This window comes from Variovorax sp. GW821-FHT09B05 (assembly GCF_059418265.1).
On record NZ_JBWKPN010000005.1, the window covers coordinates 54,743 to 280,154 of the forward strand.

The window sequence follows — 225,412 nt, forward strand, 5'->3', positions numbered from 1 at the left end:
ACCATCACCGGCGGCGACACCCGCGACGTGACCGGCGGCTTCAACGAGACCATCAGCGGCGGCGTGAACCAGCGCATCACCGGCGGCAAGAACCGCAACCTCGCGGGCGGCCTCAACGACACCATCACGGGCGGCGTGAACCTCGCGATCACCGGCGGCTTCCACGGCACCATCGACGGCCAGGAGATCCGCTTCGTGAGCGGCGGGCGCAACGACACCATCAACACCGTCAACAACACGACGGTCAACGGCCCCTCGACCACCATCGTGACCGGCCCGACGGTGCACACCTCGCCCGACGTGACCTTCAACACCACGAACCACATCCACAACACGACGCAGCACGTCATCAACACCAACGTCTACAACACGACCTCGACCACCTACAACAACACGACCAACAACTACACCAACAACTCCACCGTCTACAACAACAACTACGCCTCGAGCGGCGACTGGCGGCTCGCGCGCGTGGGCGGCGTGGGCTTCCGGCTGAGCCTGGTGGGGATGTCGCTGGACGTGTGGGGCGCGCGGCTGCAGTACTACGCGGCACTCAATGCGCAGCTCGCGACGGTCAAGATCGACGTGGCCATCTTCTCGCTGAAGAACGCGCCGCTGAAGATCAGCACCACGGGCCTGAAGATCGCCCAGAAGGGCATGCTGATCGCGACCGGCGGCCTGGCGGCGAAGTTCAAGGTGCTGACCCTGGTGGTCTGACGCACCCGGCAACGATGGAAATCCTCCTGTGGATCGTCTTCGCGGTGCTGATGGGCTCGATGCTGCTGGTGGCGGTGTCGGTCGTGATCGTGGCCACGCGCGAGAACCGCGCCTATTCGGCCGAAGCCAAGACCTGGGAACGGCTGGCGCAGACCGGCATTCCCGCGCAGGCCGTGGTCGAGTCGCTCAAGCGTTCAGAGAATGAACTCTCGCGCGGCGGCTCGCAGGGCCAGACCGTGTATGCCGTGGAGCTCGCGCTGCGCGTGATCGGCACCGACGCCATCGTGGACGAGCGCCCCGCCATCGTGCGCACGCTGATCGACGAGGGACTGCTGCCGCAGTTCGCGGTGCCGGGCAAGCCGGTGCACCTGCTGCGCGATCCGAACGACGCCTCCATCTTCGCCATCGACCGCGCGCGCACGCCGCTCGAGATTCCGCGCGCTTCGCACTGAGCGCGCGTCCCTCCGTGAAAACAGTCAAACCCCTGCGGCTGAGCGTCATCACGCGCCCCTTCCTGCGCCAGGGCCATCAGCGCCTGGCGCTCACGGTGATGGGCATGGTGTCGATGGACGAGCAGCCGGTGCTGCTGCCCGAGACCGAATTCTGGAAGACGGTCTCCGAAGAGCTCGGCCCCACCGGCGCCATCGACCTCGGCATGCCCAAGGCCTGTGCCGAGTTCCTGGCCACCGGCCATGCCTACACCCACCACCAGGCCGAGAAGACGGCCTGCGCGGTCGAGCTGCGCGTGGGCGCGCTGGCGCGGCAGCTGGTGGTGTTCGGCGACCGCTACTGGGTCGACGGCCGCGCGAGCGCGCCGCAGCCCTTCGAATCGATGCGCCTGGACTGGAGCCGCGCCTACGGCGGCCCGGCCTTCGCCGACAACCCGCTGGGCATCGGCCAGCAGCCCGAACTCGTCAACGGGCTGTGGGTGCAGCGGCTGCCCAACGTCGAGCATCCGCAGCGCCGCATCGACCATCCGGGCCGGGCGATGGAGCCGGCCTGCCTCGGCGCGATCGACGTGAGCTGGCCCGCGCGCATGCGGCTGATCGGCAGCGACTACGGCGCGCACTGGCGCGAGCACCTGTTCCCCGGCTTCGCGCAGGACATGGACTGGCGGCTCTTCAATGCCGCCGCGCCCGAGCAGCGCTGGCCCCAGGCCGACCGCATCGCGGGCGGCACGCCCTACGAGATCTGGAACATGCACCCCGCGCAGCCCGTGCAGCGCGGCCGGTTGCCCGACTGGCGCGCGCGCGGCTTCGTGGCGCGCAAGACGCAGGCCGGCGGCGACGAGCCCGGGCACTTCGACGAGCTCGAGCTGCGGCTCACCACCGCCTGGTTCTTCCCGCACCGCGAACAGATCGCGCTGATCTTCCATGGCGAGACCGCGATCGCCGAAGACGACGCCGCCGACATCACGCACGTCATGCCCGCCATCGAGCGCGCCGCCGATGCACCGCGCCCGCTGGCCCACTACCTCGAGATCCTGCAGCGCCGCAGCGACCCCGAGACCGGCGCGCTCCACACCTTCCGCGACGAGGAGCTGCTGCCCGCCGAGACCATCGGCCCCTGGATCGACCAGCTCGAGGAAAAGGAATCGCCGCTGGTGCGCAACATGCGCGAACGCGCGCGCGTGCTGCGCGAAGACCTCGCCGACAAGGGCGTGGCCGCCGGCCACAAGCCGCGCCACTTCAAGGAACGCGCGGTGCCCGAGCCCTTCACCAAGCGGCCGAGCCTCAGCGAGCTGCCCGCGTTCATGGAGCGCGCCAAGGCCTACGAGCGCGAACAGTTGCAGAAGCTCGAGGACGGCCGCCGCGACCTCGCGCGGCATGCGAAGGCCAACGCGCCCGAGTCGCGCAAGGTCGGCTTCGACACCGGCGAGATGGTCGACAGCGCGCAGCGCACCGAGGTCAAGGGCCCGCCGGCCTTCGATGCGAGGACCGTGATGCAGGGCCTGCTGGGCATCGCGCCCGCCACGCGCAGCCCGCAGATGCCGCCCGAACAGCAGCGCGCGCTCGAGCAGGCGGCCGAGAACGGCCGCCGCGGCCTGATCGACATGTACCGGCTCGGCGCCCAGCACCAGAGCGCGGCCGATGCGATGGACGCTGTGCGCGCGGCCGAGGCGCGCGAACGCGTGCTGCAGCTCATGGCGACCACGCGCGACCTCTCGGGCCTGGACCTGACCGGCGCCGACCTCTCGGGCATCGACCTGCGCGGCGCGAGGCTGCACCGCACCCTGCTCGAGAGCGCCTCGCTCGCGGATGCGCAGCTCGACGGCGCCGATGCCACCGAGGCGGTGCTGGTGCGCGCGAACCTCGCGCATGCCTCGCTGGCCCACTGCGTGCTCGACCGCGCCAACCTGAGCCTCGCGCGCTGCGAGCGCACCTCGTTCGCGCATGCCCGACTGCACGAGACCACGAGCGAGAAGAGCCGCTTCGACCATTGCGACTTCGGCGGCGCGCAGCTCGCGCAGCTGAACCTGTTCGGCATGCATTTCGAGGGCTGCCGCTTCGACGATGCGCACTTCGACTACGTGACCGTGCTCGAAGGCAGCCGGCTCCTGGACTGCAGCTTTCGCGGCGCCACGCTGCACAAGTTCGGCCTCATTGCCTGCGAGGTCGAGGGCCTGGACTTCGCGGGCGCTTCGCTCGAAGCCTGCGCCTGGGCCCACACCGTGGCCGACCGGCGCGTGAGTTTTCGCGGCGCCACGCTGCGCACCACCTGCTTCGTCGGCACCAGCAGCCTGCGGACGGTCGATTTCGAAGGCGCCACGCTGGTCCATTGCAGCCTGCGCGAGATGCAGCTCGAGGGCGCGCGCTTCGTGCGCGCCACGCTCGACACCTGCGATCTTTCGGGCTGCGTGCTGACCGGCACCGACCTGAGCGCCATCGACGCCCCCGACAGCCTGTTCATCCGCGCCGACTTCACGCAGGCCTCGCTGCGCGGCGCCAACCTCATGAATGCCCATCTGCAGAAATCCCGCCTGCTTTCCTGCGACCTGCGCGAAGCGAACCTGTTCCGTGCCGATGTCTCGCAGACCGTGATCGACACGGTGACCGACACCCACGGCGCCTACCTCGAACAGGCCAAGACGCTGCCACGCCGCGCGGCGGACCCGGTGCAATGACGCCGGAAACCCTGGCCCTGAAACTGCGCGGCGGCGAATTCATCGAGCGGCAGGACTTCCAGGGGATGCGATTCGATGGCCTGGACCTCAGCGGCGGCGCCCTGCGCGACTGCGATTTCTCCAACGCCAGCCTGCGCGGCGCGAAGCTCGCCGAATCGGCCTTCGATGCCTGCCGCTTCGACGGCGCCGTGCTCGACGCGGCCGACCTGCAGCGCGCGGGCTTCCATCGCTGCAGCCTGGCGCGCGCGAGCCTGCGCGGCGCCACGATGAGCCGCGCGGCCTTCAGCGACTGCGAGCTGCACGAGATGGATGCCGCCGAGGCCCGGGCCGATCTCGCGGCCTTCCACCAGAGCCGGCTCGATGGCGCGAGCTTCGCGGGCGCCGAACTCACGAAGGCCGTGTTCGGCGAGTCGAGCCTGGCCGGCACCCGCTTCGACGCGGTGGCGCTGAACACCACCGTCTACTACCGGGCCGCGCTGCGCGGCGCGCGCTTCACGGGCGCCAGCTTCCACAACGTGATCTTCAGCGAGGCCGATCTCGCGGGCCAGGACTTCTCGGGCCAGCAGTTCCGGCTCTGCCAGTTCATCGATGCCGACCTCGGCGGCTGCAACTTCGACCGCGCGACGCTGGTCCAGTGCAACTTCAAGGGCGCGAAGCTCGTGCGCGCGGTGCTCACCGCGGTGCATGCGCCGCAGTGCCTGTTTCCCGAGGCCGACCTGCGCCACGCCGATGCGCGCGGCGGGCATTTCGACCAGAGCCTGTGGGTCGATGCGCGGCTCGACGACGCCGACCTGTCGGATGCGCGGCTCGAGCAGTGCGTGTTCCACCGCGCGCAGTGCCGGCGCACCTCGTTCGCGCGCAGCCGGCTCGTGTATGCCGACTTCGCCTATGCCGACCTCAGCGAGGCCGACCTGCGCGGCGCCTTCTTCGAGCGCACGCAGATGCACCGCGCGCTGCAGTCCGGCACCCGATGGGGCGACCGCGGCGGCGTGCTCGACAGCGACCCGGCCCTGTTCGAGGCCGAACGCTTCTCGGCCGCGCGCCAGGACCGCCCGCAACGCGCGGGCCGCGATGGTTTCGGCCGGCCGCTGCCTTCCACTTCCGACGACCTCGAGGACCTCGCACCATGAGCCCCGCCGCCCTGCGCGAACGCGCCTCTTCTCCCGCATCTTTTCCCGCCGTGCACGACGCGCCCGACATGCAGACCTTGCTGCGCCGCCCGATGCCCGCGCCCGCCGCCTGGACCGGCAATGCGCTCGGCACCGTGGTGCAGGCCTTGCCCGACGGTGTCTTCCTCGTCGAGGCCCAGGCCGGCGGCGAACGCTGGCACTGCCCGCGCGCCGCGAGCTGCCTGCTGCAGCCCTCGGTCGGCGACACGGTGCTGGTGGCAGGGCCGCGGCGCGACCAGGCCTACCTGATCGCCGTCATCAAGCAGGCCGATCCCGCACAGGCGCGGCTCGCGGTCGACGGCGTGCTCACGCTGCAGGCCGGCACCCGGCTCGAACTGGCCGCGCCCGAACTCGATCTGCAGGCGCGCAAGGCGCGGCTCGAGGTCGGCGAGATGGACTACCGCGGCGGCGAAGTGCGCATCACCACGCTGCTCGCGCGCTTCGTCGGCCGCACCTGCGAGACCGTGCTCGACCGGCTCAGCGTGCTCACGCGCTCGAGCTTCAGGCTCACCGAGGAGGTCGAGCAGGTGCGCGCGGGGCAGATCGACTACCAGGCGGAAGAGACCCTGCGGCTGCATGCGAAGAACACGCTGGTGAGCAGCAAGGGACTGGTCAAGGTGGATGCCGAGCAGATCCACATGGGCTGACGCGCGCCATCGACCACCGACCATCGACGACAGCCAGAAAGGAACAGCCACCATGTTCGCCAACGCACAGATGATGGGCGTCGACCTCGCCTTCCCCGACGTCTGCAAGACGCCGCCGGCATTGCCCATCCCCTACCCCAACTTCGCGCTGGGCCCAACAGCGATTCCCAACGCCTGGAACATCCTCTACGGCGGCACGCCGGCCCACAACATGGCGACCGTCACGCCGATCACCAACGGCGACAACGCGGGCGTGCTGATGGGCGTGGTCTCGCAGACGGTGATGGGGCCCTCGCGCCACATCACGGGCGCCTTCACCGTGCTGCTCAAGGGCACGCCGTGCACGCGCATGACCAGCCTGTCGGTACAGAACCGCTGCAACATCGTCGGCATGCGGATCGTGCCGAGCCAGTTCAAGGTGCTGGTGCTGGCGGCCTAAGCCACCGACAAGGTGTGATGCCTCAAGCCGCTCGGGCGGACGGCGCAGCGAACCAGTCCTCGGCCCAAGATTGGCGCTTCACCGGCTGGAACTCGCTGAAGGCGAAGCGCGCGAGCTGTTCGCGGCTGAACGGGTCGTCGAGAAAGAAGGCCTGCAACTGTTCGAGCGACTCCGCGCGCGCCAGCATGAAGCCGCCGGTGGCCGGCACCTTCGGGCCCGAGCACAACAGCAGGCCGGCGTCGTAGCCCAACTGCAGGTAGGCGCGATGCGCGGGCACGAATTCCTGGATGCGTGCCAGGGGCACGAGGTAGTCGATCTCGACGATGAAGTGCTTCATGAACGGCGGGCAAGCACCCGCCGTGCCAGCGATGGCTACTCCGCCTTCACGCCCGCGGTGCGGATCACCGCGCCCCACTTCGCGGTCTCCGACGCGATGAAGGCATCGAACTCCTCGGGCGTGCCGCCCGCCGGAAAGGTGCCCATCGCATCGAGCTTCGCGCGCGTCTCGTCGCTCTTGATGATGCGCGCCACCTCGTCCGACATGCGCTTGACGATCTCGCGCGGCGTGCCCGCCGGCGCGAGCATGCCGGCCCAGGTGCTGCCGGTGAAGCCCGCGAAGCCCTGCTCGATGAAGGTCGGCACGTCCGGCACCGCGGGCAGCCGCTTGTCGCCCGCCACGCCGATCAGCCGGATCTTGCCGGCCTTGGCCTGGTTGATGAGCCCGGTGGGCGCATCGAAGAAGAGCTGGATCTGCCCGCCCATCAGGTCGGTCAGCGCCGGCACCGCGCCGCGGTACGGGATGTGGATCATGTAGGTCTTCGTGAGCGACTTCCACAGCTCGGTCGTGAGGTGCGCGGCCGAGCCGTTGCCCGACGAGCCGAAGCTCACCTTGCCGGGGTTGGCGCGCGCGTAGTCGATCAGTTCGCGCGCGGTCTTGAACGGCGCATCGAGGTTGACCGCCGCGAGCAGCGGCGACACGCCCATCAGCGACACGCCCGCGAGGTCCTTGCGCGGGTCGTAGGGCAGCTTCGGATAGAGCGAGGTGTTGGCCGCGTAGGCCGCGATCACCACGCCGAAGGTGCTGCCGTCGGGCGCGGCCTTGGCGACCGCATCGACGCCGATCAGGCTGTTGGCACCGGGCTTGTTGTCGATCAGCACCGGCTGGCCCAGCCGCGTCTGCAGCCCGATCTGCACCAGCCGCGCCATCTGGTCGGTGAAGCCGCCGGGCGTGTAGGGCACGACGATGCGGATCGGCTTGTTGGGCCAGGCGCTCTGCGCGAGCACCGGCAGGCCGAGCGTGGCTGCGGCACCGGCGGTGGAGGTGGCAATGGCGAAGCGGCGGCGCGACATCAGGGCGTGGGGCATCGGGAATGGTCTCCTGCTTGTTATGCGCCGTCCGGGGCGGACGGCATGCGGGCCATTCTCGAAGCGCGGGCCGCGTGCCCGTTCAGGGTTTGCCCGGCGCCGCTCAGAGCGGCAGGATCTCGGCCGCGCTGCCGCGCGCCAGCCATTCCTGCAGTTCGTCCGACAGCCGCTCGGCCTCGCGCGTGGCCCGGGTCCAGGCCGCGATGCGCGCCTGCGCGTCGTTCTGGAAATGGATGAAGTCCTTGCGATCGGGCAGCTTGCCGTTGGGCAGTGTCTTCACCCAGTCGGGATCGGGCGCGAGCACCACCATGCGGTCGAGGAAGCCCGTGGACTTGTGGCGCCAGCGCAGCCCCTTGTCGAGCCAGCCCGGCACCACCGCGCGCTGGAAGTGCGGATACAGCACCAGGCCGTCGTCGACCGGCTGATAGTCGAGGTGCAGGTGGTAGTCGGTGATGCCGCCATCCCAGTAGGCGCCGCGCGGCGCGCCCGGGATGTCGTGCACCGCGGCCAGCAGGAACGGGATCGAGCACGAGGCCTGCAGCACCAGGTTGAAGTTGTCCTCGCGCAGCGCATGCTGGCGGGTGCGGAAGTCGCGCGTGCCGAAGGGCAGCTCGGCGCCGGGCGTGGAGAACACGCAGCGCTCGAGCCAGGCGCCGAGCGTCTTGCGGTGCACGCTGTTCGAGGCGAAGGCGCCGAGGTAGCCGACCGGCGTGCGCGCCCTGCCCTCGCGCCCGAGGATGTGGCGCCCGCGCGAGGTGACCACGTGCAGCCGGTAGCGCGGATGCGCGAGCACCTCGCCGATGCGCCCGCCATAGAAGGCCTGCAGGCTCTCGGCGAAGCGTTCGCTCAGCTGGTGCGGGCTCAGCCGCTTCTGCCCCGGCGGCACCTCGAACTGCTGGCGCACATAGTCGTGCTCGAAGCGCCCGAAGGCCGCGACCGGATCGCCGAGGCAGGCCGTGGCCAGTCGCCAGGCGCCGATCGATGCGCCCACCAAGTGGACCGGCTGGCTGGACTGCGTGAGCCATTGGCCGAAGACGAATCGATCGATCGGCCCGAGGATCAGCCCCTTGGGACCACCGGCCGCGCCGGGGATGGTGCGCACATCCTGCGGCCGCAGGCCCTGGACCTCGATGTGCCGGCGCGCGGCGGGGCCGGCGTAGATGCGCAGGGCCTTCATGGCTTGCCGTGCTCGAAGGGATTGAGCAGCGCGACGCCGAAGTTCGCGAAGTCGGCGACGTTGCGGGTCACCACGGTCAATGAATGCTGCCTGGCGGTGGCCGCGATCATGGCGTCTTCGTACAGCGTGTTGGAGCTGCGATGCATGAGCTTGGCCCAAAGCCTGAAGGTGTCCGCATCCATCGGCAGGACGTTGTAGGAACCCGCGACCAGCGCGGCCCACTGCTCGATCTCGTCGGCCTTGGCCGCGTCCTGCTCGCGCGTGAGTTCGATCCCGGCCTGGATCTCTCCGAGCGTCACCGCCGACAGATGCAATTCGCTGTCCGCGATGGCAGTGAGCCACGCGATGACCGCGCCGTGCGGGCGCGGCTTGCGGAGTTCCGAAATGACGTTGGTGTCGAGCAGGTACATACGGCCCTCGTCCTCAGCGCAGCGGCGTGACCTTGCGCCTGCGGGCGGCGCCGCGCTCCGGCACCAGGAATTCGGTGCGTGCCTCGGGGGCCAGCAGCAGCTCCTTGAGCGAAGGACGAGCCGTCGCGTGCAAGCGCCGCCACTCGGCGGCCGGCACCAGCACGGCCGCCTCGGCACCGCGCTTCGTCACCATCTGGGGCCCCTCGGCCAGACAGGCTTCGAGGAACTCGCTGAAACGCGCCTTGGCGTCCTGTACCGGCCAGCTTTTCATGGGAAACCACCAATCAGACTAGTTAGATGACTAGTTTAACAGATGGCTTCACCATCGGCTTCGCCTACTTGCGCAACCCCTGCAACTTCGCAAACGCATTCGCCATCTGCCCCGAAGGCTGCGGCGTGTTGTCGCGGCGCGGCTGCTGGCCGCGGCCGGCGCCTTCGAAGCGGTTGTCGCGCGGGCCGTCGCGGCGCGCGGGGGCGGCGTCGAGCTTCATCGACAGGCCGATGCGCTTGCGCGCGACGTCGACCTCCATCACCTTCACCTTGACGATGTCGCCGGTCTTCACGACTTCGCGCGCGTCGTTGACGAACTTGTGGCTCAGCTGGCTCACGTGGACCAGGCCGTCCTGGTGCACGCCGAGGTCGATGAAGGCACCGAACTGGGCGACGTTGCTCACGGTGCCCTCGAGGATCATGCCCTCCTGCAGGTCGGCGATGTCCTCCACGCCGTCGTTGAAGCGCGCCACCTTGAAGTCGGGGCGCGGGTCGCGGCCGGGCTTCTCGAGTTCGCCGAGGATGTCCTTGACGGTGATGACGCCGAACTTCTCGTTGGCGAACAGCTCGGGCTTGAGCGTCTTGAGCATGTCGGCACGGCCCATCAGCTCGGCGATCGGCTTGCCTGTCTTGACGATGATCTGCTCGACCAGCGGATAGGTCTCGGGATGCACGCCGGTGACGTCGAGCGGATCGGTGCCGCCGCGGATGCGCAGGAAGCCCGCGCTCTGCTCGAAGGCCTTGGGGCCGAAGCCCGTGACCTCGAGCAGCTGCTTGCGGGTGCCGAAGGCGCCGTTGGCATCGCGCCAGCGCACCACGGCCTTGGCCACGGCCGAGGACAGGCCCGAGACGCGGCTCAAGAGCGGCACGCTCGCGGTGTTGAGGTCCACGCCCACCGAGTTCACGCAGTCCTCGACCACGGCCTGCAGGGTGCGCGCGAGCTCGCTCTGGTTCACGTCGTGCTGGTACTGGCCCACGCCGATGCTCTTGGGGTCGATCTTCACGAGCTCGGCCAGCGGGTCCTGCAGCCGGCGCGCGATGGAGGCGGCACCGCGCAGGCTGACGTCGACGTCGGGCATCTCCAGGGCCGCGAATTCGCTGGCCGAGTAGACCGAGGCACCGGCCTCGCTGACCACCACCTTGTCGACCTTCATCTCGGGCGCGCCAGCCTGGGCGGCCATCTTCGCGAGCAGCTTGATCAGGTCGGCCGCGAGCTTGTCGGTCTCGCGGCTGGCGGTGCCGTTGCCGATCGCGATCAGGTTCACGCCGTGCTTGGCGCAGAGCTTGCCGAGGGTGTGCAGCGAGCCTTCCCAGTCCTTGCGCGGCTCGTGCGGGAACACGGTCGCGGTCTCGACCAGCTTGCCGGTGGCATCGACCACCGCCACCTTCACGCCGGTGCGGATGCCAGGGTCCAGGCCCATCACCACGCGCGGGCCGGCCGGCGCGGCCAGCAGCAGGTCGCGCAGGTTGTCGGCGAAGACCTTGATCGCGACCTTCTCGGCGTCCTCGCGCAGGCGCGTGAACAGGTCGCGTTCGGTCGACAGCGCGAGCTTCACGCGCCAGGTCCAGGCCACGCACTTGCGCAGCAGGTCGTCGGCCGGGCGGCCGGCATGGCTCCAGCCCAGGTGCAGCGCGATGCGGCCTTCGGCGACGCTGGGCTTGCCCGGCTCGGGCTCCACCGGCAGCACCAGCTTGGCGTCGAGGATGTCGAGCGCGCGGCCGCGGAACACGGCCAGCGCGCGGTGCGAGGGCACGCGGCCGATCGGCTCGTCGTAGTCGAAATAGTCGCGGAACTTGGCGACGTCGGCGTTGTTCTCGTCCTTGCCGCTCATCAGGCTGGACTTGAGCAGGCCCTCGTTCCAGAGCCATTCGCGCAGGCGCTGCACCAGCACGGCGTCCTCGGCCCAGCGTTCCGAGAGGATGTCGCGCACGCCGTCGAGCACGGCGGGCACGGTCGAGAAATCGGGGCCGGGCTTGCCGTCGTCGAGCGTGGTGGCGGGCTGCAGGAAGGCCTTGGCCTCCACGGCGGGATCGAGCGTGGGGTCGGCCAGCAGCTTGTCGGCCAGCGGCTCGATGCCGAACTCGCGCGCGATCTGACCCTTGGTGCGGCGCTTCTGCTTGAACGGCAGGTACAGGTCTTCGAGCTCCTGCTTGGTCGGCGCGAGTTCGATCGCGGCGCGCAGTTCGGGCGTGAGCTTGCCCTGCTCGTCGATGGCCTTGACCACCGCGGCGCGGCGGTCATCGAGTTCGCGCAGGTAGCTCAGGCGCGCCTCGAGCTCGCGCAGCTGGGTGTCGTCGAGGCCGTCGGTGGCTTCCTTGCGGTAGCGCGCGATGAATGGAACCGTGGCGCCCCCGTCGAGCAGTTCGACGGCGGCCTTCACCTGATGCTCGCCCACCTTGATTTCGGCGGCGAGCTGGCGAATGATTTTCTGCATTGCTGAGTGGCGTCCCTGTCGCTGCGACCGGCCGGCCGGTCGCGTTGGTCGAATGAAGCGCGCGAGTTTGCCATAGTGAAAATGGCGTCCGGCCATCCGGCGCGGACACTTGTCCGACCGCTCCACGCCCCCACCTCCCCACCGTGCAACCACCCTCCTCCCCTGGCCCGCGCCGGCCGCCGTCCCGCTTCGGGAAGTTGTTACGGACGGTGTTCGCCGTGCTGCTGGTGCCCTTGCTGCTGTTCGAGGAATGGGGCTGGGAACCGCTGGCCGCGCTCGCGGCGCGGCTGGCCCGGCTGCCGCTGTGGGCGCGCGCCGAAGCCTGGCTGCGCGGCCTGCCGCCCTGGGGCGCGCTGCTGGCCTTCCTGCTGCCGGTGCTGCTGCTGTTGCCGGTCAAGGTGCTGGCGCTGTTCCTGTTCAGCCATGGCCACGCGGGCAGCGGCGTGGCGGTGCTGGTCGCGGCCAAGCTGGCCGGCACCGCGGTGGTGGCGCGGATCTTCCAGCTCGTCGAGGGCACGCTGATGCGCATCCCGCTGTTCGCGCGCTGGTATCCGCGCTGGAAAGCCTGGAAGGACCGGGTGCTGGATTTCGTGCGACAGAGCCGGCCCTGGCGGCTGGTGCATGCCTTCAACCGGCGCGCGCTGCGGGCCTGGCGGCGCTTGCGCAGGGTTTGACGCGCGCGCCTATTTTTACCCGGGTAGATTGATTCAATCAATTTAACCCGGGTAAAATTGGCGCCATGACACTTTCCCAGGAATCACGGCGCGCCCTCACCCGGCAGTACAAGGACAGCACGCTCCCCGCCGGCGTGTTCGCGATCCGCAACCTGAAGACGGGGCGGGTGTTCGCCGCGGCCGCGCTCGACATCGTGGGCGCGATGAACCGCCAGCGCTTCGAACTGAACCTGCGCAGCCACCGCAACAAGGCGCTGCAGCAGGACTGGATCGCGCTGGGCGCCGAGGCCTTCGCCTTCGAGGAGCTGGCGCGCGTGAAGGAGCGCGACGATCCGGCCTTCGACCGCGCGGCCGAGCTCGAGGCGCTGTTCGAGCTCTGGGCCGAGGAGTCCGGCTGCCACGGCGCGCAGGGCTACAACGGCCCGGCGCGCCCGAGCGCCTAGGCCCTCGCCGGTGCCCGCCGCCCCTCTCGCCTTCCTCCTTCGCCGGGCGCAAGAAAAGTCAGGCTTTCTTCATTGCCCCCGGGTAAATTACCGCTCCGCCTCCATGACCCTCGAGACCTCTTCCCTCCCGGCCTGCGCCGATCCCGCGTCCACCCTGACCGCCTTCGCCGGCTTCCACCGCATTGCACGCGGCTCGCGCGCCGAGCTGGTCGCCGCGCTGCGCGCGCGCACCGACGACACGCCGTACCTGGTGTTCGATGACCGCAGCGGCGCGCAGATCGACCTCGACCTGCGCGAACCACCGGCGCCGGCCGGCGAGCCGCCGCGCGGCGTCGGCCGCCCCAAGCTCGGCGTGGTGGCGCGCGAAGTCACGCTGCTGCCGCGCCAGTGGGAGTGGCTGGGCCGCCAGCCCGGCGGCGCCTCGGTCGCGCTGCGCCGGCTGATCGACGAGGCACGCCGCGTCAACGCAGGACGCGATGCCGCACGCGCGGCGCGGGAAGCCACCTACGGCGTGATGACCGTGCTGGCCGGCAACCTGCCCGGTTTCGAGGAAGCCATGCGCGCCCTGTTCGCGCTCGAGCGCGATCGCTTCGAGCAACACATTTCGACCTGGCCCGAGGACCTGCGGGCCCACCTCCAAGAACTCTCCAGCGCGAGCTGGACCCACGAATGAACGCCAAGACAGACACAGCCCCCAACCCGAGCGGCCTCCAGGGCACGCCCGTGGCACCCGTGGGCGCGCCGCGCGCCCTGTGGAAGACCTTCCTGTTCTTCCTCGCCCCCATGCTCTTGAGCAACATCCTGCAGTCGCTGTCGGGCACGCTCAACAACATCTACATCGGCCAGATGATCGGCGTGACCGCGCTGGCCGCGGTCTCGAGCTTCTTCCCGGTGTTCTTCTTCTTCATCGCCTTCGTGATCGGCCTGGGCGCCGGCGCCTCGGTGCTGATCGGCCAGGCCTGGGGCGCGCGCGACGTCGCCCGCGCCAAGGCGGTGGCCGGCACCACGCTGAGCGTGGGCATCCTGATGGGCCTGGTGATCGCGGTGTTCGGCGGCGCCTTCACCACGCCGCTGCTGGCGGCGCTGGGCACGCCGCCCGACGTGCTGGCCGAGGCCACGCGCTATGCGCGGATCATGCTGATCGCGATGCCCGGCGTGTTCGTGTTCCTGATCTCGACCGCGATGCTGCGCGGCGTGGGCGACACCGTCACGCCGCTGCTCACGCTGCTGATCTCCACCACCATCGGCATGCTCGTCACGCCGGCCCTGATCCGCGGCTGGGGCGGCCTGCCGCAGCTGGGCGTGACCAGCGGCGCCTGGGGTTCGGTGCTCTCGTTCCTGGTGGCGACCCTGTGGCTGGGCTGGCGGCTGCGCCAGCGCAACAGCCCGCTCGCGCCCGACGCGGCCTTCCTGCGCAGCATGCGCATCGATCCGCAACTGCTCAAGACCGTGCTCAAGGTCGGCGTGCCCACGGGCGTGCAGATGATCGTGGTGGCGCTGGCCGAGGTGGTGCTGCTGTCGCTGGTCAACGGCTACGGCTCGAGCGCCACGGCCGCCTACGGCGCGGTCAACCAGGTGGTGGCCTACGTGCAGTTCCCGGCCATCTCGATCGCGATCACGGCCTCGATCCTCGGCGCGCAGGCCATCGGTGCCGGCCGCGCCGACCGCCTCGGCGCCATCGCGCGCACGGCACTGATGATGAACCTGCTGCTCACCGGCGGCCTGGTGCTGCTGGGCTACCTGTTCTCGCGGCCGCTGATGGGCTTCTTCATCACCAGCGCGCCGGTGATCGAGATCGCCCAGGAGCTGCTGCACATCATGCTGTGGAGCCTGGTGATCTTCGGCATGGCCTCGGCGCTGTCGGGGATCATGCGCGCCAGCGGCTCGGTGCTGGTGCCCACGCTGATCTCGATCGCCTGCCTGCTCGGGCTCGAGGTGCCGGTGGCCTGGTTCATGAGCCACCGCATCGGCCTCGACGGCATCTGGTATGCCTACCCGGTGACCTTCGGCGCGATGCTGCTGCTGCAGACCGCGTACTACCAGCTGGTGTGGCGCAAGAAGGCGATCAAGCGGCTGGTGTAGCGATCAAGCGCCGTCGAAGGCCTTCTTCACGGTGGCGATGTCGAGCTTGACCATCTTCATCATCGCCTCCATCGCGCGCTTGGCCTTGGCCGGATCCTTGTCCTGGAACATCCGGATGATCTCGTCGGGCGCGACCTGCCACGAGACGCCGAAGCGGTCGGTGAGCCAGCCGCACTGCACCGGCTGGCCGCCGCCCTCGAGCAGCCTGTCCCAGTAGCGGTCGACCTCGGCCTGGGTCTCGCACCGCACGTACATCGAGATGGCCGGGGTGAACTTGTACTCGGGGCCGCCGTTGAGCACCATGAACGCCTGGCCATCGAGCTCGAAGGTGGCGGTGAGCAGCGAGCCCTTCTTGGCCGGGTTGACGTCGCCCCACAGCAGGGTGTCGGTCACGCGCGAGTTCGGGAAGATCGCGCTGTAGAACTTCAATGCCTCCTCGCCATTGCCGTCGAACCAGAGGCAGGGAACGATCCTTTGCATGGGTATCTCCTTGGAGCTTGATTGATGAACCTGCAAGTTCAGTATCGAAGCTGCGCGCGGCCCCTGTCAACCCGGGCGATGCCCTTCAGCCGTAAGTGTTCGTGCGGCCCGCAAGCGGCAGCCGGACGCTGAAACCCACGCCGCGCCCCGGCGCCAGGCCGTCGACGATGGCGACCTCGCCGCCCATGCGGTGCACCGCCTGTTTCACGATCGCGAGGCCCAGGCCCGAGCCCGGCGTCTCGTGCGCGCCCTCGCCGCGGTGGAAGCGCTCGAACACCCGCTCGCGCTCGGCCGCGGGAATGCCGGGCCCGTCGTCGGCCACCAGCAGCGCGAGGCAGCCCTCCTCCACCCCCAGCGTCATCGCCACCTGCGCGCCGTCGGGCACATGGCGGATCGCGTTGTGCAGCAGGTTCTCGAGCACCGACTGCAGCGCCGGCACATCGACCTCGGCCTGCAGGCTGTCGGGCGCCTCGAGCGCCAGCTCGATGCCGCGCGCCATGGCCTGCGGCGCCGCCTGCGCGAGCAGCCCGCGCGCGAACTGCGCCACGTCGACGTGCTTCGGCGCCGAGGGCTGCGCATCGTCGAGCAGCGCCAGGTCGAGCAGCTGCTGCGTGAGATGCGAGGCGCGCGCGATCGCCTGCTCCAGATGCAGTTGCGCGCGCTCGCGCTCGGCGGCATCGGCCGCGCCCGCCAGCGCATGGGCCTGCGCGGCGATCACCGCCATCGGCGTGCGCAGCTCGTGCGCCGCGTCGTGCACGAAGGCGCGCTCCTGCGTGAGCTTGTCGCGCAGCTGGCGCAGCATGCGTTCGAGCGCCGAGGTCAGCGGCTTGAGCTCGGCCTGGGGCGGGTCGTAGCCGATCGGCGACAGGTCGCTGCTGCCGCGCCGCGCGATCAGGTCGGCCAGCCGCTGCAGCGGCCGCAGCCCGAGCCGCACCGCCAGCCACACCGGCAGCAGCACGATCGGGAAGGCCAGCAGCAGGTAGGGCAGCAGGCGCGTGGCGTTGCGCTCGAGCACCCACCAGCCCGTGATGCGCGGCTCGGCGAGCTGCAGCCGCCAGCGGCCGGCCTCGGTGCCGTGGACCCAGTACGAGACGCCATCGAAATCGCGCTCGATCACCTGCGGCGCCGGCGCGTCGAGCACGCGGTCGCCGAGCGAGGCCGTGCGGTAGAGCACCATGCCATCGTCGCGCCGGCGCAGTTCCATCCACACGCTGCCGCCCGGATTGCCGCTGATGCGCAGGGTCCTGAACTGGGTCGCGGTGGAACGCATCACGCCCACCGCCTGCGCGTCGCTGTCGACCTCGCGCAGCGAGGCGCTCATCGCGCGGCCCAGCTTCTTCAGCCCCTGGTCGACCGCGAGCGCCTGGCGGAACTCGACGTAGAAGTAGGCCAGCAGCATCAGCCAGACGCCGACGAAGGCGATCAGCATCGCGGCCAGCACGCGCCGCCCGATGCTCGGGCCGGGCCATCCGAATGACAGGCGGCTCATGGCGTCAACATGTAGCCCACGCCGCGCACCGTGTGCACGCGCGTGGCGCCGATCTTGCGCCGCAGGTTCGACACGTGGACCTCGACCGCCGCGAAGTCCAGCGGCTCGCCCAGCGGTTCCAGCCGCTGCGCGAGCACGCCCTTGGCGACCACCGCGCCGGGCTCGCGCGCCAGCTCGAGCAGCAGCCTGAACTCGCGCGGCGACAGCTCGAGCGCGCTGCCCGCCAGCGTGGCCTGGTGGCGCCGCGGCGCGATCGAAAGCGGCCCCAGCGTCCAGACCTCGCTGGCCTGGCGCGCCGAGCGCCGCAGCACCGCGCGGATGCGCGAGATCAGCTCGGCGGTGGCGAAGGGCTTGATGACGAAGTCGTCGGCGCCGCCGTCGAGGCCGGCCAGCCGGTCCTCGACCGCCGAGCGGGCGGTGATCACGATCACCGGCACCGTGCCGCCCTCGCCGCGCCATCGTGCCAGCAGCTCGAAGCCGTTGCCGTCGGGCAGCGAGAGGTCGAGCAGCACGCAGTCGAACACGGCCGCGTCGGGCACGCGCGGCGCGTCGCGGGCGCGGCGCAGCCACTCGCTCGTGAGGCCGTCCACCTTGAGCGCGGCCTGCAGCGCGCGGCCCAGGTCGAGGTCGTCTTCGATCAGCAGGATGTGCACGCGGCGATTGTGCGCGCGCGTACCTTGGGCCCAGCCAAAGACGGGGCGCGCCATCTTTGGCTTCGCCCAAGGTCGGGCTTCGCACAATCGATGGCCACCGTCTCCAGGAACCGGAACCATGCGCCGCGACTTTCGCCCCACCGCCCTGCTCGCCCTGGCCTGCGCCGCCGGCGCCTTGCTGCTGTCAGGCTGCGCTACCGCGCCCACCCATCCGGCGCTGGCCCAGGCCAGCCAGGACCGCACGCTGCCGCCGCTGGTGCCGATGCGCCGCTTCGTCGCCAACATCGACACGATCGGCGGCCACGTGCTGTCGCCCGATGGCCGCAAGCTGCTGTGGGTGCAGACCGTCGGCACCGACGTGGGCCTGGCCGTGTGCGACAGCGCCGACGCGGCCACGGTGCAGTCGGCCAGCACGCGCAGCTTCGCCACCGGCACGCTGGCGAACGCGTCCGCCTACGCCTGGCTGCCCGACAGCCGCCACATCGCCTACCTCAAGGACGCGAGCGGCGACGAGAACACGCAGATCTTCGTGCTCGACAGCCAGTCGCCCGAGGCCCGGCCCTGGGCCGTCACGCCCTGGCCCGGCGTGCGCTCGGCCGGCGTCATCGGCGGCGCGCCCGGCAGCCCGAACTTCTTCTTCACGAGCAACCGCAACGACCGCACCAGCCTCGACCTGTTCGAGGCCGACCCGCGCACCCGCAGCGTGCGCGAGGTGGCGCGCGGCGAGCCCGGCAGCCGCGTGGTCGCCTGGTATGTCGACACCCGGCGCGAGCTGGCCGCGCGCATGCGCCAGCTCGGCAGCGTCGACGGCTCCGACCTGCTGATGGAACTGCGCCAGGCCGACGGCAGCTGGCGCCCCTTCAAGACCATCGAGGCCTTCGACGCCTATGCGCCGCTGCGCATCGACCGCGCCGGCGGCCGGCTCTGGGCGCTCGGCAACATCGGGCGCGACAAGCTGGCGCTGGTCGAGGCCGACCTGGCCACCGGCGCCGAGAAGGTGCTGGCCGAGGATGCGCAGGTCGACCTCGGGGCCGTCTACTTCCCGCCGAACGAGGGCGCGCCGCAGGCCTGGACCTCCGAGCCCGGCCGCCCGCGCATCCGCTACCTCGACGCCACGCTCGACGCGGAGGTGACCGCCGCCATGAAGCTTGCGCGCGAGCGCGGCTGGCTCGCCACCGACCCCGTCATCGCGCGCCCGCAGAGCAGCACGCTCGACCAGCGGCGCATGGTGCTGCGCGCCGTCACCGAGACCGGCGCGGTCGAACTGCTGCTCGACCGCGACAGCCAGGCGCTGGCACGCCTCACCCCGCCGCCGCGCGAGAACGGCGACGACTTCTTCTCGTCGACCGAGCCCTTCGCGTTCAAGGCCTCCGACGGCCTGCAGGTCCACGGCTACCTCGCGCGCCCGCGCGGCGTGCAGGGCCCGGCGCCGCTGGTGATCAGCATCCATGGCGGCCCGTGGACGCGCGACAGCTGGCTGCCCGCGGGCTTCAACACCGTGCAGATGCTCACCAACCGCGGCTATGCGGTGCTGCAGGTCAACTACCGCGGCTCGAGCGGCTACGGCCGCGCCTTCATGATGGCCGGCGCGGGCCAGACCAGCGGCCGGCTGCAGCAGGACATCGCCGAGGCCGCGCAATGGGCCATCGACCAGGGCGTGGCCGATCCGCGGCGCATGGCGGTGCTGGGCGCCAGCTTCGGCGGCTTCTCGGTGCTCTCGCAGCTGATCCGCAAGCCGCACGACTACCGCTGCGGCATCGACATCGTCGGCGTGGCCAACTGGCCGCGCGTGATCGAGAACTGGCCGCCGTTCTGGCGCAACCGCCACTACTTCGCGCGCTTCTTCGGCGACGTGAACCAGCCCGAGGAGCGCGCGCGCATGCTGCGCGATTCGCCGGTGTCGCAGCTCGACCGGATCGAGGCGCCGCTCCTGGTGATCCACGGCGCCAACGACGTGCGCGTGCTGCGCCAGGATTCGGACGACGTGGTGGCCGAACTGCGCCGGCTCGGCCGGCCGGTGGACTTCCTGAGCTTTCCCGACGAGGGCCACAGCGTGCGCAAGTGGCGCAACCGGCTCGCGCTGTGGCGCAAGGTCGAGGACACGCTGGCCGGCTGCCTCGGCGGGCGCAGCAACGGCTTCGACTTCTACGAGCTGATGCCGCGCTCCTGAGGCCTACCAGCGGTAGGTGGCCGTGGCCGTCGCGGTGCGCGGATAGCCGTAGTAGCAGTTGCCGTAGCCGCAGTTGGCGATGTAGGTCTTGTTGGTGAGGTTGCGCAGGTTCAGCGCCAGGGTCCAGCGATCGATGTCGTAGCCGAGCATGGCGTCGAGCACCGTGGACGCGGGCACCTTGCTCGGCCGCGCGGCCTCGCCGTCGCCGTAGTTCGTCCCGGTGTAGCGGGCACCGAGCCCGAGCTTCAAGCCATTGGCGAAGCGGTAGTCGGCCCACACGGAGAACCGGTGGCGCGGCACGGCCGTGGCCTGCTTGCCGATCTCGCTCGGGTTGCTGCTGGCCGTGACGATGGCCCGCGGCGTGTAGCTGTAGGAGGCCGTGAGGTTCATGCGCGGCGCGATCTCGGCCGTGGCCTCGAGCTCCAGGCCGCGCACCGAGATCTCGCCGGTCTGCCTGGGCATGGCATCGCCGTCGAAGCTGATGTAGTTCTTGCGCCGCAGGTCGAAGACGGCCGCGCTGTACATCGCCTTGCCGCCCGTGGGCTGGTAGCGCACGCCGGCCTCGAACTGCTTGCCGCTCTCGGGCTTGAACGGGTCGCCCGAGACCGGGTCGATGGTGGCGGTCGGCGCGAACGACTCCGAGTAGCTCAGGTACGGCGCCCAGCCGCTCGGATGCAGGTAGACCAGGCCGGCGCGGCTGGTGAACTTGTGGTCGCGGATGCGCTGGGTCGAGCCGTCGAGGCGGCTGAAGACCGTGCTTTCGGCATCGTCGTAGCGCCCGCCCAGGGTCAGCGACCAGCGCTCGCCCCACTTGATCTGGTCCTGCAGGTAGAGGCCGGTCTGCGTCAGCCGGGTGATGCCGTCGAAATACGGCGCGGGCAATTCGATCGGCCCGCCGTACACCGGCGCGTAGATGTTCAGCGGCGACGCGCTGCCGCCGCTGAAGGTGACCTGGTCGATCCGGGTGCGCTGGTAATCGAGCCCGACCAGCACCTTGTGCTGCGCCTCGCCCAGGCGGAAGTCGGCCTGCGCCTGGTTGTCGAGCGCCACGGCGGCGATGTTCTCGCGGCTGCCGAACACGCTGCGCGCCATCTGCTGGAAGTTGACCGGATCGTTCGGCACATCGGGGTTCAGCGCGGTGAAGCCCCGCAGCTGCGTGCCCGTGTAATCGAGCTTCTGGTGCGCATAGCGCGCGTTCTGCCGCACCGTCCAGGTGTCGTCGATGCGGTGCTCGAACTGGTAGCCGACCATTTCCTGGTCCTGGTCGAAGCGGTCGAAGCCGGGCTCGCCGACGAACAATTTCGATGGGATGTAGCTGCCGATCGCGGTCGCATCGAGCGAGCCGACCTGCGGCCGCGCGCGCGTGTAGACACCGCTGCGCGTGCGGGTGAACTGGGACAGCAGCGTGAGCGTGGTGTCGCTCGACGGCTTCCAGGTCAGCGACGGTGCGATGTAGCTGCGGTCGTCGGCCTCCTTGGCGGCCGGCAGTTGCGCATCGCGCAGCAGTCCGGTGATGCGATAGAGCAGCCTGCCCTCGGCATCCAGCGCACCCGAGAAATCGCCCGCCACCTGCTTGCGGGCGTGGTCGCCCAGCTGCAATTGCAGCTCGTGCACCGGCTCCGCCGTCGGGCGCTTGCTGACCACGTTCACCACCCCGCCCGGCCCGCTCATGCCATAGAGCACCGACGAGGGCCCGCGCAGCAGCTCGATGCGCTCGGCGCCGTAGTTCTCGGTGCGCCACACGCCCCAGGTGCTGTTGTTGCGCAGCGGCAGGCCGTCGAGATAGAAGCCCGGCGAATAGGCATCGAAGCCGCGCAGCGAGATCCAGTCGTAGCGCGAGTCGGCGCCATAGGTGGTGGTCGACACGCCGGGCGTGTAGCCCAGCGCGTCCTTGAGGTTGGTGGCGCCCATGGCCTCGATGCGGTCGGCCGTGATCACCGAGATCGACTGCGGCGTCTCGATGATCGGCGTGTCGGTCTTGGTGCCGGTGGCGCTGCGCCGGGCCACGTAGCCCTGCACCCGGCTGGTGGCGCTCTGCTCGCCCTCGGCCTGCACGGTGACCGCCGGCAGCGACGCGTTGGAAGCACCCGGCACCAGCGTGCGGATGACCACGGCGTTGCCCTCCACGCTGGCCGACAGGCCGCTGCCGGCCAGCAGCTGGTCGAGCGCCTGGCGCGGCGCGAGCCGGCCCGCGACCGCCGGCGCGGTCTTGCCCGCCACCAGGCTCTGCTGCACCACGAGCTGCACGCCGGTCTGGCGCGCCCAGTCGTTGAGCGCCTGGGCCAGCGGCTGGGCCGCGATGCGGATCGGCACCGGGTCGGCCGGCAGTGCCTGGGCCGATGCGGTCAGGTGGGCCAGCGCGAGCGCCAGGGCCAGGGCCAGCGGTGCCGGCTTCGATGTCAAGCGGTTCATCTACGTTTCCAGACTTTGAATACAAATGGTTCTCATCTGGGTTGACGCACGAACCGTGGGAAATACCGTAGTCCCACTGAAAATTTTTCGGCGCCGGGTCGCGGCGCCTCTTTCTCAGTGCGCGGCGACCAGCTCGGTGACCGCGCCGGCCTGCTTCAGCCGCACCGGCAAGGCGCTCGGCAGCGCGCGGCGCAGGGTGCGCGCATCGCGCGGATCGAAGGTGCCGGTCAGCCGCAGCGCCGCCACGGCCGGATCGTTCACCACCAGGCCGGTGCTGCCGTAGCGCTCGAGCTCGGCCAGCGCGCGCGCCAGCGGCGTGTCGACGAAGCTCAGCCGGTGCTCGCGCCAGGGCGCGATGCCCTCGCCCGGCACCGCCGCCACCGGGCCCGGCAGGCCCTGGGCATCGCTCTCGAGCTGCTGGCCGGCGACCAGGAAGACCGCCTCGCGCAGGCTCGCGGCCGAGGGCTCGGCCCAGGCACCGTCCTGCGCGCGGTCGCGCCGCGCCACCCGCACCCGGCCCTCGTCCACCGACACCCGCGTGCCGTCCGCGCCGTCGATCCCCGGCGTGTGGCGCACGGCGAAACGGGTGCCGACCACGCGCACCTCGAGCGGCCCGGCCAGCACCGAGAACGGCCGTTCGGCATCGGACTGCACCGCGAACACCGCCTGCCCCTCGAGCAGCCGCACCTCGCGCCGGTCGCGGAACAGCTGCACCTCGATGCGGGTCGCGGTGTCGAGCCGCAGGCGCGTGCCGTCGGGCAGCGGCAGGTCGAGCTGCTGGCCACGCCGGGTGGCGAAGGCCTGCACGAACACCGGCTGCGCCTGCAGCTCGCGCCAGCCCAGGTAGCCGGCGCCGACGGCCATGCCGGTGGCGGCCAGCGCCAGCGCCGGTTTCATGAAGCCGCGCCGCGTGGGCGCGGCAGCGCGGCCCGCGAAGCCTTCGCGCCAGCCGGCCACGGTAGCGGCCGGGATCGCGTCCACGGCCCGCCAGCGCGATTCCCAGGCACGCCAGGCCTCGGCGCGATGCGGATGGGCCACCAGCCAGCCCTGGAACTCGCGCTCCTCGCTGGCGCTCCAGCCCTCGCGCTGGCGGCGCACGAACCAGTCGAGCACCTCCTCTCGCAGGCGCGATGCGTCTTCCGGTGATGGCGTCGAATTCATGTGGCGAGGGCGTCCCTGGAGATGGAGACGCACGAACGGGCGCCAACCCTGTAGGACGCGGTCTCTCTTCGGTTCATCGTGGATCCCTTCATTTCCCGCCACGCTCCAGGCAGTCCCAGCAGGCCGCCATCGCGATGCGCAGCTGCATCTCGACCGTGCGCACCGAGATGCCCATGCGCTCGGCGACCTCGGCATACGAGAGCCCGTCGAACTTGTAGAGCACGAAGGCCTCGCGGCAGCGCGGCGGCAAGCCGTCGATGGCGGCGATCATCGCGGCCAGGCCCTGGCTCGAGGCCAGCGCCGCGTCGGGCTCGAAGCTCGCGGGGCCCATGCAGTCGTCGGGCTCGCCCAGGCCGTCCTCGGTCTCGGCGTCCGCCAGCCCGGCGCGCACGCTGCTGCGCCGGTGATGGTCGGTGACGAGGTTGCGCGCGACCCGGTAGAGCAGCGCGCGCGGATCGCGCACCACGCTGCCCGCGCGCTGCGCCTCGTAGACGCGCGCATAGCTCTCCTGCGCGAGGTCGGCCGCGGTGGCGCGGTCCGGCACCTTGCGGGACAGGAAGTTCAGCAGTTCGCGGTAATAGCGTTCGAACACGGGCGCGCCGGCACCGGCAAGGGTGGGTCGAAGTCCAGGAGGCAGGTTGGCTTCGACGCGGCGTGGCTGACCTGAGGCGGTTCAAGAAGACGGGAGCGCCGATTATGGCGGGCTTCGGATCCGCCCTCCCCGGGCCCGCGTCAGGCCTTGAACCCGTACAGCGCGGCCGGGTTGTCGACCAGGATGCGCCGGCGCGTGTCCTCGCTCGCGGCCCAAGAGAACAACAGGTCGTACAGCGGCGCGCTCTCGGGGCGCGGATCGCGTCCCGGGTGCGGCCAGTTGCTGGCCCACAGGCAGCGCTCGGGAAAGGTCTCGGCCAGCGTGCGCGCGAGCAGGCTCACGTCGTCGTAGCCGGGCGCGCCGCTCCTCGAGGTCTCGTAGGGCGCCGAGAGCTTGATCCAGACGCGGCCCGCATCGATCACGCGCAGCAGCGACTGGAACGAGGGATGGCTGGGCGCCACCGGCTCAAGGAACTTGCCGTTGTGGTCGAGCACCAGCCGGCACGGCAGCTTCCGGAGCACCTCCTCGTGCTCGGGCATGGTCCGGCCGTCGAGCTGCAGGTTGATCATCCAGTCGGCATCGGCCATGCGCGCGGCCATGCCCGGCAGCGACTCCCAGCCCAGCACGCCGCCGATCATCATGTAGCGCACGCCGCGCATGCCGCCCGCATGCAGGCGCGCGATCTCGGCGTCGGGCGCGTCGGGCGCCAAGAGGGCGATGCCGCGCGCCGCCTCGCCGAACTGCGCCAGCGCATCGAGGGTGCAGCGGTTGTCGAAGCCGTAGCCCGTGGGCTGCACCACCACCGCGCGCTCGATGCCCAGCGGCTGCTGCACCTGCTCGCGGTAGGCCGACACCGGCGAGTGCGGCGGCACCCAGGCGACGTTCGGGATCAGCGGGAAGCGGTCTTCGTAGATGTGGACATGGCAGTCGCAGGCGCCGGCATAGCGCGCGTTCCGGGTCGGTTCCATGGAGGCTCTCGGTGGATGGGGAATGGGATCAGGCCGGCACGCCGAAGGCCTGGCGCCAGCGATGGGCCTCGGTGGCATTCACCGCGCCCTTCGGCACCCGGCCCTGGAAGATCTCGGCCAGCTGCGACACGGCTTCCATCGCCTGGTGCTCGACCGCGGGCGGCGTGAGGCCGCCGATGTGGGGCGTGGCGATCGCGCGCGGATGGCGCGCCACCGCGGGCGACGGCATCTGGTCGGGCGCGCGGCCCACGTCGAGCGCGCAGCCCGCGATCGTGCCGGCATCGAGCGCGGCGACCAGCGCGTCCTCGTCGACCAGGTTGCCGCGCGCGGCATTGATGAAGAAGGCACCCGGCTGCATGGCCGCGAAGGCGGCGGCGTTCATGAGGTTCTCGGTGTCTTCGGTCGCCGCCGCGAGGCAGACCACGAAGTCGGACTGCGCGAGCAGCTCGCCGAAGCCGGCCTGCGCGATGCCGGGCTGCGCCACCACCGCGAAGGGATCGTGCACCACCACGCGCATGCCGAGCGCCTGCGCCACGGTGCAGAGGTAGCGTGAGATTTGCCCATAGCCGATCACGCCGAGCGTGGCGCCGCGCAGCTCGCGGCCCATGGCGGGCGGCACCGGCAGGCCCGCGTGGTAGAGCGCGGTCGAGGCGCTGATGCCGCGCGCGAGGTCGATCATCGCGCCCACGATCCATTCGGACACCGAGGCGATGAAGCCCGCGCTGGCCTGCGTCACCAGTACGCCGTGGCGGCTCGCGGCCGCCAGGTCGATGTTGCGGATGTCGATGGCGCAGCGCACGAAGGCCTGCAGCTTGGGCAGCGCGGCGAACAGCGCCTCGTCGCCCACGGTCTGGCGGTAGGAGACGATGGCGTCGCAGTCGCGCGCCAGTTCGGCGATCTCGTGCGACGAGAGATCGCGGTCCTCGGGGTTGAAGCGCACCTGCGCGAAAGCGCGCAGCGCGGTGCTCGCGCGTTCGCCGAAGTAGTGGGCGAGCTTGCTCTGGGGATGGCTGACGAAAACCGTGGTCATGGACAAGGCTGGAAGAAAGGAAAAGGCGGCCTCAGGCGCGCGGCGGCGCCACCGAGTCGCGCGCCACCAGCGTGGGCGCGAACAGGAACTCGTCCGCGGGCAGCGCGCCGTCGGCCAGGCGGCTCATCACGCGCTCGACCATCACCTGCGCCATCTCGGGCACCGGCACGCGCACCGAGGTCATCGCGGGGTACATCAGGGTCGAGAGGAACACGTTGTCGATGCCGACCACCGAGACGTCGTCGGGCACCGCGAGCCCGGCATCGCGAAAGCCCGCCATCAGGCCGTAGGCCAGCAGGTCGTTGACGCCGACCACGCCGGTGGGCCGCTCGGGCAGCTGCGCGAGCTGGCTGGCCTGGGTGCGGCCCAGCTCGCTCATCATCGAGTCGCCGTACTCGTCGACCGGCAGGCCCTCGACCACGCGCGCGCTGCCCTCGAGGCCGGCTGCGCGCGCGGCCGCGAGAAAGCCCTGGATCTTCTCGTTGCGGCTCATGGTGCGGCCCGAGGGCGTGACGAAGGCCAGCCGCCGGTGGCCCCGTTCGATCAGGTGCGCGGTGGCGATGCGCGAGGACTCGAAGCTGTCGACCGTGACGTGGTCGATCACCGAGGCCTCGCCGGGCGTGGCGCGCCGGTCGTAGCTCACCACCACCAGGCCGCGCTCGGCCGCGGCCTCGACGTGCTGCTCGTCGATCAGCGACGAGATGATGATCACGCCGCGCACGCCGTGCGCCATCAGGTCCTCGAAGAAGCGCGCCTCGCGTTCCTTCTCGCGGTAGGTGTTGCCGATCATGATGCGGAAGCCGTAGCGCTCCTGCGCCAGCGTCTCGACCTCGCGCGCGATGAAGCCGTACATCGGATTGGCCATCGACGGCACCAGCAGGCCGATCAGCGGCGTGTGGCCGGTCTTGAGCTGCCGCGCCGAGGTGTTGGGCCGGTACTTGAGATCGCGGATCGCGTCCTGCACCCGCTCCAGCGTGGCGGCCGCCATGCGGTCCACGCGGCCGTTCAACACGTTCGACACGGTGCTGGTCGAAACGCCCGCCCGCTGGGCGACATCGCTGATTCTGCTCACGGTTTTCGGGGTCCTTTCGGGTTCATCGCGGTCCTGCATTCGTGCGTCGTCACAGCCCCATGCGCGTGGGCAGCCAGACCGAGAAGGCCGGCACCAGCACCAGCAGCACCAGGGTGACGAACAGCACCGCGAGGTATTTCATCATCGGCCGCGCCACGTCCTTCACCTGGGTGCCGGTGATGGCGCAGGTGGCGAACAGCCCCAGCCCCACCGGCGGCGCGAACAGGCCGAAGCCCATGGCGATGACCATCACGGTGCCGAAGTGCAGCGGATTGACGCCCAGCTGCGCCGCGATCGGTGTCAGCAACGGCCCGAAGATGATGAGCGCGGGCGCGCCCTCGAGGATGGCGCCGAACACGATCATGATCAGCACCGAGAGCATCACGAACATGGTGCTGCCCCATGCGTGCGCGAACTCGATCATGAACGACGACAGGTACTGCGGGATCTGCTGGATTGTCAGCGCAAACGAGAGGCTGGACGCGGCCGCCACGATGAACAGGATGCTGCCCGCCATCGAGGCCGAGCGCACGAACAGGCGCGCCACCGACGACCAGGTGAGCTCGCGGAAGGCCAGCCAGCCCACCACCAGCGCATAGACCACGGCGAAGGACGAGACCTCGGTCGAGGTCGCGACGCCCGAGGTCACGCCCTTGCCGATCATCGCCACCATCACCAGCGCGACCAGCGCGCCGCCGAGCAGGCGGAACATGGGCGTGCGCACGTCGAAGGCCTGGTCGGGGTCGATGCGCGCGCCGACGTAGATGGTGACCGCGGCCAGCGAGAGCGCGAGCACCACGGCGGGCACGAGGCCGGCCATGAACAGCCCGGCGATCGAGATGTTGGCGACGAAGCCCATGATGATCATGTTGATGCACGGTGGGATGGTCTCGGCCATCACCGCGGTGCAGGCCAGCAGGCCGGCGGTTTCGTTCGGGTCCTGCTTCGTCTTGCGCACGGCCGGCATGATGATGCCGCCGACCGCGGCGATGTCGGCCAGCTTGGAGCCCGAGACACCCGAGAAGAAGGCGGTGGCCGTGATGGTGATGAGGCCCAGGCCGCCGCGCAGGCGGCCGAACATGCGCAGCAGCAGCTCGATCAGCCGCGAGGACATGCCGTTGGATTCCATCAGCAGGCCGGCCAGCACGAAGAAGGGAATGGCGAGCAGCACGTAGTGGTCGGTGCCGGCCATGACCTGCTGCGAATAGACCAGCATCGGCAGCGAGGGATCGGCCATGAAGAACACCAGCGACGAGAGCGCGAGCACGAAGGCGATCGGCACGCCGAGCATCAGGCCGCCGAGGAAGCCGGCGGTCAGCAGCATCCAGGGCGCGATGGCGTGGCCGGGCACGAAGGTGTTCCAGCCCACGGCGGCGGCGGTGAGCACGATGCCGACGGCCAGGGAGCTCCACACGCGCCGTGCCGGTCCGTTGACGGCGTTGGCGAGGCCGAACAAGGTCATGAACAGGCTGCCGATGACCACCGGGTAGACGTAGATCCACTGCGGCAGGCCGATCGGGGTGGTCATGTTGTAGGCGTCGAGCAGCAGCTCCCACGACGAGGCGAGCAGGCTGGCCGAGACGCCGACCACGATCCAGTTGCCGAACTGGATCAGCGCGGGCTGCCAGCGCGCGGGCAGCAGGCCGCGGAACAGGTCGACGCCCACGTGCTGGCTGCGCGCGAGCACGGTGGCGGCGCCGAAGAAGACCTGGATCACCATCAGCGCGCGCGCGACCTCCTCGGCCCAGTCGAAGGGATCGTGCAGGAAGTAGCGGAACACGACCGAGACGAAGACGACGAGAACATCGATCGCGAGCACGACACCGGCCACGTTCTCCATGGCGCGCGTGAGCCAGGCGAGGCCGCGGCCCGCGGGGTGGGCGGTGCTGAAGCCCAGGGCGCGCGGATCGTGGCCGTGGCCCGTGCCCGGCAGCGATGCCAGGGGCGGCAGGACGGCGGGCGTGACCGGGGCCATCGGGGGCAGGACGCTGGACATGCGGTCAGGCGCGGGCGGCGTTGATAGCGGCGAACAGCGGCCCGGTCTCGGGATACTGCTTGGCGAAGGCCGACCAGAGCTTGGCCTCCATCTCCTTGCGCACCTGGTCGCGTTCGTTCCTGGCCATGGGCGTGAAGCTCAGGCCCAGCTTCTTCAGTTCCTCGATGGCACTCTGCCCTTTCTCGGCGCCGATCTGGCGCTGCTGCGCGGTCGATTCGGCCGCGGCCTTGAGGAAGGCCGGGCGCAGGTCGGCCGGAATGCGGTCCATGGCGCGGCGCCCGGCGATGCAGACCATGGGACTGAACAGGTGCTCGGTCATCCAGCAGTGCTTGACGACCTCGTTGAGCTTGCTCGCGAGCACGGTGGCGGCATCGTGCTCGAAGCCGTCGACGACGCCGGTCTGCGCGGCCATGTAGAGCTCGCCGAAGGAGATGGGCGTGGGGATGGCGCCCATGATCTTGAAGGTCTCGATGAAGGCGGGCGTGGGCAGCACGCGCAGCTTGACGTTCTTCACCTCGGCCAGCGACTTGACGGGCTGCTTGGTGTAGACGTTGCGCGCGCCGTAGTGCTGGCCCCAGGTGATGACCTGGCAGCCGGTGCTCTTGACGAGCATGTCGTTGAGCTTGGCGCCGACGCCGCCGTCGAGCGCCTTGGCGACGTGCTCGTAGCTGTCGAACAGGTAGCCGAGGTCGAGCATGCCGAACTGCGGCGTGACGGTGGCCCAGATCGAGGAGCCGGTGAGCATCATGTCGATGGAGCCGACCTTGACCTGCTGCACGACGTCGCTTTCCTTGCCGAGCTGGTTGTTGGGAAAGTAGTCGATGCGGATGCGTTCTCCGACGGCCTTCTTGAGGTTGACCTGCATGAGCTGGTTCCACGCGAAGTGCGAGGAGTTGAGGTCGGCCACGTGCGAGGACGACAGGCGCAGCGCGACGGTCTTGTCCTGCGCGGCGACGAAGGGCGTGAATCCCGTGCCGGCGGCCGCCATCGCGAGCGGCAGGGCCGACGATGACTGGACGAAGCGGCGGCGTGAAATCGAGGTCATGGCTTGTCTCCTGTGGGTCGGAACGCCCGTTTGGTGCCGTTTGGTGGAACGATTTACTGTATCGATACACCAATGGGGTTGCAATGTCGTTTCGGTAGGTGTTTTCCTTCGTAAACAGCGGTTTTTGGGGGCGCCGGGGCGCGTGCACAGGACAGCGGGTACTTCCCTCCGCGAATGTCCCCCGGCCTTCGGGCTCCTCCTTTATTTCGCTGCGGGAAGCACCCGCTGCCCTGTGCACGAGGGCGCTGCGGTGGTGCCAGCGGTTCAACGACCGCCGCGTCCAGGCTCACGTCGATGGGGTACTCCCCGCAGCGAAATCAAGGAGGAGCCGAAGGCGGGGGACATTCGCGGAGGGGAGTACCCCATCGGCGTGAGCCCGCCCCTGTCGCATCTCCACGTCCCGCACGACAACGCGCCCTCCACGCCATTGCCACAGAACACACGACCCGCTAGGGTTGTCCGCATGACCCCAGAGACCTCCCCAGACGCCGCACGAAGCTACGCCATCGAAATGCACGGCGACCAGAAATACGGCGTGCACCCCTACGTCCATCACCTCGACGCAGTGGTCGCGCTGCTGCGGCCCTATGGGGAACAGGCGCAGGTCGTGGGCTACCTGCACGACGTGGTCGAGGACACAGAGGCCACCGTGGCCGACGTCGCCGAACGCTTCGGCACCCTGGTGGCGGGTTGCGTGGCACTGCTGAGCGACGCGCCTGGTGCCAACCGCAAGGAGCGCAAGGCGCGGACTTATGCGGCCATGTCGCATGTGAAGGGCGAACAGGAACTCGCGCTGACTGTGAAGGCGGCCGACCGGCTGGCCAACGTGCGCGCCTGCGTGGCCGATAGCCATCGCGACCTGTGGGAGACCTACCGCGGCGAGCACGCCACCTTCAAGGCCGCCGCCTACCGGGCCGGCCAGTGCGATCCGCTCTGGGCCGAACTCGACACCCTGCTCAGCGACGCCGCAGCGCCTGCGCGTAGGCCGACGGCGTGAGGCCCAGCTCGCGCCGGAACGCGCGCGAGAAACCCGAGGCGCTCGCGAACTGCAGGCGCCACGCGATCGCCTCGATGCTCTCCTGGCCCGCCGCCAGCAACGACTTCGCGAGCTCGAGCCGCAGGCTGCCCAGGTATTGATGCGGCGTGCGGCCCGTCGAGGCCTTGAACGCGCGCACGAAATGGAAACGGCTCAGGCAGGCTTCGCGCGCCATGTCCTCGAGCGACAGCGCGCGTTCCACATGGGCCTGCAGATAGGCCTGAACGCGCGCCAGCCGCGCGGGTGACAGGCCTCGGCCCGCCGTGGCGGGACGGGCCGCCGGCGCGCCCGTGTGCCGCTGCCCGATGCGCGCCAGCAGCGCATGGCCCAGCGTGTCGAGCAGCAGTTCGCCGCCGCTGCTCTCCTGCCGCAGCTCCTGCGCCATCGCCAGCCCGATCTGCGCCACCAGCGGATCGGCCAGCCCGCCCGCATAGGGCCAGTCGGCCAGCGCCGTGCGTGCCGCGAAGTCCGGATCGAGTCCGCCGTCCACGTAGAAGTGCAGCAGCTCCACGCCCTCCCCCTGCAGCCGCAGATGGTCGACCGGCACCCCGCCCGGGCAGATGCAGAAGCGGCCCGGCTGCGCCTCGAAGCGCTGCTCGGCCTCGCCGTCCGCGCGCCGCGACACCCGGCCATGGCCCGCGATGCCGATCGCCACCTCGGTCACCGGCTGCACGAAGCCGGGCGCGTCGACCGCCGCGTGCCGACGGATCTCGGCGCCGAAGCCGCGCCAGGGCCGCGCGAACGAATCGGCGAGCGCGAGGCTGCCGGCCGCCGCGTACTTGGCGCCGTAGCTGGACGATGCGGTAGGAAGAGCGGTCGCGTGGTTCACTGAGCAATCCCGGACAAGAACAGAGCAAGCGCGGAATCCTACGAACGGCGGGCCGCCGGTACAACCTCGCAGACCCCGACGCGGCGTCGCGGCCCTACCCCATCGATCACCTCGGAGACATCCCCATGCCCTTCCTGTCCCTGCCCTTCCACCGCCTGCGCTACGAAGACACCGGCGGCCACAAGCCCGCGCTGGTGTTCTGCCACAGCTTCGGCATGCGCGCCGAGATGTTCGCGCCGCAGCTGCGCCACTTCGCCGCCACCCACCGCTGCATCGTCTGGGACCAGCGAGCCCATGGCGAGAGCGCGGCCGAGCATCCCTTCGGCTTCTGGGACTCGGCGCGCGACCTGATCGCGCTGCTCGACCACCTGGGCATCGACCGCGCCGCTGTTGCCGGCACCAGCCAGGGCGGCTTCGTCGCGCTGCGTGCCGCGCTGCTCGCGCCTTCGCGCATCGCCAGCGTGGCGGTGTTCGGCTCCTCGGTCGATGCCGAATCCGAGGCCACGCGCGAGGCCTATCGCGCCCTGGTCGCCGAGGTGCAGGCCTCGTCCTTCGAGGCGCCGCCGCTGCAGGCGATCGGGGCCATGGCCCATGTCTGCTTCGGCCCGGACTTCGACGCCGGTGCCTGGAAGCGCTCCTGGCAGTCGTGGAACCCGGTGCAATGGCAACTGGCCTTCGACGCGCTGGCGGGCCGCGATGCCATCGCGCCACTGGTGGGCGCGCTGCGCATGCCGGTGCTGGTGATGCACGGCACGCGCGACAACGCCTACCCGATCGAGGTCGGCCGCCGCATCGCCGCGGCCATCGCGCAGGCACGCTGCGTCGAGGTCGAGGGCGGGCAGCACTTCCTGAGCATCACCGATCCCGAAGTCGTGAACCGCACGCTGGCCGCCTTCCTCTCCGAACACGCGCAGCGCGTGCCCGAGCGGCTTCAGTCGGCCTGAACGGCGCCCTTGCCGCCGATCATGCGCCACGCGCTGGCCGCGCTGAGCAGCGCCAGCCCGGCGCTCAGCAGCATCACCCAGCGGAAGCCCGCCACGAAGGCTTCGGCCACCGCGCGCCGCAGGGCCTCGGCGGTGGCCGCATCCACGCCCGGCGGCATGGCGGCGCCGGCGAGCTTGGCGCGTTCGCCTTCGAAGAAGGCCGTCACCTGCGCCGAGGCGCCCGCGGCCTGCAGGTGCTCGGCCAGCGCGGCGTCGAAGGCCCAGGCCATGATCGCGCCGAAGACCGCGATGGCCAGCACCGCGGCCGCGCGCGAGACCGCGTTGTTCACGCCCGAGGCCACGCCCGCGAGCTCGGGGCCGACCGCGTTCATCACGGTGGTGGTGAGCGGCGCCACGGTCACCGTCATGCCCAGGCCCAGCACCACCACGGCCGGCAGGAAGCCGCTCCAGTAGCTCGCGCCCACGCCGGGCAGCGCGAACAGCGCGAAGCCCACGGCCGCGATCGCGGGCCCGATCACCAGCGGCAGCCGCGGCCCGAAGCGGTCGACCAGCTGGCCGGCCCAGCCCGAGAGCGCGAACATGATGAGGATGAAGGGCAGCAGCGCCGCGCCGGCCGCCGTGGCCGACCAGCCCTGCACCTGGATCAGGTTGAGCGGGAAGAAATAGAGCCCGCCGCCGAGCGCCGCATAGAGCAGCAGGGTCAGCAGGTTGGCGCCGCTGAAGTTGCCGATGCGCAGCAGCGAGAGCGGCAGCATCGGCGCGCGCACGCGCCGCTCGATGGCGACGAAGCCCGCGCTGCCCGCGATGCCGATCGCCAGCGCCGCGACCACGGCCGCCGAGGTCCAACCCTGCGTGGGCGCCTCGATGAACGCATAGACGATGCCGCCGAGCCCGGCCGTGGCCAGCAGCGCGCCCCAGGGATCGAGGCCGCCGCCGGCCGAGGCGCCGCGGCTCTCGGGCACGTGGCGCCAGCAGATCCACAGCACCAGCAGCGCCATCGGCACGTTGACCAGGAAGGCCCAGGTCCACGAGAAATGATCGACCAGGAAGCCGCCGAGCACCGGCCCCACCGCCGCCGTGATGCCACTGAAGCCCGACCAGGTGCCGATGGCCTTGCCGCGCTCCTTCTCGGGAAAGGCCGCGCTGATCAGCGCCAGGCTGCCCGGCACCAGCAGCGCGCCGCCGATGCCCTGCACCGCGCGCGCGGCGATCAGCTGCTGCACGCTGGCCGCGAGCGCGCAGGCCACCGACGAGAGCGCGAAGATCGCGACGCCGATCGCGAACACGCGGCGCCGTCCGAAGTGGTCGCCGAGCGCGCCGCCCACCAGCAGCAGCGCGGCCAGCAGCAAGGCATAGGACTCGACCACCCACTGCGCCTGGAAGGCGGTGGCGCGCAGGTCGGCCTGGATCGCGGGCAGCGCGACGTTGACGACGGTGCCGTCGATGAAGGCCATGCTCGAGCCGACGATGGCCGCGGCCAGCACCCAGGGCCTGGAGGCCTCGGGGCAGCCGGTGTCGTCGACGGGGCCGGTGCCGTGCCGGATCAGCGTGTCGTCGCAGGGCGTCTTGCCGATCTGTGTCATCGCTGGTCTCCGCTTCTTCTTGGTCTCACCCAGTCCAGAGCTTCATCCCGCCGCACCGCCCTGCCCCGCAGCGATTGCGGGGCCGCCGCCCTCAGAGGGCGCAGGCGGTCGCCGACGGATTCGCGCGCGCTGCGGCCAGGCTGCGCGCCATCGCCGCGGCCACGGCCGCGGTCACGCGCTGGGCGCCCTGCGCCACCGCGTCCATGCCGGTGCCCACCGGTTCGCCGGCCTCGAAGCTGCATACCAGCGTGCGCGGCTCGTCGGCGCGGCGCAGGGTCCAGCTGAAGGCCGCTTCGACACGGCCGCCGTCGACCGCGTCGAACTGCTTGAGCTGCGCCGCGATGCGCCACACCGGCTGCACGTTGGGGCGGCCGCCCTTGCTGACGTCGAGCGCACCCAGGCGCGTGGCGATGCCGCTGGCCAGCGCGTCGCGCAGCTCGTTCTCGAACGACGAGGCCCAGCGGTGCTGCTCGAGCACCTCGACCTGCACGCTGCCGCCGGGCTTGCGCACTACCATCTGCGGCCGCGCCAGCCGCTCGGGCACGGCCACGGGCGCGAGCTCGATGGCCAGCGGCACGGTGCCGCTGGCGGCGGGCGCGGCGATCTGGTCCGCGGGCACGCTGCTCGCGAGGGTGTAGTAGCTGTCGGGCTTGCTCGCGCAGCCCGCGGCGAGCGCGGCCAGCACGGCGATGCCGGCGAGAAGGGTTCGGCTGTGCATCTTCGTCATTTCTTGTCGTCCGGTTTGCCGCGCAGCAGCGATTCGGGATGGCGTTCGAGGTAGTCGGTCAGCACGCGCACCGAACCGGCGGCGCGCGTGAGCTCCTGCAGCATCTGGCGCGTGTCCTGCTGCAGCGGCGAGTCGTCGGCCAGCGTGCGTTCGGCCGAGTTCACGGTCTTGCGCACGTCCTTCATGGCCGCGGCCAGTTCGGGCGTCACGTCGTTGTTGATGCGGCTCACCGTCTGCTCGGTGGCGGTCAGCGTCTTGTTGAGCGTGGCCAGCGTGGTGCGCAGGTCCTGCGCGATCTGCTCGTAGGGCACCTTGTTGAGCTTGCTCGCGATCTCCTGCACCTGCGACTGGATCTCGTCGAGGCTGTTGGCCATGGTCGGCAGCTCGATCGGGCTCTTGGTCAGGTCGATCTTCGCGGGCGGTGCCTTCGGGAAGAAGTCGAGCGCGACATAGACCGAGCCCGTGATCAGGTTGCCGTTGCGCAGCTGCGCGCGCAGGCCCTTCTCGGTGAGGAAGCGCAGGCGCTCCTGCTGCGAGAAGCGCGGCTCCTTCTCGTTCGTGCGATCGACGCTGCGGCGGCGCAGCCGGTCGGGATAGATCTGCACCAGCACCGGCATGCGGAACTCGCGCTCGGCGCGGTCGAACTCGACGCCGATCGACTTGACCTCGCCGATCACCACGCCGCGGAAGTCGACCGGCGCGCCCGGCACCAGGCCGCGCAGCGACTGGTTGAAGTACATCAGCAGGGTCTGCGAGGGGCCGTCGGGCTCCTTCATCGCGGTGACCTCGTCGGGCGCGAGCATGAAGGCGGTGTTCTCCTTCGCGAGCGGGCCCATGGCGTCTTCGGGCGCCTGGAACGCGATGCCGCCGAGCAGGATGGTCGCGAGCGACTGGGTGCGCAGCGTGAAGCCGCTGGCGCTCAGTTGCGCGTCGATGCCGCTGGCCTGCCAGAAGCGCGTGTTGACGCCCACGAACTTGTCGTAGGGCGCGTTGACGAACACGCGCAGCGTCACGCCGCGGCCATCGCCGTCGAGCTCGTAGGCCGCCACCTGCCCCACCTTGATGCGGCGGAAGTACACGGGCGAACCGACGTCGAGCGAGCCGATGTCGGCGGCGCGCAGCAGGAACTGCTGGCCCGAGTCGTCGCGCGTGACGATGGGCGGCGCCTCCAGGCCCTTGAACTCGCCCGAGGTCTCCTTCGACACGCCGGCGTCGGCGCCGATGTAGGCGCCCGACAGCAGCGTGTTCAGGCCCGAGATGCCCGAGGTGTCGAGCCGCGGCCGCACGACCCAGAAGCGCGAGTCCTCGGAGGTGAAGCCCTCGGCCTCCTTGTTGAGCTGCACCAGCACGCGCACGTGCGAGCGGTCGCGCGCCAGCCGCAGGCTCTGCACCAGGCCGATCTGCACGTCCTTGTATTTGACGGCGGTCTTGCCGGCCTCGAGGCCCTCGGCGGTCTTGAAGGTCAGCACGATCTCGGGGCCGCGCTCCATCAGGATGCGCGCCACCAGCATCACGCCGACCAGCGCGGCCACGATCGGGATCAGCCAGATCAGCGAGGGCAGCCACTCGCGGCGGCGCTTGACCTGCGGCCTCGGCAATGGCGGCGCGGATGGCGCCGGTCGGTCTTGCGGTTGTTCTTCTTCACTCATGCTGCTTGTTCTTCCCTGTTCTCGAAATTCTCTTGCACGGCCTGTGCCTGCCGGCTGTCCCAGGTGAGCTTCGGGTCGAAGCTCAGCGAGGCCAGCATGGTCAGCACCACCACCGAGCCGAAGGCCGCGATGCCCACGCCCGCGGTGATCACCGCGAAGCCCTGGATCTGCACCAGCCCGGTCAACAGCGACACCACGAACACGTCGAGCATCGACCAGCGGCCGATGATCTCGATGATGTGATAGAGCTTGGCCCGCTCGTGCTGCCGCCAGGTGCTGCCGCGCTGGGCCATCACCACGAGCAGGAATAGCACCGCCAGCTTGAACAGCGGCACCAGGAAGCTCGCGATGAAGACGATGGCCGCGAGCCCGTAGGCGCCCGAGACCCAGAAATAGATCACCCCGCTGAGGATGGTGTCGTACTGCGCGCCGAACAGCGTGCGCGTGATCATCACCGGCAGCAGGTTGGCCGGGATGTACATGATGCAGGCCGCGATCAGGAAGGCCCAGGTGCGCGTGAGGCTCTGCGGCTTGCGCGTGTGCAGGTGCGTGCCGCAGCGCCCGCAGGCGTCGCCCTCCTGCGCGTCCTGCCAGACGGCCGCGCAGTGCGGGCAGGCCAGCAGGCCCAGCGAGGCGGCGGTGACGACCGGCGCGTCGGCGTGCGGCTCGTGCCCGGCCGGCTCCGGCTCGGGCGGGCGCGCGCGGCGCAGCGAAGGGAACTTCATGCGGAAGCCCTCTCCTCGTCCTCGTCGCCGGCGGCGCGGAAGGTCATTTCCCAGAACGCGCCCGGGTTGAACGACAGCACCGCCGTCAGCGTGACCGTGAGCGCCACGAAGGCCCACAGCGCGGGCCCGGGCACCACCGTCGCCATGCTCGAGAGCTTGACCACGGCCACCAGCACGCCGAGCAGGAACACCTCGATCATTCCCCAAGGCCGCAGCGACTGCATCAGCCGCACCAGGATCGCGAAGCCCAGCGGCCGGTGCTCGCGCCGCAGCGGGATCAGCAGGTAGACCAGGATGCACAGCTGCAGCAGCGGGAACAGGATGGTGGTGGCCAGCACCAGCAGCGCCACCACCGACATGCCCTCGGCGCCGAGCACCACCACCGCGCCGGCCAGCGTGGTCTGGCTGCGCAGGCCCTGCAGCTCGATCTCGACGATCGGGAACAGGTTGGCGATCGCGAACATGATGAGGCTGGTCACGGTCAGCGGCAGGATGCGGCTTTCCTGCGCGCCCGGATGGCGGCCGATCTCGGTGCCGCAGCGCGCGCAATGGGCGACCTCGCGCGGCTGCAGTTCGGCGCGGGCATAGACCGCGTCGCAGCCGGGGCATACCACCGTATCAGGTACTTCCTTCATGGGGCCGTACCCTAACCTATTCAGCCCGCGTGTCCCGTCGTCCTGAGCCGCAAGCTGCTGAAGATTGCGGCGATACCGGCACAACAGCCGGCCAGCACCAGCGCCACCACCGGCCCGTGGCCGCCATGCGGGCTCCAGATGCTGAAGACGCCGGCCAGCACCACCGCGCCCAGGGTCTGGCCCGTGAGCCGCGCCGTGCCGAGCATGCCGCTGGCTGCACCGCTTCGGTGCGCGGGCGGCGAGGTCACGATGGTGTGGTTGTTCGGCGACTGGAACAGCCCGAAGCCCAGCCCGCACAGCGCCATGCGCCAGGCGATGTCGGCATTGACCGGGTGCGCCGGCAGCAGCGCCAGCGAGAACAGGCCGGCGGCCATCAGCCCCAGGCCGATGCCGCCGAGCAGCCCGTCGGGATAGCGGCCGATCAGGCGGCCGGCCAGCGGCGCCATCGCCACGATCGCCAGCGGCCAGGCCGTGATCAGCAGGCCGGCCTCGAAATGGCTGCGGCCGTAGACGTCGAGCAGCAGGAACGGCAGCGCGATGTAGGCCAGCATCTGGGCGCAGAAGGCCGCCACCGAGGTGCCCATGGAGAGCGCGAACACCGGGATGCGCAGCAGGTCGATCGGGAACAGCGGCACCGCGAGCGAGCGCTGCCGGCGCAGGTAGACGAAGCCCACCGCCACGCCGGCCAGCAGCGTGAGCCAGGCGCTCAGCGGCGGGCCGCCCGCCTCCACCCCGCCCTCGCGCACGCCCAGGCGGTCGACGCCGAGGAACACCAGCGAGAACATCAGCACGTTGAGCGTCACGTCGATCGGCGAGAAGCGCAGGCCCGCGGCCGGCGCCACGCGGTTGAAGGGCAGCGCCTTCATGCCGAGCGCGAAGGTGACGATGCCCAGCGGCACGTTGATGGCGAACAGCCACGGCCACGAGGCCACCGACAGGATCGCCGCCGCCACCGAGGGCCCGGCCACCGAGGAGGTGGCGACCACCAGCGAGTTGATCGCCATGCCCTTGCCGAGCTGCGAGGACGGATAGGTCAGCCGCACCAGCGCCGCGTTCACGCTCATGATGCCGGCCGCGCCCAGGCCCTGGAAGGCGCGCGCGGCGATCAGCGTGGTCAGCGAGTTGGCGAAGGTGGCGGCCGCCGAGGACAGCGTGAACACCGCCATGCCCACCAGGTAGACGCGGCGGTAGCCCACCAGGTCGCCCAGCGAGGCCAGCGGCAGCAGCATCACGAGGATGGCGATCTGGTAGGCGTTGACGACCCAGATCGACTGCGAGGCGCTGGCGTTGAGTTCGCGCGCGATGCCCGGCAGCGCGAGGTTGACGATGGTGCCGTCGAGCACCGAGACGATCAGCCCGAGGATGATCACCAGCATCGACCAGCGCCGCGCGGGCTGGTCGAGGCCGTCGATGACGCGCGCGCCGCCCTCGGTGCCCACGCTGGCCGCCACGCTGCTCATCAGGCCTCCTGCACCCGGCGCGCCGGTTGCGTGCCGCGGTCGCCGCCCAGCGTGAGCCAGGTCAGCACGCCGGCGATCAGCGCGCCCGCGGCCATGCCGGTCACCATCGGCAGCGGGCCGCCGTCGGTGAAGGCACCCACCACCGCCATCGCCACCGCGCCGGTCAGCATCTGCAGCGTGCCCAGCAGCGCCGAGGCGGTGCCGGCGATGGCGCCGTGCATCTCGAGCGCCAGCACGCCGGTGGTCGGGATCACGAAGCCCATGAAGCCCGAGGCGATGAAGTACAGCACGATCATCACCCACAGGCTGTCGCCGCCCATGGCGTAGTAGGCGAACATGGCGACCATCGCCACGCCGCAGCCGGCCACGCCGAACTTCACCAGCCGCGCCAGGCCGAAGCGCTCGCCGAGCGCGCCGTTGAACTGCGAGGCGCCGAAGAAGGCGGCCGCGTTCACGCCGAAGGCCACGCTGTAGAGCGCGGGCGACAGGCCGTAGTGGTCGATCATCACGAACGAGGAGTTCGCGAGGTAGGTGAAGAAGCCCGCCATCGCGAAGCTGCCGATGAACACCAGGCCCAGGTAGTGGCGGTCGCGCAGCAGCAGCCAGTAGGCCGAAAGCGCGCTGCCGATGCTGCTCTCGACGCGCTCCGAGGCCGGCCGGGTCTCGGCCAGCAAGGTGGCCATCATCGCGAGGCCGGCGACGGCCGCGATGGTCACGGCCCAGAACACGCCGCGCCAGCCCGTGACCGCGATCACGCCGCTGCCCACCAGCGGCGCGAGGATCGGCGAGATGCTGAACACCAGCATCAGCAGCGACATCAGCCGCGCGGCATCGGTGCCGGTGTGCAGGTCGCGCACCACCGCGCGCGGGATCGCCATGCCGGCCGCGGCGCCCAGGCCCTGGATGAAGCGCAGCGCGATCAGGGTCTGGATGTCGGTCGCCAGCGCGCAGCCCACGCTGGCGATCGCGAACACCGCGAGGCCCGCGTACAGCGGCGGCTTGCGGCCCACCATGTCGGAGACCGGCCCGTACAGCAGCTGGCCCGCGCCCAGCGAGATGAAGAAGGCCGTGAGGCTCATCTGCACCGCGCCGATGTCGGCGCGCAGGCTCTGGCCGATGGCCGGCAGGGCCGGGAGGTACATGTCGATGGCGAAGGGACCGATGGCGGAGAGCAGGCCCAGCAGCAGGGCCATGCGGAAGAAGGGAGAGGAACGCATTGGAGCGATTGTCGCCAATGCGCCGCCCGCGCGCCGGCGGCGCGCCCAGTGTCCCCTCGCCCCGGCCCCGCTAATCTTGCGAAAAGAAACGGTTGACCGGCCGCGGCAGGCCCAGGTTCTCGCGCAGGGTACGACCTTCGTATTCCTGCCTGAAGATGCCACGGCGCTGCAGTTCGGGCACCACGCGGTCGACGAAGGCATCGAGCCCGCCGGGCAGCCAGGGGAACATCACGTTGAAGCCGTCGGAGCCCTCGCTCTCGAGCCATTCCTGCATCTCGTCGGCGATGGTCTGGGCCGTGCCGACGAAGGCCAGGCCGCCATAACCGCCCAGGCGCTGCGCGAGCTGCCGCACCGTGAGGTTCTCGCGCCGGGCCAGCTCGATCACGCGCTCGCGCCCGCTCTGGCTCGCGTTGGTGGGCGGCACCTCGGGCAGCAGGCCGTCGGGGTCGAAGCTGGAGGCGTCGTGGCCCAGCGCGATCGACAGCGAGGCGATCGCGCTGTCGTAGTGCACCAGGCTGTCGAGCTTGGCGCGGATCGCCTTCGCCTCGTCGACCGTGTCGGCCACGATGGTGAAGGCGCCCGGCAGGATCTTGAGGTGCTCGGGGTCGCGCCCGAGCTTGCGCATGCGCGACTTGACGTCGGCATAGAAGGCGCGCGCGTTCGCCAGCGTGCCCGGCGCCGCGAAGATCAGCTCGGCCGTCTCGGCCGCGAGCTGGCGCCCGGCCTCCGAGGCGCCGGCCTGCACGATCACCGGCCAGCCCTGCACCGGCCGCGCGATGTGCAGCGGCCCGCGCACCGACAGGTGCTCGCCCTTGTGGCCCAGCACGTGCAGCTTGGCCGGATCGAAGAAGCGGCCGCTGTCGACGTCGCGCACGAAGGCGTCGTCGGCCCAGCTGTCCCACAGGCCGGTCACCACGTCGTAGAACTCGCGCGCGCGGTCGTAGCGCGCGTCGTGCTCCATGTGGTCCTCGCGGCCGAAGTTCAGCGCCGCGTCGGGGTTCGAGGTGGTCACGATGTTCCAGCCCGCGCGGCCCCCGCTCAGGTGGTCGAGCGAGGCGAAGCGGCGCGCGATGTGGAACGGCTCGTCGAAGGTGGTCGAGGCGGTGGCGATCAGCCCCAGGTGCCGTGTGTGCTGCGCCAGCGCCGACAGCAGGGTGAAGGGCTCGAACGAGGTGGCCGTGTGGCTGCGCTGCAAGGCCTCGATCGGCATGTTGAGCAGCGCGAGGTGGTCGGCCATGAAGAAGGCGTCGAAGCGCCCGCGCTCCAGCGTCTGCGCGAGCTGCTTGAGCCGCTCGAAGTTGAAGTTGGCGTCGGGCCAGGCGCCCGGGTAGCGCCAGGCGCCGGTGTGGATGCTGACCGGGCGCATGAAGGCGCCCAGGCGCAGCTGCTTGCGCGCGCTCACGGCTTGTCCCAGAACACCAGCGCGCGCAGCTCGATGCTGCGGCGTGGCGGCGCCTCGGGCGAGCCGGTCGGGTCCTCGAAGGCCGTGTGGGCCGTGAGCCGCGCCGTGCCGTCCTCGCGCGAGTCGAAGATCTTCAACAGCAGCGCCTCGTCGGGCCGCAGCCGCGGGAACCAGTACCAGCGGTGCTTGGGGTTCCAGGTGAAGGAATAGGTCTCGCCCACCTTGTCGGGGTAGATCAGGTCGCTGGGCACCAGGTCCGCCGGATCGATGGAGCGCGCATCGCACAGCGCGAGCGGCAGCCGCTCCACCGTGGCCAGCGGCCGCCACAGGTTGACGATCGCGAAGCGCTTCGCGAGCCGCTCGGCCGCTTCGTCGGGCGGCAGGTGGTCGGTGACGCGGCGCCGCGCCGAGGCCGGCGTCTGGTCGTCGTGCACGCGGCGCACCGGCTCGCGCAGTTCCGAGGTGCGGCGCGAGCCCTGGGCGCTGTCGCGCAACGTATGGTCGAACACCACGATCTTCTCGGCCCCGGTCACGTCGCGCAGCAGCGCCTCGGACTCGCGGTAGTAGATGTCGCGGATGGTCGCGTCCTGCGAGAAGTCGGCCAGCACGCTGCGGTGCGCGATCTGGGTGAAGCCGCTGCGGTCGAGCGAGAGCTCGCGCAGCGCCACCAGCGGGCGGCCGTCGCGGATGGCCACGCGCCGCGCCTCGAGCTCGCCCGTGACCCAGGGCGTGCCCGGCGGCGGCTCGAAGGTGTAGCTCGCGGGCCGGCCCTGGCCCGGCTTCAGGTAGTTGAGCTCGGCCTCGACCGACGGCAGGGTGGCGATGAGCGGATGCTCGTGCGGACTGAATGGCGATGCGGAACTCATGCGCTCCTCGTTCTGAATCAGAAGGGTTCCTTGAACGGCCGCAGGTCGAGTTCCTGCGTCCAGGCGCTGCGATGCTGGGCATGCAGCTGCCAGTAGCTCTCGGCGATGGCATCGAGCTGCAGCAGCCCGTCCTCGCCGGCCTGCGCCGCGCGTTGGGGCGCCCCGCTGCGCAGCCGCTCGCCGTCGATGCCGCCGTCGATCACGACATGGGCGACGTGGATGCCCTGCGGCCCGAACTCGCGCGCCAGGCTCTGGCTCAGCGAACGCAGCCCGGCCTTGGCGGCCGCGAAGGCCGCGAACGGCGGCTTGCCGCGCAGCGCGGCGGTGGCGCCGGTGAACAGCAGGCTGCCGCGCCCCGCGGGCGTGGCGCCGTCGAAGGGATTGGCCAGCAGGCCGCGCAGCGCCTCGCGCGCGAACACGAAGCCGCCGAGCGTGCTGGTGCGCCAGGCCTGGGTGAACTGCTCGACCGAGATCTCGAGCGTGGGCGCGCGCGCCGCGCTGGAGGCGTTGAACACCGCCACCGACAGCGGCCCGAGCGCGCGCACGCGCTGGCCGACGCCGTGCACCTCGGCCTCGCTCGCCACGTCGGCCGCGAAGGCATGGGCCGTGCCGCCCGCGGCCGCGATCTCGGCGGCCACGGCCTCGAGCTGCTGCGGCGTGCGGCCGGTCAGCGCGACGACCAAGCCCTCCTGCGCGAAGCGCCGCGCGAGCGCGGCACCAAGGCCCGCGCTCGCGCCGACGCCCGCGATCCAAGCGACGGAGGGACCCCGGGAGGCCGTGGGTTCGGCGGGGGAGGAAGACGGGGAGGAAGCGGCGTTCGTGGACATCGGGGCGGGTCGCAAAGCGTGGATCGTCACGAAGGCTATACCCGCGCCCCGGGGGCCGGAACGATGGAAAAGCGATAACCATATGCGCGAACCGGTCGAGTCCCGGGCCCGATGCAGGCCGGCCGCGGAAGGTGCACAAGCGCCCTGCCCCGTGCTTTCCCGCCTCGGTCATTTCCGTGTCAGGAATACCGGCCCGGCCGGCCTAACATGGTCCGGCGGCCGGCGACGGCCGCGGCTTTCCTCAACGCCTCCCATATCACACACACAACAGGAGACAACACGTGAATCCGATCGAGCAGAGAACCATCTCGAAGATGAGCTGGCGGCTGTTGCCGCTGCTCATGGTCAGCTACTTCATCGCCTACCTCGACCGCGTGAACCTCGGCTTCGCGGGCGCCGCCATGTCGAAGGACCTGGGCTTCAGCGCGGCCGTGTTCGGCAGCGCGGCCGGCATCTTCTTCATCGCCTACTTCCTGTTCGAGGTGCCGAGCAACATGGCGCTCGAGCGCTTCGGCGCGCGCCGCTGGATCGCGCGGATCATGTTCAGCTGGGGCATCCTGTCGGCGGCCCAGGCCTGGGTCGGCGGCTCGACCAGCTTCAACGTCGTGCGCTTCCTGCTCGGCATCGCCGAGGCCGGCTTCTTCCCCGGCGTCATCTTCTACATCACGCTGTGGTTCCCCTCGGCCTACCGCGCGCGCATCGTCGGCTGGTTCATGTTCGCGATCCCGATCTCCACCGTGATCGGCTCGCCGATCTCGGGCTTCATCCTCAACATGGACGGGATGGGCGGCATGCACGGCTGGCAGTGGCTGTTCATCCTCGAGGCGATCCCCTCGCTGATCCTGACCTTCTTCGTGCTGTTCTACCTGCCCGACGGTCCGAAGGACGCGAAGTGGCTCACGAACGAGGAGCGTACGTGGCTGCAGGGCACGCTCGACGCCGAGCGGCGCAACCGCGAGTCGATCAACCAGATCTCGTGGAAGCAGTCGCTGCTGAACCCGCGCGTGATCGGCCTGGGCTTCGTCTACATGGGCATCACGGTGCCGCTGTACGGCCTCAGCTTCTTCCTGCCGCAGATCATCAAGGGCTTCGGCGGGCTGGGCAACGTGGAGATCGGCTTCATCAACGCCTTCCCCTACCTGGTGGGTGCGATCGCGATGCTGTTCTGGACCCGCGCCTCCGACGCGCGCAAGGAACGCAAGTGGTTCCTGCTGATCCCGCTGGCCTGCATCTTCGTCGGCCTGGTGCTGGCGGCCGAGACCAGCGCGCCGGTGCCCAAGATGGCGGCCGTGACGCTCGCGGCCTTCGGCATCTTCAGCGCCCTGCCCACCTTCTGGACCCTGCCCACCGCGATGCTCAGCGGCACCGCCGCGGCCGCGGGCATCGCCTGGATCAACTCGATCGGCAACCTCGGCGGCTACATCGGCCCGACCATCTTCGGCACGCTCAAGGACCGCATGGGCAACGACATCTACGCGGTGATCTTCCTCGCGCTGCTGGCGGCCGTGGCCTTCGTGCTGGTGCTGATCATCGGCCACGACGCGCGCACCGAGCAGGCCACGGCGCCCGGACGGGCCTGAGACCGTTCAGGCGCCGGCGCGCAGTTCCGCGCCGGCCAGCCGCGTCGCTTCCGCGGCCTTGGCGGTCTCGAGCTGATGCCAGGCCTCCCAGCACTCCTTCGAGCAGCAGGGCCACCAGCCCAACGGCCCGACCACCGCCACCTCGCCGCAGCCGTTGCCGCACCAGCGCAGCACGAAGGACTTGGAGCGGCGGCGCGGCGCGGCGGGTGGCTGCAGGGATTCGAACGGGGAATGACCGGGGTGCATGGGCGGGGCTTTCTTCTGTCTTCGAGGGGCCGGAACGGGTCCGACCTCCTGAAGACGAACGAAGGCCCCCAAACCCTCAGTCTTCGAAGAAATATTTTTCGGGCCGCCCCGCCGCGCGCTGTTCTTCAGTACAGCGTGGCCTTCTGCCGCGCCGGCAGCTCGCGGTCGTAGCTCGCGCCGTCGAAGGCGGCATCGGTCAGCGCCGACAGGATCGCGCCGGGCGTGGGCACGTCGGGCCGCGCCTCGTCGGGCCGCGGCGCCCACAGCCGCGAACGCTGGATCGCGCGCGCGCACTGGAAGAACACGGTCTCGACCGCGATCTCGATCACGCACTGCGGCGCCTTGCCCTCCACCGCGAAGCGCGCGAGCAGCGCGGGATCGACCGTGAGCCGCGCGCGGCCGTTGACGCGCAGGGTCTCGCCCACGCCCGGGATCAGGAACAGCAGCGCCACGCGCGGATCGGCCACGATGTTGCGCAGGCTGTCGATGCGGTTGTTGCCGCGGCGCTCGGGCATCCACAGCGTCTTCGGGTCCTTCACCGCCACGAAGCCCGGCGGATCGCCGCGCGGCGAGGCATCGAGGCCGTCCGGCCCGAGGGTGGCGAGCACCGCGAACGGCGAGGCCGCGATCAGCGCCCGGTAGGACGGATGCAGCCAGTCGATCTCCTTCTTGAGCGAGGCTTCGCCGGGCTGGCCGAACAGGGCCTGGAGCTGGGCCAGGGTCTGGATCGCGTGCGGGTCGTGGGTCATGACGGTCGATGGTGAAGGGAATCCGGGGATAGCTCGAGTTTCGCGGCACTGCGCCCGCAGGCGATGGCCATGCCGGCCAGCAGCGCCGCCGCCACACCGTAGATCCAGGCCGACGACGCAATGGGCAACAGCAGCCCGGCCAGCACCGGCCCCGCCCCCGCGCCGATGTCGCGCCAGGTCGAGCGCGCGGCCAGCGCCTGCACGCGCTCGGGTCCGGGCGTGCGGTGCGCGACGATGGGCGCGATCAGCGGCAGTTGCAAGGCGCGCAGCACCACGATCAGCGCCGCGCAACTCCAGAGCCAGCCCAGGCCGAAGCCCACCAGCGCCAGCGCCGTGAGCAGCGACAGGCTCACCAGCAGGCGCTCGGCGCCGAAGCGCTCGGCCATGCGGCCGCCCACGGGACTGAGCGCGATCTCGGAGAAGTAGCGCAGCGCCATCAGCACGCCGGCCACCACCACCGCCGCGCCCGGCAGCAGGTCCTTGCCGAGGTACGACAGGCCGACGATGAACAGGCCGTCGAGCGCCAGCCCTTCCATGAAGGACCAGCCGTCGAGGCTGTTCGGCCGCTGGAAGCGCTTGGCCGCCACCGCGACCGGATGCGGCGCCGTCGGCAGCCGGCGCGCGGCCAGCAGCCCGAGCAGCGCCACCGCGGCCAGCAGCCAGAAGATGGTGCGCGGTCCGCTCCAGTGCGCGAGCACCGCGCCCAGCGGCAGCGCCACCACCGGCCCGAGCGCGATGAAGGCGCGCGAGCGGCCGCTGCGGCGCGCGGCGCCCACGGGGTCGGCCGTGGCCAGCGCCTGCGTCGAGAGGTTGAAGGCCGCGAAGCACAGGCCCCAGAGCAGCCGCAGCGGCAGCAGCGCCCACAGCCCCGAGAGCGTGGCATAGCCGAGGCAGCACAGCACCGCGCCCGCGACGGCCAGCGTGCAGGTGCGGCGGTCGCCGTGGCGCGCATAGAAGTCGGCCACCCAGCCATAACCGGCGATGCGCACGAGGCGGTTGGCCGCCAGCAGCAGCCCCGCCTCGGCGAGCGTGACGCCGAACTGCGCGGCATACATCGGCAGCAGCAGGTAGAGCACCACGTCGCCCGGCAGCGCGAGCCCGAGCGAGAGCGCGGCGTGGCGGGAGTTGCGGTCGGTGGTGGAGACGGAGGCCGCGAGGGTGGCGGGGACGGAAGCGGAGCGGCGGGAAGAAGAAGACATCGAGCCCGCATCGTGCGCCCGCGGAGGCCGCGCCGACAAACGACATTAACGCGCCGCATGCGTGACAAAATCGCACGCATGCCGTCCCGCGAGCCTCCCCTGAACGCCGTGCGCGCCTTCGCGGCCGCGGCGCGCCACCTGAGCTTCACGCGCGCGGCGCACGAGCTGCACGTCACCCACAGCGCGATCAGCCGCCAGATCAAGGGCCTCGAGGCCTTCCTCGGCGTGGCGCTGTTCGAACGCCGCATCCGCCAGGTCGCCTTGACCGCCGAGGGCCAGCAGTTCTTCGCCGAGGTCGAGCCGGCGCTGGCGCAGATCGGCGCCGCCGCGCGTGCCTTGCAGGCGCAGGGCGCGGCGCGCACGGTACGCATCAACGTGCGGCCCTCGTTCGCGGTGCGCTGGCTGATCCCGCGCCTGCCCTCCTTCGTCGAGCGCCATCCGGACATCGAGCCGCAGGTGGTCACGAGCACCGTGATGCCCGAGCAGGTGGCCGACAGCTTCGACATCGCGGTGCGCCGCGGGCTCGAGGGCTGGCCGGGTGCGATCGCGGTGCAGCCCTTCCTCGAGGACGAGGTGCTGGTGGTCGGCGCGCCCGCGCTGTTCAAGGCCCATCCGCTGCGCGACCTGCGCGCGCTGGCCGCGCACGTGCAGTTGTCGGCGCGCACGCGCAAGGAGGACTGGGAGGCCTGGAAGAAGCAGGTCGGCGCGCCGCGCGTGCGGCCGGCCGGGCGGCTGCAGTTCGACCACCTGCACTTCGTGCTGCAGGCCGCGGTCGACGGCCTGGGCATCGCGCTCGCGCCGACTTCGCTGGTGTCGCACGACCTGGCCGCGGGCCGGCTGCAGTCGCCGCTGCCCGCGCTGCGCATGCGGCTCGAGCGCTACTACTACGGGCTCGCGCCGGGCGCGGCGCCCGAGGCGCGGCAGGTGGCGGACTGGTTCGAGGACATGCTGCTGGCGCAGCAGGCCGAAGCCGCGGGCTGAGGCCCGTCTTCACGGGTCCGTTTTCGGCCAGCCCGATGCGGGGCGGTCCGTGACCATCGGGTCATGTCCTCCACCCTGCCCCGCCCCTTTCTCCACCTGGCTCACGCGAACCTCGCGGCGCAGTCCGCCGAGCAGCTCGGCCTGGCCGCGGTGCCGCTGGTCGCGGTGATGGCCTATGGCGCGGGCGCCGCCGAGACCGGGCTGCTCGCGGCCGTGCAGACCCTGCCCTTCCTGCTGCTCGCGATGCCGCTGGGCCTGCTCGCCGATCGCATGCCGCGCCGGCACCTGATGCTGCGCGCCGAAGTGCTGCGCGCGCTGTCGCTCTTGCTGATGCTCGCCGTGCTGGCGGCGCCGTGGTCCGCGCGCATGGGTATCGCGGGCATGGCGCTGCTGGGCTTCATCGGCGCAATCGGCACCGTGGCCTTCAGCGTCGCGGCCCCGGCGCTGGTGCCCGAACTCGTGCCGCGCGAGGCGCTGGCGCGCGCCAATGGCCGCATCGAGCTGGCGCGCAGCGCGGCCTTCGCGGCCGGCCCCGCCGTGGCGGGCGCGCTCGTGGCCTGGACCGGCGCGGGCGCGGCCTTCGTGCTGGCGGCGGCGCTGTCGGCCGCGGCCGTGGCCCTGCTGTGGAAGCTCCCCGAGCCGGCGCGCCGCATGCCCGCCGCACGCCATCCGTGGACCGAGCTGCGCGAAGGCGCGCTTCGTGCTGCGCCATGCCTGGCTGCGGCCGATGCTGCTGACCGGCGCCATCTTCAACATCGCCTGGTTCGTGCTGCAGGCCGGCTATGTGCCGCATGCGGTGCGCGCGCTCGGCCTCGGCGCGCAGGGCGTGGGGCTCACGCTCGCGATGTATGGCGCGGGCATGGTGGCGGGCGCGCTGCTCACGCCGCGCATCGCCGCGCGCATGAGCCCGGGCCGCGCGATCCGCGTCGGCCCGTTCAGCGCGGTGCTGGCCGCTGTGTTGATGGCGTCGACACTGCGGTGGCCCAGCGCCGGGCTCGCGGCCTTGTCGCTGTTCGTGTTCGGCGCCGGGCCGATGGTGTGGACCATCAGCTCGACCACCCTGCGCCAGGGCGTGACACCCGCGGGCATGCTGGGCCGCGTCTCGGCCGTGTTCCTCACGGTGAATGCCGGCGCGCGGCCCGTGGGCGCGGCGCTCGGCGCGGGGGCCGGCGCGCTCTGGGGCGAAGCCGGCTGCCTGCTGCTCGCGCTCGCGGGCTTCGTGCTGCAGGCCGCCGTGATCGCGCTCGCGAAGCTCGATGCCGCCCCCTCGGACGCGGCGTTGCGCAGCCCTACTTGAGCGTCGACCAGACCATCGCGCGGCAGCCGGGCTGGTTGGCGGGCGGCAGCAGGTCGCAGTTGCGCAGCGCCTGGCGCTGGTTGTCGTTCATGCGGTCGTAGCGATCGCGGTCCCGGTCGCGTTCGCGCTCCCAGCCGCCACCGCCGCCATAGCGGCGCGGGTCTTCCGAGCGGCGGCGCGATTCGATGTCCTGCAGGTTGTCGCGGTCCTGGCGCGAGAGGTTCTCGTTCTGCAGGCAGCGCGCGTAAGCCGGGCTTTCGGGGCGGAAGCCATAGGCCATGCAGTTCTGCTCGTCACGCATGCGCTGCTCGCGCGCATGCTCGCCCGGCGTCACGCAGCCCGCGAGCAGCGCGCCCGCGGCAACGGCCGCGAGCGCGAGGCGCGGCGCGGAAGAACGGAAGGCGCGAAGAAGAGAAAGCGGTCGGGGTTCGATACGGTTCACAGTCATTGCCGAACTCTAGGCCGCAGAGTTAGGAATGATCTGAATCAATTCTTAAGAAGCACGTCCTCGAAGAAGGCACCGATCGGCCGTTCGAGATCGCGCACCTGGACCTCGAGCACCCAGATGCCGTCGCCCGGAACGAAGTCGGCCTCGGCCAGGCGGTGCTTGCCGTAGAGCGCATGCGGAAAGTCCGAGACCCGGTGGCCGGCCGTCTCGCGCACCAGCGCGCAGCCATGCGTGCGCGCAAGCTCGCTCGCGAAGTCGTAGAGCGCGGCGCCGCTCAGACCCTGCCGCCAGGCGTTCTGCGCGCGTTCGAAGATGTCGCGCGCCGCGCGCGTGACGCGCTCGTGGTCGGCATCGGCGCCGCGAACGAAGGTATCGCCGTAGTCGCCCTCGTAGCCGTCCCAGACCGGACCCAGGTCGACGGTGTAGACGTCGTCCTCGCGCAGGCGCCGCTGGCGATCGACCGGCTCGCGCGAGGTGCGTTGCGTGTCGGGCCCGAAGCGCACATAGGTCGGATGCCAGTTGTAGGCGGCGCCGAGTCGGCGCAGATGCCGGTCGGCGACCGCGATCGCCTCGCCCGTGGTCATGCCGGGCTCGATCAGCGCGGCGATCTGCGGCAGCGCCTCCATCGAGCGGCGGCGCGCCTCGAGGATGCCGTCGCGCGTGAACGTGGCGCCCACCTTCTCCCAGGGATGGCGCGCGGCCTGCTTCGTGCTCGGCAGAAACACCTCCGAGACGAAGCGCGCCTTCGGCAGCCCCTCGGCCTGCAGCAGCGCGCGCGCATCGCGCACCATGGCCGGATTGCCGCAGGCATAGACGATGGTCCGCGCCCAATCGTGCGCGGCCTTCGATGCCGCGTGCTGCACGTGCTGCCTGCCTTCCGCGCGCGAAGACGGCACCGCGGTCCAGCGAAAGCCCGCGTGCACGCGCGCCATCTCGTCGAGCCATGCGGCCGCATAGCAGTCGTCGGCCTCGGCCACGCCCCAGTAGAGCGACACCGTGCGGAACGCCCCGCTCGCGAGCGCCGCCTGCAGGATCGGCCGAACGCCCGCGAAGCCGGTGCCGGTGGCCAGCAGCACGAGGTGGTCGACCTCGTCGGTGGGCGCCTGCCAGACGAAGGCGCCATGGGGCCCTTCGAGCTCGAGCAGGTCCGCGGGCCGCAGCGCCGCGAGACGCTGCTCGGTGAACAGGCCGCCCGGCATGCGGCGGATGTGGAACTCGAGCCGGTTCGCTTCGCCCTCTTCCGTCGGCCGGTTGGCGATCGAGAAGCTACGGCGCTCGCCCTCCTCGAGCACGAACTGCGCATGCTGCCCGGGCGCGCAACGGAACGGCTCGGCGCTCTGCAGCTCGACCACGAGCCGCGTGACCTTGGCCGTGAGCGGCTCGCAGATCAAGACCTTCGCGGAGTGCCGCGATGGCGCGAGCGCCGGCGCGCTCCAGTGCGCGAAGCGCAGCCGCAGGTCGCTGGTGGCACGGCACTGGCACATCAGCAGTTCCCCCGCGTCGACCTGGTAGGCCGCCTCCGAGGGCGGCGCGATGCGCTCGACGTCGCCCTCGAGCAACTGCGCGCGGCACGAGCCGCATTCGCCGCGCTTGCAGGAGAACGGCACGGCCACGCCCTGCGCCAGGGCCGCGTCGAGCAGGCTGCCCGCGCCATCGAGGGGGAATCGCGGGCCGTCGGGCGCGAGGGTGCAGAAGAAGTGCGTGGGGTTCGTCGTCATGGGAAGCTTCGTGGGTGGAATGCCTTGGACGCGAATCTAAATAGAATGTGGCCTTGCTTGTAGATCCATTTCGGAGAAAGCGATAAGGCCACTTTCCAGCCCCCCGCAGGCCCGGCGCACGCCATCGAGCCTCGATCTCGCGACGGAACCGCCGCGTGAGGGCGAGGCCAAGCAGGCCTGGATCTACCGCTAGATCCGCGCCCGCATCCTCGACGGCGCGCTGGCCAAGGGCGCGCGCCTGCCCTCGACCCGGCAGCTCGCGCAGCGCTGGCAGGTGTCGCGCGTGACCGTCGACGCGGCCTACGACCAGTTGCGCAGCGAGGGCTACCTGGTCAGCCGGGCCGGATCGGGCACCTACGTGGCGGCGCAGGTGCCCGACCGCTTCTTCGAGGCCGGCGACGCGAAGCGGCGCCCGGCCACGCCCCGTACGCGGCCGGCCTGGAAGACCGACATGGCGCCGCTCGCCGCCACCGAGGCCCACCAGGCCTTCATGGCACGCGTGGCCGATCCGGCGCTGTTCCCGCTCGATCTCTGGCGCCGCACCTTGCAGGCCAGCGCGCGGCGCGTGACCGCGGCACAACTGGCCGACGACGATCCCTTCGGGCTGCCGGCATTGCGCGAGCAGATCGCCGGCTACCTCGGGGTGGCGCGCGGCATCGCCTGCGAGGCCGAGCGGATCGTGATCGTCTCGGGCATCCGCGAAGGGCTCGACCTCTGCGCGCGGCTGCTGCTGGCGCCCGGCGACAAGGTGCTGCTCGAGGACCCCGGCTACCTGCATGCCGCGCCGATCTTCGGCCACCACGGCCAGCAGCTGATCCATGTCCCGATCGATGCCGAAGGCTTCTCGGTCGCGCAGGCGCGCCAGCATGCGGGCGCGCGGCTCGCGCATGTCACGCCCGCGCACCAGTCGCCCAGCGGCCTCACGATGCCGGTGTCGCGCCGGCTCGAACTGCTGTCGTGGGCCGAAGCCGCGAAGGCCTGGGTGGTCGAGGACGACTACGACAGCGAGTTCAGCTACGACAGCGCGCCGCTGCCGGCACTCAAGAGCCTCGATGCCGCCGACCGCGTGATCCACTGCGGCAGCTTCAACAAGACCCTGTTCGGCGCGCTGCGCATCGGCTACATGGTGCTGCCGCGCGCGCTGGTCGCCGACTTCCGCCGCGCCTGCCACATCGCCGGGCGCTCCACCGGCGTGATCGAGCAGATGGCGCTGGCCCGCTTCCTCGAGAGCGGCGACTTCGCGCGCCACGTGCGGCGCGCGCGCATGGTCTACGCGCAGCGGCGCGACCTCGTACTCGGCGGCCTGCGCGCGGCGCTCGATCCCGCGCGGCTGCATGTCACCGGGGAACACGCGGGCTTCCACCTCGTGTGGTGGCTGCCGCCGGACATGGCACTGGTGCCGTTCCTGCGCGCGGCCTCGCAGCGCGGGCTGCGCTTCCAGGCGATCTCGGATTTCTGCCAGCGCAAGGACCTGCCGCCGGGGCTGGTGATCGGCTACACGGCGATGGACGACGAGGCGCTGCGCCAGCACGTCGACGAACTGCGGCGGCTGATCCAGAACGCCTGACGCGGCCGTGCCTTTGCATCGTCCTGTCATCAAGGCCCTCTAAAAGGCGAGCGAGACGGTCCGCGAATCCGCAATCGCCGCCGCCCCCGCGGCCAGTTGGAGGAGAACATGAACGAGCCCGCCCACATCGGTGTCGCCGCGCGCCAGCGCATCCAGCAGCAGGCCGAGCAGATCCAGCGCTCGCTCGACGCGATCGGCGCCGGCCGGCCCGGCGATGCCGAGCCCGAGATGCTGCGCCGCAGCGCCGTGCTGCAGCGACGGATCGGCCTGCCGGTGCAGGAGGCCGCGCGCGAGGCGCCGCATTCGGGCGCGGAAAAGGTCTGGGGCAAGACGATCGACTTCGTCGATGTCGCGTTCCTGCAGCGCGGCGCCTATGCGGCGCGCGCCGTGGCGCGGATCGTGACGCGCGACGGCCAGGGCCTCGGCACCGGCTTCATGATCTCGCCCGTGCTGTTCCTCACCAACAACCACGTGATCGGCTCCAAGGCCGATGCGGCGGACCTGCTGGTGGAGTTCGACTACGAGCGCGACCTCGCGGGACGCCCGCGCGTGCCCACGCGCTTCGCCTTCGCGCCCGAGGCCTGCTTCCTCACCAACGACCAGGACGACCTCGACTACACCGTGCTGGCGGTCGGCGGCCGCCTGAGCGGCTCCGGCACGCTCGCGGGCTACAGCTTCCTGCCGATCTCGGCGGCCCGCGACAAGCACCAGCTGGGCGACCACGCCAACATCGTCCAGCACCCCGACGGCCGCATGAAGGAAGCCGTGCTGCGCGAGAACCAGCTGGTCTCGCGCGCGAGCACCACGCTGCACTACGTGGCCGACACCGAGCCGGGTTCCTCGGGCTCGCCGGTCTTCAACGTGCTGTGGCAGGTGATCGCCCTGCACCACTGGGGATCGCCGCACCGCGACCTGCTCGACCAGAACGGAAAGCAGATCGCCAAGACGGTCAACGAGGGCATCCGGATCAGCGCCATCGTGACCGACATGAACACGCGCAAGAGCGGCCTGCCGGCGCGCGAGCGCGAGAAGATCACCGAGGCCATCGCCGCGGGCCTGGACCCGCAGGTGGTCTCGTCCGTCGAGTCCGCACCGACCATGGCGCATGACGCTTCGCTCGGTGCATCGGTCGACGTGGCCAGCGATGGCACGGCGACCTGGACCATCCCGCTGCGCGTGAGCGTGCAGCTGGGCGGCTACCCGGCCCGCAACGGATCGCCGACGCCCGCGCAGGACGCCGCGCCGCAACCGCATGCCGACGCGGCGCCGTCGAGCACCGGCGAAGAGGCACGGGTCCAGGTCGATCCGGACTACGGCAACCGCGACGGCTACCAGCCCGACTTCCTGCCCGGCGTTGCCGTTCCCCTGCCCAAGCCGCGCGGTGCGGCGGCCCTGCGGGCGGTCTCCGTCAACACGCGTCCCAAGGCAGGCCGGCCCAAGTACGAGCTGCCGTACGAGCACTTCAGCGTGGTGATGCACAAGAAACGGCGGCTGGCCTGCTTCACCGCCACCAACATCGACGGGCGCCTCGCCAAGAGCTACGACCGCAGCACCGGCGTCATCGCTGCCTTCCATCCGGGCGAGGAGGAAACGGACGAGGCCCCGGAGGCCAGCGAGCTCTGGTTCATCGACCCGCGCATCCCCGAGGAAGAGCAGACCCCGCCCGCGCTGTACGCGGGACAGACGGCCTACGACGCGCAGGGCGCGGCCATCGTCGACAAGCGCAAGGCGGACCACGCGAACCGGATCTTCCAGCAAGGCCACCTGACGCGCCGGCAGGATCCGCTCTGGGGGCCGGACGACATCGTCGTGCGCGCCAATGCCGACACCTTCCACGTGACCAACCGGTCGCCGCAGGTGGGCTTCTTCAACATGGGCAAGAGGAAGCCGGGCGCCGAAGCTGCCGCGCACGCGGGCGGCACGCTGTACTGGCGCGCGCTCGAGGACTTCGCGCTCAACAACGCGGTGGCGGACCAGGCGCGCGTCAGCGTGTTCACCGGACCGATCTTCGACGACGAGAACGACATTCCCTGGGATCGAGGCATGCCCGAGATGGCCGGGTTCAAGGCACCGCGCGAGTACTGGAAGATCGTGCTGCGGGTGGAGGACGGCCAGCTGCGGGCGACCGCCCTGTGCATCGACCAGACGCCGCTCATCGACTACGTGCCCGAGGCCACTCTGTCCGAAGCGGCCTTGGCGCACGTGAGCTTCGAGAAGGTGAAGCGCTACCACGTGAGCATCGCGGAACTGGAGCGCAGGACCGCGCTGGATTTCGGCGCGAAGGTGCGTGGCGCCGACACCCATCAGGGCGGGGAGCGGCGCGAGGTCGCTTCCTTGAGCCAGCTGCTGAGCGTTCCGCGCGCGCCGGGCCGCCGGCGCCGCTGAACCTCGCGCCTAGAACAACGATGCCATCCCGTTGGGCCGCGCGCCCTCGATGTCGAGCATCCTGAGCTTGGTCAGCGCCCCGCCCCCGGCCGAGAAGCCGCCGGGCTTGTTGCCGGCCGCGAGCACGCGGTGGCATGGCACCACGGGCGCGAAGGGATTGAGGCCCATGGCCTGGCCCACCGCGCGCGCCAGCGTCTTGTCGCCCAGTTCCTCGGCGATCTCGCCGTAGGTGCGGGTCTGGCCCGGCGGAATGCGCCGTGCGAGCTCGTAGACGCGCCGATGGAAATCGGACAGGCCACGCATGTCGAGCGCGATGTCGCGCAGGTCGTCCTGCGCGCCTTCGAGCAAGGCTTGCACCGCCGCGATCGCGCGTCGCGCCTCGGCATTCGGCTCGGCCTCGGACAGTTCCGGGAAGCGTTGCTTCATGCGACGAAGCGCGGGCTGCAGCGTGGGGTCGTCCTGCGGCAGCTGCACGCCGACCAGTCCTTGCGGACCCCAGGCGATGCCGCAGACGCCAAGCGCGGTATCGAACACGGCGAAGCCGGGCGTGATGGCCTCGTCGGCGAGCGGAAGCGCTTCGTTCATGCGGGTTCCAGCGCATGCTGGCGCGAGGCCAGCACGGCACCGAGCCACAGCGCGATCGCCGACCCCACGAGGCCGCGCGCCAGCCCGCCCGGTCCGTCGGAGATCCAGCCGGTGATGGTCGGGCCCACGATCTGACCGAAGGCGAACACGATGGTGAAGACGCTGATGCCCTGGGCCCAGCGCGAGGACGGCAGGTTGTGGCGCACCAGCGCGGTGGTCGAGGCCACCACCGAGAGGAACACGCCGCCGAACAGCAGCCCCGAGACCAGCGCGACAGGCGCCGAGGCGCTGAGCACCGGCAGCAGCGTCGCCACGCCCAGCAGCCCGTTGAGCAGCGCCTGCGGCTGGCCGCCACGGTAGCGGTCGAGCAGCCCGGCCCACAGCCGCGACGAGGCGATGCAGGCAATGCCCAGCAACGCATAGAACAGCGTGACGAAGCCCGCGCTCGCGCCCTGCTCGCGCAGCAGCGCGATCACGAAGGTCATGTAGCCGATGTAGCCGATGCCGAAGAAGGCATAGCCCGCGAGCGCCCAGCCGAAGCGCCGCAGCGCGACCGGCGCGCCGGGTACGGCACCGGAAGCCGGAGCAACAGCCACGGGCGCGGGTCGATCGGGCAGCGCGCGGCCGGCCCAGGCCAGCAGCACGGTCGCCACGCCGCTGGCCACCGCCAGCGCCCACCAGGCCCAGGCCCAGCCATGCGGTTCGCCCGCGGCGGCCTGCAGCACCTGCGGCACGAGCAGCGCCGAGGCCAGGATGCCGAAACCGGTGCCGCCGTAGTAGATGCCCAGCAGCAGGCCGCCGCGCGAGGCGTCGGCCTCGCCGAGCCGCGCGGCCATCAGCCCGCCGGCCACGAACACCCAGGCGCTCGCGATGCCCGCGAGCAGCCGCTGGAGCAGCAGCGCGGGCGCCGCGGTGACGAAGCCGCTGCCGGCCATGAACAGGCTCGCGAGCACCGCGCCCACCACCAGCAGCCGGCTCACGCCGAAGCGCCGCATCAGCGCCGGCGTGACCAGCGCGCCGACCAGGTAGCCGACCGCGTTGGCGGTGTTCATGCCGCCCGCCAGCGCATAGCTCCAGCCGAGGTCGTCGCGCATCGGCGGCAGCAGCAGCGCATAGGCGAAGCGCGTGATGCCGAGCGAGACGGCCGCGCCCATCGACAGGGCGAAGGCCAGCCGCAAGGTGGGCGGCACGGGGGCGGAGGAAGTCAGGGTGGTCGACATCGGGCGGTGCGCGGGGGATGCACCATTCTGCGGCAGGCCGCGCCGCCGCGCTGTCGCGCGTGAATCCGCCGCTCAGTGCACGCCGGCGTCCACGTGCACCAGCAGCCGCTCGAGCAGCACCGCCACGTGCACCGCCTCGCGCTGCGCGCCATCGGCGATCTGGTGCCGGCAGCTCGTGCCGTCGGCCACCACGATGGCGCCGGGCTTGGCGCGGATCGCGGGCAACAGGCTGGCTTCGGCCATGCGCATCGAGACCTCGTAGTGGCTGGCCTCGTAGCCGAAGCTGCCGGCCATGCCGCAGCACGAGCTCTCGATCAGTTCGGGCGCGGCGCCCGGGATCAGCTTCAGCACCTCGAGCACCGGGCTCACCGCGCCGAAGGCCTTCTGGTGGCAGTGGCCGTGCAGCAGGATCGGCGCCTCGGCCGGCTTGAGCGCGAGCTCGAAGCGCCCGGCGCGGACCTCGCGCGCGACGAACTCCTCGAACAGCAGTGCCTGCTTCGCCACGGTCTCGGCCTTCTCGCCGAAGCCCATCACCAGGGTCTCGTCGCGCAGCGTGAGCAGGCACGAGGGTTCCAGGCCCACCACCGGCACGCCCGCGCGCGCCAGCGGCAGCAAGGCATCGATCAGGGCCTCGGCCTTGCGCTTGGCTTCGTCGACCATGCCGCTGGCCAGGTAGGTGCGGCCGCAGCAATGGTGCGCGCCGCGCTTCTCGACCGTGTGCAGCACATAGCCCGCGGCCTGCAGCACGCGCGCGGCCGCGAGCGCGTTCTCGCTCTCGAAGGTGCCGTTGAAGGTGTCGACGAACAGCACCGCGGCCTTGCCGCCGCGCCGCGCGATCGCCAGCACCGTGTCGCGGTCGGCGAACAGGCCGGGCTCGCCGTCCTTGGCGCGCCAGAAGGTGTCGCTGCGCCAGGCCGGCAGCGAGCGCCTGGCCGAGAAGCCCAGCAGCTTCTCGCCGAGCCAGGCGGCGCCCGGCACGCTGTTGCGCAGGTTCAGCAGCCACGGCAGCCGGCTCGCGCGGTGCGCGTAGTCGGGCAGTTGCGCCACCAGCCGGTCCTTGAGCGTGTGGCCGTGGCGCCGCTTGTAGTGGGCCAGGAACTCGATCTTCATCTTCGCCATGTCCACGCCGGTCGGGCAGTCGCGCTTGCAGCCCTTGCAGCCCACGCACAGGTCCATGGTCTCGTGCAGGGCCTCGCCGGTGAAGGCATCGGGGCCGAGCTGGCCCGACAGCGCCAGCCGCAGCGTGTTGGCGCGGCCGCGCGTGAGGTGCTGCTCGTCGCGCGTGACGCGGTAGCTCGGGCACATGGTGCCGGCGTCGAACTTGCGGCAGTGGCCGTTGTTGTTGCACATCTCGACCGCCTTGGCCAGGCCGCCGGTGCTGTCGCCGCCGGTGCCGGGCGCGGAGGTCTCCTCGGTCACCGGGTCGGCATTCACGTTCCAGGCCGACCAGTCGAGCACCGGCTTGAGCTCGATGCGGCGATAGGGCTTGGGCGCGGTCGGCGGCGCGAAGCGGAACAGCGCGCCGTCGTCCATGCGCGGCGGGTCGATGATCTTGCCGGGATTGAACAGGCCGACGGGATCGAGCTTGTGCTTGATCGCGCGGAAGGCCTCGTTGATCGCGGGCCCGAACTGCCACTCGATCCATTCGCCGCGGCACAGGCCGTCGCCGTGCTCGCCGCTGAAGGCGCCCTTGTACTTGCGCACCAGCGCCGAGGCTTCCTCGGCAATCGAACGCATCTTGGCGCCGCCATCGGCGCGCATGTCGAGGATCGGCCGCACGTGCAAGGTGCCGACCGAGGCATGCGCATACCAGGTGCCGCGCGAACCATGGCGCGCGAACACCTCGGTCAGCGCGTCGGTGTACTCGGCCAGGTGCTCGAGCGGCACGGCGCAGTCCTCGATGAAGCTCACCGGCTTGCCGTCGCCCTTGAGGCTCATCATGATGTTGAGACCGGCCTTGCGCACCTCCCAGAGGTTCTTCTGGCGCGCCTCGTCGGGCATCTCGACCACGCTGCCCGGCAGGCCCAGGTCGCCCATCAGTTCCACCAGTCGAGCCAGCGCCTGCAGCAGCGGCGCCTTCTCGGCGCCCGAGAACTCCACCAGCAGGATCGCGGCCGGCTTGCCGATCAGCGCGGTCAGCACCGTGGGCTTGAAGGCCGGGTTCGCGAGGCTCAGCTCGATCATCGTGCGGTCGACCAGCTCGACCGCGGTGGGTCCGAGCTTGACGATGTGCTGCGCGGCATCCATGGCCGCATGGAAGGTCGGGAAGTTGACGATGCCCAGCACCTTGGCGCGCGGCAGCGGCGCCAGCTTGAGCGTGAGGCTGCGCGTGTAGGCCAGCGTGCCCTCGGCGCCGATCAGCAGGTGCGCGAGGTTCACGCTGCCGTCGGCCGTGTAGGGCTTCTCGCTCTGGTTGTCGAAGATGTCGAGGTTGTAGCCGGCCACGCGGCGCATCACCTTGGGCCAGTTCGCCGCGATCGCCTCGCGGTGCTGGCGCGCGAGGCCGCGCACGAACTGCGCGATGCCCGCGGCGCGCACGCCCAGCGTGCCCACGGGCCCGAAGTCCACCAGCTCGCCGCTCGACAGCCAGGCGCTCGCGCCGAGCACGTTGTGCACCATGTTGCCGTAGGCGATGGAGCGCGAGCCGCAGGAATTGTTGCCGGCCATGCCGCCCAAGGTGGCCTGGGCGCTGGTCGACACGTCGACCGGATACCAGAGCCCGTGCGGCTTGAGCTGCGCATTGAGGTGGTCGAGCACCAGCCCGGGCTCGACGGTGGCGGTGCCGGCCTCGAGGTCCAGGTCGAGCACGCGCCGGAAATGCTTGCTGTTGTCGATCACCAGCGCCGCGCCCGTGGTCTGGCCGCACTGGCTGGTGCCGCCGCCGCGCGCGAGCACCGGCACCTTGAGCTCGCGCGCCACGTCGATGGCGGTGGCGATGTCGCGCTCGGTCTTCGGCACGAAGGCGCCGACCGGCGTGATCTGGTAGATCGAGGCGTCGGTGGCGTAGCGGCCGCGCGAACCCGCGTCGAACAGCACCTCGCCCTGCGTCTCGGCGCGCAGGCGGCGCGCGAGCGCCTCGCAGGTGTCGTTGGGCGGCAGGACGGTTCCGGCGGGCTGGATGCGGCTGGCGGGTTCGATGAGCATCGTGGGTTTTCTTTTTTGGAGGAAAGCGCGCTCAGGGCGCCTTGGAACGGGTCTTCTTCGCGGGCGGATAGATCTCGCCCTCGCGCAGCAGCTCGAGCACGGTGTCGCGCTTGCGCAGCACGTGCGCGACCAGCACCTTGCGCATGGCGGCGGCATCGCGCGCGGCCAGCGCCTCGATCATCTGTTCGTGCTCGGCCACGGCGCTCTTCCACTTGGCCTCGTTCTGGTTGGTGCGAAAGCGCAGCGACTGCACGCGCGCATTGATCGAGCGGTAGGTGTTCGACAGCACCGGGTTGCCCGCGGCCTCGTTGATCGCCGAATGGATGCGCGCATTGAGCCGGTAGTAGCCCGAGAGGTCGTGGCGCGCATAGCAGGCCAGCATCTCGTAGTGCAGCGCGCGCACCTCGGACAGCTGCTCCTCGGTGATGCGGCGCGCGGCCAGTTCGCCCGACATGCCCTCGAGCATGGACAGCACCTCGAAGGTGTCGATCACGTCGGCTTCGGTGAGCTTGACGGCCACCGCGCCGCGGTTGGGCAGCAGGTCGACCAGGCCCTCGGCCGCGAGCAGCTTGATCGCCTCGCGCAGCGGCGTGCGCGAGACGCGCAACTGCAGGCAGAGCTCGCGCTCGTTGAGCTTGGCACCCGGCGCGATCAGGCCTTCGACCAGCATGGTGCGCAGTCGCGCCGCGACCTGGTCGTGCAGCGCGAGACGGGAGATTTCGATGATTTCGGCGGTCATGGGATGCGTTCTTTCGGCCTCGTGATTGCATTTTGAATGCAAAAAAGAACACCCACAACCCTTGAATTTCAGGGTAAACCATCAGAACAAAATGAATTTTGAATGCAAAACTGGCGCCGAAAGGACCCGCCATGCTGCAACTCGACCTCCATCCCACCGGCCGTCACTTCCTCCAGATCCCCGGCCCCAGCCCGGTGCCCGACCGCATCCTGCGGGCCATGAGCCTGCCCACCATCGACCACCGCGGGCCCGAGTTCGGCACGCTGGGCCTGAAGGTGCTCGGCGGCATCCAGCAGATCTTCAAGACGAAGCACCCGGTCGCGATCTACCCGGCCTCGGGCACCGGCGCCTGGGAAGCCGCGCTCGCCAACACGCTGAGCCCGGGCGACCACGTGCTGATGTACGAGACCGGCCACTTCGCCTCGCTGTGGCAGAAGATGGCCACGCGCCTGGGCGTGTCGACCGAGTTCCTCGCCTATGCGGGCAGCGACGACCAGTTGCCGAACGCGCCGAGCTGGCGCCGCGGCGTGCAGGCCGAGCTGATCGAGGCGCGGCTGCGCAAGGACACCGAGAAGAGGATCAAGGCCGTGTGCGTGGTGCACAACGAGACCTCGACCGGCGTCACCTCCGACATCGCCGCGGTGCGCCAGGCCATCGACGCGGCCGGCCATCCGGCCCTGTTGATGGTCGACAGCATCTCGGGCCTCGCGAGCGCCGACTTCCGCCATGACGAATGGGGCGTGGACGTCACCGTCAGCGGCTCGCAGAAGGGCCTGATGCTGCCGCCGGGCATCAGCTTCAACGCGCTCTCGCCGCGCGCGCTCGAGGCATCGAAGAGCGCGAAGCTGCCCAAGGCCTTCTGGGCCTGGGACGAGATCGTCGAGATGAACAAGGACGGCTACTGGCCCTACACGCCCAACACCAACCTGCTCTACGGCCTCTCCGAATCGCTCGACATGCTGCTGGGCGAAGGGCTGGACAACGTGTTCGCGCGCCACCGCCGCTGGGCCGCGGGCGTGCGCGCCGCGGTCCAGGCCTGGGGCCTGCCGATCCAGTGCGCCGACCCGGCCGTCTATTCGCCGGTGCTCACGGGCGTGATCACGCCCGAGGGCGTCGATGCCGACGCGCTGCGCCGGCTGATCCACCAGCGCTTCGACCTCTCGCTGGGCACGGGCCTGGGCAAGCTCAAGGGCCGCATGTTCCGCATGGGCCATCTCGGCGACAGCAACGACCTCACGCTGGTGGCCATGGTCGCGGGTGTCGAGATGGGCATGAAGCTCACCGGCATCAAGCTCGCGGGCAGCGGCGTGCAGGCGGCGATGGACCATTTCGCGAACCATGCGGCCGCGCCGGTGGCGCTGAAGAAGGCCGCCTAGCGACACAGGGAGCCTCGATCGATTCCAGGCCGCAGCGCGCCGCTCGAACGGCGCGGCGGCCTTGGCGCGAGGGCGGCACGGACATGCGCCCTTCCCGCCCCGCATCCGACACCCCCATCCATCCACGGAGACAAGCACGATGCAACGACGTTCCCTGATCCAGGCCGCGACCGCCGCGGCCGCCACGCTGGGCGTGCCCCGGCTGTTCGCGCAGGACTGGCCCAACGCGCCGGTGCGCATCGTGGTGGGCTTCCCGCCGGGCGGCGGCACCGATGCGCTGGCGCGCGTGGTGGCGCAGAAGCTCACCCTGATGTGGAACCAGCAGGTGATCGTCGAGAACAAGGCCGGCGTGGCCGGCGTGCTCGCGGCCGACTACGTGGCGCAGCAGCCGAGCGACGGCAGCACGCTGCTGATGGCCCACATCAACAGCCATGCGCTCGCGCCCAGCCTGCAGCCCAAGCTGCGCTACAGCGTGGAGCGCGACTTCGTGCCGATCGTGCTGGTGGGCGTCACGCCCAACCTGCTGATCGCGAGCCCGGCGCAGAAGGCGCTCACGGTGAAGGACATCGTGGCCGCCTGCAAGGCCGCGCCCGGCACGCTGAGCTTCGGCTCGGCCGGCGCGGGTTCGGCGCAGCACCTGGCGCTCGAGATGTTCAAGCTGCAGGCGGGCGTCGATGCGCTGCACGTGCCCTACAAGGGCAGCGGGCCGCTGCTGGCCGACCTGATGGGCGGGCAGATCCAGTACAGCTTCGAGACCATGACCGCCGCCACGCCGCACGTGAAGAGCGGCCGCGTGCTCGCGGTGGCGCAGACGCGCACCCAGCGCGCCAAGGGCCACCCGAACGTGCCGACCATGCAGGAACAGGGCTTCCAGGGCTTCGAGGCCACCACCTGGTACGGCCTCGCGGGTCCGGGCAAGCTGCCGGCGCCGATCGCGCAGAAGGTCAACCGCGACGTCAATGCCGTGCTCGCGATGCCCGACGTGCAGGAGAAGCTCGACACCTACGGCGCCGAGGACGGCGGCGGCTCGCAGGACAAGTTCAGGCAGTTCATCCACACCGAGATCGCCAAGTGGGCCAAGGTGGTGAAGGACGGCAACGTGCGCGTCGAATCTTGAGAAGATCGGCGGCATGAACGCACACACGACCACCCTGCCCCCTTCTCTTTCCGCGCTGGCCGACGCCCTCGTCGCCGCGCGCCGCGCCGACCGCACGCTCGATGCCGTGCCCTGGCTCGACACGCTGCAGGAGCCCTCCGAGGCCTATGCGGTGCAGGACGCGGTGGCCGCGGCACTCGGCTGGTTCGACGCGGGCACCCTGCCCGGCTGCTGGAAGTCCGGCGGCGGCTCGCGCAATGCGACGCTCACGCATGCGCCGCTGCCGCCCGCCGGCGTGCGCCAGAGCCCGGCCGATTGCTCCGACCTCGTGTTCCACCAGCCCGGCATCGAGGCCGAGATCGCGCTGCGCCTGGGCCGCGAGGTCACGCCGGCGCTGGCCGCGTCGCTCGCGCACGAAGACGCGGCCGCGCTGGTCGATGCCATGACCGTCTCCATCGAGGTCTGCGATGCGCGCTGGCAGGACCGCGAGGCCGCCACGCCGTTGCTGCGCCTGGCCGACTCGCAGGTGCACGGCGCGCTGGTGCTCGGCGAATGGCGGCCCTTCGCCGCCATCGACTGGGCCTCGCAGCGCTGCGAAACGAAGATCGGCAACGCCGACACGGTGGTGCGCGAAGGCAGCCATCCGCTCGGCGATCCGGCCTGGCTGCTGCCGATCTGGCTGCGCCATCTCACGCGCCATGGCCAGGCCGTGCCGGCCGGCACGGTGGTCACCACGGGCTCGTGGATCGGTCTGCTGCCCTGCGCGCGCGGCGATCAGGTGACGGCCGATTTCCCCGGCATCGGCGCCGTGCGGCTGCGCGTGTAGCGCCCGCCGCCCACGCCCGAGCAGGCCACGAGGAAGTCGAGCACCGCGCGCACCCGCGCCGGCAAGGTGCCGGCCTTGCCGATGTAGACCGCGTGGATCGGCTCCACCTCGTTCGGGTTGAACTCCTCGAGCAGCGGCACGAGCCGGCCCGCGTCGATGTCGTGCTGCGTGTGATAGAGCGACAGCCGCGTGATGCCCGCGCCCGCGATCGCGAGGTGGCGCAGGGTCTCGCCATCGCCCGCGCGCACCGGGCCGGCCACCGGCAGCAGGATCGTCCGGCCGTCGATGCGGAACGGCCAGTCGGGCGCGCTGCGCCGGTAGGTCCAGCCCAGGCGGCTGTGCGCCTCGAGTTCCTGCGGCGTGCGCGGCGTGCCGTATTTCGCGAGGTAGGACGGCGCGGCCAGGATGGTCTGGCTGGTGTCGCCGATGCGCCGCGCCACCAGGTCGGAGGCCGGCAGCTGGCCCCAACGAATCGCGATGTCGGCGCGCTCGTCCATCAGGTCGACGATGCGGTCGGTGAGCGCGATGTCGAGCGTGATCTGCGGATGCTGCTCGATCAGCCTGGGCACCAGCGGCACCAGCATGTGGTGGCCGAAGGACACGCTGGCATTGATGCTGACCCGCCCGCGCGGCGCCGCGCCGGCGGCCGCGCAGCGCTCGGCTTCGTCCATGTCGGCCAGCACGCGGTGGCTGCGCTCGTAGAAATGCAGGCCCTCGGGCGTGAGCTGCAGCTTGCGCGTGGAGCGGTGCACGAGCTGGATGCCCAGCCGCGCCTCGAGCCGCGCCACCAGCTTGCTGACGGCCGAGGGCGTCATGCCCAGCAGCCGCGCGGCGGCCGAGAAGCCGCCCGCGTCGACCACCTGCACGAAGGCCTCCATCTCGCCTGAACGGTTGACCTCGATGCGCGGCATGGCGTGTTCTCCGGTGGATTCGGTTTGTGAGTTGAATTCACAAGTGCGTTGACCGGCGGCATTCTAGTCAACGAGGGACTTCGTCCGCACAGTACAGGGCATCATGCCCATCGCTCTCCTCGCCCTCACCGCCGGTGCCTTCGGAATAGGCACCACCGAATTCGTCATCATGGGCCTGCTGATGCAGGTCTCGACCGATCTCCAGGTCTCGATCACGGCCGCCGGCCTGCTGATCTCGGGCTATGCGCTCGGGGTCGCGGTCGGCGCGCCGTTGCTCACCATCGCCACTCGCCGGCTGCCGCGCAAGACCGTGCTGCTGGCGCTGATGGCGATCTTCACGCTCGGCAACATCGCCTGCGCGCTGGCCCCCAACTACGAGCTGCTGATGGGCGCGCGCGTGATCACCTCGCTCGCGCACGGCACCTTCTTCGGCGTCGGCTCGGTGGTGGCCACCGGCCTGGTGGCGCCCGAGCGCCGCGCCTCGGCCATCGCCATCATGTTCACCGGCCTGACCGCCGCCACCCTGCTGGGCGTGCCCTTCGGCGCCTGGCTCGGACTGCACTTCGGCTGGCGCGCGGCCTTCTGGGCCGTGGCGCTGATCGGCGTGGCGGCCCTCGCGGTGCTGGCCGTGTTCGTGCCGCGCGTCGAGGGCGAGGCCAGGCCCGCGCCGCTGCGCGAGGAGATCGCCGTGCTGGCCCGGCCCCAGGTGCTGCTGGGCCTGGCGATGACCGTGCTCGGCTTCGCCGGCGTGTTCGCCGTCTTCACCTACATCCAGCCGCTGCTGACGCAGGTCACGGGCCTGTCGGAATCCGCCGTGTCGCCGATCCTGCTGGTGTTCGGCGGCGGCCTGGCCGTGGGCAACATCCTCGGCGGCCGGCTGGCCGACCGCGCCGTGATGCCCGCGGTGCTCGGCACGCTGGCCGTGCTCGCGGTAGTGCTCGGCAGCATGCAGTTCGCCATCGGCACGCCGATCGCCGCGGTGGTCTTCGTCGGCTTGCTCGGCGTGGCCTCGTTCGCCACGGTGGCGCCGATGCAGTTGCGCGTGCTCGAGAAGGCCTCGGGCGCCGGCCAGAACCTGGCCTCGAGCCTCAACATCGCGGCCTTCAACCTCGGCAATGCGCTCGGCGCCTGGGCCGGCGGCGTGGTGATCGACCATGGCCCGGGCCTGCGCGCGCTGGGCTGGGCCGCCGCGCTGCTGACCGTGGCGGGCCTCGCGATCGCGCTGTGGAGCCGCGCGCTCGACCGCCGCGGCGACCGCACCCTGCCGGGCGACTGCGCCTCGGTGCGCGCCTGATCCATCCCCCCATTCAAACAACGGAGAAGTTCTCATGGAACAACGCTTTCTCGGCCGCTCGGGCTTCAAGGTGCCCGCCCTCGGTTTCGGCGCCGGCACCTTCGGCGGGCAGGGCCCGCTGTTCAGCGCCTGGGGCAACACCGGCACCGACGGCGCGCGCCGCATCGTCGACATCGCGCTCGACGCCGGCGTGAACCTGTTCGACACCGCCGACGTCTATTCGAACGGCGCCTCCGAGACCATCCTCGGCGCCGCGCTCAAGGGCCGGCGCGACAAGGCCATCGTCTCGACCAAGCTCTCGCTGCGCGCGGGCGACGGGCCGAACCAGGTCGGCGCCTCGCGCCACCACCTGGTGGGCGCGACCGAGGCCGCGCTGAAGCGGCTGGGCACCGACTACATCGACATCCTGCAGTTGCACGCCTTCGACGCGATGACGCCGGTCGAGCAGGTGCTGGGCACGCTCGACGCGCTCGTGAAGTCGGGCAAGGTGCGCTACATCGGCATGTCGAACTTCTCGGGCTGGCAGCTGATGAAGTCGCTCGCGGCCTCCGACCGGCTGGGCCTCGAGCGCTACGTGGCGAACCAGACCTACTACTCGCTGGTCGGGCGCGACTACGAGTTCGAGCTGATGCCGCTGGGCCTGGACCAGGGCGTGGGCGCGATCGTCTGGAGCCCGCTGGGCTGGGGCCGCCTCACGGGCAAGATCCGGCGCGGCCAGCCGCTGCCCGCGGGCAGCCGGCTGCACGAGACCGCCGGCTTCGCGCCGCCGGTGGACGACGAGCGCCTCTACCGCGTCGTCGACGCCATGGACATCGTGGCCGAGGAGACCGGCAAGACCCACGCGCAGATCGCGCTCAACTGGCTGCTGCAGCGGCCCACGGTGGCCAGCGTGCTGATCGGCGCGCGCGACGAGGAGCAGCTCACGCAGAACCTCGGCGCGCTCGGCTGGCAGCTGAGCGACGCGCAGATGGCACGGCTCGATGCGGCCAGCGCGATCGCGCCGCCCTATCCCTACTACCCGTACTGGAACGGGCAGTTCGCGGAGCGCAGCCCGGTGGCGGTGCCGGTCAACGCGCCGGCCTGAGCTCGCCGGCCGACACGAAGCGCCGCGCGCGCATCCACTTGGTCACGACCCACTTCTCGCCGCGCGTCACGGACGCGCTCGCATGCAGCGAGCGCGCGTCGACGCGGCCCTCGTCGTCGCCGTACTCGAAGTAGCAGGCATTGCCGCGGATCGGCGACATCGCCAGGCCCAGTTGCGGAAAGACGGTCTGGCCGCCCTCGGGCACGTCGTTGAGGTAGGTCACGAGCGTGCTCACGCGCTGGCCGCTGCGCGCGATCGATTCGCGGTTGGCCAGGTTGCTCGGCGCCAGGTAGTCGTGGTGGGGCTCGCTGCCCGCGCCCTCGGGATAGTGCAGCAGCTGCAGGCCCTCGCCATTCTCCAGCGGCAGGTTCATCAGTGCCGACAGCCGCCGGTCGAGGCGGGCCACCAGCTCGTTCTCGGCCAGGCGGAAGAACATGCCCCAGCTCGCGCGCCGGTCGCTGACCACGTCGCGCCCGCTCATCGGATCGACCAAGGTGGAAGGCGCGAGGCGCGGCCGTGCCATCTCGATCAGGGCCCGGCACTCCTCGGCATCCATCACGTTGCCCAGCGAGGCATGAACCGGGTCCTCGCCGCGCGCATGCACGACGATCTCGCGGTCGATGGCCTGGATCCGCGTGCCCGGCGCGAGCCGCATCGCGGGCTTGGCGGCGGCCACGTCCGGCAGCTCGACGGCATCGGCCGGCATCGGCGCGCCGCGCTGCCGCGCATCGACATGGGCCGCGACGATGGCCTGCGCGGCGCGTTCGTTCATGCCCTTGCCGCGCATCGTGGCGACCAGCGCCTGCGGCATCTGGCCGGCATCGAGCATGCCCTGGAGCCAGCGCCCCAGCTCGGGGGAGAAGCGCACGACGGTGCTCATGGCCAGCCGCGGCTCAGACGGGACCCAGGTGCGGCACCCAGCCCTTGTCGCCGCGCGTGAAGCCCTGGCGCAGCTGCAGCGGGCCGTTGGCGCCATTCATGATGCGCGCGACCATCGGGAACACGCGCTGCGCGTCGGGGTCCTGCATCCACGGCGCCGGCTCGATGCGGTAGGTGTAGCTCACCACGGCCATCGGATGGCTGGCGTCGGCGCCGGCCAGCTTCACGTCGACGATCTTCTCGCGCTGCAGGTGCGCCACGCAGAAGTCGTTGGCATGTTCGGCATCGCGGGTCGCGTGCGAATGCGGCTTGTAGAACTTGCGGCCCTCGTCGGTCAGCTCGAAGCGCTTGACCGCGCCATCGGGGTTCTCGGCGCTCTTGGGCGCCGCGACGATGGTGCTGCGCACCAGGCCCAGCTTCTCCATCACCGGGAACTGCACCGCATGGCGCGCGCCCGAACCGGCCTCGGCCTCGGTCAGGTCGATCGGCCAGTCGAACATCGCGAGGCAGATGTCGCCGCGCTCCGCCAGGTAGGCGTCGAGCGGGGCCGCGAGGTTCTCGGCGGTGGGTGCGTTGGCGTCGGGGCCGGCGCTGCAGGCGGCAAGCGCGCAGAGCGCACCCATCGCGGTGAGGGTCGTCAGGGTCTGGAACGAGGAACGGAGAGTCATGGGTTTCTGGTGGATGTATCGGGTAGCCATGGCGCGGGTGGTTGCGGACTCAATGCAGGTCGAGTTCGTCGGCGACCCAGCCGCGCCGCGTGAGGTGGACGCCGAGGCGCATCTGCATCGTTCCCTCGCGCTGGATCGCGCGCGCGAGCAGCGGAAAGGCCTGCTGCACCTCGGGCGCGGTGGCCCAGGGATCGAGGGCGATGCGGTAGGTGAAGAGCAGCGAAGTCGTGGTGCGGTCGTCGCGGGTCTGCGGCGGATCCCAGCCGACCAGGCGATCGAGGCTCAAGGTGGCCGCGCAGAGATCGGCCGGGTGCACGACGGTCTGCGTGGTGGTGCGCACCACCACGGGCAGCTGCAGGTAGTGCTGGCGCCCCGCGTCGGTCAGCGCGTATTCGCGCGCGGCCGCGACGTCCTTGCCGGTCACGAAGCCCAGCTTCTCGAGCAGCGGCATCTGCTGCGCGTCGGGCGCCTGCGAGCCGACCGGCACCGTGATCGGCCAGTCGTACTTGGCCAGGCACACATGGCCGCGCTGCGCGAGGTAGTCGTTGGCGGCCGCGGTGAAGTTGTCGCGGTTCGGAAAGCGCGCCTCTTCGTTGCCGCAAGCGGTCAGCACGACCATCGGCAACGCCAGGCACGCGACGATGCCGAAGCGCCGCCAGAGGCTGGAGCGCGGGCCCGTCATTTCGTGCACCTGTCGGAAGCCGACGACGTGGCGGACGGCTGGTAGCCGTCGCTCAGCGTGCCGAGGAAACAGGTCAGGTCGGCGATCTGCTCGGCCGTCATGGCCGGCGCCGAGCCCGGCGCGCGCGGCCTGGTGCCGCTGGCGGCCGTCTTGTCGCCGCCCTCGCCCGTGCCCAGCGGCATTTCCTCGTCGACGTTGCCATGCTGCGCGCGCGGCAGGTCGTTGTACTTGCGCACCGTCGCGCCCGGCACGGCCGTGGGCTGCAGCGCCCAGGCCGGATTCGCCTGCGCCGCGCCGCTGCCGTCCTTGTCGGCCGGATACCAGTATTCGGGATGGGTGTCGCGCGTGTTGTAGAAGTTGAGCACCTGCTCCATCGAATGGAACACGCCGTTGTGGAAGAAGCTGCCGCGCGTCGCCACGTTGCGCAGCACCGGCACCTTGAACATGCCGCAGTACGGGTTCGCTGTGTCCGGCGTGGCGGGCATGTGGTCGGTGCGGAAGGGACCGCACAGCCCCATGTCGAAGTACTTCGGGTCGTCGTTGGCCGGGATCGGATCGGGATTGTTCGGGATCGAGCGGTCGTTGCGCGGCGCGGCCAGCGCCTGGTAGGTGAAGTCGGTCATGAGGCCGGTGTTGCCGTTGAAGTTGGCGCCCGTGTAGTGGCAGCCCGAGCAGTTGGCGACGCCGCTGCTGTGGAACAGCACCTCGCCGCGCCGCTCGGCGGGTGTCAGCACGCCGCCGATCTTGTTGAAGACATAGAGGTCGTACTTGCTGCTGTACGGGTGGAAGCTCAGGTCCTCGGTCTCGAGCGCCTGGATCGCCTTGCCGAGGTCGTCGAAGGCGGCATCGGTGTCGTCGAAGACCTGGGCACCGAAGGCCTGCTTGAACAGCGCCGCATAGCTGCCCTCGCGCACCGCCTTCACCACCGCCTGCTTCGAGGCGGCATTCATCTCGACCGGGTTGAGCAGCGGCAGCGCGGCCTGCGCCGCCATCGTGGCCGCGCGGCCGTCCCACATGAAGCCGCCGCCCGGCGACTCGGAGGTCACGCCGTCAGGGTTCGGTGCGTTGTCGTCGTAGGCCGGCGTCGATTCGCGGTAGCGCAGCGAAGGCACGGCGCGCGCGCCGGCCTGCGCGATGTCGGAACCGAGCTGCACCGAGATGCTGTTGGGCGGGCCGTAGGCGTACTGCGGGTCGTGGCAGCTCGCGCACGACATGTTGCCGCCGCCCGAGAGCCGCTTGTCGAAGAAGGCCAACTGGCCGACCTGGGCCGGCAGGCTCAGCACCGGCGTGCGCGCGACAGCAGCACCTTTGGCCGTCGCCGGGTCGGTACTGTTGCAGGCCACCAGGGCCCACAGTGCGGCCGCGAGCACCATGCCGAGCGCGACCGTCTTTTCCATTGCCAAGTTCATCATTCAACGTTGCATCCCGCGAAGGCGGCCGCGCCGCCTTGCGGGATTTCGGAAACCTGAAACGCCAGATTCCAGGCGGTCCGCAACGGATCCCGTCTGGAATGGCATGAGGGAGCGGATCCGCAGGGTGAAGCGGTCTGCCCCGCCCCACGGATCTTCCTTCGGCTTAGTGAGTCGCCCAGACGTTGGCCTGCGTCGCGTCAGGTCCCACCTGCGGCGTGATCTGGCCTTCGAGCTTTCCGGTGTCCGGGTCCTGCACACCGACGATGTCGGCCGCGTAGAGCTTCTGCTTGTAGTTGGCCGGGATCACGTAGGCATGGTTGATCGGCCGCACCGAGTCGAAGTGCGTGTCCGCGCTGTTGGTGTATTCCGGCAGCGCCAGGATGTTGGCCGTGATGAAGGCTTCCGTGTACTTGGCTCGGTTCAGATACGTCGCATCGATGGCCGGGTCGGCGATCTGGAACATGTCCTGCAGCGTGCGCAAGAACGAGAAGTGGCTGTAGGCGTCGGTGTCCGCCACCTGCTTCTTCGCCTTGCCCACGTCCTGCTGGTTGGTCATGATGCCGAAGATCGAGTTGCCGTGGCCGAAGTTGCCGCCGGCATAGTTGGGCGGCGGGGCGGTGGGCAGCGCCTTGCCGCTGGCATCCACGGTCACCGGCGCGGCGCCCGAGGTAGTGCCAGCTGCGTTCCAGCCGCAGCACGAACCGTTGCTGCCGCCTTCGCCTTCGTCATACATCACGACGATTGCAACACGCTTCTGCGGGTTCTTCCACAGCGCGGAGTTCCTGATCTTGTTGACCACCATGCCCAGGTAGATGTCGGCGCGCATGGTGCCGGACTCCTGGCCGTCGTTGCCCTTGTTCACGCAGCTCGCGTCGCCGCCCACGCCGTGCATGTCGTCGCACTGGTCCGGCACGACGAAGTTGATGTTGCCCACGTCGCCCGTCTCCAGGTCCTTGCTGAACTGGTCGTAGATCCAGCCGCTGGGTAGGCCGTAGACGGACGACTTGAGCCAGTCCGCTTCCTGGTACTGGGTGCCGAAGATGGTGCGGTTGGTGGCCACGAACTCGGGCAGGTTGCGCGCGCCCTGGAAGGCGATCGAAGGGCCGTGCTTGACCTTGTAGAGACCGTCCACCACGGCGTAGTCCTTTGAGCCCGTGAGGCTGGGCGTGGAGCCGTCGAGGTTGGTAGCGCCCAGCTTGCTCGCGTCGTAGGTTGCCGTGACCTTCGTGTCGGCGATGCTATCGGCGCGCACGTCCTGGCCCGGGTTCATCGATTCGCTATAGGTGCGGATCGTGCGGCCGGTCTTCGACATCAGCGTGAACAGGTTGTCGCCGGGGATGTTGTGCACAGTGCCGGCAACGGTCGTGTTCTCATCGCAGCTCGGGTTCTTGGAATCTTCGGAGCCCGCTCGAGTCAGTTTGCCAGCCGGCGGCAGCTTGGCCTGCGCCGGCAGAGGCTGGCCGTCGGAGGCGGTGCCACCCGTGAACGCAACGTCGCTGACCTCATAGGGCGAACCTACGACGGCGCCGCAACCGAACCAGTTGTCGTCGTGGATGCCGAAGTCGTCACCACCGCCCAGCGCGGTGTAATTCGGCTCGGACGGGTTGCCGGTCGAGTAGTAGGTGCTGAGCTGGTTGTACTTCTTGAGGATGTAGTTGATGTTGACGGCACGCGGGTTGTCCACGATCACGTCGGTCGACTTGTTCTCCTCGATGATCACGAAGATGTTGTCGTAGGCCGGCACGCCTTCGACGTTGAAGGCCGCTTGTTGCGCCTGCGCGAAGGTGATGGGCGCCTGCTTCTGCGTCGGCTGCGAGCGCGTGACGGTGGTGCCGTCCTTGTTGCTGATGGTCACGCCCGACAGGCCAACAAGGCGCGGGTCGCCGCCCGCCACCGCCAGGTGGTCGGGGAACATGTCCTTGCGATCGAGCTTGGCCGTGGCGTAGGTGTAGCGGTTGGTCAGCTCGTTGTCCTGGTACAGGGCCGCGTACTGGTCGGTGCCCTTCAGGCCGTTGACGTCGACCAGGGGGTCGGTGAGCGCGGCCGTGCCGAGGTTGAAGGTGGGCACGTTCAGGCGCGCGAGCAGGTTGGCCTTCTCGGCCTTGTAGCTGCTGCCGTTGGCTTCCACCAGGCGCTGCGCTTCGCTCGACAGCGGGCTGATGACGATCTTGGTCGCGCCCTGGTCGGCGATCTGGTCGGCCGAGGCGCGCAGGATCAGGTGGCTCGCGACCTTGGCGCCGGTGGCCGTGTTGGTCGCGGAGGTGCCGATGTCGGCCACCAGCTGGCCGCCCTGGGTGGCGGTCAGCGTGAACTTGCCGCTGGCATCGGTGGTGGTCGAGGCTTCGCCGCTGTCGAGCACGCCATTGCCGTTGGCATCGACGAAGACCGTGGCCTTCGCGTAGTAGCCGGCCTTGAGCGTCGGGTTGCCCGTGTTGCTGCCGGGCACGTAGCCGCTGGCGGCCACGACGCCGCTGAGGGTGGTGCCCGTGGGCGGCAGGAAGGACACGCCGCCGTCACCGCCGCCGCCGCAGGCGCTGAGCACGGAGGCTGCGAGCACCGTGAGCGCGGGGCACAGCAGGCCGGTCTTGATCTTGTGGATGGGTTTCAAAGTCGACTCTCGATCGTTGGGGAATGCGAACGGACGCACGGATTCGCCGAATCCGGCGGCCCTTGATTCAAGGACCGGTCGATGGTGGTTTTGCCAAATGTCAGTCCGAAGGCAGCAGACTTAGGCGCGCGTTAGCGCTTTCTTCCGCCCTCGAGAATGCCGCGCGCACGAGCGCACGCGGCGTGCGCGGCACGCCGCAAAAGCAACGGACTTGCAATTTCGCGCCTGCGATCGGGGCGCGGTCAGGGTGCGGTCAGCGAGCCCGAGGCTGCCGACCTGGCCGCTACTTCGGCGCTACTTCGGCGCGGCCTCGCGCCGCGCCAGCGCATGCATCTGCGTGGCTTCGCGCGGCAGCCACAACGAGAGCGCGAACACCGCGAGGCCCACCACCAGCATCATCACGAAAGTGAGATGCAGCGAGCCGCCGAGCGCGAGCCGCAGCGCCGCGTCGCCGGCCGCGGGCGAGGCCGGGCCCTGCAGCAGCAGGCGCAGCTGCTCGTCGGTGAAGGCGAGGCGGCCGTCGGCGCGCGTGAGGCCGAAGTTGAAGACCGCGCCGAAGAAGGCCGCGCCGAGCGCGCTGCCGAGGTTGCGCGAGAACACGTTGGAGGCGGTGGCGCTGCCGCGCTGCGCGACGTCGACCGACTCCTGGATCAGGATCAGCGAACTCAGGCTCAGCAGGCCCATGCCCAGGCCGATGACGAACGAGCCCACGCCCGCGAGCACCGGCGTGCTGCCCGCGGCGAGCAGCACGAAGCTCGCGCAGCCCACGGGGATCAAGGCCGCGCCGGCCACGAGGATGCGCCACAGGCCCACGCGCTGGAAGATGCGCGAGGTCAGCGTGGCGCCGATCGGCCAGCCCAGCATCACCATGGTCAAAGTGAGGCCCGCCGTGACCGACGAGCGCTCGAGCACCACCTGCACGTACATCGGCAGGAAGGTGGTGATGCCGATCAGCACCATGCCCGCGAGCAGGGCCGCGCCGTTGACGGTGGCGATGACGCGCGCGCCCCAGAGCTTGAACGACACCATCGGGTCGGCCGCGCGGCGCTCCTGCCACACGAACAGCACCACGGTGAGCGCGAAGGCCGCGGTCCAGCCCCAGGCGGAGGCATCGTTGCCGATGCCGAACTCGGTGAGCGCGATCATCAGCGCCGCGATGCCGGCGGCGAACAGCACCGCGCCCACGATGTCGATCGAGGCGCGGCGCGTGGCCGGGGTCTCGTGCAGGAAGGCCCAGAAGCCCAGCGCGGCCGCGATGCCGATCGGCACGTTGATCCAGAAGATCCAGGCCCACGAGAGCTTCTGCACGATCAGCGCGCCAAGCATCGGCCCGAGCACGGCCGACACGGCCCAGACGCTCGCGAGGTAGCCCTGCACCTTGCCGCGCTCGCGCACCGGATAGAGGTCGCCCACGATGGTCAGCGCCACCGGCTGGATGGCGCCGGCGCCGATGCCCTGGATCAGCCGGAAGCAGATCATGGCGGGCATCGACCACGAGAAGCCCGCGAGCAGCGAGCCGACGAGGAAGATGGCGATGCCCACGAACATCACGGGCTTGCGCCCGTAGAGGTCGGAGAGCTTGCCGAACACCACGGTCATCGCGGTCTGCGCGAGCAGGAACGAGGCGAAGACCCAGCTGTAGAGATGCAGCCCGCCGAGCTCGGAGGCGATCTGCGGCATGACGGTGGAGACGATGGTCGCCTCGATCGCGACCATGGCCATCGACGCCATGATCGACGCGATGACCAGCGGGCGGTGGGTGGTCTTGGTGGGTGGGGCTTCGGGTGTCACGCGGGACTTCCAGGGGAGCGCGGTGCGTCGGGGCACATCGGGGCGCGGGAAGCGCACGGGGCACGGGCACGGATTGCGAAGGGCTGCATGCTATAGCCATCACGAGCCCCTGTCCGCCGCTCGGACTCTTCGCAGGATCAGGCAAGTCGGCGGGCGCCCTGCCCCAAGGTTCAGCCTTCGCCTTCGGGCGGCTCGAGGAAAGACGGCGGCGACTGCGGGAAGGCCGCCTTGCCCTGGCTGCCCTCGCCCGGCACGAAGAAGGCATAGCGGTTGCGGCCCGCGGCCTTGGCGGCGTAGAGCGCGGCATCGGCGCGCGCCAGCAGCTCGGCCGCCGTGACGGCCGACTCGGCCGGGCCGTGGAAGGCGATGCCGATGCTGGTCGCGACCTCGATGCGCTGGCCGTCGACGCGGAAGGCCGGATGGTTGATCTGCGCCACGATCTTCGAGGCCACGGCCGCGACCGCCTCGCGCTGCTTGAGGTTCTCGATCACCAGCACGAACTCGTCGCCGGCCAGCCGCGCCGCCATGTCGCTGGCGCGCACGCAGGCCTTGAGCCGGCGCGCGTACTCGGCCAGCACCGCGTCGCCCACCGCATGGCCCAGCGTGTCGTTGATGGCCTTGAAGCGGTCGATGTCGAGGAACATCACAGCCAGCGAATGGCCGGTGATGCGCCCTCGCAGCACCGCGTCGGGCAGGAACTCGTTGAAGGCCAGCCGGTTCGGCAGGCCGGTCAGGGTATCGATGCGCGCGAGCTCGATCAGCTGGCGCTCCACCAGCTTGAGCGCCGTGATGTCGAGCGCCAGCGAGAAGATGCCGTGCGTACTGCCGTCGCTGCGGGTGTCGGGCACGTAGATCACCTGCGTCACGCGGTCGTAGCCCGCGCGCTGCGTGCGCGCCTCGAACTCCACCTTCTCGCCGGCCAGCGCGCGCGCCAGCATCGGGCGGCGCGACAGGTAGACCTCGCGGCCCGCCACCTCCTCGAGATGGCGCCCTTCCACCTGCGCGGGCCCGAGGCCCAGCCATTCGTGGCTGGTGGCGTTGGCGAAGGTGATGCGCTCCTCGCGGTCGATGTAGGTGATCAGCGCCGGCATGCTGTTGGTGATGGCGCGCAGCCGCAGCTCGCTCTCGGCGGCGCGCAGCTCGGCCTCCTTCAGCGCCGTGATGTTGAAGGCCATCAGGTAGAAGCCCAGCACCTCGCCCTCGAGGTTGATGTCGGAGATCAGGTGGGTCTGGAAATGGCCGTCGCTGCCCTGGATCGGCGCGTCGACCGGGAAGTGCGCGTTCTTGCCGGCCAGCACCGAGGGCAGGTGCGGCCGGATCTGCGCGTACACCGCATCGCCGAGTGAGGAGCGCAGGCTCACGCCCGCGAGCGGGCCATCGAACAGGTCGGCCAGGCGCCGCGCGCGGCTGTTGGCGAACAGGCAGTTCTCCTCGCGGTCGAAGTAGCCGACCAGCGCCGGGATGCTGTTGGTCACGTCGCGCAGCCGGCGCTCCTGCTCGGTCAGCGCCTTGCGCACGTTGACCTCGTCGGTGATGTCGAAGGTCATCGCGAACACGCCGCGCACCACGCCCTCGGTGTCGCGGTCGGGGATGTAGTGGGCCTTGTAGGTGCGGTCGCCGACGCCGCGCGCCGGGTTGCCGGCCTTCTCGATGATCACGGTCTCGCCGCGCAGCGCGCGCTCGTAGTACGGCGCGACGACCGCGAAGTCCTCGGCGCCGCGCGCCTCGGGCATCGGGCGGCCGACGAGCTCGCCGTCGTCGTGCATCGCCTTCACGTGCGCATTGACGAAGGTGTAGCGCAGCGCCGCATCGACGTGCGAGACCAGCGCCGGGATGTTGTCGGCGATGGTGCGCACCTGGGCCTCGGAGCGCGCCAGCAGCTGCTCGCTCGCGCGCTGCTGCGCCATCAGCTGGTCGAAGCTGCGCGCGAGCTCGCCGATCTCGTCCTGCGCGTAGCTGGCCGGCGGCTCGGGCACGCCGGCGGCCGGATCCTGCGCCGACTGCATGCGGCCGTGCAGCGCGGCCAGCGGCGTCAGGCGCCGCCGCACGAAGCCCAGCGCGAGCGCGCCCGCGAGCAGCGCCGCCACCAGCCCGCCGCCCAGCGCCACGCGCTCGATCGCATCGATGCGCGCGAAGGCCTCGTCGCTCGGGTACATGGCGCCGACGATCCAGTTGGTCTGGTCGGTGCGCTGGAACGCGAACAGGCCGCGCACGCCCGATTCGTCGATGCCCTCGCTGGTGCCCTCGAAGCCCGCGATCGCGCGCCGGATCTCGGGGTTGGCGCCGTTCTCGGTCGGCAGCCGGTTCAGGATGCGCGCCGCGTCGGGATGATCGACCACCACGCCGTCGGCCGTGAGGATGAACAGGTAGCCGGTCTTGCCGAAGCGCACGTCGGCCAGGTCGCCGAGGATGTTGCGGTCCTTGAGGTTGATGGCACCCGAGATCACGAAGCGCACCTTGCCCTGCGCGTCGAGCACCGGCTCGGTGATGGCGATCTGCGCCAGCCCGTTCAACCGGTTGCGGTAGGGCCGCGAGATCAGGCCCAGCCCCGACTGCACCGTCTGCTGGAAGTAGGCGCGATCGCGGATGTTGATGGTGCCGACCTGGCTGGCGTTGCTGAGGTTGGCCACCAGGTTGCCGTCGAGGTCGAGGAAGGCCACGTTGTCGAAGGCCAGGCGCAGCGACTTGTGGCGCTCGAGGAAGGCCTGCAGCGGCCGGCCGTCCTGGAAGTTCTGCGCCTCCACGCTGTCGACGAAGGTCTGCAGCAGGATGCGGCGGCTGCCGAATTTCTGGTCGACGCCGGTGGCGATCGAGGAAACACGCGCGAACTGCTCGCCGGTGATCGAGGCCCGCAGGCTGCCGCGCACCAGTTGCAGCGCGACCATCGCGATCGCGACGGTCGCGGCCAGCACCACGGCGGCGACGCCGAGGCTGACGCGGGTATGGAGTCCGAAGCGGCGATGGAACGGTCGCGAAGGGGTCATGAATGAGATGGGAAGGCCAGTGGCGCGCCGGGGTTCCGTGCCGGCTCATGCGACCTGGGGCGAGTATCGGTGCGTTCGTCGGTCAGCGGAAGGTGAGAAACGTCATACACCTCCGCTTCCCCATACGCGGCGGCGGCCCGAACGGATGCAGCCGCCGCGCCCTCCCGTCAAACGGCAACGAGCGGCTGCCCGGCCGCCGGCGCCGTCACCGCGCCGGCCAGCGCATCCACCAGCGCGTCGACCTCGGCCTCGGCCCGGGCCAGCGAGTCGGCCAGCAGCGCGCCGCCGAACTCGTCGCCCTCGGCCGCGGCCTCGTGCACCTCGGTCAGGCCGATGTACGAGAAGGCCGTGCGCACCATCGTCTCGGCATGGTTCATGTGCGCGATGCGGCCGCCCGGGCCATAGCCGTGGTCGCCGCGCGCGCCCAGCAGCACCAGCCGCTTGCCGGGCGGCAGCATCGGCCAGTACGGCACGGCGCCGCGCGCGCGGTCGAAGCCGAAGGTGCGGCCCACGCGCACGACGTTGTCGATCCAGGCCTTGAACTGCGCCGGCACGCCGAAGTTGTACATGGGCAGGCCGACCACCACGAGGTCGGCCGCCAGCAGCTGGTCGACCAGGCGGTCGCTCTCGGCCAGGCGCTCGGTCATCCATGGCTCGCGCTGCTCGGGTGCGGTGAAGGCGGCATGGATCCAGCGCCCATCGACGAAGCCCGGCGGCTGCTGGCCGACGTCGAGGTGCTCGACCGCGTCGCCGGGCCGCAGCGCATGCCAGCGCTCGACGAAGCGGGCCGACAGCCGGCGCGAGTGGGAGCCATGGGGATCGGTGCCGGAACGGCCCGCTCGGGCGCTGGTGTCGATGTGGAGCAGTCGGAGGGACATGGTCTGGGGTCCTTGAGATGAGTGAATGGATGTCTTTCGTCTCGCGATGCCAGAATGGCGATCGGCCGAGGCGTATGGAGAATCTATGGGCCTCGACGCCACTTCACAAACGATCGTTTTTCCTTCAATGAACGAGCCAGATTCATCTGTCAGGGCGCCCAGGCGATTGCCGCCGCTGCTCGCGCTGCGCGCCTTCGAGGCCGCGGCGGCGCATGGCAGCTTCCTGCGCGCGGCGCGCGAGCTGTCGGTCACGCCCTCGGCCATCAGCCACCAGGTGCGCGCGCTCGAGGACACGCTGGGCCAGCCGCTGTTTCGCCGGCTCACGCGGCAACTGGCGCTCACGCCCGCGGGCGAGCGGCTGTTCGAGGACCTGCGCCAGGGCTTCGACGCGCTCGAGGCCGGCGTCGAGCGGCTGCGCCGGCCGGCCGCCACCCAGGCCGTGACGCTGAGCACCAACACCGCCTTCGCCGCGCGCTGGGTGATCCCGCGCATGGCGGCCTTCCGCGCGGCCTGCCCGGGCATCGAGCTCAGGCTGCATGCGAGCGACACGGTGGTCGACCTGGCGCGCGGCGAAGCGGACATCGCGGTGCGCCTGGGCAGCGGCCGCTGGCCGGGCCTGGCGGCGCGCGCGCTGATGCCCGAGCGCTACGCGCCGCTGTGCAGCCCGATGCTGGGCCTGGCGCGCGTGGAGGACCTGCCGCGGCACCGGCTGATCCATTGCGACTGGCAGCCGCAGGCCCATGCGCCGGCGTTGTGGCCGCGCTGGTTCGAGGAAGCGGGCATGGCGCCGCCGCGCGGGCGCTCCGCGAAGCAGGCGGCCAAGGAGGCGCCGGAGGCCGAGCTCTCGTTCTCCGACGAGACCCATGCGATCCTGGCCGCGCTCGGCGGCCATGGCGTGGCGCTGCTGAGCCTCACGCTCGCGGCCGAGGAGCTGCGCAGCGGCGCGCTGGTCCAGCCCTTCGGGCCGGCGCTCGATACCGGGCGCTACTTCCTGGCTACCGCGAACGGGCGCGAGGACGAGCCGGCGGTGCGCGCGGTCTGGGACTGGATCGCGTCGCAAGCACAGCCGGCTGGCTGATCAGTCCTCGAAGGGCTCGGCGATCTCGCGCAGCGCCATGCGCTTGTAGGCCGCGACCAGCGCCGCGCCCTCCTCGCTCGCCACGCCGATCGCGAGGCGGATCGTGGCCTCGCCCAGCTCCCAGATCAGGAAGGCCGACTGCTCGATCTGCGCGCCGCGCTGCGGATCGGCATCGCCGAGCACCTTGCGCATGGCCTCGGCCAGCATGCCGCCGGCGATGCGGCTCTCGGCGATCTGCAGCCCGAGCAGTTGCCGGTCGGCCTGCATGCCGCTCCAGATGTCGCGCATCACGGGGCGCGCGCTGACGATCTCGAAATAGCGGTCGACCAGCGCCGAGAAGGCCAGCCGCAGGCTCGCGAGGTCGTGCACCTCGCGCAGGCCCTCCTCGATGCAGCCGCGGCTGTGCAGGTTGATGCGCTCGGCCAGCACGCGGATCAGCGCGCTCTTGTCGGGGAAGTACTGGTAGAGCGAGCCGATCGAGATGCCGGCGCGCGCGGCCACCTCGCTCATCTTCAGCGAGTCGCTGCCGCCGCGCTCGATCAGCGCCGAGGCGCATTCGAGGATCAGCTCGACCCGCGCCTTGCTGCGCTCCTGCGTGGGGTTCTTGCGGGCGGCCGAGGCGGTGGCGATGGAGTTCATGGCGGATCGGACTCGAAAAAACGGTTGACGCTCGAAATGTGAGGGAATATCATTTTTTACGTGAGCAGTCCTCACATTAACCCAAGGAGTCCGAGATGGCAATCGATCAGACCAAAGTCCAGACGCGGGACGATGCACGTCCCATCCTCGTCCTGGGCGCCCACGGCAAGACCGGCGCGCGCGTCATGGCCCTGCTGCAGGCCGCCGGCCATGCGGTGCGCGCCGGCTCGCGCAACGCCCGCCCCGCCTTCGACTGGAACGACCGCGCCACCTGGGGCCCGGCGCTCGAGGGCGTGAGCGCCGTCTACATCGCCTACCAGCCCGACCTCTGCGTGCCCGGCGCGGTCGAGACCGTGAGCGACTTCTACCAGGCGGTCGCCAAGGCCGGCGTGCGCAAGACCGTGCTGCTGTCGGGCCGCGGCGAACCCGAGGCCGAGGACGCCGAGAACGCGCTGCGCGCCACCGCGCTCGACTGGACCATCGTGCGCGCGAGCTGGTTCTTCCAGAACTTCAGCGAGAACTACTTTCTCGAGGAGATCGTCGCCGGCGAGATCACGCTGCCCGAGGGCCTCGCGCCCGAGCCCTTCGTCGATGCCGACGACATCGCCGAGATCGCGGTCGCCGCGCTGCTCGATCCCGAGGGCGGGCGCCATGGCGGCCAGCTCTACGAACTGACCGGGCCCGAGGCGCTGGACTTCCCCGAGGCGATCCGCCGCATCGGCCAGGCCGCGCAGCGCGGCATCGGCTGCCGCATCGTGACCATGGACGACTACGCCGCCGCGCTGGGCCAGGCCGGCCTGCCGCCCGATCTCGCGTGGCTCGTGATCTACCTGTTCAAGACCGTGCTCGACGGCCGCAACACGCCGGTGGCCGACGGCGTGCAGCGCGCGCTGGGCCGGCCGCCGCGCAACTTCGCCGACTACCTCGCGCGCACCGCGCCCACCGGCGTCTGGGGAGCCGCATCGTGAGCGGCAAGCTGCTGACCGTGCTGGTGCTGGCCGGCGCGCTGTCGAGCGCGCTCGTCGCCGGCATGTTCTACGCGTTCTCGTCCTTCATCATGGCCGCGCTGGCGCGCGTGCCGGGGGCCGAGGGCATGCGCGCGATGAACGCGATCAACGTGACGGTGATCACGCCGAGCTTCATGGCGCTGTTCATGGGCACGGCCGTGCTCGGCATCGGGCTTGCCATCTGGTCGCTGTTCTCGATCGCGCAGACCGACTCGCAGCTGGTGCTGCTGGGCGCCCTGCTCTACGTGCTCGGCTGCTTCGGCGTGACCATGGTCTTCAACGTGCCGCTCAACGACCAGCTGGCCGCCGCGCCCACCGAGACGCTGTGGAACAGCTACCTGCGGACCTGGACTCTGTGGAACAGCGTGCGCACCGCCGCGGCCACGCTGTCGTCGGCCGTGCTGGTGGCGGTGGCGCTGCGGCAGGCCGCGGCCTGAGCTTCAGGGCGCGCGCAGCTGCTCGCGCAGCTTGGCGCCGATCTCGGGCCGCTCGAGGAAGGGATCCGCGGGATTGGTGATCGAGACGATGTTCTCCATGCGGCTGCGCACGTTGCCCAGCGCCTTCGGATGGCTGAAGACGTAGAACTGGTTGTCGCTGATCGCCTCGAAGACCTTGGCCGCGACCTCGGCCGCGGTGATCTTGCCGCTGCTCACCGCCTTGTTGCTCATGGCCTGGCCGATCAGCTGGCTCTTGGTGAGCTCGCTCTGCTTGGGCGCATCGGGCCGGTTGCGTTCGCTGCTGGTGATGCCGGTGGGCACGAAGTACGGGCACAGCAGGCTGGCGCCGATCTGGTCGGTGACCAGGTTCAGGTCCTGGTACATGGTTTCGGTGAGGCTCACGACCGCGGCCTTGGCGGCGTTGTAGATGCCCATGTTCGGCGGCGTCAGCAGGCCGGCCATGCTCGCGGTGTTGGTCACGTGGCCGCGGTACGAGGGGTCCTTGGCGGCGGCCTCGAGCATCATCGGCACGAACAGGCGCACGCCGTGGATCACGCCCCAGAGGTCGACGCCGAGCACCCAGTCCCAGTCGGCCACGGTGTTCTCCCACACCAGGCCGCCCGCGCCCACGCCGGCGTTGTTGAAGACGAAGTGCGGCGCGCCGAAGCGCTCCTTGACCGCGGCGGCCAGCGCTTCCATCTGCGCCGCGTCCGACACGTCGACCTTGCGCGCCAGCACCTGCGCGCCGGCCGCTTCCATCTCGGCCTTCGCCTTGTCGAGTGCGTCCTGCTGCACGTCGACCAGCACGAGGTTCATACCGCGCGCCGCGCCGATGCGCGCGCATTCGAGTCCGAAGCCCGAGCCCGCGCCGGTGAGCACGGCGGTCTTGCCCTTGAAGTCCTGAATCATTGGATACGTTCCTTTGGAATGGCTCTGCGCCGAGCATTAGAGCGCGTCGGCGCGCACGCGGCTGTCGTTCGTGCGACGCAGCGCGAAGCCTTTGGTTTACGCATGGGCCGACAGGGCCGAAGGATGTCTCCGAAGCTACATACAAGCTGCCTATAACCCGCCGCAGCCCGCTCGCCGGACCTTCATCGATCCAGGAAATTTCCCATGATCCATGCAGCGCCGAGGCCGACCTGGCAACTCAGAACTTTGGTACTCGCGGCGGTCGTCGCGTTGACGGCATGCGGTGGCGGAGGTGGCGGCGGTGCCGTCTTCCCCTTCGTTCCCCCGCCGCCCACCGACACCGCGCCACCGCCCGTGCAACCGCCGCCGCCGGCACCGACCTGCGCCGCCGCGATTCCGGCCGATGCGCCGCTCGCGGCCATTCCCGCCGTGCAGGGCACGGGCCACCTGAGCCCGATGGCCGAGCAGGCCGTGACCGTGCGCGGCGTGGTGGTCGGCGACTTCCAGGCCACCGGCACCGGCGATCCCCGGCTCAACGGCTTCTTCGTGCAGTCGCTGGTGCCCGATGCCGATCCGCTGACCTCCGAGGGCCTCTTCGTCTACGCACCGGCCAACGCCACGCGCGTGGCGGTCGGCGACTACGTGCAGGTCTCGGGCACGGTCACCGAGTTCGGCCAGACCGCGGGCGCCGGTGCCAAGCCCGACAGCATCACGCAGATCGCGGGCAGCAGCGACAAGCCCGTGGCCGTCTCCATCTGCGGCTCGGGCCTCGCGATCGCGCCGACGCCGATCACGCTGCCCGTGGCCGACGAGTCCACACTCGAGCGCTACGAAGGCATGCTGGTCGAGATCGCGCAGCCGCTGGCCGTGTCGGAGCTGTTCGAGCTGGGCCGCTACGGCCAGCTGGTGCTGGCGCTCAACGGGCGCCAGTTCAATCCCACCAACGGCAACGCGACCACCACGCACGAACAGAACCTGCTCGCGCGCATCGTGCTCGACGACGGCGGCTCGCGCCAGAACCCGAACCCCATCCCCTACCTGAGCGCGGCCGGCACCGACGGCACGCGCCGCATGGGCGACACGACGCAGAAGGTCACGGGCATCCTGAGCCACAACTTCGCGGCCTACCGGATCCAGCCGACCGAGGCGACCAGCTTCGCGCAGGCCAATCCGCGCCCGGCCACCGCGCCCGCGGTCGGCGGTGCGCTGAAGGTCGCGAGCCTCAACGTGCTGAACTACTTCACCACCTTCCAGAACGGCGAGAACGCCGCGGGCCAGACCGGCCAGGGCTGCACGCTCGGCAGCGAGGCCCCGAGCGCGGGCAACTGCCGCGGCGCCAACAACCGCTCCGAGTTCGACCGCCAGCAGGCCAAGATCGTGGCCGCCATCGCGGGCCTCGATGCCGACGTGATCGGGCTGATGGAGATCCAGAACACCGACGTGGCGACCGACAACCTCGTGGCCGCGCTCAACGCGAAGCTCGGTGCGGGCACCTACGCCTCGGTGCGCAGCGGCAGCTTCGGCACCGACGCGATCAAGGTCGACATCCTCTACAAGCCCGCGAAGGTGCAGCGCGTCGGCGGCCTGGTGTTCCCCACCGGCACCGACCTCACGGACTACGTCGCGCCCAGCGGCCGGCCGCCACTGGCGCAGCGCTTCAGCGCGGTGGGCAACCACGGCGGCTTCTGGTTCGTGGTCAACCACCTGAAGAGCAAGGGCAGCTGCCCGGGCACCGGCGACATCGACCTGGGCCAGGGCTGCTTCAACCTCGCGCGCACCAGGCAGGCGACGGCGCTCAACAGCTTCGTCGCCAAGCTCAAGGCGCAGGGCGAAGCCGACGTGCTGATGATGGGCGACTTCAACAGCTACCTGCTCGAGGACCCGACCAAGGTGCTCGAGTCGGCCGGCAACGAGAGCCTGCTCAAGCGCATGCCCGCCAACGACCGCTACACCTACGTGTTCGGCGGCGAGACCGGCGCGCTCGACCATGCCTATGCCTCGGGCTCGCTGGCCACGCAGGTCGCGGGCGTGGGCGTGTGGCACATCAATGCCGACGAGCCGACCGCGCTCGACTACAACACCGACTTCACGACCGACGACCGTTACGCGCCCACGCCGTTCCGCGCCTCGGACCATGACCCGGTGCTGGTGGGGCTGAACCTCGCGGCCGATGCGGCCGTGACGCTGCCGATCCTCGGCGGCACGATCCCCGCGACCGCCAAGGCCGGCGAAAGCTACGGCGTGACGATCACGGAAGCCCTGCCCGGCGGCACCGCCACCTTGACCTCGCTCTCGGTCGACTGGGGCGACGGCAGCGCCGCGACGACCGCGCCGGGCGCGGGCACGGTGACGCACACCTACGCGGCCGCGGGCAGCTTCGAGGTCGTGATCACGCTGACCAACTCGGCGGGCCAGACCGCCACGCGCTCCGGCAGCGTCGCCGTCAGCAAGATCGTGGTGGTTCCGCCCGGCCCGCCCGACCTGTTCTTCAGCGAGTACATCGAGGGCAGCTCGAACAACAAGGCGATCGAGCTCTACAACCCGACCGCGGCGGCGCTGGACCTGAGCCTCTACACCGTCAAGCTGTACTCGAACGGCGCGAGCACGGCGACCAACACGCAGGTGCTCAGCGGCACGCTGGCCGCGGGCGCGACGCTGGTGCTCTCGAACAGCGGCGCCACGGCCCCCTTCAAGCCCGCGGGCTCGATCGTCAGCAGCGTGGTCAACTACAACGGCGACGATGCGCTGACGATCGAGAAGTCGGGCACGGTCATCGACCGCATCGGCCAGGTCGGCGTGGACCCCGGCAACGAGTGGAAGAGCGGCGCCATCAGCACGCTGAACCAGACGCTGCGCCGCAAGCCCGAGGTCAAGGCCGGCGACCGGAATCCGCTGCTGCCCTTCGATCCCGCGGAGCAATGGGGCCCCGCCGTCCCCCTGCCCATCGACACCTCGGACGGGCTGGGCTCGCACACGGTGAACTGAGCGGGATCGCCGGGTCGGCGATCACCGGCCCGGCGTTTTCTTCAGGCCTCGGCCTTCTTCAGCACATAGCCGATGCGCGGAAAGTGCACATGCACCCGCCCCGTGCGCTCGCCGTTGCGCTCCAGCGTGTAGTGGGTGCGCGTGGCCGCCACCAGGGTGCCCGGCGTTTCCTCGAGCCCGAAGCTCTCCGCGCGCAGGGTGACGGCGCTGCCCAGCGGAATGCCGTGGTCGTCCTGGAAGGTGCTGTCGGTCAGCAGCGAATGCGGGGTCGCGGCCTTGGCCACGGCGATGGCTTCGTCGGCGCCGAACTTGTCGGGCGTGCCATGGCCGATGGCCGCCATGCGGTTCATCCAGTCGACCACCGCGGGCGTGAGGTCGAGGATGCCCTTCACCGCCTCGATGCGGCGCGTATACCAGAGCGGGTGGTAGGCCGCGAAGTCGGCGATGCTGGGCACCTCGCCGAGCAGGAAGGGCTTGTCGTCGAGCATGTCGGACAGCCGGCGCAGATAGGACTTGTAGGCGCTGGTGGCATCGCCCGGGCGCAGCCGCGTCATGTTGCCGGCGCTCATCTTCGCGCGGTCCTCGCCGAAGGCCTTGGCGGCCTCGGGCGGCGCCTTGGCGAACACCTCGGCCGCGCCCTTGGGCTGCAGGTTCCAGGCCATCGCGGCCCAGAACAGGGTGGTGTCGGCCCACTGCGCGAGGATGCGCGACATGCCCTTCTCGGGCTCGGGGTACAGCGTGGGCGCGGGCTGCAGGTGCTCGAGCACGTCGGCGATCAGCGCGCTGTCGCAGTAGATGTCGGCGCCGATCTGCAGGAACGGCGTCTTGCGGTAGCCGCCCGTGAGCACCTCCACGTCGGGCTTGGGCATGATCGGCGGGATGAAGACCGACTTCCACGGCAGCTGCTTGGCGCCGAGGATCAAGCGCACCTTCTCCGAGAAGGGCGAGGTCGCGTAGTGGTGCAGGATCAGATCGGCCATCGTGGTTTTTCCTTGTGAGAGGGAGACAGTGTTCTTCTAGACCGGCTGCGCGCGCCGCACGATCGCATCGAAATCGGTGCCCGCGCCCAGCGTGCCGAAGGCATGGCCCCAGTCGCCGCCGAGGCGCGAGGCGCAGAACGCGCCCACCACGGCCGGCGGCGCGGTTTGCGCGAGCAGCGAAGCCTGCACGGCCAGCGCCACGTCCTGTGCCAGACGACGCGCCTCGACCTCGGAGGCCATCGCCTCGATGCGCGCGGGCAGCGCGTCGGCCAGGCGGTCGAGCGCCGCATGCTGGCCGCGCGCGGGCGCCAGTTCGTGCGCCAGCGCCGCCACCGCGTCGCCCTTGCGCAGGCCGCGCAGCAGGTCGAGCGCCATGATGTTGCCCGCGCCCTCCCAGATCGAGTTGAGCGGCATCTCGCGGTAGACGCGCGCCATCACGCCCTCGCCGCCCTCCTCCACGTAGCCGTTGCCGCCCAGGCATTCCATCGCCTCCTGGCCCAGCAGGCTGCCGCGCTTGCAGATCCAGAACTTGGCGACCGGCGTCAAGAGCCGCGCCATCAGCCGCTCGTGCTCGTCGGCGGGCCGGTCGAAGGCGCGCGCGAGGCGGATCGCGAGCGCGGTGGCGGCCTCGCTCTCGAGCGCCATGTCGGCCAGCACGTTCTGCATCAGCGGCTGCGCGATCAGCGGCTTGCCGAAGGCGCTGCGCTGCGCCGTGTGGTTCAAAGCCAGCGCGAGGGCCTGGCGCATCAGCCCGCTGGTGCCGAGCGCGCAGTCCAGCCGCGTCATCGTGCCCATCTCGAGGATCTGCGGAATGCCGCGGCCCTCCTCGCCCACCAGCCAGGCGCTGGCGCCGTGGAACTCGACCTCGGAACTGGCGTTGGCCTTGTTGCCGAGCTTGTCCTTCAGGCGCTGGATGCGGATCGCGTTGCGCGTGCCGTCGGGCAACACGCGCGGCAGGAAGAAGCAGCTGAGTCCGGCCGGCGCCTGCGCCAGCACCAGGAAGGCATCGCACATCGGCGCCGAGAAGAACCACTTGTGGCCCGTGATCTCGTAGCGCTCGCCCCAGCCATCGCTGTCCGCGCGCACCGCCTTCGTGGTGTTGGCCCGCACGTCGGAGCCGCCCTGCTTCTCGGTCATGCCCATGCCCATGGTCACGCCGGCCTTGTCGGCCACCGGCTTGAGCGCGGGGTCGTAGACGAGGCTGCCGAGCTTCGCGCCCCAGTCGGCATGCACGGCCGCGTTGTCGCGCAGCGCGGGCGTGGCCGCGTAGGTCATCGAGATCGGGCACAGCATCGAGGGCTCGAGCTCGGTGAAGAGCATGAAGCCCGCGGCGCGCAGCACATGGGGCGACGCGGCCGCGCCGGGCTCGGCGCGCCACGGCGTGCCGTGCAGGCCCGCGCCCACGGCCGCCTTCATCAGCAGGTGGTAGCTCGGATGGAACTCGACCTCGTCGATGCGCCGACCGAAACGGTCGTGCGTGTGCAGCTCGGGCGTGTGCACGTTGGCCAGCCGCGCCTGCGTCTGCATGTCGGCCGAGCCCAGCGTTTCGCCCAGTTGCCGCAGCGACTCCGTCGGCAGCTGCGGCGCATTGAAATTCAACGCATCGCGCAGGGGCCGGTTGGTGTCGAAGAGGTTGTAGCCGGCCAGTGGCGCCGGCTGGTTGAATACCTCGTGGGTCGCGTCCATGGCCGGCTCCTTCGCGTTCTCTTCTCTCAGATCAGCTTGACCAGCTGCTTGCCGAAGTTGCGGCCCTTGAGCAGGCCCAGGAAGGCCTCGGGCGCGGCCTCGATGCCCTGCGCGATCGACTCGCGCGGCTTGAGCTTGCCGCTGCCCACCAGCGCGCCGAGCTCGGCCAGCGCCTCGGGCCACACCTCCATGTGCTCGCTGACGATGAAGCCCTCGACCTTGAGCCGGTTGATCAGGATCAGCGCGGGGTTCGCGAGCGGCAGCGGCTGGCCGTCGTAGCCCGCGATCATGCCGCACAGCGCCACGCGCGCGAAGGCGTTGGTGCGCAGCAGCACGGCGTCGAAGATGTAGCCGCCGACGTTCTCGAAATAGCCGTCGATGCCGTTCGGGCAGGCTTCCTTGAGCGCCGCGCTCATGGTCTTGACGTCGGGATGCTGGCGGTAGTCGATGCAGGCGTCGAAGCCGAGTTCGTCGGTCACGTACTTGCACTTGTCGGGCCCGCCCGCGATGCCCACCACGCGGCAGCCGCGCGCCTTGGCCAGCGCGCCGAAGGCGCTGCCCACGGCACCGCTGGCGGCCGTGATGACCACGGTCTCGCCGGCCTTGGGCGCGATGATCTTGACCAGCCCGTACCAGGCGGTCACGCCCGGCATGCCGACCGCGCCCAGGTAGTGCGACAGCGGCACGTGGGTGGTGTCTACCTTCTTGAGCGCACCGGGCTGCGAGGCATCGACCACGCTGTACTCCTGCCAGCCGCCGAAGCCCACCACCTTGTCGCCCACGGCGTACTTCGGATGCTTGCTCTCGACCACCTCGCCCACGGTGCCGCCCTGCATCACCTGGCCCAGCGGCTGCGGCTGGGCATAGCTCTTGGCGTCGTTCATGCGCCCGCGCATGTAGGGGTCGAGGCTCATGTAGTGGTGGCGCACCAGCACCTGGTTGTCCTGGAGTGCCGGGGTTTGCGCGGTCACGAGCTTGAAGTTGCTCGCGACGGCTTCGCCCTCGGGGCGGTTGTCGAGGATCTGCTGCTTGTTGGTCGGCATGGTCGTGTCTCCTGGAAACTGGATGGCGGCGCGCGAGGCGCCTTGGGACTGTGGCGGCGGAACGAGGTCCGCCGCCCTTGGACTGTTCGCGGTCAGTCGGTCGACGGCGGGCGCATCGCGTTGGCGCTCGCCGGGCCGGTCGGCAGCCGGCGCTTTACGTACTTGAAGGTGCCGGTGGCATGGGCGCACACGCGCTCCTGCTCGTCGTAGATCTTGGCCTCGGTGAAGGCCAGCGTGGCGGTGCGGTGGATCAGCGTGCCGCGTGCGTGCAGCGGGCCGACCGAGGGCTGCATGAAGCTGGTCTTCATCTCGATCGTGACCACGCCGGTCTCGGGCGTCACGCTGCGCGCGGCCGCGGCCATGGTGATGTCGAGCAAGGTCATGCAGGCGCCACCGTGCGTCACGTCGAAGGTGTTGAGATGCTCGGGCTTGGCCGTGTAGCGGATCTCGGATTCGCCGTTCTCGAACTTCACGAGCTCGAAGCCCAGGTGGCGCGCGAACGGGATCTGGCTCGTGTACGAGCGGATGTTGATGTCGTCGGAGTCTTGGGTCATTGCTTCAGAACGTGTTCACGCAGCGCCGAGAACCACGCTCACGCCGCCGTCGACGGCCAGCCACTGGCCGGTGATGTGCTTGCCGGCATCGCTCGCGTACAGCAGCGTCAGGCCCTTGAGGTCTTCGTCGTCGCCCAGGCGGCCCAGCGGCGCCTGCGCGGCCATCTTCTCCTCGCCCAGCGACTTGATCAGGCCGGCCGCCATCTTCGTCATGAAGAAGCCCGGGCAGATCGCGTTGACGGTGATGTTGTACTTGCCCCATTCGGCCGCCAGCGTGCGCGTGAAGCCGATGACCGCGGTCTTGGAGGTGTTGTAGGCCAGGGTCTGCATCTCGGGCGGGTTGCCGTTGAGGCCCGCGATCGAGGCGATGTTGATGATGCGGCCGCTCTTCTTCGGGATCATGTACTGGTTGGCAACGTGCTGCGACAGGATGAAATAGCCGCGCACGTTGAGGTTCATCACCTTGTCCCAGGCCTCGACCGGATGGCTCTCGGCCGGCGAACCCCAGCTCGCGCCGGCGTTGTTCACGAGGATGTCGATCGCGCCCAGGCGCTGCAGCGTTTCCTCGGCCAGGCGGCGGGTGTCTTCTTCCTTCGCGCAGTCGGCGGCGATCCAGCGCGCGTCGATGCCGGCGGCCTGCAGCTCGGCCGCGGCCTGCTCGAGGTCGTCGGCCTTGCGCGAGCTCAGCATGATCTTCGCGCCGGCCTCGCCGAGCGCGTGGGCCATCTGCAGGCCCAGGCCGCGCGAGCCGCCGGTGATGAGCGCGGTCTTGCCGCGGAGGTCGAACAGTTGCTGGGTGGTGCGTGCGGTCATGAAGATGTCTCCGGGTGTCGGTGGTGTTCGGGGGGCGTCAGAGCTCGTAGTCCATGCACTGGCGCGCTTCGCGCACGGCGCCGATGAAGGGCTTGAGCGCGACGTGCTGCGGATGCTCGGCATAGGCCGCGAGCGCGGCGGCGTCGGTGAATTCCGAATTGAGGATCAGGTCGTAGGTGGCTTCCAGGCCCGGCTGGGCCAGCGCGACCTCGAAGCGCACGGTGCCCGGCGACAGCGTCGCGCAGGCCTCGAGCAGCGCCTTGGCCTTGGCGAGGTTGGCGGCCTTGTCGGCGCCCTCGGCGTGCGCCTTGAACTTCCACATCACGATGTGCCTGAGCATGGCCTTGGTCCTTACTTGTCGTTCATGCGCGAGCGCACGTAGATCAGCACGAAGCCCACGGCGGTCGCGATGCCGCCGGGCACGGCCATGGCCCAGCCGGTGGCCGGCTCGGTGCGGCCGGTGGCGATGCCGAGGATGACGAGGAACAGGCCGCCGTAGATCAGGATCCAGATCCACTTCTCGAGCGTGGCATGCGGTTTCGGTGGCTTGGCGGGAGTGGGAGGGGTCATGGCAATGGCGGGCATCAGAATGCCTCTTCGGGCAAGGCGGTACAGGTCGGATCGCGGCTCTCGACCACGTTGAGCCAGGCGCCGTTCTTGGGCAGCTCGTAGTGGAAGAAATAGCGCGCGGCCGCCATCTTGCCAGCAGTCGCGGGCGCGGCCTGCGCCGGGTCGAGTTCGAGCGCGCGCTGCGCCACGTCGAGCCACAGCCAGGCCAGCACCGTGTGGCCGAAGGCCTGCATGTACGGCACCGCGTTCACCAGCGCCTCGGCCGGGTCGCCGGTGGACCAGGCGGCCTCGGTGGCGCTGCCCACGCGCTGCAGCGCCTCGCCCAGCGCCTTGGCATGGGCGGCCAGCGCGGGCGCCTTGGCGGCGCGGCCGATGGTCTCGGTGATGCGGCCCGCCAGCAGCTGCAGGCCGCGGCCCTTCTCCATCAGCACCTTGCGGCCCAGCAGGTCGGCCGCCTGGATGCCGTGCGTGCCCTCGTGGATCATGTTGAGGCGGTTGTCGCGCCAGTACTGCTCGACCGGGAAGTCGCGCGTGTAGCCGTAGCCGCCATGGACCTGGATCGCGAGCGAGTTGGCCTCGAGGCACCATTCGCTGGGCCAGCTCTTGGCGATCGGGGTCAGCACTTCGAGCAGCAGCCGCGCCTCGTCGGCGGCCTGCTCGTCGCCGGTCTTCTGCTCGTCGACCAGCCGCGCGCAGTAGAGCTCGAGCGCCAGCGCGCCCTCGCAATAGGCCTTCTGCGCCAGCAGCATGCGGCGCACGTCGGCGTGCTCGATGATGCGCACCTGCGGGCCGGCCGAGTCCTTGACCACCTTGGCCTCGCCGCCCTCGGGCTTCTTCACGAGGCGGCCCTGCGGCCGGCTCTTCGCGTAGTCGAGCGAGGCGTGATAGCCGGCCATGCCGAGCATGGTGGCGGCGGTGCCGACGCCGATGCGCGCCTCGTTCATCATGTGGAACATGCAGTGCAGGCCCTTGCCGGGCGCGCCGACCAGGTAGCCCACCGCGCCGGCCTTGCCGCCGACCGGGTACTTGCCCTCGCCGAAGTTCAGCAGCGTGTTGGTGGTGCCGCGCCAGCCCAGCTTGTGGTTGAGGCCCGCGAGCGCCACGTCGTTGCGCTCGCCCGTGAGTTCGCCCTGCGTGTTCACCATGCGCTTGGGCACGATGAACAGCGAGATGCCGCGCGTGCCCGGCACCAGCTTGCCGTTCTCGTCGGGAATCTTGGCGAGCACGATGTGCACGATGTTCTCGGTCAGCTCGTGGTCGCCCGAGGAGATCCACATCTTGTTGCCCGTGAGCCGGTAGCGCGGGCCCAGCGGATCGTCCTGGAAGCCCTCGCCATCGGGCACCGCGCGCGTGGCCACGTCGCTCAGCGAGGAGCCGGCCTGCGGCTCCGACAGGCACATGGTGCCGGCCCAGCGGCCGGAGAACTCGTTCTTGGCGAACACCTCCTTCTGCATCTCGGTGCCATGCACCATCAGCAGGTTGGCGTTGCCGCTGGTCAGCATGTTCGAGCCGATGCTCACCGAGGCCATCGCGAAGAAGCTGTTGGCCGCGGCCTGCACCGTGTAGGGCAGCTGCATGCCACCGATGTCGTAGTCCTGCGCCGCGCTCATCATTCCCGATTCGACGAAGGCCTTGTGCGCGTCGTGCGTGGCCTGCGGCAGGATCACCTTCTCGCCGTCGAAGTGCGGCTCCTGCGTGTCGACGGTGCGGTTGAACGGCGCGTACTTCTCGCGCGCGATGCGCTCGCAGGTGTCGAGCACCGCGTCGAAGGTCTCGCGCGAGTGGTCGGCGAAGCGTTCGCGCGAGGCCAGCGTTTCGGCATGCAGCCAGTCGTAGAGCAGGAAATCGAGGGTGGGACGCAGGCTCATGGTGTGTTCCAGGAAAGCGGGATCGGGGTCGGACAGCGAGCGCGAAAGGCGCGGAAGGCCAAGAAAAAGTCGCAGAGAAAAACCAATGAAAATTCTGGTTTCTCTTCTGCGACTTCTGCGTAACCTTCGCGACTTCTGCGTTCGGAAGTCCGAATTCAGCGGTTCAGGACGAGGCTCAGATCACCTCGAACACGCCCGCGGCACCCATGCCACCGCCGATGCACATCGTGACCACGACCTTCTTCGCGCCGCGGCGCTTGCCTTCGATCAGCGCGTGGCCCGTGAGGCGCTGGCCGCTCACGCCGTAGGGGTGGCCCACGGCGATGGCGCCGCCGTCCACGTTGAGGCGATCGGCCGGGATGCCGAGCTTGTCGCGGCAGTAGATCACCTGCACCGCGAAGGCTTCGTTGAGCTCCCACAGGTCGATGTCGTTGACCGTCAGGCCCAGGCGCTTGAGCACCTTGGGGATCGCGAAGACGGGGCCGATGCCCATCTCGTCGGGCTCGCAGCCCGCCACCGCGAAGCCCAGGAAGCGGCCCAGCGGCTTCAGGCCCTTGCGCTCGGCGTACTTCTCGTCGACCACCACGCAGGCGCCGCCGCCGTCCGAGAACTGGCTGGCGTTGCCGGCCGAGATCAGGCCGCCGGGAATGGCCGAGCGGATGCCGCTGATGCCTTCCTTGGTGGTGCCGGGGCGGATGCCTTCGTCGTTCTCGATCGTGACTTCCTTGGTGCGCAGGCCCATCACGGGGTCGGCCACGCCGGCCAGCACGGTGATCGGCGCGATCTCGTCCTTGAAGCGGCCGGCTTCCAGCGCGGCCGTGGCCTTCTGCTGGCTCGCGGCGCCGTACTCGTCCATGGCATCACGGCCGATGTTGTAGCGCTTGGCGACCTGCTCGGCCGTCTGCAGCATGTTCCAGTAGATCTCGGGCTTGTGCTTCACGAGCCAGGGGTCGGCCAGCATGTGCTTGTTGGCTTCGTTCTGCACGCACGAGATGCTCTCGACGCCGCCGGCCACGTAGACGTCGCCCTCGCCCGCGATGATGCGCTGGGCGGCGGTGGCGATGGTCTGCAGGCCCGAGGAGCAGAAGCGGTTGATGGTCATGCCCGAGGTGGTGATCGGGCAGCCGGCGCGCAGCGCGATCTGGCGCGCGATGTTCGAGCCGGTCGCGCCTTCGGGCGTGGCGCAACCCATGATCACGTCGTCGACCTCGGCGGCCTCGATGCCGGCGCGGGCAATCGCATGCTGCACCGCATGGCCGCCGAGCGTGGCGCCGTGCGTCATGTTGAAAGCACCCTTCCAGCTCTTGGCGAGCGGCGTGCGGGCGGTGGAAACGATGACGGCGCTGGTCATGGTGAGGTCCTTTTCGAAGATGGAAGGGGAAGCCGGTTTACTGGGGCTGCGCAGCCGAGGTGTTGCGCAGGAGCTGGTGATAGAAGCCGATCATCTCGCCGTAGTTCGAGATCGCGAGGCGTTCGTTGGTGCCGTGGAAGCGCGCGAGGTCCTCGTTCTTCATGCGGAACGGCGAGAAGCGGAACACCGCGTCGCTCACGATCGAGAAGTGGCGCGAATCGGTGGCCGCCGTCATGAGGCCGGGCGCGACGATGGCGTCGGGGAAGGACTGGCGCACCGCCTGCTCGATCGCGCGGTAGCCGGTGCTGTCGGTCGGCGAGACCGGCGAGGCCTCGGAGTTGCCGGGGTAGCGCTTGATCTTGATCTCGTCGTTGCCGAGCTGCTTGCGCAGGTGGGCCTCGACGCTGTCGATGGTGTCGCCGGGCAGCACGCGGAAATTGACGGCGGCCTCGGCGCGGCCGGGCAGCACGTTGTCCTTGTTGCCGGCGCGCACGATGGTCAGCGCGGTGGTGGTGCGCAGCATCGCGTTGCTGCTCGGGCTCTTCTGCAGCTGGCCTTCGACCAGCGGCGCCGTGAGCCAGAGGTTCGACAGCATCACGCGGTTGATGCCGCTCATCTCGGGCGCGAGCGTGCCGAACATCTGGCCCGCCACGCCCTGGATGCCGCCGGGCATCGGGTTGGCCTCGAGCCGCGCGAGCGCCGCGCTCATGCTGCCGATCGCGCTGTGCGCGGGCGGCATCGAGGAATGGCCGGGCGCGGTGTCGAGCGAGAGGAAGAAGGTGGCGTAGCCCTTCTCGGCCAGGCCGATCAGCGCCGCCGGCTTGCTCAGGCCCGGCAGCACGCCGTCGAGCACCAGCAGGCCCTCGTCGAGCACCCAGTCGAGCTTCACGCCACGCGACTTGAGCAGCTCGGCGATCGGCTGCGCGCCGCGCAGGCCGCTGACCTCCTCGTCGTCGCCCATCACGAGGTAGATGGTCTGCCGGGGCTTGAAGCCGCCGGCGACCAGCAGCTCGATGGCCTCCATCTGCGCGAACAGGTTGCCCTTGTTGTCGAGCGTGCCGCGGCCCCAGACGAAGCCGTCCTTGATCTCGCCGCCGAAGGGATCGACGCTCCAGGCCTTCTCGGTGCCCGGCGCGATCGGCACCATGTCCTGGTGCGCCATCAGCGCGATCGGTTTGGCCGCGGCATCGCTGCCGGTCCAGGTGTAGAGCAGCGCCTTCTGGCCCACCACTTCCTTCTTGAGGGTGGCGTGGACCTTGGGGAAGTTCTGTTCGAGGTAGGCATGCAGCCGGTCGAACTCGGCCAGGTTGGCGGCCGGGTCGTCGAGGCTGGACACGGTACGGATCGGGATCGCGCCCGCGAGCCGCTTGGCGGCGGCCTGCAGGTCGATGTCGAGCTTGGGCGCGGGCGCCACCGCGAGCTGGCGCGAAGGCGTGGTCCAGGTCTTGACCGCCACGACCGCCGCCAGCGCGACGAGCGCCAGCAGCAGTCCCAGGAGGATGCGTTTCAACATGGGCGGTCGCGGTCCCGGACGATCAGCCGAAGGACTTGCCTTCGGCCACCAGCTTCTGGATCAGCGCCGCGGGCTGCCAGAACTCGGCGTCGTCGCGCGGGTTCTTCGCGAAGCGCTTCATGGTCTCGGCCACGTTGTACAGGCCGACCTGCGAGGCGTAGTGCATCGGGCCGCCGCGCCAGATCGGGAAACCGTAGCCCGTGAGGTAGACCATGTCGATGTCGCCCGACTTCGAGGCGATGCCGTCCTCGAGGATGTGCGCGCCTTCGTTGACCAGCGCGTAGACCAGGCGCTGCACGATTTCCTCGTCGGAGATCTTGCGCGGCGTGATGCCCAGTTCCTTGCGGTGGTCCTCGATCATCTTGTTGACGAGTTCCGAGGGGATCGCATCGCGCTTGCCGGCCTGGTAGTCGTACCACCCTGCCCCGGTCTTCTGGCCGAAGCGGCCCAGTTCGCAGAGCTTGTCGGCCGTGCGGCTGTACTTCATGTCGGCACGCTCGACGGCGCGGCGCTTGCGGATCGCCCAGCCGATGTCGTTGCCGGCCAGGTCGCCCATGCGGAACGGGCCCATCGCGAAGCCGAACTTCTCGATCGCCTTGTCGACCTGCTGCGGCGTCGCGCCCTCGTCGAGCAGGAAGCCGGCCTGGCGGCTGTACTGCTCGATCATGCGGTTGCCGATGAAGCCGTCGCACACGCCCGAGACCACCGAGGTCTTCTTGATCTTCTTGCCGATGGCCATGACCGTGGCGAGCACGTCCTTGGCGGTCTGCTTGCCGCGCACCACCTCGAGCAGCTTCATCACGTTGGCCGGGCTGAAGAAGTGCATGCCGACCACGTCCTGCGGACGCTCGGTGAACGATGCGATCTTGTCGACGTCGAGCGTCGAGGTGTTCGAGGCCAGGATCGCGCCCTTCTTGGCGACGCGGTCGAGTTCCTTGAAGACCTTCTCCTTGACGCCGATCTCCTCGAACACGGCCTCGATGATCAGGTCGGCGTCCTTCAGGTCGTCGTAGCTCAGCGTGGTGCTCAAGAGCGCCATGCGCTGCTCGTACTTGTCCTGCTTGAGCTTGCCCTTCTTGACCTGGGCCTCGTAGTTCTTCTTGATGGTGGCGATGCCGCGATCGAGCGCTTCCTGCTTCATCTCGAGGATCTTCACGGGGATGCCCGCGTTGAGGAAGTTCATCGAGATGCCGCCGCCCATGGTGCCGGCGCCGATCACGCCGACCGACTTGATCTCGCGCTTGGGCGTGTCCTCGGGCACGTCGGGAATCTTCGAGGCGGCGCGCTCGGCCATGAACAGGTGGCGCAGCGACAGCGACTCGGGCGTGAACATCAGCGCGGTGAACAGGCGGCGTTCCTCGGCCATGCCCTCGTCGAACTTGAGCTTGGTCGCGGCCTGCACGGCATCGATGCACTTGAGCGGCGCCGGGTAGTTCTTCGACATGCCGCCGACCATGTTCTTGGTGAACTGGAAGTAGGCATCGCCCTGCGGATGGCGGCACGGCAGGCTGCGCACCAGCGGCAGGTCGCCGCCCTTGGCCGCGACCGACTTCGCGAACTCGACGGCTTCGTCGAACACGGTCTCGGGCGAGGCGGCGAGCTTGTCGAACAGCTTCTGGCCCGGCAGGCTGGCGAGCACTTCGGACTTCACGGCCTCGCCGCTCACGATCATGTTGAGGGCGGTTTCCACGCCCAGCACGCGCGGCAGGCGCTGCGTGCCGCCGGCGCCGGGCAGCAGGCCCAGCTTGACTTCGGGCAGCGCGACGTTGGTGCCCGGGGCCGCGACGCGGTAGTGGCAGCCGAGCGCGAGCTCGAGGCCGCCGCCCATGCACACCGAGTGGATGGCCGCGACGATGGGCTTGGTGGCGGCTTCGAGCGCGAGGATCACGCTCAGCAGGTTGGGCTCCTGCAGCGCCTTGGGCGTGCCGAATTCCTTGATGTCGGCGCCACCCGAGAACGCCTTGCCGGCGCCGGTGATGACGATGGCCTTGACGGCATCGTCGGCATGGGCCTTCGACAGGCCGTCGGTGATGCCGATGCGGGTCGAGAAACCGAGACCGTTGACCGGGGGATTGGTCAGGGTGATCACGGCGACATCGCCGAGCACTTTGTATTCAGCCGTCATGCTGCGTTCCTTGGTGTGTGAAGAGAAAAAAGAAAAAGCACGAGTGTTCTTTTTCCGGGGATTTTAGGCCTTTGGCGCGGCGCAACAATGGCACGCAGTCGCTGGAGGGACAAGGAGCAAAGGCGGACGCCGGACGCCAAGGACTTCGCGCCCTTCGCTCCGGCCATCCGCCTTCACAGCCTACCTCAGACCTCGAGCCATTCCTTGCGCGTCGCGCCGTCCGCGCGCAGGCTGGCGGGCGTGCCGTCGAACACGATGCTGCCGTGGCCCATGACGAGCGCGCGGTCGGAGATCGCCATCGCGATGGTGAGCTTCTGCTCGATCAGCAGCACCGAGATGCCCTTGTCCTTGAGCGTGCGCAGGTACTGCCCCACCAGCTCGACGATCTTCGGCGCCAGGCCCTCGGTGGGCTCGTCGATGATGATCAGGTCGGGGTCGCCCATCAGCGTGCGGCACAGCGTGAGCATCTGCTGCTCGCCGCCCGAGAGCACGCCGGCCTCGGTGTGCTGGCGCTCCTTGAGGCGCGGGAACATGCCGTACATGTCGTCGAACTGCCAGCGGCTGCCCTTGCCCGAGCCCTTCTGCCCCAAGAGCAGGTTCTGGTGCACCGTGAGCTTGGGGAAGATGTCGCGGTTCTCGGGCACGTAGCCGATGCCCAGGTGGGCGATCTCGTAGGCCTTCTTGCGCAGGATGTCCTGCTCCTTCCAGCGCAGCGTGCCCTCGGCATGCACCAGGCCCATGATGGCCTTGGCGGTGGTCGAGCGGCCCGAGCCGTTGCGGCCCAGCAGCGCGACGATCTCGCCGGGCTGCACGTCGAAGGAAACGCCATGCAGCACATGGCTCTTGCCGTAGTAGGCGTGGATGTCGTGAAGCTTCAGCATCTCAGTGTCCCGCTCCCTGTGCATCGGCCACCGACGAACCGAGATAGGCCTCCTGCACGCGCGCATTGGCGCGCACCTCCGCGGGCGTGTCGAAGGCGATCACCTCGCCGTACACCACCACCGCGATCTTGTCGGCCAGGCCGAACACCACGCCCATGTCGTGCTCCACCGTGAGCAGGGTCTTGCCGGTGGTCACGTGCTTGATCAGCGCGATGAAGTGCGAGGTCTCGGTCTTGCTCATGCCGGCCGTGGGTTCGTCCAGCAGGATCACGTTGGCGCCGCCGGCGATGGTCACGCCGATCTCGAGCGCGCGCTGCTCGGCATAGGTGAGGTTCACCGCATGCACGTCGCGCTTGCGTTCCAGGCCGATCTGGCGGATCAGCTCCTCGGTGCGCGCATTGGCGTCGTCGAGGTTCGAGAGGAAGCGCAGGAAGGTGTACTTGTAGCCGAGGCTCCAGAGCACGCCGCAGCGCAGGTTCTCGAACACGCTGAGCTTGGGGAAGATGTTCGTGATCTGGAAGCTGCGCGAGAGGCCCAGCCGGTTGATCTCGTAGGGCTTCTTGCCGTCGATGCGCTGCCCGTTGAGCAGCACCTCGCCGCTGGTGGGCGCGAGCCGCCCGCTGATCAGGTTGAACAGCGTGGACTTGCCCGCGCCGTTCGGCCCGATGACGGCCACGCGCTCGCCGGCCTTCACCGCGAGGTCCACGCCGCGAATGATCTCGGTCTTGCCGAAATTCTTTCGCAGCGCCTTGAGTTCCAGTGCGTATTCAGCGCTCATGTGTTACGCCGCCTCCCGACGCTTGATTTCCGTTTCGATCTCTTCCTGCGCCTGGCCCCAGACCCGCACGAAGCGCCGCCGCGCGACCTCGAGCGCGCCCAGGCCGATGGCCAGGATCGCGACCGCGCCGAGCCAGCTGCCCATGCCCGCGGTGTCGAGCGAGACGCCGAAGAAGTTCAGCCGCGAGCCCATCGCCGCATTGAGCTGGATGTGGTAGATCATCTCGATCAGCGCGGCCGCGCCGATCACCACCGGCACCAGCGCCGCGGCGAGCGCGAGGTAGAGCCACCAGAAGCGGTCGAACTTGCCGAACTTGGCCACGCGCAGGTTCATCATGACCAGGCTCGCGATGCCGCCCGGGGCGAACATCACCATGAACACGAACACCAGCCCGAAGTACAGCTGCCAGGCCTTCGAGAGCTCGGACAGCAGGATCGAGGCGAACACCAGCAGCACCGCGCCGATCATCGGGCCGAAGAAGAACACCGCGCCGCCGAGGAAGGTGAACAGCAGGTAGCCGCCCGAGCGCACCGCGTTGAGGCTGTCGGCCGCGTTCACGATCTCGAAGTTGATCGAGGCCAGGCCGCCGCCGATGCCGGCGAAGAAGCCCGCGATGATGAACGCGAAGTAGCGCACGCGCTGCGTGTTGTAGCCGATGAATTCCACGCGCTCGGGGTTGTCGCGCACCGCGTTGAGCATGCGGCCCAGCGGCGTGCCGGTGAAGGCGAACATCAGCGCGGTGCACACGAAGCAGTAGAACGCGATCAGGTAGTAGACCTGGATCTGCGGCCCGAAGGTCATGCCGAGGAAGGGCGTGCCGTAGACGCGGTCGGTGGTGATGCCGCCCTCGCCGCCGAAGAAGCTCGGGAACATCAGCGCCATGGCGGCCACCAGTTCGCCGATGCCCAGCGTGATCATCGCGAAGGTGGTGCCCGACTTCTTCGTGGTGACGAAGCCCAGCAGGATCGCGAAGAACATGCCCGCGAGCCCGCCCACGAGCGGGATCAGCACCAGCGGCACCGGCAGCGCGCCCTTGCTCGCGAGGTTCATCGTGTGGATCGCGATGAACGAGCCCAGCCCGACGTAGACGGCATGGCCGAAGCTCAGCATGCCGCCCTGCCCCAGCAGGATGTTGTAGCTCAGGCAGATGACGATGAGGTAGCCCATCTGCGAGAGCATGGTCAGCGCCAGGCTGCTCTTGAACAGGTGCGGCGCGACGATCAGGGCGATGGCGAACAGCGCCCAGATCAGGTAGCGGCCGATGTTCCAGGGCTTGAAGCGGTAGTAGCGCGAAGCTTGCGTGGTCGATGTCATGGCGTCAGTCCTCCCGGGTGCCCAGCAGACCCTTGGGCCTGAAGATCAGGATGAGGACCAGGAACAGGTACGGCAGGATCGGTGCGACCTGCGAGATGGTGAGCTTGAGCAGCTCGTAGCCGAAGGTCTGGTCGTTGACCGCCATGCCCAGCGCCTGCAGTCCGCCGGCCAGCGACTGGTCCATGGCGACCGCGAAGGTCTGGATCACGCCGATCAGCAGCGAGGCCAGGAAGGCCCCGGCCAGCGAGCCCATGCCGCCGACCACCACCACCACGAAGATGATGGAGCCGACCGAGCCCGCCATCGCCGGCTCGGTGACGTAGGTGTTGCCGCCGACCACGCCCGCGAGGCCCGCGAGCGCGGCACCGCCGCCGAACACCAGCATGAACACGCGCGGCACGTTGTGGCCCAGCGCCTCGACCATGTCGGGGTGCTTGAGCGCGGCCTGGATCACGAGGCCGATGCGCGTGCGCGTGAGCAGCAGCCAGACCGACACCAGCATCAGCACCGCCACCAGCATGATGAAGGAGCGCGACTTGGGGAACTGGGTGCCGTAGAGCGTGAACAGCGGGCCCTGGAGCTGCGCCGGCAGGCCGTAGGGCACGGTCGAGCGGCCCCACACCAGCTGCACCAGCTCGAGGATCAGGTAGGAAAGACCGAAGGTCACGAGCAGCTCGGGCACGTGGCCGAACTTGTGCACGCGCCGCAGGCAGTAGCGCTCGAAGCCGGCGCCCAGGGCGCCCACGAGCAGCGGCGCGAGGAACAGCGCAGGCCAGAAGCCGACGATGTTCGACAGCGTGTAGGCGATGTACGCGCCCAGCATGTAGAAGCTGGCGTGCGCGAAGTTGAGCACGCCCATCATGCTGAAGATCAGCGTGAGGCCGGAGCTCAGCATGAACAACAGCAGGCCGTAGCTCACGCCGTTGAGCAGCGAGATGACGAAGAATTCGACGTTCATCGGTCTTTCGGATCACATGAAAAAGAAAAAGGCCCGAGTGTTGAAGTCGGGCCTCGACCGTTCAGGGGCGTCCCGCGTTCAGGAGGGCCGCTTCATCTGGCACGTGGTGGGCGTGCTCGCCACGTAGGCTTCGTAGTACTTGACCGGGGCCAGCGTGTAGCCGGTGTTCTCCGGGCTGTACGGGTTCTTGGCGTCGGCCTTCTGCCAGCGCGTGATCCACAGGCCCTGCTGCAGCTGGTGGTCGGCCTTGCGCATCTCGACGTCGCCGTTGAAGCTCTTGAACTTCATGCCCTCGAGCGTGGCGGCCACCTTCACCGGCTCGGTCGACTTGGCGCGCACGAAGGCTTCGCTGAGCATCGCGTAGACCGTGTAGACGTCGGTGGTGTAGAGGTCGTCGTTGAAGCGCTTCTTGAACTCGCCCATCAGCGGCTGGACCGGGCCCGGCGCGTTGTAGTGGCTGTAGCCGACCTGGTAGACCTTGCCGTCCGAGGCCGCGCCCATGGCGGTCGGCGTGCCGTTGGTGACGGCGTAGTAGGTGTAGAACTTGACGTTGAGGCCGGCATCGTTGGCCGCCTTGATCAACAGCGCGAGGTCGGAGCCCCAGTTGCCGGTGATCACCGAGTCGGCGCCCGAGGCCTTGATCTTGGCGATGTAGGGCGCGAAGTCGCGCACCTGGGCCAGCGGATGCAGGTCGTCGCCGACGACTTCGACGTCGGGGCGCTTGGTCTTGAGGTTTTCCTTCGCGAACTTCGAGACCTGCTGGCCGTGCGAGTAGTTCTGGTTGATCAGGTAGACCTTCTTGATCTCGGGCTGGTCCTTCATGAAGGTGGTCAGCGCCTCCATCTTCATCGAGGTGTCGGCATCGAGGCGGAAGTGCCAGTAGCTGCACTTGCTGTTGGTCAGGTCGGGATCGACGGCCGCATAGTTGACGTAGAGCACTTCCTTGCCCGGGTTGCGGGCGTTGTGCTTCTCGAGCGCGTCGATGATGGCCAGCGCCGGGCCGGAGCCGTTGCCCTGCACCACGTAGCGCGCGCCCTGGTCCATGGCCGAGCGCAGCGCGGCGGTGGTTTCCTGCGGGCTGAGCTTGTTGTCGATGCCGATGATCTCGAACTTCACGCCGGCCACGTTCTTCTTGTTGAATTCTTCGGCCAGGAACTGGAAGGTCTTGAGCTGGTTGGTGCCGACCGCGGCCATCAGGCCCGACAGCGGGTCGAGCCATGCGATCTTGACGGTTTCACCCTTCTGGGCCAGGGCGCCGGCGGCGCTGGCGGCAAGGATGGCTGCGGTAGCGATTTTCAGAGCGAACTTCACGATCTATATCTCCTGGTCAAACCGATTCAAAAAACCTTGCACGAGCGTACAAGCCTTCGCAGCCCCTCCCCTCAGGGAATGCCCGTAAGGGAGATGCCGCGAGGCCCGTTTCTATCGCGCAGGCGACAGCGCATTTCTCCAATTTCTACCCACCGGTAGGCTGTTGCTACCGACGGGTAGGAAATGCGCGCACGAATAGCCTCAGGGGCGCTTCATCTGGCAGGTCGTCGGGGTGCTCGCCACGTACGACTCGTAATACTTCACGGGAACATTGGTGTAGCCGGTGTTCTCGGCGTCATAGGGGTACTTGGCGCTGGCCTTCTCCCAGCGCGAGATGTACAGGCCCTGCTGCAACTGGTGGTCGGTCTTGCGCATCTCGACCTCGCCGTTGAAGCTCTTGATCTTCATGCCCTCGAGCGCGGCCGCGACCTTGACCGGGTCGGTCGACCTGGTCTGCGCGAAGGCGGCATCGAGCAGCGCGAACACGTGGTAGATCGACGCCTGCGTGAGGTCGTCGTTCATCTTCTTCTTGTAGCCGCCGAGCAGGCGCTGGATGTCGCCGCCCATGTTGTAGTGGGCATAGGCCACGGTGTAGACCTTGCCGTCGGAGGTGGCGCCCATGGCGGTGGGCGTGCCGGCGCCGGGCGCGTAATAGGTCAGGAACTTGACGTTGAGGCCCGAGTCGTTGGCCGCCTTGATCAGCAGCGACAGGTCGGAACCCCAGTTGCCGGTGATCACGGTGTCGGCACCCGAGGCCTTGATCTTGGCGATGTAGGGCGCGAAGTCGCGCACCTGGGCCAGCGGATGCAGGTCGTCGCCCACGATCTGGATGTCGGGGCGCTTGGTCTTGAGGTTTTCCTTGGCGTACTTGCTGACCTGCACGCCGTGCGCGTAGTTCTGGCCGAGGATGTAGACCTTCTTGATGTCCGTCTGGTCCTTCATCCAGGTGGTCAGCGCCTCCATCTTCATCGAGGTGTCGGCGTCCACGCGGAAGTGCCAGTAGCTGCACTTGCTGTTGGTCAGGTCGGGGTCGACCGCCGCGTAGTTCATGAAGAGCAGTTCCTTGCCCGGATTGCGCGCGTTGTTCTTCTCGACCGCGTCGATGATCGCGAGCGCCGGGCCCGAGCCGTTGCCCTGCATGATGTAGCGCGCGCCCTGGTCCTGCGCCGAGCGCAGTGCGGCGGTGGTCTCCTGCGGGCTGAGCTTGTTGTCGATGCCGATGATCTCGAACTTCACGCCCGAGGCGTTCTTCTTGTTGAACTCCTCCGCCAGGAACTGCGTGGTCTTGAGCTGGTTCGTGCCCACCGCGGCCATCAGGCCCGAGAGCGGATCGAGCCAGGCGATCTTGACGGTCTCGCCCTTCTGGGCGAAGGACGCGCCGGCACCGGCCAGCAGGGCGCACACGGCGATGGACTTGAGGGCAAAACGCATGAAGAGTCTCCAGGTTGAAGGGCTGCCCGATTGGCTGCATCCGCAGCGTACAAGCGCACTTTTTTCGTCCGCACAGGGATTGCCCGCAAGCCGGGCCGCGGAGGTGGCCGTGCTATCGCCTAGGCGACACGGCCACCGCCACACCCGCTTTACAAGCCGGGCAGCTTGTAGTCCTTGAGCTGCTCGCGCAGCCGGGTCTTGAGGATCTTTCCAGTGGCGCCCAGCGGAATCGCCTCGACGAAGACCACGTCGTCGGGGATCTGCCACTTGGCGGTCTTGCCTTCGTAGAACTTCAGCAGTTCCTCGCGCGTGACCTCGGCACCGGGCTTCTTCACCACCGCGACGATCGGCCGCTCGTCCCACTTGGGGTGGTAGACGCCGATGCAGGCCGCCATGGCGATGGCCGGATGCGAGACCGCGATGTTCTCGATGTCGATCGAGCTGATCCATTCGCCGCCGGACTTGATCACGTCCTTGCTGCGGTCGGTGATCTGCAGGTAGCCGTCGGCATCGATGGTGGCGACGTCGCCGGTGGGGAACCAGCCGTCGATCAGCGGATCGCCGCCCTCGCCCTTGAAGTACTCCTTGACGATCCACGGGCCCTTGACCAGCAGGTCGCCGTAGGCCTTGCCGTCCCAGGGCAGCTCGTTGTTCTCGCCGTCGACGATCTTCATGTCGACGCCGAAGATCGCGCGGCCCTGCTTGAGGCGCACCGCGAGCTGCTCCTCGGGCGACTGCTTCAGGTGCTTGTTCTTGAGCGTGCACAGCGTGCCCAGCGGGCTCATCTCGGTCATGCCCCACGCATGCAGCACCTCGACGTCGTACAGGTCCTGGAAGGCCTTGATCATGGCCGGCGGGCAGGCGGAGCCGCCGATCACGGTGCGGTTCAGGGCGCTGAACTTCAGGCCGTTGGTCTGCATGTGGCCCAGCATCATCTGCCACACGGTGGGCACGCCGGCCGCGAAGGTCACGCCCTCGCCCTCGATCAGGTCGTAGACCGACTTGCCGTCGAGCGCCGGGCCCGGGAACACCAGCTTGCAGCCGACCAGCGCGGCCGAGTACGGAATGCCCCAGGCGTTGACGTGGAACATCGGCACCACGGGCAGCACCGAGTCGCGCGCCGAGATGCGCATCACGTCGGGCAGCGCCGCCGCATAGGCGTGCAGCATGGTCGAGCGGTGGCTGTAGAGCGCGGCCTTGGGGTTGCCGGTGGTGCCGCTCGTGTAGCACATGCTCGAGGCCGAGTTCTCGTCGAACACCGGCCATTGGTAGTCGGTGGACTGGCCGCCGACCCAGTCCTCGTAGCTCACGAGGTTGGGGATGCCGCTGTCGACCGGCAGCTTGTCGGGCCCGCACAGCGCGACCCACTTGCGGATGGTCGGGCACTTGGCATGCACGGCCTGCACCAGCGGCAGGAAGGTGAGGTCGAAGCACAGGATCTGGTCTTCGGCGTGGTTGGCGATCCACGCGATCTGGTCGGGATGCAGGCGCGGGTTGATGGTGTGCAGCACGCGGCCGCTGCCGCTGACGCCGTAGTAGAGCTCCAGGTGGCGGTAGCCGTTCCAGGCCAGGGTCGCGATGCGGTCGCTGAACAGCAGTTGCTCGCCGTCCAGCGCATTGGCCACCTGCCGGGAACGCGATGCGATGTCGCTCCAGGTACAGCGGTGGATATCGCCCTCGACCCGCCGCGAGACGATCTCGCCGTCACCGTTGTGGCGCTCGACGAACTCGATCAGCGACGAGATCAAAAGCGGTCGGTCTTGCATCAAACCCAGCATCTACAGGCTCCTTCTTTCAACAAAATTCAGCGGTTTCAAAGATTACGGCGATTCACGCAATTTATGTGCGTTCGCACAATGACAGAAACCCGCAGTCTGCGAGGACCGATCTGTCGTCCGGATGACAGCTGGCGTCCGCCGGAGCATGCAGACGCCTCGCCCCTCGCGCGACCTTCGCCACCACCGCGGCGGCCATGGCCGTCGCGGTGGCGTGCCTTGCCGGTGGGCGCAGTGCTCAACGCGCGCTGTTCTGCAGCTGCGTCTTGCTGGCGTCGAGCACGATCTTGCGTGGCCAGTTGGGCCAGGTCACGCCCAGGCCCGCATGGTTCGGATCGCCGGTGCGCGCGAACGCGGACAGGCTGCCGACCATCGCGTCCGACAGCGCCTCGCGGCCCGGCCGGTTCGCCTCGCCGTAGGCGAAGGAGAAGATGTTGGTGCCGAAGTTGTGGAACATGAACACCGTGTCGAGGCCGTGCGTCGCGCCGTAGACGGTATTGAACGGCGCCACCTGCTGGCTCCAGTCGAAGCGGTAGTACCAGGTCTTGGTCGGCAGGTACTTCGCGACCGAGTCGATCTGCGCGGGCAGGCCGTTGAGGAAGATCGCGTTGGTCGCGAAATCCGAGGCGGCCTTCCATCCGGTCAGCGGCTTACCTACCGGCAGGTAGGGTGCGTTGATCAGGTCGGCCTCGGTGAGCGTGACCGGTGCATCGGGGTTGAAGTTGTACTGCAGCCCGAAGCGTTCGTAGTCGGTCGGCTTGAAGCCCAGGCCCTGCCCCGTGAAGGTGCCGAACAGGTTGGCGAACAGCGTGCCCTCGTCGCGCGTGTTGCCGATCAGCATCGGCACCTTGTTGAAGCGGCCGGCATCGACCTCGGCCCGCGAGTTCACGGGCAGGATGGTGCCGTCCTCGATCGGCGCGGGCGCGTTGCCCAGCTGCGGGTTCGCGAGCACGATGGTCAGCAGCTTGTCGGCCGGCAGGCCGCGCAGGTAGGTGGCGATCTGCGCATTGGTCTGCGAGGCCACCCAGGCATTGGCCGAGGTGGTGTCGACGGCCTTGCCGTCGGCGATGGCGATGGCCGCGAGCAGCCCCTTCGAATAGGTCTGCGCGGTGGCGCGCGTCGAGAAGGCCATGCCGCCGCTCAGCGGCACCGCCTTGTGCAGCAGCCCGGCCGATGCGCTCGAGACCACCAGGCCCCAGGTGTTGACCGCGCCCGCCGACTGCCCCATCACCGTGACGTTGCCCGCGTCGCCGCCGAAGGCACCGATGTTGGCCTGGATGAACTTCAGCGCCTGCATCTGGTCGAGCAGCGCGAAATTGCCCGAGTCGTTCTTCGCCTCGCCGTTCTTGAGCTGCGGCAGGTCGAGCCAGCCGAGCACGCCCAGCCGGTAGTTGATCGTCACGACGACGGCATTGCCGCGCTTGGCGAGCTGCGCGCCGTCGTAGCCCGGATCGGCCGTGTAACCCGAAATGTTGCTGCCGCCGTAGATGTAGACGATCACGGGCAGCTTGGCGGCGTCGCCGCTCGGGCGCCAGATGTTGAGCGTGAGGCAGTCCTCGTCGCCCACCGGCTTGCCGAAGCCCTCGCGGGTGCCGAGGCCGAAGGGCGCGTCGTCGGGTGCCGGGCTGAAGTAGCGCCCGCCCTGGGCACAGCTGCGGCCGAACTTGGCGGCGGAACGCACGCCCTCCCAGACCTTGGGATCGGCCGGCGGCGCCCAGCGCAGCGCGCCGACGGGGGCCTGGGCGAACGGAACGCCCTTCCACGACAAGGTGCCGGTGCCGGCGCTGTCGTCCACGCCCTCGATCTTGCCGGCGGTGGTCTGGCGCACCATCGGGCCGTCCGCGGCCGGTGGTGGCGCGGGCGGCGGCGGGGGTGGCGGTGCCACCGGGAAGAATCCGCTCGACCCCGAGCCGCCGCCGCCGCAGGCCACGAGGGCCATGCTGGCGGCCGCGATCGCGGCCATGGCGATGGCCGAAGCCACCCTTGTCTTCTGTCCTGCCGCACCCTGGCTTTTTCGTGCCGTTGCCATTTCTTGCATGTGTTTGTCTCCACACCGGGTTAATCGGAATTCCTGCATCGGTGCCCCGCGGCCATACTCCGGCCCGCCGAACCCGAAAAAAATTCTAGGAACGGGTGCCGTTTCCACCGCTATCGCAAGCGAGCCAATCGAATGACTTCAGGAGCCTCCAACCCGCGCCACGCGCGCCGGCCTGCGCGCCGTCCGGGCTGCATGCCGCAGCCCGAGTTGCGCACCAGCTCGTCGGCATGGCTCGAGGGGGTGCTGAGGATGTTCGAGGCCGAGGGACTGGACGTGCCCTCGCTGCTGCGCGACGCCGGCTTCGACCCCGAGTCGCTGCTGCGGCAGAACGCGCGCATCCCGGTCGACGAGATCACCGTGCTGTGGCAACTGGCCGTAGCGCGCGCGGGCCGGCCCACGCTGGGCCTGCACCGCGGCCTGGCCGCCACCCACAGCAAGTTGGGCACCGTCGCCCACGTCATGGCCTGCTGCGTCGATCTCGGCGAGGCGATGGACCGGCTCGCGCGCTACATGCCCGTGATCTCCGATGCCACCGCCTTCTCGGTGCAGCCCGAGGCGCGCGGCAGCTGGATGGTGATGCAGCACACGGGCGGCAGCCTGCCGATCCCGCGCCAGCGCGTCGAGTACGCCCTGCTCACCATGCTGATGCAGTGCCGCTGGCTGATCCGGCGCGAGATGGAGCCGCTGGCGATCGAGTTCGCCTATCCGCCCCCCGACGACGACCGGCCGCACCGCGAGGCCTTCGGCTGCGAGGTGCGCTTCGGCGCCCCGGCCAACCGCATGCTGCTGTCGGCCGCCAACCTGGCGATGACGCTGCCCACCAGCCACCCCGAGCTCGGCGAGATGCAGGAACACCTGCTCGACGACCAGCTCGACCAGTTGGGCCAGACCACCACCAGCACCCTGGTCTGCGCCGAGATCGCGCGCCGCCTGCCGCACGGCGAGCCGCGCCGCCAGGACGTGGCCTCGGGCCTGGGCCTGGCCGAGCGCACGCTGCAGCGCCGGCTGCAGGAGGAGTCGGTGTCGTTCCAGGCGCTGCTCGACCGCACCCGGCGCGAACTGGCGCAGCAGTACCTGGCGCAGGAGCGCCACACGCTGACCGACGTGGCCGACCTGCTGGGCTTCGTCGACAGCAGCAACTTCTTCCGCGCGTGCAAGCGCTGGTTCGGCCTGCCGCCGGCGCAGTACCGCACGCGGCTGTGGCATGGCGACGCGGCCGGCTCGATGCTGCGCGCCGCCGCCTAGTTTCTGGTCTCCGAGGCCCCCCTTGGCCAGGGGTCTAGCGCTCTGCCGGACAATCGGGGCATGACGCCCACGAGCCTGCTTGCCGAAGAGAACCGCCCCACGTCGACCGAAACCCGGCCCGGGAGCGCCGACCTGGGCCTGGGCTGGGCCACCACCGGCTTCTCCACGCTGGGGCCGCGCTTCTACACCGAGCTGCGCCCCACCCCGCTGAGTTCGCCCACGCCGCCCTACTGGGTCGGCCACAGCGAACGGGTCGCGCGCGAGCTGGGCCTGCCCGAAGGCTGGCGCAGCGACGCGTTGCTCGAGGCACTGAGCGGCAACATCCCGCTCGAGGGCGCGCGGCCGCTGGCCAGCGTCTACAGCGGCCACCAGTTCGGCGTCTGGGCCGGCCAGCTCGGCGACGGGCGCGCGATCCTGCTCGGCGAAACCGCGGACGGCCTCGAGATCCAGCTCAAGGGCGCGGGCCGCACGCCCTATTCGCGCATGGGCGACGGCCGCGCCGTGCTGCGCTCGAGCATCCGCGAGTTCCTCTGCAGCGAAGCCATGCACGGCCTGGGCATCCCGACCACGCGCGCGCTGTGCGTGACCGGCTCCGACGCGCGCGTGCGCCGCGAGGAGATCGAGACCGCCGCGGTGGTGACGCGGGTGGCACCGAGCTTCATCCGCTTCGGCCATTTCGAGCACTTCGCGGCGAACCAGCAGCACGAGGAACTGCGCGCGCTGGCCGACTACGTGATCGACCGCTACTACCCGGCCTGCCGCCACAACGAGCGCTTCGGCGGCAACCCCTATGCGGCGCTGCTCGAGGCCGTGAGCGAACGCACCGCCACCCTGCTGGCGCACTGGCAGGCCGTGGGCTTCTGCCACGGCGTGATGAACACCGACAACATGAGCATCCTCGGGCTCACCATCGACTACGGCCCGTTCCAGTTCCTCGACGGCTTCGATCCGCGCCACATCTGCAACCACAGCGACACCGGCGGGCGCTATGCCTTCAACCAGCAGCCCAACGTGGCCTACTGGAACCTGTTCTGCCTCGGCCAGGCATTGCTGCCGCTGATCGAGGACCAGGAGCTCGCGCTGGCCGCGCTCGAGTCGTACAAGGCCGCGTTCCCGAACGCCTTCGAGAACCGCATGCGCGCCAAGCTCGGCCTCGCCGACGCGGCCGACGGCGACCGCCAGCTGATCGAGGGCGTGCTCAAGCTGCTGGCGGCCGAGAAGACCGACTACACGATCTTCTGGCGCCGCCTGGCCCGCTACCGGGCCGACGGCAACATCGAGCCGGTGCGCGAACTGTTCATCGACCGCGCCGGCTTCGACGCCTGGCTGCTATCGTTTCTGGAGCGCCATGCCCACACCCCGCGCGAGCAGGCGGCCGAACTGATGCTGCGCAGCAATCCGGAATACGTGCTGCGGAACCACCTGGGCCAGCAGGCCATCGAAGCGGCTGGCCGCAAGGACTTCTCGGGCGTGGCGACCTTGCTGGCCCTGCTGGAATCCCCATTTGAAGAACATCCCGGCGCGCAGGCGTATGCCGGGTTCCCGCCCGACTGGGCTTCCACGATCGAAATCAGTTGCTCATCATGAACACACCCGTCCAGAAAACCGATGCCGAATGGAAAGCGCTGCTCGCCGAAAAGGGCGCCGAGCCGGCGGCCTTCGAGGTGACCCGCCATGCGGCGACCGAGCGCCCCTTCACCGGCAAGTACGAAGCCCACTGGGACGACGGCACTTACCACTGCGTCTGCTGCGGCGCCAAGCTGTTCGAGTCCGCCACCAAGTTCGACGCCGGCTGCGGCTGGCCCAGCTTCTCGGAGGAAGCGGTGCCGGGCGCGATCCGCAACATCGTCGACCGCTCGCACGGCATGGTGCGCACCGAGAATGTCTGCGCCAATTGCGGCGCGCACCTGGGCCACGTCTTCCCCGACGGACCGACCGAGACCGGCCTGCGCTACTGCATGAACTCGGCCTCGCTGGATTTCCAGAAGAAGCCCTGAACGGCCACCTCCCCCTTTCCCTCCGGCCCCCTCGCCATCCGACTGCATGAAACTGATCCTCGACTTCTTCCCGATCCTGCTGTTCTTCGGGGCCTACAAGCTCGCCGACATCTACACCGCCACCGGCGTGCTGATGGCCGCCACGGTGGTGCAGATGGCGATCATCTATGCAATGGAACGCAAGCTGCAGGCGATGCAGAAGGCCACGCTGGTGCTGATCCTGCTGTTCGGCACGCTCACGCTGGTGCTGCACGACGACCGCTTCATCAAGTGGAAGCCGACCGTGCTCTACGGCGCGATGGCGGTGGCGCTGGCCGTGGCCCTGTGGGCCTTCCGCAAGAACTTCCTCAAGATGCTGCTGGGCTCGCAGCTCGAGCTGCCCGACCGCATCTGGATGCGGCTGAACATCGCGTGGATCGGCTACTGCCTGTTCATGGCCGCCATCAACGGCTACGTCGCGGCCTACTTCACGACCGAGGCCTGGGTCAACTTCAAGCTCTGGGGCTACGTGTTCCCGATCGTGTTCCTGGTGGCGCAGGGCCTGTACATCTCGCCGCACCTCAAGAGCGGCGACGACAAGCCGGCCGCCTGAGCATGAGCAGCACCACCGCTTCGCATCCGCTGCCGACCGTGGCGGCCCTCGAGGCCGCGCTGCGTGCCGCACTGCAGCCGACGGCGCTCGAAGTCATCGACGAGAGCGCCGCGCATGCGGGCCACGCGGGGGCCAATGCCGAGGGATTCGGCACCCATTTCCGCGTGCGCATCGCCTCCCCGCTGTTCGAGGGAAAGCCACGCGTGGCACGTCATCGGCTTGTGTATGATGCCCTCCAACTTTTCATCGCACAGGGTCTGCACGCCATCGCCATCGAGGTGCTCTGAGTCGTCCATCCACCGCCAGCCTCCGGCTGCCGGGCCCGGTTCTCCGCGGCGGCGCTCCCTCCCCTGTGTCTTTGCTCCGGTTTCCTCCACGCGCACTTTCATCCAACGCGCATTTCTCAGCCTGACATTCAATCCATGAAAAAACAAATCTTGCAGGCCGTCGCGGCCGCAGCGCTGCTTGGTGCCGTTCCCATGGCTGCCCTGGCGCAGAACGCAGCCATCGTCAACGGCAAGGCAGTGCCCAAGGCACGCATGGACGCGCTGGCCCAGCAGTTGGCCGCGGCCGGCCGGCCGGTCACGCCCGAGATGCAAGGCCAGCTGCGCGATGAAATCGTGGCACGCGAAGTGTTCATGCAGGAAGCGCAGAAGCAGGGCCTCGACGCCACCGAGGACTACAAGAACCAGCTCGAGCTCGCCCGCCAGGCGATCCTGATCCGCGCCCTGTTCGAGAACTACCGCAAGACCAACCCGGTCTCGGACGCCGACGTGAAGGCCGAGTACGACAAGTTCGTTGCGGCCAACGGCGGCAAGGAATACAAGGCGCGCCACATCCTGGTCGAGACCGAGGACCAGGCCAAGAAGATCATGGCCGACCTGAAGAAGGGCGGCAAATTCGAAGACATCGCCAAGAAGCAGAGCAAGGACCCCGGATCGGGCGCCAACGGCGGCGACCTCGACTGGGCCAACCCCGCCAACTTCGTGCCCGAGTTCTCGGAAGCGATGATCAAGCTCAAGAAGGGCGAGACCACGCCGGCTCCGATCAAGACCCAGTTCGGCTGGCACATCATCCGCGTCGACGACATCCGCCAGGCCCAGCTGCCGAAGATCGAGGACATCAAGCCGCAGATCACGCAGCAGCTGCAGCAGCAGCGCCTGCAGAAGTACCAGGAAGACCTGCGCGCCAAGGCGAAGATCGAGTAAGCGGCGCGCCCTGCCCGCCCTCACCCATGCAAGACGGCCTTCGGGCCGTTTTTCTTTGGGCTTGTTTCTTGCAAGAATCCGCGGCGCGCCATCGGCGCGGAGGGTGTCGACCATGGGCTTCTACCACTCGACCGAGGCGCTCGCGCCGCGGCACAAGACCGAGTTCTGGCGCGAATCGGTGTGCCGGCGCCTGATACCGGCGCGCGGCGAATTCGCACGCGACTTCGACGGCTGCCTCTCGGGCCAGCAGCTCGGCAGCCTCACGGTGTGCCGCATGCAGTCGAAGCCGCATACCTTCATCCGCACCGACCAGCTCGCGCGCGTCGCGCCCGACGACGACATCGTGGCCGCCTTCTTCCAGCGCGGCCAGGCCAACATGGCGCAGCAGGGCCGCACGCTGCGCGCCTCGGCCGGCGACATCGTGCTGTACGACGCGGCACGGCCCTTCGTGCACGAGCTCGCGCCCGAATCGCTGCTGCTGGTGCGCTTTCCGCGCCAGCAGCTGCTGTCGCGCTTCCCGAAGGCCGAGCACATGATGGCGCTCAAGATCGCCGACGGCAGCTCGCTGGCCGGGCTGCTGCACGGCATGGCCGAGGAGGCGCTGCGCTTCGAGGCGCGCGACTCGGCGCTGGCCGCGCAGGCGCGCTTCGCCGCCGCCTTCCTCGACACGCTGAGCGCCGCGATGGAGCTGCAGGACGTGGCCGAGGGCGCCGCCGCGGCCACGCGCCACGGCTCGATCTACGAGAAGGCCGTGCGCTACATCGACGCCCACCTGGACGACACCGGCCTGTCGATGGCCGGCGTGGCCGAGGCCGCGCATGTCTCGCCGCGCACGCTCACGCGCGTGTTCGCGGCCCACGGCACGACCGTGATGCACCACCTGTGGAAGCGCCGGCTCGAGCAGAGCTTCCACATCCTGTCCGAGGGCCGCGTGCAGCAGGTCACGCAGGCCGCCTACCAGTGCGGCTTCAGCGACCTCTCGCATTTCTCGCGCGCCTTCAAGAGCGCCTACGGCACCACGCCCGGCAGCCTGCTGAACGCGGCCGCCGGCTGACGCCTAAGCGAGCGCTTCAGCGCAGGTATTCGCCCGCCGCTTCGGGCTGGAACTGCAGCGCGGCCACGCGCGCCGAGCCGTGCACGCCGGCCGGCGTGGTCCATTCCACCAGTTGCCCCACGCGCGCGCCCAGCAGGCTCGCGCCCACCGGCGACATCACCGAGACCTCGCCCTCGGAAGGCTTGGCATCGCGCGGATAGCACAGCGTGATCGTGTAGCGCTCGCCGTTCGCGGGGTCCTCGAGCTCGACGCGCGAGTTCATCGTGACGAGGTCGGGCGACGCGTCCTGCGGCGCCACGATCTCGCTGCAGTCGAGCATCTCCTCGAGGGCCTGCGCGATCGGATCGGTCGCGCCGCGCGTCTGCAGCGCATGCGCGGCGAGCTTGTGCAGGCGTGCGTGGTCGAGCTGGGTGAGGGTTCGTTCGAGTCGCGTGAACGAGGCGGTGGCTTGCATGGATGGCTCCTGATGAAGTGAAGGCGTGCCGCGGGCTCCATCGAGGGAGCGGGACAGAACGGACGCGCCGACGCGCGGGCTTGGAGGAGGCCCGGCGATCAGGAGGTGCGCGAAAGAAGAAAGGGAGGAGGAAGGATCGCCGGGCTCAGGAATGCCAGGGCGATCGGCGCTTGAGCGCCGTCATCCGCGCCGCGCGGCGCCGGCCACGCGCGAGCGCGCCCGACAGGGCCGGTGCGGTCAGCGTGGAAGCGGAAGTGCGCAGCATGCGGCCGAGTCTACCGGCCCGGTGGCGCAGGCGGCCATCAAAGGCCCCACCGGTCTTGCCGGATTGGGACCCTTGCCGTCGGCGATCAGCCCACCCAGCGGCGGGCGTTGCGCCAGATGCGCATCCAGGGGCTGTGCGCGCTCGCGTCGCCGCCGGTCCAGCTCATCTGGATGTTGCGGAACACGCGCTCGGGGTGCGGCATCACGGCGGTGAAGCGGCCGTCGGCCGTGGTCACCGAGGTCAGGCCGCCCGCGCTGCCGTTCGGGTTGAACGGGTACTGCTCGGTGGGCTGGCCGTGGTTGTCGACGAAACGCATGGCCGCGATGGCCTTCGACGCATCGCCACGGTGCTTGAAGTTGGCATAGCCCTCGCCGTGCGCGACCGCGATCGGCAGCCGCGTGCCGGCCATGCCCGCGAAGAACAGGCTCGGCGAATCGAGCACCTCGACCATCGACAGGCGGGCCTCGAAGCGCTCGCTCTGGTTGGTGGTGAAGCGCGGCCAGGCCTCGGCGCCGGGGATGATGTCGGCCAGCTCGGCGAACATCTGGCAGCCGTTGCACACGCCGAGGCCGAAGGTGTCGGCGCGGCCGAAGAAGCGCTTGAACTCGTCGGCCAGGCGCGGGTTGAAGGTGATGCTGCGGGCCCAGCCGATGCCGGCGCCCAGCGTGTCGCCGTAACTGAAGCCGCCGCAGGCCACCACGCCCTTGAAGTCGGCGAGCCGCGCGCGGCCCGACTGCAGGTCGGTCATGTGGACGTCGAAGGCCTCGAAGCCGGCCTCGTTGAAGGCATAGGCCATCTCGACGTGCGAGTTCACGCCCTGCTCGCGCAGGATCGCGACCTTGGGCCGCGAAGCCAGCACCGCGGGTGCGGCGGGCTCGGCGCCGGCCGGCAGGTGCCAGTGCAGGCCCGGGTCGGCAGGCTCGCCGGCCGCCGCGTGCTCGGCATCGGCGCAGGCCGGGTTGTCGCGCTCGCGCGCGATCTTCCAGCTCACCGAGTCCCAGACCTGGTGCAGGTCGTGCAGGCTGGCGCTGAACACCGACTTGGCATCGCGCCACACCTCGAGCTTGCCCTTGCCGGCCTCGATGGCCGAGCTCGCGGGCCGGGTCTTGCCGACGAAATGGCTGTGGGTGCTCAGGCCGTGGGCGCGCAGCACCTGCATGACCTCGTTGCGCTCGGCGGTGCGCACCTGCAGCAGCATGCCGAGCTCCTCGTTGAACAGCGCCTTGAGCGTGAGCTCCTCGCGCCGCGCGCTGACCTGCTGCGCCCAGTTCTTGGCGTCGCCGGTCTCCATGCGGCTGTCGGAGATGCCGTCACCCTCAGTCACCAGCATGTCGACGTTGAGCGCCACGCCCACATGGCCCGCAAAGGCCATCTCGCAGGCGGCCGCGAACAGGCCGCCGTCGCTGCGGTCGTGCATGGCAAGCAGTTTGCCGTCGGCGCGCAGCGCATTGACGGCATCGACCAGGGCCACCAGTTGCGCCGGATCGTCGAGGTCGGGAACGGTGTCGCCGCTCTGGCCCAGCGTCTGCGCCAGGATGCTGCCGGCCATGCGGTGCTGGCCGCGGCCGAGGTCGACCAGTACCAGCGTGCTGTCCTCCTCGCTGTCGTCGAGCTGCGGCGTGAGCGTGCCGCGCACGTCGTCGAGCGAGGCGAAAGCGCTCACGATCAGGCTGACCGGCGAGGTCACCTTCTTCGTCTCGCCGCCCTCCTTCCACTGCGTGCGCATCGACAGCGAATCCTTGCCGACCGGAATCGAGATGCCCAGCGCCGGGCAGAGCTCGAGACCGACGGCCTTGACCGTGGCGTAGAGCGCGGCGTCCTCGCCGGGCTCGCCGCAGGCGGCCATCCAGTTGGCCGACAGCTTGACGCGCGACAGCTCGATCGGCGCCGACAGCAGGTTGGTGATGGCCTCGGCCACCGCCATGCGGCCCGAAGCGGGCGCGTCGTAGGCGGCCAGCGGGGTGCGCTCGCCCATGCTCATCGCCTCGCCCGCGAAGCCCCGGTAATCGGCCAGCGTCACGGCGCAGTCGGCCACCGGCACCTGCCACGGGCCGACCATCTGGTCGCGGTGGCTCAGGCCGCCCACGGTGCGGTCGCCGATGGTGATCAGGAAGCGCTTGGAGGCGACGGTCGGGTGCGACAGCACGTCGATCGCGGCCTTCTGCAGGTCGACGCCCGTGAGGTCCAGCGGCCGGAAGCTGCGTGCCACCGACTGCACGTCGCGGTGCATCTTGGGCGGCTTGCCGAGCAGCACGTCCATCGGCATGTCGACCGGCTGCAGCGCGGCGCCCTCGTCGGCCACCAGCAGCTGGCGCTCCTCGGTCGCCACGCCGACCACCGCGAAGGGGCAGCGCTCGCGCTCGCAGAAGGCCTTGAACTGTTCGAGCGATTCGGGCGCGATCGCCAGCACGTAGCGCTCCTGGCTCTCGTTGCACCAGATCTCCTTCGGCGCCATGCCCGATTCCTCGAGCGGCACCGCGCGCAGGTCGAAGCGCGCGCCGCGGCCGGCGTCGTTGGTCAGTTCGGGGAAGGCATTGCTCAGGCCGCCCGCGCCCACGTCGTGGATCGCGAGGATCGGGTTGGCCGCGCCCTGCTGCCAGCAGTGGTTGATGACCTCCTGCGCGCGGCGCTCGATCTCGGGGTTGCCGCGCTGCACCGAGTCGAAGTCGAGCTCGGCCGCGTTGGCGCCGGTGGCCATCGAGCTGGCGGCGCTGCCGCCCATGCCGATGCGCATGCCCGGGCCGCCGAGCTGGATCAGCAGCGAGCCGGCCGGGAAGCGGATCTTCTTGGTCTGCGTGGCGTCGATGCTGCCGAGGCCGCCGGCGATCATGATCGGCTTGTGGTAGCCGCGCTGCACCGTGTCGCGGTCGCTCGCCAGGGCCTGCTCGTACTCGCGGAAGTAGCCCAGCAGGTTGGGCCGGCCGAACTCGTTGTTGAAGGCGGCGCCGCCCAGCGGGCCCTCGGTCATGATCTGCAGCGGGCTCGCGATGTGCTCGGGCTTGCCGTAGTGGCCGTCCTCGGGCCAGAGCTTCGAGACCGTGAAGCCGGTCAGGCCGGCCTTGGGCTTGGAGCCGCGGCCGGTCGCGCCCTCGTCGCGGATCTCGCCGCCGGCGCCGGTCGAGGCGCCCGGGAACGGCGAGATCGCCGTCGGGTGGTTGTGGGTCTCGACCTTCATCAGCACATGGGTCAGCGCCGTGTCCTTGGTGTAGGCCGGTGCGCTCGCGGCATCGGCGCCGCGCGGGATGAAGCGCTCGACCTCGCCGCCTTCCATCACCGAGGCGTTGTCGGCATAGGCGATCACCGTGTGCTGGGGGTTCTGGCGCTCGGTGTGGCGGATCATCGAGAACAGGCTCTGCGGCTGCGCCGCGCCGTCGATCGTGAAGTCGGCGTTGAAGATCTTGTGGCGGCAGTGCTCGCTGTTGGCCTGGGCGAACATCATCAGCTCGACGTCGCTGGGGTTGCGGCCCAGCTTCGTGAAGGCATCGACCAGGTAGTCGATCTCGTCCTCGGCCAGCGCCAGGCCGAAGCCGGTGTTGGCGGCTTCCAGCGCCGCGCGGCCCTGGGCCAGCACGTCGACCGTGGCCATGGGCTGGGCCGGCAGTTCGCTGAACAGGCTGGCGGCCTGGTCGACCGTGGCGAGCACCGATTCGGTCATGCGGTCGTGCAGCGGGCCGGCCGCGGCGGCCAGCGCCTCGCCCTCGAGCACCGGCGCCTTGCCCAGCAGCGGCGCCTTGAGCTTTAGGTGGTATTGGGTGACGCGCTCGACCCGGCGCAACGCCAGGCCGCAGTTGTGGGCGATGTCGGTGGCCTTGGAGGCCCAGGGCGACACGGTGCCCAGGCGCGGCGTGACGACCACCGCCGCCGAGGCCTTGGCCGCGGGCGCCTCGAAGGGCTCGCCGTAGCTCAGCAGCGCCTCGAAGCGCTCGCGGCCCGCGGCGTCGAGCGCGCCGTCGGTCACCACCAGGTGGACGAAGCGCGCGGCGATGCCCTCGATGCGCGGATCGACGGCCTGGAGCTTCGGCAGGAGCTGCCGCGCGCGGAATTCGCTGAGTGCGCTGCCGCCCTCGAAGATGGTTACGACGGGAAGGGCTGTGGAAACGGAAGCGGACTGCGTCACGATGGGTGGGGCCTTGGGGCCGCGTTGGGCTTTGGAGAGGTCTGGAAATCCGTGGGCGGGCGGCCGCTGACTGGGGCCGTCCGCGCAGGACGCGAATTTTAGGTCATGGCGAAAGCCTCGCCCGGGCGGCCGGCCAGAGCCCGTCCGGGCGCTGATTTCTTCGCCCGGATGGGATAATTCCACGCATGAGCATTACCTACAAAGACGCCGCGGGCATCGCCGCCATGCGCGTCGCCTGCCGCCTCGCGTCCGAGGTGCTGGACTACCTCACGCCCTTCATCAAGCCCGGCATCACGACCAACGACGTCGACCGCCTGGCCGCCGAGTACATGGTCAAGCAGGGAACCACCTCGGCCACGGTGGGCTACATGGGCGCCAGCAGCGTCCCCTTCCCCAAGTCGCTGTGCACCTCGGTCAACCACGTGGTGTGCCATGGCATCCCGAACGACAAGCCCCTGAAGAAGGGCGACATCATGAATGTCGACGTCACCGTCATCAAGGACGGCTGGTTCGGCGACAACTCCCGCATGTACGTCGTGGGCGACGCCTCGATCGCGGCCAAGCGCCTGTGCCACATCACCTTCGAGGCCATGTGGCACGGCATCCTGCAGGTGCGCCCCGGCGCCCACCTGGGCGACGTGGGCCACGCGATCCAGAAGTTCGCCGAGGGCCAGGGCTTCTCGGTGGTGCGCGAGTTCTGCGGCCACGGCGTGGGCCAGCGTTTCCATGAAGAACCGCAGGTGCTGCACTACGGCCGCCCGGGCACCATGGAAGAGCTCAAGCCCGGCATGATCTTCACCATCGAGCCGATGATCAACGCCGGCAAGCGCGAGGTGAAGGAAGACTTCAAGGGCGGCCAGTACGACGGCTGGACCATCGTCACGCGCGACCATTCGCTCTCGGCCCAGTGGGAACACACGGTGCTGGTCACCGAAACGGGCTACGAGGTGCTGACCCTGTCCGAGGGCAGCCCGCCGCTGCCTTCCTTCGTGAGCGCCATCAGGACATGAGCCGCGCGGCCGGCCGCGCCACCCCACCGCCATGATCGAAGCCGCCCGACACGACGTCGCGACGCTGCGCGAAGCCTACCGCGCGAAGAAGCTCGCCCTTTTCGAAACCCTGCGCTTCGCGCGCGCGCCCACGCGCAGCGTGCACACGGTGCTGCGCCAGCTCGCGGCGCTGGCCGACGAGAGCCTGCAGACGCTGTGGCAGGACGCCGAGTTCGGCGACGGCCTGGCGCTGGTGGCGGTCGGCGGCTACGGGCGCGGCGAGCTGTTCCCCTATTCCGACGTCGACGTGCTGCTGCTATTGCCGCCCGAGGGCGGCGAGCAGGCGGTCGAGCCGGCGCGTCTCGAGGCCTTCATCGGCCAGTGCTGGGATGCCGGCCTGGAGATCGGCTCGAGCGTGCGCACCATCGAGGAATGCCTGGCCGAGGCCGAGAAGGACGTCACGGTCCAGACCTCGCTGCTCGAGGCGCGGCTGATCGTGGGCGACAAGAAGCTGTTCGCCACTTTCCGCAAGCGCTTCGGCACGGTGATCGACCCGCAAGCCTTCTTCATCGCCAAGTCGCAGGAGATGCGGCACCGGCACCAGAAGTTCGACAACACGCCCTACGCGCTCGAGCCCAACTGCAAGGAATCGCCGGGCGGCCTGCGCGACCTGCAGACCATCCTCTGGGTCGCCAAGGCCGCGGGCTTCGGCAGCCGCTGGGACGACCTGGCGCGCAACGGCCTGGCCACGCCCTTCGAGGCGCAGCAGATCAAGCGCAACGAGGCGCTGCTGTCGCTGATCCGCGCCCGGCTGCACGTGATCGCCAACCGGCGCGAGGACCGGCTGGTGTTCGACCTGCAGACCGCCGTGGCGGCGAGCTTCGGCTACGTGAGCGAGTCGCAGCGCAAGTCGAGCGAGGCGCTGATGCGGCGCTACTACTGGGCCGCCAAGGCGGTCTCGCAGCTCAACCAGATCCTGCTGCTCAACATCTCCGAGCGGCTGCAGCCGATCGACGAGCTGCCGACGCCGATCAACGAGCGCTTCTTCGAGCGCGCCGGCCTGATCGAGATCGCGCGCGACGACCTCTACGAGAGCGAGCCGCACGCCATCCTCGAGACCTTCCTGCTCTACCAGAAGACCATCGGCGTGAAGGGCCTGTCGGCGCGCACGCTGCGCGCGCTCTACAACGCGCGCCACGTGATGGACAGCAAGTTCCGCAACGATCCGGCGAACCACGAGACCTTCATGCGGATGCTGCAGCAGCCCTACGGCATCACGCATGCCTTCCGGCTGATGAACCAGACCTCGGTGCTGGGGCGCTACCTGCGCGTGTTCCGCAGCATCGTGGGGCAGATGCAGCACGACCTGTTCCACGTCTACACGGTCGACCAGCACATCCTGATGGTGCTGCGCAACGTGCGGCGCTTCTTCATCGCCGAGCACGCCCACGAGTACCCGTTCTGCTCGCAGCTCGCGGCCGGCTGGGACAAGCCCTGGCTGCTGTACGTGGCCGCGCTGTTCCACGACATCGCCAAGGGCCGCGGCGGCGACCACTCCACGCTGGGCGCGCGCGACGTGGCGCGCTTCTGCAAGCAGCACGGCATCTCGCGCGAAGACTCGAAGCTGATCGAGTTCCTGGTCTCCGAGCACCTGGTGATGAGCCAGGTGGCACAGAAGCAGGACCTGAGCGACCCCGAGGTGATCGGCGCCTTCGCGCGCCGCGTGGGCAACGAGCGCTACCTCACGGCGCTCTACCTGCTGACCGTGGCCGACATCCGCGGCACTTCCCCGCGCGTGTGGAATGCCTGGAAGGGCAAGCTGCTCGAGGACCTGTACCGCTACACCCTGCGCGCGCTCGGCGGACGCATGCCCGACCCCGACACCGAGGTCGAGTCGCGCAAGCGCGAGGCGCTGGTGCAGCTCGCGCTGCATGCCCAGCGCTTCGAGGCGCACAAGGCGCTGTGGGACACGCTGGACGTGGGCTACTTCATGCGCCACGACGCCAGCGAGATCGCCTGGCACGCGATGCAGCTGTCGCGCTTCGTGCCGCCGAAGAACGTGCCGATCGACCCGGCCGCGCCGCCGGTGGTGCGCGCGCACCTGTCGCCGGTGGGCGAAGGGCTGCAGGTGGTGGTCTACACGCCCGACCAGCCCGACCTGTTCGCGCGCATCTGCGGCTACTTCGACCAGGCCTCGTTCAGCATCCTCGACGCCAAGGTCCACACCACGAGCAACGGCTACGCGCTCGACACCTTCCAGGTAGTGACCACCTTCCTGCCCGACCACTACCGCGACCTGATCAACATGGTCGAGACCGGGCTCGCGCAGACCCTGACCGAGGCCGGCGCGCTGCCGCTGCCGAGCATGGGCCGGGTGTCGCGCCGGGTGCGCAGCTTCCCGATCAAGCCGCGCATCAGCCTGGTGCCCGACGAGAAGGCACAGCGCTGGGTGCTCAGCATCTCGGCCAGCGACCGCGCCGGCCTGCTCTATTCGGTGGCGCGCGTGCTGGCACGGCACCACCTGAACCTGCAGCTCGCCAAGGTCACGACCCTGGGCGAGCGCGTGGAAGACAGCTTCCTCATCAGCGGTCCCGAATTGCAAGGCCAGCGCACCCAGGCCGCGATCGAAACCGAGCTGATGGAAGCCCTGGAGGCCTGAATGGCCCGCCCGGCGGCCCGCTCCGCCGGGCCAGTTTCGCGACAAAAGTTCACAAATTCTTGTGAATTGAATACCAAATGTTTCTTTTTTCTGTCTGAACGGCAGAATGGACCCCATGGACACATTGCTGACCCAGCTTTCGAGTTCCGTATCGTCGGCCAGGACCCTCGAGGACCTGACCCGTCCCATGCTCGAGATGCTCGAGGCCGTGACCGGCCTGGAGTCGACCTACCTCACGCGCATCGACCTGGAGCAGGGGCTCCAGCACATCCTGTATGCGCGCAACGTGCGGCGGCTGCAGATTCCCGAGGGCCTCGCCGTGCCCTGGGGCGACACCCTGTGCAAGCGCGCCCTCGACGAAGGCCGTGTCTACACCGACAACGTCGCCGAATGCTGGGGTGATTCCGATGCCGCGCGCGAGCTCGGCATCCAGACTTATGTGAGCACCCCGGTGCGCACCGACAGCGGCGGCCTCTACGGCACGCTGTGCGCGGCCAGTGCCGAGCGCCAGCCGCTGCCGGCCAACGCCACCAACGTGCTGGGCCTGTTCGCGCGGCTGATCGGCCACCAGGTCGAGCGCGAGCAGCTGTTCCAGCGCCTCTCGGCCGCCAATGCCGAGCTCGCCACCCATGCCGCGACCGATGCGCTGACCGGCCTGCCGAACCGGCGCGCCTTCCTCGAGGGCCTGCGCCGCATGCTGGCCCAGGGCCAGCGCGACGGTACCGGCGTGCTGGTGGCCTTCGTCGACCTCGACGGCTTCAAGAAGATCAACGACCTGCACGGCCACGAGACCGGCGACGACTTCCTGGTGGAGATCGCGCGCCGGCTGCACGACACGCTGCGCGCCGGCGACCTGCTGGCCCGCCTCGGCGGCGACGAATTCGTGGTGGTCGGCCCGGGCCCCGCGCTCGCGGGCGGCGAATCGCCGGCCGCGGCCGAGGCGCTCGGCCAGCGCGTGGCGGCGGCCACGGTCGGCGCCTTCCACCTCGGCACGGTCGAGATCGGCTACGGCGGCGCCAGCGTGGGCACGGTCGCGGTCGATCCGCGCTTCACCACGGCCGAGGAAGCACTGCGTCTGGCCGATGCCGCGATGTACCTCGAAAAGCGCGGGCGCAGCGGCCGACCGCACGGATGACCTGATGATCGGCCGGCCACGCGGGCGCCTCGAGCGCGTGTTCGGATCGCTCAAGGTCCGCCTCACGCTGGGCGGCATCGTGGCGCTGGCCCTAGGCATCGCGCTCAGCACCAGCGTGCTGCTGGGCATCGCCGAGCGCGACCTGCTCGCCGCGCAGCAGCAGCGCGAACTTGGCGAATCGGCCCGCACCGCCGCCCTGCTCTCGCGCAGCGTGGTCCAGCTGCAGCGCGCGCTGCTGTCGGTCGCCGAATCGCTGGACGAGGCCACGCTCGACGACCCCGTGGCGCTCGCGCGCTTCATGGACAGCAAGCCGATCCTGCGCGGGCTCTTCACCGTGCTCTACATCGCGCGGCCCGACGGCGAGGTGCGCATCCTGGTCGATGCCGAGAACGGCGTCTCGCGGCCCGCGCTGCCGCTGACCCAGCGCAGCTACTTCCGCCGCACCCTGGCCGAGGGCCGGGCGATCGTCTCGGAGCCGCTGAACGGCCCGCTGTCGGGCGAGCCGATCGTGGTGTTCACGCAGCCGGCGCGCAATGCCTCGGGCATCTACGCGGTGTTCGGCGGCGTGCTGCGGCTGTCCAGCCGCGACCTGCTCGACGGCCTGGTCGATCCGCAGGCCGGCGACGACAACGCGCTACTGGTCGTCACCACGCTCGACGGCCGCGTGCTCGCGCATCCCGACCGCCGCCGCATCATGAGCTCGCTCGCCGACGAACCGCGCCTGGGGCAGGCCTTCAAGGCCTGGACCGCCGAGCACAGCCCGGCGGAACCCGCGGGCGTGGCGCTGCCGCAGCCCGGCGAGATCGCCAGCGCCGCCGGCGTGGCCGGGCCCGACTGGATGGTGTGGCGCACCCGGCCCCAGTCCGAACTGACCGCGCCCTTCGCCACCGCGCGCGCCCAATCGCTGCGCTGGGCCGGCCTGATCGTCGCGCCGCTGGCGCTGGCGCTGTTCGCGCTGCTGTGGTGGGGGCTGCGGCCGCTGCGCCTGCTGGAGCGGCGCGCCCAGCACCTGTTCGACGGCAGCCTGGGCGCGGCCGACGGCTGGCCGCGCGCGGGCGGCGAGATCGGCCAGCTCGGCAACGTGCTGCGGCGCGTGGGCATCCAGCGCGCCGAGCTCGAGCGGCTCAACGGCGAAAGCATCGCCAAGCTCGGCTCGGTGATGCGCGCGGCGCCGGTCGGCATCGCGCTGGTGCGCGACGGCCGCTTCGACCTCGCGAGCGACGAGCTCTGCCGGCTGCTGGACTGCGCGCGCGAAGACCTGCTGGGCCGGCTGACCAGCAAGGTGCTGGTGCCGCCCGAACCCGGCGAAACCCCGCTGGCCGCGCTCGAGGCGCTGGCCTTCGGTGCCGACCAGGCCTACGTGGGCGAATGCCAGGTGCAGCGCGCCGACGGCAGCCGCTTCTGGGCCCGGCTGCGCAGCAAGCCGGTGGACGCGGCGCGCATGGAGCTCGGCACGATCTGGATCCTGACCGACATCGACCAGCAGCGCCGCACCCGCGCGGCGCTCGAGTGGTCGGCCGCGCACGACAGCCTGACCGGGCTGGCCAACCGCCAGCGCTTCGAGGCCCATGCGCAACGGCTGATCGCGGGCCTCCCGGGCACTATGCCGGCCGCGATGGTCTTCATCGACCTCGACAACTTCAAGCGCGTGAACGACACCGGCGGCCACCTGACCGGCGACGCGATGCTGCGCGCGGCCGCCGGCGCCATCGCCTCGCGGGTGCGCGCGGGCGACCTCGCGGCGCGGCTGGGCGGCGACGAGTTCGTGCTGCTGCTCGAACGCTGCCGCCATGCCGACGCGGTGCGCGTGGCCGAGGCCATCGTCACCTCGATCGCCGAGATCGCCATGCCCTCGCTGCCCGAGGACCTGCGTATCGGCGCGAGCATCGGCGTGGCCAGCCTCACGCCGCAGACGCTGAGCGTCGACGCGTGGCTGCGCGCCGCCGACGAGGCCTGCTATGCGGCCAAGACCGCGGGCCGCGGCGTGGTTCGGGCGGGTTCGGCGCCGGCCGAGCGCGTGCCGGGTTGAGTGGCCGACTATCGACATCCTTCGGGTTTCATCGCCAACCCGCCATCGCTGGTCGGGGCCACAAGGCCCTTCAAAATCACACTAGTTCACACTTCCTGGGGAAACCCCGGATCCAGTGAATCCATTTGGCTGACGAATACGTAACACCTAAGTTACCAGTTCGATGCAACGGGCCCCACGCGAAAGTCGGGGCCACGGATCGCACTGAACGGAACAGGCCGGAATGCGACTGGTTCGTCACGAATTCCCGACAATCAGCCGTGAACTAATACCAACTCAGTAAACGATTGTTGTCAATCGTTAACCATTCCCAGAGAATGCCCCAGCATGGAAGAAACAAACGGGGACCTCGATCACTTTGAACGCCGAGCCTGCAGCGCGCAGTGGCTCGCATTCAATCGCGGCATGGCAGCCGAGCTCGCCGCCGGGCTCCCGCCCGAGGATCTGCATCAGCTTTTCTTCCGCATCGGCGAGAACGTGGCGCGCACCTTTCCGGTGCCTCCCTGCGCGAGCCTGGCCGAACTGGAAGCCGAGTTCAACGCCCGCTGGGACGGCATCGACTGGGGCTACAGCACCCTGCGCGAAGAAGCCGACGGCCTGCGCATCCGCCATGCCTGCAGCCCGCTGGCCATGGCTTTCGGGCCCGAATCCACCGGCTGGAGCAGCGGCTTCTTCGAAGGCGTCTACCAGACCTGGTTCGGCAGCCAGCGCCTGCCCGCCGCGCTGCGGGTGCAGGCGCTGCCGTCCCATCCGCAGCCCGGCGCGGTGATCGAACTCCGATTGGCGAGGTCTTCCCCATGAACAACGACGATCCATCCGCCGAGGACGTGGCCGGACTGTTCCGCAAGTTCGGCGGCGACTCGCATGTCTACAAGGAATTCGCGCCGCCCGAGCCCACCGACGGCGAAGGCCGCGCCGGCTGGCCGCTGCTGTCGGGCGCGCCGATCGAGCGCGCGCCCGAACCGCCGCCAGCCCCGGTACCGCCGCCGCCCGTTGCACCCGTGAAGCCGGTGGTGCAGGCCGCGCCCGTGCCGCCGCCGGCCCCGGTCATGGCCCCACCGCCCGTGGCGGTGCGCCCCGCGCCGGCCATCGCGCCCGCCCGGCCGGCCGCCCCGCTCGCGATCCCGTTCGGCCCGGCGCCGACCGTGCCGCCGCCGGCCCAGCCCGTGCCCGCCTGGGCCGCCGCCCGGCCCGCTCCCGCTTTCGCCCCGGGGCCCGCCCCGGCCCTTCCCTCCACCGCCACGCCGACACCTCCCGCCTCGGACGCACGGAGCCCGACCGAGCTGGACGCGCTGTTCGCGCGCCTGGCGGGACCGCAGCGCCCCGAGCCCCCGCCGGGCCCCATGTCACGCTGGCGCCGGCCGACGTGACCATGGTCGTCATCCCCGTCATTTCATCCAAGGGCGGTGTTGGCAAGACCACCGTCGCCGCCAACCTGAGCACCGTGCTCGCCGAGCGCGGCCACCACGTGCTGGCGATCGACCTCGACCCGCAGAACGCGCTGCGCTTCCACCTCGCCAACGATCCGCACCAGTGCGTCGAGGGCCTGGCCGAGGTCGCGGCCGGCCAGCTGACCTGGACCCAGGCGATGCGCCCCGGCCATGGCGGCACCGTGGTGCTGCCCTTCGGCACGGTCGATGACGAACAGCAGATCGAACTCGAGCAGCAGCTCGCGCGCTACCCGGGCTGGCTCGGCGACACGCTCGCGCGCTTCGCGCTGCCCGACGACACGCTGGTGGTGCTCGATACGCCGCCCGGCCCCACGGTCTACATGCAGCAGGCGCTGCGCACGGCGAACTTCTGCGTGGTCACGGTGCTGGCCGATGCCGGCTCCTTCGCCACCCTGCCGATCATCGAGCGCATGGTCGACAAGTACTGCCGCCCGCGCGCCGACTACGGCGGCAGCGCCTACGTGGTGAACCAGGTGGCGCCGAGCCGCCGGCTCAACCACGACGTGTTCGAGATGCTGCGCGCGCGCCTGCAGTCGGAACTGCTGGGCGTGCTGCACCAGGACGAATCGGTGTCCGAGGCGCTGGCCTCGGCGCTGCCGGTGCACCGCTACGCGCCCCTGAGCCAGGCGGCACAGGACCTCTCGGTGTGCGCCGACCGGCTGCTGGCGCGCATCGCCGCGGCCGCCGCGAACCGCGCCGCCCACGCACAGCCCGCGGCCGACCCGGCCTGGCAGATGGAGTCCCGATGAGCAGCAGCAAGGCGCAGCCGGCATCCGAGGCAGGCTCCGCGCCGCCTCCCTCGCCCGATACTCCGCTGGGCGCCGACCGCCCGCCGCGGCCCGCGCCGGCCTTCCTGCGCCTGTGGCCGGTGCGGCTGCTGGGCTGGCTGATCCTGCTCACGACGGCGCCGGCGCTGATCATCGCGCCCATGACCTTCGAGCAGCAGCTGGTGCTGTCGATCGGCATCTTCCTCGCGGCCCTGTTCGTGAACCGCTTCCGCGGCCACTTCGCGGGGCTGGTGCTGATGCTGCTGTCGGTGATCGTCTCCTCGCGCTACACCTACTGGCGCATCACCGAGACGATGTACATGGACAACATCGTCGACCTGGTGCTGGGCGTGGGCCTGCTCATGGCCGAGCTCTACGCCTTCGTCGTGCTGCTGCTGGGCTACATCCAGACCGCCTGGCCGCTGGGCCGCAAGCCCTCGCCGCTGCCCGCCGACCCGGCCGAGTGGCCGAGCATCGACCTGTTCATCCCGACCTACAACGAGCCGATGTCGGTGGTGCGCCCGACGGTGCTGGCCGCGCAGGCCATCGACTGGCCGCGCGACAAGATCAAGATCTACGTGCTCGACGACGGCCGTCGTCCCGAGTTCCGCGAGTTCTGCGATGCCGTGGGCGTGACCCACGTCACGCGCGACAACAACCGCCACGCCAAGGCCGGCAACATCAATGCCGCGCTCAAGAACACCAGCGCCGAGTTCGTCGCGATCTTCGACTGCGACCACATCCCCACGCGCTCGTTCATGCAGATCGCGATGGGCTGGTTCAACCGCGACGCGAAGCTGGCCATGGTCCAGCTGCCCCACTATTTCTTCTCGGCCGATCCCTTCGAGCGCAACCTCGACACCTTCGGCACGGTGCCCAACGAGGGCGAGCTGTTCTACGGCCTGATCCAGGACGGCAACGACCTGTGGAACGCCAGCTTCTTCTGCGGCTCGTGCGCGGTGCTGCGCCGCACGGCGGTCGAGGAAGTCGGCGGCATCGCGGTCGAGACCGTGACCGAGGACGCCCACACCGCGCTGAAGATGCACCGCCGCGGCTGGAACACCGCCTACCTCGCGCTGCCGCAGGCCGCGGGTCTCGCGACCGAGAGCCTGTCGGGCCACGTGGGCCAGCGCATCCGCTGGGCGCGCGGCATGGCGCAGATCTTCCGCGTCGACAACCCGCTGTTCGGCCGCGGGCTGCACTGGGCGCAGCGGCTGTGCTACCTCAACGCGATGCTGCACTTCCTGTACGGGCTGCCGCGGCTCATCTACCTGACCGCGCCGCTGGCCTACCTGTACTTCGGCGCGAGCGTGATCCATGCCTCGGCCTCGATGATCTTCGCCTTCGCGCTGCCGCACATCCTGCACGCCAACCTGACCAACAGCCGGATCCAGGGGCGCTTTCGCTACCTGCTGTGGAACGAGGTCTACGAGGCGGTGCTGGCCTGGTACATCTTCCGGCCCACGCTGGTGGCGCTGATCAATCCCAAGCTCGGCAGCTTCAACGTGACGGCCAAGGGCGGCCTGATCCAGGAGCAGTACTTCGACACCTCGATCGCGAAGGCCAGCCTGGTGCTGCTGGCGCTGAACTTCATCGGCGTGGCGCTCGGGATCTGGCGCCTGACCTGGGTCGATCCGCAGAACATCGCCACCGTGTGGCTGAACCTGGCCTGGACCATCTACAACCTCATGATCCTCGGCGCCTGCGTGGCGGCGGCCAACGAGTCGCGCCAGGTGCGCGCCGCGCACCGCGTGACGCTCGACGTGCCGGCGGCGCTGTACTTCGCCAACGGCCACTCGATGCGCTGCAACACCTTCGACTTCTCGACCGGCGGCCTGGGCCTGGAGCTGCCGACCGAAGTCAAGCTGGCGCCCGACGAACCGATCGAGGTGGCGCTGTTCCGCGGCGACGCGGAATCGCGCTTCCCCGCCACCGTGCGCTTCAGCAACGGCAAGCGCCTGGGCATCCGCTTCGCGCCGATGAGCTTCGCGCAGGAGCGCGCGCTGGTGCAGTGCACGACCGCGCGCGCCGACATCTGGGCCGCGCGCTGGGGCAACCATCCGCGCGTGGGCGTGCACCGCGTGCTGGCCCACCTGACGAGCATCAGCCTGGTCGGCTTCAAGGACATGTTCTCCCATTACTACCGGGCCGGCCTCTCGCGGCTGCGGCTGCCCAAGCGCTCCGTCGGAACGAAGAAGGAAACCGCGTGACGATCACTCCGAAAGCGCCGCGCCGCGGCGCCGCCCCCTCCTTCCGTCCCGCGGCCGGCGCCGTGCTGGCCCTGCTGGCGCTGACCGCGGCCGGCACGGCCTCGACGCAGCAGCAGCGCCCGGGTGCACCCGCCGCGGCCGCGCCGGCCTTCGCACCGGCGACCGTGCCCTCGATCGCGCCGGCCGCCGTGCCCACACTCGCGCTGCCGCCCCAGCAACTGCCCGGCGCGGCCGGCGTGCCGGTACCCGTCGCCAGCACGGCCGCCGCCGGCGGCACGGTGCGCGAACTCAACCTCACGCAGCTGGGCATCGACTACGCGATCCAGCTGCGCGGCATCAGCGGCACCATCGGCATCCCGTTCAACATCCGCGCCGACGAGCTGGTGACCTCGGCCTCGTTCCGTCTCAACTACGCCTACTCGCCCTCGCTGATCCCCGAGCTGTCGCACCTGAAGGTGACGGTCAACGACGTGCTGGTCGCCACGCTGCCGGTGAACCGCGCCGACGGCGGCAAGCCGCAGACCGCCGACATCCCGATCGACCGGCGCCTGATCACCGAATTCAACCGCATCAACGTCGAGCTGATCGGCCACTACACGCGCGACTGCGAGGACCCGGCCCACACCAGCCTGTGGGCGCGCATCGATGCCTCGAGCACGCTGCGCCTGAACGTGTCGCCGCTCAAGCTGAGCAACGACCTGGCGACGCTGCCGCAGCCCTTCTTCGACCGCCGCGACGTGCGCCGCGCGCGCATTCCCTTCGTCTTCGGCAGCGCCGAATCGGGCCCGCTGCTCGAGGCGGCGGGCGTGGTTTCGTCGTGGTTCGGCGCGCTGGCCGACTACCGCGGCGCCGTGTTCCCGGTTTCGCGCGGCCAGTTGCCCAGCGGCCATTCGGTGGTGTTCGCCACCCCCGAGACCAGCCTGCCGGGCCTGGTGCTGCCCGCGATCCAGGGGCCGGCGCTGGCCGTGGTCGACCATCCGCAGGACCCGACCGCCAAGCTGCTGCTGGTGATGGGCCGCGACGCCAACGAGCTGCGCACCGCCGCCGCCTCGCTGGCGCTCAACAGCCGCGCGCTGTCGGGCGCGACCAGCGCGATCGCCGCGTTCCAGGAACCGCCCGCGCGCAAGCCCTACGACGCGCCGCGCTGGGTGCCCAGCGACCGCGCGCTGCAATTCGGCGAGCTCACGACCGCGGCCGACCTCTCGGTGACCGGCTACAACCCCGACGTGGTGCGGGTCAACCTGCAGCTGCCGCCCGACCTGTTCACCTGGCGCAGCCGCGGCATCCCGCTCGACCTGCTCTACCGCTACACGCCGCGCGTGCGGCCCGACCAGTCGACGCTCAACGTCAACGTCAACGAGAACTTCATCGGCGCGATCCCGCTGCGCTCGGCCAACCCGGCCGGCGACCGCTGGTACAACCCGCTGGCCGTCAAGCTGATGCCCGACGGCACGCTGGCCGAGCGCAAGGAAGTGATCCTGCCGCCGCTGGCGCTGGGCCCGCGCAGCCAGCTGCGGCTGCACTACTACTTCGAGCCCGTGGCCGGCCGCTGCATCCCGCAGCTCGACAACGTGCGCGGCTCGATCGACCCGACCTCGAAGATCGACGTCTCGGGCTTCCCGCACTTCATCGCCATGCCCGAGCTCGCGGCCTACGCCAACGGCGGCTTCCCGTTCTCGCGCATGGCCGACCTGTCGGACACCGCGGTGATCCTGCCCGACCAGGCCGACACCTCCGACACCGAGACCTACCTCGGCCTGATGGGCCAGATCGGCCGCGCCACCGGCTACCCCGTGCTGCGCGTGAAGGTGGGCCGCTCGGCCGAGGTCTCGCAGTGGGCCGACAAGGACCTGCTGGTGATCGGCAACCTGCAGAACCAGCCGCTGTTCACGCAGTGGGCCGAGCGCATGCCGCTCAAGCGCGCCGCGGCCGCCAACGGCAGTGGCGACGGCTCGCCGCAGTTCAAGCTCTCGAGCTGGATCGACACCGCGATCGACTTCGTGATCGGCGCGCGCACCCGCGAGGACTTGCCGGGTTCGATGCAGATCGCGGTCAGCGACGACGGCCGCGACGCGGTGCTCGCGGGCTTCGAGTCGCCGCTGCGCAGCGGCCGCAGCGTGGTCGCCGCGATCTCCAACAGCACCTCGAAGGACGCGCTGCTCAACGCGCTGATGACACCCGACCTGCTCAAGCGCGTGCAGGGCAGCATGGCCATCGTGCGCGACGCGCAGGTGCACAGCGTGCTCGGCAGCGAGACCTACTACGTCGGCCGCCTGCCGCCGATCGCCTGGCTGCAATGGAACCTCTCGCGCAGCCCGCTGCTGCTGGCGGCACTGGTGGTGCTGCTGGCCGTGATCGGCGCCGCGGTGGCCTATGCCAGCCTGCAGATTCGCGCGCGCCGCCGCCTCAAGTGACGACCCTCGCCCCGGAGACCGACCCCACGATGCCAGGTTCGAAGCCCACGCTTCCCTCTTCCGTTCCCGACCGGCGACGCCGCTCGCTGTTCGCGGCGGCGGCCGCCTCCGCGCTGGCCTGGACCGGCACGCGCGCGGCCGCGCAGGCCACGCCGCCCGCCGCTTCCACCCCGCCCGCCGCTTCCACCCCGCCCGCCGCGCCGATGCCCGCCACCTGCCATCCCGCCGCCGACTGGAACGCCTTCGTCGCGCGCCACATCCAGCGCGACGGCCGCGTGATCGACTTCAACACGCCGCAGCAGCACTCGACTTCCGAGGGCCAGTCGTACTGCATGTTCCTGGCGCTGGTGCACAACGACCGCGAGCTGTTCGCGCGCGTGCTGGGCTGGGCCGAGACCAACCTCGCCAACGGCAGCATCGCGAAGAACCTGCCGGCCTGGCAGTGGGGCCGCAAGTCCGGCGGCGGCTGGGGCGTGCTCGATCCGAATCCCGCCTCCGACGCCGACCTCTGGATCGCCTATGCGCTGATGGAGGCCGGCCGGCTCTGGAACGAGCCGCGCTACGCGAGCATGGGGCGCAGCCTGCTGGCCATGGTGGCGCGCGAGGAAGTGGTGCTGCTGCCGGGCTTCGGCCGCATGCTGCTGCCCTGGCCCAAGTCGGTGGCCACCGGCTCGGTGTGGCGGCTCAACCCGAGCTACATGCCGCTGCAGCTGCTGCGCTATTTCCAGCAGACCGATCCGCAGGGCCCCTGGGCCGCGGTGGCCGACAACACGGTGCGCCTGCTCGCGGCCACGGCGCCGCGCGGCTTCTCGCCCGACTGGTGCGCCTGGTCGGAGGACGCGCGCGCCTTCGTCGCCGATCCCGAGAAGGGCACGGTCGGCAGCTACGACGCGATCCGCGTCTACCTCTGGGCCGGCATGCTGGCCGAGTCCTCGCCCGACCGCCGGCCGCTGCTGCAGGCGCTGGCCGGCCCGAAGCGCCTGCTGGCCGACCGGCAACCGATTCCCGAGCTGGTCGACACCGCCACCGGCACCGTGCGCGGCATGGGACCGCTGGGTTTCGCGGGCGCGCTGCTGCCCTACCTGAAGGCGCAGGACATGCCCGAGGCGCTGGCCACCGAGCTGGCGCGCCTGCCCAATTCGCGCGCCGACGGCCAGCCGTCGACCGCCCTGCTTCCCTACTACGAACAAATGCTGCTGCTCTTCGGCCAGGCCTGGCTCGACGGGCGCTACCAGTTCCTTCGGAACGGCCAGCTGCAAACCTCATGGAGACTGCTATGTCGACCCACCCGCACGGCATGACATCGCCGCGCCCGACCCGGTTGCGCCGCGCTCCGGGAGGCCTGCCCTCCGCGCGCTGGCTGGCCTGCCTGGGCCTGTTCGCCACCCTCGGCGCCGCCAACCCGGCGCACGCCCAGGCCGACGCCGCCACCGCCCTGATCGAACAGGGCAACTACTGGCAGTCGCAGGGCCGCGTCGACCTCGCCGAGGAGAGCTGGCGCAAGCTGCTGAGCGTCAACCCGCAATCGGCCGACGCGATGTACGGCATGGCGCAGGTCGAGCTCTCGCGCGGCAATGCCGAGCCGGCGCGCAGCTGGATCGCGCGGCTGCGCGCGGCCGCGCCCAACGACCCGCGCCTGTCGCGCCTGCAGCAGCAGGCGCAGAACCCCGGCCAGGGCAGCCTGCTGCAACGCGCCCGCGCGGCGGCGCGCGCCGGCCGCGCGGCCGAGGCGGTGCAGCTGTACCGTGACCAATTCGACAACCGGCCGCCGCCCGAAGCGCTGGCGCTCGAGTACTACCAGACGCTGAGCAGCACGCCGCAGGGCGCCGACGAAGGCCGCCGCGGCATCGAGCAGCTGGCGCGCGAATACCCCGAGAACGCCAGCTACAAGCTCGCGCTCGCCCAGCTGCGCACCTACAGCGAGAGCACGCGGCGCGAAGGCATCCGCGCGCTGGTCGATCTCTCGAAGCAGCCCACCGTGGGCGCGGCCGCGCGCACGAGCTGGCGCCAGGCGCTGATCTGGCTCGACGCGCGCGCGCCCGACATCCCGCTGTACCGCGAGTTCCTCGCCAACAACCAGAACGACACCGCCGTGGCCGCGCGCCTCGAAGCGCTCGAGAGCGGCCGCACCACCGCGGCCTCGGGTCCGGGCGTGCCGCTCGGCGAGGGCTACCGCGCGCTCGAGCGCGGCGATCCGGCGACCGCCGAGCAGCGCTTCCAGCAGGCGCTGCGCGCCAAGGCCGACGACAGCGAGGCGCTCGGCGGCCTGGGCTTGGTGCGGCTGCGCCAGGAGCGCTTCGCCGAGGCGCAGCAGTACCTCGAGCAGGCCGCGCGCGGCGGCAACACCAAGTGGAATTCGGCGCTGCAGAGCGCCACCTACTGGAACCTCGTGAACCAGGCCCGCGCCGCGCAGGGCCGCAACGACCTGCGCAATGCGCAGGCGCTGCTCGAGCGCGCGGTGCGCATCGACGGGCGCGAACCCGTGGGCCAGGTCGCACTGGCCGACCTGCGCGCCGCCGCCGGCGAACTGCCGCAGGCCGAGCAGGGCTACCGCCGCGTGCTCGAGAGCAAGCCCTCGGACGGCCAGGCCCTGCGCGGCCTGATCGCGGTGCTGGGCCGCCAGGGCCGCGCCGACGAGGCGCTCGAACTCTCGCGCCGCCTCACGCCCGAGCAGGCGGCCCAGCTCGGCGGCCTGCGCGACATCCAGGTCGAGCAGGCGCGCGCCAAGGCCAAGCAGCAGGCCGATGCCGGCGACGCCGCCGGCGCGCAGCGCACGCTCGAGGACGCGATGCTCGCCGCGCCCGATAGCCCCTGGGTGCGGCTGGACCTGGCCAACATCTACCGCCGCCAGGGCCTGGTGGCCGAAGCGCGCGGCGTGATGGAGGGCCTGCTGATGTCGCAGCCCGACATGCCCGACGCGCTGTTCGCGAGCGCCCTGCTGGCTTCCGAGACCGGCGATGCCGCCGCCGGCATCCAGTACCTCGAACGCATCCCGGCCGGCTCGCGCACCCGCGAGATGGCCGCGCTGCAGCGCCGGCTCTGGGCCCAGTCGCAGGCGCAGCGCGCGCAGGCGCTGGCACGCCAGGGCCAGGTCGACGCCGCGCGCCAGTTGCTGAACCAGGCCGAAGCCTCGCTGAGCAGCGACATGCCGAGCGAAATCTTCGGCCAGCTCGCGGGCGCCTATGCCGACATCGGCGACGCGCCGCGCGCGCTCGCGATGAGCCGCCAGTTGCTCGCGCGCACGCCGACGCCGACCGTGGCCAACCGCCTGCTCTATGCCTCGGTGCTGCTCAAGACGCGCCAGGACATCGAGCTGTCGGCCGTGCTGCGCCAGCTCGCGAGCACCAGCATGACCTCGTCCCAGCGCGCCGACTTCGATGCGCTGCGCATCGCCTACGCGCTGCGCCAGACCGATGCGCTGCGCGAGGCCGGCAACCTCGAGGCCGCCTACAACGCGATGGCGCCGGTGCTGGCGGAGCAGCCCGACGATCCGAAGGCATTGGCCGCGCTCGCGCGGCTGTACTCGGCCGCGCGCGACGAAAGCCAGGCGCTGGCGCTCTACCAGCGCGTGCTGCAGCGCAGCCCGACCGATCTCGACACCCTGCTGGCGGCCGCCGCGAGCGCGAGCGCGCAGCGCAACCACAGCGACGCCGAGAGCTACGTGATGGCCGCGCTCAAGCAGGCGCCCGACGAATCGCGCGTGCTGACCGCGGCCGGCCGCGTCTACCGCAATGCCGGCGACAGCCGCAAGGCCGAGCAGTACCTGCGCGCCGCGGTCGAGGCCGACAGCCGGCTCGCGGCCGGCGGTTCGCCCGGCGCGCCCGGTGTGCCGGGCGGCCTGCCGCCCGCGAACCCCTTCGCGGGCATGACCGGCGGTGCCGCAAGCGCGGCCCTGCCGGTGCCCGCGGGCGCCGGCGGCAATCCCTTCGCCCAGGCGCGGATGCAGCCGGTGGCCTATGCGGCGGCGGCCCCCGCGGGCGCGTACCCGGCCGCCTATCCCGTGCAGTACCCGGCCTATCCCGCCGCGCCCGCGAACGCGGGCTATCCGGGCGCAACGCCGTGGCCCGCGGGCTCGCAGCCCGCGGCCAATGCCAAGGGCCGCCGCGCCACGAGCACCGCCGCGCCGGCCGCGAACACGCGCACCGCCGCGCGCACGGCCAACACGCCCCAGGCCACGGCCTACATCGCGCCGCCGCTGCAGCAGTACCCGGTGGCCGGCGCGCAGCCGGTGGCGCCGGTCTACGCGCAGGCGCCGCAGGCCGGCTATCCGCCGGCCTACGTGCAGGGCGGCGGCCTGCTGCCGCTGCCGCGCCCGGGTTCGGCGCCGGCCGACCTCGGCTGGAACGCGGCGCCGCGCGCCCAGCCGCCGGCCGACTCGGCCGCGGCGGAACTGCGCGAACTCGAGGCCGCGCGCTCGGTCTCCATCACCGCCGGGACCGTGTTCCGCAACCGCGCGGGCGAGGCCGGCCTGAGCCGGCTCACCGACTTCGAGATTCCGTTCGAGGCCCGCTTCCCGGTCGGCGACGGCAAGATCGTCGTGGGCGTCACGCCCACCTTCCTCGATGCCGGCTCGCCCGCGGGCGACTGGGCCACCGCCAGCCGCTTTGGCGGCGGACCCGGCTCGGCCTTCACGGGCCTGCTGAACGGCACCACGGCGGGCCAGCAGAACGCCTCGGGCCTGGGCCTGAGCGTGGGCTACGAAGGCAAGAACTTCGGCGCCAGCATCGGCACCACGCCGCTGGGCTTCCAGCAGGTCAACCTGATCGGCAACGCCACCTTCAAGGGCGCCTTCGGCGATGCCTGGTCGTACAAGGCCGACCTGTCGCGCCGGCCGGTCACCGACAGCCTGCTGTCCTTCGCGGGCGCGAAGGACGAGCGCACCGGCGAGCGCTGGGGCGGCGTGGTCTCGACCGGCGCGCGCGGCGACATCGGCTACGACGACGGCACCTACGGCTTCTACGGCTACGGCGCGCTGCACGGCATCACCGGCAAGAACGTGGCGAGCAACTCGCGCTTCGAGATCGGCGGCGGCAGCTACATCCACCTGCTGAGCGAACCCGGCAACAAGCTCACGCTGGGGCTCAACCTCGGCATCATGGGCTACGACAAGAACCTCAGCTACTACACCTTCGGCCATGGCGGCTACTTCAGCCCGCAGAGCTTCGTGAGCCTCGCGCTGCCGGTGGACTGGAGCGGGCGCAACAACCGGCTGTCGTGGCGCGTCAATGCCTCGCTGGGCGTGCAGGCCTTCAACCAGAAGGAAACGCCCTACTTCCCGACCGACAGCAACCGCAACGGCGATGCCGGCCGCGCGGCCGCCGGCGCGGCGTCGCTCGGCCTCACCAGCACGATCTACAACGGCCGCTATCCGAAGACCTCGAAGACCGGCCTGGCCTACAACCTCGCCGCGGTGCTCGAATACCAGCTCGCGCCGAAGATGTACCTGGGCGGCTCGGTCGGCCTGAACAACGCGCAGGACTACCGGCAGTTCACCGGCAGCCTCTACCTGCGCTACGTGTTCGACGGCTCGAGCACGCTGGGCGTGCCCACGGGCACGACGCTGCGGCCGCTGGTGTCGCCATACACGCCGCTGCTCTGAACGGCGGCGGCCCATGAAAAAGCCGCGCGGCCCCGAGGGGCTCGCGCGGCTTTCGTCTTTGGAGAGGGCTCAGCCGCCCGAAACCGACGGCCCCGCGACAGGCACCGCCTGCGCGCGGTGTTGCTGCGGACCCCACAGCGGCACGCGCTCGAAGTCCTGCACCCATTGCGGGATGTCGCAGGCCGACAGCGGCATCGAGATGCCGTAGCCCTGGGCCAGCGTGCAGCCCATTTCGAGCAGTGCCTCGCCGAGCTCGAGCGTCTCGACGCCCTCGGCCACCGGCGTGCGGCCCAGCGCCTTGAGCAGCGCGAGGATGCCCTGCACGATCGCGCGGTCCTGCTCGCTCTCGAGCATGCCGCGGATGAAGGACTGGTCGATCTTGACCGAGGACACGGGCAACTGGCGCAGGTAGGTCAGCGAGGAATAGCCGGTGCCGAAGTCGTCGATGGCGACCGGCACGCCCAGGCCCTTGCAGGCCTCGACGAAACGGGCCACGGTGGAGAACTTGCTGATGGCGGTGGTCTCGAGGATCTCGAGCTCGAGCGTGCCGGCGCCCAGCTTGGGGAACTGCGCCAGGTGCTGCGCGAGCCGGTCGACGAAGTCCCAGCGCATCATGTGGCGCGGGCTCACGTTGACGCTGATCGCGGTGCGCAGGCCGGCCGAACGCCATTCGTGCGCCTGCCGCAGCGCCGCGCCGATCACCCAGTCACCCATGCGCTCGGCGAGCTCGTCGCCCTCGGTGAGCGGCACGAACTGCCCGGGCTGCAGCAGGCCGCGCTCGGGATGCTGCCAGCGGATCAGCGCCTCGACGCCCACCATCACGCCGCGCTGCATGTCGACCTTGGGCTGGTAGCAGAGGAAGAATTCGTCGCGCTCCAGGCCTTCCTGGATGCGCTGGCGCGCGCGCACCATCTGCTCGTCGGCATGGGCCTGCGGCGCGTCGAAGTAATGCACCCGGCCGTCGCCCGCGCGCTTGGCGAAGAAGGCCGCATGGCTGGCCTGGCGCAACGCGAGCTCGGGCGGCGGGCCGCTGGCGTCGAGCAGCCGCGCACCGAGGCTGGCCTCGAGGCTGACGGCATGGCCGCGCCATTCCCAGGGTTCGGACAGCGCGGCCAGCATGCGTTCGAGCACCTGGTGGCATTGCGAATTGCCGATGCCCGCGAACACGGCCGCGAACTCGTCGCCCCCGACATGGGCCAGCAGGCCCTCGCGCGGCAGCTGGGCCTTGAGGCGGCGGCGTGCTTCCTCGAGCGCGGCGTTGCCGCCGGCCATGCCCAGGCGCTGGTTCACGTCGGCGAAACGATCGAGGTCGATGAAGCAGACGATGGCCAGCCGCTTGCCCTCGCGGGCCCAGTCGGCCAGCAGCGGGCGCAGCACCTCATCGGGCGGAAGGCGGTTGAGTCCGGAATCCGGCAGGGCCATGGCGGGAGGTTGCTTGGTCGACAAAGGGCTGAGTCCGGAAAATCGCAATCTATTGTTCTCTCAAAACTGACCGTGGAGCGATCCGTGCGGGGCGAATTGTGAGGTTCGCGGTCTTCGCGCAACACCGTGGCACCCAAGCGTTCGCGGATGCGGCGCCTGGAACGGGGAAGCGGGATCGAAGTGGCGGGTCGGGCTCTCTTCTATTGGCAGCTCGCTCCCACGATGCGGCCCGAGGGTTCGACCCTCACGTTGAGCCGGGTCGGATCGAGCACGGGGTCGGACGGGTCGGTGACCAGCAGGGTGCGCGCGAACTTCGCGCCGCTGCGCTGGCGCATCTCCTCGAGCAGCGGCGCGGTGACGCGCAGGCCCAGCGCGAAGCGCACGCCCTCGGCCAGACAGCTTTCGGGCGGCGGCGCGAAGGCCGGCGGCTCCGGCACCTCGGAGGTGAGGGGACGGTCCTTGGGCGGCGCCTGGCAGCCGGCGGCCAGCAGGAGCAGCGCCGTGAGAGAAAGCCAGTGTCGGCCGTGGATGCGCATTCGGGGGTTCCTTGAACGGGGCGTAGCTTAGTCGGGCGCGGACGCGAATTTGGGCGATCTGGGCGAAACGAGAACAAAAGTATCGACAAAATTCACGATCTCCCTACTGGATTCGGGAGGGGAAACGTTTGCGCAATCTTGGCATGCGATCCGGCGCCCGGTCCAGTGGAGATGACGCGCCGATCTCCGACTGTGCCATCGGCGCCAGCCACCGTATCCTCGGAACACCCGGCCCGGCGCCGCCTTCAGAACCCTGGACACACACCGATGAGCCCTGCCTCCAAGACCTCGGCCCCCGCCGCCCTCCCCGGCCAGCCCGCGCCGCACGACCTGCTGGTGAACGTGCCGCGGCTGATCTCGGCCTACTACAGCGGCCGGCCCGATCCCTCGGTGGCCGCGCAGCGCGTGGCCTTCGGCACTTCGGGCCACCGCGGCTCGTCCTTCGACAACGGCTTCAACGAATGGCACGTGCTCGCGATCAGCCAGGCGATCTGCGACTACCGGCGCCAGAAAGGCATCGACGGGCCGCTGTTCCTCGGCATCGACACCCATGCGCTTTCCACGCCGGCCTTCAACAGCGCGGTCGAGGTGCTGGCCGCCAACGGCGTCGAGCTGATGCTCTCGCAGGACGACGAATACACGCCCACGCCCGCGGTATCGCACGCGATCCTGGTCTACAACCGCGGCCGCACCACCGGATTGGCCGACGGCATCGTGATCACGCCCTCGCACAACCCGCCCGAGAGCGGCGGCTTCAAGTACAACCCGCCCAACGGCGGACCGGCCGGCACCGACATCACCTCGGCGGTCGAGGCCGCCGCCAACGGCTTCCTGGCCAACGGCCTGCAGGGCGTGAAGCGGCTGCCGCTGGCGCAGGCGCTCCAGGCCTCGACCACGCACCGGCACGACTACCTGAACACCTATGTGGAAGACCTCGCGCAGGTGCTCGACATGGACGCCATCCGCGACGTTCGGATCGATCTGGGCGTCGATCCGCTGGGCGGCGCGGGCGTGCACTACTGGCCCGCGATCGCCGAGCGCTACAAGCTCTCGCGCCTGACGGTGCTGAGCCAGGAGGTCGACCCGACCTTCCGCTTCATGTCGCTCGACTGGGACGGCCGCATCCGCATGGACCCGTCCTCGCCCGACGCGATGCACCAGCTGATCGCGCTCAAGGACCGCTTCGGCATCGCCTTCGCCTGCGACACCGACCACGACCGCCACGGCGTGGTGGCGGGCAGCAGCGGCCTGATGCAGCCCAACAGCTACCTCGCGGTGATGATCGACTACCTCTACACGCACCGCCCCGACTGGCCCGCCGCCGCGGCCGTCGGCAAGACCGTGGTGAGCAGCCGCATGATCGACCGCGTGGCCCAGCGCCTGGGGCGCCGTCTCTACGAGGTGCCGGTGGGCTTCAAGTGGTTCGTCGACGGGCTGGTCGACGGCTCGCTGGCCTTCGGCGGCGAGGAGAGCGCGGGCGCGACCTTCCTGCGCCGCGACGGCACGGCCTGGACCACCGACAAGGACGGCATCGTGCCGGCGCTGCTGTCGGCCGAGATCGCCGCGCGCACCGGGCGCGATCCGGGCGAACGCTATGCCGAGCTCACGCAGGCGCTGGGCCGGCCGGTGTCCGACCGCGTCGACGCGGCGGCCACGGTCGAACAGAAGAAGCGGCTGTCGAGCCTGTCGCCCGCGCAAATCCGCTCGACCGAGCTCGCGGGCGAGAAGATCGTCGAGGTGCTGAGCCATGCGCCCGGCAACGGCGCGGCCATCGGCGGCGTGAAGGTGATCACCGAGAACGGCTGGTTCGCGGCGCGTCCCTCGGGCACCGAGAACATCTACAAGATCTACGGCGAGAGCTTCCAGGGCAAGGAGCACCTCGCGCGCATCCTCGAGGAAGCGCAGCAGGTGGTGGACGGCGCGCTCGCGGCGCCCTGAAACCGGTCGCGCGATGCGCACGCTGCCCCTGCGCCTCTCGCCCGGCGACGACCTGCGCGCGGCGCTCGACCGCGTGCTCGCGCAGCAGGCGGTGGACGCGGCCTTCGTGCTCTCGGGCATCGGCAGCCTGCGCGGTGCGCGGATCCGCTTCGCGGGCGCGCCCGAGCCCACGGCCCTCGAGGGCGACCTGGAGATCCTCACGCTCGCGGGCTCGCTCTCGCCCACGGGCTCGCACCTGCACATCAGCGTGGCGGACGCGCAGGGCCGCGTCTGGGGCGGACATGCGGCGCCGGGCTGCGTGGTGCGCACCACCGCTGAAGTGCTGTTGGCGCTGCTGCCCGAATGGCGCTTCTCGCGCGAGCACGATGAGGCCACGGGCTATGCCGAACTGAGGATGCGCGAGAAAACTCTGGATCGCGAATGAGCCGGACGGGCCTCAGTGCGGCTTGTCGTTGAGGTCGTACTTCATGACGCGGCCATGCCGCCCCTCGATGTCGCGCTCGACCTCGTAGACGTCGCCGCTGTCCGGCCGGCGCTGCGCGAGCACCGCTTCGAGCGCCGCGAGGTCGGCCGCGTCGAGCTGCAACGCGAGCATGCGCAGGTGGTCGGGCAGATGGTCGCCGCGGCGCACGCCGACGATCACGGCCGCCACCTCGGGCTGCGCGAGCACCCAGCGCATCGCGACCGCCGACAGCGAGGTGCCATGCCGCTGCGCGATCTTCTGCAAGGCTTGCAGCAGTGCCTGGAACAGATCCCAGCCGCCGAAGTCGTCGATGATCAGCTTGTACTTGACCAGCGAGCGGTTCTCCAGCGGCTCGGCCGGTTCGCTCACGCCGAGCCAGCGCTCCGAGAGAAAGCCGCCGGCCACGCTGCCGTAGCACAGCAGCTTCACGCCGGCCTGCACGCACCAGGCCGCGAGCCGCGTGCGCGGCCGCTGGTCGAGCAGCGAGTACTGCACCTGCATGCTGCGCAGCGGCAGGCCCGCGTCGCCCAGTTCGCGCGCGCGCTGCGTGTCGAAGTTGGTGCCGCCCAGCAGTTCGATCTTGCCGGCGCGCTGCAGCTCGGCGAGCCAGTGCGCGACCTCGACATAGCGCGGCACGCGGTAGTCCCACCAGTGGAACTGCACCAGGTCGAGCCGCTCCACGCCGAGGCGGCGCAGCGAGCGGTCGATGGTCTGTTCGACCTGCTGCTTGTCGATGCTCGGCAGCAGCGCGAGGTCGGGCACGAACTTGGTGTGCACGCGCAGCTGCGCGAGGCTGTCGGCGCCGTGGCGCGCGCGGTGCTCGCGGCGGAACTCGCCGATCAGTTCCTCGACGCCGGTGTAGATGTCGGCGCAGTCGAAGGTGGTGATGCCGGCCTGGTAGTAGGCCGACATGTCGGCGATGGCCGCGGCGCGGTCGATGCCGCCATGGCCGCCGGCGAGTTGCCAGCCGCCCTTGAGCATGCGCGAGATGGAATAGCCGGGGGCGAGTTCGGTGCGGGGGACGGTGCTCATGGTCGAAGGTCGGAAGGGTGGACCACGGCCGTGGTGTCGGCGTGGCGGAAGACGCGCGTGCCGATGCGCGTGATGCGCAGGCGCGAGGGGCAGTTCGGGTCTGGACAGGCGACCTCGGCGTCGGTGCTCATCCAGTCGTTGCCGTCGGTGGCGCGCTGCTTGGCGGCCAGCAGCGGCAGCACCGCGCCCAGCGAGTAGATCGAGAAGCCCTGCCCCGGCGGCAGGTGCAGCATCTCGCCGCGCAACTCGAAGTGGTCGCCGGGCTGGCCGCAGTAGATGCGCGCGCCCTCGGGCGCGACCACCTCGACGCGCAGGTCGTGCAGCGTGAAGCTGCGCTCGGACGCGGAATCGGTCGGTGTGCTCATGGGAGGCTCCTGCTCAGGGATTGGGCGGCGTCACCGACAGGATGATTTCGGTCGGCGCCTGCGAGGCGTTCATGTAGCGGTGCGGCAGCCGCGCGTCGAAGGAGATGCTCTCGCCGGCCTGCACCGGGTAGTCGACGCCCGCGACCTGCGCCACCAGCGCGCCGGCCACCACGTAGACGCATTCGGCCGAGGCATGGCCGCGCGGCTCGTCGGCCGACATCTGGCCCGGCTGCAGCACGGCGCGCAGCACCTCGAGCTGGCCTACGCCCGCGGTCAGCCGCTCGTAGGCGACCTGGCCCTGCGGCGCCGTGAGCATCGCGCGCCGTCCCGGCCGGCTGACCCAGACGGTGGGCGGCGCGGGGTCGGAGAACAGCGAGGACACCGATTCGCCGAACACGCCGGCCAGTCGGCGCAGGGTTTCGAGGCTGGGGTCGGTGACCGCGCGCTCGATCTGGCTCAGCAAGGTGGCCGACACGCCGGCCTGGGCCGCGAGCTCGCGCAACGAGAGGCCGCGTGCGGTGCGCAGTTCCTTGAGCCGTTCGCCGATCATGGGTGGGGATTTCCTTTTGTGCAGTCTGACAGCACGAATGAGGCAATGCTATGTGCCATGACGGTGCACGTCAAGCTGGCTGAACGCCCAGGATTGGCGCGTTATTTACAAGGAAAACCCGAACTCGACCCGCTTGTGCTTCGTGCACTTTCGCTGCACACTCCGCGCCCATCTCGTGCAGCAGCACTTCACAGGAGTTTCGAATGGCCGGCCCGTCTCCCTCCTCCATCGCACCGCCTCCCCGCCGCCGCGCCTACCGATGGCTGCTGGCCTTCCCCTTCGTCTGGCAGGCCGGCCTCGCGCCCGTGGTCAACGACATCGCGCTGCGGCCCTTCGGCCTGCCGTTCCCGATGGCCTGGCAGATGGCGGGCATCGTGCTCACGAGCGTGGCGATCGCGCTGGTGTTCCGGCTCGACGCGCGCCATGGCGTGGAGGACGAGGAAGCCGACTTCCTCGCGCGGCACCAGGACGCCGGCACCGACGGCCACGGGAGCGCGCAATGAAGCTCGCGATCGTCCTGGCCATCCTGCTCGCCACGGTCGCGGGCGCCATCGCCTATGGCCGCCGCACCCGGCGCGCCGCCACCTTGGCCGAATGGGCCGTGGGCGGCCGCAGCCTCGGCACCCTGCTGTTCTGGTTCATGAACGCGGGCGAGGTCTACACCACCTTCGCGGTGCTCGGCATCTCGGGCTATGCCTGGGCGCTGGGCGCGCCGGCCTACCTGGCCTTCTGCTCGGTCTCGATGAGCTATGCGGTCGGCTACTGGCTGATGCCGAAGATCTGGCGCGCGGGTCGCATCGGGCGCCTGCTCACGCAGTCCGACTTCTTCGCCGCGCGCTACGAGGCGCCCTGGCTCGGCGTGCTCACCGGCGTGGTCGGCATCGCCTCGCTGGTGGTCTACGTGCAGATCCAGCTCGTGAGCCTGGGCCTGATCGTGCAGCTCACGCTCGACGGCGCGGTGTCGAGCGAGGCCGCGACCATCGGCGCAGGCCTGCTGATGATCGCCTTCGTGTTCGTGGCCGGCGTGCGCTCGGCGGCCTTCGCGGCCGGCGTGAAGGACGTGCTGATGGTGCTGGTCGTGGTGCTGCTGAGCGTGACGGTGGCGAGCAAGGTGGGCGCGGCCTCGCTGCTCGACCTGTTCGCGCTGGCCGAGGCGAAGCACCCGGGCATCGGCAGCTTCCCGGGCCTCGATGCGAGCTCGCCGACCACCGCGATCTGGCTCATGACCTCGGCCATCAACATCGCGCTGGGCAACTGGGTGTTCCCGCACCTGTTCCAGATGTCGTACACGGCGCACAGCGCCACCGCGATCCGGCGCAACGCGATCTGGCAGCCGGTCTACTCGCTGGCCTATTTCTTCATCATCCTGCTGGGCTTCGCGGCGCTGATCGCGGGCACGCAGCCGCCGGGCGGCAACCTCAACGCGGCGCTGCTGCAGTTCGTGTCCGACCGCTACCCGGCCTGGACCGTGGGCCTGCTCGCGGGCACCGGCTTCCTGCTGGCGCTGGCGCCGGGCTCGCTGCTGCTGCTGACGGCCGGCTCGATCTTCACGCGCAACGTGGTGCGGCCTTTCAGGCCCGCGCTCGGCGAAGGCACGGCGCTGGCGCTGTCGCGCGGCTCGCTGGTGTGCTTCGCGGCGATCGCCGTGTGGTTGTCGATCAGCCAGAAGGGCTCGCTGGTGAAGATCCTGCTCGACGCCTATTCGGCCATCGGCATGCTGGCGCCCGGCGTGTTCCTCGGCTTCCTCTGGAAGCGCACCAGCGCGCTCGGCGTGCTGGCCGGGCTGCTCGCGGGCTTCGCGGCACTGCTCGCGCCGCCGGCCGCGAAATTCTGGGCGACCGCGCTGCCGCAATGGGAGGCCGGGCTGATCGCGATGGCGATCAACGCGGCGGTGGTGGTGACCGTGAGCCTGGTCACGCCGCGGCCGCGCGCCGCCGCGCTGGCACTGGGGCAGTTCGACGACGAGGCACCGCGGGCCGCATCCGGCAGCCTGCCCGCGCGCGCCGCCTGAGCGGCTCAGCCCTCCAGCGTTTCCACGCGCAGCGTCGCGACCGCGCCGGCCACGGCCGGGTGCGACTGCAGCGCATGCACCACGAGATCGAGCGCGCCCTGCGCCATCGGCTCGGTCAGCACCAGCACCTGCGCGCCGGCCGCGCAGGGCGCGGCCAGCGTCACCTGCCGCACCGGCACCTGCTGGCCGGCGAGCCAGGCCGTCACGGCCTCGATGCCGCCGGCCGCATGCACCGGCACGCGCAGGTAGTGCGCGCTGCGCACCGCCGCGCGCGGCAGCACCTCGAGCGCATTCATCGCATGCGCATGGAAGCCCAGGTGCGGCACGCGCTGCGCGGCCGGGGTGCCGGCCAGCCGCGCCACGTCCACCAGGTCGGCGATCACGGCCGAGGCGGTCTGTTCCGAGCCGGCACCGGCGCCGTAGTACATCGTCACGCCCGAGGCATCGCCCTTGACCATCACCGCGTTCATCGAGCCGTTCACATGCGCCATCAGGTGCTCGGCGGGCACCAGCGCAGGCTGCACGCGCAGCTCGACACCGGCTTCGCGGCGGCGCGCCACGCCCAGCAGCTTGACGCGAAAGCCCAGCTGCTCGGCGCAGGCCACGTCCAGCCCCTGCAGCGCCGTGATGCCCTCGGCCTGCACGCCGGCGAAGCGCAGCGGCATGCCGAAGGCATTGGCCGCGAGCAGCGTGAGCTTGTGGGCCGCGTCGATGCCCTCGATGTCGAAGGTCGGATCGGCCTCGGCATAGCCGAGCGCCTGGGCCTGCGCGAGCGCGGCGCCGAAGTCCAGGCCCTCGTCGCGCATCTTGCTCAGGATGAAGTTGGTGGTGCCGTTGACGATGCCCGCCACCCATTCGATGCGGTTGGCCACGAGGCCTTCGCGCAGTGCCTTCACGATCGGGATGCTGACCGCCACCGCGCCTTCGTAGGCCACCGCCACGCCGTGGCGGCGCGCGGCCTCGAAGATCTCGCCGCCGTGCTCGGCCAGCAGCGCCTTGTTGGCCGTCACCACGTGCTTGCCGTGGGCAATCGCGGCCAGCACCCAGTCGCGCGCCGCGCCGGTGCCGCCGGCCACCTCGACCACCACGTCGAGCTCGGGATGGGTCGCGACGCGCATCGCATCGTCGGTGAGCGCCACGCCCTCGCCCACGATGCCCGCGGCGCGCGCGAGGTTGCGCGCGGCCACGATGACGATCTCGATGCCACGGCCGGCGCGCGCGGCGATCTGGTCGTGGTTGCGTGCCAGCACGCGGAAGGTGCCCGAGCCGACGGTGCCGATGCCGATCATGCCCACGCGCAGCGGGCGCATGGCCTGGCTGGGCACGACGGTTTCGAGGGACTGGACGGGATCGCGGTACATGGGCTTCTCCAAACGACAAAAACAAAAACCCAGCTGCCAGAGCTGGGTTTCATTCGTTCGGGGGAAGAGCGATCACCAGGTGGCTGCCGGAACGGCCACCTGCGCGTGCTCAGGTGGCCGCGGTGGTAATGGTGGTAATCATTCGTGCATCCATTGCCTGGTCGGTCCGCGTGGAGGCGGACGGCATCATGCGGCCCATGCGGGCGGCGCTCGATGCGAAGGCGGGGTGGAAACACGACATGGGGGCGGAGTGTACAGGACGCTTCAGGCCGGCTCGGCCTGGACCCCGCGCGGCACGGCCGACAAGCGCTCCTCGAGCCACACGCTGTAGCGCGAGAGCCCGAAGCACAGCAGCCAGTAGATCGCCGCGATGAACAGGTAGCCCTCGAGGTAGAACGGCCGCCAGGTCGGATCGCCGCCGAGCGAGAGGCCGAGCGCACCGGTGAGCTCGAACAGGCCCACCACCGTGACCAGCGAGGTGTCCTTGAGCGTGCCGACCACGTTGTTGGTCAGTGCCGGCACGACCAGCCGCAGCGCCTGCGGCAGCACGATGTCGCGCTGCACCGGCCAGCGGCCGAAGCCCAGCGCCATCGCGACCTCGGTCTGGCCGCGCGGCACGGCCTGCAGGCCGCCGCGGATGATCTCCGCCAGGTAGGCGGCCACGAACAGCGACAGCCCGGCCAGCACGCGCACCAGCACGTCGGGCTGCCAGCCCGCGGGCCACAGCAGCGGCAGCAGGAACGAGGCCATGAACAGCACCGAGATCAGCGGTACGCCGCGCACCAGCTCGATGTAGCTTGCGCAGAGCGTGCGCACCACCGGCCAGCCCGAGCGGCGCCCGAGCGCCAGCAGCAGCGCGAGCGGAAAGGCCAGCGCCAGCCCGACCACCGCGAGCCCGATGGTCAGCGGCAGGCCGCCCCAGCGGTTGGTCGGCACGTGGCTCCAGCCGAACACGCCGCCGCGCATCAGCAGCACGAATGCCGCGAGCGCCAGCAGCCACAGCGCCGGCAGCCACCAGCGCCAGCTGCGCGGCCAGGCGCTGAGCACCGTGACCGCCGACAGCAGCGCGACCGCGATCGCGGGACGCCACTGGTCTTCGTAAGGGAAGCGGCCGAACAGCATCGGCCGCCATTTCTCGGCCACCACGCCCCAGCAGGCACCGTGCTGCACCGCGCGGCAAGCCTCGGCATCGGGGCGGAACACCGCATGCACCACGGCCCATTCGACCAGGTGCCAGCCAGCCCAGGCCAGCAGCGCCGCGAGCAGCAGCGTGGCGAGCGTGCGCAACGGCGAACCCCAGAGTTCGTGCCGCCAGGCGATCGGACCTCGCACGACCCTCATCGCCAGCCCCGCAGCGCGACGCGCGCGTTGTAGCGGTTCATGCCCAGCGAGATCACGAGCGACAGCAGCAGGTAGACCGCCATGATGATCGCGATGCACTCGAAGGCGCGTCCGTTCGCGCCGATGGTGGTGTTGGCCACCGAGACCAGCTCGGGAAAGCCGACCGCCACCGCGAGCGAGGAGTTCTTGACCAGGCTCAGCACCTGGTTGGTGAGCGCCGGCACGATCACGCGCAGCGCCTGCGGCAGGATCACGATGCGCAGCTGCTGCACCGGCGAGAAGCCCATCGCCTGCCCCGCGAGCACCTGCCCCTGCGACACCGACAGGATGCCCGCGCGCACGATCTCGGCCACGAAGGCGGCCGAGTAGAGCGACAGGCCCGCGACGATGGTCACGTACTCGGGGCTCAGCGCCGCGCCGCCGTTCACGCCGAAGTCGCCGCGCTCGGGCCATTCGAGGTGCGTGGGCCACCAGCCGCCCTCGCCCGCCACCGGCCACGGCACGCTGAGGCCGCCCTTGCTGAGCCACACGCCCGGCAGCAGCCGCACCGGCTCGGTCGGATCGGGCAGCAGGTTCGCCATCACGAAGGCCAGCATCAGCAGCTGCACCAGCAGCGGCACGTTGCGCAGCAGCTCGACGTAGGCGGTGCAGATGCCGCGCACCAGCACGTGCGGCGCGAGCCGGCCGATGCCGATCAGGGTGCCGAGCAGCACCGAGAAGACGACCGCCGGCACCGCGGCGCGCACGGTGTTGACGAGGCCGGCGAGGAAGGCCCGCCACGACGGCTGGCTGGCCTCGAAATCGAGCCAGCCCTCGCTGATCGCGAAGCCCGCCGGCTCGGTGAGGAAGTCGAAGCCCGAGCGCACGCCGCGCGCGCGCAGCACCTCGAGCGCATGGTGCACGACCCAGAAGGCGCCGGCCACCACGGCCAGCACCAGCAGCACCTGCACGGCCCAGGCCAGCCAGGCCGAGCGGCGCGCGCCGCCCGCGGCCCGCAGGCTCATCGCACCGGCGGTGCGTAAATCAGGCCGCCCTTGCTCCAGAGATTGTTGGAGCCGCGCGGCAGCTTCAGCACCGACTTCGGTCCGACGTTGCGCTCGAAGATCTCGCCATAGTTACCCACGGCCTTGATCGCGCGATAGGACCAGTCCTTGTCGAGGCCCAGCAGCTTGCCGAGGTCTTCACCGGCGCCCAGCAGGCGCTGCTGCGCGGGGTCCTTGCTCGAGGCCTTGAGCTGTTCGGCGTTGGCCTCGGTGATGCCGGCCTCTTCCGCCTCGATCAGCGCATTGGGCACCCACTTGGCGATCGCGAACCACTCGTCGTCGCCGCGGCGCACCAGCGGCGCCAGCGGCTCCTTGGAGATCAGCTCGGGCAGGATCAGGTAGTCGTCGGGGTTCTGCGCCTCCTTGTTGCGCAGGCCGGCGAGCGCCGAGGCATCGGTCGTGAAGGCCTGGCAGCGGCCCGAGAAGAAGGCCTTGAACGAGGCCTCGAAGCTCTCGAACACCACGGTCTTGACGGGGATGTTCTGGGCCCGGAAGTAGTCGGAAACGTTCTTCTCGTTGGTGGTGCCCGACTGGGTGCAGATGGTCGCGTTTTTCAGTTGCTTGGCGCTCGTGACCTTGAGCTTCTTCGGCACCAGGAAGCCCTGGCCGTCGTAGTAGGTGATGGTCGTGAAGTTGAAGCCCAGCGAGGCGTCGCGCGTGAGCGTCCAGGTGGTGTTGCGCGCGAGGATGTCGATCTCGCCGGCCTGCAGCGCCGAGAAGCGCTGCTGCGAATTGAGCGGCACGAACTCGACCTTCTTCGCATCGCCGAGCACGGCCGCGGCGATCGCGCGGCAGGTGTCGACGTCGAGGCCCGACCAGTTGCCCTGCGTGTCGGGCGCCGAGAAGCCGGCCACGCCATTGGTCACGCCGCACTTGACGCTGCCGCGCTGCTTGACCGCATCGAGGGTCTTGCCGGCGAAGGCGGGCGCGGCGGCGACCAGCGCGGCGGCGGCCGCGGCCAGGGCGAAGGCGGATCGGAATCGGGGCGTCATGGGTGGGTTCTCCTCAAGGGTCGCGGTCTGCGGTGGGGGTGTCTGCGCAAAGGCAAAAAGGCAGTGTACGAGGCGGCGCGCCGGGCCGCCAAAGAACAGGCGGTTGGATGCATATGCGAAGCCCGTGCAGGCGCGATGGACGCATGCGCGGATGCATGCCGTTTCTTCACTACCATACGGCCCTCGCAACATTTCGAACCATCACCGAGGAACCCCGACCATGTTCAAGTCCGACGACACCGGCAAGCTCATTCTTCGCGTCGCCCTGGGCATCTTCATCCTTCTGCACGGCATCGCCAAGGTGACCAAGGGTGTCGACGGCATCGGCGGCATGCTGGCCTCGCATGGCCTGCCGGGCGTGCTGGCCTACCTGGTCTACGTGGGCGAGATCGTCGCGCCGGTGCTGCTGATCATCGGCCTCTACACGCGGCCCGCAGCGGCGATCGTGGCGATCAACATGCTGGTGGCGATCTGGCTGGTGCACCGCAAGGACCTCGGCGCCCTCAACGGCCAGGGTGGCTGGGCGCTCGAACTGCAGGGCATGTTCCTGTTCTCGGCCATCGCGCTCGCGTTCACGGGCGGCGGCCGCTTCGGGCTCAACAGCAAGTAATTCGGGCCACGCAACCGGGCCGCGCGCCCGGTCCGCCGCTCAATCGTCGTCGGCCGCGTCGAGGCCCGGGAACAGCACCTCGGTGTAGCCGAAGCGCGAGAAGTCGCGCACCCGCATCGGATAGAGCTTGCCCAGCAGGTGGTCGACCTCATGCTGCACCACGCGCGCATGGAAGCCGCTGGCCGTGCGGTCGATCGGATCGCCGTAGGGATCGAAGCCCGTGTAGTGGATGTTCGAGAAGCGCGGCACCACGCCGCGCAGGCCGGGCACTGACAGGCAGCCTTCCCAGCCCTCTTCCTCGGCCTCACCGATCGGCGTGATGACCGGGTTCAGCAGCACGGTGCGCGGCACCGGCGGAGCGTCGGGGTAGCGTGGGTTCACGACATCGGTGCCGAAGATCACCAGCTGCAGGTCGACGCCGATCTGCGGCGCCGCGAGGCCGGCCCCGTTGACCGCATGCATGGTCTCGAACATGTCGCGCACCAGCAGGTGCAGTTCGTCGGTGTCGAAGGCGGTGACCGGCTGCGCGATGCGCAGCAGGCGCGGGTCGCCCATCTTGAGGATTTCGTGGATGGCCATGGCGCGGATTATCGCGAGGGCCCGCGGGCCGCGCAGGCGGGCGCGTCGCGCCCACCCTGCCCTGTCGGCTTAATGGCCCGGGAGAGACGGCGCGATGTTCTGCGGCACATAGCCGGGCATGCCCGGCAAGGCACCCGGAACGCCGCGGCCGGTGCCGGGCGTGACCGGCACGGTGCGCTGCGGCTGCGGGCGCGGCAGCGCCACCGGCGGCACGACCGCGGGCGGGCGCCCGCCCCAGCCGGGACGTCCGCCGCCATTGCCGTTCCAGCCCGGACGGGACGGGTACGGATAGGCGGGACGTCCGTAATACGGCCGATCGCGGTAATAGGGACGGCGGTCGTAGTAGGTGCCGCCGCCGTTGATGTACACGGGCGCGGGCTGCACCACGACGGGATCGGAATAGTAGGGATCCGAATACCCCCCGCTGTAGCCCCCGTTGTAGTACGGGTCGCCGGGCACCGCGACGCAGCCCGTGAGCAGCGCGAGGCCGCCGGCCGCGAGGCATAAACCGAGAACACGAGTTTTCTGCATGAGGGTCTCCTTGTCAGCCTTCTGCGTTCATTCAACGTACCAGCTTGTAGGCCCTGTTGACTGCGCTGGTGTGAAGTCGCGTAACGGCCGGTAAGGGGAGAGGCCGTCCCCTCACTCCGCAGCCGGAGGCGCGCCGTTGGCGAGTATGTCCAGCATACGCGCCTCGTCGATCACCTCGACGCCGATCTCGCGCGCCTTGTCGAGCTTGCTGCCGGCTTCCTCGCCGGCCACCAGGTAGTGGGTCTTCTTGCTGACCGAGCCGGCCACCTTGGCACCGGCCGATTCCAGTTTGTCCTTCGCATCGTCGCGGCTCAGCGTAGGAAGGGTACCGGTGATGACGAAAGTCAGTCCCGCCAGCGGCTTGGGCACGCGCGCCGCGGGCTCGCCCTCCTCCCAGCTCAGGCCGCAGGCGCGCAGTTGCTCGACCACCTCGCGGTTGTGCGGCTGATCGAAGAAGGTGCGCAGGCTCTGCGCCACCACCGGGCCGACGTCGTTGACCTCGAGCAGCAGCTCCTCGCTCGCATCCATGATCGCGTCGAGCTTGCCGAAGTGCTTGGCCAGGTCCTTCGCGGTGCTCTCGCCCACATGGCGGATGCCCAGGCCGAACAGGAAGCGCGGCAGCGTGGTCTTCTTCGAGGCCTCGAGCGCGTCGACCAGGTTCTGCGCCGACTTGTCGGCCATGCGCTCCAGCCCCGCCAGCGTGGTGAAGCCCAGCTTGTAGAGATCGGGCAAGGTGCGGATCAGGTTGGCATCGACCATCTGCTCGACCAGCTTGTCGCCGAGCCCGTCGACGTAGACCGCGCGGCGCGCCGCGAAATGCAGGATCGCCTCCTTGCGCTGGGCACCGCAGAACAACCCGCCGGTGCAGCGGTAGTCGGCTTCGCCCTCCTCGCGCACGGCATCCGAGCCGCAGACCGGGCACTTGCGCGGCATGGTGAAGATGGCGCCGCGTTCGCCCTCGGCCCGAGCCAGGCTCTCGGGCGTGACGCCCACCACCTCGGGAATCACGTCGCCCGCGCGGCGCACGATCACGCGGTCGCCCACGCGCACGTCCTTGCGGCGCGCCTCGTCCTCGTTGTGCAGGGTGGCGTTGGTCACGGTCACGCCGCCGACGAACACCGGCGCCAGCTTGGCCACCGGCGTCAGCTTGCCGGTGCGCCCGACCTGCACCTCGATGCCGAGCACCTCGGTGATCTGTTCCTGCGCCGGGTACTTGTGCGCCACCGCCCAGCGCGGCTCGCGCGAGACGAAGCCGAGCTGGCGCTGCAGCTCGACGCTGTCGACCTTGTAGACCACGCCGTCGATGTCGTAGGGCAGGCTGTCGCGCTGGCGCCCGATGTTCTCGTGGAACGCGATCAGCTCGATCGCGCCGGTCGCGCGCGCGGTCTGTATCGCCACCGGGAAGCCCCAGGCATGGAACTGCTGGAGCCAGTCGAACTGGGTCGGGCAGTCGGGCCCGCCCTCGGCCGGCGGCGTGACCTCGCCGAGGCCGTAGGCGAAGAAGCTCAGCGGTCGCTCGGCGGCGATCGCAGGGTCGAGCTGCCGCACCGCGCCCGCGGCCGCGTTGCGCGGGTTCACGAACACCTTCTCGTTCTTCTGGCCGGCCGCGATCTTCTGCCGCTGGCGCTCGTTGAGCCCCTCGAAGTCGGCGCGCTTCATGTAGACCTCGCCGCGCACCTCGACCACCGGCGGTGCGTTGCCCTTCAGGCGCAGCGGGATCTCGCGTACGGTGCGGATGTTCTGCGTAACCTCCTCGCCGACCTCGCCGTCGCCGCGCGTGGCGGCCTGCACCAGCACGCCGTGCTCGTAGCGCAGGTTCATCGCGAGCCCGTCGAACTTGAGCTCGCAGACGTAGGCGATCTGCGGACCGTCCTCGGCCAGGCCGAGCTCGCGCCGCACGCGCGCGTCGAAGCTGCTGGCACCACCGGGCGTGATGTCGGTCTCGGTTCGGATCGACAGCATCGGCACCTTGTGGCGCACCTTGACGAAGCCGTCGAGCACCTTGCCGCCCACGCGCTGCGTCGGCGAGTCGGGCGTGCGCAGCTCGGGAAACTCGGCCTCGATCGCCTGCAGCCGCTGGAACATCCGGTCGTACTCGGCATCGGGCAGCGCGGGCGCATCGAGCACGTAGTAGAGGTAGGCGTTGTGGTGGAGCTTCTCGCTCAGGTCGGCGGCTTCGCGGGCCGCTTCGTCGCGCGTGGTCATGGGGTGTCTTCCGAAAAAACGATGCGGCCGCCGGACCGCTTCGTGGCGGGCTGGGCGGCCTTGTGCATGGCGGGAACGGCTTAGCTGAAGAGCCGGCGCGCCAGCGGCGAGCCCGCCGCGAGGTCGCGCGCGTCGAGCGTGTCGTAGAGCTGCTCGAGGTCGGCGCCGATGGCGTCCATGGTCTCGTCGCGCAGCAGCTGGCCGTCGCTGTCGGTCACCACGCCGTCCATTTCGCGCGCCAGCGTGGCGGCGATCTCGCGCATGCGGGTGAACGGCTGCTCGCCGCGATCGACCTGGGGCACGTCGAGGCTCAGGCTCAGTTCGCGGATCGCCGACTGCGCCGGGTCGTCGGCCAGCGCGGCCTGGGTGTCGAAGGCCAGGCCGAGGATCGGCGGCAGGCCCAGTTCGCTGGTCGGCAGCACCATGCGGCCCGGGATGATGCCGGCCACGAAGCCCAGCCGCGCCGCGTTCTGCTGCACGTAGCCTGGGCTCCAGGCCGCATGCAGCGCGCGCAGCACGAAGCCCAGCTGCGCATCGTGCGCACTGGCGAACTGGTCGAGTTCGCGGGCGCGCGCCACCTCGTCGAGCATCTCGGGAAATTCGGGCGCACCGTTCACCGTGTCGGCGAAGGCCTGGGCCTTCACCACGAACTCGGAATACTCGATCTCGTTGAGCGCGCCGGTGCGGTTGGCCAGTTGCACGCCGACCTGGAACGCGCCGTAGCGCTGTCCCGGCACGGGCGGCTCCCATTGCCGCGAGTGCTCGTTCAGGCCCTCGATGGCGACCGGCTTGCTGCCCGCGCGGCGCGTCGGCGGCATGGCGGCGATCGCGGCATCGCCCGAGGCCAGGCCGTCGAGCGAGATCGGCGCGATCACGTCGATCAGCGGATCGAGCCCGCCGCGCCGTTCGCCCGTGGGCACCGGCAGCGTGCCGGGCGCCGGCAGGTCGGGATCGAACAGCGGTTCGTGCCGGTCGTGCGTCGGCACCTGGCGCGGATCGATGTGCATCACCGGCTCGTAGCCGTCTTCGGACGGTGCGCGCTGCGCATCGGCCGGTTCGCCGTCGGCCGCATCGGGCTGGCGCGGTGCGTTGCGGCGCGAGCGCAGGGCGTCGTAGCCGATCACGGCCGCGAGGACGAGGCCACCGAGGATGGCCAGGGCAAGCGTGAGATTGCTCATGGGTGCGCGCGCCTCAAGCTGCCTCGACCATCGAGGCCGCCGCTTCCATGTCGACCGCGACGATGCGCGACACGCCCTGCTCCTGCATCGTCACGCCGATCAGTTGCTCGGCCATTTCCATGGCGATCTTGTTGTGGCTGATGAAGAGGAACTGGGTTTCGCGGCTCATGGCGGTCACGAGTTTGGCGTAGCGCTCGGTGTTGGCGTCGTCCAGCGGCGCATCCACTTCGTCCAGCAGGCAGAAAGGCGCGGGATTGAGCTGGAAGATCGCGAACACCAGCGCGATCGCGGTCAGCGCCTTCTCGCCACCCGACAGCAGGTGGATGGTCTGGTTCTTCTTGCCGGGCGGCTGCGCCATCACCTGCACGCCGGAGTCGAGGATCTCGTCGCCGGTCATCATCAGCTTGGCGTTGCCGCCGCCGAACAGCTCGGGGAACATGCGGCTGAAGTGCTCGTTCACGGTCTTGAAGGTGCCACCGAGCAGGTCGCGCGTTTCGGCGTCGATCTTGCGGATGGCGTCCTCGAGCGTGGTGATCGCCTCGTTGAGGTCGGCCGACTGGGCATCGAGGAAGACCTTGCGCTCGCTCGCCACCGCGAGCTCGTCGAGCGCCGCGAGGTTGACCGCGCCGAGCGCCACCACCTCGCGGTTCAGGCGGTCGATCTCGCCCTGCAGGCCGGTCAGCCGCACCTTGTCGGTCTCGATCGAGAGCGCGATGGCCTCGAGGTCGGCGCCGGCATCGGCCAGCAGCTGTTCGTACTGCTCGAAGCCCAGGCGCGAGGCCTGCTCCTTGAGCTGGAATTCGGTGATGCGCTGGCGCAGCGGATCGAGTTCACGCTCGAGCTGCAGCCGGCGCTCGTCGCTGGCGCGCAGCTTGAGCGTGAGGTCGTCGTACTGGCTGCGCGCGGCGCCCAGTGCGGTCTCGCGTTCGAGCTTGAGCGCGAGCGCATCCTGCAACCCGGCCTGGGCGGCGGCGTCCGACAGCCGGCTCAGTTCGCCGCGGGCGCGCTCGTCCTCGTCGGTCAGCGCCACGGTCTGCTGCGACGCGGTCTCGATCGAGCGGTTGAGCTCGCCGCGGCGCGCGTCGAGCGTGCGCTGCGCGAAGGTGGCTTCCTGCGCCTGGCGCTCCAGGCTGCGGTGCTGCTCGCGGCCGGCAGTCAGCGCGCGGCCGGCCTCGATCACGCGTTCGTCGAGCTCGGCATGGCGCTCCTGGCTGTCGGCCAGCTGCATGTCGAGCTCCTCGAAGCGGCCCTCGGCGGCGATGCGGCGCTCCTGCAGCTCCTCGAGCTGGGCGTCGACCTCGCCGAGGTCGGCCGCGAGCTGCTCGCTGCGCGCGCGGGTCTGCTCGGCCAGTTGCGTGAGGCGCAGGGTCTCGACCTGCAGCTCGTGCGCGCGCGACTGCGTGTCGGCGGCTTCGCGGCGTGCCGACACCAGCCGCTGCGCGGCGTCGGCGTAGGCGGCTTCGGCACGCACCAGCGCGGCACGCGCGTCTTCGCTGATCAGCGCCTGGGCGCGCAGCTGGCGGTCGAGGTTCTCCATTTCCTGCTGGCGCGCCAGCAGGCCGGCTTGCTCGGAATCGGGGGCGTAGAAGTTGACGCCGTGCGAACTCACGGCATGGCCGCTCTGCACGTAGATCGTCTCGCCGGGCTGCAGCGTGCCGCGCTGGGCCAGCGCCTCCTCGAAGCTCGCGGCGGTGTAGCAGCCATGCAGCCAGTCGGCCAGCAGCGCCTGCTGGCCCGCGTCGTTGAGACGCAGCAGGCTCGACAGCCGTGGCAGATTGGCGGCGCCTTCGGGCACGCCGGCGACCGGCGGGTTGTAGAAGGCCAGCTTGGCCGGCGGCGCGTCGTTGGCGAAGGCGCGGACCATGTCGAGGCGGCTGACCTCGAGCGCGCCCAGGCGCTCGCGCAGCGCGGACTCGAGCGCGTTCTCCCAGCCCTGTTCGATATGGATGCGGCTCCACAGGCCCTGCAGGCCGTCGAGCCCGTGCTTGGCGAGCCAGGGTGCGAGCTTGCCGTCGGTCTTGACCTTCTCCTGCAACGCGCGCAGCGCCTCGAGCCGCGCCGACAGCTCGGCATGGCGCGCGCCCTCGCTGTTCACCGCCTGCTGGCGCGCGCGGCGGTCGTCGTCGAGCCGCGGCACCGCTTCCTGCAGGTCCTGCAGCCGCGCATCGGCCTCGCTGGCCGATTCCTGCGCGGCCTCGAGCTGCTCCTGCATCGCCACCAGCTTCGCCTCGTCAGGCGCGGCCAGCCCCTTCTGGTCGGCGCGCAGCCGCTCGCTGCGCTGGTTGAGCTGGCGCGACTGCTCCTCGATGTTGCGCTGGTCGGCGGCCAGCACCTGGATCTGCTGCTGCACCTGCACCACGGCCGTGCGCTGCGCGTTGGCCTGGTCCTGCGCCCGCTGCTGCGCTTCCTCGAGCTCGGGCATGCGCGCGTCGTGCTCCTCGAGCTGGGCCGCCAGCAGCACGGCCTGCTCCTCGGCGTCGATGCCCTGGCCGGCCAGCGTCTCGATCTCGGCCTCGGCCTCGACGCGGCGGTTGTCCCATTGCGCGATCTGCTCGCGCAGCTGCACCAGCCGCTGCTCCACGCGCTGGCGGCCCTCGACCACGAAGCGGATCTCGCCCTCTAGCCGGCCGACCTCGGCGCTGGCTTCGTAGAGCTTGCCCTGGGCCTGATTGACCAGGTCGCCGGCGCCGTAGTGGGCCTGGCGCACGGTTTCGAGTTCGTTCTCGATGTGGCGCAGGTCGGCAGTGCGCGACTCGAGGTCGTTGATCGCCTTCTCGGATTCGGCCTTGATGCGCGCCTTGTCGCTCTCGCTCTCGGCGCGCTTGAGGAACCACAGCTGGTGCTGCTTCTTCGTGGCGTCGCCCTGCAGCGCGTTGTAGCGCGCGGCCACCTCGGCCTGCTTCTCGAGCTTCTCGAGGTTGGCGTTGAGCTCGCGCAGGATGTCCTCGACGCGCGTCAGGTTCTCGCGCGTGTCGGCCAGGCGGTTCTCGGTCTCGCGGCGGCGTTCCTTGTACTTCGAGACGCCCGCGGCCTCCTCGAGGAACAGGCGCAGTTCCTCGGGCTTCGATTCGATGATCCGGCTGATCGTGCCCTGGCCGATGATGGCGTAGGCGCGCGGGCCGAGGCCGGTGCCGAGGAACACGTCCTGCACGTCGCGCCGACGCACCGGCTGGTTGTTGATGAAGTAGCTGCTGGTGCCGTCGCGCGTGAGCACGCGCCGCACCGCGATCTCGCCGAACTGGTTCCACTGGCCGCCGGCGCGGTGGTCGGCGTTGTCGAACACCAGTTCCACGCTCGAGCGGCTGGCCTGCTTGCGCGTGGTCGTTCCGTTGAAGATCACGTCCTGCATCGACTCGCCGCGCAGCTCCGAGGCACGCGACTCGCCCAGCACCCAGCGCACCGCATCCATGATGTTCGACTTGCCGCAACCGTTGGGCCCGACCACCCCAACCAGTTGGCCCGGCAGCAGGAAGTTGGTGGGTTCGGCGAACGACTTGAAGCCCGAGAGCTTGATGGAATTGAGACGCACGACTTGTCGGCCTGTCCTGCGTGAATGTGTCCCCGGCTAGAGGGCCAGGTCAACAATTAACGCCAAGGTATTGATTTGTAAGGAAAATTGCACGGGCCCGCCGCTTGAAGCAGGCCGCCGCCCCAGCCGTGGATGATAACGTCAGGGCATGAGCGAATCCTCGGTTTCTCCCCTGAAAGACCGCCGCGCCTGGCTGCTCGCGGGCACCGGTGCCCTGCTCGGGCTCGGCGGCTGCGGCGCGTTCCAGAACACCCAGCGCGCCGAACCCTACGCCAACCAGGAATGGCTGCAGTCGAGCGCCAACCGCATCGCCAACCTCTCGCTGCGCGACAACCTCGAGTCGATACGGCGCGTGCAGACCACGCTCTACCGGCGCAATCCGCGCGAGTGGCGCAAGTCGGCGGCCAACATGGACGCCGCCAGCCAGCGCGCCTGGGCCGCCGTGACGCAGGGACCCGACCTGCCCGAGCTGCGCGGCGCCACCGGCATCGAGGCGATCCGCCTGGCCTTCGACACCGGGCCGCAGGGCTACCAGGGCGACCGCGTGGCCGCGCTGGTGGTGGGCTGGGCCTCGATGCTCAAGCAGGCCAACGGCGACACCTGGGAGCAGAGCATGATCGACGGCATCAATGCCGAGAACAGCTACCGGGCCGCGCGCAACTTCGAGATCTCGCTGTGGCTGATCGCCTCCAAGACCGGGCCCGACGGCCAGCCGCTGCTGCTGGCGACCGAGATCAGCGAGCGCGGCCGCAACCTCGTGGCCGACCGCGAGCTGTCGAAGGTGGTCGCGCGGCTCGACCTGCTGGCGGCCCAGGCCGACGAGAAATACCGGCGCGCGGCGCTCGATTTCGGGCAGAACTGGGTGATGGGCGTGGTGATGCCCTTCTTCACGCTGGTGCCGCGCTGAATCCGGGCGGGCGGCACGCCGCCGTCGCCGCAGCCCAGGGAGGCCTTGGGAAACATATTTCCGAATTGGCCATTTGCGGTAATATCTTTCCATGACCAAGCAGGAACTGATCGCCGCGCTGATCGCCCGCCGCGAGGCCTCCGGCCTCTCCGGGGCCGAGATCGCTCAGCGCTCGGGCCTGACCGAGCGTTCGGTGCGCAACGCGCTCGGCCCGCAGGGCAATCCGCAGATGTCCTCGCTGCTCGCACTGGTCGATGCGCTGGGGCTCGAGCTGCAACTGGTGCCCAAGGGCTTCGGCGCCAGCGCCGCGCTCGACACCGATGCCGGCTATCGCCCCGTACCCACGCGCGTGGGTACCGCCGTGGCCGCCTTGGCGCTGCCGCCCGAGCCGCCGCCCTACCTGCGCGAAACTCCGGCCCGCCGCGGCTCGCGCAAGCGCTCGCCATGAACGTCAAGATCCTCGAGATCGCGCTCGGCACGCGCCGCTTCGGCAAGCTGTTCCAGTACGCCGACCTGTGTCGCTTCGTGGCCGAGCCCGAGATCGTCGCGGCGCCGCCGGCCGAGGTGCTGTCGCTCTCGATGGTGGCGAACGATGCCGCCTCGCAGGCGGCCCTCTGGAGCGACATCAAGAATCCGCTGTTCAACGCCCAGGGCGGCCAGTTGCCGCGCTTCTTCCAGAACCTGCTGCCCGAAGGCGTGCTGCGCAGCCACATCGCGCAGTTACGCGGCTGCCGCGAGAACGACCATTTCGAGCTGCTCGCGGCCTGCGGCGGCGACCTGCCGGGTGCGGTGAGCGCGCGCCCGGTGTCGGTGGACCGCGCCACCTTGCAGCGGCTCATCACGCAAGACCAGGACGCGCTCGAGATGTCGGTGGTCGAGCTGCCGATGCCGCAGGGCATCTCGGTGTCGGGCGTGCAACCCAAGCTGGGACTTCGCCGCCAGGGCGGGCGCTACGTGGCGCGCACCCGCGCCGGCGCCAGCACGCGCGTGATCGCCAAGCTGCCCGTGGCCGGGCGGCCGCACATGCCGCAGCTGGAGATGCTCTCGCTGCAGATGGCCGCCGCCGCGGGTGTCGAGGTCTGCCATGCCGAACTTGCGCCGCTTGCGGCGATCTCGGCCGAGCACAGCTACGCCCTGCCCGACGAACCCGAATTCCTCGCGGTCACGCGCTTCGACCGCGAAGGCGCGCGCCGCATCCATTTCGAGGACTTCGCGCAGGTGCTGGGCTTCGACCCGCTGCACAAGTACGGCGGCAGCTACCTCGACATGGCGCTCGCGATGCGGGCCTTTCCCTCGCTCGGCGAGGAGGCGGTGCTCGAGCTGGTGCGCCGGCTCGCGGTCAACGAACTGCTCGGCAATCCCGATGCGCACCTGAAGAACTTCGGCGTGCTCTATCCCGACGGTGCCTCGCCGCGCTTCGCGCCGGCCTACGACATCGTGGCCTATGCGGCGCTGCAGGGCGTCGAGGGCCATGCGCTGCCGCTGCTCCCCGCCGCGGGCCATGCCGTGCCACGGCGCAGCGGCCTGTTCAGCCCCGCCAACGTGCGCGCCTTCTGCTTTTCGGCCGGCCTGCACGAGCCGCAGGTGCGGCGCGTGGTGAGCGACACCGCGCGTCGCGCGCGCGAGCAGTGGCCCGCGATGATCGACGACTCCCCCCTGCCCGCGCCCTGGAAGGCACGGCTGCAGCAGCGCCTGCAATCCCACCCCTTGCTGCAGGGAATGGCCCGGCGCGGCCAATAGGCCCCGAGTCTGGCGGAGCCGGCATCGCCGCGAGGCACGAGATACACACGCGCACAACTTTCCGCGATGATGCTTCCGCCCAGGTGACATAGTTCAACGCAACATGACGGGAATTGGCGCATGCGAGTCGGTATCGTGGTTCTGGAGTTGTTGATCGACGCGGGCGCGGCCTGCGCCGCCTTGGGCCTGCTCGGTGCCGGCAGCGCCGCCTTCACGGCCGCGAGGCGTCGCTACATCGGCGGCGACGGCAGCCTCGCGGCGCCCTCCCCGCACGGCCAGCCCGACGACCACGTCGACAACGGCCATTCAGGCGATTCGTCCTCGCGCCGGGAGTCCGCCACCAGAAGCTGAGGCAAACTGTCGCCGGCTCCCTGAATCTTCCACATCTACCAGCGACACCATGAGCTCCATCAATTTCATCGGCGGCGAAAAAGGCGGGGTCGGCAAGTCGGTCACGGCACGGGTCCTGGCCCAGTACTTCATCGACCACAGCCGCTCCTTCACGGGCTTCGACACCGACCGCTCGCACAGCTCGTTCACCCGCTTCTACGAAGGCTTCGCCTCGCCCGTGGTGGTCGACAGCTTCGAAGGGCTCGACACCGTGGTCAACGGCTTCGAGACCCATCCGCAGCAGAGCGTGATCGTCGACCTCGCGGCGCAGACGCTGGCACCACTGGCGCGCTGGATCAAGGAATCCGACCTGTTCGACGTCTTCGCCGAGATCGGCGTCACCGTCAATTTCTGGCACGTGCTCGACGACGGCAAGGACTCCTCCGACCTGCTCGGCACGCTGGTCGACACCTTCGGCAAGCGGCCCAACTACATCGTGGTGCAGAACTACGGCCGCGGCAGCGACTTCGGCACCCTGCTCGGTTCGCAATCGATGTCCAAGGCCACCGCGAACGGCGCGCGCGTGATCGCGCTGCCGCGCCTGCACGAGGCCAGCATGCGCAAGATCGATGCGCAGAGCACCAGCTTCTGGAAAGCCGTGAACGACCGCGAAGGCCCGCATGCGCTGGGCCTGCTCGAACGCCAGCGCGTGAAGTCGTGGCTGGCGACCGCCTACGCGGCCTTCGACACGCTGCCGCTTTGAGCGCTAGATCATCCCGCCGTTGACCGAGATCACCTGCCCGGTGATGTAGGCCGCCTCGTCGCTCGCAAGGAAGGCGGCCAGCGCCGCCACTTCCTCGGGCTTGCCGGCGCGCTTGGCGGGCACCATCTGCTGGATCAGCGCCGGGTCGAACGCCGCGTCGGCCATCGGCGAGGCGATGATCCCGGGCGCGATCGCATTCACCGTCACGCCGCGCGAGGCTACCTCGAGCGACAGCGCCTTGGTCGCGCTGTTGAGCGCGCCCTTGGCCGCCGCGTAGTTCACCTGCCCCTTGTTGCCCACCAGCGCCGCCACCGACGAGATGTTGAGCACGCGTCCCCAGCGGGTGCGCAGCATCGGAAGCAACAGCGGCTGGGTCACGCGGAAGAAGCCGTTGAGCGAGATGTCGATCACCTTGTGCCACTGCTCGGCGCGCATGCCCGGCAGCACCGCGTCGTCGTGCACGCCCGCGTTGTTGACGATCACCTGCACCGGCCCCGCTTCGAGCATGCGCGCACAGGCGGCCGCGCAGGCCTCGTCGCTACGCAGGTCGAAGACATGGCATTCGGCCTTGCCGCCGGCCGCTGCGATCTTCGCGGCCAGCTGCTCGACCGCCTCGGGGCGCGAGTTCGCATGCAGCAGCACGGTCGCGCCGTCGCGCGCGAAGCGTTCGGCCATGGCGGCGCCGAGCGCGCCGCTGGCGCCCGTGATCAGGGCGCGTTTTCCTTGGAGGCTCATGATTCCTTCGGGGTGTCCAGGGCCAGCGGCGTGTTCAGCACCACCACCGCGCGGCCGTCGGCCAGCGCACGGCCTTCGCCGTCCCTGAGCCAGAACTCGTACATCACCTGCTGGGCGTCGCCCGACAGCCGCCGCGCCTCGACCTGCAGGCGCCCCTCGACCTCGTCGAGCCGCGCCACCGTCGTGCGCACGCTGCGCGTGCTCGCGAGGAAGCCGGCCGAGGGCCTGTCGCCTTCGCTCGCCAGCAGCCCGCCATGCAGCGCCATCGCCTGCGCGGCGTATTCGACGGCATTCGGCGCCAGCAGCCCGCTGGCCGTGCGCAACGGGTTGTCGGCCTGGCGGTGGGTCGTGGTGCTGCAGCGGATCGTCTCGGCATCCCAGCCCTCGAGCCGTTCGAGCAGGCACATGCTGCCGCGGTGCGGTATGCGCTGCGCGATGCCGTCGCGCTCGAGCGTCTGCGGCACGAAGCTCATCGCGCGTCCTCCGGTGCGAGATCGGCCACCAGCAGCACGTTGGCGAACGGCGTGCCTTCGCTCATCGGAATGCTCTGCACGCCGAAACCCAGCCGTTCGAGCAGCGCCTTCCATTCGGCCAGCGGACGGCCCCAGGTCGGCGACACCTTGTGGCCGCGCACGCGCGTCACGGTGCGGTCGACCCACTGGCTGATCGCGAAGCCGCGGCGGCTCGAAGCATCGCCCACGCGCAGCAGCAGCCGCGCCCGGGGACTGCCGCCGCGCTGCAATGCATCGCGCACGCGGCGCAGCACGCCTTCCTGCGCGGCATGGTCCACGTAGTGCAGCACGTCGAGGATCACGACCAGGTCGCAATCGGGCAGGTCAGCCGCGCACATGTCGGCGCAGAGCAGCCGCGGCGCGGGCTCGAGGTGGCCGATCGAGGCCTCGGCGCGCGCCACGTCCTTGGGCATCAGCTCAATGCCGGTGTATTCGGCGGCGCTCGGCGTGGCGCCCCAGCCCGCGGGCCAGCGCCCCTGCTGCTGCATGCGGCTCATCGAGGCCAGCAGGCTCGCGAACAGGCCCTGGCCGCAGCCGATGTCGACCACGCGGCGATGCTGCGCATCGATCAACCCGCGTTCGAGCAGGCCGCGGAACACCGGATCGCGCCCGAGCTTGCCGCGCGCGAAGTGCCAGGCGAAGCTGCCGCCCTTCCTGTAGGGATCGGTGGCGGCCTCGTGCAGCTCGCGCCAGGCGCCGTCGGTCGAGAGCACGGCGCTCATTCCCGAAGCCCCTCGGGCAGGGTCACGGCGCGCAGTCCATCGGCGCGCAGGCGTTCGAGCAGCAAGGGCAGTACCTCCAGCAATACGGGTTCTCCACGGGCGGTGCGCGCGGCATTGCCGTCGTGCAGCAGCAGGATGTCGCCGGCCGCCAGGCCCCGCGTGAGGCGCGACAGCACGCGCTGCGCATCGCCCTCGCGGGTGTCGAAGCCGCGGCGGGTCCAGCTCACGAGCGACAGGCCGAGCCGGTGCAGCACCGGTTCCAGGAAGGGATTGCGCAGCCCGGCCGGCGCGCGAAAGCAGCTCGGGCGCTGGCCCGTGACCTCGCTCAGGATCTGCTGCGCCCGTGCGATCTCGCTGGCGAAGCCACGCGGGCCGAGGAAGGAAAAGTTGTGCCGATGCCGCGCCGTGTGGTTCTGGATGCTGTGGCCGCGCGCGACGATCTCGCGCGCCAGCGCCGGCTGGGCCTGCACGCGCTCGGCGATGCAGAAGAAGGTGGCGCGCTGGCCATGGGCATCGAGCAGGTCGAGTACGCGCGGCGTCACCGCGGGTTCGGGGCCGTCGTCGATGGTGATCGCCACCTCGCGGCGCGCGATCGCCGCCGCCGGCAGCCGCGTGACATTGGGGCCCAGCAGCCGACTGCGCGGCGTGAGCCCGGCCGCGGTGATCAACGCATGGTTGAGCACGATCGCGCCGAGGGCCCAGGGCCAGGCGCCCGGCACCAGCAGGCCCGCGCCGACGGCGGCCGCGTGCCAGGCCGCGCTGGCGCGAATGGCCGGCGGCCAGGGCCAGGATTCGGGAACGGCGGGTGCGGTCGACATGGCGCGGGATTGTGCGTCAGCCGCGCGCGCCGCCGTCCGAAGACCCCGCCTCGCCCGCGGGTGGCGTCACGCGGCGCGCGAAGGCGGCCGACAGCAGCAGCGCCAGCAGCGCGCCCGGCGCCACCACGCGGCCGATCGAGGACAGCGCGGGAATGTCGGAGATCGCGATCAGGCCGAAGGAGACCACGGTCGTCAGGTTGGCGAGCATCAGCGAGGCCAGCGTGTCCTCGTCGGCCCGGCCCGTCGTGCGCAGTTGGTCGAAGAACAGCGCGTAGTTCGAACCCACCGCCACGATCAGCAGCAGCCCCACCAGGTGCAGGATGCCGAGCGCGGCCTGCATCACGGCCATGCCGCCGAGCGTGAGCATCACGGCGAACAGCAGCGGCTGGCACACCGCCAGCAGGCGCCGGCCCGAGCGCAGGTAGATGCCCAGCAGCACGACCACGGCCAGCGCGCCCAGCAGCACCTGCACGAAGGCCTCGTGCAGGTAGCGCTGATAGAGGCTGCCGAGCTCGCGGCCCACGTCGACCACCTGCACCTCGGGCACGCCGGCGAGCGCGGCCTCGAGCTTCGCCTGCTCGAACTTCGGCCCCGGATGCAGCGCGATCAGCGTCGACCAGCCGCCGCCCGGGCGTTCGTACATCAGCGAGCTGACCACCGCGCGCAGCGGGCCTTCACGGAGTTCGTCGAGCTGCACCGGCTCGAGCCGGCGCGCGGCCTCGACGTCGGCGATGAAGGGCGCGAGCCGGCTGGCCGGCAGCGGCAGGCCCTGCGTGGCCTCGGCCAGGCGGGTGCGCAGCGTGTCGGCATCGGGCAGGCTCGCCAGCCGCGCCTGCTGGGCCGCGATGCTCGGCAGCACGCGGGTCACGGTCTCGAAGCCGCCGAGCTCGCCGCGATCGACCAGTGCGCCGAGCTTCGCGCTCGCGGCCTCGTTGTTGCGCAGCGCCGCCTGGGCGTCGGCGCCGTTGGCCATCACGATGATGCCGCCGTCGCTGGTGCCGATGTCGTTGCGCAGCATCTCGTCGAGCTGCTGCTGCGCGCGCGGCACCGGGCTCATCGCGCTGAGGTCGGCGCGCCACAGGTGGCCGCCCTGCCACAGCACCAGCGCCACCGCGGCCACGCCCAGCGCCGCCAGCGGCCAGCGCAGGCGCGGCAGGTTGCGCACCAGCAGGCCCGCGAAGCTCGCCATCTGGCGCCGCATGCCCATGCCGGTGGCGCCGTCGGGTGCGAGCATCGGCAGCGCGTAGCGGGTGGCGACGGCGGCCGCGACCAGGCCCGCGATCGAGAACACGCCGAGCTGGGCCAGGCCCGGGAAGCCCGAGAACACCAGCGCCGCGAAGCCGCAGACCGAGGTCAGCAGCCCGATGCGCACCGTGGGCCAGTGCACCGTGCGCCAGCGCTGCCAGCCGGTGCCGGGCACGGCCGCGCCGCGCGCCTGGATCAGGTAGTAGATGGCGTAGTCGACGGTCTCGCCGATCAGCGTGCTGCCGAAGCCCAGCGTGAGCCCGTGCACCGAGCCGAAGACCCAGCTGACCGCCGCGGTGCCGATCACCACGCCGGTGGCCACCGGCAGGAAGGCGATCACCAGCGCGCGCGGCGAGGCGAAGGCCAGCAGCAGCAGCCCGCCCATGACGATGCCGCCGACGATCGCGAGATGGATCGCCTCGGTCTTGATCTTGTCGCGGCTGAGCACCGAGAACACCGGCGGGCCGGTCAGCAGCAGTTGCGGCTTGGCTTCGCCCAGATCGCGCGTGGCCGCCTCGTGGGCCGCGTGCACGCGCGCGATCGCCACCGCCTGCGCGTCGAGGTCGCTGCCGGCGGCGCGCGTGGTCAGGATCATCAGCGCGCGCGGCGCGGTGCGCGACATCCACACGCCGCCTTCGCTGCGCGGCGCGCTGGCCGGCACCAGCTCCTCGGCGATGCGCGTGGTCTCGCCCGTGGGGTCGCGGTCGAGGAAGGGCTTGATCACGTTGCCGGCCGGCGTGCCGAGCATCGACAGCGTCTCGTTGATCGCGTCGCGCAAGCCCTCGACCGTGAAGCGCTCGGGCGCCACGCCCGGCGAGAGCTGGTAGCGGTGCTGGAACACCCAGGTGCCGGCCTCGGTCCAGTCGCCGGTGTCGCCGTTCTGGATCAGGTCGAACAGCTGGCTCTCGCGCATGCTCTTCGCCATCGCGCGCGACACCTGCGCGCGCGCCTCGGGCGTGCCGCCCTCGAGGCCCAGCATCAGGGTGCGCGAGGCCACGCCGCTTTGCAACTGCTCGATCAGCACGCGCTGGCGCGCATCCGGGCTCTTGGGCAGGAAGGCCGACAGGTCGGCGTTGAAATGGGTGCGCGAGATCTCGAACACGCCGGCCAGCAGCAGCGCCACCCAGACCAGCAGCACGACCGCGCGGCGCTGCCAGCTCGGCGGCCCCTGCGGCGCGGTCGCGCTCACGGCGTGGCGCGCCCGGCCGGCGCCGCCGCCGGTGCGGGGGCAGCCGCGGGACGGTCGGGCACGATGTTCATCACCGAGCGGTCGCCGCCGACGAACTCCATCTCGAGCCCGAGCACGTCGCTCGCGCGCCCGCTGATGCGCATGCTGCGCACCTGGGCCGCGAGCCGGCTGTCGATCGGCGTGAGGTCGAGCGCCCACTGGTTGGCCGAACCGGACACGGTGCTGCGGAAGTAGCGCTGCAGCGTGGTGCCGTCGCCGCTGAGCGTGCCGCGCATGGCTTCGACCAGGCCCAGCAGCTCGGGCATGCTGTCGAGCGCGAGCGTGCGGTTGCGGCCGCCGCGCGACAGGGTCAGCGTGTTGCCCTCCACCGCCATGGTCTCGACGCGCGGCGACAGCGTGCGGCGCACCAGCTTGTCGGGCGCATCGAAGCTCAAGGTGCCGCGCGCATCGAGCGGGCCTTCGAGGCCGTGCACGAAGCGCTGCTCGGTGAAGCGGGCCTCGCCGCTCTTCTGTTTGGCCAGCAGGCCCATCAGTTCGTTGAGGTCGAAGGCCCAGGCCGGTGCGGCGCCGAAGGCCAGCACGAGCAGCAGGGCCTGGAAGAACCGTTCAAGCCGCCGCGGGCGCATCTGCATCTTCGAGCCAGAAATCATGGAAATTGAACCAGTTGTAGGGGTAGGCGCGGCACAGCGCCTCCAGGCGCGCCACATAGGCTTCGACCGCGGCGCGGATCAGCCGTTCGCGCTCGGCGGCATCGGCCGGGCGCTGGCCGAAGTCGGCCAGGCGTTCGAAGCGGACATCGTAGCGCGCACCGCCGTGGTAGACCCCGGCCATGAAGAACACCGGCCGCCGCAGCAGCGCCGCGAGCCGGAATGGCCCGTCGTTGAAGCTGGCGGGCCGGCCCAGGAACGGCAGCACGATGTTGTTGCCGCGCTGCTGCGCCGGCTGGTCCTCGCTGCCGGGCAGCGTGCGGTCGGCCAGCATGCCGCCCATGCCGCCGCCGTCGAGCCAGTCGCGCAGCGCGAGCATCGAGTGCGGCCGGCCCAGCGCGATCACGTGCGGCCGCGCTTCGGGCAGGCTGATCGCATTGAGGATGGCGGTGATGCGCTGCGCGTTGTCGGGGTACATCAGCATCGCGAGGCGCATGCGCGCCTGGTCGGGCTGCTGGCGCTTGCAGGCGCCCATGGCCTCGAAGCTGCCCACGTGCGCACCGAGCAGGAAGGCACCGCGCCCCTCGCCTGCCGCGTTCTCGAGCTCGACCTGGCCGTCCATGCGGAAGTCGAACAGGTCCATGCGCCCGCGCAGGAAATACACCCGGTCGAGCACCGTCGAGGCGAAGGCATGCAGCAGCTTGAAGCCGTCGACCCAGCCGGCCTGCGGGCCGATGGCGCGGAACAGGTAGCGCTTGATGTGGCGCCGCGGCGTGGGCGCGAACAACAGGAAGTACAGCGCGATCGGCGGCAGCAGCAGCCGCGTGATGCGCCGGCCGAAGAAGATCGCCATGAAGCAGATGAAGCGCAGCGCGAGCATGTTGCTGCGCTCGGGGGCGCGGGTCCAGTCGGCTGCCTCGGCCTCCGTCCGGGCCGCGGCGTTCACCGCGCGGGTCTCGGCCTCCGTGTGCTTCATCGCGGCGACTCTGCCACGGGGGTCCAGCGGCCGGTGACAGCCACCGCGCCGTCGCAGCGCACGTCGAAGCGCACACCGCCGCCGCTGGCCTCGGGGTTCAGCTCGATCGCCAGCACGGCGCCCGGGCGCACAGGCGCCAGGAACTTGGCCGCGGCCAGCGTGGGATTGGCGCCGAGCCGGGCCAGCAGCGCCGGCACGCGGCGGATCGCCTCCTGCACCTCGGCCAGCAACAGCGCGCCCGGCAGCAGCGGCTGGCCGGGAAAGTGGCCGGCGAACGCCGGATGGTCGACCGGCACCGTGTGCAGAAGCCGCACCGGCGTGCCGTCCTCGGCCAGTTGCGCCAGCGCGAACTCGCGCAGCGCGCGCACCGTGAGCTTGCCCGTGCCCTCGCGCGGAAAACTCTTCACGTGCACCACGCGCCGCGGCACGAAGACCGGCTCGAGCCGTTGCCGCAGCGCAGCAACGATGGCCGCCGCCGTGAGTTCGGGCGCGACCACGAAGGCGATCGGCCGCACCACGCCGTCGGCCACCTCGTCGGGCAGCCAGAAGGCGCCGTCGTCCACGCCGGGAATGCTGTTGAGGTGGTAGTTGAGGTGGGCCAGCGAGCTGCGCCGGCCGGCCACGTGGATCAGGTCGTTGGCGCGGCCGAACAGCCGGAAGCGGCGTTCGTCGAGCAGCTCGAGCACGTCGGCCATCGGCGTCGGCTCGGGCAGGAAGTCGCCGCTGAAGATGAAGCGCTCGTTGCCGTCCTCGCCACCCGGCTCGGCATGCACGCGGATCTCGCCGAAGGTCTCCCAGACCTCGGTCTCGGTGGTGCGGCGCATCGCGACCTGGCCCGACTCGGTGCTGCCGTAGATCTCGAGCAGCACGCCGTGCAGCGCCTGCTCGGCCTGGGCGGCGAGCTGCGGCGACAGCGGCGCGGTGGCCGAGAGGATCAGGTCGACCTCGGGCAGCGCGATGCCCGACAGCAGCAGCGTCTTGAGGTGGAACGGCGTGGTCACCAGCGCGCGCGGCCGCGGCACCGAGGCCAGGGCCTGCGCCACGTCGGCCGGGAAAAAGGGGCGGCCGCTGTCGAAGGCGGCGCCGCCGAGCATGGCCAGCAGCACCGAGGATTCGAGCCCGTAGCTGTGCTGCACCGGCACCGTGGCGACCAGCGTCAGGCCCGCGAGCGAAGGAAGATCGAGCACGCGGCACAGGCGTTCCACCGCCACCGCCACGTCGCCCGTGAGCGTGCGCCAGGTCTTGGCATGCGGCTGGGGCGCGCCGGTGGAGCCCGAGGTCAGCAGGCTGGCCGCGTGGCGTTCGGCGTCGATCATGGGCACGGTGGCCGTGTCGGCAGCACCGCCGGCATCGGCCGGCGATGGGCCGGCGGCCTTCTCGATCACCAGGCGCGCCATGCCGGGCGTCTGCAGCGCCGGGTCGTCGACCAGCGCGAACAGCCCGTCGCCATGCGATTCGCGCAGCCGCGACAGGGTGTCGGCGCGCGCGTCGGGCGGCAGCAGGCTGGCATGGCCGCGCACCAGGGCCGCGGCCATGCCGACGATGAAGTCGTAGCGGTCGGAACAGAGATTGACCGCGGCGCCCTGCGCGGGCAGTTGCGGCGCGAGGCGGGCCACGTCGGCCAGGAATTGGCGCGTGCTCAGCGGCACGCCGGCGCGCCAGGCGAGCGGCGCATCGGGATCGCGCTCGGCGAGCAGCGGCAGCAGGCCAGGATTCGGTGTCACGCGGTGCCTTTTCCTCTCTCGTGTCGGTCCGCCGGGCCGGCGGAAATCAGCGCGGGCCGCCGCCGGCGCTGCTGTCGGCCGACGAACTGCCGTAGAAGGCGCGCACCGCATCGACCATGCGGGTGCGCTCGAACTCGGGGTGCAGCCGGTAGCGCAGCAGGTGTTCGCCGACGAACAGCAGCGCCACGCTGGCGGGCGTCAGCACGTTGGCCAGCAGCGACCAGGCCGAGAACGACAGCGTGAGGTAGACCACGATCGACGACAGCACCACCAGCGCGAAATAGCCGGTCCAGATGCGCGTGAGCTGCGTCGTGTAGGCGCGCATCGCGCCGCGCAGCGGATGCACGCGCTGCGCGAACTGGGTGATCAGCGGCACGCTGTCGCCGCGCAGCGTGGAGCCGAACCAGCCGCAGAGCAAGGCATTGATGGCCACGTGCTGGAACACGTAGAGCCGGTTGGTGTCGCCCGCTTCGCCGCTGAGCACCAGCGCGAAGCCGGCCAGGCCCAGCACGACCACCGCGGCGAAGCCCCAGCGGCCGAAGCGGCTGGCGGCGAAGCCCATGGCGGCCAGCCACAGCGGCCCGAGCAGCACGACCACCGCCCACGGCTCGGTGGCGTGGAACAGCATCATCCAGTGGGAAGCACCGGCATAGGCCACCCCCACCAGCAGCAGGAGCGCCAGGCGCCATCGTGACATGGGGTTCAGGCCGCGCGGTTCTGGGCGACGTGGGCCGCGAGCGTACGCAACGACTGGAAGATCTGCTGGTTGCGCTCGTCGTCCGAACGCAGCTGGAAGCCGTAGCGGCGCGAGACTTCGAGCGCGACCTCGAGGATGTCGATCGAATCAAGGCCGAGGCCTTCGCCGTACAGCGGCTCGGTCGGGACGATGTCGGCTGGCGCCACCTCGAGGTTGAGGGCGTTCACCAGCAGCACGGCCAATTCCTGCTCGATCGGCGACTGTTCGGCATCGCCATCGGCGGGAATGGGGGGCTGAGCAGTCGAAGACAAGAAAAACCTCCAGAAACTTTTGCCGCAAGGGCGCGTGGGCCGTGGATTATAGGAGGGCAGCTTGATTAGACTGGCCGCCTCGACACGACCCGGAACCGTCCATGGCCGACCCTCTTCTGATCGCCCGCCACGAGAGCGTGGAATGCGCCCTCCTCCCTGCCCTCGCCAACCGCCACGGCCTCATCACCGGCGCCACCGGCACCGGCAAGACGGTCACGCTGCAGACCATGGCCGAAAAGCTGTCGGCCATCGGCGTGCCGGTGTTCATGGCCGACGTCAAGGGCGACCTGACCGGGATCAGCCAGAAAGGCGCCATCGGCGAAAAGATGGCCACCACGCTCAAGGAGCGCGGCATCGACCTGCCCGAGCCGCTGGGCTGCCCCGTCACGCTGTGGGACGTGTTCGGCGAACAAGGGCACCCGGTGCGCGCCACCATCTCCGACATGGGGCCGCTGCTGCTGGGCCGCATGCTCGACGTGAACGAAACCCAGGCCGGCGTGCTGAACCTGGTGTTCAAGATCGCCGACGACAACGGCCTGCTGCTGCTCGACCTCAAGGACCTGCGCGCCATGCTGCAGTACGTGGGCGAGAACGCAAGCCAGTTCACCACCGAGTACGGCAACATCAGCGCCGCCAGCGTGGGCGCGATCCAGCGCGGCCTGCTGCAGATCGAGACCCAGGGCGGCGACAAGTTCTTCGGCGAGCCCATGCTCAACATCGCCGACTTCATGCAGACCGAGGGCGGCCGCGGCGTGGTCAACATCCTCGCGGCCGACAAGCTCATGAACTCGCCGCGGCTGTACGCCACCTTCCTGCTGTGGATGCTGTCGGAGCTGTTCGAGCAGTTGCCCGAAATCGGCGACCCCGAGCAGCCCAAGCTGGCCTTCTTCTTCGACGAGGCCCACCTGCTGTTCAACGAGGCGCCCAAGGCGCTGGTCGAGCGCATCGAGCTGGTGGTGCGGCTGGTGCGCTCCAAGGGCGTGGGCGTGTATTTCGTGACCCAGAACCCGCTCGACATTCCCGATTCGGTGCTGGCCCAGCTCGGCAACCGCGTGCAGCATGCGCTGCGCGCCTTCACGCCGCGCGACCAGAAGGCGGTGAAGGCCACCGCCACCACCATGCGGCAGAAGCCCGGCCTCGACATCGAGAAGGCCATCACCGAGCTCGCGGTCGGCGAGGCGCTCGTGAGCTTCCTCGACGAGAAGGGCCGCCCGAGCGTGACCGAGCGTGTCTACGTGCTGCCGCCCGGCAGCCAGATCGGCCCGATCACCGCCGCGCAGCGCCAGGCGCTCTTGGCCAATTCGCTGGTGGCGGGCGTCTACGAGAAGGCGGTCGACCGCGAATCGGCCTACGAGAAGCTCAAGGGCCGCGCCGAGACCGCGCCCGGAGCCCCCGCGGCGGGCAAGGCGGCGCCCGGCAAGCCGGCCGAGGAAGGCTCAGGCGCCGGCGGCATGCTCAACGACCTGCTGTTCGGCCACACCGGCCCGCGCGGCGCCAAGCACGACGGCCTGGTGCAGACCATGGCCAAGTCGGCGGTGCGCACCATGGGCACCTCGGTCGGCAAGGAGATCCTGCGCGGCGTGCTCGGCGGCATCTTCGGCTCGAAGAAGCGCTGAGCCGCGGCGGCGACGGCACCTCCATGTCCTCGGGCAAGACACCGGCCAGGGACATCGCGGCGTTCTGGGAGCGCTGCATCTGGCCGCGCGTGCTCACCCAGTGCGAACGCGAGACCGCCTACAAGGCGCTCTACACGCGCGAGCACGGCCAGGGCGAATTCGTCTGCCAGCGCAACGAGATCGCCGACAGCTGGATCGGCGTGATCGAGGGCTTCCTGCGCGTGCAGGACACCTCGGCCGACGGCAAGCCCGTGATGTTCACGGGCGTGGCCGCGGGCGGCTGGATCGGCGAAGGCTCGCTGCTGAAGGTCGAGCAGCGCAAGTACGAGATCGCCGCCACCCGCCCCACCGTCACCCTGCACCTGCCGCGCGACACCTTCACCTGGCTGCTCGACAGGAGCGTGCCGTTCAACCACTTCATGCTGTCGCACCTGAACGAGCGGCTCAGCCAGTTCATCGCCACGGTCAAGTTCGACCGCCTGCTCGAGCCCACGGGCCGCGTCGCGCGCGGCATCGCGAGCCTGTTCCATCCGGTGCTCTATCCCAACACCGACGCCACCCTGCAGATCAGCCAGGAGGAGATCGGCTGGATGGTCGGCGTGTCGCGCCAGCGCGTGAACGTGGCGCTGCACGAGCTCGAGGCCGCGCAGCTCATCAAGACCGGCTACGGCTACATCAACGTGCTCGACCGGCAGCGCCTGTCGCGCTATCCGACCAACCAGCCGGGCTGAAACGCCCGCGCGCGGCGGGCGTTACGGCGCGTCGACCTCTCAGAGCGGCGTCGACACCGGCGCGGCCGGCAGGTCCTGCCCGCCCGGGCCACCGCGGAAGGTGGTCGGCGTCCACGGCACCTGCCCCACGCCCGGCTTGCTCCAGTCGCACACGCCATCGGGGAAGGTCGCCTGCAGCCGCACCTGCTGGCCGCCCGTGAAGACCGCGCCGGCATAGTCGGCCGATGCGAAGTCGATCGGCTTCAGCTGGCACTTGAACACGTCCTCCGACAAGGGTCCGCCAGACACGATGCGCACCGACTCGTAGGGCTTGACCGGGCAGGCGGCGCTGCCGAAGCCGATGTCGACCAGCTCGGCGGTGGTCATGCCCGCGGTCGCGATGCACTGGTCGACCGCGTCGGAGGGCTTGTTCTTCACGACCTTCTTCTCCTTCGGGTCGGCGGACCTGTCGGCCTCCATGGCGCTGAGCCAGCGGTCCATCATCAGGAAGGCCTGCCGGGTCAGCGCGACGCCGGTGCCGGCGTTGCTCGCCAGCACCACGTGGTTGTCGTGCCCGCCGTTGCCCGCGTCCAGCCGCGCGCGTTGCTGGTAAGTGCGCCAGGCCATGTGGATGTCGGCGCCGAGCTCGGGCCGCAGGTCGATGACCGGCACCTTCGCGAGGTTCTTCGCGTAGCTGACGAGGCCGCTGCGGTAGAGCGCGGTCATCGCGCTGGTCTGCATCCGGGCACGCGCCGCGGGAATCACGGCCTTGTCGCCCGACCAGATCATGTCGGCGTCCCAGCTGCCGATGCCTTCGTTGAGCGCGACGAACTCCTCGGGCGTGATGGCGCCGGAGCGCAGGGCCTTGAGCCCGTACTGCACGCCCGCGTTGTCGTAGGGCAGGTTCGGCACGGTGTTGCCGTTGAGCTCGGTGGTGCCGAGGATCGCCGTCATCACGTCATGGATCGTGCAGCGCACGCCGTTGGGCCGCAGCGCCGGGTCGTACACCAGCGCCGCCGGAAAGCCCGGCCCGCAGTTGGTGGCCTGCACCGGGTTCTGCGGCGCGAGGAAGGAATAGACCCAGTTGGTGCAGTAGTCGGCCGTCGGATGGCCTTCGATGGCCGCGCGCGCCGCCGGCGACAGGCCGGCACCCGGGCCGGTGCCGTAGTAGCGCCAGAGGTTGCCGCAGTCGCGCGTCTCGATCCAGGTCGTCACCGCGTCGGGGTAGCTGTAGCCGGTCTGCAGGCCGTCGAGCAGGCCGGGCATCACCGAGGCCGGCACGGTCTGCATCATCGAGCCGCCCGAGCCGCCGTCGGACATGGTGTAGCGGATCTCGCCATAGGTGTCGATGATGTGTTCCTTGACCATCATGATGTTCTCGGTCGCGAGGAACTCGTTGTTGTTGTCGTTGTGGTTGGTGAGCTGCGAATTGACCGTCATGAAGCCGGCGCGCAACGCGTTGTCGTCGAACAGCGCCGTGCCCGGGTTCTGCTGGAAGCGGTTGCCCGAGGCCGAGGCGCCCATCTTCCAGAGCACCTTGCCGTTCCAGCCCTTCTGCGGCTCCCACGGCGTCCACGGCTTGGCGGGATCGAAGTACACCGCCACCTGGTATTCGCTGCGGCCCATCGTGCCCAGTTCCACGCGCAGCAACGCCTTCACGGTGTCGCCGCGGTCGGTCGTGAAGTTCGCGATCTCGGCGTCCTTCGGGCGCTTGGCCGGGTCGTACTGCAGGAAGCAGGCGTAGGGGCCGAAGGGCTGCTGGCCGCAGTCGGTGCCCTCCTTGGCCTTGGGCTGGTAGTAGTAGGTGTAGATGGTGGGCGCGTTGCAGTCGGCGTCGACCGGGTCGGCGTCGAGGCCGCTCACCTGCGTGGTCGCGGTGGCCGAGAGCCCGGTGCCGGGCACCGTCACCGTCGTGACCGAGCCGGCCTTCGTGGCGCAGATCCACGGCTGCACCGGCGTGCCCGCGAAGATGTTGCCGCCACGGGCGAAGTTCTCGATCGCGAGCTTCGCGCCCGTCTTCGTCGACTTGAGCGTGGCCGTGAGCGTGTTGCTGCCCACGCGCAGCCCGGTCACGGTACCGAGCACGCGGCCGTTGGCGCGCAGCGCGAAGGCGGAGGAGATGTCCTTGCCGTCGAGGTCCACCGCGAGGTCGAGCGCGCTCTTGCCCTCGGGCAGCACGATCTCGACGTAGGCATCGCCGTCGCTGATCATGTCGGCGCGGTTCGACAGCGTCCTGATCTTGAGTTCGCCCGTCGCCGCCGGCGGTGGCGATTCCGGCTGCGAGCCGGAGGGCGGAAGAATCGGCAGTGCCACGCCGCCGCCACCGCCGCTGCCGCCGCAGCTCGCGAGGGTGACGACCGCGCACAGGCCCAGGACCCGCAGTCCCGTTCTGAGGATGTCTCGCATCGATGTCTCCTGTTGTTGTGAGAGAAACGCGACGCGATTGCAATCCTTTCGCTCTTTTCGAACTGTTCAGCGAACGACATTTCGCCACCGGACAGGGTTTGTCCCAGTGAGACGTACGAGCGCTCGCAGGCGCTGCCCGCGCCGGCCTTTACCAGCGCAGCAGCCGCGGCCCCAGCAAGGCGCCCACCAGCACCGGCACCGCGATCCCGCTCACGTACCAGACCGCGAGGAACGGCGCCGTGAGCTCCATGCAGTGCAGCGCATAGACGGCCGCGCCGACACCGCCAGCGAGTGCGCCAGCCGCCGCGCCCGCGAGCGCGGGCCGGGTCGGCGCGAGGCTGCGCAGCGCGGCCATCGCGCCGACGAACACCGGCAGCGCCATCACCGCGATGCTCATGGCGCAGATGCGCCACGACTGGCCCATCAGCGAGGGCATGCGCCCTTCCATCGGCGTATCGAACCAGGCCATCACGGCCAGCGCCCAGACCGCCAGCACCGGCAGCACGGCACCGATCCAGGCCCGGCGCACCGGCACGCCCGGACGCGCGAGCCGCTGCGCCATCACGAAGGCCGCGCCTGCGATCGCCAGCGGAAACAGCAGCTTGACCCAGAACATCGGCCAGAACAGGGCCTGCAGCAGGTCGCGCCGCGGCCCGTATTCGACCAGCAGGATCGCCAGCGACAGCGGCGCGCCGATGGCCAGCGCCAGCCCCAGCCGCCGGCTCGCCGCCTGGCGCGGCGCGACCACCGGGCCGGCGGCGAGCATGGCGACCAGGTCGTCGGTCTTCATGCGGCGCTCCCGAAGCGCGCGGCCAGCGCCTTGAGCCCGCGGTGGATGCCCACCTTGACCGCCGACTCGGACATGCCCGTGAGGCTCGCGGTCTCGGCCACCGACAGGCCCTCGATCTTCACGTGCACGATCGGCAGGCGCTGGCGCTCGGGCAGGGTCTCGAGCAGGCCGCCGAGGTCGCGGCGCGCATCGCTGGCCTCGATGTCGGAGGCCGCGAACAGGCCCTGCTCATCGTCGAGCGGATCCTGCAGCGCCTCGCGCGAGGACTTGGCGCGCAGCAGGTCGATCATCTTGTAGCGCGCGATCGCATGCACCCAGGCCGTCAGCGGCTGGTCGCTCTGGTAGGTGTGACGCTGGTTGTGCATGGCGAGCAGGCATTCCTGGACGAGGTCTTCCACATCATCGGGCCAGCCGAACAGCCGCCGGCCCAGAAAAGCGCGCAGGTGCGCGCTGAGTCGCTGCAGGAAGTCGCGGTACGCCTTCGCGTCGCCATCGAGGCCGCGAAGGAAGAGGCTGCGCAGCGCCGCCTCGGCGTCGCTCGTTTGCATCCTGCTGCCTTCGTTGTTTCGTGCCATCGGACCGGCTGGTTACAGCCTCGTCGAAAAAGTTCCGACGGATTGTGCCGCGCCGCCGCAAGGGCCCGCGCGGCCGCGGGCCTTGGCCCTGCCGCGCCGCTCGCTGGACTAAGCTGCGCCGCACCCCTGCAAGGAGCGCCCATGTCGTCCGGCATCGCCCCGGTGTTCAAAGGACTCGTCTCGCATCCCTGGGCCTACCCGGCGCTGGAGGCGGTGCACATCGTCGGCATCGCGATGCTGTTCGGCGGCCTGCTGGTGTTCGAGCTGCGCGCGCTGGGCCTGGGCCGCGACCTGCCCGCGGCCCGGCTCGCGCGCCTCACGCTGACGCCCGCGCTGGCTGGTTTCGGCCTGTGCGCCGCCACCGGCCTGGCCATGTTCGCGGGCCAGCCCGGCGAGCTGCTGGCCAACCCGGCCTTCCGCCTCAAGCTGCTGCTGATCGCGCTGGCCGGCGCGAACGCGGCGCTGTTCCATGCGCGCGGCGGCTCCGCGCTGCTCGACGGGCCCGCCGCAAAGACCGGACGGCTGCAGTGCCTGTTGTCGCTGGCCTTCTGGCTCGCTGTCATCATCTGCGGGCGCTGGATCGCCTATGCCTGAGCGGGCCCCGGCCCGCGCCCACCCTTCCTCCGAGGAGAACGCCATGCCGCTGCCAAGACGCGCCTTCGTCGCCACTTCGCTGGGCCTCGGCCTGGGCCTCGCGCTGCCGGCACGCGCGCACCATGGCTGGAGCAGCTTCGACCAGGAGCGTCCGCTCTACCTCGAGGGCCGCGCCACCCGCGTGATGTGGCGCAACCCGCATGGCGAGCTCGAACTCGAGCTGCCCGAGAAACCCGCGCTGCCGGCCGACCTGAAGCAGCGCGCGCTGCCGAAGCAGAGCGCCTCGGTCGACGGCCCCGCGCTGCTCGCCAAGGCCCAGTTGCCGACGCGACGCGACCGCAAGTGGCTGGTCGAGCTCGCACCGCTCACGCGGCTGTCGGCCTGGGGCGTGGAAGAGATCAAGACCGGCACGCAGCTCGGCGTGCTGGGCTTCACCTTCACCGGCGAGAAAGGCGACGCGGTGCTGCGCGCCGAGTACCTGTTCGTCGACGGCAAGGTCTACGGGTTGCGCTCCTCGCCGGCCTGAGCTTCTTCCCGCGTTTCTTCTCGCGCCCTCCGCCGCGCCACGCACGCGGCGTTGTCCGTCGTTCCCCGGCTTGCAAGCCATGCGGTCGATCGGTACATTGCATTTTTTGAGGGCCATTCATGTCCGTCGACAGCACTGCGATCCCTTCGTCCTCCGCCTCCCCCGTTCCTCCCGCCGTGCCGGTGCCACCGGTTCCCTCGGCCGCCTCGCTCCCGGTCCAGACCGTCGTCCCCACGCCCAGCGGCCACATCCGGCTGACCTCGCACAGCGGCGGTTTCGGCGCGCTGCCGATCCGCTGGGGCGCGGCCACCGCCACCGAGCGCGGGCCGATCGTCGGCACCACCACCAAGCGCGCGCACCGCAACGTCATCGGCACGCACAGCGGCTCGTACAGCGTTTATCGCGCGCTCGCGGTGGCGGCGGGCGCGCTCAAGCGCGAGCACAAGGCCGACCTCACGAACACCGCGCCCACCGACATCATCGGCCCCTATCCGCAGTGGGGCGAACCCGGGCGCATCGTCTCGCTCGACCCCTGGGGCGCGCTGGTGGCCGATGCCTTCAAGAACGAGCTCGCGGCCGGCTACGACATCCGCCCGACCATCGCCATCACCAAGGCGCACGTGATCCTGCCCGAGGTGATCGAGGCGCTGCAGAGCGGCCGCCTCAAGGCCGACGGCCACTTCCTCACGGCCGGCGGCGCCGCGATGGTGACCAAGGCCGCGATCGAGCCCGTCTGGTACCTGCCCGAGGTGGCGCGGCGCTTCGGCTGTTCCGAAACCGACCTGCGCCGCGTGCTGTTCGAGGAAACCGGCGGCATGTACCCCGAGCTGGTCACGCGCTCCGACCTCGAGGTGTTCCTGCCGCCGATCGGCGGGCAGACGCTCTACATCTTCGGCAACCCGCGCGACCTGGCCAATCCCGAGGTCGAGCTCACGGCGCGCATCCACGACGAGTGCAACGGCTCCGACGTGTTCGGCTCCGACATCTGCACCTGCCGGCCCTACCTCACGCACGCCATCGAGGAATGCATCCAGGGCGCGCAGCGCGGCGGCGTCGGCCTCATCGCCTACTCGCGCAAAGAGGGCCGCGCGCTCGGCGAGGTCACGAAGTTCCTGGTCTACAACGCGCGCAAGCGCCAGGTCGGCGGCGACACCGCCGACCAGTACTTCGCGCGCACCGAATGCGTGGCCGGCGTGCAGGACATGCGCTTCCAGGAACTGATGCCCGACGTCTTCCACTGGCTGGGCATCAAGAAGATCCATCGGCTGGTGTCGATGAGCAACATGAAGTTCGACGCCATCGTCGGCTCGGGCATCGAGATCGGCGAACGCGTGAACATTCCGGACGAACTGATCCCCGCGGACGCGCGCGTCGAGATGGACGCCAAGATGGCCGCCGGCTATTTCACGCCGGGCCCGGTGCCGGACGCGGAGGAACTCAAGAAGGCCAAGGGCCGGGGACTGAACGAATGACGAGCAGCAACAACGATTTTCGCGACCACCTTCCCGTCGACGGCTCGGGCAGCCTGCGGCCCGGTGACGAGGGCCGGGTCGATCCCGCGACCGAGTTCGCGGTCGATGCCGGGCACCCCGCGGGCGCCGCGCGCCTGCTGCGCAGCACCGCCGAAGTGCGCCGCCGCGCCGCCGGCCTGCTGGCGCGCGCGCGCAACGGCGAATCGCGCTGGTTCCGCATCGGCGACGACAACGCCCTCGAGGACGCCGCGCGCACCGTGGCCGAGGTCACGCGCGAGCGCTATCCCTGGGACACCATTCCCTATCACAGCCGCTGGCGCCACTTCGAGGCCGGCGGCGTCGACCGCCGGGCCCAGCTCGACGAGCTGCTCGGCGAGTCCGACGCGCGGCAGCGCGCGCGCGCCCACATCGACCTCGTGCTGGTCAGCGTGCTGCTCGACGCCGGCGCCGGCCCCGACTGGCACTACACCGAACCGGCCAGCGGCGAGCGCTTCTCGCGCTCCGAGGGCCTGGGCGTGGCGAGCTTCCACGCCTTCACCAGCGGCCTGTTCTCCTCCGACCCCGAGCGCCCGCTGCAGGCCGATGCCGCCGGGCTGCGGGGCCTGGTCACCGACCGGCTCGGCGCCGCCTTCCAGGTCAGCGAGGTCAATCCGCTGGTCGGCCTCGCGGGCCGCGCCACGCTGCTGCGCCGGCTCGGCGAGGCGTTGGCCGAGCAGCCCGAGGTGTTCGGCGAGGACGGCCGGCCCGGCAACCTGTTCGACGCGCTGGTCGGCCCCTTCGGCCCGGCCGCGCCGCCCACCGCCGAGATCGGCGCGCACGCGATCCTGTCGCTGCTGCTCGATGCGCTATCGCGCATCTGGCCCTCGGCCAATGCGGTCGACAGCATCGCCGCCGACGGCAGCGACAACCCCGGCGGCATCGGCTCGGGCGATCCCGCGCTGGCGCTCGGCGACTGCTGGCGCCACAGCGCGGTGCCGGGCCCGGGCCTCACCAACGGCTGGATGCCCTTCCACAAGCTCTCGCAGTGGCTGACCTATTCGCTGCTCGAACCCTTCGAGTGGGCCGGCGTGAAGGTGCGCCACCTCGAGGCCCTGACCGCGCTGCCCGAGTACCGCAACGGCGGCCTGCTGATCGACAGCGGCGTGATCGTGCCCAAGGACGCGGCGCTGCTCGAGCGGCGCTGGAAGGCCGGCGACGAGTTCATCGTCGAATGGCGCGCGCTCACCGTGGCCCTGCTCGACGAACTGGCGCCGCGCGTGCGCAAGGTGCTCGGCCGCAGCGAGGAACAGCTGCCGCTGGCCTGCGTGCTCGAGGGCGGCACCTGGGCCGCGGGCCGGGCACTGGCACAGCGCTTGCGTGACGGTGCGCCACCACTGCAGATCGAGAGCGACGGCACCGTTTTCTAGTTCGCCAGTCTCTTAGACTTCCGGGTTTCGCCAACGCAGAACGAATCGAAGAATTCCAATGAGCAACGTCCACCTCCTCGACCACCCCCTCGTCCAGCACAAGCTCACGCTGATGCGCCGCAAGGACGCGTCCACCAACAGCTTCCGCCGGCTCCTCAACGAGATCAGCATGCTCATGGCCTACGAGGTCACGCGCGACATGCCGATGCAGGACGTCGAGGTCGAGACGCCGCTCGAGACCATGCAGGCCAAGGTCATCGACGGCAAGAAGCTGGTGCTGGTGTCGATCCTGCGCGCGGGCACCGGCATCCTGGACGGCATGCTCACCGTGGTGCCCGGCGCGCGCGTCGGCCACATCGGCCTGTACCGCGACCCGAAGACGCTGACCGCGGTCGAGTACTACTTCAAGATGCCCGGCGAGATGGACAGCCGCGACGTGATCGTGGTCGACCCGATGCTGGCCACCGGCAACTCGGCGGTGGCGGCGGTCGAGCGGCTCAAGGAACTCAATCCCAAGTCGATCAAGTTCGTCTGCCTGCTGACCTGCCCTGAGGGCGTGGCGACCATGCAGAAGGCGCACCCCGACGTGCCGATCTACACCGCAGCGATCGACCGCGAACTGAACGACCACGGCTACATCCTGCCGGGCCTCGGCGACGCCGGCGACCGCATCTTCGGCACCAAGTAAACGCAGACAAGAAGAGAAGCGGCCCGGTTCCTGCTTCGCAGCATCGGTCCACCGCCCCGCGCAGGGCGCGGTGCGACGATCCGAGCCCGCACCAGTTCCACCAGATCCATCACCCGAGGAGAAGCACCGTGACAGCACGCCGCCCCCTGATCGTTCGTTCCATCGCCATCGCCGCAGCTATCGCGGCCGGCCTTCCCGGCCTCGCGTTCGCGCAGGCCAAGCTCAAGGTGGCGGCGGTCTACACCGTCCCCTTCGAGCAGCAATGGGTGGGCCGCATCCACAAGGCGCTGAAGGCCGCCGAGGCGCGCGGCGAGATCGAGTACAAGGCCACCGAGAACGTCAGCAACGCCGACTACGAGCGCGTGATGCGCGAATACGCCACCGGCGGCAACCAGCTGATCCTCGGCGAGGTGTTCGGCGTCGAGGCCGCGGCGCGCAAGGTCGCCAAGGACTTCCCGAAGGTCGCCTTCCTGATGGGCTCCTCGCTCAAGCCGCAGGCGCCCAACTTCAGCGTGTTCGACAACTACATCCAGGAGCCGGCCTACCTCAGCGGCATGGTCGCCGGCGGCATGACCAAGAGCAACCGCATCGGCATGGTCGGCGGCTTCCCGATCCCCGAGGTCAACCGCCTGATGAACGCCTTCATGGCCGGCGCCAAGGAGACCAATCCCAAGGTCGAGTTCAGCGTGAGCTTCATCAACAGCTGGTTCGACCCGCCCAAGGCCAAGGAAGCGGCCTTCGCGATGATCGACAAGGGCGCCGACATCATGTACGCCGAGCGCTTCGGCGTCTCGGACGCGGCCAAGGAAAAGGGCAAGCTCGCGATCGGCAACGTGATCGACACCCAGGCCCAGTACCCCGACACCGTGGTCGCCTCGGCCCTGTGGAACTTCGAGCCCTCGGCCGACCGCGCGATCAAGCTGGTGAAGGAAGGCAAGTTCACCGCCGAGGACTACGGCATCTACTCGCAGATGAAGTACAAGGGCTCCGAGCTCGCGCCGCTGGGCACCTTCGAGAAGAAGGTGCCTGCCGAGATCGTTGCCAAGGTCAAGGCCAAGCAGGCCGACATCCTCGCCGGCAAGTTCACCGTGAAGGTGGACGACGGCCAACCCAAGTCCACCGCGAAGTGAGCCGCCCGATGACCCTGCGCTGGCGTTCCCTGCTCGCGGCCGGCGTGCTGGCCTTCGGCCTCGCGGGCTGCGTCGGTGTCTACAAGGGCACCGGCGTCAGCATCAACAGCGGCACCCGGCTCGACGACACGCCGCGCATCGCGGTCATCTCGGCCTTCGAGCCCGAACTCAAGCTGCTGCTCGCGCGCCTGCAGGGCGCGGCGAAGCACGGCGTGAACGGCGTCGAGTTCACCACCGGCACGCTCGAGGGCAAGCCGGTCGTGCTGTTCCTCTCGGGCATCAGCATGACCAACGCGACCATGAACACGCAGCTCGCGCTCAACCGCTTCCGCGTCACGAACATCGTGTTCAGCGGCATCGCGGGTGGCGTGAACCCTTCGCTGCATGTCGGCGACGTGACGGTGCCGGCCCAGTGGGGCCAGTACCTCGAGGTGCTGATGGCGCGCGAGACCGCGCCCGGAAAGTACGCGGCCCCGCCCTTCATCACCGACGCCACCCTGCCCAACTTCGGCATGATGTTCCCGCGCCCGGTCGAGGTGCGCTCGGCCGCGCGGCCCGGCATCGAGCGCAAGTTCTGGTTCGAGGCCGACCCGAAGATGCTCGAGGTGGCGCGCGGCATCCGCAACGTCGACCTCGCGAGCTGCAGCGCCGGCAAGTGCCTGGCGCGCAAGCCCCAGCTCGTGGTGGGCGGCAACGGCGTCTCGGGCCAGGCCTTCATGGACAACAAGGCCTATCGCGAATACACCTTCAAGACCTTCCAGGCCAACGTGCTCGACATGGAGACCGCGGCCGTGGGCATGGTGGCCTACAGCAACGGCGTGCCCTACATCGCCTTCCGCTCGCTCAGCGACCTGGCCGGCGGCGGCGATGGCGAGAACGAGATGGGCACCTTCATGAACATCGCGGCCGACAACTCCGCGAAGGTCATGCTGGCGTTCCTGGCTGCGTGGAAGTGACACCCCTTGCCCCGCCGGACCGACGCGGGGAAGGAACAAGAGATTCATGAGCAGCACGACCGTCCTCCGCCTCCAGGGCATCACCAAGCGCTTCGGCAGCCTGGTCGCCAACGATGCCATCTCCCTCGACCTGCGCGCCGGCGAAGTGCTGGCGCTGCTCGGCGAGAACGGTGCCGGCAAGTCGACGCTGATGTCGATCCTGTTCGGCCACTACGTCGCCGACGAAGGCCGCATCGAGGTCTTCGGCGCGCCGCTGGCGCCGGGCAACCCCAAGGCCGCGCTGGCCGCGGGCGTCGGCATGGTGCACCAGCACTTCACGCTGGCCGACAACCTCAGCGTGCTCGACAACGTGACCATGGGCACCGAGCCGCTGTGGCGCCCGCTGTCGCGCCGCGCGGCCGCGCGGGCCCGGCTGCTCGAGGTGGCGCAGCGCTTCGGGCTGCCGGTGCGGCCCGAGGCGACCATCGGCAGCCTCTCGGTGGGCGAGCGCCAGCGGGTCGAGATCCTCAAGGCGCTGTACCGCGGCGCGCGCATCCTGATCCTCGACGAACCCACCGCCGTGCTCACGCCGCAGGAGAGCGAGGCGCTGTTCGCCACGCTCTCGCAGATGGTGGCGCAGGGCCTGTCGGTGATCTTCATCAGCCACAAGCTCGGCGAGGTGCTGCGGGTGTCGCACCGCGTGGCCGTGCTGCGCGGCGGCAAGCTGGTGGCCGAGGCGGCCACGGCCGACACCACGCAGGCGCAGCTCGCGCTGTGGATGGTCGGGCATGCGGTCGAGGCGCCGCGGCGCCGGCCCGCCAAGTCGGTCGGCGACGCGGTCTGCGTGCTCGACCGCGTGAGCACCGCGGCCTCGCAGAGCGGCGGGCAGGACCGGCTGCGCGAGGTCTCGCTGACGCTGCGCGCGGGCGAGATCACCGCGATCGCGGGCGTCTCGGGCAACGGGCAGGTCGCGCTGGCCGAGCTGCTGTGCGGCACCCGCCGCGCCACCGCGGGCAGGGCGCAACTCATGGGCCGCGCCCTGCCGCCCTCGCCCGCGCGGCTGGTGCAGCGCGGCGTGGCGCGCATTCCCGAGGACCGGCATGCGGTCGGCGTGGTCGGCGACCTGCCAGTGTGGGAGAACGCGGTGTCGGAGCGGCTGCGCAGCCCGGTGTTCTCGCGCGGCGCGATGTTCGTGAAGCGCGCGGCCGCGCGGCTGCATGCGCGCCGCATCGAGCAGGCCTTCGACGTGCGCGGCGCCGGCCTGATGGCGCCGGCGCGCTCGCTGTCGGGCGGCAACATGCAGAAGCTGATCCTCGGCCGCGCCCTGCTGCCGCCCGAGCAGCCCGAGCCCGGCCGCGACGAGGAACGCAGGTACCCGACCCAGGCCCCGCGCCTGATCGTGGCGCACCAGCCGACCTGGGGCCTGGACATCGGCGCCGTGGCCTATGTGCAGCAGCAGCTGATCGCCGCGCGCGATGCCGGCGCGGCCGTGCTCGTGATCTCGGACGACCTCGACGAGGTGCTGGCGCTCGGCGACCGCGTGGCGGTGATGCACGGCGGCCACCTGGGCGAGGCGCGCGCCGCCTCGGCCTGGACGCGCGAGGCGATCGGCCTGGCGATGGCCGGTGCCACCGCCTCCACCGCGAAGGAGGCCACGCCATGATGCGGCTCGAACGACGCCACCAGGCCTCGCGCACCGCGCTGGTCCTGGCGCCCATCGGCGCGGTCGCCTTCACGCTCGCGATCAGCGCGCTGCTGGTGCTGTGGGCCGGCGCGCCCGTGGGCCGCACCTATGCACTGCTGCTGCAGGGCGGCTTCGGCTCGGTGTTCGCCTGGAGCGAGACCCTCACGCGCGCGATCCCGCTGATCCTCACCGGGCTGGCCGCCACGGTCGCGTTCAAGGCGCGGCTGTTCAACATCGGCGCCGAGGGGCAGCTCTACGCGGGTGCGCTGGCCGCGGTCGCCGTGGGCGGCATGCACGGCGGCACCGGCTTCGAGCTGTCGCCCTGGCTGCTGTTCCCGCTGATGATGCTGGCCGCCGCCGTGGCCGGCGCGCTGATGCTGCTGGGTCCGGCGCTGATGAAGAGCAGGCTGGGCGTCGACGAGGTCGTGACCACGCTGCTGATCAACTTCATCGTGCTGCTGGGCGTGTCGGCGCTGCTCGATGGACCGATGAAGGACCCGACCGCCATGGGCTGGCCGCAGAGCGTGTCGCTGCAATCGGACCTGGAGCTCGGCAAGCTGATCGCCCAGACGCGCGTGCACACCGGGCTGCTGTGGGCGGTGTCGCTCGCGGTGATGGTGTGGGCGGTCTTCAAGTACACGGTGCTGGGCTTCGACATCCGCGCCGTCGGCGCCAATGCGCGCGCCGCCGCCTTCGCCGGCGTGCCGGTGACGCGCACCGTGGTCTCGGTGGCGCTGCTGTCGGGCGCGCTGGCCGGGCTGGCGGGCGCGATCGAGGTCGCGGGCCGCACCAGCTACGTCACGCTCGACATGTCGCCCGGCTATGGCTACACCGGCATCGTGATCGCGATGCTGGCCGGCCTGCACCCGCTGGGCGTGATCGCGGCCGGCGTGTTCGTGGCCGGCGTGCTGGTCGGCGCCGACACCATGAGCCGCGCCGTCGGCGTGCCGACCTACATCGCCGACGTGATCGTCGCGGCGTCGCTGATCGCGGTGCTGGTGGCGACCCTGCTGACCCAGTACCGCGTGCGGAGGAGCCGATGACCGACCTGCTCGACATCCTCGCCAACCCGGCCTTCTGGGTCGCGGTGCTGCGCATCGCCACGCCGCTGATCCTCGGCACGCTCGGCGTGCTGCTGTGCGAGCGCGCCGGCGTGCTCAACCTCGGCATCGAGGGGATCATGGTCGCGGGCGCCTTCACCGGCTGGCTCGCGGTGTACCTGGGCGCGCCGCTGTGGGCGGGCGTGGGCATCGCGGCGCTCACGGGCGCCGTGTTCGGGCTGCTGCACGCCTTCCTGACCGTGGGGCTGGCACTCTCGCAGCACGTGTCGGGGCTGGGCATCACCATGCTCGCGACCGCGCTCAGCTACTTCGGCTACCGCGTGAGCTTCCCGAAGGTCAACACGCCGCCGACCATCGTGCCCTTCGCGCCCATGGAGTGGCTGCACATCCCGGTGCTCGGCGCCCAGACGCCGCTGACCCTGCTCGCGCTGGCGCTGGTACCCGCGGTGGCCTGGCTGCTCTACCGCACGCCGCTGGGCCTGGCGCTGCGCATGGTCGGCGAGAACCCGCAGGCGGCCGAGAGCCAGGGCGTATCGGTCGCGGCCACGCGCACCGGCGCCATCGTGGCCGGCTCGGCGCTGATGGGCGTGGCGGGCGCCTTCCTCACGCTGTCGGCCTTCAACGCCTTCTTCTTCAACATGGTCAACGGCCGCGGCTGGATCTGCGTCGCGCTGGTGGTGTTCGCCTCGTGGCGGCCGGGCAAGGCTCTGCTGGGCGCGCTGCTGTTCGCCTTCTTCGACGCGCTCCAGCTTCGCCTGCAGCAATCGGGCGATGCCTTCCTGCCCTATCAGCTGTACCTGATGCTGCCCTACCTGCTGTCGATCCTCGCGCTGGTGCTCGTGGCCCGCAAGGCCAGCTATCCGCAGGCGTTGATGAAGCCCTACCGCAAGGGCGAACGCTGAGGGGTGGCGGCCGGCAGCGCCGGTTCGCCACCGCGGCGCAGCAGCTGCACCAGTGCACGCAGTGGCGCGGTGATGCGCCATGAACGCGAGTTGCGCAGCTCGGCGATCTGCCGCTCCAGCTGCGCGACGCGGCGGCTCGCGTTGGCCAGTTCGCGCTTGAGCGCGCTGCGGTCCAGCGCGGCATGGTTCGGGAACGCGAGACGCGGCGTGCCCACGGCCTCGGCACCGGGGGCCGGCTCGGCCAGCTCGCGTCCGATGCGCACCTTCGACGGCTCCGCGACGCGGGCATGGGCGCGCAGGGCCGAAGCGCGATCGACGCCGTCGCCCAGCGTGGCGCTCAAGGCACCGTACAGATAATCCGGGTCCTCGATGAAACGCGGGAAGTCGAGCAGCACGATCGGCACGTTCCGCTTCACCAGCGCGTGCAGCAGCTCGTGGAAACCCAGTGCGAGCAGGCGCGCCTGGTCGATCGGGTTGAGCGAATAGACCACCCCGCCCGCCGTCGTGCCCCAGGTCTCCCATTGCTTGCAGTCGTCGTGCAGGCCGGGCATGGCATGGCGCGCGCGCAGCTCGTTGACGGTGCGGCTGGCGGCCGCCTCGACGATGCCGCGCATCGGGATGACGACGGCGTCGACCACCGTCTGCTCGTCGGCCAGCACGCGCTCCACGTACTCGAACAGCCAGGGCGACTTGATCACGTAGGGTGCATCGGGGTCGTTCAGCGGGAGGTCCTCGAGGCCCGCGTTGGCGTCCTCGTCGTAGCCCCGGTACTGGTCGCGCGCGATGTGGGTGTCCAGGCCGCATTCGGCGAGGTACTGCACCAGGAATGTCGTGCCCGCGCGGCCCGTGCCGGCGATCAGCAAGTGATGCTTCATGCGTGCACGCCGATCGGCGCACCGGCCGCGCGCGGGGCCGTGCCGAAAGCCAGCAGCAGCGATTCCACCGCGTCGGCCAGCCGGCAGGCCGAGGTGTCGATGACCAGGTCGGGCGCCACGGGCGGCTCGTAGCTGTCGGAGATGCCGGTGAACGCCGCGATCTCGTTGCGGCGCGCCCGGGCATAGAGCCCCTTCACGTCGCGCTGCTCGCACAGCGCGAACGGCGCATGCACGTGGATCTCGCGAAAGGCCTCGCCGACGATCTCGCGCGCCATCGCGCGTTGCGCCTGCAGCGGCGTGATGGCCGCGACGATCACGACCATGCCCTGCCGGCTCAGCAGCCGGGCGACCTCGGCCATCCGGCGGATGTTCTCGCTGCGGTCGGCCTGGCTGAACCCCAGCCCCTGGCTCAGGCCGGCGCGCACCTCGTCGCCGTCGAGCACGACGCTGCCCACCTGCTCGCCCTGCAGACGGGCCCGCAGGCCTTGCGCGATGGTGGATTTGCCCGCGCCCGACAGCCCGGTCATCCACATGACGCATGATGGACCGCCGGGATGCCCCGGCAGTGCCAGGACGCCAGGTCCGAAGTCAAGGTCATCGCGCTTCATTGTTTTCAAAGCGTAAGCGGCACCCCTCCGACTTTTGTCTCTGCAAGGTAAAAAATTCTGAGTAGAGAATTACGACGGCCCGCCATCGCCCTCCACACACCATGCCGAACTTCCTCCAATCCGCCTCGATCGCCGCCGTGCTCGCGTGCGGCACGGCCGCCCATGCGCTGGGCACCGACTATGGCTACGACCGCTTCCAGACGCCCGATGCCGTCACCTGGGTCCAGCTCTGCGGCACCTGGGGACCGAACCATCAGGGCACCTACCGCGTGGTGCATGCCGAGCAGTACGCGCAGTCTTTTCTCTATGTGCAATGGATGGCGCGCGACGCCAACGGCAGCCTGCAGGCCGCGCACACGGTCCCCATCGCCGAGCTCGACAACGACCATGCCGAGATCGCGCTCAGCGAGCTGACCTGCCGCGCCACGCCGCGCGGCATCGTGCTGACGGCCAAGGCCGACTCGGGGCACGACGACAAGCTGCGGCGCGTGACCATCGAGGTCGGCCCGGCACCGGGCCAGTACCGCTTCCGGCCGCAGCGCACGCGCTGAAGCCAGCCAACCGGCCACGCCAGGCCGAATCTCCCCACAACGATCCCCAAGCCCCACGATGCTCGACTTCATCCTCACCAACGCCACCCTCCCCGACGGCCGCACCGGCATGTCGATCGCCGTGCAGGACGGCCGCATCGCCGAAGTCACGGCCGGCCTGGCCGCGCCGGCGCACGACACGCTCGATGCCGCCGGCCAGCTGGTCGCGTCGCACTTCGTCGACCCGCATTTCCACATGGACGCCACGCTGAGCTACGGCCTGCCGCGCGTCAACCAGAGCGGCACGCTGCTCGAGGGCATCGCGCTGTGGGGCGAGCTCAAGCCGCTCTTGACGGCCGAGGCGCTGATCGAACGCGCGCTGGCCTACTGCGACTGGGCCGTGGCCAAGGGGCTGCTCGCGGTGCGCTCGCATGTCGACACCAGCGATGCCAGCCTGCTGGCGGTCGATGCGCTGCTCGAGGTCAAGCGCCGCGTGGCGCCGTACCTCGACCTGCAGCTGGTGGCCTTCCCGCAGGACGGCGCGCTGCGCATCCCGGGCGGGCTCGAGAACATCGAGCGCGCGCTCGACAAGGGCGTGGACGTGGTCGGCGGCATCCCGCACTTCGAGCGCACCATGGCCGACGGCGCGGCCAGCGTGAAGCGGCTGTGCGAGATCGCCGCGGAGCGCGGCAAGCTGGTCGACATGCACTGCGACGAATCCGACGACCCGCTCTCGCGCCACATCGAGACCCTGGCCTTCGAGACGCAGCGCCTGGGCCTGCAGGGCCGGGTCACGGGCTCGCACTGCACCTCGATGCATTCGATGGACAACTACTACGTGAGCAAGCTGCTGCCGCTGATCGCCGAGGCCGGCGTGAGCGTGGTCTCGAACCCGCTGATCAACATCACGCTGCAGGGCCGCCACGACAGCTACCCCAAGCGCCGCGGCATGACGCGCGTGCCCGAGCTGCTGGCCGCCGGCGTCAACGTCGCCTTCGGCCACGACTGCGTGATGGACCCCTGGTACGGCATGGGCTCGGGCGACATGCTCGAGGTGGCGCACATGGGCCTGCACGTGGCGCAGATGACCAGCCAGGCCGGCATCCACCAATGCTTCGAGGCCGTGACCACCAACGCCGCGCGCGTGATGCACCTCGAGAACTACGGCCTCGAGGCCGGTTGCGATGCGAGCTTCGTGCTGCTGCAGGCGCGCGATCCGGTCGAGGCGATCCGGCTGCGCGCCACGCGCCTGAAGGTGTTCCGCAAGGGCCGGCTGCTGGCCGAGACGCCGGCGGCGACGGCCTCGCTGCACCTGCCGGGCCGCGGCGACGCGACGAGCTGGAGCCTGCCGAAGGCCTGAGCCTTCGCGCCGCTCGCGCAACTCCGCCGGCCGGGTGGCTGCACCTCGGCGGTGGATGGCTTCATCCGCTCGTTGCGATAGCTAGCTAGGCCGCGCGTGATTCGGGCGCCAGCGCCTCGGCCAGGGCCGCCAGCGCCTCGCCCACGGGCCGCTCGACCTTGAGCGCCAGCAACTCGTCGGCCCGCGTGCGCCCGAGGTTCACCGCCGCCACCGGCTTGCCGGCCGCCGCGGCCGCCTGCACGAAGCGAAAGCCCGAATAGACCATCAGCGACGAGCCCGCCACCAGCACCGCATCGGCGGCCTCGAGCGCCGCGAAGGCCGCGGCGACGCGCTCCCGCGGCACGCTCTCGCCGAAGAACACCACGTCGGGCTTGAGCAGGCCGCCGCAATGGGCGCAGGCCGGCACGTCGAAGGCCGAGAAGTCATGGCCCTCGAGATCGGCATCGCCGTCGGGTGCCGCGCGCGCCTCGAGCGCGGCCCAGCGCGGATTGCGCGCGCGCAGTTCGCGCTGCAGCTCAGCGCGCGGCAGGCGGCGTTCGCAGCCCATGCAGCGCACGGTGTCGATGCGCCCGTGCAGGTCGATGGTGGCGTGGCTGCCGGCGGCCTCGTGCAGGCCGTCGACGTTCTGGGTCAGCAGCAGGCCGACGCGACCGGCCGCCTCGAGCCGCGACAGCGCGCGGTGCGCGGCGCCCGGCCGGGCCAGCGCCATGGTCGGCCAGCCGATCAGGCTGCGCGCCCAGTAGCGACGTCGGGTCGCCTCCTCGCCCATGAAGGCCTGGTACGTCACGGGAGACGGCCGCTTCCATTCGCCGCGTGCGTCGCGGTAGTCGGGGATGCCCGATTCGGTGCTGCAGCCCGCGCCGGTCAGCACGAACAGCTTGCGGTGGTGCGTGGCGAAGTCGGCGAGCGCGGCGGCGGTGGCGTCCATGCGGGGAGCATACGTGGGCCGGGCCATGGCCGTGCGCACGGGGGAAATCGGGGCCGCCGTTGCGGCCGCGCGCCGTCCTTCCTACGATGCCGGCATCCCCCACGAGGAGCTCGCATGAAAGTCCAGGGCGCCTGCCATTGCGGCCGCATCCGCTACGAAGCCGAGGTCGACCCCGAGAAGGTCGCGCTGTGCAACTGCACCGACTGCCAGGTGCTCTCGGGCACCGCCTACCGCGTGTCGGCCACCGTGCCGGCCGCGAGCTTCCGGCTGCTCGACGGCACGCCGAAGGTCTACGTGAAGACGGCCGAGAGCGGCACGCGGCGGCGCCAGAGCTTCTGCGAGCACTGCGGCACGCCGATCGCATCGAGCGCGGACAGCGACACGCCGCCGGCCTACTCGCTGCGCATCGGCCCGCTGGCACAGCGCGCGCTGCTGCCGCCGCGGCGCCGGCAATGGTGCCGCTCGGCGCTCGACTGGTCGCAAGACCTCAGCGCGCTGCCCGCAGTCGAGGGCCAGGCCACCTGAAATCTCAGGCGGCGGCGATGCGCCCGTCGCGGAAGTGCACGACGCGGTCAGCCACGCCGAAGTAGCGGTCGTCGTGCGAGATGACGACCAGCGTGTGGCCCTTGGCGCGCAGTTCCGGCAACAGCTCGGTGTAGAACTGGTGGCGAAAGCTCGGATCCTGGTCGGCCGCCCATTCGTCGAACACCATCACGGGCCGCGCCTCGACCCAGGCATGCACCAGCGCGAGCCGCTTGCGCTGGCCGGTCGAGAGGTCGATGGTGCTGAAGGCGCCGTCGTTGACCGCCACCTTGCCCTCGAGCGCGAGCCGCGCCAGGCCGGCGCGCGCGAGGTCGTCGCGCTGCGTGTGCGTGAGGCCGGGCTCGTCGGTCAGCGCCTCGAACAGGTGGAAGTCGGAGAGCACCGGCGAAAACAGCTGGCGGTAGGTGTCGCGGCTGGCGTCGGTCACCGCCTCGCCATCGACCGTCAGCGTGCCGGACTGCGGCAGGTAGAGGCCGGTCAGCAGCTTGAGGAAGGTGGTCTTGCCCGAGCCGTTGTCGCCCGCGATGAAGAGGATCTCGCCGCGCGCGATGCGCAGGTCGATCGGGCCGAAGACGAACGGCGCGGCGACCTGCGCGGCTTGCGCGCCGTCCTCGGCTTCCGCGGGCGCGAAGGCGTAGCGGACGCCGCTGAGCGCGATGGCCTCGACGAAGGCCGGGCGTGACCCCGTGCCGACGACGGCATCGGCCAGACCGGGTTCCGGGCTCTCGAAGCGCTCGGTCAGTTCGGCGACCCGGCCCAGCGCCACGCGCGCCCGTGCGAAGAACGGCAGGAAGCCCAGCACCTGGTCCATCGGCCCCTTGAGGTAGAGCAGCGCCAGCACGAAGCCGCTGAGCGCCTCGGCCGACAGGTTCCAGAACCGGGCCGCGCCGAAGACCACCGCGATGAACAGGAAGTACAGCGCCGAGCCGGCCTCGTGCGCGAACGAGAAGGCATCGCCGGCCTTCACGCTGGCCTGGCGGATGTCGTCGACGCTGCGCAGGATCTCGCCCTGATAGACCTGCGCGCGACGGCCGCGGCTCAGGCGCAGTTCCTTGGCCGCGTCGCCGAGCCGGCGCCAGGCCTTGTGCAGCGCGTCCTCGCCCTCGCGCGCCGCGTCGAAGCCGGCGATGGCGCGCTCGAGCGCCAGCCGGTGGATCGCGATGCCGCCCGCCATCACCACGGCCAGCAGCGCCGCGAGTTGCCACGAGAGCCAGACCAGCCAGCCCAGGCAGCCGAGCACGATGGTCGCGGAGACCACCGTCATCGGCAGGCCGAGGCACAGGCCGCTCACCATGCCGATGTCGTGCGTCAAGACGGGTGTCAGCCGGTGGGTGCGGAAGCGCTCGAGCTCGTCGATGGGCGCCGCGAGGATCCGCTGCGCGAGCCGGGTCCGCAGGCTGCGCAGGATGTCCTGCCCGATGCGGTTGGTGAGCGCGTCGGAAAGCACGCGCCCGGCCAGCGTGAGCAGTGCGAGGCCCACGAAGGCCAGCGCCAGGCCCGAGGCCAGTCCGCCCTCGGCATGCAGCATGCGGTTGATGAGCGCGAGCAGCGCGACCGTCGCGGCGCTGCCGCCAACGCCCGCGAGTGTCGCCACGCCAAGGCCGAGCGCATGACGGCGCAGCAGGCCGTTCGGGCCCAGGAAAAGATCGGTGGTGGAGGCTTGGGGCATTCGGGCTGGTTCGGCGAAACGAAGGCCGCATGGCGCGGTCCGGCAGCGAGAAGGCCGCGGATCGTAGCAGCCGGGCGAAGCCGCCCTGCCCCGGGCTCAGCCTTGCGAGTGACCGGGCTGCAGCAAGTCGCACCACATGTGCACTTTGCCCAGCAGTTGGCCGTCGAGCGCGATCGCCAGCGGCTCGACGCCGAAAGACTGAAAGCCGCAGCGTTCGTAGAGCCGTTGGGCGGCATCGTTGCCTTCGGTCACGGTGAGCTGCACCAGGCGCAGGCCCGGTCGCTGGCGGGCGTGGTCCAGCAACGCCAGCACCAGCCGGCGGCCGAAGCCCGCCTGCCGGGCCGATTCGGCCACCGACATGCCGAACAGCGTCGCCTTGTGCCGCGCGCGTTCGCGCCGCTCGAAGCTCAGGCCGGCCGCGCCGACCAGCCCGCCGGCGTCGAAGGCACCGTAGACCACGTCGGCCGTGTCGTCGCCCGGCGCCAGCCGCTCTTCCCACCAGCGCAGCGGCAAGGCGCCGCGCTCGGCTGCTGTCGAGGTGAAGGCGCTGCGATGCCGCTCGTAGGCATCGAGCATGCGCGCGCGATAGGCCACCGCATCGGCCGGCACCAGACGCCGGACGACATCCGTTGCAGTCTTCTGTTCAGAACCGGACACAGACGGCCTGCCTTTCCTGCAGCACGGCCTCCTGGGCGAAAGCCTGGCGGTAGGCCGCGATGACCTGGGCGACGGCCGCGTCGGCCTTGTCCTCGCGCGGATGCAGCAGCACCACGATCTTCGAGGGCTCGCGCACCACCGCGCCCGTATCGCCGCGCCACTGGCCCACGGCGTCGATCACGGTGAGGCCCTGCGGGAAGGCCGGGGTCACGGTGCTGTCGAGGAAGCGCAGCCACTCGGCCTCGGACACCTGGCCGCCGGTGGGAATGGCGCGGCCGAAATAGAGGGTGTCGCGTTCGAAGGGCGAGAGGCCTGGGGCGCAGGCCGCTGCGCCTGGCGCTGCGGTCGGCGAGGTGGCGAACGAGCCGCATCCCGCCAGCAACAGCGCCAGGATCGCGGCTGCGAGCCCGCGTGGGAATCGTCGCGTCGACGGCATCGGCATGAACGACCCCGCAGGTTCAGCGCGACGGCGCAATCGCGTCCGCGTAGTCGTAGAGCGCGCCCAGCAGTTCCTCGCCCTGCTCGTCCACCGTCTCGGACAGCGCATCGATTTCGGCGAACAGGCCCTCGACGGTGCGGGCACCGCCCTCGCCCTCGAACAGCCGCGCCGCGCGGTGCTCTTCCCAGCGCTGCGTCTCTTCCTCGCTCAGGGTCTCGGGCCAGTTGCGCGCGCGGTAGCGGAACACGATCTCCTCGAGCCGCCCGTCGTCGAAACCGGTGCGGTCCTTCGCGAGCTCGGCCGGCGAGAGCGTGCGCAGCTGGTTGAGCCGGCGCCGGTCGCCGTTGCCGACGAAGCCGCCATAGAGGTCCTCGTCGACGTCGGGCGCATCTTCCTTCGGCCGCTCGTAGACCTTGGCCCAGATCGCGCTCATGTCGGGCAGGTCGCGTGCGATCGCGGCATGGCGCATGGCCGTCTCGAGGTCGATGCCCCAGCGCTCGGCCATGGGCGCGGCCAGCGTGCGCAGGTTGCCCACCACCATCGGCGACTTGTTGAGATGCACGCCCTTGATCGGCAGCCGCACCACGCCCTCGGGCAGCTCGGCGGCGCGCGTGAACATGCGCAGGCGCGCGGTGTCGGCATCGAGGTCGCGCAGCTCGCTCGGGTCGTGCGCGAGGTCCCAGGCCAGCAGCTCGTTCTTGTTGGTGGGATGGCTGGCCAGCGGCCACATCACGGCCAGGCAGCCGCGCTCGGCCGGGAACATGCCCGAGACGTGCAGGAAGGGCTTCGCGGTCTCGCGCACCGCCGGCAGGCCGAGCTCGCTGGCCACGCGGTCCTTGCGGTGCAGCGCGAAGGCGAAATCGAACAGCTTGGGCTGCGCGTTGCGGATCAGCCGCGCCAGCGCGATGGTGGCGCGCACGTCCGACAGCGCATCGTGCGCCGACTCGTGCAGCAGGCCGTTGGCCTTGGCGAGATCCTCGAGCTTGAAGCTGGCGCTGCCGTCCTCCTTCTTCGGCCACTGGATGCCATCGGGCCGCAGCGCATAGGTCAGGCGCACCACGTCGAGCAGGTCCCAGCGACCGCACTCGTTCTGCCACTCGCGCGCATAGGGATCGATGAGGTTGCGCCAGAACAGGAAGCGCGTGACCTCGTCGTCGAAGCGGATGGTGTTGTAGCCCACGCCGATGGTGCCGGGCTGCGAGAAGGCACGCTCGATCTGCGCCGCGAACTCGTGCTCGGGCAGGCCGCGTTCGAGGCACAGCTGCGGCGTGATGCCGGTGATCAGCGTGGCCTCGGGACTCGGCAGGTAGTCGGGCGCGGGCTTGCAATAGATCATCAGCGGCTCGCCGATCTCGTTGAGCGCCGCGTCGGTGCGGATGGCGGCGAACTGCGAGGGCCGGTCGCGGCGCGGCACGGCGCCGAAGGTTTCGTAGTCGTGCCAGAGGAAGGTTTGAGCGGTCATGTCGTTGTGGGAAAGCGAAAGCGGATACCGGGTACGGCGCCCGGCCTCAGAGCAGCGGCGACGACAACCTCGCGACCGAGTCGCCGAGCCGTTGCCAGAAAGGCTGCGGACGGTGCGCGCGCACGGCGGCCGAGCTGTGCAGGTCGGTCTCGAACTGCGCCGCCAGCGGCCGGGCCAGGGCCGGACCATAAACCACCGCGCAGACCTCGAAGTTGAGCCGGAAGCTGCGGTTGTCGAAATTCGCGGTGCCGATCATCGCGCAGTCGTCGTCGACCACCAGCGTCTTGGAGTGCAGCATGCGCGCCTTGTACTCCCACACCTTCACGCCGGCGGCGATCAGTTCGTCGAAGTAGGAGCGCGCGGCGGCGCTCACGATGGCAGAGTCGCTGCGCCGCGGCACCAGCAGCCGCACGTCGACGCCGCGCAGCGCGGCGCTGGTGAGCGCCATCAGCGCGGGCTCGCCGGGCACGAAGTACGGCGTGGTGAGCCAGGCGCGATGGTTGGCGTTGTGGATCGCCTCGACGTGCATGCGGTGGATGGCCTCGAGCGTGTTGTCGGGCCCGCTGGTGACGATCTGCACCGGGATCTCGCCGGCCTCCACCTTGGGCAGCATGGCGTCGAGCCCGTCGCCGAAGCTGTGCAGGTCCTCGCCGGTGGCATAGGTCCAGTCCTCCATGAAGGTGGTCTGCAGCCAGCGCACGGCACTGCCTTCCACGCGCAGGTGGACGTCGTGGTAGGCGTCGGGACGGGTGCGCTTGTCTTCCTCGTCCGTGATGTTGACGCCGCCGGTGAAGCCCACGCGGCCGTCGCACACCACGATCTTGCGGTGGGTGCGGTAGTTGGTCACCGGGCGCAGGCGGCGGCCGATCTTGGTGTCGTGGAACAGCGCCACCTGCACGCCCGCGGCCAGCATCGGCGCCATGAACTTGCGGCCGATGCGCTGGGAGCCCAGCGCGTCGATCAGCAGCCGCACCTTCACGCCCTCGCCCGCGCGCGCCACCAGCAGGTCGCGCAGCGCGGTGCCGATGGTGTCGGGCTCGAAGATGTAGTACTCGAGATGCACGTGGTCGCGCGCCGCGCGCACCGCCTCGAAGATCGCGTCGAAGGTGCGCGCGCCGCCCGAGAGCAGCTCGACGCCGGTGGCGCTCGATACCGGGATGCCGCAGGTCGCGGTGCCCAGCCGCGCCATCTGCTGCAGCGCCGGCGGCGCATGCTCTGCCGCGTCGCGCAACCGCGCCAGATCGGCCTGCGCATTGGCGTTCGCGCGGGTGCGCAGGCGCTTGAGCCGCTGCTTGCGCAGGCGCTGCGGCCCGAGGAAGTAGTAGATGACGAATCCCGCGAACGGCAGCAGCGCCAGCGACAGGATCCAGCTCATCGTCGACACCGGCGCGCGCTTCTGCATCACGATCCAGACCGACAGCACGGCGATATAGCCGCTCCATGCCAGGGAGAGGCCGGTTTTCCATTCGGGACTGAGTTCGGGGAGGATCAAGGCGAAGCGATCGGACGTCGGGGCCGGCCCGAGGACGCCGCAGGCATCGGGAAAAGGCGCGATCGACCTGGCCGCACGCCGCTTTCCATCCCTGAAGCGCCCGCCCGAGGAAAAGAAAAAAGGCCGGCAGCGCGATGCTACCGGCCTTTTGAGGGCGAATGCCCCGTCGATCGGCGGGGATCAGCCGGTCGCGGCTTCCTCGGCCTCGGGCTTGGACTTGCCTTCCTTCTTCGGCAGCGGCTGGATGTCGAGCAGCACCTCGTCCTTCTCGTCGAGGTCGACTTCCAGGCGCCCGCCCTCGGTCAGGCGGCCGAACAGCAGTTCGTCGGCCAGTGCACGACGGATCGTGTCCTGGATCAGGCGCTGCATCGGCCGTGCGCCCATCAGCGGATCGAAGCCCTTCTTCGCCAGGTGCTTGCGCAGCTTGTCGGTGAACGTGACCTCGACCTTCTTCTCGGCCAGCTGCGTTTCGAGTTGCAGCAGGAACTTGTCGACCACGCGCAGGATGATCTGCTCGTCGAGCGCCTTGAAGTTGACGATGGCATCCAGCCGGTTGCGGAATTCGGGCGAGAACAGGCGCTTGATGTCGCCCATTTCGTCGCCGGCCTGCCGCGGGTTGGTGAAGCCGATGGTCGCCTTGTTCATGGTCTCGGCACCCGCGTTCGTCGTCATGATGATGATGACGTTGCGGAAGTCGGCCTTGCGTCCGTTGTTGTCGGTCAGCGTGCCATGGTCCATGACCTGCAGCAGCACGTTGAAGATGTCCGGATGCGCCTTCTCGATTTCGTCGAGCAGCAGCACCGAATGCGGCTTCTTCGTGACGGCCTCGGTCAGCAGACCGCCCTGGTCGAAACCGACGTAGCCCGGAGGCGCGCCGATCAGGCGGCTCACCGCGTGACGCTCCATGTACTCCGACATGTCGAAGCGGATCAGCTCGATGCCCATGATGTAGGCGAGCTGCTTGGCCGCTTCGGTCTTGCCGACGCCCGTGGGACCCGAGAACAGGAACGAGCCGATCGGCTTGTCGCCCTTGCCCAGGCCCGAACGCGCCATCTTGACCGCGGAGGCCAGCACTTCGAGTGCCTTGTCCTGGCCGAACACCACGCTCTTGAGGTCGCGCTCGATCGTCTGCAGCTTGCCGCGGTCGTCGTTGCTGACGTTGGCCGGGGGAATGCGCGCGATCTTCGCGACGATTTCCTCGACCTCGGTCTTGCTGATGGTCTTCTTGCGCTTGCTCGCCGGCAGGATGCGCTGGGCCGCGCCCGCTTCATCGATGACGTCGATCGCCTTGTCGGGCAGGTGACGGTCATTGATGTACTTGGCGCTCAGCTCGGCCGCGGCCTGCAGTGCGGCCACCGCGTACTTCACGCCATGGTGTTCCTCGAAGCGCGACTTCAGGCCCTTGAGGATGTCGACGGTTTCCTGCACCGAGGGCTCGACCACGTCGACCTTCTGGAAACGACGCGACAGGGCCGCGTCCTTCTCGAAGATGCCGCGGTATTCGGTGAAGGTGGTCGCGCCGATGCACTTGAGCTGGCCGCTCGAGAGCGCCGGCTTCAGCAGGTTCGACGCATCGAGCGTGCCGCCCGAGGCCGCGCCGGCACCGATCAGCGTGTGGATCTCGTCGATGAACAGGATCGCGTTCGGCTTGTCCTTGAGCGACTTGAGCACGCCCTTCAGGCGCTGTTCGAAGTCGCCGCGGTACTTGGTGCCCGCGAGCAGCGCGCCCATGTCGAGCGAGAACACGTTCGACTCGGCCAGGATCTCGGGCACGTCGCCCTGCGTGATGCGCCATGCCAGGCCCTCGGCGATCGCCGTCTTGCCCACGCCGGCCTCGCCGACCAGCAGCGGGTTGTTCTTGCGCCGGCGGCACAGGATCTGGATCACGCGCTCGACCTCGTACTCGCGGCCGATCAGCGGATCGATCTTGCCGTCCTTGGCCATCTGGTTGAGGTTCTGCGTGAACTGTTCGAGCGGCGAGGCCTTCTCGTTCTTCTCGCCGCCGCCCTCTTCGCTCTCGTTCGAGGAGGCTTCGCTGTTGCCCTTGACGGCTTCCGGCGGATCGCTCTTCTTGATGCCGTGGGCGATGAAGTTCACCACGTCGAGGCGGGTCACGCCCTGCTGGTGCAGGTAGTAGACCGCGTGCGAGTCCTTCTCGCCGAAGATCGCGACCAGCACGTTGGCGCCGGTGACTTCCTTCTTGCCGTTGCCGGTGGACTGCACGTGCATGATGGCGCGCTGGATCACGCGCTGGAAGCCCAGCGTGGGCTGGGTGTCCACATCGTCGGTACCCGCCACCTGCGGCGTGTTGTCCTTGATGAAGTTGGTGAGCGACGCCCGCAGGTCGTCGACGTTGGCCGAACAGGCGCGCAGAACTTCCGCGGCGCTCGGGTTGTCCAGCAAAGCGAGCAGCAAATGCTCCACGGTGATGAACTCGTGGCGCTGTTGCCGGGCCTCGACGAAGGCCATGTGCAAGCTGACTTCCAGTTCCTGGGCAATCATGTGATTTCCTTTTTGCCTTGCTGTAAATAAGTTCTCAGATGGGTTGGAGCTTGCCTAAATCAACAGGTTCATTCCACGGGTTCGCTGACACATTGCAAAGGATGCCCTGCCTGCTTGGCCGCCTCCATCACCTGGTTGACCTTGGTGGCCGCCATGTCGCGGGAATAGACCCCACAGACGCCGCGGCCATCGAGGTGGATCTTGAGCATGATCTGGGTGGCGCTTTCGCGGTCCTTGCTGAAGTACTCCTGCAAGACGACGACCACGAACTCCATGGGCGTGTAGTCGTCGTTGAGCATGACCACCTGGTACATCTGGGGGGGCGCCGTTTTCTGCGGACGCCGCTCGAGGACGACCGAATCTCCGTCGTCTCGCGCCGGTTTGCGCACCGGTGGCGTGGGAGGGGTCGAAGGAATTCTCGTTGCCATGAAAAAGATTCTATAGAGCGTGCAAGCGCCGTGCCGGCTCGGGAAAAGCTGGTGGCGAGAATTCGACAAATCAAGAGGCTTGCGTCTCATACGCCGTCAAAAATCCATTCAACGGATTTTGACGATATCCGGCTCGGATATTCCGCCGAACAGGCTTTCGGGGGACCGGCAATTTGGGCCTTTGGGCGTGTTCGGCGGGCGGCAGTTCCGCTGGGAATCGGTGATTTCCTTGGCGCCAAGGTCTTGCAGCCGGGGTTCTGGGCCGGAATGGGCTACACAGCCCGGGAGCGCTTGCGCCTTTTTTCGCCGCGCCTATCGGGCCGAATGGCTTCCTCCACCGCCAGCCTCGGGACCCTCGCCCCCTGCGTCCTGTCCGTAAACATCGCGCCGACAGCCCGCCGTCTCACCCATCGGCAGCCAGAGCGTTCACAAGCCCGGGGGTTCACCTGCAACAACTTCGGCAGGCAGCACGGCCGGCACCGGCGAGGTGCGCCAACGGAATGCCCGCTGCAGCGCCGCCCCGTCGGAGACGCAAATGGCTTGCCAAACTGTTCCAGCTGACGCGGTTCGGGTGCGCCGGCGCAGCGCTCGCCAACCGATTCGGCACCGCCTCGGGTCGCCACCCGACAGCCGCCTGGGTTCAGGCACCCGTTTTCAACGGAAATCCGTAGCAATCCGCCTGCAGATGTATGTCATGCCCGGTTGAAATTCAAGCCGAGGGATGAACCCAGGTGAAAGCACCTCAGGCGTACTCGATGTGGCAGGCGATGCGTTTCCCGGCACAGCCTGGCGATCCGTCCGCAAGCATCTCGGCGCCATGGCTTCGGAGGCTCACGTGCATGCGGACGATCTCGCGCTTGTCCCGCAGTGCGTCGAGCCAGTGGCCCGACAGGACCGGCAACAGCTGCTGCTCCATGAACGCGACGAGTTGCCGCGCGCCGGTGTCGTGGACCCGGCATCGCCCGATGACATGAGCGACGAGATCGTCCGCGTAGCTCAGATCGATGCCGTGCTGCTCTCCCATCCGGTCCGCGATGTGTTGCAGATGCAGCGCGGCGATGCCGGCCATGACCGGCGTCGACAGCGGCAGGTACGGCACCACCGTCACGCGGTCGAGAAAGGCGGCGGAAAAGACGCGGCGTAACGGTACCGCCAGGCCTGAACACAAGGCGTCGGCCGAGGGCATCGCTGCCGGGTTCCTGCAGGCGTGCTCGATGAAGGCCGAGCCGACGCTGCTGGTGAGCAGGATCGTGGTGTGGCGAAAGTCGACGCGTTGTCCTTCGCCGTCCTCCAGCCATCCCTGGTCGAACACCTGGCAGAAGAGCTCGTGCACATCGGGATGGGCCTTCTCGACCTCGGCCAGCAGCACGACGCCATAGGGCCGGCGGCGAACGGCCTCCGTGAGCACGCCGACCTCCCCGTATCCGACGCCGCCCGAAGGCATGCCCCGAAGCATCGCCACGCTATGAGGCTCCTGGAACTCGCTCATGTTCAGGGTAATGAGGCTCTGCTCGCCGCCGTGCATCGCCTCGGCCAAGGCCAGCGCCGTTTCGGTCTTGCCGACACCGGGAGGCCCCGCCAGCAGGAACACACCAGCGGGCTTGCATGGATCCGTGAATCGCGCGTGCGCCGTCTGGATGCGCCGCGCGATGATGTCGAGCGCGCCCGCTTGGCCGAGCACGCGCTGTTCGAGCACCTGCCGCAGCTGAAGCACGGCCAGGGCCTCGTCGGTGAGCAGCCGCCCGGTGGGGATACCGGTCCACTCGGCGACGATCTTCGCAACCACGGCTTCGTCGACCTGGAGAAAGACCTGTGGCGTGTCTTGCTGAAGGCCTTGAAGCTCCTGCTCGAGCACCGATGAATCGAGATGCGGAAGATGGTCCGGCTCACCCTCCCCCTCCGTTCTTTCTTCTACCCTCAGCGCCTGGATCTGCCGGACCAGCGCTTTCTCCCCCCGCCACTTGTTCTTCTGCGCCCTGAGCTCATCGCGGATCTGCTCGAGCGAATCGCGCACCGCGATCAGCCGTGCCAGCCGGGTCTCGCAACCCCGGGCCATCCTGGCTTCGTCGCGCAGCAGCCCGACCTCGACCGCAAGCGCCGCGATCCGCTGCCGCAGGCCCGTCACGGCCGGTGGCGGCACATGCAGCGACATGGCCACGCGCGCACAGGCCGTGTCGAGCAGGCCAATGGCCTTGTCGGGCAACTGCCGCGCAGGCAGGTAGCGATGCGACAGCACGACGGCGGCGCGCACCGCCTCGTCGAGCACGGTCACGCCATGGTGCACGGCGAAGGTGGTGGCGAATCCCCGCACCATGTCGATGGCCTCAGCCGCCTGCGGCTCCATGATCTGCAGCACCTGGAAGCGGCGCGCGAGCGCGGGATCCTTCTCGACGTGTCGCCTGCATTCGCGCCGAGTGGTGGCGCCGATGACGCGCAACGCACCGCGTGCAAGAACCGCCCTCAGGAGATTGGCGGCATCTCCCGCTGCATCCCGGTCACCTGCGCCGACCAACGCATGCAACTCTTCGATGAACAGGATCACCGGCTGCGTCGACTGCGCCGCTTCCCGCAGCAGTGCCTCGAGCCTGTGCTCGAACTCGCCATGTGCGCCGGCACCGGACAACAGTGCGCCGACGTCGAGGCTCAGCAGCCGCGCATGGCGCAACTTCGGCGGGACCTCCGTCCTGGCAATTGCCAGCGCGAGCCCCTCGACGACCGCGGTCTTGCCCACGCCGGCCTCGCCGGTGAGCAAAGGGTTGTTCTGGCGCCGACGCAACAGGATGTCGACCATGGCGCCGATCTCCTGGGCACGGCCGATGACGGGATCGATCCGCTCCGCGCGTGCATGCTCGGTGAGATCGGTGCAGTAGACGGCCAGCGCGGACCCAGCCGAGGTGGCTGGTGCCATCGCGAGACCAGCTTCGCCGGGAAACACCGGCACGGTGTCCGAGCCATCGCGAGGTCCTTCCGCTTCTTCGGGCGACCCCTTCACGAGCGCGAGCAGTTCATCGGGCCGCCGTTCGATCGCCAGGGCCCGAAATGCGGGCGAGATCTCGAACAGCACACGCCGAAGCTCCGGGGTCTGCAACAGCGCGCTCATCAGTTGCACTCCACGGATGCAACGGCTGCCGAACTCGAGACTGGACAAGAGCCAGGCGCGCTCGATCGCCGCTTCGATGTGGTGCGAGAAGTCGCTCAACGACGAAGTGCCGGCGGGCAGGCACGACAAGGCCGCGGCAAAACCCTTGTCGAGCAGTGGCAGGCTGATGCGATGGTGATGGCACAGGCGATGCAGGTCGCCATCGCCGGCCTGACGGAGCTGGTGCAGCCAGTGCACGAGTTCGACATGCGGATTGCCGCGCAGCTTCGCGAACGCCGTCGCCGATTCGATCGCGCGAAACAGCGTGGGGTCGAGCTTCAGGAACAGTGCTCGCCGAGACAAGATCATGGCCGGCCCTCCCCTCGCTCACGCTGCGTGCATGCCTGCGCGAAGCGATGCGCGGCTTGCGCGCATGGCGGCATCGATCGCGACTTTTTCCTGCCCCTCATCGTGCACTCCCCTGATCCTCGATGCGCACGATTCTGTCGAGGCAGTAGCGTGTTTTTTCGTCCCCAGTTTTCAGCAATAGTTAAATGCGCACGGGCATCATCCCGTCCGTGATCTTTGCCCCCAACGAGTCTTTCCGGACCGTCAAAAGAGACCCGCGCGGCAAAGAAAAAGCCCCCGAGGCTCGCGAGAACCTCGGGGGCTTATGGCTGTCGCTTCGGCGTTCGAGAACGCCGAGGGCGGGATCACATGTTGTCGATCATCACCTGGCCGAAGCCCGAGCAGCTCACTTGCGTGGCGCCGTCCATCAGGCGGGCGAAGTCATAGGTGACCTTCTTGCTGGCGATCGACTTTTCCATCGCGCTGATGATCAGGTCGGCGGCTTCCTTCCAGCCCATGTGGCGCAGCATCATTTCGGCCGAGAGGATTTCGGAACCGGGGTTCACGTAGTCCTTGCCGGCGTACTTGGGCGCGGTACCGTGGGTGGCTTCGAACATGGCGACGGTGTCGCTCAGGTTCGCGCCCGGGGCGATGCCGATGCCACCGACCTGCGCGGCGAGCGCGTCGGACACATAGTCGCCGTTGAGGTTGAGCGTGGCGATGACGCTGTACTCGGCGGGACGCAGCAGGATCTGCTGCAGGAACGCGTCGGCGATGCTGTCCTTGACGGTGATGTCCTTGCCGCTCTTCGGGCTCTTGAACTTCATCCACGGGCCGCCGTCGATGAGTTCCGCGCCGAATTCCTTCTGGGCCAGGGCGTAGCCCCAGTCACGGAAGCCACCTTCGGTGAACTTCATGATGTTGCCCTTGTGCACCAGCGTGACGCTCGCCTTGTCGTTGTCGATCGCGTACTGCAGCGCCTTGCGCACCAGGCGCTCGGTGCCTTCCCTCGACACCGGCTTGACGCCGATGCCCGAGGTGTCGGGGAAACGGATCTTCTTGACGCCCATTTCCTCTTGCAGGAACTTGATGAGCTTCTTGGCCTTGTCGCTCTCGGCTTCGAACTCGATGCCAGCGTAGATGTCTTCCGAGTTCTCGCGGAAGATGACCATGTTGGTCTTGTGCGGCTCGCGCACCGGACTGGGCACGCCTTCGAAGTACTGGATGGGGCGCAGGCAAACGTAGAGGTCGAGTTCCTGGCGCAGCGCGACGTTCAGCGAACGGATGCCGCCGCCGACGGGGGTGGTCAACGGGCCCTTGATCGAAACGACGTAGTCGCGCACGGCGTGCAGCGTTTCTTCGGGGAGCCAGACATCGGGACCGTAGACCTTGGTCGACTTTTCGCCGGCATAGACTTCCATCCAGTGGATCTTCTTCTTGCCGCCGTAGGCCTTGGCCACCGCAGCATCCACCACCTTCAGCATCACGGGCGTGATGTCCAGTCCAGTGCCGTCGCCTTCGATGAAGGGAATGATCGGCTGGTCGGGCACATTGAGCGAGTTGTCGGCGTTGACCGTGATCTTCTGGCCTTCGGTCGGGACTTTGATGTGCTGGTAGCTGGACATGAGGGGAGGAAGACTCCGGAGTGGAAGTAATTCGGTGACGACTGTCTGCGAATTCAGACAGCGAGGGGGATTCGCTGTACAGCCCGCGAACAAATCGCTGTACATTTTAGACGCAACCCATCAGTGGGCGTTTGTCAACCTGCGGGCCGCCGGCCTCGTTAGTGCCTGACCTTCTGCTCGCCGGGAGGCGTTTCCAACCAATTCTCGATAGAGGAATCCATCAATGAGCAAACTTCTCGCAGTCATGATCGCTGGCCTGTTCGCAGCCGGCGCCTATGCCCAAAACCCGGCTGGCACCACCCCCGAGCAAGGGAACGCCAGCAACAGCAAGGCGCAGCAACGCGCTGAAGCCCGTAAGGACGCACGTCCCGCTGGCAAGGTGGCCGCTCCCGCTGGCGACATCGCCAAGACGCCCGAAGGCGGCGCCATCGGCACCGACAAGGCTGCTACCTCCGGCGAGAAGCGCGCTGAAAGCCGCGACCAGCGTCGTCGCAACAAGGACGGCAGCGTGAAGCGCAAGTCGACCCAAGGCGGCACGCCCCAGTAAGGATTCGTCCTCTTGAAAGAAAGCGCTCCATCGGGGCGCTTTTTTTCGCGCTCATTCTTTGCTCACTCTTCCAGGGCCCGCACTGTCAACCGCAACGAATGCTTTCCGTTGAACACGCACCTCCACAGGGAGGTGGTCCATATCTAACAATCTCAAAGGATTTGTCATGAAGAAGCTGTTCGCTGCCCTGGTCGCCGGTCTTGTCGCATTCGGTGCCTTTGCCCAACAACCCGAACCCGCCGCAGCAGCTCCCGCCGCTGCCGCCACCAAGGCCAAGGCGCCGGCCAAGAAGCACGCCGCCGCCAAGAAGCACAAGGCTCGCAAGGTCGCCAAGGCCCACGTCGCCACCAAGAAGGCGTAAGCTAGCCGCCTTCACAGGCCATGCCCGCCAGGCCCGCTTCCGCGGGCTTTTTTCATGGGGCCGGGCACGGCCTTCTTTGTATGGAAGAGTCTGAAAGAACCCCGATGCTCCAGCGTTTTGCCGCCCTGTTGGCCTTCTCCGTCGCCGCTTCCGCCGCCCTGCTCGCTCCGGCCCACGCCCAGCAGGAACCCCAAACCAACCTCGCCCGCACCAAGCTGTCGATCGGCCTGTACACCATCGATGCGCAGATCGCCCAGGCGCCGGTCGAGCGCCAGGTCGGCCTGATGTTCCGCAAGGAAATGCCGCAGGCCGAAGGCATGATCTTCGTGTTCGAGCAGCCCGCCACCCAGTGCTTCTGGATGCGCAACACGCTGCTGCCGCTGACGGCCGCCTTCGTGGCCGAGGACGGCCGCATCGTCAACCTGGCCGACATGAAGCCGCAGACCGACGACTCGCATTGCTCCGAGGAGCCCGTGAAGTACGTGCTCGAAATGAACCAGGGCTGGTTCAAGAAGAAGAACATCAAGAAGGGCGCAAAGATCACCGGCGAGCTGTTCGCCGCGGGCAAGCGCTGAGTCCCCGCGCTGGCCGCACACCGCCGACCGATTTCGGTTGGCCCAACAAAAAGCCCCGCGTCGCGGGGCTTTTTCATGAAGGCACCGCGATGGTGCCCCTCGTCGATCTCAGCCGAAGTTCTTCTCGGCGAAGTCCCAGTTGACCAGCTTGGCCAGGAAGGTCTCGACGAACTTGGGACGCAGGTTGCGGTAGTCGATGTAGTAGGCGTGTTCCCAGACGTCGACCGTCAGCAGCGCCGTGTCGGCGGTCGTCAGCGGCGTGCCGGCGGCGCCGGTGTTCACGATGTCCACGCTGCCGTCGGGCTTCTTCACCAGCCAGGTCCAGCCCGAGCCGAAGTTGCCCACGGCCGACTTCACGAAGGCTTCCTTGAAGGCATCGAAGCTGCCCCACTTGGCATCGATGGCCTTGGCCAGCGCGCCGCTGGGAGCGCCGCCGCCCTGGGGCTTCATGCAGTTCCAGAAGAAGGTGTGGTTCCAGATCTGGGCCGAGTTGTTGTAGATGCCGCCGCTGGACTTCTTGATGATCTCTTCGAGCGTGAGCGACTCGAACTCGGTGCCCTTCTGCAGGTTGTTGAGGTTCACCACATAGGCGTTGTGGTGCTTGCCGTAGTGGTACTCGAGGGTCTCCTTCGAGTACTCGGGTGCCAGCGCGTCGAGGGCGTACGGCAGGGGTGGGAGCACATGTTCCATGGTTTTTTCTCGTGGGTTGGTTGTGGGGAATCAATGATTCTAGAAAGGAATCGTGGCACTCACGTCGGACGCGTTCCCGTCGCGCCGCGTGACCCGACGGTCAGATCGACGGAGCCATCGGCCAGGCGGGCAACGACGGCATCGCCGGGTGCGAGCGCCTTCGCGCTGACCACGGCGCGCCCGTCGGCGTCGGTGATCCAGGCATAGCCGCGCTGCAACACGAGCGCGGGATCGAGCAGGCGCAGCCGCAGCGCGACACGCTCCAGGCGCTCGCGGCGCTGCACCAGCGCGCGCTCGAACTTCGAAGGGAAATCGTTGGCCAGCGTCTGCGCCGCCTGCGAATGCCGCTGCGTCCTCGACAACACCGCATAGTGCAGGCGCTGCGCATGGTGCGCGAGCCGCAACTGCTGCCGTGCCACCAGCGACGAAGGACGGCCCAGCCGGCCCGCGGCCTGGTCGAGCCGCTGGCCCAGCACGTCGAGCCGCGCACCGATGGCGTCGTCGAGCCGCTCCTCGAGCAACGTCAGGGCATCGAGCCACAGCGCCTGCGGCGCGCTGACCAGCTCGGCCGCGGCGGTAGGCGTCGGCGCGCGCAGGTCGGCGCAGAAATCGGCAATGGTGAAGTCGGTCTCGTGGCCCACGCCGCTGATCAGCGGCACCGGGCTCTGCACGATGGTGCGTGCCAGGCTCTCGTCGTTGAAGGCCCAGAGATCCTCGATCGATCCGCCGCCGCGCACCAGCAGGATGACGTCGACCGCCGGTTGCATCGCGTAGAGCGATTGCAGCGCGCGCACCAGCTCGCCGGGTGCAGCGGCGCCCTGCACCGCCGCGGGCGCCACCGTCACAGGAATGTGGGGCACGCGCCGGCGCAACGCGGTCACCACGTCATGGAGCGCCGCGGCGCCCAGCGAGGTGACAACGCCGATCGCGCGCGGCATCACCGGCAGCGCGCGCTTGCGCGCCGGGTCGAACAGCCCCTCGGCCTCGAGACGCGCCTTGCGCTGGAGGAACTGCTCGAACAGGGCGCCCTGCCCGGCACGGCGCAGGCTTTCAACCACCAGTTGCAGATCGCCGCGCGGCTCGTAGATCGCGAGACGCCCGCGCACCTCGACCTGGTCGCCGTCGCGCGGCGAGAAATCGAGCAGGCCGGCCGCGCGGCGGAACATGGCGCAGCGCAGTTGGCCCGACTCGTCCTTGAGCGAGAAGTAACAATGTCCACTCGCCGCACGCGAAAAACCGGAGATTTCGCCGCGCACGGAAACCGGATTGAAGCGGGCATCGAGCGCATCGGCGACCGCGCGGCACAACGCGCCGACGGCCCAGACGCGCGGTCCGGAAACCGGATTGGGGTCACGCAAGTTCACAAAACCGCCGAATCGTGATTTGGCACTCTTCCACAACGGGTGCCGTGGCTCGGGCGCCAGGGCCCTGGGGTCGGACAATTGCACGGTTTCTCGTGCAAGTTGTTGATTTCATTTAAAAAAGCGGTGCCCAAAATTCAATCGATCTAATGGAAAGCCCAGTTGGCGCGGCTCGCGGCAACTTGCGCAGCGGGTTAATCACAAAGTTATCCACAGAATCTGTGCGTCTTGGCCGACACGCAAACAAGCCGTGTGGCGATGGTGGGCTCGGTGGATAATCGCCGCGCATTGACAGCCTACGGGGCCGGAGGATTCCTTGTTTTCCATCATAGTTGCTGCAGGTTGGCCCATCTGGCCGCTGCTCGCTTGCTCGGTGATTGCACTCGCACTCGTTATAGAACGTTTCACAAGTCTCAAGACAGTGAAGGTGCTTCCGCCCAAGCTGCTCGACGAAACCATCACCGTGTCGCACAACGCGGTACCCGGCCCCGATGTGGTGACCAAGCTGGAAAACAACTCGATGCTCGGCCAAGTGCTGGCCGCCGGCCTGCGGGCGCTGAACGCCAATCCGCGCTGCACCGAGGACGACCTGCGCGCGGCCATGGAAGCCTCAGGCCGCACCGTGGCGCACCGGCTGGAACGCTACCTGCCCGCCCTGGCTACCATCGCCTCGGCCGCCCCGCTGCTCGGGCTGCTGGGCACGGTGATCGGCATGATCGAGATCTTCGGCTCGCAGTCGCCGACCAGCGGCGCGGTCGGCTCGGGCAACCCGGCGCAGCTCGCGCACGGCATCTCGATCGCGCTCTACAACACGGCCTTCGGCCTGATCGTCGCGATCCCGACCCTGATCTTCTGGCGCTACTTCCGCAGCCGCGTCGACGAGTACCTGCTGAACCTGGAACTCTCGGGCGAGCGCTTTGCGCGCCATCTCAACGCGATGCGCAAATGAGGGCGCTCCCCGCCTTCATGGCCGCCACCGGGAGCGCCCGGTGAGCCGCGGCCGCATGCAGTTTCGCCATGGCGCGCGCGACGAGCCCGAGATCAACCTGATCCCGTTCATCGACGTGCTGCTGGTGGTGCTGATCTTCCTGATGCTGTCGACCACCTACAGCAAGTTCACCGAGATGCAGCTGCGACTGCCGACGGCGGACGTGGACGCGCAGCGCGACTACCCGAAGGAAGTGATCGTCGGCGTGTCGGCCGACGGGCGCTATTCGGTCAACAAGACGCCCGTGCCCGACCGCAGCGTGGACACCGTGGCGGCGGCGCTCGCCGCGGCCGCGACCGGCGGCAAGGACAGCGTGGTGATCATCAGCGCCGATGCCAGTAGCCCGCACCAGGCCGTGGTTACGGTGATGGAAGCGGCGCGCCGCGCGGGCCTGATGCAGATCACCTTCGCCGCCCAGTCGACGGCGCAAGCCGGGCACTGAGTTGCCGTCGCAGGGGCGCAACGGCACCCACGCCGGCGCAACCGCCTCGCGGCTTCGGCGCGCCTGGCTGTCGCGCGGTCCGCTGGCGATGCTGTTGTGGCCGCTGTCCCTGCTCTTTCGCACGCTGGTGGCGCTGCGCGCGCTGCTCTATCGCCTCGGCTGCTTGCGTACCGAGCGCATGCCGGTACCGGTGGTGATCGTCGGCAACGTGATCGCCGGCGGTGCGGGCAAGACGCCGGTGGTGATGGCCGTGGTGCAGCATCTGCGCGCGCGCGGCTGGCAGGTCGGCGTGGTGTCGCGCGGCTACGGCCGGCACACGGACGACTGCCGCGAAGTCCTGCCCGACAGCGATCCGCGCGAGGTCGGCGACGAGCCGGCACTGATCCGGCGCAGCACCGGCGCGCCAGTGTTCGTGGCGCGGCGTCGCGCCGAGGCAGCTCGCGCGTTGCTCTCCGCCCACCCCGCCACGCAGGTCGTCGTCAGCGACGACGGCCTGCAGCACCTGGCGCTGGCGCGCGATATCGAGATCTGCGTGTTCGACGACCGCGGCATCGGCAACGGCTGGCTGCTGCCGGCCGGCCCCTTGCGCGAACCCTGGCCGCGCGATTGCGACCTGGAACTGCACAGCGGTGAGCACCCGGCGTTCCCCGGTGGCTTCACCGCCACGCGCCAACTGGCGACCTACGCGGTGGCCAGCGACGACGCCCGGACGCCACTGGCCTCGCTGGCTGCGCGCCCCATCACAGCACTGGCGGCGATCGCACGGCCCGAAGCCTTCTTCGAGATGCTGCGCGCGCAAGGCGTCGAACCCGAACGAACCATCGCCCTGCCCGATCACCACGATTTCGCCGACTGGCACAACGACGTGCCGGCCGGCCATCTGCTGCTCTGCACAGAGAAGGACGCGGTCAAGCTCTGGCGCAAGGAGCCTGGTGCGCTGGCCGTGCCGCTGCTGTTCGCCCCCTCCGAAGCCTTCCTCGCGGCGCTCGACGCAAAGCTATCATCGACCGATGGACACCAAGCTGCTTGAACTGCTCGTCTGCCCCGTCACCAAGGGCCCCCTGACCTGGAATCCGGAGAAGCAGGAACTCTGTTCGCGCAGCGCGCGCCTGGCCTATCCGGTGCGTGACGGCATTCCGGTGCTGCTCGAGAACGAGGCCCGCACCCTGTCCGACGACGAACTCGGGCTGTGAGCTTCACGGTTCTGGTGCCGGCCCGGCTGGCGTCGACGCGGTTGCCCGACAAGCCGCTGGCCGACATCGCGGGCGTGCCGATGGTGGCGCGCGTGGCGCAGCGCGCGGCGCAGTCCGGCGCGGCGCGCGTGGTGGTGGCGGCGGACCATGCCTCGATCCTCGCGGCGTGCCAGGCCCACGGGGTGGAGGCGATCATCACCCGCCAGGACCATCCGAGCGGCAGCGACCGCCTCGCCGAAGCCTGCGAACAGCTCGGCCTCGACGGCGACGCGGTGGTGGTCAACGTGCAGGGCGACGAGCCGCTGATCGACCCGGCGCTGATCGACGCCGTGGCCGCGGCGCTGCTCGCGCGGCCCGATGCCGCCATGAGTACCGCGGTGCATGCGATCGATTCGGTGGCCGACTATCTCAATCCGAACGTCGTGAAGGCCGTGCTCGACGCGCAGGGCAATGCGCTCTATTTCAGCCGCGCGCCGATTCCCTGGTGGCGCGACGGTGCCGCGCCGGGCGTGCCTCCGACGCAACTGCCTTCGCCCGCGCCACTGCGCCACATCGGCATCTACGGCTACCGTGCGGGTTTCGTGCGCCGGTTCCCCTCGCTGCCGCCCTCGCCGCTCGAAACCATCGAGGCGCTCGAGCAACTGCGCGCGCTATGGCATGGGCATCGCATCGCGGTGCATGTGAGCGATGCGGTGCCGGGACCGGGCGTGGACACGCCGGAAGACCTGGCGCGGGTGCGAGCACTGTTCGGCGCCGCGAACTGAGCGCTGGCCTAGCGGCGGCCGGCCGCTGCGATCAGTCACGCAGATGCCATCCAGGCCTGGAAGTTCCAGGCTTCTAACGGCAGTCCAATCTTCGTCCAACTTGCCCGATTCATCCACGAAGAGCCGGCTTCGGAGCGCAAGGCGTCTCGATCTTCTCTTTCGGGCCATCGCCATCGCAGGTGCCCGGCGAAATTGTTCACGGGGCCGCGTGCTATCCTCGACGCAACTCCGTCCGCGGCACTTTGTCTTCATCGAAGGGTGCTTGCGCGACGTGACACAAATCCAAGAACCCTCCGAGGACACCATGAGACTGATTTTGTTGGGCGCGCCCGGGGCGGGCAAAGGCACGCAGGCGGCCTTCATTTGCCAGAAATACGGCATTCCGCAGATTTCCACCGGCGACATGCTGCGCGCCGCCGTCAAGGCCGGCACCCCGCTGGGCCTGCAGGCCAAGGCCGTGATGGATGCGGGTGCGCTGGTCAGCGACGACCTCATCATCAATCTCGTGAAGGAACGCATCGCCCAGCCCGACTGCGCCGAGGGCTTCCTGTTTGACGGCTTCCCGCGCACCATTCCGCAGGCCGACGCGATGAAGGCCGCGGGCGTCAAGCTCGACTACGTGCTCGAGATCGACGTGCCCTTCAGCGACATCATCGAGCGCATGAGCGGCCGCCGCTCGCACCCAGCTTCGGGACGCACCTACCACCTCAAGTTCAACCCGCCCAAGGTCGAAGGCAAGGACGACCTGACCGGCGAGGAACTGATCCAGCGCAAAGACGACGAGGAAGAGACCGTGCGCACGCGGCTCGACGTCTACAGCCAGCAGACGCGACCACTGGTCGACTACTACTCGGCCTGGGCCAAGACCGATCCGGCCGCCGCGCCGAAGTACCGCGCCATCCAGGGCGTGGGCACGGTCGAAGAGATCACGCAACGTGCACTGGCCGCACTGAGCAGCTGATCCCCGACTCGAATCCCAAGCCGCGTGCGGGCCTCGAGGCCCGCGACGCGGCTTTTTTCTTTGGCGTCCCGACTTCAGAGTAATTCGAGCGTCAGCGCGATGCGCGCCTTGACGGGCGTCAGCGCGCCCGCATCGCGCAGGCGGTCGCCCGGCTTGGGCAGGATGCGCCCTTGCGTGCAGCGGGTGGCGCGCAGCACCGCGATGCCGGCCTCCTGCGCCTCGAGCGCCGCCGCCTCGAGCGCATGGTGCAGCGTGCCGTTGCCGGTGGTCGCCAGCACGAGGCCCCGCAGAGGAGACGCCGCCGTGCCGTCGGCACGCAGCGCATGGATCAACGCGCCGCTCGCGCCCGCGTGGCTCATCACGATCTCCACGCGTGGCCATGCGACCTCGTCCTCGGGCAGGCGATCGAGGACAGCGCTCGCTTCCGACGCCGGCCAGTCGCGCACGCGCCGCACCTCGCCCTCCTCCACGTAGCCCACCGGCCCCGCGTCGCCCGCGTCGAAGGCATCGAGCCGATAGGTGTGCACCTTCTGCACGTCGAAGGCACCGAGCACCGTGCCCGCGCATACCGCGGTCACGCCCTGCGCGCCCGGTGTCGCGGCCACGGCGATCGCATCGCGCACGTTCTGCGGACCGTCGGGCGACAGCGCAGATGCCGGGCGCATGGCGCAGGTCAGCACGATGGGCTTGCGCGGTGCCAGCACCGACTGGAGGAAGAAGGCGGTTTCCTCGAGCGTGTCGGTGCCGTGGGTGATCACCACACCGGCCACGTCGGGCTGCGCCAGCCAGTGGGCGCAGCGCAGCGCCAGTGCGCGCCAGATCGCGAAGGACATGTCCTTGCTGTCGACCTGCGCCACCTGCTCCGCCGCCAGCGTCACGCCCGCGGGCGCTTCGATGCCGCCGAGCAGGTCGGCCACGCCCACCTCGCCGGCGGTGTAGCCGATGTTGTCGCCGCTGTGCGCCGCGCGGCCCGAAATGGTGCCGCCGGTGCCGAGCACCACCACGCGCCGCGGATTCGTAAGGGATGAAGTCACCATGACTTGCCAACTTTGAAAAACTGGTTAAAAATACAGGTACTGGATGTTCAGCCAGTGCCGCAAGGAACCACCATGCAGTTCGCCGTGAAGCTTACCGCCCGCCAGCAGCAGATCCTCGATCTGATCCAGAGCGCCATTGCCCGTACCGGGGCGCCGCCCACTCGCGCCGAAATCGCGAGCGAGCTGGGCTTTCGCTCCGCCAATGCCGCCGAGGAGCATCTGCAGGCGCTGGCCCGCAAGGGCGTCATCGAACTCGTGAGCGGTACCTCGCGCGGCATCCGCCTCAAGGGCGATGCACTGCGCTCGCTGGCCGAATCGCGCAACAGCCAGTTCTCGCTGTCGCTGCCCGGCATGGCCCAGCTCGCGCTGCCGCTCATCGGCCGCGTCGCGGCCGGTTCGCCGATCCTCGCGCAAGAGCATGTCGACCAGACCTACTACGTCGAGAACACGCTGTTCCAGCGCCAGCCCGACTACCTGCTCAAAGTGCGCGGCATGTCGATGCGCGACGCCGGCATCATGGACGGCGATCTGCTCGCCGTGCAGGCCACCAAGGAAGCGCGCAACGGCCAGATCGTGGTGGCGCGCCTCGGCGACGAGGTGACCGTCAAGCGCCTCAAGCGCAACAAGCAGGTGATCGAGCTCCACGCCGAGAACCCCGACTACCCGACCATCGTGGTCCAGCCCGGCGAGCCCTTCGAAATCGAAGGCCTCGCGGTCGGCCTGATCCGAAACACCATGCTGATGTAGGCCTGCCGAGCCGGCCCGGCGGTCTGCATCGCCGAGCCGCTTCGCGGATCCGCATCACGCATACCCCATCCGGTCGCCGCAGGTGGCGGGCGTATGGCGCTTTGTCGCCATCACCCTGCTGCGCCCGATGACAACGAATCCTGCCTGTGTTCAACCTCAAACCTTCTTGGAGTTCACATGGGAATCGCCCTCCTCACCTTCGTCGATCTTTGGATGCCGCTGCAGTCGCTCGCGAGCCGCTGGTTGCCCGCCCGCCCCGCACACCGTCGCGATGACGACCTGTGCGCCAGCGAGCTGCGCTATGTCTCGGTACGGCCGTCGTGCACGGCACGCGGTGACAGCGGACAGAACGCCGTCACGGCCGCAGCCGTCGCCCAGGCGCCTTCGCGTCCGCTGCGGGTGGTGCGCGTCGTCGACCGCCAGCAGGGCGGCGCGCGCAACAGCAACCGCGTGGTGATTTCGGGCCGGATGGCGGATGTGTGCGCCGAGCTTGATCGCCTCGCCGCGCTCGAGGCACTCGAAACCGCCGCCGTGTCGCCCCGCCCCGTGCACCTGCACTGAGGGCGCCGGCCCCGGCGTTTCACGCGGTCGCTCGATCGCGAGGACGCGCGAGGTCTAGGCAGAGGGTGTGAAGAAACCGCAGCAGCTGGTTTTTTCACACCCTGTCGGGAAGGCAGTCCAACGTCGCCCCTTTGCCCGCCTTTGCCCCCGCTTCTCCTGCCTTTGCCCCCGTTTTCACCCCTTTCGGGGCCCAGGGGCCGTATCCAAACGTTCAACGGCGCGCCGATTCCATGCTGCGAGGCACAATGGCATGCCATGAATATTGTGATCCTCGACGATTACCAGGATGCGGTGCGCAAGCTGCACTGTGCTTCGAAGCTCGATGCCTACGCAGCCAAGGTCTACACCAACACCGTCAAGGGCATCGGTCAACTCTCGGTGCGGCTCAAGGACGCCGATGTGATCGTCCTGATCCGCGAGCGTAGCCAGATCTCGCGCCAGCTGATCGAGAAACTCCCCAAGCTCAAGCTGATCTCGCAGACGGGCCGCGTCAGCAGCCACATCGACGTGGCCGCCTGCACCGAGCGGGGTGTCGCGGTGGCCGAGGGCTCGGGTTCGCCGCAGGCGCCGGCCGAACTGACCTGGGCACTGATCATGTCGGCGATGCGCCGGCTGCCCCAGTACATCAGCAACCTCAAGCACGGCGCCTGGCAGCAGTCGGGGCTCAAGTCGGCCTCGATGCCGCCCAATTTCGGACTCGGCTCGGTGCTCAAGGGCAAGACGCTCTGCGTCTGGGGCTACGGCCGCATCGGCCAGCTCGTGGCGCGCTACGGCCAGGCCTTCGGCATGCAGGTCGTGATCTGGGGCCGCGAGGCGAGCTGCGCCAAGGCGCGCTCCGACGGCTTCCAGGTGGCGCAGAGCCGCCAGGAGTTCTTCGCGATGGCCGACGTGCTGTCCGTGCACCTGCGGCTCAACGACGAAACCACCGGCCTGATCACGCTCGAGGACCTCTCGCGCATGAAGCCGACCTCGCTGTTCGTCAACACCTCGCGCGCCGAGCTGGTCGAGCCCGATGCGCTGCTCGCCGCGCTCAACCGCGGCCGCCCCGGCCTGGCGGCGATCGACGTGTTCGAGAGCGAACCGCCGCTGCAGGGCCATGCGCTGCTGCGGCTCGAGAACTGCATCTGCACGCCGCACATCGGCTACGTGGAGCAGGAGAGCTACGAGATGTACTTCGGCCAGGCCTTCGACAACGTCGTGAGCTTCATCAAGGGCAACCCCACCAACATCGTCAACCCCGGCGCGTTGCAGGTCCGGCGGTGAAGCCGTGAGCCAGCCGGCGCCGAGGGGCGCACTCTGGGCGCTGCTCGCTGGCAACTTCGTGATCGGCACCGGGGTGATGGTGGTGCCGGGCACGCTCAACGAAATCAGTGTTTCGCTCAAGGTCAGTGCCGCCACCGCGGGGCAACTGATCACGGCCGCGGCCTTCGTCACCTGCCTCGGCGCACCGTTGCTCGCGGCCGCGGTGGCCGGCTGGGACCGACGCCGGCTGCTGGCCCTCACGATGCTCTGGTACGCGGCCTGGCACGCGGTGTCGGTCTTCATGCCGAGCTTCGGCGCCCTGCTGCCCGTGCGCATGCTCGCGGTGATCGCACCGGCCATCTTCACGCCCCAGGCCGCCGCCTGCGCCGGCATGCTGGTGCCGCCCGAGCAGCGCGGGCGCGCGGTCACCTTCGTCTTCCTCGGCTGGTCGATGGCCTCGGTGCTGGGCCTGCCCATCGGCGCGCTGATCGGCGGCCACTTCGGCTGGCGCGCGGCCTTTCTCGCGATCTCGGCACTCAGCGTCTTGAGCGCGGTCTCGGTGTGGCTCACGCTGCCCGGCGGCATCCGGCCGGCGGCGCTCACGGCCGCGGCCTGGGGGCGCGTGCTGCGCAGCCCGGTGCTGATGGGCATCGTGTCGATCACCGCGCTGCAGGGCGCGGGCCAGTTCGTGCTGTTCAGCTACTTCGGCCCGATCCTCAAGCAGCGCTTCGGCGCCGATGCCACCGCGCTGAGCCTGATGTGGGGCTGGTTCGGCGTCTGCGGCCTGCTGGGCAACATGGTCGTGAGCCGCATCATCGACCGCGCGGGCGCCGGTCGGATGGTGCTGGCGACCACGGGCCTGATCGCGCTGAGCCTGGCACTCTGGCCGCTGGCGGACAGCCTGTTCTGGATCGCGGTGGTGGTCTCGCCCTGGGGCCTGGGCTGCTTCTCGACCAACTCGGCCCAGCAGGCACGGCTGGTGGGCCTCGCGCCCGCGCTGGCGCCGGGCTCGGTGGCACTCAACAGCTCGGGCATCTACATCGGCCAGACCTTCGGCGCCGCGCTCGGCGGCTGGCTGCTCGCGCGCGACGCCATGCACTGGATGAGCTGGGTCGGGCTCGCGCTGCTGCTGGTCGCCATCGTGCTCAGCGTGAGCATCGACCGCAGCTGCCGGCCGGCCTGAACGGCGCGGCGAACCCCGTCGCGCCGGCGTCCGCATGCCTCCCCGAGAAACACCGGGGAAACCCTTCTCCCGCCAGACTGCAAAATCGCTGCTGCAGCGGCCGGCGTGCGCGCACGCGCCAGCGGCCCGCCCGAACCTCTCAACCTTTGAAAAACCCCAGCCACACATGACAGTGAACTACACCCGGATCGGCGTCGTCGGCGCCGGTGCCATGGGGCGCGGCATCGCCCAGATCGCGGCCCAGGCCGGCAGCGAGGTGCTGCTGCTCGACAGCTTCGAGGGCGCCGCGGCGCGCGGGCGCGATGCCATCGTCGCCCAATGGAACAAGCTGCACGAGAAGGGCCGCATCGACGAGGCCACGCGCGACGCCCAGATCGCGCGCGTACGGATCGCCGAGTCGGCGCAGGCACTGGTCGGCTGCGACCTCGTGATCGAGGCCGTGGTCGAGAACCTCGAGGTCAAGCGCAAGCTGTTCGCCGAGCTCGAAGCCATCGTCGCGCCCGGCGCCACGCTGGCCACCAACACTTCCTCGCTCTCCGTGACGGCGATCGCGGCCGGCCTCAAGCACCCCGAACGCTTCGCGGGCTTTCACTTCTTCAACCCGGTACCGCTGATGAAGGTGGTCGAGGTGGTGGCCGGCTTCAAGACCGCGCCCGAGGTCTGCAGCCGGCTCGCGGGCTATGCCACGCAGATGGGCCACAGCGCGGTGCAGGCACAGGACACGCCCGGCTTCATCGTCAACCACGCCGGCCGCGGCTACGGCACCGAGGCGCTGCGCATCGTTGGCGAAGGCGTGGCCGACTTCGTGACCGTCGACCGCATCCTGCGCGAGCAGGCGGGCTTCCGCCTCGGCCCCTTCGAGCTGCTGGACCTGACCGCGCTCGACGTCTCGCACCCGGTGATGGAATCGATCTACCGCCAGTACTACGACGAGCCGCGCTACCGCCCGAGCGTGATCACCGCGCAGCGTCTCGCGGCCGGCGCGCTGGGCCGCAAGACCGGCGAAGGTTTCTACCGCTACGAGGACGGCGCGATGCAGCAGGCCCCTGAGGCACCGGCGCCGAAGGTCGATACGCTGCCCGCCGTGTGGGTCTCGCCGCGCGCCGCACGCCGCGCCGAACTGCTGCGCCTGGTCAACACGCTGGGCGCGCAGATCGACAGTGGCGCCTCCGCCGCGCCGCAGTCGCTGATCCTGGTCGCGCCGCTGGGCTTCGACGTCACCACGGTCGCGGCCGTCGACCGCCTCGATGCCACGCGCACCGTCGGCATCGACATGCTGATCGACGACGCCGCCAGCAAGCGCCGCGTGCTCGCCACCAACCCCGCCACCCGGCGCGACATGCGCGACGCAGCGCATGCCCTGTTCGCGCGCGACGGCAAGGCCGTGAGCGTGATCCGCGACAGCGGCGGCTTCGTCACGCAGCGCGTGATCGGCACCATCGTCAACATCGCGGCCGACATGTGCCAGCAGCGCGTGTGCACGCCAAGCGACCTCGAGACCGCGGTGCAGTTGGGCCTCGGCTATCCGCGCGGCCCGCTGGCCATGGGCAACCTCTACGGGCCCACCAACATGCTCGAGGTGTTGTTCAACATGCAGACCGTCTATGGCGATCCGCGCTATCGCCCGAGCCCGTGGCTGCGCCGCCGCGGCGCGCTGGGCCTGAGCCTGCTGCACGAGGAAGAGTGAGCCGCGACATGACCGCCGAACTCAAGAGCACGAGCGAAGGTCGCACCATGGTGCTGACGATCGCCAACCCCAGCCAGCGCAATGCGCTCGGTCCCGAGATCTATGCCGCCGGCATCGAGGCGCTCAACGGCGCCGAGAACAGCAGCGAGATCCGCAGCGTGGTCATCGTGGGCGAAGGCCCGTGGTTCTGCGCCGGCGGTTCGCTGCAGCGGTTGCAGGCCAACCGGCAGCGCGAGCGCTCGGTGCAGGCCGAGAGCATCGAGGGGTTGCACAACTGGATCGACTCGATCCGCACCTTTCCGAAGCCGGTGATCGCGGCCGTCGAGGGGCCGGCCGCGGGCGCGGGCTTCTCGCTCGCGCTGGCCTGCGACTTCGTGGTGGCCGCGCGCGACGCGGTGTTCGCCGCCTCGTACAGCAACGTCGCGCTGTCGCCCGACGGCGGACTGAGCTGGCATCTCGCGCAGATGCTGCCGCGCCAGCTCGCGAGCGAATGGCTGATGAACGGCGAACGCATCGGCGCCGAGCGCCTGCATGC

At 69.9% G+C, this 225,412-nt stretch carries 194 protein-coding genes and 2 pseudogenes (2 of these 196 cut by a window edge); 85 read left to right on the forward strand and 111 right to left on the reverse strand.

The window, feature by feature from the left end; genetic code table 11:
- The 6 genes in view from AC07RM_RS14580 to AC07RM_RS14605 are tightly spaced (at most 52 nt apart) and all read left to right on the forward strand, a layout consistent with a single transcriptional unit that may run on beyond the window.
- Positions 1-717, forward strand: the end of a protein-coding gene (locus AC07RM_RS14580) for a type VI secretion system Vgr family protein (RefSeq protein WP_495335013.1). It extends 1,629 nt beyond the left edge of the window; 717 of the gene's 2,346 nt are visible here — the last part of the coding sequence; the start codon falls outside the window, past its left edge; its stop codon occupies positions 715-717.
- Between the two features lie 14 nt (positions 718-731).
- Positions 732-1,169 carry a hypothetical protein gene (locus tag AC07RM_RS14585; RefSeq protein WP_208508011.1) on the forward strand — a complete coding sequence of 146 codons (438 nt, stop codon included), beginning with the start codon at positions 732-734 and terminating at the stop codon, positions 1,167-1,169.
- A 14-nt stretch (positions 1,170-1,183) separates the two neighbouring features.
- Positions 1,184-3,841 carry a DUF2169 family type VI secretion system accessory protein gene (locus AC07RM_RS14590; RefSeq protein WP_495335014.1) on the forward strand — a complete coding sequence of 886 codons (2,658 nt, stop codon included), beginning with the start codon at positions 1,184-1,186 and terminating at the stop codon, positions 3,839-3,841.
- On the forward strand, positions 3,838-4,971 hold the full coding sequence (locus AC07RM_RS14595) for a pentapeptide repeat-containing protein (RefSeq protein WP_495335015.1): 1,134 nt from the start codon (positions 3,838-3,840) through the stop codon (positions 4,969-4,971). Before AC07RM_RS14590 ends, AC07RM_RS14595 begins: the two co-directional genes overlap by 4 nt.
- Complete coding sequence (locus tag AC07RM_RS14600) at positions 4,968-5,657, forward strand: DUF3540 domain-containing protein (protein WP_495335016.1); 690 nt, start codon at positions 4,968-4,970, stop codon at positions 5,655-5,657. Before AC07RM_RS14595 ends, AC07RM_RS14600 begins: the two co-directional genes overlap by 4 nt.
- A 52-nt stretch (positions 5,658-5,709) precedes the next feature.
- Positions 5,710-6,096, forward strand: coding sequence for a DUF4150 domain-containing protein (locus AC07RM_RS14605; protein WP_093341975.1), 387 nt, complete (start codon positions 5,710-5,712; stop codon positions 6,094-6,096).
- 22 nt (positions 6,097-6,118) lie between these two features.
- Here AC07RM_RS14605 and AC07RM_RS14610 read toward each other — a convergent pair whose 3' ends face one another.
- The 6 genes from AC07RM_RS14610 to AC07RM_RS14635 form a co-directional block, all read right to left on the reverse strand.
- Entirely contained in the window at positions 6,119-6,433 is a 315-nt protein-coding gene (locus AC07RM_RS14610) for a YciI family protein (protein ID WP_495335017.1), read from the reverse strand.
- Positions 6,434-6,468: 35 nt separating this feature from the next.
- A complete protein-coding gene (locus AC07RM_RS14615) occupies positions 6,469-7,461 on the reverse strand; it encodes a tripartite tricarboxylate transporter substrate binding protein (protein WP_398493691.1) in 993 nt (330 codons plus the stop codon).
- A 103-nt stretch (positions 7,462-7,564) separates the two neighbouring features.
- Positions 7,565-8,638, reverse strand: coding sequence for a phospholipase (locus tag AC07RM_RS14620; protein WP_495335018.1), 1,074 nt, complete (start codon positions 8,636-8,638; stop codon positions 7,565-7,567).
- Positions 8,635-9,048 carry a type II toxin-antitoxin system VapC family toxin gene (locus AC07RM_RS14625; RefSeq protein ID WP_209541562.1) on the reverse strand — a complete coding sequence of 138 codons (414 nt, stop codon included), beginning with the start codon at positions 9,046-9,048 and terminating at the stop codon, positions 8,635-8,637. The genes AC07RM_RS14620 and AC07RM_RS14625 overlap by 4 nt, the downstream gene beginning before the upstream one ends.
- A gap of 13 nt (positions 9,049-9,061) precedes the next feature.
- Positions 9,062-9,319 carry a type II toxin-antitoxin system Phd/YefM family antitoxin gene (locus AC07RM_RS14630; protein ID WP_203201016.1) on the reverse strand — a complete coding sequence of 86 codons (258 nt, stop codon included), beginning with the start codon at positions 9,317-9,319 and terminating at the stop codon, positions 9,062-9,064.
- 64 nt (positions 9,320-9,383) lie between these two features.
- Positions 9,384-11,753 (reverse strand): Tex family protein, encoded by a 2,370-nt coding sequence (locus AC07RM_RS14635; protein WP_495335019.1) that lies wholly within the window; start codon positions 11,751-11,753, stop codon positions 9,384-9,386.
- Positions 11,754-11,896: 143 nt separating this feature from the next.
- Between AC07RM_RS14635 and AC07RM_RS14640 the strand changes: the two genes are divergently transcribed.
- The 4 genes from AC07RM_RS14640 (at position 11,897) to AC07RM_RS14655 (ending at position 14,952) form a co-directional block, all read left to right on the forward strand.
- Complete coding sequence (locus AC07RM_RS14640; RefSeq protein WP_495335020.1) at positions 11,897-12,427, forward strand: hypothetical protein; 531 nt, start codon at positions 11,897-11,899, stop codon at positions 12,425-12,427.
- A gap of 65 nt (positions 12,428-12,492) precedes the next feature.
- Complete coding sequence (locus AC07RM_RS14645) at positions 12,493-12,870, forward strand: GIY-YIG nuclease family protein (RefSeq protein ID WP_398493682.1); 378 nt, start codon at positions 12,493-12,495, stop codon at positions 12,868-12,870.
- A gap of 103 nt (positions 12,871-12,973) precedes the next feature.
- Positions 12,974-13,543, forward strand: a complete 570-nt coding sequence (locus tag AC07RM_RS14650; protein ID WP_495335022.1) for a DUF2239 family protein — start codon at positions 12,974-12,976, stop codon at positions 13,541-13,543.
- Positions 13,540-14,952: an MATE family efflux transporter gene (locus tag AC07RM_RS14655; protein ID WP_208508021.1), complete on the forward strand. Its 1,413-nt coding sequence runs from the start codon at positions 13,540-13,542 to the stop codon at positions 14,950-14,952. The genes AC07RM_RS14650 and AC07RM_RS14655 overlap by 4 nt, the downstream gene beginning before the upstream one ends.
- Before the next feature lie 3 nt (positions 14,953-14,955).
- Here the strand turns inward: AC07RM_RS14655 and AC07RM_RS14660 are convergent, their stop codons facing one another.
- The 3 genes from AC07RM_RS14660 to AC07RM_RS14670 form a co-directional block, all read right to left on the reverse strand.
- A complete protein-coding gene (locus AC07RM_RS14660; protein ID WP_495335023.1) occupies positions 14,956-15,432 on the reverse strand; it encodes a VOC family protein in 477 nt (158 codons plus the stop codon).
- Positions 15,433-15,517: 85 nt separating this feature from the next.
- Positions 15,518-16,921, reverse strand: coding sequence for a sensor histidine kinase (locus tag AC07RM_RS14665; protein ID WP_495335024.1), 1,404 nt, complete (start codon positions 16,919-16,921; stop codon positions 15,518-15,520).
- A complete protein-coding gene (locus tag AC07RM_RS14670; protein WP_093342454.1) occupies positions 16,918-17,574 on the reverse strand; it encodes a response regulator in 657 nt (218 codons plus the stop codon). The genes AC07RM_RS14665 and AC07RM_RS14670 overlap by 4 nt, the downstream gene beginning before the upstream one ends.
- A 118-nt stretch (positions 17,575-17,692) precedes the next feature.
- On the opposite strand from AC07RM_RS14670, the gene AC07RM_RS14675 reads away from it, so the two are divergent.
- The gene (locus AC07RM_RS14675) at positions 17,693-19,744 is read left to right on the forward strand and encodes a S9 family peptidase (protein ID WP_495335025.1); all 2,052 of its coding nucleotides are present in this window, start codon (positions 17,693-17,695) and stop codon (positions 19,742-19,744) included.
- A 3-nt stretch (positions 19,745-19,747) separates the two neighbouring features.
- Here AC07RM_RS14675 and AC07RM_RS14680 read toward each other — a convergent pair whose 3' ends face one another.
- The 8 genes from AC07RM_RS14680 to AC07RM_RS14715 all read right to left on the reverse strand — a co-directional run bounded on the left by AC07RM_RS14680 (position 19,748) and on the right by AC07RM_RS14715 (position 30,020).
- Positions 19,748-22,156, reverse strand: a complete 2,409-nt coding sequence (locus tag AC07RM_RS14680) for a TonB-dependent siderophore receptor (RefSeq protein WP_495335026.1) — start codon at positions 22,154-22,156, stop codon at positions 19,748-19,750.
- A 114-nt stretch (positions 22,157-22,270) separates the two neighbouring features.
- On the reverse strand, positions 22,271-23,317 hold the full coding sequence (locus AC07RM_RS14685; protein ID WP_495335027.1) for a FecR family protein: 1,047 nt from the start codon (positions 23,315-23,317) through the stop codon (positions 22,271-22,273).
- Positions 23,318-23,405: 88 nt separating this feature from the next.
- Positions 23,406-23,909 carry an RNA polymerase sigma factor gene (locus AC07RM_RS14690; protein WP_495323456.1) on the reverse strand — a complete coding sequence of 168 codons (504 nt, stop codon included), beginning with the start codon at positions 23,907-23,909 and terminating at the stop codon, positions 23,406-23,408.
- A gap of 140 nt (positions 23,910-24,049) precedes the next feature.
- The gene (locus AC07RM_RS14695) at positions 24,050-24,877 is read right to left on the reverse strand and encodes an amidohydrolase family protein (RefSeq protein ID WP_495335028.1); all 828 of its coding nucleotides are present in this window, start codon (positions 24,875-24,877) and stop codon (positions 24,050-24,052) included.
- 28 nt (positions 24,878-24,905) lie between these two features.
- On the reverse strand, positions 24,906-25,907 hold the full coding sequence (locus tag AC07RM_RS14700; RefSeq protein ID WP_495335029.1) for a hydroxyacid dehydrogenase: 1,002 nt from the start codon (positions 25,905-25,907) through the stop codon (positions 24,906-24,908).
- 31 nt (positions 25,908-25,938) lie between these two features.
- Positions 25,939-26,979, reverse strand: a complete 1,041-nt coding sequence (locus AC07RM_RS14705; RefSeq protein WP_495335030.1) for a LacI family DNA-binding transcriptional regulator — start codon at positions 26,977-26,979, stop codon at positions 25,939-25,941.
- Between the two features lie 49 nt (positions 26,980-27,028).
- Entirely contained in the window at positions 27,029-28,819 is a 1,791-nt protein-coding gene (locus AC07RM_RS14710; RefSeq protein ID WP_495335237.1) for a TRAP transporter large permease, read from the reverse strand.
- A gap of 160 nt (positions 28,820-28,979) precedes the next feature.
- Positions 28,980-30,020 carry a TRAP transporter substrate-binding protein gene (locus tag AC07RM_RS14715; RefSeq protein ID WP_208508576.1) on the reverse strand — a complete coding sequence of 347 codons (1,041 nt, stop codon included), beginning with the start codon at positions 30,018-30,020 and terminating at the stop codon, positions 28,980-28,982.
- Positions 30,021-30,483: 463 nt separating this feature from the next.
- Between AC07RM_RS14715 and AC07RM_RS14720 the strand changes: the two genes are divergently transcribed.
- Positions 30,484-31,017 carry an HD domain-containing protein gene (locus AC07RM_RS14720; protein WP_495335031.1) on the forward strand — a complete coding sequence of 178 codons (534 nt, stop codon included), beginning with the start codon at positions 30,484-30,486 and terminating at the stop codon, positions 31,015-31,017.
- Here the strand turns inward: AC07RM_RS14720 and AC07RM_RS14725 are convergent.
- Complete coding sequence (locus AC07RM_RS14725; protein WP_495335032.1) at positions 30,977-31,885, reverse strand: helix-turn-helix domain-containing protein; 909 nt, start codon at positions 31,883-31,885, stop codon at positions 30,977-30,979. The genes AC07RM_RS14720 and AC07RM_RS14725 overlap by 41 nt on opposite strands.
- Before the next feature lie 125 nt (positions 31,886-32,010).
- On the opposite strand from AC07RM_RS14725, the gene AC07RM_RS14730 reads away from it, so the two are divergent.
- Positions 32,011-32,829, forward strand: coding sequence for an alpha/beta fold hydrolase (locus tag AC07RM_RS14730; protein ID WP_495335033.1), 819 nt, complete (start codon positions 32,011-32,013; stop codon positions 32,827-32,829).
- Here AC07RM_RS14730 and AC07RM_RS14735 read toward each other — a convergent pair.
- From AC07RM_RS14735 to AC07RM_RS14780, 10 genes are all read right to left on the reverse strand, one after another.
- On the reverse strand, positions 32,817-34,412 hold the full coding sequence (locus AC07RM_RS14735) for an MFS transporter (RefSeq protein ID WP_495335034.1): 1,596 nt from the start codon (positions 34,410-34,412) through the stop codon (positions 32,817-32,819). The two genes, AC07RM_RS14730 and AC07RM_RS14735, sit on opposite strands and share 13 nt — an antisense overlap.
- A gap of 91 nt (positions 34,413-34,503) precedes the next feature.
- Positions 34,504-35,130, reverse strand: a complete 627-nt coding sequence (locus tag AC07RM_RS14740) for a PqiC family protein (RefSeq protein ID WP_495335238.1) — start codon at positions 35,128-35,130, stop codon at positions 34,504-34,506.
- Positions 35,131-35,135: 5 nt separating this feature from the next.
- Positions 35,136-36,788 (reverse strand): PqiB family protein, encoded by a 1,653-nt coding sequence (locus AC07RM_RS14745; protein WP_093342013.1) that lies wholly within the window; start codon positions 36,786-36,788, stop codon positions 35,136-35,138.
- On the reverse strand, positions 36,785-37,513 hold the full coding sequence (locus AC07RM_RS14750; protein ID WP_495335035.1) for a paraquat-inducible protein A: 729 nt from the start codon (positions 37,511-37,513) through the stop codon (positions 36,785-36,787). The genes AC07RM_RS14745 and AC07RM_RS14750 overlap by 4 nt, the downstream gene beginning before the upstream one ends.
- Positions 37,510-38,148: a paraquat-inducible protein A gene (locus tag AC07RM_RS14755; protein ID WP_093342014.1), complete on the reverse strand. Its 639-nt coding sequence runs from the start codon at positions 38,146-38,148 to the stop codon at positions 37,510-37,512. The genes AC07RM_RS14750 and AC07RM_RS14755 overlap by 4 nt, the downstream gene beginning before the upstream one ends.
- Before the next feature lie 20 nt (positions 38,149-38,168).
- Positions 38,169-39,608: an MFS transporter gene (locus AC07RM_RS14760; protein WP_296782672.1), complete on the reverse strand. Its 1,440-nt coding sequence runs from the start codon at positions 39,606-39,608 to the stop codon at positions 38,169-38,171.
- The gene (locus AC07RM_RS14765; RefSeq protein ID WP_208512690.1) at positions 39,608-40,825 is read right to left on the reverse strand and encodes a multidrug effflux MFS transporter; all 1,218 of its coding nucleotides are present in this window, start codon (positions 40,823-40,825) and stop codon (positions 39,608-39,610) included. Before AC07RM_RS14765 ends, AC07RM_RS14760 begins: the two co-directional genes overlap by 1 nt.
- A 70-nt stretch (positions 40,826-40,895) precedes the next feature.
- Entirely contained in the window at positions 40,896-42,191 is a 1,296-nt protein-coding gene (locus AC07RM_RS14770; protein ID WP_495335239.1) for an LLM class flavin-dependent oxidoreductase, read from the reverse strand.
- A gap of 32 nt (positions 42,192-42,223) precedes the next feature.
- Positions 42,224-43,093 carry a CmcJ/NvfI family oxidoreductase gene (locus AC07RM_RS14775; RefSeq protein ID WP_495318266.1) on the reverse strand — a complete coding sequence of 290 codons (870 nt, stop codon included), beginning with the start codon at positions 43,091-43,093 and terminating at the stop codon, positions 42,224-42,226.
- 17 nt (positions 43,094-43,110) lie between these two features.
- Entirely contained in the window at positions 43,111-43,920 is an 810-nt protein-coding gene (locus AC07RM_RS14780) for an SDR family NAD(P)-dependent oxidoreductase (RefSeq protein ID WP_495335036.1), read from the reverse strand.
- Between the two features lie 281 nt (positions 43,921-44,201).
- Here AC07RM_RS14780 and AC07RM_RS14785 point away from each other — a divergent pair, with 281 nt between their 5' ends.
- On the forward strand, positions 44,202-45,500 hold the full coding sequence (locus AC07RM_RS14785) for an MFS transporter (RefSeq protein WP_093342022.1): 1,299 nt from the start codon (positions 44,202-44,204) through the stop codon (positions 45,498-45,500).
- 6 nt (positions 45,501-45,506) lie between these two features.
- On the opposite strand, the gene AC07RM_RS14790 is transcribed toward AC07RM_RS14785, so the two are convergent.
- The 3 genes from AC07RM_RS14790 to AC07RM_RS14800 all read right to left on the reverse strand — a co-directional run bounded on the left by AC07RM_RS14790 (position 45,507) and on the right by AC07RM_RS14800 (position 47,694).
- Positions 45,507-45,746, reverse strand: coding sequence for a hypothetical protein (locus AC07RM_RS14790; protein ID WP_296782680.1), 240 nt, complete (start codon positions 45,744-45,746; stop codon positions 45,507-45,509).
- A gap of 125 nt (positions 45,747-45,871) precedes the next feature.
- Positions 45,872-46,495: a pyridoxamine 5'-phosphate oxidase family protein gene (locus tag AC07RM_RS14795; RefSeq protein ID WP_495335037.1), complete on the reverse strand. Its 624-nt coding sequence runs from the start codon at positions 46,493-46,495 to the stop codon at positions 45,872-45,874.
- Positions 46,492-47,694: an MFS transporter gene (locus AC07RM_RS14800; RefSeq protein ID WP_495335038.1), complete on the reverse strand. Its 1,203-nt coding sequence runs from the start codon at positions 47,692-47,694 to the stop codon at positions 46,492-46,494. The genes AC07RM_RS14795 and AC07RM_RS14800 overlap by 4 nt, the downstream gene beginning before the upstream one ends.
- Positions 47,695-47,772: 78 nt before the next feature.
- On the opposite strand from AC07RM_RS14800, the gene AC07RM_RS14805 reads away from it, so the two are divergent.
- Together AC07RM_RS14805 and AC07RM_RS14810 are read left to right on the forward strand one after the other, a co-directional pair.
- Complete coding sequence (locus tag AC07RM_RS14805; RefSeq protein WP_495335039.1) at positions 47,773-48,675, forward strand: LysR substrate-binding domain-containing protein; 903 nt, start codon at positions 47,773-47,775, stop codon at positions 48,673-48,675.
- A 63-nt stretch (positions 48,676-48,738) separates the two neighbouring features.
- A pseudogene (locus AC07RM_RS14810) lies at positions 48,739-49,972 on the forward strand (MFS transporter).
- Here AC07RM_RS14810 and AC07RM_RS14815 read toward each other — a convergent pair.
- Positions 49,965-50,420: a hypothetical protein gene (locus tag AC07RM_RS14815; RefSeq protein ID WP_495335040.1), complete on the reverse strand. Its 456-nt coding sequence runs from the start codon at positions 50,418-50,420 to the stop codon at positions 49,965-49,967. The pseudogene AC07RM_RS14810 and the gene AC07RM_RS14815 overlap by 8 nt on opposite strands.
- 38 nt (positions 50,421-50,458) lie before the next feature.
- Positions 50,459-52,138, reverse strand: coding sequence for an NAD(P)H dependent flavin oxidoreductase family protein (locus AC07RM_RS14820; RefSeq protein ID WP_495335041.1), 1,680 nt, complete (start codon positions 52,136-52,138; stop codon positions 50,459-50,461).
- 205 nt (positions 52,139-52,343) lie between these two features.
- Between AC07RM_RS14820 and pdxR the strand changes: the two genes are divergently transcribed.
- Positions 52,344-53,705 carry a MocR-like pyridoxine biosynthesis transcription factor PdxR gene (pdxR, locus tag AC07RM_RS14825; protein WP_495335240.1) on the forward strand — a complete coding sequence of 454 codons (1,362 nt, stop codon included), beginning with the start codon at positions 52,344-52,346 and terminating at the stop codon, positions 53,703-53,705.
- A gap of 108 nt (positions 53,706-53,813) precedes the next feature.
- A complete protein-coding gene (locus tag AC07RM_RS14830; RefSeq protein ID WP_495335042.1) occupies positions 53,814-56,090 on the forward strand; it encodes a DNA/RNA non-specific endonuclease in 2,277 nt (758 codons plus the stop codon).
- A gap of 9 nt (positions 56,091-56,099) precedes the next feature.
- Here the strand turns inward: AC07RM_RS14830 and AC07RM_RS14835 are convergent, their stop codons facing one another.
- From AC07RM_RS14835 to AC07RM_RS14850, 4 genes are all read right to left on the reverse strand, one after another.
- Positions 56,100-56,675, reverse strand: a complete 576-nt coding sequence (locus AC07RM_RS14835; protein ID WP_495335043.1) for a methylated-DNA--[protein]-cysteine S-methyltransferase — start codon at positions 56,673-56,675, stop codon at positions 56,100-56,102.
- Positions 56,672-57,895: a YbfB/YjiJ family MFS transporter gene (locus AC07RM_RS14840; protein WP_495335044.1), complete on the reverse strand. Its 1,224-nt coding sequence runs from the start codon at positions 57,893-57,895 to the stop codon at positions 56,672-56,674. The genes AC07RM_RS14835 and AC07RM_RS14840 overlap by 4 nt, the downstream gene beginning before the upstream one ends.
- A gap of 72 nt (positions 57,896-57,967) precedes the next feature.
- Positions 57,968-61,039 (reverse strand): FAD-binding and (Fe-S)-binding domain-containing protein, encoded by a 3,072-nt coding sequence (locus AC07RM_RS14845; RefSeq protein ID WP_495335045.1) that lies wholly within the window; start codon positions 61,037-61,039, stop codon positions 57,968-57,970.
- A gap of 31 nt (positions 61,040-61,070) precedes the next feature.
- On the reverse strand, positions 61,071-61,778 hold the full coding sequence (locus tag AC07RM_RS14850; RefSeq protein ID WP_261205684.1) for a GntR family transcriptional regulator: 708 nt from the start codon (positions 61,776-61,778) through the stop codon (positions 61,071-61,073).
- Positions 61,779-61,909: 131 nt separating this feature from the next.
- On the opposite strand from AC07RM_RS14850, the gene AC07RM_RS14855 reads away from it, so the two are divergent.
- The 3 genes from AC07RM_RS14855 to AC07RM_RS14865 all read left to right on the forward strand — a co-directional run bounded on the left by AC07RM_RS14855 (position 61,910) and on the right by AC07RM_RS14865 (position 65,076).
- On the forward strand, positions 61,910-63,154 hold the full coding sequence (locus tag AC07RM_RS14855) for a pyridoxal-phosphate-dependent aminotransferase family protein (RefSeq protein ID WP_495335046.1): 1,245 nt from the start codon (positions 61,910-61,912) through the stop codon (positions 63,152-63,154).
- A gap of 139 nt (positions 63,155-63,293) precedes the next feature.
- Complete coding sequence (locus tag AC07RM_RS14860) at positions 63,294-64,271, forward strand: Bug family tripartite tricarboxylate transporter substrate binding protein (RefSeq protein ID WP_093342044.1); 978 nt, start codon at positions 63,294-63,296, stop codon at positions 64,269-64,271.
- Between the two features lie 13 nt (positions 64,272-64,284).
- Positions 64,285-65,076 (forward strand): fumarylacetoacetate hydrolase family protein, encoded by a 792-nt coding sequence (locus AC07RM_RS14865; RefSeq protein ID WP_495335047.1) that lies wholly within the window; start codon positions 64,285-64,287, stop codon positions 65,074-65,076.
- Here AC07RM_RS14865 and AC07RM_RS14870 read toward each other — a convergent pair.
- Positions 65,025-65,987, reverse strand: coding sequence for a LysR family transcriptional regulator (locus AC07RM_RS14870; protein WP_093342046.1), 963 nt, complete (start codon positions 65,985-65,987; stop codon positions 65,025-65,027). The two genes, AC07RM_RS14865 and AC07RM_RS14870, sit on opposite strands and share 52 nt — an antisense overlap.
- Positions 65,988-66,090: 103 nt before the next feature.
- Between AC07RM_RS14870 and AC07RM_RS14875 the strand changes: the two genes are divergently transcribed.
- On the forward strand, positions 66,091-67,281 hold the full coding sequence (locus tag AC07RM_RS14875) for an MFS transporter (RefSeq protein ID WP_296782708.1): 1,191 nt from the start codon (positions 66,091-66,093) through the stop codon (positions 67,279-67,281).
- Positions 67,282-67,315: 34 nt separating this feature from the next.
- Complete coding sequence (locus tag AC07RM_RS14880) at positions 67,316-68,365, forward strand: aldo/keto reductase (RefSeq protein WP_495335048.1); 1,050 nt, start codon at positions 67,316-67,318, stop codon at positions 68,363-68,365.
- Here AC07RM_RS14880 and AC07RM_RS14885 read toward each other — a convergent pair.
- From AC07RM_RS14885 to AC07RM_RS14920, 8 genes are all read right to left on the reverse strand, one after another.
- Positions 68,349-69,245 carry a 2OG-Fe(II) oxygenase gene (locus tag AC07RM_RS14885; RefSeq protein ID WP_495335049.1) on the reverse strand — a complete coding sequence of 299 codons (897 nt, stop codon included), beginning with the start codon at positions 69,243-69,245 and terminating at the stop codon, positions 68,349-68,351. The two genes, AC07RM_RS14880 and AC07RM_RS14885, sit on opposite strands and share 17 nt — an antisense overlap.
- A 13-nt stretch (positions 69,246-69,258) precedes the next feature.
- On the reverse strand, positions 69,259-69,912 hold the full coding sequence (locus AC07RM_RS14890) for a hypothetical protein (RefSeq protein ID WP_143129121.1): 654 nt from the start codon (positions 69,910-69,912) through the stop codon (positions 69,259-69,261).
- A 49-nt stretch (positions 69,913-69,961) separates the two neighbouring features.
- On the reverse strand, positions 69,962-70,594 hold the full coding sequence (locus AC07RM_RS14895; protein WP_495335050.1) for a hypothetical protein: 633 nt from the start codon (positions 70,592-70,594) through the stop codon (positions 69,962-69,964).
- Positions 70,591-71,991, reverse strand: coding sequence for a cytochrome-c peroxidase (locus AC07RM_RS14900; protein ID WP_495335051.1), 1,401 nt, complete (start codon positions 71,989-71,991; stop codon positions 70,591-70,593). Before AC07RM_RS14900 ends, AC07RM_RS14895 begins: the two co-directional genes overlap by 4 nt.
- 178 nt (positions 71,992-72,169) lie before the next feature.
- Entirely contained in the window at positions 72,170-74,614 is a 2,445-nt protein-coding gene (locus AC07RM_RS14905) for an alkaline phosphatase family protein (protein ID WP_495335052.1), read from the reverse strand.
- 294 nt (positions 74,615-74,908) lie between these two features.
- Positions 74,909-76,345: an MFS transporter gene (locus AC07RM_RS14910; RefSeq protein WP_093342056.1), complete on the reverse strand. Its 1,437-nt coding sequence runs from the start codon at positions 76,343-76,345 to the stop codon at positions 74,909-74,911.
- A 230-nt stretch (positions 76,346-76,575) separates the two neighbouring features.
- Positions 76,576-79,389, reverse strand: coding sequence for a sensor domain-containing diguanylate cyclase (locus AC07RM_RS14915; protein ID WP_093342058.1), 2,814 nt, complete (start codon positions 79,387-79,389; stop codon positions 76,576-76,578).
- Between the two features lie 167 nt (positions 79,390-79,556).
- Positions 79,557-80,267 (reverse strand): FMN-dependent NADH-azoreductase, encoded by a 711-nt coding sequence (locus AC07RM_RS14920; protein WP_495335053.1) that lies wholly within the window; start codon positions 80,265-80,267, stop codon positions 79,557-79,559.
- Between the two features lie 127 nt (positions 80,268-80,394).
- Between AC07RM_RS14920 and AC07RM_RS14925 the strand changes: the two genes are divergently transcribed.
- Entirely contained in the window at positions 80,395-81,345 is a 951-nt protein-coding gene (locus tag AC07RM_RS14925; protein ID WP_398497694.1) for a LysR substrate-binding domain-containing protein, read from the forward strand.
- On the opposite strand, the gene AC07RM_RS14930 is transcribed toward AC07RM_RS14925, so the two are convergent.
- Positions 81,346-81,984, reverse strand: coding sequence for a TetR/AcrR family transcriptional regulator (locus tag AC07RM_RS14930; protein ID WP_495335054.1), 639 nt, complete (start codon positions 81,982-81,984; stop codon positions 81,346-81,348).
- A gap of 95 nt (positions 81,985-82,079) precedes the next feature.
- Here AC07RM_RS14930 and AC07RM_RS14935 point away from each other — a divergent pair, with 95 nt between their 5' ends.
- A complete protein-coding gene (locus tag AC07RM_RS14935) occupies positions 82,080-82,952 on the forward strand; it encodes a Rossmann-fold NAD(P)-binding domain-containing protein (protein ID WP_495335055.1) in 873 nt (290 codons plus the stop codon).
- Positions 82,949-83,428: an anthrone oxygenase family protein gene (locus tag AC07RM_RS14940; protein ID WP_495335056.1), complete on the forward strand. Its 480-nt coding sequence runs from the start codon at positions 82,949-82,951 to the stop codon at positions 83,426-83,428. The genes AC07RM_RS14935 and AC07RM_RS14940 overlap by 4 nt, the downstream gene beginning before the upstream one ends.
- A 3-nt stretch (positions 83,429-83,431) precedes the next feature.
- Here the strand turns inward: AC07RM_RS14940 and AC07RM_RS14945 are convergent, their stop codons facing one another.
- A complete protein-coding gene (locus AC07RM_RS14945) occupies positions 83,432-84,337 on the reverse strand; it encodes an SDR family oxidoreductase (RefSeq protein WP_093342066.1) in 906 nt (301 codons plus the stop codon).
- Positions 84,338-84,541: 204 nt separating this feature from the next.
- On the opposite strand from AC07RM_RS14945, the gene AC07RM_RS14950 reads away from it, so the two are divergent.
- On the forward strand, positions 84,542-87,322 hold the full coding sequence (locus AC07RM_RS14950; RefSeq protein WP_495335057.1) for an ExeM/NucH family extracellular endonuclease: 2,781 nt from the start codon (positions 84,542-84,544) through the stop codon (positions 87,320-87,322).
- 41 nt (positions 87,323-87,363) lie between these two features.
- Here AC07RM_RS14950 and AC07RM_RS14955 read toward each other — a convergent pair whose 3' ends face one another.
- The 19 genes and pseudogenes from AC07RM_RS14955 to AC07RM_RS15045 form a co-directional block, all read right to left on the reverse strand.
- Positions 87,364-88,302, reverse strand: coding sequence for a glutathione S-transferase family protein (locus AC07RM_RS14955; RefSeq protein ID WP_093342070.1), 939 nt, complete (start codon positions 88,300-88,302; stop codon positions 87,364-87,366).
- A 36-nt stretch (positions 88,303-88,338) separates the two neighbouring features.
- Positions 88,339-89,988 carry an isovaleryl-CoA dehydrogenase gene (locus AC07RM_RS14960; protein WP_495335058.1) on the reverse strand — a complete coding sequence of 550 codons (1,650 nt, stop codon included), beginning with the start codon at positions 89,986-89,988 and terminating at the stop codon, positions 88,339-88,341.
- Positions 89,989-90,014: 26 nt separating this feature from the next.
- Positions 90,015-91,031, reverse strand: coding sequence for an NADP-dependent oxidoreductase (locus AC07RM_RS14965; RefSeq protein WP_261205663.1), 1,017 nt, complete (start codon positions 91,029-91,031; stop codon positions 90,015-90,017).
- Positions 91,032-91,123: 92 nt separating this feature from the next.
- The gene (locus tag AC07RM_RS14970; protein WP_093342075.1) at positions 91,124-91,585 is read right to left on the reverse strand and encodes a PaaI family thioesterase; all 462 of its coding nucleotides are present in this window, start codon (positions 91,583-91,585) and stop codon (positions 91,124-91,126) included.
- A gap of 15 nt (positions 91,586-91,600) precedes the next feature.
- Positions 91,601-92,398, reverse strand: a complete 798-nt coding sequence (locus AC07RM_RS14975) for an SDR family oxidoreductase (RefSeq protein ID WP_093342076.1) — start codon at positions 92,396-92,398, stop codon at positions 91,601-91,603.
- A 37-nt stretch (positions 92,399-92,435) separates the two neighbouring features.
- Positions 92,436-92,738 carry a Dabb family protein gene (locus AC07RM_RS14980; RefSeq protein WP_093342078.1) on the reverse strand — a complete coding sequence of 101 codons (303 nt, stop codon included), beginning with the start codon at positions 92,736-92,738 and terminating at the stop codon, positions 92,436-92,438.
- Positions 92,739-92,749: 11 nt separating this feature from the next.
- Entirely contained in the window at positions 92,750-92,983 is a 234-nt protein-coding gene (locus AC07RM_RS14985; protein WP_093342080.1) for a hypothetical protein, read from the reverse strand.
- Positions 92,983-94,836, reverse strand: a complete 1,854-nt coding sequence (locus AC07RM_RS14990; RefSeq protein WP_495335059.1) for an acyl-CoA dehydrogenase — start codon at positions 94,834-94,836, stop codon at positions 92,983-92,985. The genes AC07RM_RS14985 and AC07RM_RS14990 overlap by 1 nt, the downstream gene beginning before the upstream one ends.
- 175 nt (positions 94,837-95,011) lie before the next feature.
- Positions 95,012-96,187 carry an acetyl-CoA C-acyltransferase gene (locus AC07RM_RS14995; RefSeq protein WP_495335060.1) on the reverse strand — a complete coding sequence of 392 codons (1,176 nt, stop codon included), beginning with the start codon at positions 96,185-96,187 and terminating at the stop codon, positions 95,012-95,014.
- Between the two features lie 37 nt (positions 96,188-96,224).
- Positions 96,225-97,721: pseudogene (locus tag AC07RM_RS15000) on the reverse strand (M20 family peptidase); the annotation flags it as partial.
- 1 nt (position 97,722) lies between these two features.
- A complete protein-coding gene (locus tag AC07RM_RS15005; RefSeq protein ID WP_431509033.1) occupies positions 97,723-99,825 on the reverse strand; it encodes a 3-hydroxyacyl-CoA dehydrogenase NAD-binding domain-containing protein in 2,103 nt (700 codons plus the stop codon).
- A 185-nt stretch (positions 99,826-100,010) separates the two neighbouring features.
- Positions 100,011-100,706: an ABC transporter ATP-binding protein gene (locus tag AC07RM_RS15010; RefSeq protein ID WP_203201078.1), complete on the reverse strand. Its 696-nt coding sequence runs from the start codon at positions 100,704-100,706 to the stop codon at positions 100,011-100,013.
- A 1-nt stretch (position 100,707) separates the two neighbouring features.
- Complete coding sequence (locus AC07RM_RS15015; RefSeq protein ID WP_093342089.1) at positions 100,708-101,484, reverse strand: ABC transporter ATP-binding protein; 777 nt, start codon at positions 101,482-101,484, stop codon at positions 100,708-100,710.
- 3 nt (positions 101,485-101,487) lie between these two features.
- On the reverse strand, positions 101,488-102,798 hold the full coding sequence (locus AC07RM_RS15020; protein WP_495335061.1) for a branched-chain amino acid ABC transporter permease: 1,311 nt from the start codon (positions 102,796-102,798) through the stop codon (positions 101,488-101,490).
- A 4-nt stretch (positions 102,799-102,802) separates the two neighbouring features.
- The gene (locus tag AC07RM_RS15025) at positions 102,803-103,756 is read right to left on the reverse strand and encodes a branched-chain amino acid ABC transporter permease (protein ID WP_093342092.1); all 954 of its coding nucleotides are present in this window, start codon (positions 103,754-103,756) and stop codon (positions 102,803-102,805) included.
- 78 nt (positions 103,757-103,834) lie between these two features.
- Positions 103,835-105,067, reverse strand: coding sequence for a branched-chain amino acid ABC transporter substrate-binding protein (locus AC07RM_RS15030; protein WP_093342094.1), 1,233 nt, complete (start codon positions 105,065-105,067; stop codon positions 103,835-103,837).
- A 201-nt stretch (positions 105,068-105,268) separates the two neighbouring features.
- Positions 105,269-106,498 (reverse strand): branched-chain amino acid ABC transporter substrate-binding protein, encoded by a 1,230-nt coding sequence (locus tag AC07RM_RS15035; RefSeq protein WP_495335062.1) that lies wholly within the window; start codon positions 106,496-106,498, stop codon positions 105,269-105,271.
- Between the two features lie 149 nt (positions 106,499-106,647).
- On the reverse strand, positions 106,648-108,276 hold the full coding sequence (locus tag AC07RM_RS15040) for a 3-(methylthio)propionyl-CoA ligase (RefSeq protein ID WP_093342097.1): 1,629 nt from the start codon (positions 108,274-108,276) through the stop codon (positions 106,648-106,650).
- Positions 108,277-108,511: 235 nt separating this feature from the next.
- Positions 108,512-110,254, reverse strand: coding sequence for a carboxylesterase/lipase family protein (locus AC07RM_RS15045; protein ID WP_495335063.1), 1,743 nt, complete (start codon positions 110,252-110,254; stop codon positions 108,512-108,514).
- A gap of 189 nt (positions 110,255-110,443) precedes the next feature.
- Here AC07RM_RS15045 and AC07RM_RS15050 point away from each other — a divergent pair, with 189 nt between their 5' ends.
- The 7 genes from AC07RM_RS15050 to AC07RM_RS15080 all read left to right on the forward strand — a co-directional run bounded on the left by AC07RM_RS15050 (position 110,444) and on the right by AC07RM_RS15080 (position 116,407).
- A complete protein-coding gene (locus AC07RM_RS15050) occupies positions 110,444-111,556 on the forward strand; it encodes an AraC family transcriptional regulator (protein ID WP_296801617.1) in 1,113 nt (370 codons plus the stop codon).
- A 60-nt stretch (positions 111,557-111,616) separates the two neighbouring features.
- The gene (locus AC07RM_RS15055; protein WP_495335064.1) at positions 111,617-113,143 is read left to right on the forward strand and encodes a protein adenylyltransferase SelO; all 1,527 of its coding nucleotides are present in this window, start codon (positions 111,617-111,619) and stop codon (positions 113,141-113,143) included.
- Complete coding sequence (msrB, locus tag AC07RM_RS15060) at positions 113,140-113,553, forward strand: peptide-methionine (R)-S-oxide reductase MsrB (protein WP_057597047.1); 414 nt, start codon at positions 113,140-113,142, stop codon at positions 113,551-113,553. Before AC07RM_RS15055 ends, msrB begins: the two co-directional genes overlap by 4 nt.
- A 46-nt stretch (positions 113,554-113,599) precedes the next feature.
- Positions 113,600-114,145, forward strand: coding sequence for a septation protein A (locus tag AC07RM_RS15065; protein ID WP_093342103.1), 546 nt, complete (start codon positions 113,600-113,602; stop codon positions 114,143-114,145).
- A gap of 2 nt (positions 114,146-114,147) precedes the next feature.
- The gene (locus tag AC07RM_RS15070; protein ID WP_093342105.1) at positions 114,148-114,432 is read left to right on the forward strand and encodes a BolA family protein; all 285 of its coding nucleotides are present in this window, start codon (positions 114,148-114,150) and stop codon (positions 114,430-114,432) included.
- A gap of 135 nt (positions 114,433-114,567) precedes the next feature.
- A complete protein-coding gene (locus tag AC07RM_RS15075) occupies positions 114,568-115,353 on the forward strand; it encodes a peptidylprolyl isomerase (RefSeq protein ID WP_495335065.1) in 786 nt (261 codons plus the stop codon).
- Between the two features lie 112 nt (positions 115,354-115,465).
- The gene (locus tag AC07RM_RS15080) at positions 115,466-116,407 is read left to right on the forward strand and encodes a helix-turn-helix domain-containing protein (protein WP_093342108.1); all 942 of its coding nucleotides are present in this window, start codon (positions 115,466-115,468) and stop codon (positions 116,405-116,407) included.
- Positions 116,408-116,423: 16 nt separating this feature from the next.
- Here AC07RM_RS15080 and rnk read toward each other — a convergent pair whose 3' ends face one another.
- Positions 116,424-116,861: a nucleoside diphosphate kinase regulator gene (gene rnk / locus AC07RM_RS15085; protein WP_296799774.1), complete on the reverse strand. Its 438-nt coding sequence runs from the start codon at positions 116,859-116,861 to the stop codon at positions 116,424-116,426.
- A gap of 350 nt (positions 116,862-117,211) precedes the next feature.
- Positions 117,212-121,243: a phosphoribosylformylglycinamidine synthase gene (gene purL / locus AC07RM_RS15090; RefSeq protein WP_495335066.1), complete on the reverse strand. Its 4,032-nt coding sequence runs from the start codon at positions 121,241-121,243 to the stop codon at positions 117,212-117,214.
- A gap of 185 nt (positions 121,244-121,428) precedes the next feature.
- Here purL and map point away from each other — a divergent pair, with 185 nt between their 5' ends.
- From map to AC07RM_RS15145, 11 genes are all read left to right on the forward strand, one after another.
- Positions 121,429-122,253 (forward strand): type I methionyl aminopeptidase, encoded by an 825-nt coding sequence (gene map / locus AC07RM_RS15095; protein WP_208509381.1) that lies wholly within the window; start codon positions 121,429-121,431, stop codon positions 122,251-122,253.
- Between the two features lie 31 nt (positions 122,254-122,284).
- Positions 122,285-124,891 (forward strand): [protein-PII] uridylyltransferase, encoded by a 2,607-nt coding sequence (locus AC07RM_RS15100; protein ID WP_093342114.1) that lies wholly within the window; start codon positions 122,285-122,287, stop codon positions 124,889-124,891.
- 115 nt (positions 124,892-125,006) lie between these two features.
- Positions 125,007-126,026, forward strand: a complete 1,020-nt coding sequence (locus tag AC07RM_RS15105) for a GGDEF domain-containing protein (protein ID WP_093342115.1) — start codon at positions 125,007-125,009, stop codon at positions 126,024-126,026.
- A gap of 4 nt (positions 126,027-126,030) precedes the next feature.
- The gene (locus AC07RM_RS15110) at positions 126,031-128,055 is read left to right on the forward strand and encodes a sensor domain-containing diguanylate cyclase (protein ID WP_495335067.1); all 2,025 of its coding nucleotides are present in this window, start codon (positions 126,031-126,033) and stop codon (positions 128,053-128,055) included.
- 327 nt (positions 128,056-128,382) lie between these two features.
- The gene (gene bcsD, locus AC07RM_RS15115; protein WP_093342118.1) at positions 128,383-128,856 is read left to right on the forward strand and encodes a cellulose biosynthesis protein BcsD; all 474 of its coding nucleotides are present in this window, start codon (positions 128,383-128,385) and stop codon (positions 128,854-128,856) included.
- A complete protein-coding gene (locus AC07RM_RS15120; RefSeq protein WP_495335068.1) occupies positions 128,853-129,425 on the forward strand; it encodes a hypothetical protein in 573 nt (190 codons plus the stop codon). Before bcsD ends, AC07RM_RS15120 begins: the two co-directional genes overlap by 4 nt.
- Positions 129,426-129,427: 2 nt before the next feature.
- Entirely contained in the window at positions 129,428-130,255 is an 828-nt protein-coding gene (gene bcsQ, locus AC07RM_RS15125; protein WP_296782783.1) for a cellulose biosynthesis protein BcsQ, read from the forward strand.
- Complete coding sequence (gene bcsA / locus AC07RM_RS15130; protein ID WP_218159365.1) at positions 130,252-132,483, forward strand: UDP-forming cellulose synthase catalytic subunit; 2,232 nt, start codon at positions 130,252-130,254, stop codon at positions 132,481-132,483. The genes bcsQ and bcsA overlap by 4 nt, the downstream gene beginning before the upstream one ends.
- Positions 132,480-134,897, forward strand: a complete 2,418-nt coding sequence (gene bcsB, locus AC07RM_RS15135) for a cellulose biosynthesis cyclic di-GMP-binding regulatory protein BcsB (RefSeq protein ID WP_495335069.1) — start codon at positions 132,480-132,482, stop codon at positions 134,895-134,897. Before bcsA ends, bcsB begins: the two co-directional genes overlap by 4 nt.
- Before the next feature lie 29 nt (positions 134,898-134,926).
- Complete coding sequence (gene bcsZ / locus AC07RM_RS15140) at positions 134,927-136,198, forward strand: cellulose synthase complex periplasmic endoglucanase BcsZ (protein ID WP_495335070.1); 1,272 nt, start codon at positions 134,927-134,929, stop codon at positions 136,196-136,198.
- The gene (locus tag AC07RM_RS15145; RefSeq protein ID WP_495335071.1) at positions 136,174-140,496 is read left to right on the forward strand and encodes a cellulose biosynthesis protein BcsC; all 4,323 of its coding nucleotides are present in this window, start codon (positions 136,174-136,176) and stop codon (positions 140,494-140,496) included. The genes bcsZ and AC07RM_RS15145 overlap by 25 nt, the downstream gene beginning before the upstream one ends.
- A 69-nt stretch (positions 140,497-140,565) precedes the next feature.
- On the opposite strand, the gene AC07RM_RS15150 is transcribed toward AC07RM_RS15145, so the two are convergent.
- Both AC07RM_RS15150 and AC07RM_RS15155 read right to left on the reverse strand, forming a co-directional pair.
- Entirely contained in the window at positions 140,566-141,918 is a 1,353-nt protein-coding gene (locus AC07RM_RS15150) for a putative bifunctional diguanylate cyclase/phosphodiesterase (RefSeq protein ID WP_093342124.1), read from the reverse strand.
- A gap of 200 nt (positions 141,919-142,118) precedes the next feature.
- On the reverse strand, positions 142,119-142,454 hold the full coding sequence (locus AC07RM_RS15155; protein WP_296782794.1) for a hypothetical protein: 336 nt from the start codon (positions 142,452-142,454) through the stop codon (positions 142,119-142,121).
- 267 nt (positions 142,455-142,721) lie between these two features.
- On the opposite strand from AC07RM_RS15155, the gene pgm reads away from it, so the two are divergent.
- Together pgm and AC07RM_RS15165 are read left to right on the forward strand one after the other, a co-directional pair.
- The gene (pgm, locus tag AC07RM_RS15160) at positions 142,722-144,392 is read left to right on the forward strand and encodes a phosphoglucomutase (alpha-D-glucose-1,6-bisphosphate-dependent) (RefSeq protein WP_495335072.1); all 1,671 of its coding nucleotides are present in this window, start codon (positions 142,722-142,724) and stop codon (positions 144,390-144,392) included.
- 13 nt (positions 144,393-144,405) lie between these two features.
- A complete protein-coding gene (locus tag AC07RM_RS15165; RefSeq protein WP_398492956.1) occupies positions 144,406-144,816 on the forward strand; it encodes a PPC domain-containing DNA-binding protein in 411 nt (136 codons plus the stop codon).
- A 12-nt stretch (positions 144,817-144,828) separates the two neighbouring features.
- Here the strand turns inward: AC07RM_RS15165 and AC07RM_RS15170 are convergent, their stop codons facing one another.
- The 3 genes from AC07RM_RS15170 to AC07RM_RS15180 are packed head-to-tail and all read right to left on the reverse strand — an operon-like array spanning position 144,829 to position 146,802.
- A complete protein-coding gene (locus tag AC07RM_RS15170) occupies positions 144,829-145,887 on the reverse strand; it encodes an aldo/keto reductase (protein ID WP_495335073.1) in 1,059 nt (352 codons plus the stop codon).
- On the reverse strand, positions 145,884-146,252 hold the full coding sequence (locus AC07RM_RS15175) for a TIGR04076 family protein (RefSeq protein ID WP_495335074.1): 369 nt from the start codon (positions 146,250-146,252) through the stop codon (positions 145,884-145,886). Before AC07RM_RS15175 ends, AC07RM_RS15170 begins: the two co-directional genes overlap by 4 nt.
- A 13-nt stretch (positions 146,253-146,265) precedes the next feature.
- A complete protein-coding gene (locus AC07RM_RS15180) occupies positions 146,266-146,802 on the reverse strand; it encodes a helix-turn-helix domain-containing protein (RefSeq protein WP_093342133.1) in 537 nt (178 codons plus the stop codon).
- 203 nt (positions 146,803-147,005) lie between these two features.
- Here AC07RM_RS15180 and AC07RM_RS15185 point away from each other — a divergent pair, with 203 nt between their 5' ends.
- The gene (locus AC07RM_RS15185) at positions 147,006-147,305 is read left to right on the forward strand and encodes a DUF3311 domain-containing protein (protein ID WP_495335075.1); all 300 of its coding nucleotides are present in this window, start codon (positions 147,006-147,008) and stop codon (positions 147,303-147,305) included.
- Complete coding sequence (locus tag AC07RM_RS15190) at positions 147,302-148,813, forward strand: sodium:solute symporter family protein (protein WP_495335076.1); 1,512 nt, start codon at positions 147,302-147,304, stop codon at positions 148,811-148,813. The genes AC07RM_RS15185 and AC07RM_RS15190 overlap by 4 nt, the downstream gene beginning before the upstream one ends.
- Positions 148,814-148,818: 5 nt before the next feature.
- On the opposite strand, the gene AC07RM_RS15195 is transcribed toward AC07RM_RS15190, so the two are convergent.
- The 4 genes from AC07RM_RS15195 to AC07RM_RS15210 all read right to left on the reverse strand — a co-directional run bounded on the left by AC07RM_RS15195 (position 148,819) and on the right by AC07RM_RS15210 (position 153,550).
- Entirely contained in the window at positions 148,819-150,174 is a 1,356-nt protein-coding gene (locus AC07RM_RS15195) for a homoserine dehydrogenase (protein WP_495335077.1), read from the reverse strand.
- 264 nt (positions 150,175-150,438) lie between these two features.
- Complete coding sequence (locus AC07RM_RS15200) at positions 150,439-151,515, reverse strand: amino acid ABC transporter permease (protein ID WP_495335078.1); 1,077 nt, start codon at positions 151,513-151,515, stop codon at positions 150,439-150,441.
- Positions 151,512-152,519 carry an ABC transporter permease subunit gene (locus AC07RM_RS15205; RefSeq protein WP_495335079.1) on the reverse strand — a complete coding sequence of 336 codons (1,008 nt, stop codon included), beginning with the start codon at positions 152,517-152,519 and terminating at the stop codon, positions 151,512-151,514. Before AC07RM_RS15205 ends, AC07RM_RS15200 begins: the two co-directional genes overlap by 4 nt.
- Positions 152,516-153,550, reverse strand: coding sequence for an amino acid ABC transporter substrate-binding protein (locus AC07RM_RS15210; RefSeq protein ID WP_203201111.1), 1,035 nt, complete (start codon positions 153,548-153,550; stop codon positions 152,516-152,518). Before AC07RM_RS15210 ends, AC07RM_RS15205 begins: the two co-directional genes overlap by 4 nt.
- Positions 153,551-153,770: 220 nt before the next feature.
- Here AC07RM_RS15210 and AC07RM_RS15215 point away from each other — a divergent pair, with 220 nt between their 5' ends.
- Positions 153,771-154,160, forward strand: coding sequence for a DoxX family protein (locus tag AC07RM_RS15215; RefSeq protein WP_093342144.1), 390 nt, complete (start codon positions 153,771-153,773; stop codon positions 154,158-154,160).
- A 39-nt stretch (positions 154,161-154,199) separates the two neighbouring features.
- Here AC07RM_RS15215 and def read toward each other — a convergent pair whose 3' ends face one another.
- From def to smc, 5 genes are all read right to left on the reverse strand, one after another.
- Complete coding sequence (def, locus tag AC07RM_RS15220) at positions 154,200-154,739, reverse strand: peptide deformylase (RefSeq protein WP_296782816.1); 540 nt, start codon at positions 154,737-154,739, stop codon at positions 154,200-154,202.
- 69 nt (positions 154,740-154,808) lie between these two features.
- Positions 154,809-155,270 (reverse strand): hypothetical protein, encoded by a 462-nt coding sequence (locus tag AC07RM_RS15225; protein WP_256222437.1) that lies wholly within the window; start codon positions 155,268-155,270, stop codon positions 154,809-154,811.
- Between the two features lie 111 nt (positions 155,271-155,381).
- Positions 155,382-157,475: an NAD-dependent DNA ligase LigA gene (gene ligA, locus AC07RM_RS15230; RefSeq protein WP_495335080.1), complete on the reverse strand. Its 2,094-nt coding sequence runs from the start codon at positions 157,473-157,475 to the stop codon at positions 155,382-155,384.
- Positions 157,476-157,555: 80 nt separating this feature from the next.
- Complete coding sequence (locus tag AC07RM_RS15235; RefSeq protein ID WP_093342147.1) at positions 157,556-158,653, reverse strand: cell division protein ZipA C-terminal FtsZ-binding domain-containing protein; 1,098 nt, start codon at positions 158,651-158,653, stop codon at positions 157,556-157,558.
- A 13-nt stretch (positions 158,654-158,666) separates the two neighbouring features.
- Entirely contained in the window at positions 158,667-162,182 is a 3,516-nt protein-coding gene (gene smc / locus AC07RM_RS15240; protein WP_495335081.1) for a chromosome segregation protein SMC, read from the reverse strand.
- A gap of 148 nt (positions 162,183-162,330) precedes the next feature.
- On the opposite strand from smc, the gene AC07RM_RS15245 reads away from it, so the two are divergent.
- The 5 genes from AC07RM_RS15245 (at position 162,331) to AC07RM_RS15265 (ending at position 165,922) form a co-directional block, all read left to right on the forward strand.
- The gene (locus tag AC07RM_RS15245; RefSeq protein ID WP_203201117.1) at positions 162,331-163,089 is read left to right on the forward strand and encodes a hypothetical protein; all 759 of its coding nucleotides are present in this window, start codon (positions 162,331-162,333) and stop codon (positions 163,087-163,089) included.
- A gap of 91 nt (positions 163,090-163,180) precedes the next feature.
- Entirely contained in the window at positions 163,181-163,537 is a 357-nt protein-coding gene (locus AC07RM_RS15250; protein ID WP_093342151.1) for a helix-turn-helix domain-containing protein, read from the forward strand.
- Positions 163,534-164,829 carry a type II toxin-antitoxin system HipA family toxin gene (locus AC07RM_RS15255; RefSeq protein ID WP_495335082.1) on the forward strand — a complete coding sequence of 432 codons (1,296 nt, stop codon included), beginning with the start codon at positions 163,534-163,536 and terminating at the stop codon, positions 164,827-164,829. The genes AC07RM_RS15250 and AC07RM_RS15255 overlap by 4 nt, the downstream gene beginning before the upstream one ends.
- Before the next feature lie 120 nt (positions 164,830-164,949).
- Positions 164,950-165,180, forward strand: a complete 231-nt coding sequence (locus AC07RM_RS15260) for a hypothetical protein (RefSeq protein WP_296794503.1) — start codon at positions 164,950-164,952, stop codon at positions 165,178-165,180.
- A gap of 49 nt (positions 165,181-165,229) precedes the next feature.
- Entirely contained in the window at positions 165,230-165,922 is a 693-nt protein-coding gene (locus tag AC07RM_RS15265) for a P-loop NTPase family protein (RefSeq protein ID WP_093342156.1), read from the forward strand.
- Between the two features lie 3 nt (positions 165,923-165,925).
- On the opposite strand, the gene fabG is transcribed toward AC07RM_RS15265, so the two are convergent.
- Genes fabG through AC07RM_RS15315 form a run of 10 tightly spaced genes read right to left on the reverse strand, consistent with a single transcriptional unit; the run spans position 165,926 to position 175,498 of the window.
- A complete protein-coding gene (fabG, locus tag AC07RM_RS15270; RefSeq protein ID WP_296782834.1) occupies positions 165,926-166,657 on the reverse strand; it encodes a 3-oxoacyl-ACP reductase FabG in 732 nt (243 codons plus the stop codon).
- Positions 166,654-167,130: a hotdog family protein gene (locus AC07RM_RS15275; RefSeq protein WP_208513679.1), complete on the reverse strand. Its 477-nt coding sequence runs from the start codon at positions 167,128-167,130 to the stop codon at positions 166,654-166,656. The genes fabG and AC07RM_RS15275 overlap by 4 nt, the downstream gene beginning before the upstream one ends.
- The gene (locus tag AC07RM_RS15280; RefSeq protein ID WP_495335083.1) at positions 167,127-167,891 is read right to left on the reverse strand and encodes a class I SAM-dependent methyltransferase; all 765 of its coding nucleotides are present in this window, start codon (positions 167,889-167,891) and stop codon (positions 167,127-167,129) included. Before AC07RM_RS15280 ends, AC07RM_RS15275 begins: the two co-directional genes overlap by 4 nt.
- Positions 167,888-168,709 carry a polysaccharide deacetylase family protein gene (locus AC07RM_RS15285; RefSeq protein ID WP_495335084.1) on the reverse strand — a complete coding sequence of 274 codons (822 nt, stop codon included), beginning with the start codon at positions 168,707-168,709 and terminating at the stop codon, positions 167,888-167,890. The genes AC07RM_RS15280 and AC07RM_RS15285 overlap by 4 nt, the downstream gene beginning before the upstream one ends.
- Before the next feature lie 16 nt (positions 168,710-168,725).
- Positions 168,726-171,143, reverse strand: coding sequence for an MMPL family transporter (locus AC07RM_RS15290; protein WP_495335085.1), 2,418 nt, complete (start codon positions 171,141-171,143; stop codon positions 168,726-168,728).
- Positions 171,140-171,793, reverse strand: a complete 654-nt coding sequence (locus AC07RM_RS15295) for a LolA-related protein (protein ID WP_495335086.1) — start codon at positions 171,791-171,793, stop codon at positions 171,140-171,142. Before AC07RM_RS15295 ends, AC07RM_RS15290 begins: the two co-directional genes overlap by 4 nt.
- A complete protein-coding gene (locus tag AC07RM_RS15300) occupies positions 171,750-172,766 on the reverse strand; it encodes a lysophospholipid acyltransferase family protein (protein ID WP_093342166.1) in 1,017 nt (338 codons plus the stop codon). Before AC07RM_RS15300 ends, AC07RM_RS15295 begins: the two co-directional genes overlap by 44 nt.
- Positions 172,763-174,490, reverse strand: a complete 1,728-nt coding sequence (locus AC07RM_RS15305; protein ID WP_495335087.1) for an AMP-binding protein — start codon at positions 174,488-174,490, stop codon at positions 172,763-172,765. Before AC07RM_RS15305 ends, AC07RM_RS15300 begins: the two co-directional genes overlap by 4 nt.
- A 46-nt stretch (positions 174,491-174,536) precedes the next feature.
- Positions 174,537-175,187, reverse strand: coding sequence for a COG4648 family protein (locus AC07RM_RS15310; RefSeq protein ID WP_208513674.1), 651 nt, complete (start codon positions 175,185-175,187; stop codon positions 174,537-174,539).
- A gap of 5 nt (positions 175,188-175,192) precedes the next feature.
- Positions 175,193-175,498 carry a phosphopantetheine-binding protein gene (locus AC07RM_RS15315; RefSeq protein ID WP_057596224.1) on the reverse strand — a complete coding sequence of 102 codons (306 nt, stop codon included), beginning with the start codon at positions 175,496-175,498 and terminating at the stop codon, positions 175,193-175,195.
- A 101-nt stretch (positions 175,499-175,599) separates the two neighbouring features.
- On the opposite strand from AC07RM_RS15315, the gene AC07RM_RS15320 reads away from it, so the two are divergent.
- Entirely contained in the window at positions 175,600-177,114 is a 1,515-nt protein-coding gene (locus AC07RM_RS15320; RefSeq protein ID WP_495335088.1) for a helicase HerA-like domain-containing protein, read from the forward strand.
- Between the two features lie 23 nt (positions 177,115-177,137).
- A complete protein-coding gene (locus AC07RM_RS15325; protein WP_093342173.1) occupies positions 177,138-177,845 on the forward strand; it encodes a Crp/Fnr family transcriptional regulator in 708 nt (235 codons plus the stop codon).
- A gap of 39 nt (positions 177,846-177,884) precedes the next feature.
- Here the strand turns inward: AC07RM_RS15325 and AC07RM_RS15330 are convergent, their stop codons facing one another.
- The 3 genes from AC07RM_RS15330 to AC07RM_RS15340 form a co-directional block, all read right to left on the reverse strand.
- Positions 177,885-180,230 (reverse strand): DUF6351 family protein, encoded by a 2,346-nt coding sequence (locus AC07RM_RS15330; RefSeq protein WP_495335089.1) that lies wholly within the window; start codon positions 180,228-180,230, stop codon positions 177,885-177,887.
- 148 nt (positions 180,231-180,378) lie between these two features.
- Positions 180,379-181,020: a DUF1109 domain-containing protein gene (locus tag AC07RM_RS15335; protein WP_495335090.1), complete on the reverse strand. Its 642-nt coding sequence runs from the start codon at positions 181,018-181,020 to the stop codon at positions 180,379-180,381.
- Positions 181,017-181,595: a sigma-70 family RNA polymerase sigma factor gene (locus tag AC07RM_RS15340; protein ID WP_495335091.1), complete on the reverse strand. Its 579-nt coding sequence runs from the start codon at positions 181,593-181,595 to the stop codon at positions 181,017-181,019. The genes AC07RM_RS15335 and AC07RM_RS15340 overlap by 4 nt, the downstream gene beginning before the upstream one ends.
- Before the next feature lie 162 nt (positions 181,596-181,757).
- On the opposite strand from AC07RM_RS15340, the gene AC07RM_RS15345 reads away from it, so the two are divergent.
- The 10 genes from AC07RM_RS15345 to AC07RM_RS15390 all read left to right on the forward strand — a co-directional run bounded on the left by AC07RM_RS15345 (position 181,758) and on the right by AC07RM_RS15390 (position 191,993).
- Positions 181,758-182,189 (forward strand): hypothetical protein, encoded by a 432-nt coding sequence (locus tag AC07RM_RS15345; RefSeq protein ID WP_093342478.1) that lies wholly within the window; start codon positions 181,758-181,760, stop codon positions 182,187-182,189.
- A 43-nt stretch (positions 182,190-182,232) separates the two neighbouring features.
- Entirely contained in the window at positions 182,233-182,715 is a 483-nt protein-coding gene (locus tag AC07RM_RS15350; RefSeq protein WP_495335092.1) for a DUF6152 family protein, read from the forward strand.
- A 119-nt stretch (positions 182,716-182,834) separates the two neighbouring features.
- Complete coding sequence (locus AC07RM_RS15355; protein WP_495335093.1) at positions 182,835-184,187, forward strand: GTP cyclohydrolase II; 1,353 nt, start codon at positions 182,835-182,837, stop codon at positions 184,185-184,187.
- The gene (locus AC07RM_RS15360) at positions 184,184-185,593 is read left to right on the forward strand and encodes a URC4/urg3 family protein (protein WP_495335094.1); all 1,410 of its coding nucleotides are present in this window, start codon (positions 184,184-184,186) and stop codon (positions 185,591-185,593) included. Before AC07RM_RS15355 ends, AC07RM_RS15360 begins: the two co-directional genes overlap by 4 nt.
- Positions 185,594-185,651: 58 nt before the next feature.
- Positions 185,652-186,281, forward strand: a complete 630-nt coding sequence (gene upp / locus AC07RM_RS15365; RefSeq protein WP_093342184.1) for a uracil phosphoribosyltransferase — start codon at positions 185,652-185,654, stop codon at positions 186,279-186,281.
- 128 nt (positions 186,282-186,409) lie between these two features.
- Positions 186,410-187,411 carry a BMP family protein gene (locus AC07RM_RS15370; protein WP_495335095.1) on the forward strand — a complete coding sequence of 334 codons (1,002 nt, stop codon included), beginning with the start codon at positions 186,410-186,412 and terminating at the stop codon, positions 187,409-187,411.
- A gap of 8 nt (positions 187,412-187,419) precedes the next feature.
- Positions 187,420-188,367, forward strand: a complete 948-nt coding sequence (locus AC07RM_RS15375; protein WP_495335096.1) for a 5'-methylthioadenosine/S-adenosylhomocysteine nucleosidase — start codon at positions 187,420-187,422, stop codon at positions 188,365-188,367.
- Between the two features lie 46 nt (positions 188,368-188,413).
- Positions 188,414-190,009: an ABC transporter ATP-binding protein gene (locus AC07RM_RS15380; protein ID WP_495335097.1), complete on the forward strand. Its 1,596-nt coding sequence runs from the start codon at positions 188,414-188,416 to the stop codon at positions 190,007-190,009.
- Complete coding sequence (locus AC07RM_RS15385; RefSeq protein ID WP_495335241.1) at positions 190,009-191,073, forward strand: ABC transporter permease; 1,065 nt, start codon at positions 190,009-190,011, stop codon at positions 191,071-191,073. Before AC07RM_RS15380 ends, AC07RM_RS15385 begins: the two co-directional genes overlap by 1 nt.
- Positions 191,070-191,993, forward strand: coding sequence for an ABC transporter permease (locus AC07RM_RS15390; protein WP_093342192.1), 924 nt, complete (start codon positions 191,070-191,072; stop codon positions 191,991-191,993). The genes AC07RM_RS15385 and AC07RM_RS15390 overlap by 4 nt, the downstream gene beginning before the upstream one ends.
- On the opposite strand, the gene AC07RM_RS15395 is transcribed toward AC07RM_RS15390, so the two are convergent.
- Together AC07RM_RS15395 and cysC are read right to left on the reverse strand one after the other, a co-directional pair.
- Positions 191,972-192,868: a hypothetical protein gene (locus tag AC07RM_RS15395; protein ID WP_495335098.1), complete on the reverse strand. Its 897-nt coding sequence runs from the start codon at positions 192,866-192,868 to the stop codon at positions 191,972-191,974. The genes AC07RM_RS15390 and AC07RM_RS15395 overlap by 22 nt on opposite strands.
- Positions 192,865-193,401, reverse strand: a complete 537-nt coding sequence (cysC, locus tag AC07RM_RS15400) for an adenylyl-sulfate kinase (protein ID WP_495335099.1) — start codon at positions 193,399-193,401, stop codon at positions 192,865-192,867. Before cysC ends, AC07RM_RS15395 begins: the two co-directional genes overlap by 4 nt.
- 176 nt (positions 193,402-193,577) lie before the next feature.
- On the opposite strand from cysC, the gene AC07RM_RS15405 reads away from it, so the two are divergent.
- A complete protein-coding gene (locus AC07RM_RS15405; RefSeq protein ID WP_093342197.1) occupies positions 193,578-194,027 on the forward strand; it encodes a hypothetical protein in 450 nt (149 codons plus the stop codon).
- A 58-nt stretch (positions 194,028-194,085) separates the two neighbouring features.
- The gene (locus tag AC07RM_RS15410; RefSeq protein ID WP_495335100.1) at positions 194,086-195,366 is read left to right on the forward strand and encodes an amidohydrolase family protein; all 1,281 of its coding nucleotides are present in this window, start codon (positions 194,086-194,088) and stop codon (positions 195,364-195,366) included.
- Between the two features lie 85 nt (positions 195,367-195,451).
- Here AC07RM_RS15410 and AC07RM_RS15415 read toward each other — a convergent pair whose 3' ends face one another.
- Positions 195,452-196,294 carry an NAD-dependent protein deacetylase gene (locus AC07RM_RS15415; RefSeq protein ID WP_495335101.1) on the reverse strand — a complete coding sequence of 281 codons (843 nt, stop codon included), beginning with the start codon at positions 196,292-196,294 and terminating at the stop codon, positions 195,452-195,454.
- Positions 196,295-196,408: 114 nt separating this feature from the next.
- Between AC07RM_RS15415 and AC07RM_RS15420 the strand changes: the two genes are divergently transcribed.
- On the forward strand, positions 196,409-196,819 hold the full coding sequence (locus AC07RM_RS15420; protein WP_495335102.1) for a GFA family protein: 411 nt from the start codon (positions 196,409-196,411) through the stop codon (positions 196,817-196,819).
- Between the two features lie 4 nt (positions 196,820-196,823).
- Here the strand turns inward: AC07RM_RS15420 and AC07RM_RS15425 are convergent, their stop codons facing one another.
- The 9 genes from AC07RM_RS15425 to icd all read right to left on the reverse strand — a co-directional run bounded on the left by AC07RM_RS15425 (position 196,824) and on the right by icd (position 210,538).
- Positions 196,824-198,506: a cyclic peptide export ABC transporter gene (locus tag AC07RM_RS15425; protein ID WP_495335103.1), complete on the reverse strand. Its 1,683-nt coding sequence runs from the start codon at positions 198,504-198,506 to the stop codon at positions 196,824-196,826.
- Positions 198,507-198,602: 96 nt separating this feature from the next.
- A complete protein-coding gene (locus AC07RM_RS15430; RefSeq protein WP_490876952.1) occupies positions 198,603-199,163 on the reverse strand; it encodes a GNAT family N-acetyltransferase in 561 nt (186 codons plus the stop codon).
- Positions 199,150-199,605 carry a DUF3574 domain-containing protein gene (locus AC07RM_RS15435; protein ID WP_495335104.1) on the reverse strand — a complete coding sequence of 152 codons (456 nt, stop codon included), beginning with the start codon at positions 199,603-199,605 and terminating at the stop codon, positions 199,150-199,152. The genes AC07RM_RS15430 and AC07RM_RS15435 overlap by 14 nt, the downstream gene beginning before the upstream one ends.
- A gap of 16 nt (positions 199,606-199,621) precedes the next feature.
- Positions 199,622-201,064, reverse strand: coding sequence for an exodeoxyribonuclease I (gene sbcB, locus AC07RM_RS15440; RefSeq protein WP_495335105.1), 1,443 nt, complete (start codon positions 201,062-201,064; stop codon positions 199,622-199,624).
- A 46-nt stretch (positions 201,065-201,110) separates the two neighbouring features.
- Complete coding sequence (cls, locus tag AC07RM_RS15445) at positions 201,111-202,556, reverse strand: cardiolipin synthase (RefSeq protein ID WP_495335106.1); 1,446 nt, start codon at positions 202,554-202,556, stop codon at positions 201,111-201,113.
- Between the two features lie 180 nt (positions 202,557-202,736).
- On the reverse strand, positions 202,737-205,058 hold the full coding sequence (gene clpA, locus AC07RM_RS15450; protein WP_093342208.1) for an ATP-dependent Clp protease ATP-binding subunit ClpA: 2,322 nt from the start codon (positions 205,056-205,058) through the stop codon (positions 202,737-202,739).
- Between the two features lie 68 nt (positions 205,059-205,126).
- Complete coding sequence (gene clpS / locus AC07RM_RS15455; RefSeq protein ID WP_093342210.1) at positions 205,127-205,486, reverse strand: ATP-dependent Clp protease adapter ClpS; 360 nt, start codon at positions 205,484-205,486, stop codon at positions 205,127-205,129.
- Positions 205,487-206,228: 742 nt separating this feature from the next.
- Positions 206,229-208,934 carry a type VI secretion system ATPase TssH gene (gene tssH, locus AC07RM_RS15460; protein ID WP_495335107.1) on the reverse strand — a complete coding sequence of 902 codons (2,706 nt, stop codon included), beginning with the start codon at positions 208,932-208,934 and terminating at the stop codon, positions 206,229-206,231.
- A 344-nt stretch (positions 208,935-209,278) separates the two neighbouring features.
- On the reverse strand, positions 209,279-210,538 hold the full coding sequence (icd, locus tag AC07RM_RS15465; RefSeq protein ID WP_495335108.1) for an NADP-dependent isocitrate dehydrogenase: 1,260 nt from the start codon (positions 210,536-210,538) through the stop codon (positions 209,279-209,281).
- A 223-nt stretch (positions 210,539-210,761) separates the two neighbouring features.
- Here icd and AC07RM_RS15470 point away from each other — a divergent pair, with 223 nt between their 5' ends.
- The 3 genes from AC07RM_RS15470 (at position 210,762) to AC07RM_RS15480 (ending at position 212,021) form a co-directional block, all read left to right on the forward strand.
- On the forward strand, positions 210,762-211,085 hold the full coding sequence (locus tag AC07RM_RS15470; protein ID WP_203201166.1) for a cell envelope biogenesis protein TolA: 324 nt from the start codon (positions 210,762-210,764) through the stop codon (positions 211,083-211,085).
- 166 nt (positions 211,086-211,251) lie between these two features.
- The gene (locus AC07RM_RS15475; protein ID WP_093342215.1) at positions 211,252-211,446 is read left to right on the forward strand and encodes a hypothetical protein; all 195 of its coding nucleotides are present in this window, start codon (positions 211,252-211,254) and stop codon (positions 211,444-211,446) included.
- Positions 211,447-211,550: 104 nt separating this feature from the next.
- Positions 211,551-212,021 (forward strand): DUF192 domain-containing protein, encoded by a 471-nt coding sequence (locus tag AC07RM_RS15480; protein WP_093342217.1) that lies wholly within the window; start codon positions 211,551-211,553, stop codon positions 212,019-212,021.
- Positions 212,022-212,129: 108 nt separating this feature from the next.
- On the opposite strand, the gene AC07RM_RS15485 is transcribed toward AC07RM_RS15480, so the two are convergent.
- Both AC07RM_RS15485 and xseA read right to left on the reverse strand, forming a co-directional pair.
- Positions 212,130-212,711 (reverse strand): superoxide dismutase, encoded by a 582-nt coding sequence (locus tag AC07RM_RS15485; RefSeq protein WP_093342218.1) that lies wholly within the window; start codon positions 212,709-212,711, stop codon positions 212,130-212,132.
- Positions 212,712-212,770: 59 nt separating this feature from the next.
- On the reverse strand, positions 212,771-214,075 hold the full coding sequence (gene xseA / locus AC07RM_RS15490; RefSeq protein ID WP_495335242.1) for an exodeoxyribonuclease VII large subunit: 1,305 nt from the start codon (positions 214,073-214,075) through the stop codon (positions 212,771-212,773).
- 313 nt (positions 214,076-214,388) lie between these two features.
- Between xseA and AC07RM_RS15495 the strand changes: the two genes are divergently transcribed.
- The 6 genes from AC07RM_RS15495 to adk all read left to right on the forward strand — a co-directional run bounded on the left by AC07RM_RS15495 (position 214,389) and on the right by adk (position 218,420).
- Entirely contained in the window at positions 214,389-215,021 is a 633-nt protein-coding gene (locus AC07RM_RS15495) for a MotA/TolQ/ExbB proton channel family protein (protein WP_093342221.1), read from the forward strand.
- Positions 215,022-215,076: 55 nt separating this feature from the next.
- Positions 215,077-215,502 carry an ExbD/TolR family protein gene (locus tag AC07RM_RS15500; RefSeq protein WP_490876803.1) on the forward strand — a complete coding sequence of 142 codons (426 nt, stop codon included), beginning with the start codon at positions 215,077-215,079 and terminating at the stop codon, positions 215,500-215,502.
- Between the two features lie 88 nt (positions 215,503-215,590).
- Positions 215,591-216,532 carry a tetraacyldisaccharide 4'-kinase gene (gene lpxK / locus AC07RM_RS15505; RefSeq protein WP_495335243.1) on the forward strand — a complete coding sequence of 314 codons (942 nt, stop codon included), beginning with the start codon at positions 215,591-215,593 and terminating at the stop codon, positions 216,530-216,532.
- Complete coding sequence (locus AC07RM_RS15510; protein WP_057596378.1) at positions 216,513-216,695, forward strand: Trm112 family protein; 183 nt, start codon at positions 216,513-216,515, stop codon at positions 216,693-216,695. Before lpxK ends, AC07RM_RS15510 begins: the two co-directional genes overlap by 20 nt.
- A complete protein-coding gene (gene kdsB / locus AC07RM_RS15515) occupies positions 216,692-217,459 on the forward strand; it encodes a 3-deoxy-manno-octulosonate cytidylyltransferase (RefSeq protein WP_495335109.1) in 768 nt (255 codons plus the stop codon). The genes AC07RM_RS15510 and kdsB overlap by 4 nt, the downstream gene beginning before the upstream one ends.
- A gap of 304 nt (positions 217,460-217,763) precedes the next feature.
- Positions 217,764-218,420 (forward strand): adenylate kinase, encoded by a 657-nt coding sequence (adk, locus tag AC07RM_RS15520; protein ID WP_093342226.1) that lies wholly within the window; start codon positions 217,764-217,766, stop codon positions 218,418-218,420.
- A gap of 74 nt (positions 218,421-218,494) precedes the next feature.
- Here the strand turns inward: adk and AC07RM_RS15525 are convergent, their stop codons facing one another.
- The gene (locus AC07RM_RS15525) at positions 218,495-219,457 is read right to left on the reverse strand and encodes an asparaginase (RefSeq protein WP_495335110.1); all 963 of its coding nucleotides are present in this window, start codon (positions 219,455-219,457) and stop codon (positions 218,495-218,497) included.
- Positions 219,458-219,529: 72 nt separating this feature from the next.
- Here AC07RM_RS15525 and lexA point away from each other — a divergent pair, with 72 nt between their 5' ends.
- The 6 genes from lexA to AC07RM_RS15555 form a co-directional block, all read left to right on the forward strand.
- Positions 219,530-220,204: a transcriptional repressor LexA gene (gene lexA, locus AC07RM_RS15530; protein ID WP_057596370.1), complete on the forward strand. Its 675-nt coding sequence runs from the start codon at positions 219,530-219,532 to the stop codon at positions 220,202-220,204.
- A gap of 177 nt (positions 220,205-220,381) precedes the next feature.
- Positions 220,382-220,765: a hypothetical protein gene (locus AC07RM_RS15535; RefSeq protein WP_495335111.1), complete on the forward strand. Its 384-nt coding sequence runs from the start codon at positions 220,382-220,384 to the stop codon at positions 220,763-220,765.
- Positions 220,766-221,020: 255 nt separating this feature from the next.
- Positions 221,021-222,028, forward strand: a complete 1,008-nt coding sequence (locus AC07RM_RS15540; protein WP_093342231.1) for a D-2-hydroxyacid dehydrogenase family protein — start codon at positions 221,021-221,023, stop codon at positions 222,026-222,028.
- A gap of 4 nt (positions 222,029-222,032) precedes the next feature.
- Positions 222,033-223,190: an MFS transporter gene (locus AC07RM_RS15545; protein ID WP_495335112.1), complete on the forward strand. Its 1,158-nt coding sequence runs from the start codon at positions 222,033-222,035 to the stop codon at positions 223,188-223,190.
- A 166-nt stretch (positions 223,191-223,356) separates the two neighbouring features.
- Positions 223,357-224,877, forward strand: coding sequence for a 3-hydroxyacyl-CoA dehydrogenase (locus AC07RM_RS15550; RefSeq protein WP_495335113.1), 1,521 nt, complete (start codon positions 223,357-223,359; stop codon positions 224,875-224,877).
- Between the two features lie 8 nt (positions 224,878-224,885).
- Positions 224,886-225,412, forward strand: partial view of an oxepin-CoA hydrolase, alternative type gene (locus tag AC07RM_RS15555; protein ID WP_203201183.1) — the 5' portion only. 253 nt of this gene lie beyond the right edge of the window; the window shows 527 of its 780 coding nt (coding positions 1-527); the start codon lies at positions 224,886-224,888; its stop codon lies off the right edge, out of view.

What these genes read in the sequence shown, in the direction of transcription:
- bcsA (WP_218159365.1), top strand. Translation starts at nt 130,252, where the DNA reads ATGAGCAGCAGCAAGGCGCAGCCGGCATCCGAGGCAGGCTCCGCGCCG.
- AC07RM_RS14900 (WP_495335051.1), bottom strand. Translation starts at nt 71,991, where the DNA reads ATGGAAAAGACGGTCGCGCTCGGCATGGTGCTCGCGGCCGCACTGTGG.
- AC07RM_RS15050 (WP_296801617.1), top strand. Translation starts at nt 110,444, where the DNA reads ATGACTTCAGGAGCCTCCAACCCGCGCCACGCGCGCCGGCCTGCGCGC.
- rnk (WP_296799774.1), bottom strand. Translation starts at nt 116,861, where the DNA reads ATGCAAGCCACCGCCTCGTTCACGCGACTCGAACGAACCCTCACCCAG.
- AC07RM_RS14595 (WP_495335015.1), top strand. Translation starts at nt 3,838, where the DNA reads ATGACGCCGGAAACCCTGGCCCTGAAACTGCGCGGCGGCGAATTCATC.
- AC07RM_RS14960 (WP_495335058.1), bottom strand. Translation starts at nt 89,988, where the DNA reads ATGGACGCGACCCACGAGGTATTCAACCAGCCGGCGCCACTGGCCGGC.
- lpxK (WP_495335243.1), top strand. Translation starts at nt 215,591, where the DNA reads ATGCTGTTGTGGCCGCTGTCCCTGCTCTTTCGCACGCTGGTGGCGCTG.
- bcsQ (WP_296782783.1), top strand. Translation starts at nt 129,428, where the DNA reads ATGGTCGTCATCCCCGTCATTTCATCCAAGGGCGGTGTTGGCAAGACC.
- AC07RM_RS15340 (WP_495335091.1), bottom strand. Translation starts at nt 181,595, where the DNA reads ATGGCACGAAACAACGAAGGCAGCAGGATGCAAACGAGCGACGCCGAG.
- AC07RM_RS14860 (WP_093342044.1), top strand. Translation starts at nt 63,294, where the DNA reads ATGCAACGACGTTCCCTGATCCAGGCCGCGACCGCCGCGGCCGCCACG.
- AC07RM_RS14870 (WP_093342046.1), bottom strand. Translation starts at nt 65,987, where the DNA reads ATGCCGCGCATCGAGGTCAACCGTTCAGGCGAGATGGAGGCCTTCGTG.
- AC07RM_RS14935 (WP_495335055.1), top strand. Translation starts at nt 82,080, where the DNA reads ATGGCAATCGATCAGACCAAAGTCCAGACGCGGGACGATGCACGTCCC.
- AC07RM_RS15535 (WP_495335111.1), top strand. Translation starts at nt 220,382, where the DNA reads ATGGGAATCGCCCTCCTCACCTTCGTCGATCTTTGGATGCCGCTGCAG.
- AC07RM_RS14680 (WP_495335026.1), bottom strand. Translation starts at nt 22,156, where the DNA reads ATGAACCGCTTGACATCGAAGCCGGCACCGCTGGCCCTGGCCCTGGCG.
- AC07RM_RS14730 (WP_495335033.1), top strand. Translation starts at nt 32,011, where the DNA reads ATGCCCTTCCTGTCCCTGCCCTTCCACCGCCTGCGCTACGAAGACACC.
- AC07RM_RS15105 (WP_093342115.1), top strand. Translation starts at nt 125,007, where the DNA reads ATGGACACATTGCTGACCCAGCTTTCGAGTTCCGTATCGTCGGCCAGG.
- AC07RM_RS14890 (WP_143129121.1), bottom strand. Translation starts at nt 69,912, where the DNA reads ATGACTCTCCGTTCCTCGTTCCAGACCCTGACGACCCTCACCGCGATG.
- AC07RM_RS15150 (WP_093342124.1), bottom strand. Translation starts at nt 141,918, where the DNA reads ATGGCCCTGCCGGATTCCGGACTCAACCGCCTTCCGCCCGATGAGGTG.
- AC07RM_RS15070 (WP_093342105.1), top strand. Translation starts at nt 114,148, where the DNA reads ATGAGCAGCACCACCGCTTCGCATCCGCTGCCGACCGTGGCGGCCCTC.
- AC07RM_RS15510 (WP_057596378.1), top strand. Translation starts at nt 216,513, where the DNA reads ATGGACACCAAGCTGCTTGAACTGCTCGTCTGCCCCGTCACCAAGGGC.
- AC07RM_RS15190 (WP_495335076.1), top strand. Translation starts at nt 147,302, where the DNA reads ATGAAGCTCGCGATCGTCCTGGCCATCCTGCTCGCCACGGTCGCGGGC.
- AC07RM_RS14750 (WP_495335035.1), bottom strand. Translation starts at nt 37,513, where the DNA reads ATGAAGTTCCCTTCGCTGCGCCGCGCGCGCCCGCCCGAGCCGGAGCCG.
- AC07RM_RS14645 (WP_398493682.1), top strand. Translation starts at nt 12,493, where the DNA reads ATGACACTTTCCCAGGAATCACGGCGCGCCCTCACCCGGCAGTACAAG.
- AC07RM_RS15385 (WP_495335241.1), top strand. Translation starts at nt 190,009, where the DNA reads ATGCGGCTCGAACGACGCCACCAGGCCTCGCGCACCGCGCTGGTCCTG.
- AC07RM_RS14805 (WP_495335039.1), top strand. Translation starts at nt 47,773, where the DNA reads ATGCCGTCCCGCGAGCCTCCCCTGAACGCCGTGCGCGCCTTCGCGGCC.
- AC07RM_RS14955 (WP_093342070.1), bottom strand. Translation starts at nt 88,302, where the DNA reads ATGGCCGATCTGATCCTGCACCACTACGCGACCTCGCCCTTCTCGGAG.
- AC07RM_RS15155 (WP_296782794.1), bottom strand. Translation starts at nt 142,454, where the DNA reads ATGCGCATCCACGGCCGACACTGGCTTTCTCTCACGGCGCTGCTCCTG.
- AC07RM_RS14735 (WP_495335034.1), bottom strand. Translation starts at nt 34,412, where the DNA reads ATGACACAGATCGGCAAGACGCCCTGCGACGACACGCTGATCCGGCAC.
- AC07RM_RS15310 (WP_208513674.1), bottom strand. Translation starts at nt 175,187, where the DNA reads ATGTCACGATGGCGCCTGGCGCTCCTGCTGCTGGTGGGGGTGGCCTAT.
- AC07RM_RS15015 (WP_093342089.1), bottom strand. Translation starts at nt 101,484, where the DNA reads ATGAGCGCTGAATACGCACTGGAACTCAAGGCGCTGCGAAAGAATTTC.
- AC07RM_RS14675 (WP_495335025.1), top strand. Translation starts at nt 17,693, where the DNA reads ATGCGCCGCGACTTTCGCCCCACCGCCCTGCTCGCCCTGGCCTGCGCC.
- AC07RM_RS14665 (WP_495335024.1), bottom strand. Translation starts at nt 16,921, where the DNA reads ATGAGCCGCCTGTCATTCGGATGGCCCGGCCCGAGCATCGGGCGGCGC.
- AC07RM_RS14655 (WP_208508021.1), top strand. Translation starts at nt 13,540, where the DNA reads ATGAACGCCAAGACAGACACAGCCCCCAACCCGAGCGGCCTCCAGGGC.
- AC07RM_RS15055 (WP_495335064.1), top strand. Translation starts at nt 111,617, where the DNA reads ATGACGCCCACGAGCCTGCTTGCCGAAGAGAACCGCCCCACGTCGACC.
- lexA (WP_057596370.1), top strand. Translation starts at nt 219,530, where the DNA reads ATGCAGTTCGCCGTGAAGCTTACCGCCCGCCAGCAGCAGATCCTCGAT.
- AC07RM_RS15320 (WP_495335088.1), top strand. Translation starts at nt 175,600, where the DNA reads ATGGCCGACCCTCTTCTGATCGCCCGCCACGAGAGCGTGGAATGCGCC.
- AC07RM_RS15165 (WP_398492956.1), top strand. Translation starts at nt 144,406, where the DNA reads ATGCGCACGCTGCCCCTGCGCCTCTCGCCCGGCGACGACCTGCGCGCG.
- AC07RM_RS15300 (WP_093342166.1), bottom strand. Translation starts at nt 172,766, where the DNA reads ATGAAGCACACGGAGGCCGAGACCCGCGCGGTGAACGCCGCGGCCCGG.
- AC07RM_RS14980 (WP_093342078.1), bottom strand. Translation starts at nt 92,738, where the DNA reads ATGCTCAGGCACATCGTGATGTGGAAGTTCAAGGCGCACGCCGAGGGC.
- AC07RM_RS15375 (WP_495335096.1), top strand. Translation starts at nt 187,420, where the DNA reads ATGACCCTGCGCTGGCGTTCCCTGCTCGCGGCCGGCGTGCTGGCCTTC.
- AC07RM_RS15265 (WP_093342156.1), top strand. Translation starts at nt 165,230, where the DNA reads ATGAGCTCCATCAATTTCATCGGCGGCGAAAAAGGCGGGGTCGGCAAG.
- AC07RM_RS14815 (WP_495335040.1), bottom strand. Translation starts at nt 50,420, where the DNA reads ATGACTGTGAACCGTATCGAACCCCGACCGCTTTCTCTTCTTCGCGCC.
- AC07RM_RS15395 (WP_495335098.1), bottom strand. Translation starts at nt 192,868, where the DNA reads ATGAAGCATCACTTGCTGATCGCCGGCACGGGCCGCGCGGGCACGACA.
- AC07RM_RS15005 (WP_431509033.1), bottom strand. Translation starts at nt 99,825, where the DNA reads ATGACGGCTGAATACAAAGTGCTCGGCGATGTCGCCGTGATCACCCTG.
- AC07RM_RS15035 (WP_495335062.1), bottom strand. Translation starts at nt 106,498, where the DNA reads ATGCGTTTTGCCCTCAAGTCCATCGCCGTGTGCGCCCTGCTGGCCGGT.
- AC07RM_RS15410 (WP_495335100.1), top strand. Translation starts at nt 194,086, where the DNA reads ATGCTCGACTTCATCCTCACCAACGCCACCCTCCCCGACGGCCGCACC.
- AC07RM_RS14660 (WP_495335023.1), bottom strand. Translation starts at nt 15,432, where the DNA reads ATGCAAAGGATCGTTCCCTGCCTCTGGTTCGACGGCAATGGCGAGGAG.
- AC07RM_RS15100 (WP_093342114.1), top strand. Translation starts at nt 122,285, where the DNA reads ATGATCGAAGCCGCCCGACACGACGTCGCGACGCTGCGCGAAGCCTAC.
- AC07RM_RS14615 (WP_398493691.1), bottom strand. Translation starts at nt 7,461, where the DNA reads ATGCCCCACGCCCTGATGTCGCGCCGCCGCTTCGCCATTGCCACCTCC.
- AC07RM_RS14715 (WP_208508576.1), bottom strand. Translation starts at nt 30,020, where the DNA reads ATGACCTCGATTTCACGCCGCCGCTTCGTCCAGTCATCGTCGGCCCTG.
- AC07RM_RS15500 (WP_490876803.1), top strand. Translation starts at nt 215,077, where the DNA reads ATGCAGTTTCGCCATGGCGCGCGCGACGAGCCCGAGATCAACCTGATC.
- AC07RM_RS14865 (WP_495335047.1), top strand. Translation starts at nt 64,285, where the DNA reads ATGAACGCACACACGACCACCCTGCCCCCTTCTCTTTCCGCGCTGGCC.
- AC07RM_RS14830 (WP_495335042.1), top strand. Translation starts at nt 53,814, where the DNA reads ATGAACGAGCCCGCCCACATCGGTGTCGCCGCGCGCCAGCGCATCCAG.
- AC07RM_RS15285 (WP_495335084.1), bottom strand. Translation starts at nt 168,709, where the DNA reads ATGTCGACCGCACCCGCCGTTCCCGAATCCTGGCCCTGGCCGCCGGCC.
- AC07RM_RS14985 (WP_093342080.1), bottom strand. Translation starts at nt 92,983, where the DNA reads ATGCCCGCCATTGCCATGACCCCTCCCACTCCCGCCAAGCCACCGAAA.
- AC07RM_RS15200 (WP_495335078.1), bottom strand. Translation starts at nt 151,515, where the DNA reads ATGAGGGTCGTGCGAGGTCCGATCGCCTGGCGGCACGAACTCTGGGGT.
- ligA (WP_495335080.1), bottom strand. Translation starts at nt 157,475, where the DNA reads ATGACCACGCGCGACGAAGCGGCCCGCGAAGCCGCCGACCTGAGCGAG.
- AC07RM_RS14875 (WP_296782708.1), top strand. Translation starts at nt 66,091, where the DNA reads ATGCCCATCGCTCTCCTCGCCCTCACCGCCGGTGCCTTCGGAATAGGC.
- AC07RM_RS14915 (WP_093342058.1), bottom strand. Translation starts at nt 79,389, where the DNA reads ATGACCCCTTCGCGACCGTTCCATCGCCGCTTCGGACTCCATACCCGC.
- AC07RM_RS15360 (WP_495335094.1), top strand. Translation starts at nt 184,184, where the DNA reads ATGACGAGCAGCAACAACGATTTTCGCGACCACCTTCCCGTCGACGGC.
- pgm (WP_495335072.1), top strand. Translation starts at nt 142,722, where the DNA reads ATGAGCCCTGCCTCCAAGACCTCGGCCCCCGCCGCCCTCCCCGGCCAG.
- sbcB (WP_495335105.1), bottom strand. Translation starts at nt 201,064, where the DNA reads ATGACCGCTCAAACCTTCCTCTGGCACGACTACGAAACCTTCGGCGCC.
- AC07RM_RS14740 (WP_495335238.1), bottom strand. Translation starts at nt 35,130, where the DNA reads ATGCACAGCCGAACCCTTCTCGCCGGCATCGCCGTGCTGGCCGCGCTC.
- AC07RM_RS14685 (WP_495335027.1), bottom strand. Translation starts at nt 23,317, where the DNA reads ATGAATTCGACGCCATCACCGGAAGACGCATCGCGCCTGCGAGAGGAG.
- AC07RM_RS15075 (WP_495335065.1), top strand. Translation starts at nt 114,568, where the DNA reads ATGAAAAAACAAATCTTGCAGGCCGTCGCGGCCGCAGCGCTGCTTGGT.
- AC07RM_RS14990 (WP_495335059.1), bottom strand. Translation starts at nt 94,836, where the DNA reads ATGAGCCTGCGTCCCACCCTCGATTTCCTGCTCTACGACTGGCTGCAT.
- AC07RM_RS15525 (WP_495335110.1), bottom strand. Translation starts at nt 219,457, where the DNA reads ATGGTGACTTCATCCCTTACGAATCCGCGGCGCGTGGTGGTGCTCGGC.
- AC07RM_RS15275 (WP_208513679.1), bottom strand. Translation starts at nt 167,130, where the DNA reads ATGAGCTTCGTGCCGCAGACGCTCGAGCGCGACGGCATCGCGCAGCGC.
- adk (WP_093342226.1), top strand. Translation starts at nt 217,764, where the DNA reads ATGAGACTGATTTTGTTGGGCGCGCCCGGGGCGGGCAAAGGCACGCAG.
- AC07RM_RS15480 (WP_093342217.1), top strand. Translation starts at nt 211,551, where the DNA reads ATGCTCCAGCGTTTTGCCGCCCTGTTGGCCTTCTCCGTCGCCGCTTCC.
- AC07RM_RS14790 (WP_296782680.1), bottom strand. Translation starts at nt 45,746, where the DNA reads ATGCACCCCGGTCATTCCCCGTTCGAATCCCTGCAGCCACCCGCCGCG.
- AC07RM_RS14605 (WP_093341975.1), top strand. Translation starts at nt 5,710, where the DNA reads ATGTTCGCCAACGCACAGATGATGGGCGTCGACCTCGCCTTCCCCGAC.
- AC07RM_RS15040 (WP_093342097.1), bottom strand. Translation starts at nt 108,276, where the DNA reads ATGCTGGGTTTGATGCAAGACCGACCGCTTTTGATCTCGTCGCTGATC.
- AC07RM_RS15065 (WP_093342103.1), top strand. Translation starts at nt 113,600, where the DNA reads ATGAAACTGATCCTCGACTTCTTCCCGATCCTGCTGTTCTTCGGGGCC.
- AC07RM_RS15350 (WP_495335092.1), top strand. Translation starts at nt 182,233, where the DNA reads ATGCCGCTGCCAAGACGCGCCTTCGTCGCCACTTCGCTGGGCCTCGGC.
- AC07RM_RS14925 (WP_398497694.1), top strand. Translation starts at nt 80,395, where the DNA reads ATGAACGAGCCAGATTCATCTGTCAGGGCGCCCAGGCGATTGCCGCCG.
- AC07RM_RS15170 (WP_495335073.1), bottom strand. Translation starts at nt 145,887, where the DNA reads ATGAGCACCGTCCCCCGCACCGAACTCGCCCCCGGCTATTCCATCTCG.
- AC07RM_RS14930 (WP_495335054.1), bottom strand. Translation starts at nt 81,984, where the DNA reads ATGAACTCCATCGCCACCGCCTCGGCCGCCCGCAAGAACCCCACGCAG.
- clpA (WP_093342208.1), bottom strand. Translation starts at nt 205,058, where the DNA reads ATGATTGCCCAGGAACTGGAAGTCAGCTTGCACATGGCCTTCGTCGAG.
- AC07RM_RS15235 (WP_093342147.1), bottom strand. Translation starts at nt 158,653, where the DNA reads ATGAGCAATCTCACGCTTGCCCTGGCCATCCTCGGTGGCCTCGTCCTC.
- AC07RM_RS14755 (WP_093342014.1), bottom strand. Translation starts at nt 38,148, where the DNA reads ATGAAGGAAGTACCTGATACGGTGGTATGCCCCGGCTGCGACGCGGTC.
- AC07RM_RS14720 (WP_495335031.1), top strand. Translation starts at nt 30,484, where the DNA reads ATGACCCCAGAGACCTCCCCAGACGCCGCACGAAGCTACGCCATCGAA.
- AC07RM_RS15330 (WP_495335089.1), bottom strand. Translation starts at nt 180,230, where the DNA reads ATGCGAGACATCCTCAGAACGGGACTGCGGGTCCTGGGCCTGTGCGCG.
- upp (WP_093342184.1), top strand. Translation starts at nt 185,652, where the DNA reads ATGAGCAACGTCCACCTCCTCGACCACCCCCTCGTCCAGCACAAGCTC.
- tssH (WP_495335107.1), bottom strand. Translation starts at nt 208,934, where the DNA reads ATGATCTTGTCTCGGCGAGCACTGTTCCTGAAGCTCGACCCCACGCTG.
- AC07RM_RS15485 (WP_093342218.1), bottom strand. Translation starts at nt 212,711, where the DNA reads ATGGAACATGTGCTCCCACCCCTGCCGTACGCCCTCGACGCGCTGGCA.
- clpS (WP_093342210.1), bottom strand. Translation starts at nt 205,486, where the DNA reads ATGGCAACGAGAATTCCTTCGACCCCTCCCACGCCACCGGTGCGCAAA.
- AC07RM_RS14650 (WP_495335022.1), top strand. Translation starts at nt 12,974, where the DNA reads ATGACCCTCGAGACCTCTTCCCTCCCGGCCTGCGCCGATCCCGCGTCC.
- AC07RM_RS15425 (WP_495335103.1), bottom strand. Translation starts at nt 198,506, where the DNA reads ATGCCCCAAGCCTCCACCACCGATCTTTTCCTGGGCCCGAACGGCCTG.
- AC07RM_RS15180 (WP_093342133.1), bottom strand. Translation starts at nt 146,802, where the DNA reads ATGATCGGCGAACGGCTCAAGGAACTGCGCACCGCACGCGGCCTCTCG.
- AC07RM_RS14845 (WP_495335045.1), bottom strand. Translation starts at nt 61,039, where the DNA reads ATGCTCATCGAACCCGCCAGCCGCATCCAGCCCGCCGGAACCGTCCTG.
- AC07RM_RS15245 (WP_203201117.1), top strand. Translation starts at nt 162,331, where the DNA reads ATGAGCGAATCCTCGGTTTCTCCCCTGAAAGACCGCCGCGCCTGGCTG.
- AC07RM_RS15145 (WP_495335071.1), top strand. Translation starts at nt 136,174, where the DNA reads ATGTCGACCCACCCGCACGGCATGACATCGCCGCGCCCGACCCGGTTG.
- AC07RM_RS14950 (WP_495335057.1), top strand. Translation starts at nt 84,542, where the DNA reads ATGATCCATGCAGCGCCGAGGCCGACCTGGCAACTCAGAACTTTGGTA.
- AC07RM_RS14710 (WP_495335237.1), bottom strand. Translation starts at nt 28,819, where the DNA reads ATGGAGAACGTGGCCGGTGTCGTGCTCGCGATCGATGTTCTCGTCGTC.
- AC07RM_RS15185 (WP_495335075.1), top strand. Translation starts at nt 147,006, where the DNA reads ATGGCCGGCCCGTCTCCCTCCTCCATCGCACCGCCTCCCCGCCGCCGC.
- AC07RM_RS15210 (WP_203201111.1), bottom strand. Translation starts at nt 153,550, where the DNA reads ATGACGCCCCGATTCCGATCCGCCTTCGCCCTGGCCGCGGCCGCCGCC.
- AC07RM_RS14585 (WP_208508011.1), top strand. Translation starts at nt 732, where the DNA reads ATGGAAATCCTCCTGTGGATCGTCTTCGCGGTGCTGATGGGCTCGATG.
- AC07RM_RS14840 (WP_495335044.1), bottom strand. Translation starts at nt 57,895, where the DNA reads ATGTCGACCACCCTGACTTCCTCCGCCCCCGTGCCGCCCACCTTGCGG.
- AC07RM_RS14970 (WP_093342075.1), bottom strand. Translation starts at nt 91,585, where the DNA reads ATGACCCAAGACTCCGACGACATCAACATCCGCTCGTACACGAGCCAG.
- AC07RM_RS15405 (WP_093342197.1), top strand. Translation starts at nt 193,578, where the DNA reads ATGCCGAACTTCCTCCAATCCGCCTCGATCGCCGCCGTGCTCGCGTGC.
- AC07RM_RS14835 (WP_495335043.1), bottom strand. Translation starts at nt 56,675, where the DNA reads ATGAACGAAGCGCTTCCGCTCGCCGACGAGGCCATCACGCCCGGCTTC.
- bcsZ (WP_495335070.1), top strand. Translation starts at nt 134,927, where the DNA reads ATGCCAGGTTCGAAGCCCACGCTTCCCTCTTCCGTTCCCGACCGGCGA.
- def (WP_296782816.1), bottom strand. Translation starts at nt 154,739, where the DNA reads ATGGCCATCCACGAAATCCTCAAGATGGGCGACCCGCGCCTGCTGCGC.
- msrB (WP_057597047.1), top strand. Translation starts at nt 113,140, where the DNA reads ATGAACACACCCGTCCAGAAAACCGATGCCGAATGGAAAGCGCTGCTC.
- AC07RM_RS15195 (WP_495335077.1), bottom strand. Translation starts at nt 150,174, where the DNA reads ATGTACCGCGATCCCGTCCAGTCCCTCGAAACCGTCGTGCCCAGCCAG.
- AC07RM_RS15335 (WP_495335090.1), bottom strand. Translation starts at nt 181,020, where the DNA reads ATGAAGACCGACGACCTGGTCGCCATGCTCGCCGCCGGCCCGGTGGTC.
- AC07RM_RS15120 (WP_495335068.1), top strand. Translation starts at nt 128,853, where the DNA reads ATGAACAACGACGATCCATCCGCCGAGGACGTGGCCGGACTGTTCCGC.
- AC07RM_RS15295 (WP_495335086.1), bottom strand. Translation starts at nt 171,793, where the DNA reads ATGATTTCTGGCTCGAAGATGCAGATGCGCCCGCGGCGGCTTGAACGG.
- AC07RM_RS14745 (WP_093342013.1), bottom strand. Translation starts at nt 36,788, where the DNA reads ATGAGTGAAGAAGAACAACCGCAAGACCGACCGGCGCCATCCGCGCCG.
- AC07RM_RS15025 (WP_093342092.1), bottom strand. Translation starts at nt 103,756, where the DNA reads ATGAACGTCGAATTCTTCGTCATCTCGCTGCTCAACGGCGTGAGCTAC.
- cysC (WP_495335099.1), bottom strand. Translation starts at nt 193,401, where the DNA reads ATGTGGATGACCGGGCTGTCGGGCGCGGGCAAATCCACCATCGCGCAA.
- AC07RM_RS15550 (WP_495335113.1), top strand. Translation starts at nt 223,357, where the DNA reads ATGACAGTGAACTACACCCGGATCGGCGTCGTCGGCGCCGGTGCCATG.
- AC07RM_RS15250 (WP_093342151.1), top strand. Translation starts at nt 163,181, where the DNA reads ATGACCAAGCAGGAACTGATCGCCGCGCTGATCGCCCGCCGCGAGGCC.
- AC07RM_RS15390 (WP_093342192.1), top strand. Translation starts at nt 191,070, where the DNA reads ATGACCGACCTGCTCGACATCCTCGCCAACCCGGCCTTCTGGGTCGCG.
- AC07RM_RS14850 (WP_261205684.1), bottom strand. Translation starts at nt 61,778, where the DNA reads ATGACCGCCGAAATCATCGAAATCTCCCGTCTCGCGCTGCACGACCAG.
- AC07RM_RS15540 (WP_093342231.1), top strand. Translation starts at nt 221,021, where the DNA reads ATGAATATTGTGATCCTCGACGATTACCAGGATGCGGTGCGCAAGCTG.
- AC07RM_RS14765 (WP_208512690.1), bottom strand. Translation starts at nt 40,825, where the DNA reads ATGCGTTCCTCTCCCTTCTTCCGCATGGCCCTGCTGCTGGGCCTGCTC.
- AC07RM_RS15355 (WP_495335093.1), top strand. Translation starts at nt 182,835, where the DNA reads ATGTCCGTCGACAGCACTGCGATCCCTTCGTCCTCCGCCTCCCCCGTT.
- AC07RM_RS14975 (WP_093342076.1), bottom strand. Translation starts at nt 92,398, where the DNA reads ATGACCGCACGCACCACCCAGCAACTGTTCGACCTCCGCGGCAAGACC.
- AC07RM_RS15420 (WP_495335102.1), top strand. Translation starts at nt 196,409, where the DNA reads ATGAAAGTCCAGGGCGCCTGCCATTGCGGCCGCATCCGCTACGAAGCC.
- AC07RM_RS15225 (WP_256222437.1), bottom strand. Translation starts at nt 155,270, where the DNA reads ATGCAGAAAACTCGTGTTCTCGGTTTATGCCTCGCGGCCGGCGGCCTC.
- AC07RM_RS15435 (WP_495335104.1), bottom strand. Translation starts at nt 199,605, where the DNA reads ATGCCGATGCCGTCGACGCGACGATTCCCACGCGGGCTCGCAGCCGCG.
- AC07RM_RS15215 (WP_093342144.1), top strand. Translation starts at nt 153,771, where the DNA reads ATGTTCAAGTCCGACGACACCGGCAAGCTCATTCTTCGCGTCGCCCTG.
- AC07RM_RS14775 (WP_495318266.1), bottom strand. Translation starts at nt 43,093, where the DNA reads ATGAGTTCCGCATCGCCATTCAGTCCGCACGAGCATCCGCTCATCGCC.
- AC07RM_RS15010 (WP_203201078.1), bottom strand. Translation starts at nt 100,706, where the DNA reads ATGCTGAAGCTTCACGACATCCACGCCTACTACGGCAAGAGCCATGTG.
- AC07RM_RS14795 (WP_495335037.1), bottom strand. Translation starts at nt 46,495, where the DNA reads ATGACCCACGACCCGCACGCGATCCAGACCCTGGCCCAGCTCCAGGCC.
- AC07RM_RS15325 (WP_093342173.1), top strand. Translation starts at nt 177,138, where the DNA reads ATGTCCTCGGGCAAGACACCGGCCAGGGACATCGCGGCGTTCTGGGAG.
- AC07RM_RS14945 (WP_093342066.1), bottom strand. Translation starts at nt 84,337, where the DNA reads ATGATTCAGGACTTCAAGGGCAAGACCGCCGTGCTCACCGGCGCGGGC.
- AC07RM_RS15470 (WP_203201166.1), top strand. Translation starts at nt 210,762, where the DNA reads ATGAGCAAACTTCTCGCAGTCATGATCGCTGGCCTGTTCGCAGCCGGC.
- AC07RM_RS14800 (WP_495335038.1), bottom strand. Translation starts at nt 47,694, where the DNA reads ATGTCTTCTTCTTCCCGCCGCTCCGCTTCCGTCCCCGCCACCCTCGCG.
- AC07RM_RS14700 (WP_495335029.1), bottom strand. Translation starts at nt 25,907, where the DNA reads ATGACCACGGTTTTCGTCAGCCATCCCCAGAGCAAGCTCGCCCACTAC.
- AC07RM_RS14885 (WP_495335049.1), bottom strand. Translation starts at nt 69,245, where the DNA reads ATGAGCACCGTCGTGCGCTTCTCCCCCGAGCTGGGGCGCTGGCTCCAG.
- AC07RM_RS14600 (WP_495335016.1), top strand. Translation starts at nt 4,968, where the DNA reads ATGAGCCCCGCCGCCCTGCGCGAACGCGCCTCTTCTCCCGCATCTTTT.
- AC07RM_RS14625 (WP_209541562.1), bottom strand. Translation starts at nt 9,048, where the DNA reads ATGTACCTGCTCGACACCAACGTCATTTCGGAACTCCGCAAGCCGCGC.
- AC07RM_RS14620 (WP_495335018.1), bottom strand. Translation starts at nt 8,638, where the DNA reads ATGAAGGCCCTGCGCATCTACGCCGGCCCCGCCGCGCGCCGGCACATC.
- AC07RM_RS15020 (WP_495335061.1), bottom strand. Translation starts at nt 102,798, where the DNA reads ATGACATCGACCACGCAAGCTTCGCGCTACTACCGCTTCAAGCCCTGG.
- AC07RM_RS14965 (WP_261205663.1), bottom strand. Translation starts at nt 91,031, where the DNA reads ATGCCGACCAACAAGCAGCAGATCCTCGACAACCGCCCCGAGGGCGAA.
- AC07RM_RS14635 (WP_495335019.1), bottom strand. Translation starts at nt 11,753, where the DNA reads ATGCAGAAAATCATTCGCCAGCTCGCCGCCGAAATCAAGGTGGGCGAG.
- map (WP_208509381.1), top strand. Translation starts at nt 121,429, where the DNA reads ATGAGCATTACCTACAAAGACGCCGCGGGCATCGCCGCCATGCGCGTC.
- AC07RM_RS14820 (WP_495335041.1), bottom strand. Translation starts at nt 52,138, where the DNA reads ATGACGACGAACCCCACGCACTTCTTCTGCACCCTCGCGCCCGACGGC.
- AC07RM_RS14610 (WP_495335017.1), bottom strand. Translation starts at nt 6,433, where the DNA reads ATGAAGCACTTCATCGTCGAGATCGACTACCTCGTGCCCCTGGCACGC.
- AC07RM_RS15110 (WP_495335067.1), top strand. Translation starts at nt 126,031, where the DNA reads ATGATCGGCCGGCCACGCGGGCGCCTCGAGCGCGTGTTCGGATCGCTC.
- AC07RM_RS14880 (WP_495335048.1), top strand. Translation starts at nt 67,316, where the DNA reads ATGGAACAACGCTTTCTCGGCCGCTCGGGCTTCAAGGTGCCCGCCCTC.
- AC07RM_RS15415 (WP_495335101.1), bottom strand. Translation starts at nt 196,294, where the DNA reads ATGGACGCCACCGCCGCCGCGCTCGCCGACTTCGCCACGCACCACCGC.
- AC07RM_RS14760 (WP_296782672.1), bottom strand. Translation starts at nt 39,608, where the DNA reads ATGAGCAGCGTGGCGGCCAGCGTGGGCACCGAGGGCGGCGCGCGCGTC.
- fabG (WP_296782834.1), bottom strand. Translation starts at nt 166,657, where the DNA reads ATGAGCCTCCAAGGAAAACGCGCCCTGATCACGGGCGCCAGCGGCGCG.
- AC07RM_RS14855 (WP_495335046.1), top strand. Translation starts at nt 61,910, where the DNA reads ATGCTGCAACTCGACCTCCATCCCACCGGCCGTCACTTCCTCCAGATC.
- AC07RM_RS15080 (WP_093342108.1), top strand. Translation starts at nt 115,466, where the DNA reads ATGGGCTTCTACCACTCGACCGAGGCGCTCGCGCCGCGGCACAAGACC.
- AC07RM_RS14695 (WP_495335028.1), bottom strand. Translation starts at nt 24,877, where the DNA reads ATGGAACCGACCCGGAACGCGCGCTATGCCGGCGCCTGCGACTGCCAT.
- AC07RM_RS14895 (WP_495335050.1), bottom strand. Translation starts at nt 70,594, where the DNA reads ATGACGGGCCCGCGCTCCAGCCTCTGGCGGCGCTTCGGCATCGTCGCG.
- AC07RM_RS15175 (WP_495335074.1), bottom strand. Translation starts at nt 146,252, where the DNA reads ATGAGCACACCGACCGATTCCGCGTCCGAGCGCAGCTTCACGCTGCAC.
- AC07RM_RS15260 (WP_296794503.1), top strand. Translation starts at nt 164,950, where the DNA reads ATGCGAGTCGGTATCGTGGTTCTGGAGTTGTTGATCGACGCGGGCGCG.
- AC07RM_RS14770 (WP_495335239.1), bottom strand. Translation starts at nt 42,191, where the DNA reads ATGCGCCCGGTCAGCATCCACACCGGCGCCTGGCGCTACCCGGGCGCC.
- AC07RM_RS14780 (WP_495335036.1), bottom strand. Translation starts at nt 43,920, where the DNA reads ATGTCCACGAACGCCGCTTCCTCCCCGTCTTCCTCCCCCGCCGAACCC.
- AC07RM_RS14995 (WP_495335060.1), bottom strand. Translation starts at nt 96,187, where the DNA reads ATGACCAGCGCCGTCATCGTTTCCACCGCCCGCACGCCGCTCGCCAAG.
- AC07RM_RS15255 (WP_495335082.1), top strand. Translation starts at nt 163,534, where the DNA reads ATGAACGTCAAGATCCTCGAGATCGCGCTCGGCACGCGCCGCTTCGGC.
- AC07RM_RS15205 (WP_495335079.1), bottom strand. Translation starts at nt 152,519, where the DNA reads ATGAGCCTGCGGGCCGCGGGCGGCGCGCGCCGCTCGGCCTGGCTGGCC.
- AC07RM_RS14920 (WP_495335053.1), bottom strand. Translation starts at nt 80,267, where the DNA reads ATGTCCCTCCGACTGCTCCACATCGACACCAGCGCCCGAGCGGGCCGT.
- AC07RM_RS14630 (WP_203201016.1), bottom strand. Translation starts at nt 9,319, where the DNA reads ATGAAAAGCTGGCCGGTACAGGACGCCAAGGCGCGTTTCAGCGAGTTC.
- bcsD (WP_093342118.1), top strand. Translation starts at nt 128,383, where the DNA reads ATGGAAGAAACAAACGGGGACCTCGATCACTTTGAACGCCGAGCCTGC.
- AC07RM_RS15475 (WP_093342215.1), top strand. Translation starts at nt 211,252, where the DNA reads ATGAAGAAGCTGTTCGCTGCCCTGGTCGCCGGTCTTGTCGCATTCGGT.
- AC07RM_RS15380 (WP_495335097.1), top strand. Translation starts at nt 188,414, where the DNA reads ATGAGCAGCACGACCGTCCTCCGCCTCCAGGGCATCACCAAGCGCTTC.
- icd (WP_495335108.1), bottom strand. Translation starts at nt 210,538, where the DNA reads ATGTCCAGCTACCAGCACATCAAAGTCCCGACCGAAGGCCAGAAGATC.
- AC07RM_RS15280 (WP_495335083.1), bottom strand. Translation starts at nt 167,891, where the DNA reads ATGAGCGCCGTGCTCTCGACCGACGGCGCCTGGCGCGAGCTGCACGAG.
- AC07RM_RS14910 (WP_093342056.1), bottom strand. Translation starts at nt 76,345, where the DNA reads ATGGCGTCGATGGCCATGGTCGCGATCGAGGCGACCATCGTCTCCACC.